Below are 223,384 nucleotides of genomic sequence, written 5' to 3'. Positions count from 1 at the left end.
ATTCAACATATTGATTGATTGATTGAGTGATGCTAGCCATGTCACATGAAAAGCGCGGACGTTCACCACCCAATCTTCGACGAAATAGCGGATCTCGCCCGCACCTTGGGGCATGCCCACCGGCTGGTTCTGTTGCGTCACATTGCCGATGGCGAACTGGCCGTCGAACAACTGACGCAACTTTCCGGGATCGCGTTAGCGAATACGTCGCAGCATCTTCAGCACCTCAAGCGAGCGGGCTTGGTGCAGACCCGGCGAGACGGAAAACGCGTTCTGTACCGGCTTGCAGATGGCCCAATCGAAAACGTGCTTGCGGCGCTGCGAAATCTTGCAAACCACAGACGCCAGCAGATCCGTGAGTTTATCAACGATAGGATCAGCCAGCCGGACAGGTTGGAAAACATCTCGCGCGAGGAACTCGTGCGCCGCATGCGAAACGACGAAGTCGTGCTGCTCGATGTCAGGCCGCAGAACGAATTCGTAGCGGGGCATTTGCCGGGTGCGATCAACATTCCCGCCGACGAGTTGGAGCAGCGGCTTGCGGCGCTCCCACGGGAGAAGGTCGTTGTCGCCTATTGTCGTGGAGTCCAGTGCGTTCTGTCGGCCGACGCCTTGGCAATCCTCAGGGCACGAGGCTGGGCCTCGCGCCGGTTCGAAGGCGGCTTGCCCGACTGGGCGGCTGCAGGCCTGGGGGTAGAGGGCGTGAATTACGAAAGCGGTTAACGGCCGCCAAATCGGCGTCGCCGGGCCGGGCCCGAATATAAATGGAAAGCTGGGACCCCGGCGGGGCAATGCCCACGGTGGCTGGACGGCGCTCGCCGGAAGCATGGAAGGGAGGCCAATGAACACCTATTCGTCGGTGGAAGCGGCGTTGCGGAAGGGAAGGCTTCCAGCGAGTGGCGAGAACGGTGCGATAAAGAGGTTCGCTCTACCTTCTATGGCTTCCGCTCGACCAGCATGTAGCCGATCCCACGAACCGTCTGAATGCTAGCCGATGCATCCGGCCCGAGCTTCGCACGTAGATAGCGAATGTATACCTCCACGATCTTCGTCCCGGGTTCGAAGCTGTATGACCAGACATTGTTGAGGATGCGCTCGCGGCTAACCACTTTCCCCGCATTGAGCATGAGGAAATACAGAAGGTCGAATTCGCGTCGGGTAAGGCTGATTTCCCGGTCGCCGTCCGTAAAACGACGAGCGCTCCTGTCGAGATTGAGGCGGCTCACTCGAAGCAACTGCCGATCCACTGCACCCTGACGGCGTCGGCGCAGCGCGTCAATCCTGGCCACCAGTTCATCAAACGCAAACGGTTTCGTCAGGTAATCGTCGGCACCGCCCTTGAGCCCATCTACGCGATCCTGAATTGTCTCCTTCGCGGTCAGCATCAGGATGAGAACCGGCCGCTGCTCCAATCGCACGATCCGGCACAGCTCAAGGCCGTCCAGGTAGGGAAGCAGACGGTCCAGGATCACGAGATCGAATGGATCCGTACGAATAATGGCTAGTCCCTCGCGACCATCCTCCGCGACACTCACGTGGAAGCCTTCGGCCTCCAACCCCCGGCGGAGAAAGTCGGAGACACGCCGGTCGTCTTCAACGATCAGGATTCGAATCATGGGTGCGATGTACCAGCGGCAGTCTGATTCTGAGGAGGGTTCCCGAAGGCTCAATTCCTTCAAGGCCGATTGTGCCATTGTGCCCGTCTATAATCTCCTTGGCGATCGCGAGGCCAACACCAAGGCCATCGGCTGCGGACCTCCCGCCGACACGCCCGCGATAATAACGGTCAAACACGAACGGGAGATCGTTGGCATCGATCCCTGAACCGTTGTCGCGGATGGCGATCTCAAGCATTCCATGACGCTCAGCCATCTCGACTGCTATCGTCTGATATGGCTTTGAGTACTTTATGGCGTTGTCGAAGCCGATCAGCAGCGCTTGCTTTAGGCGCAGGGCGTCACCCCGAATGAGGCAATGATCTGTGTTGAGCGACAGATTAACGGATATCTGCTTGGGACCTGCGAGTACGGAAGCCTCCTGAACGGCCGCCTTCACAACCTCACCGGTATCGATGTTGTGCAAGGAGAACCTGAAATTTTCAGCTTCGGAGCGGGCGAATGCCAGAAGGTCCCCCAGGTTGCGAGCCATATCTTCAGCGCAATTGCGGATTCGGCTCAGAGCTTCGCGGTAAGGTCGAACACGCGGTTGGCCGCGGAGGGCAACGTCGGCCTCTCCGCGGAGAATCGTCAACGGCGTGCGGAGTTCGTGGCTTGCCTCCGCAAAAAATTGTGTGCGTCGGCTATCGATCGCTCTCAGTTGCTCATTGGCTTTCCGCAGTTCACGGGTGCGCAACTGAACCTCCGCCTCCAAGCGGTCCTGTACCGAAATCAGAGCAGCACGTTCGATCTCGAGAGCCTCGGCCATGCTGTTGAAACTTCGCGAGAGGGAAGCGAACTCGTCGCGTCCGGTCGCGGAAACGCGATGGTCGAGCTTGCCTGCAGCGATGGCTTTGGCGCTTTCGTTCAGTTCACGCACAGGTGTGGCGATTGATCGTCGCAGGACGAGGCCGAACCCCAGACTGCCTAGCATGAGCAACGTAGCGAAGCCGCCGGTCAGCAGTAGCAGTCGCCATTGTGCGCCACGGACGCCGGCGAGTTCCTCTCCAACCTCCCTGCGCTCCTCGTGCAAAGCGGCTTCAATCATTTCTTCGAGATCGTTCTCCAGTCGATGCTCCACATCGTTGCGGAAGGCGTCTACGATGCCCTTTGGATCCCCCTTTGTTCGCTGGCTAAACAGTCGCTGGGCGGCCCGATCGATCGCCTCAAACAGCGCGTTGATGCGGCCGACGAATCTGAATTCGGCCTCCTCCTGGTGTCTATCGCTCCAATATCCGAGAGCGCCGAGTTCCTCGCGAGTGGCGCCCTCCAGCTTGTAGAATCCGGATTTCACTGCTTCTCGTGCCGCTTCGAAATCCGGCATTTGCTCGGGCCCAAGCAGCAAGACTTCAGCGAGTTGCTCGGTGTAATTGTTGGCATGCCCATTGAGTTCGGCGAGCGCCTCGAACCGCCCGTGGACGCTGTCGATTCGGCGGACGAATTCCTCTGTCAGCTGGAGTGTTGCGAATGCCAGTCCTGAAATCAGTCCGACAAGGGCGAGAATGACGATTTGAAATAGGAAGATGCGGCCTCGAACGGTCATGCGGTAATCCTGCCGGCGATCGGATAATGCCTCTCACCAAATTCTAACCGGAGCTCTCCCAAGCGTCTAATCGGAACCTCCTAAGTTCGAGCGGAGGGTGTGCGACGCCCTCATCGCCGTTGGCGACGAACTAGACGAGGTTTCGGTTGGCACAAGTAGATTTTCGGACCGACAGTGACGCCACCCTTCGGGAAAGGACATCGCCGGTGCTCTGGCCGATATGGCGAGCCGCACTGATCGGAACCTGTGTATCCCTGTGTGTGGCCATCATTGAATTCGGCCTCCCCGCGCTCCCGTCCGACGCCCGGCGAGCGCTCGAGATCCTGCTTGTCGCGATCATCGGGTGGACCTTAACGCGGTTCGACGATGCCTTCGTTGCAATCGCCGCCGGATTGGCAATGGCGCTGCTGGTCAACCGTGATCCAGGCGCGCTGTTTCATGCGCTTGGCGATGAGTTGATCTGGCTATTGCTTGCCTCCTTCATATTGGCGGCCACCATCAAGGCGAGTGGAGTCGCAGATCGCGTTCTCGGCCTCGTGACGGGGCGCATGCGATCGGTTCGCGCAATCGCCTATTCCTTGACGGCCGTCATGATCGCCACAGCCTTCGTCATTCCGTCGACCTCAGGTCGCGCAGCTTTGATGATCCCCGCCTATCAGGCGATCGCGGGACGCTGTGGAAGCGCCCGGTTGCGAAGGGCCTTCGCGCTGCTGTTCCCCACTGTTATCCTGCTCTCGGCCATTGCATCGCCCGTCGGCGCCGGTGCCCATCTGCTGGCGATCGAAATGGTCGGCCGCCTCTGGGGTGTGAAAGTAAGCTATCTGGAATGGATCGCTTTCGGCCTGCCGTTTGCGGCCGTGAGCACCTTCCTTTCGGTCGAATGCCTGCTCCGGCTTTTCCTGTCGCCGGTCGAACGGCGGATGACCCTTTTGCAGCCAACGACGGTGACTAGTGGCGGTGCCGGATTGGCACGGCAGCCGATACTCTGGATCGCCGGCGGGGTTGTCATCGCGTGGCTGACCGAACCTGTCCACGGACTTGATGCCACCGTTATCGCTCTTGGCGGCGCTCTCTTGGCCACGCTTCCTGGAGTCGGCTCCGTGGCGTTTGGCGATGCAATCAAGAGTGCGGAGTGGAAGCTGCTCTTGTTTCTGGCGGCGACGATCTGCTTGGCAGACGGCCTGACGGCATCAGGCCTCAATCGGTGGTTGATCGAGACGACGGTCGATCCACTGCGCGGCACCGGCTTGGGCCCGTTGGCGCTTATCTCCTTATTAGCCTTGCTTGGGCTTTTCAGTCATCTCGTGATCCACAGTCGCACGGCGCGTGTCTCGGTGCTGCTGCCCCCGGCGCTAATGCTCGCATCGACAGCGCGGCTCGACCCTCTCCTTGCAATGTTTGTCCTCGTCTCGGCGACTGGCTTTTGCCAAACCCTCGCGATCTGCGCGAAACCGGTGGCGCTTTTCGCGGGGGTCGACGAGGAAGGCTACGGCCCGAAAGACCTCGCCTTGCTCAGCTCAATCCTGCTGCCGATGCAGTTCATCCTCATCGTCGTGTTCGCGGTCGCCGTGTGGCCAGCCACCGGAGCCCTGCTCAACACGCTCCATCTGCAACTTCCTGGAGAGCCGTAGAATGTCGAAAAAGAAAGGATTGACGAAACGAAGACGGCTTCGAGTATTGGTCGCACCCTCCGGCTTTAAGGAGAGCCTCGGGGTTCGTGATGTCATCGCTGCATTGGCGCGGGGCGTTCGCAATGCCGTTCCGACAGCAAAGATCCTGGGCCTTCCAATGGTGGATGGCGGCGAGGATTTTACGCGGACCCTTGTTGAATTGTCTGATGGCGAGCTGCATTCCGTCACAGTGACGGGACCGGTGGGACAACCCGTGGCGGCCAATGTCGGTTTTCTCGGGCGAAGAAAGAAACGGACAGCAGTTCTGGAAATCGCGGCGGCTGCCGGGCTCCGGCTCGTCCCCACGGACATGCGTGACCCGACCCGCACTACAAGTTATGGGGTTGGTGAGTTGATTCGTTTTGCGCTCGATCTTGGCGCGGAAAGAATTCTGATCGGCTGCGGTGACTCGGGTGTCAACGATGCAGGAACCGGCATGGCCCAAGCATTAGGCGTGCGTCTGCTCGATGGCGGCGGCCGTCCCATTTCGGGGAGCGGCTCGGCCCTCTCATCGCTAGCTCGTGTCGATCTTTCCAGTCGTGATCATCGCCTTTCGAATGTTCGTATCGACGTCGCGGTAAATCCCTACAACATGCTGCTCGGCGAGAGAGGCGTCGCCCGGGTGTTCGGCCCGCAAAAGGGTGCAACACCTGACCAGGTGGTTTTGCTCGAGCAGGGCATGGAAAATGTCGCTCACGTCGTTCGCCGCGACCTCGGCGTCGACGTGACGCCGCTTGTCGGCGGAGGAGCTTCCGGGGGACTCGGCGCCGGACTTCACGCCTTTGCTGGGGCCCGGCTGCATCCGCGCTTCGACCTGATTCTGCGGTATATGGATCTCGATCATCGGCTGTCAAACGCCGACATCGTCATGACAGCCGAGGGTGGCCTGGATGGTCAGACGAGCTTTGGAAAGATACCAGCCGAGATTGCCCGGCGCGCGAAACGTCACAATCTGCCTGTCATCGCCTTGGCCGGAACGATCGGAGCAGGTGCAGAGGCGACCCACGACATCGGCATCGATGCCTTCTTCAGCATTCTGTGCCGACCGTGTTCCCTCGAAGACGCGATCCGTGACGCCGACACGCTGCTGGCGAACGCTGCCGAGCAGGCATTCCGGCTGATGCGGGCGACGCGTGCTTTCAAGTTCAGATGACGGAGCGTGTCAGCCAATGGCCGCGATGTCGCTACGCGGCGGCCCTGACCGGCTCGAAGTCTATGTCGAGAACCGAATTTCGCGCTGCCCGGTGGGCGGGGAAGCCGAAGTCCAACCCAAACTTCACCCGATCGTGGTCCCCGCCTCCATCTTCCTCGCTTCCTTCATGTTAGGCAGGAGGACCGTCAGCAGCCCGAGTAGCGGCAAATACGAGCAGACCTGGAAGACGAAATCGATGCCTTTCATGTCGGCGACGACGCCAAGCACGGCGGCCGCGATGCCGCCCATGCCGAAGGCGAAGCCGAAGAAGATGCCGGCGATCATGCCGACGCGGCCGGGCACCAGTTCCTGCGCGAAGACGACGATGTTCGAGAAGGCCGAGGACAGGATCAGGCCGATCAGCACGGTGAGAACCATCGTCCACTCGAAATTGGCATAGGGCAGGGCCAGCGTGAAGGGCAGCACGCCGACGATCGAGAACCAGATCATCGCCTTCTGCCCGTAGCGGTCGCCGAACGGGCCGCCGAGCAGGATGCCAAGGGCCGAGGCGCCGAGGAACAGAAACAGCATGACTTGCGACATCTGGACCGAAACGCCGAATTTATGGATGGAATAGAAGGTGTAATAGCTGGCAAGGCTGGAAATATAGGCGTTCTTGGTCAATACCAACAGCGTCAGCACCAGCAGCGCTCCCATCACCTTGCGGCGCGGGAAGGGCGAGACGAAACCTGCCGCCTTGCGGGTGCCCTGTGCGGCACGCAGGCGGCTGTACCAGCCGCCGACCTGCCACAGCACGATGATGCCGGTCAGCGAGCCGCCGGCGAACCAGGCAATGCTGGTCTGGCCGAAGGGCACGACGATGAAGGCTGCCAGCAGCGGCCCCATCGCCTGGCCGAAATTGCCGCCGACTTGGAACAGCGACTGCGCAAGACCGAACCGGCCACCGGAGGCGAAGCGGGCGATGCGCGAGGATTCCGGGTGGAAGATCGCCGAGCCGATGCCGATCAGCGAGGCGCCGATGAGGAGCAGCGAGTAATGTCCGGCATAGGCCAGCACGACCAGCCCGATCAGCGAAGAAGCCATGCCGTAGGGCAGCGAATAAGGCATCGGCCGCTTGTCGGTAATCATGCCGATCACCGGCTGCAGCAAGGATGCCGTCACCTGGAAGGTGAAAGTCAAAAGGCCGATCTGCCAGAAATCGAGACCGTAATTGTCCTTCAGCAGCGGATAGATCGCCGACAGCAGCGACTGCATGATGTCGTTGATGCAATGGCAGAAGCTCACCGCCAGGATGACGGTGAAGGCCGTCGCCTGAGCTGAAATGTGGCTGGCCGCTGCCGGCTTGGCGTCGGCGGTTGCTGTGGTATCGGTCAAGGCAGGCTCCGTGGTCTTTTTGGCGGGAGCTCCCGCAGGCTGTCTTATAGGCCGCAGCCTTATACGTTGCTTGTCACGCGACTTCTTTCGTGGTTTGGTCCAATAGTTTCGCAAGTGGGCCATAGCTGATGCCGCATGGCAGGGAAATGTTCAGAGCGGGCGACACCGATCTCGGGCTGTTGCATGAGCGTCGCTGGCAATGGCTGGAGCAGGCCGTAGGGCCGGCAGTGGCGCTGCCGACCGAATATCCGGACGGCTACCATGTGCCACGGCACCATCATAGCCGCAGCCAGTTGCTGCACGCGCTGGTCGGTGTCGTGCTGGTGACGACGCGGCATGGGCGCTGGATGGTGCCTCCGGACCACGCGATGTGGATCCCCGCCGGCACCGAACATTCCGTCGAGATGCTGGGCGACGTCAGCATGCGGTCCGTCTATGTGATGCCGGAGGCCATTCCCGGCCTGCCGGACGGGTTGCGTGTCGTCGGCATCACCGACCTGATGCACAGCCTGATCGTGGAATCGGAAAAGCTGCCGCAAGGCGCCGAGCTGGAGGGGCGGGGCGGACTGATCATGAAGCTCCTGCTGCACGAAATCCCGAACCTGCCGGAACGGCCGCTCGGCCTTCCGTTCCCGTCCGATGCAAGGCTGGCGACGCTGTGCCGGCGCTTCGTCTCGGCACCGTCACCGCATGCGACGATCGACGAGTGGGCCGCTATCGTCGGCATGAGCCGCCGCTCTTTCACCCGCGCGTTCCACCGCCAGACCGGATTGTCGCTGTCGACCTGGCGTCAGCAGGCCTGTCTGTTCGCGGCGCTGCCACGGCTGGCCGACGGCGAGCCGATCACGAGGGTGGCGCTCGATCTCGGCTATGACAGCGTGCCGGCGTTCATCACCATGTTCAAGCGCATGCTGGGAGCCTCGCCACGCGGTTACATGCGGGGCGCCCGTGATGCTGGCGAAGGTGTGCGACGAATAAGCGGTCCGGCTCGGCCTGAGTCGCAGCCCTGAAGGGCGTCGCGTTCGACCGGCCTCATGCGACGCGCTTTGGGTTCTTGCTTTTATGCATGTCGTTATCGCAAAACCGCTGCACTTTGCGCGACACGCATTAATCGAACAGGCTCGACACCGATTCCTCGGTCGCCGTGCGCGAGATCGCCTCGCCCATCAGTTCGGCGATGGAGATGACGCGGATATTGGCGGCGTCCAGCACTGCCTGGGTCGGCTGGATGGAATCGGTGATGACCAGTTCCTGCAGTTTCGAGGCGCCGATGCGGGCGATGGCGCCGCCGGACAAAACGCCATGGGTAGTATAGGCGGTGACACTGGTGGCGCCGTCGGCAAGCAGCGCATCGGCCGCATTGCACAGCGTGCCGCCCGAATCGATGATGTCGTCGATCAACAGGCAATCCTTGCCGCGCACGTCACCGATGACGTTCATGACTTCCGATTCGCCGGGGCGCTCGCGGCGCTTGTCGACGATGGCAAGCTGGGCGTCGATGCGCTTGGCGAGCGCGCGGGCGCGGACCACGCCGCCGACATCCGGCGACACCACCATGACATTGGCAAGCTGCTTGTATTTCGCCTTTACGTCGCGGGCCATGACCGGCACGGAAAACAGATTGTCGGTCGGGATGTCGAAGAAGCCTTGAATCTGGCCGGCATGGAGATCCAGGGTCAGCACCCGGTTGACGCCCGCCCTCGTGATCATGTTGGCGACCAGCTTGGCCGAGATCGGTGTGCGGCCCGAGGCGCGGCGATCCTGCCTGGCATAGCCGAAATAAGGAATAACCGCAGTGATGCGCTTGGCCGAGGAGCGCATGAAGGCGTCGATCATGATGAGCAGTTCCATCAAATGATCGTTAGTCGGGAACGAGGTGGACTGCAGGATGAAGACGTCCTCGCCGCGCACATTCTCCTGGATCTCGACGAAGATTTCCTGGTCGGCGAAGCGCCTGACGCTGGCCTTGCCCAGCGGAATGTTGAGGTAGCGGGCGACTGATTCGGCCAGCACCCTGTTGGAATTGCCCGCGAAGAGCTTCATGCACCGTTCCTGGCGAAGGATTGAGAGACTCCGATAGCACTCCAGCCTCTTAGTCGGGCTTTTAGCGGCCCGCGCCGGTATTGCAAGCGTCGTGAATGGGAATCCGCCGGCTAATCTCAATAAACGCTTACGGCTTGAGCATGCGGCGATAGAGCCAGTTCCATGCCGACGGAATCGGGATGGCTTCTAACTTTCAGTCTGAGCATGCTCTTTTCCGAAAACCGGATTCCACTTTTCGGAATCACGCTCCAGGTCAGCCGGCGCCGCCGCCAAGCCAGGTGGCGAACTGGTCGATTGTCTGGTCGGCAATTGCCTGCATGGTCGCCGGCGCGACCGCCGTCCAGCCTTCGCCGCCGCCAACAGAGGGCGCCTTCTGCTGGCCGTTGATGCGATGCAGCCGGTTGCCGGCCGGGTCATAGATGTCCCAGACGTAGATGACGGTGGTGTCCTTGCCTTCCGTCATGGTCGAGAAATAGCCCTTGAGCACATGCGTAGGGGTCTGGTCGGTGCTGCCGGCCAAGGTGATGCCGCGCTGCCTGGCGCGTGTCTGAAGCTCGGCGGTCAGCGGTGTCGCGGCTTCTACCGAGGCGCCGACGATCGGCGCCACCTGCAGCCGGGTCCGCGCAATGGCAGCCGCGCTTTTGGCGGGCGGCACGGCTGCTGCAGCGGAAGGCTGCGCTGTATCTGCGGTTTGCGCGGTGCCGGCAGGCTGAGCCGGAGTTGCGGGGGGCGTTGCGGCACCTCCGGCTCCGGAGAGCGATTGCGTCGATTGCGGGGCAATGGCCGAGGGTTCGAGAACGTCCTTCGCATTGGTGCAGGCCGCCAGTGCCAGCGCCACGAGCAATGACACGGTCGTCACATGCGATCGTCTCATTAGCCTGAAAACTCCTTGGCGACGAACGCCCCTCACACTCTTTCCATTATGGATTCACTGCACGATCAAGTCGAGATCATGGCGGGACAGCGGCTTCGGCTGGGATTCGGTGGTCAGATAGGTGCGGCCAAGCGTCATCGCGGTTTCGGTTTCGGAGTCCATGATGATCATATGGGCGAACAGCGTCATGTTCGGCGCAATCGGTTCGGGATTACCCTGATAGAACATCGGCATATCCATCCAGGACGGGGTGAAGCGGGCGCCGAGCGAATAGCCGCAGGCATTGAGCCGGTGCTTGGTCAAATTGTGGGCTTCGAGGGTGCGGGCATGGGCGTCGAACACGTCGCCGAACGTATTACCGGGCGTCATCGCCTTCTCGACTGCAAGTAGCGCGGCGCGGGCGGCATCGAACAATTCCTGGTGGCGTTTCGATACCTTGCCGGTCAACACCGTGCGCATCATTGCCGCATGGTAGTGGTGGAAGACACCGGCCCATTCGAGCGTCAGCTGGTCGTTCTTGGTGAGCTTGCGGCGACCGGCCTTGTAGCGGCAAAGCAGGGCGTCGACTCCGGAGCCGATGATGAACTCGTTGGCCGGATAATCGCCGCCGCCGGCAAAGATCGCACCTTGCATGGCGGCGAGGATCAGCGCCTCATCGCCGCCCTGCTTGATCAGCGGCAGTGCTGCGTCCAGCGCGTCGTCGGCCAGATTTGCGGCTTTTTCCGCCTTGGCGATTTCTGCCGGGCTCTTGAACAGCCGTAGCCGGCTGACAATGCCGGAGGCATCCGCGATCTGCCCGAAGGTCTGCAACTGCTCGTCGAGGCGCCGGCCATTATAGGCGGTCAGGCCGTGGGTGTCGTATTCGACGCCGATCCGGGCGCCGAGCAGGTCAAGCTCGTTGAGCAGATTGCGCAGATCTACCGCCGGATTGGCGCCGTTGCGGTCCGTCCACAAAACGATGTTGTCGATGATCGAGGTGTGGCGCGCCTGGCGCAAGTCGGCCGAACGCGTCAGCAGCACCATCGAGCCGTCGGCCTTGACCACCAGGCACTGGAAAAAGCAGAAGCCGAAGGTGTCGTAGCCGGTTAGCCAATACATGCTTTCCTGGGCAAACAGCAGGACGGCGTCGAGCTTCTTTTCGGCGATCTCGATCATCAGTCGATCGCGCCGCGCGTCGAATTCCGAGCGTTCGAAATGCAGCGCCATCAGTCAGCCTCCAAAACGATTGCCGAAACCTGCCGCCCGTAGTCGGGCTCGTTGCGATGCGTGCTGCGCCGATAGGAGTAGAAAAGCTCTTCCTCGGCATAGGTGCAGCGGCCAAGTCCTTCGGCGTTGACGCCAGCCTTGGTCAGCCGGTCGACCGTGTAGCGGTTGAGATCGAACATCGCGTGTCCGGCAGTTGCGGAGGGCGCGAAATAGCGAGCATTGCCGGCATCGGCGTCGACGAAACGGGCGACGAATTCCGGTCCGACTTCGTAATTCCGTGGGCCGATCGAAGGACCGAGCACTGCGACGATGCGGTCGCGCCGGGCGCCGAGGCTTTCCATTGCCGCGATGGTGTTTTCCAGCACTCCGGTGAAAGCGCCTTTCCAGCCGGCATGGGCGGCGCCGATAATGCGCGCCTCGGCGTCGGCGAAGAGGACCGGTCCGCAGTCGGCGGTCGAGGCACCGACGGCAATGCCCGGCCGGTCGGTGACAATGGCGTCGGCCTTGGGCCGCTCGCCGGCAAAAGGCTCCCTGGCAATGACGACGTCCGGCGAATGAACCTGGTGAGCGGTCAGCAGATGGTTTGCAGGCACGCCCATCCATTCGGCGACCCGGCGGCGATTCTCGCGCACCAGCGTCTGGTCGTCGTTCGAGCCGGTGCCGATGTTGAGGCCCCGGTAGATGCCGCTGGAAATGCCGCCGACTCGCGTGAAGTAGCCGTGGCGGATGCCTTGCGCCGTTTCCAGCAAGGGCGACCGAACGGGATCCGGTTTGGTCTGATTCAGCATGGCGGCTTTGTTGTCCGTATGGGCGATTTCGTCAAGCGAGTTGAAGGGGCGCAGTTGAAGGCTAGTCAGTTGAAGGCTGGCGCAGTTGATGTCGGGCGCTAGTCGGAGACGGGAGAGTGAGAGAGGCGGCAGCGAAAAGTCAATCCGTGCTTGGAAACGGCGGAACGGCAATGCCGGCGGGGAGGACGGCAAGCACCTTGAAGAGTTCGCCCATGGCCAGCGGGCCGGCGAGGCGCTCGACGTCGGCCGCGATCTTTTCGCGAGCTGCCTCATCGGCATTGGCGCCGAGCCGGCCAGCCCGTTCGAGAAGCCCCATCTTGAGCAGGAATTCACCTTGCGTTGAGAGGTGGGCATCGAGGCTGTGTGCCCGAACGGTTGCCGCGAGGGCAGCGAAATCGACATGGGCTGTGAGATCGGCCTGCCCCGGATTGGCCAGCACGTCCTCATGACCGTGCTTGCGCAACGCCTGCAAGGTGTCGCCGATCCCGGGCTGGAGGTGACCGTAGTCGAGAAACAGGCCGGCGCCGCCAAATCCGGCAAGTCGCCCGGCGATGGCCGCCATCAGGGCGGCGCGGGCTGGCGCCACCTCGACGACGGCACCTTGCGGCGCATTCTCGGCACCCTCCGGCAGCAGCATCGGGTCAAGCGAGCCGGCGCCGACGAAAAAGCGCAGCCGGTTCGCATCGTCGAGACCGATCATCCGCTCGCGCCAGCCGGCCCCAGCGCGGACGAACTGGCGGATGGGCACCGCGTCAAACAGCTCGTTACCAACAATCAGAAGCGGCCCCTGCGGTAGTGTGTCCACGGCCTCATGCCAGGCGATGGTGGCCGACGTCCCGGCAAGCGTTCGTTTCTGGACCTCGGTCAACCGCAGACTGGTCTCGATCAAGGCGAACGATGCGCTGGCGGTAAGCGTCCGATCGAGCCGCGAAAGCGTGCGCAGCATATCTCTCATCAGCGTGCCGCGGCCGGGGCCTATTTCGGCGATGGCGACCGGCGTCGGCCGGTCGATCGCCAGCCACGCCTGGTAGAGCCAGATGGCGACCAGTTCGCCAAACATCTGGCTGATCTCCGGCGCGGTGACGAAGTCGCCGGCGGCGCCGAACGGCTCGCGCGTCGTATAATAGCCGTCCTGCGGATCGAACAGGCAGAGCGCCATGTATTCGCTGATGGGGATCGGTCCCACCGCACCGATCAGCTCGGCGATGCGGGTCTTCAGCCGCGTCATGCCGGCTGCGGTTTTGTCACCGGCTTGGCTGTAGCCATCGCCCAGATGCCGGCCAGCACCATCGGCAGTGACAGCACCATTCCCATGGTCAGCCAGCTCGTGCCAAGGAGGTAACCAAGCTGCTGGTCGGGCTCGCGAAAGAATTCGACGAAGATGCGCGAGGCGCCATAGCCGGCGATGAAGGCGCCGCCGACGAAGCGCGGCGCCTTCAGCTTGAGCCGCGAATGGGTGAGGAAGCGCAGGACAAGGAACAACACCAGCCCTTCGAGGAGCGCCTCGTAGATCTGGCTCGGATGGCGTGCAAATGGGCCGCCATTGGGGAATTCGAATGCCCATGGAACGTCGGTCGGCCGGCCCCATAGTTCGGAATTGATGAAGTTTGCCAGGCGAACGAGGCCAAGCCCCACCGGCACGCCGGCGGCAACCACGTCGAACAGCGACCATGTGCGGATGCCGCGAGACCGGGAAAACAGCGTCATTGCGAGAATGACGCCGAGCAGGCCGCCATGAAACGACATCCCGCCCTGCCAGACGGCGACGATATCGAGCGGATTGGCAATGTAGCGCGGCAGGTCGTAGAACAGCACGTAGCCGGTGCGTCCGCCGAGCACCACACCGATGGCTGCCCAGACGATGAAGTCGTCGAGGTCGACGGGCTTCATCGGTAGGGTGCCGTCGGGCCACAGTTTTGGGTTGGTGACGAGGCGCTTGGCATACCACCAGGCAAACAGAATGCCGACGATGTAGCCGACGCCGTACCAATGCACCGCCAGCGGTCCGATCCGGACGATGACCGGGTCGATGTTGGGAAAGGGCAGGGCGGCCAGCGGCAGCAAATATTCGCTCAACAGGGTCTCCGGGTTCCCAATCAGGTTCGGGCGCGGACCATGCGGCAGGCTTTTGGCGCGGTCAAGGCAAGCATATGCTTGCATTCCGAATCGTGCGCCACTACGTCAATTCGACCAAGCGAGGATTTGCCATGGCGACCGGACCGAACCGCATTCTCGATGAATTCGCCAAGCTGATGACCGATGCAGCCGGTGCCGCGCAAGGCGTGCGGCGCGAGGTGGAGACCGCCTTCAGGGGCCAGGCCGAGCGCATACTCAACTCCATGGACGTGGTGCAGCGCGAGGAATTCGAGGCCGCTCGCGACATGGCGGCGAAGGCCAGGGAAGAAAACACCCGCCTCGCCGCTCGCATCGAGGCGCTCGAGGCCAGGCTTGCCGAATTGACCGGTCAAGCAGCGCCTGCGGCTGCGGCAAAGCCGCGTGCAAAAAAATAACAAGAAATAAATCGTTAAACTTTTCCACAAAGCCGGATCGCAAAAAGCGCTTTGTCGTGAATCGCTTACCGGTACTGCGTGAATCTTTGTGACAGCGCCTTTCCACATGCGAATGACGCAGTGCGAAAAATTTGGCTGGTCACGCGACTCCCGATCAATAGACTGAATTTGTTGCATGATTCGGAGCAGGGTCATGCGCCGGGCGGTGGGGTCCGGTCCGGGGTCTTTGCGTTGACGAAGTCCTGGCCGTCCGAGTTCTAGGCAGAATTGTTCGAGTGTGCCTCTCCCGCGGAGCGTGTGGTGGCGCTCCCAGAACGACAGGAAGCATTTCATGGAACTTCTCGAACTCGAATTCTCCCGCGAAATCCATCCGGTGGATGTTATCGAGCAGGTGGCGCACAACAACGATTGGTCCTTCGAGCGGGCCGGCGACGACGAGATCTCGATCTCGGTTGCCGGAAGCTGGACCGACTACCACGTTTCATTCTCCTGGATGGAGGACTACGAGGCGCTGCACCTGGCCTGCGCCTTCGACATCAAGGTCCCGGAGGCGCGCGCGCTCGAGGTGATGCGGCTGCTTTCGCTGATCAACGAGCAGATGCTATTTGGCCATTTCGACCTCTGGGAGCAGGAAGGCGCCATCATGTTCCGCCAGTCGCTGCTGCTGGCCGGTGGGGTCGAGCCGTCGAGCCAGCAGGTCGAGGTGCTGCTGTCGTCGGCGCTGGAAGCCTGCGAATGCTATTTTCAGGCGTTCCAGTTCGTCGTCTGGTCGGGAACTTCGGCCAAGGATGCGTTGGCCGGCGTGCTGTTCGAAACCTACGGAAACGCCTGACCGTCGATGGTTTCGAGCAACGCGCGAAAACCCGAGATCAGCTTTGCCGATTTCGACCGCATCGACATCCGCGCCGGCACGATCGTCGAGGCCGAGCCTTTTCCCGAGGCGCGCAAGCCGGCGATCAAATTGAAAATCGATTTCGGTCCCGTGATCGGGGTGAAGAAATCCTCGGCCCAGATCACGAAATACTATACGCCCGAAACCCTGATCGGCCGGCAGGTGTTCGCTGTGGTCAATTTCCCGCCGCGTCAGATCGGGCCATTCATGTCGGAAGTGCTGACGCTCGGCTTTCCTGACGAGGAGGGCGCCGTCGTCCTTGGCGCGATCGAGCGCAAGGTGCCGGACGGCGGCAGGTTGTTCTAGCTGCGCTGTTGTTCACGCAGCCAGTTTACGCCTGGTACCCAGCGCCTCTTCGACCGTTTCCATGAACATTTCCGCGCAGGCCTTCCAGCTGTAGCGCATCGCGCGTTGCCGCGCCTCGGCGCGGTCGACGTGAAGGGCGGCGAGCGCTGCTTGCCGCAGGTCGTCCGACACCGCGCCGCCGATGCCGTCACCCACAATATCGATCGGTCCGGTGACGGGATAGGCTGCGACCGGCGTGCCGCTGGCCAGCGCCTCGATGATGACGTTGCCGAACGTGTCGGTACGGCTGGGGAAGACGAAAACGTCGGCCGAGGCGTAGATCTCGGCCAGTTCGTCGTTCGGACGATGGCCAAGGAAATGGGCATCGGGATATCTGGCCTTCAGCCTCGCCAATTCCGGCCCTTCGCCTACGACCAACTTGCTGCCGGGCAGGTCGAGGTCTAGGAAGGCCGGCAGGTTCTTTTCGATCGCGACGCGGCCGACGCAGAGAAAGATCGGTCCGGGAAATCCCAGGTCCTTTCTTTTATCCGGCCGAAAATGATCGGTGTCGACGCCGCGCGTCCACGGCCGGAGCTTGGTGAAGCCGCGCGCCGCAAGATCGTCGGCAAGCGACTGGGTGGCAACCAGCGTGCCCTGTCCTGAATTGTGGAAATCACGCAGCCAGCGATAGGCCCATGCTTCAGGCACCGGCAGGCGCGCGCTCAGATATTCCGGAAAACGTGTGTGATAGCTGGTCGTGAACGGGCGGCCGGCATTGCGGCAGTAGCGCCGGGCCATAATGCCGAGCGGTCCTTCGGTGACGATATGGATGTGGTCCACCTTGCGTGCCTCGATCAGCTGCGCCACGCGGTGTGGGGTCGTCAGCGCCAGCCTGATATCGGGATAGGTCGGCAGAGGCAGGGTGCGAAAGATATTCGGCGTCAGGAAGTCCGTCTCGATATCGAAGGATTTCAGGGTCTCCGAGAGGCGCTCCAGCGTGTGGACGACGCCGTTGACTTGCGGGCGCCAGGCGTCGGTGACCATCAGGATGCGCATGGCGGTCCCTTGGCGGCAAGCTTGATTGCCTCGCCGCGACGCCTGAGCGGCGACCACGCCGCAGCTCTGGCGTCGCACCAGCGCACCCGGGCAGGCGCGGGGTCGAAATGAGGCCGCAGGGCCGAATCAATCAGGATCGCGCGCTTCATTGGCGCTCTTCACCATGGTTTCATGACGGGCCGATGAAGGCCGGGTGTCGCTGCCGTCAAGCGGGGACCTTGATCACCGCCCGAAGGCCGCCGAGCGGGCTGCGTTCGAGGACGATGTCGCCGCCATGGCTGCGGGCAATGTCACGTGCGATGGAGAGGCCGAGGCCGGTGCCGCTGGCGTCGAGGTTGCGGGCCTCGTCCAGCCGCACGAACGGCTTGAATACATCCTCCCGCTTTTCGGGCGGAATGCCCGGACCGTCATCGTCGATGGTGACGAGCAGCGAACCGCGCCCATGATTGGCATTGATCTCCACCGTCTTGGCATAGCGGAATGCATTGCCGACGACGTTGGACAGCAGCCGGGCAAAGGCATTGGGGCGCACGTGCACATGCGGATCGCCGACAAGCACGGTCGACAGCTTGCGCTTGCGCAGCGCGGCTTCCTCGCGAAGCTTGTCGAAGAAGGCTTCGAGATCGAACTGACCTGCGTCTTCCGAAGCTTCGCCGCGTGCAAAGGCAAGGTAGCCTTCCAGCATCGACTGCATGTCGTCGATGTCTTGGTCGAGTGCCTGGGTATCGGCCGCCTTGGTCCCGGCAAGCGCCAATTGCAGTTTGAAGCGGGTGAGGATGGTCCTCAGATCGTGGCTGACGCCGCTCAGCATGGCGGTACGCTGCTCGAGCTGGCGTTCGATGCGTTCGCGCATCTGTATGAAGGCAAAGCCGGCGCGGCGGACTTCCTCGGCTCCGCGCGGGCGAAAATCGCGCGGCATCGGCCGGCCCTTGCCGAAGCTCTCGGCCGCCTCGGCCAGCGTCAGAATCGGCCGGATCTGGTTGCGCAGGAAGGGAATGGCGATCATCAGCAGCACCAGCGAGGTGCCGACCATCCAGATCAGGAAAATATGGGTGTTCGATGCATAGGCCTGGCTGCGGCGCACGAAGACGCGCAGCACCTTGTTCTCGAGCTGGACGCGGACCTCGACGATATTGGAATTGCCGACCGTATCGATCCAGAACGGACGGTTGATCTGGCGGGTGATCTCGGACGAAAGGATCTCGTCGAGGATCGAGAAGAACGGCTTTGGCCCGGGAGGCGGCAGCGGGTCGGGCGGCAGGAGGTCGACCTTCAGCTGCATGCGATCCTGGGCGATGCGGATGACGTTGGCGTAGTCGGCGTCGTGAGGATAGGTCTCTATCAGGTCGATGATGGCGGCGATGTCGCGCACCGTGGCCTGCGACAGGCGCTGCGTCACGGTCTGCCAGTGGCGCTCCATGAAGACAAAGGCGACGACCGACTGCAGCATGATCATCGGCGCGATGACGATGATCAGCGAACGGGCATAGAGCCGCTTCGGCATGTAAAGCGACACCAGGCGCCAGAAACGGTTCCAGGCGCGCGGCACGGCCTTGAGCGCCCGCGTCGCGCGAGCGCTCAAGCCGCCATCTCCCGGCCGTTCGAGTTGCGTGGTCGCCATTCGTCTTTTCGCTCACCGGCGGCCCGGCAAAGGACCGCTGTCGGCGACATTCTATTCCACGCTGAGCCGATACCCAATACCGCGCACTGTCTGCAGCCAGACCGGATTGGACGGATCGCGTTCGATCTTGCGGCGGAGCCGATTGATCTGGACGTCGATCGTGCGCTCGCCGACCTCGGATTCATCGCCGACAAGCTCATGCCGCGGTATCGTTTCGCCGGCACGCGCAGCGAAGATCGCCAGGATTTCCTGCTCGCGGTCGGTCAGCTTGAGCGCCTCGCCGCCGCGCTTCAGCTCACGCCTGGCGATCTGGAACGTATAGGGGCCAAAGACCAGCTGTTCGACCTTAGGCGTTGTCGCGGGGCCGCCGCGGCGCAGGATATTGTTGATACGCAGGATCAGCTCGCGCGGGTCGAACGGTTTAGGCAGATAGTCGTCGGCGCCGGCCTCGAGCCCGGTAATCCGGCTGTCGGTTTCGGACAGTGCGGTGAGCATCAGGATCGGCACGTTTTTCTCCGCCCGCAGCGCCTTGGTGAGGTCGACGCCACTTTCACCCGGCATCATGACGTCGAGCACGATCAGATCGAAGTCGAGGCCGGCGAGCTTGCGCCGCGCCTCGCCGGAATTTCCGGCGACGGTGACGCGAAAGCCGTTTTCGGTCAGATACTGTTTCAGAAGATTGCGGATACGGGTGTCGTCGTCGACCACCAGCAGATGCGGCGCGTCGTCTTCCGGTGCTGTCGGATGATCAACCCTCTCAATGGTCTCCATGGTTTTTCCCTGACATCTTTGCGGGCACAATGTCGATCTGCGCCCTTAGTTCCGGATTGACCATCGCTTCAAGGAACCGTTCGATAACGGCGCGTTCGGTGGCTCCGGAATCTTCCAATGCAGCATGGATGCGGCGCGACTGTGGCCGCGCCAGCGCCAGCGCCAGGGCACGGCCCTTGGCCGTCGGGTAGAGTTCGCGCTGGCGGCGGTCGCGAGGGCCCTGCAATTGCACGATATGGTCGGTGTCGATCAGTTGCTTGAGCACGCGCGCCAGGCTCTGCTTGGTGATCTTGAGCACGTCGAGGAGCTCGGCGACCGTCAGCCCGGGCCGGCGATTGACGAAATGCAGAACCCGGTGATGGGCACGGCCAAAACCGTATTCGGCCAGGATCTGGTCCGGATCGGAGGTAAAGTCGCGATAGGCGAAGAAAAACAACTCGATGATGGCGAAATCGATGCCGTCCTCGTCGGTGATCGCCGTCCTGATCGGTTCTGCGGCTGCGTGGCTCGTCATCTTTTCTCCGTGTGAAGCAGGAAATTATGTCAGCACTATTGACGTATTTTCCGCGCGATGGTAATTTTTGGCAAGCTTTTCGGCGGATTGCGAACGAAAAGGCAAGCGAAGCCGTTTTTTCCGGAACTTCCTGAGTTTGCCAGACCTTAAATATCCGCCTACGCTTTGAGACAATGGCCGCCCACAGCGGCCGAAACGAAACACGCAACGACGCAATGATGTGCGGGCCGCCGCCCGCGGGAGGTTACCATGGCATCCGTTCCCTTCGACCAACTGGACGGCTTTATCTGGATGAACGGCGAATTCGTCAAATGGGCCGACGCCAAGATCCACGTCTTGACCCACGGGCTGCACTACGCCAGCGCGGTATTCGAGGGCGAGCGCGCTTATGGGGGCGAAATTTTCAAGCTGACCGACCACACCGAACGCCTGCATGAATCGGCGCGCCTGCTTGGCTTCAAGATACCCTACTCGGTCGCCGAGATCGACGACGCCTGCCGCACGCTGTTGAAGAAGCAAGGTTTCCAAGACGCCTATGTCCGGCCGATCGCGTGGCGCGGCAGTGAACAGATGGGCGTTTCCGCACAGAACAGCCGGATCAACTGCGCCATCGCCATCTGGCAGTGGCCAAGCTATTTCGACCCGGCGCAGAAGCTCAAGGGTATCCGGCTCGACATGGCCGAATGGCGCCGCCCCGACCCGCGCACCGCACCGTCGAAATCGAAGGCGGCCGGCCTCTACATGATCTGCACCATGTCCAAGCATGCCGCCGAGGCCAAGGGCTATGCCGACGCCATGATGCTCGACTGGCGTGGCCAGGTGGCGGAAGCGACAGGCGCCAACATCTTCTTCGTCAAGGACGGCAAGATCCATACGCCCAAGCCTGATTGCTTCCTTGACGGCATCACCCGCCGCACGGTCATCGACCTTGCCAAGGACCGCGGTGTGGAGGTGATCGAGCGCGCCATCATGCCGGAGGAGCTTGAAGGCTTCCACCAGTGCTTCCTCACCGGGACGGCGGCCGAGGTGACACCGGTTTCGGAGATCGGTCCGTACCGATTCGAGGTCGGCGATATCGCCAAGACATTGATGAACGACTATTCTGCGGCGGTTCAACCCAACCACGCGATTGCTGCAGAATAACGAAAGTCACAGGTTTTTTATCAAGTAGGGGCGGTTTTCGGGCCGCCCCTTTTATTTAAGCGTTTGCGCATTTGACTTTCATTCAATTCGGCGTCTCATGATGGCGTCGGCCTGGGAGGCTGGCAGCTATGGAGGGACTGGAAATATGGATATGAACACGCTTCTTCCGATCATTATTCAGGTGATTACGGGCATCATCGGTGGCCAGGCGGTGGGTGCGGCTATCAAGAGTGCGGCGATGGGGCAGCTTACCAAAATCCTGGGTGGCGCTGTCGGCGGCGTCGGCGGTGCGGCCATCCTCAACAGTCTGCTGGGTGGCGCGGTCGATCCGGCAGCAGCCGCCACGGCGGCAGGGGCCGGCAGCGCGTTGAACATTTCAAATATCGTTGGCGGTGCCGGCGGCGGCGCCATCCTGACCGGCATCATCGGTGCGGTCATGAACGCGATGAAGAAATAAGCTTCGACGTTTCAGGTTGTCAAATGGGCGGCTTCGGCCGCCCATTTCGTTTGCCGTTTGTGGGAGCGGTGGACGCCGTTCGCGTGTGTCTCTACATCAGGGCCTGGTTCAAGGTTGGAGATCTCCTGACGCGTTCGAGGGGACGCGCAGCACTCCGACAGCGTGAAAGGACGAATATGGGTCAGCTCAACGCCGGCATCGTGCCGGTCACGCCGTTCCAGCAGAACTGCACCATCCTCTTCGACATGGACGACAGACAAGGCGTTGTCGTCGATCCGGGCGGTGACATCGACAAGGTGCTGGCGGCGCTCGAGGACAATGCGATCACTGCCGGCGCGATCTGGATTACGCATGGCCATATCGACCATGCCGGCGGGGCCATGGAACTGAAGGAGGCGCTCGGTATCGAGATCATCGGTCCGCATGCCGCCGACCGGCCGCTGCTCGCCAATCTCGAGAACCAGGCAAAGCGCTACGGCATCACCGATCCCGTGCGCAACTGTGTCCCCGACCGGTTCCTTGCCGAAGGCGAGACCGTTTCGTTCGGCTCACACGAGTTCGAGGTGCTCCATTGTCCGGGCCATGCACCCGGCCACGTCGTCTACTATAGCCGGGCTGCGAAGTTCGCCCATGTCGGCGACGTGCTGTTCCGCGGTTCGGTCGGCCGCACCGATCTGCCGGGCGGCAACCACGCCGCGCTGATCGCCTCGATCAAGGAGAAGCTTTTGCCGTTGGGCGACGACATCGGCTTTATCTGCGGCCATGGTCCCGGCGGCCGTTTTGGTGAGGAGCGGCGGAGCAATCCTTTTCTGGTCTGAAACCGCTTGCCGGAAACAAAAAGCGCGGCCTGTGCGACCGCGCTTTTTTCCGACGGGAAACTGCCTCCGCTAATTGGCGGTGCAGAAATGCTGTTCGCCGTCATAGCCGGTGAACGTGCCGGTACGGGCGTTGAAGCTCCGGTAGCGGTCCGAGCAGTATTCGTACCAGCCGCGGGTCCACGGCTCCGCATAGCTTTCGGCATAGGCCACTCGCGGCTGCACGTAATAACGGCGCACCGGGGCAGGCCTGTAGTATTCATCATCATAGGCCGGGTCGTAATAGCGGGGCTGCGGGCTGGCGAGCGCACCGCCGATCAGGGCACCGGCCGCAAGGCCGAGCACGCCGGCCGCAACGGCGTCGCCGTGGCCGTGGTGGCGGCGGTGATGGCGCCATTCGTCGGCATTGGCCGCGGGCAAGGTCGCAAGCGTGGTCGCAACGACCGCGGCGGACAGGATGGCAGTCTTGAAAATTCGGTTCATGTCGGTCTCCTTCGTGCCGGCCCGGGTCGTTTTCGGGGGATGCGGTCCGGCTTTAACGAAGATTAATATGCGACCGTGGCTGAACGGGGGCTGAACGAAATTTGACCAGGCGGTTCATCTAACTGGGCGGTTCAAGCGTGCGGCAAACACCGCAGGCCAGACCGGCCCACGTCCATTCTGTCCGGGGGTGGTTCAGCCGATCGACAGGTTGACGGCTTTCGGACCCTTGCCGCGCTTGTCCGGCTCGGTGTCGAATGTCACTTTCTGCCCATCCTCAAGACCGGGAAGACCCGACGCCTGCACGGCCGAAATATGGACGAAGACATCCTTTGCCCCGTCGTCCGGCGTGATGAAGCCGAAGCCCTTGGCGTGATTGAAGAATTTGACGGTGCCGGTCTGCGGCATGGGAAGCTCCTTTGATCCCACAAGTCCAGTCTCGGGCCGGCAAATGCCCGGACGGAAATTTGTCCTTTATTTTAGTGCCATCGGCAAGAGAAAGTTTTGCGGGTGCGGGCAAGCATCCCGGAACACAAAAGGCGCGACGAAAACCGCCGCGCCTTTACAGAATTCAAGTTCACTCCAAAAGCCTTGCAGCATCCTCACACCCCGAAAGGACGCGCGGCACGCTGTGGTTTCAGGCAGCGCGGAGATTGACCGCTTTCGGACCCTTGCCCATACGGTCGGGCTCGACATCGAAGGTGACCTTCTGACCGTCGACAAGCGTGCGCAGCCCGGAAGCCTCGATCGCCGAGATGTGGACGAACACATCCTTGGCGCCGCCATCGGGCGTGATGAAGCCGAAGCCTTTGGTAGCGTTGAAGAATTTAACGGTGCCGGTCTGGGCCATTGGGGAAACTCCTTCACCCGTGTCAGTCTTGGTGGTTCCGCCCGCCGCCTGGCGCCGTGGGCAAGTCCCGGTGGTTGCTTCGGCAGTCATGCATTGGCGCATGGGTAAAACCCCCCGCCGAAAACGGGGCTGTCAGAGATTCACAGTATCGGGGAAAGGTCGTCCAAAACGTTCCGCTCTCCGGGTCGCAAATGCCCGAACACAAAATTTATCGCACGGAAACGTGATGCTTGCAAGACACAGCCGCGGGCGGCCCCAACAGGCGCATCCCGACGCATCGCACCGATAGTCCCGGTTCTCTGCGCGGTCATCGGCCAGACTTCACCCAGGCATGGTCCAGCCAGCGGGGCAGGTGCTGTCTTGGCTTGCGCCGGCATACCGCCCTGGCTCGCCAGTTGCAAACAGGGGTTGCATCTGGCAGCGGAATGACGAGGATCGGCCTGACCCAGGCACCATTTGTGCAGGCAGGAGTTTCGAGGGAGGGAACATTCATGCGGTTTCTTGCGGCAATCTTTCCGCGGCAGGTTTTTTCCATCCTGTTCCTGTCGGCAATTCTCGCAGCCTGCACCGTCGTGGTGGATGATGAGGGGCCGGGGCCGCGCCCGCCACGGCCGGGGCCGCAATTCTGCACTAGGCAATATGACCCGGTCTGTGCCCGGCGCGGCGGCGACCGCCAGACCTTCGCCAATGCCTGCCTTGCCGAACGGGCCGGATACCGCATCATTCGCGAGGGCGAGTGCCGCGGCGGTGGTGGTGGCGGTGAGGAGCAGACATTCTGCACCCGCGAATACCGCCCGGTCTGTGCCCGTCGCCATGGCGAACTGCGCACATTCCCCAACGAATGCGAAGCCCGCGCGGCGGATTATCGCGTCGTCGATGACGGGCCCTGCTAGCGCACCGACCTACAGCCTGGCCGGATAAGCACCATCTGGGGGCCGGCGTAGAGCTCAGCGCCGTTCCCGTTGGAGATGCGCAGGCGACGCAGATCTGCGGCACCATCAGCATGTGAAGCAGCGTTGCGGCGCGTCGGCTCAGTTGGCCGGGTTGTCGACCGGTTCGAGATTGTCTTCCGTGGTGACCCGCTCATAGGTCTCCTGATCGCTGCGGATGCGATATTGCGGCGAGCCGTCCTTGACCGGCAGCCGGCTCTTGATCTGGAACAGCTCCGCGGTCTTTTGGGCAAGGCCGGTGCGGCTCTTCATGCGGACGGTCTGGCCGACGGTGAAGATATGCGCCGGCGTGTCCGTGCGCCGCGCATTCTGCTGGAAGCGGATCATGTGACATTCTCCTGGTCGTGCCGAAGCGCTGCGTCGAGCTCGGCATGGTCAATGGCGACAAGCTGGCTGGTCGCGCTTTTCACTGTCCTTGCCGGCAGATGGATGAAAGTGGCGACGCGGCGCCAGGCAGGCCAGGACATGCCGTCGATCAGTTCTTCGTCGTGGTCGATGTCATAGTCGCCGGCCGGCTGCACGCCATCCAGCCCGCCAAGCACGAAAGGTGCCGCGAAATGCGCTATGGAATGGGTGGTGCGAGCAGACATTCTTGTGCCTCGAAGTTCTCGCTTGTGCCTTGAAGTTCTCGTGCCTTGAAGTTTCTTTCCGGCCTGCCCCGGAAGCGGAGCCTGCATTGCGGTACCAGGTGTCGGCGATTTGGATAAGTTTGGCGGGCCGAGAATCCCTGACACCGCGGGGCCAAGCATGGCCCAAAACGGTTTCATACCAATAGTCTGAAAATACGGCTTATTCAAGAAGTTTTCGGCCTCTTACCCCTACCAACGTCAAATTACTTTTCTATAGTTATCCGCAGAACGATGATACGGTCCCGGTGCACCTCAAAAATTGTTTGAAGAACTTCCGAAAAAATTCCTCCGGCATTTGTATTTATCTAGCAATGGAAGGAAGAGAGTCATGAACTCCGCAAGAACACCGGATGTCCCGACAGTTGCAGTCAGTCCTGTCGCAAAGCCGATAAAGGTCTTGTCGCCGCGTCTCACGATAAGAAGCGACGAGGCGGCAAGGCGAAGGATTGCCGACACCGACGGCACGGCGCGGCGGGCGCGCCAGCTTGCCGAAAGCAACCGCCTGATTTGACGCGCAAGCCATGACGCTCAATTTTCCCAATCCCAGCCGCTCCTATGACGCGGCGGCCAAGCGCATTCGTTTCGTCGGCCATGACGGCATGCTCGAAGTCCCGTTCTTTGTCGAGGTCGCGGCACTTTCGGCGGCAAACCCGGCAGCAAGCGGAGCCGAGGCCGAATTTCTCAGCGCCTTCGACGCCAAGCGTTCGTCGATCCACGAGATTGCGCGCCAAGCCTACTCGCACGGCCGCAGGAACATGTATGTGCTGACGCCGGCCGACTTTCGGTAGGCTCCCCCCGGGTTCGAAGGTTTGCTTCGCAGCGACCGCCGTCTGCTCTTGCACGCGCCGCAGCGATGGCCTAGATCGCGGCAGGCGGACAACACGGCAGGTTTCCCATCAACAGAGATCCGAGACAACCGGCAGGCGCACGTTACGGCTCAGGCGGACAGCCGCCGCTGGGGCTCGACCAGCACGTGCAGCAGGCGCTGCAGCTGCACCAGGCCGGGCGCCGGCAGGAAGCCGAGGCGCTTTACCGGCAGGTGCTGGCGCAAAAGGCCAACCACCCGGCTGCTGCGCATTTCCTCGGGCTTCTGCTGCACCAGACCGGGCGCAGCGCCGAGGGGCTGGCGCTGATCGAACAATCGGTGCGTCTGCAACCGAACAATCCGGATTTCCTCAACAATCTCGGCACCGTGCTGCGCGACCTCGGCCGGGTCGCGGCCGCCGCCGATCTCTTCCGCAAGGTGGTGGCGATTCGGCCGGACCAGCTGGCGGCGCGTGACAATCTCGGCTCGTCGCTGAAGCAGCTCGGCCAATTCGAAGGCGCCGAGGATATTTATCGCGGCACGATCGGCCGTAACCCGTTCCATGTCCGCGCCCGCGTCGGGCTTGCCGAAACGCTGCAGGAAGCGGGCCGGCTGGATGAGGCACTGGCTGTCTTTCGCGAGGCGCTGACGATCCGGCCGAAGGATGCCGATCTTTTGCACGGCCTGGGTGTCGGGCTGATGGAAAAGGGCAATCTCGACGAGGCTGCGGATCTTTTCAGGCAGGCGCTGGCTGTGGACCCCGGCATGGCGAGGACCTGGCTGATGCTTACCCAGGTCAAGCGCCAGAAGGAGCGCGACGCCGAGCTTGCCCGCATGGAGGCGGAGCACGCCAAGGCGCCGCAAGGCAGCCTGGCGCGCATGCAGCTTTCCTTCGGCCTCGGCAAGGCCAATGACGACCTCAGGGATTATGGCCGCGCCTTCGACTATTTCGCCGAAGGCAACGCGATCCGCCGCCAGGGCATCGACTACGACGCCGGCAAGACGCGCGGCGAGTTCGAGGCGATGAAGGCGGTGTTCGACAAGGCCTTTTTTGAAAGGCACAGGCCGAGCGGGATAGCCGACGACACGCCGATCTTCGTCGTCGGCATGCCGCGTTCCGGCACCACGCTGGTCGAGCAGATCATCGCCAGCCATCCGCAGGTCTATGGCGCCGGCGAGCTCAGCATATTGAAGACGGCGGTCGGCAAGCAGTTTCCGCTCAGCATGAAGGGCGGCTTTCCCTGGGGCATCGCCGACATGCCCGACAAGGCCTATGCCGAGGCCGGCCAGGCCTATCTCGACATGCTGCACGCCCGCTATCCGGGTTCTCGGCACGTCACCGACAAGATGCCCGGCAATTTCCTCTTGGTGGGCTTCATCCATTTGATGCTGCCGAAGGCCAAGATCATCCATTGCGCGCGCGATGCGGCGGCGACCTGCCTGTCGATCTACAAGGTGCACTTCCGCGGCGACAGCCATCGCTACGGCTACGATCTCGACGAGCTCGCCGATTTCCACAATCTGTACACCGACATCATGGCGCACTGGCACGCCGTGCTGCCTGATGTCGTGCACGACGTTCGCTACGAGGATTTCGTCGCCGACCAGGAAGGCCAGTCGCGGGCGCTGATCGCCCATCTCGGCCTGCCGTGGGACGACGCCGTGCTGTCGTTCCACCAGACCGACCGGCCGGTGCGAACGGCGTCGGCTGCGCAAGTGCGCCAGCCGATGTATCAGGGCTCGGTCGACCTGTGGAAGCGCTATGGCGACCGGTTGAAGCCGCTGCACGACAAACTTGATCGAGGGGCGCCTACAGCTCGATGAAGGGCTGAAAACCGCCAAAGATCATGCGCTTGCCGTCGAACGGCATGGTCTCCCAGTCCGACTTGAGGCGCGGGTCGGCCATCACCTTGGCCATCACCGCGTCGCGGCTCTGGCGCGATTCGTAGACCACCCATGAGAAGATGACGACCTCGTCGTCCTTGGCCTGCACGGCGCGCGGGAACGAGGTGAGCTCGCCATAAGGGACGTCGTCGCCGACGCATTCGACGTAGGCAAGAGCACCGTGCTCCTTCCAGACGGCGCCGCCGGTTTCCGCCAGCTTCTTGTAAGCATCGAGCTTTGCCTTCGGTACGGCAAGTACGAAACCGTCGACATAGGACATCTGATTTCCTCCATGCGATCGTTTTCCTCTCCCTCTGGAGCGGGAGAGGTGATTTCAGACACAGCCTGTGTGGAATGCTAAGCTGCTTTCACCGGTGCGTTCATTGCCCATTCGACGCCGAACGGATCACGCATATTGCCCCAGCGATCGCCCCAGAACATCACCTGCAACGGCACGACTTCCTTGCAGCCCGCCTCGACGGCTCGCTGCCACCAGGCGTCGATGTCGTCGCTGCCGAGATGGAGCTGCATGGTGTAGCCCTGCGGCTTCACAGCGGCCATTCCATGCTCGGGATAGAAGTCGGAAAGCATCAGGGTCGAACCGTTGATGTGGAGATGGATATGCATGGTGCGGCCCTGTTCGTCCGGCGGATAGGCAAAGACCTGCTCGGCACCGAAGGCCTTTTGGTAAAATTCTGCGGCTTTGAAAGCGCCGTCCAGCTGAAGGTAGGGCGTCAATCCGCCAAGCACTTTGGCGGCGGGCTGGGTCTGCGGCTGGTCATTCATGTCATGCTCCTCTTTGCGTCTGGTTTGCCTTTGCGAACCACAGGACGAACGAAATGGCGACGATCCTACACGGCCGATGGTTTTTTGGATTCGAAATGGCGCCTGCCGCGACGGCCAACTGCCACCTTTCAACCTTCGATGCGAATCCGCGGGCTGTTTTGCGCGTCGACGACGATTTCCGGCCAGCCAATATCTTTGCGCAGCTCGATCGGCAACGAAAGGATGGCGCGTTCGCTGCGATAACGGGCGCGAGCCGCCGAGTAACGCGTCACGGCGTAACCTATGGATGACAGAATAGACATGATGCTTTCTCCTCGATTGGCGCCGGCATCACCGTGTCGGCAACCCAAGGACGTGGCATGCGATCATCATCCGACAGAGCGCCGGAATTTTTTTCCGCAAGCCTTCAGCCGCCGGCTTCGGCAACCTCCCGGAAGAACTCCTCCGGGCTGTCGATCTCGGTCAATCGCCGTTTCTCGATCAGCCAGAAGCGGTTGCCAACCGCGCGGATGAAGGAGCGGTCGTGCGAGGCAAGCAGGCAGCTCGCCTGATGTTCCAGCAATTCCGCTTCCAGTGCTTCCTGACCATCGATATCGAGGTGATTGGTCGGCTCGTCGAGCAAATAGAAGTTGGGATTGGCGAGCCTGAGCGCCAGCATCATCAGCCGCGCCTTCTGCCCGCCCGACAGCACGCCGATCCTGCGCTCCTGCATGTCGATGCTGACGCCGGCGCCCGCCAGCAGCGAGCGGGCGCGCTGCTCGCCGACATCGAATCTGCGCGAGAGCATCGCCAGCGGCGTGTCGTCGCCGCCGATGCCCGACAATGCCTGGTCGCTATAGCCGAGCACCGTCGACGGCGTCACCTTCAGGCTTTGCGCCGCTGTTTCCGGCTCGACGATGGCGTTCCGGATCAGGCCGATCAGCCGTGACTTGCCGACGCCGTTACGGCCGAGCAGGACGATGCGGTCGCCTTGGCAGATGTGGCGCTTGCCGGTGCTGAACAGAACCGTGCCGTCAGGTGTTCCGACCACCAAATCGTCGAGCGTGATCAGCACCTTGGCATGGCTGCCGCGATTGGCGAGCTTGATCGCGCCCGCTGATCTTTCGCGGTGTGCCGGCGCTGCCGCTTCTTCCAGACGCTCTGCCCGCTGGTTGAGCTGCTTGGTCTTGACCGTCAAAAGGTCGCTGCCGGAATTGATGCCGATATTGTTGAGCTTGGCGGCCTGCCGGCGCAGCTGCTGCGCCACTTTCATGTCGCGCTGGAATTTGCGCTCGGTCGAGGCATCGACTTCGCTCAATGCGTCCCTGGCTCGTGAATAGGGCAGCGAGAATACCGGCGACTGTTCGGGGCGCAGGAACAGCGTCCGGTTGGTCGTAGCATCGAGAAAAGCGCGGTCGTGGCTGGCAATCACCAGCGGCACCTCACGTGGCAGCGCGTTCAGCCAGGTCTCGAGCTGGCTGATCTTGCCGAGATCGAGGTGATTGGTCGGCTCGTCGAGAAGCAGGACGTCGGGGTCGGTGACCCAGACGCGGGCGATCAGCGCCAGCCTTTGCCAGCCGCCGCTCAAGGCCCGCATCGGCCGCTCGCGCATCGGCTGCGGCACATCGAGCGAGTCGAGAACCACGTCAACGCGCCATTGCTCGCTTTCGGCCTGCTCGGCCGGCAAGGCGTCGGCCACGACCTCATGAAAGCTACGCCCGGCCAAGGCTGCGGAGACGACTTGCTCGACATAGCCGACGCGCAGGCCGCGCGTGCGGGTGATGTCGCCTGATGTCGGCTCCATCTCGCCGGTCAGGCACTTCAGCAAAGTGGATTTGCCCCGACCATTGGCGGCGACGATGCCGAGCCGGTCGCCGGTGCCGATGGTGAGGTCGAGGTTGGAGAAGAGCGGCGCACTCATGGTGACGCCGAGGGACTTGAGGCTGATCAGGGCCATATTGATTTCTCTGGTCTTGCCGGAGCCCGGCTCAATGCACTTTGACGGTGCGCAGGCTGGCCATCAGGCTCGGCGTTGCAGCACCACGAAGGGCGGACCAAAAAATCGAAGCGGGAGAACCCGGACCGTCTCTGGTCAGCCCTGCAAGCAAGCTCGCAGGGCAGAGACAGGGCCGCGCTGACGGTGGTGAGAAAATAACACGCAGCCCTCCTTTCAAGACGTTCGAGTTGTAGAAACTGGCTACACCAAGGGTAGGGCCGATGGCAAGTGGCTAGGCTCCCCCTTCTCCACTTGTGGGAGAAGGTGGCCGCGAAGCGGTCGGATGAGGGGTGCTCCAGCTTGGCACCGACGGCGATCCGTCCAGCACCCCTCAACCGTCTCGGCGCTGCGCGCCGATCCACCTTCTCCCACAAGGGGAGAAGGGAAGCTCGCTACCGTCCCGGCCGACCCGTCTTGCCGGGCCGGCGCTTTTCACGGCGGGCGTCGGCGGGGTCTTCGTAGGAGCCGATGCCGGCGCGCTGGCGGGCAACAGGTTTGGCGGAATCGTCGCGTTCCTTCGCGCCCCCCTCTGCCCTGCCGGGCATCTCCCCCACTTGGGGGGAGATCGGCTGCGGCTTGGCCGGCACTTTTCCCTCGACTGGCTTTTCCGTGCGCCGCACCGTCATCTCGTCGAGCGAATTCTTCTTGAACAGCGGTTTGATCGGCTCGCCGGGGATGCCGAAATCGGAGCCGTGCGCCTCTTCTGCCGACTGCTTCTTGAACAGCGAACGCGACACTGCGCCGGCAGGGGTCGGCATGTCGGTGCCGGGTCCCATGGCGTCGAGCGAGGGTTTTGCGAAGAGCGGTTTCTTGACCGGCACGGCACCGTCGGCCCCCATCTCGTTGAGCGCGGGCTTGCGGAAGAGACCCTTGCCGTCGTCGTCGACCGCGCGGTGTATGGCACGGCCCTTGTTGTGCTTGCCCTTTTCGCGGCCCGAGACCGGGCTTTCCATGTCGGCATATTTGGCCAGCGGATCGTCGGAGATGGACAGCTCCATCTCGCGCAGCCGCTTGATCTCGTCGCGGATGCGGGCCGCCTTCTCAAAGTCGAGGTTGGCGGCGGCGTCGCGCATCTGCTTGTCCATCGCGTCGAGATGCGCCTTCAGATTGTTGCCCATCATCGCGCCGGCGCTGTCGGTGAACTGCGAGATATCGGCGCGGACATGATCTTTTTCGTAGACCGAGTCCAGGATGTCCGAAATGCGCGACTTGACCGATTCCGGGGTGATGCCGTTGGCCGCGTTCCACTCCATCTGCTTTTCGCGACGGCGATTGGTCTCGGCCATCGCCCGCTCCATCGAGCCGGTGATCTGGTCGGCGTAGAGGATGACCTTGCCGTCGACGTTTCTGGCGGCACGGCCGATGGTCTGGATCAGCGATGTCTCGGAGCGCAGGAAGCCTTCCTTGTCGGCGTCGAGAATGGCGACGAAGCCGCATTCGGGAATGTCGAGGCCTTCGCGCAGCAGGTTGATGCCGACCAGCACGTCGAAGGCGCCGAGGCGCAGGTCGCGCAGGATCTCGATACGCTCCAGCGTGTCGATGTCTGAGTGCATGTAGCGCACGCGAATGCCCTGCTCGTGCAGATACTCGGTCAGGTCCTCGGCCATGCGTTTGGTCAGCACGGTGACCAGCGTGCGGTAGCCGGCCCTGGTGGTCTCGCGGATTTCGCCCACGACATCGTCGACCTGCGTCTTGGCCGGGCGCACCTCGACCGGCGGATCGATCAGGCCGGTCGGGCGGATGACCTGTTCGGCGAAGACACCGCCGGACTGCTCCATCTCCCAACCGCCGGGCGTTGCCGAAACCGCAACGGAAAGCGGGCGCATGGCGTCCCACTCCTCGAAGCGCAGCGGCCGGTTGTCCATGCAGGACGGCAGGCGGAACCCATACTCGGCCAGCGTCGCCTTGCGGCGAAAGTCGCCGCGATACATGCCGCCGATCTGCGGTATGGTGACGTGACTTTCGTCGACAAAGACCAACGCATTGTCGGGGATGTATTCGAACAAGGTCGGCGGCGGATCGCCCGGCTGGCGGCCGGTCAGATAGCGCGAGTAATTCTCGATGCCGGCGCAGGAGCCCGTCGCTTCCAGCATCTCCAGGTCGAAGCGGGTGCGCTGCTCAAGCCGCTGCGCCTCGAGCAACCGACCCGCCCGTTCCAGTTCGACCAGCCGGTGCTTGAGTTCTTCCTTGATCGACTTGATGGCCTGATTGAGGGTCGGACGCGGCGTCACATAGTGCGAATTGGCGTAGATCTTGACGCTCTTCAGCTCGCCGGTCTTCTGGCCGGTCAGCGGGTCGAATTCGGTGATCGCCTCGATCTCGTCGCCGAACAGCGAGATGCGCCAGGCGCGGTCCTCGAGGTGAGCCGGGAAGATCTCGATCGTGTCGCCTCGCACCCGGAACGAGCCGCGGACGAAATTGATGTCTTGGCGCTTGTATTGCTGGGCGACGAGGTCGGCGAGCAGCGCGCGCTGGTCGAGCCGGTCGCCGATCTGCATCTGGAAGGTCATCGCCGTATAGGTCTCGACCGAGCCGATACCGTAGATGCAGGACACCGAGGCGACGATGATGACGTCGTCGCGCTCGAGCAGCGAGCGCGTCGCCGAATGGCGCATGCGGTCGATCTGCTCGTTGATCGAGGATTCCTTCTCGATGTAGGTGTCGGTCCGGGGCACATAGGCCTCAGGCTGGTAATAGTCGTAGTAGCTGACGAAATACTCGACGGCGTTTTCCGGGAAGAATTTCTTGAACTCGGAATAGAGCTGCGCGGCAAGCGTCTTGTTGGGCGCCAGGATCAGAGCGGGGCGCTGCGTCTCTTCGATCACCTTGGCCATGGTAAAGGTCTTGCCCGAGCCGGTGACGCCGAGCAGAACCTGGGTGCGGTCGTTGCTGTTGACGCCCTCGACGAGATCCTTGATCGCGGTCGGCTGGTCGCCGGCGGGCTCGAAATCCGAGACCATCTTGATGGCGATGCCGCCTTCGGATTTTTCCGGCCGGGCGGGACGGTGCGGCGTCCACAGCACGCCGTCCTTATGCAACGGATTGCCGGATTCGATCAGCGCCGACAGCGCCGCGACGGTGGCGGTGACGCCGCCCGAGGCCATTGTCTCGGCCTCTTCCAGTGAGACATCGAGGCCGGCGACAGGGTTGAGACCGGCCGCAGTGCGCTCCCGCGCCGAAGCCGCGCCGCCCATCGAGGTGCCGCGTGCCGTACGGCCGGGGGAAGAGGAGCGCTCGGGGATTTTCTTCGCCGGCTTCGGCGATTTGCCGCCGTCTTTGCCGGAAACGCGCCCTTCCTTCTCGGCTTCCTGCTCTATCTGCTCGGCCCAGTCGGCGATCGAGCCGGTCAGCGGCGCGCCGGTGAACTCGGCCTGCGGCGCCTCGGCAAAGCCGCCCTTGTACAAGGGCTCCGACGCATCGAGGAAATCGGTCAGCGGACTGCGCCGCTTGGGCGGCGAAGCGCGCTCGTCATTCGCCGGCGGAGGCGTTTTCTTGTCGGACAGTCTGGCCATGGCCCGAATATGGGAGGTATCGGCCAAAATGGAAAGAGCGGAGTGGCGGGTGGCGCGAGGCGCAATCCAGCTGCTGACAGAAGGGTGTCAGGAGCACCCTCCACGTTTCCCGCTCAATTAAACCAAAGCGCGAACGTCAGAAACCCGGCGCCGCCGAACTGGCGCTGGATCTGGTTGAACTCCTCGCTGGTGAGAATCTTCCCGCGCTCGAGATAGGGCGCGATGGCCGGGCCGGTGATCGACAGCACCAGGTCGAAGGTTTTTGGCTCATCAAAGAAGCGCTTCATGTTGATGCCTTTGTCGGCGATGCGGAAATGCGGCAGCAAGGTGCGTCCCTCCAGCAGATCCTCGGCCATGGCCAGGGCGGCGAGCCAGGCCTGTATCTGCTGCTCACCAACTTCGAGACCGGTCAGCGGGCTGGCGCCTTTCTGCTGCGGCCCAGGCAGCCATTCGCGGTCATTGTCGGTTTCGGCGCGGATGGCTTTCCAGTCCTCGCGCGACAGCCGGATCATTTCCATGAGATGGCGGCGTGCCGCTTGCCGGCGCTCCGGCTCGACCACTTGCCAGTTGATGAGATGGACCAGCGAGATGAAATCGGCGATGCGCCATTCGGACGACAGAATGCCGCCGCTCATGCCGCCGTCCGGCGGAACGAGCGTGTCCTGCAGCGGTAGTTTTGCGCGCGGGAACAGCATGTGGAAGGAGCCGTCGAACGTGTCCCTGAAATCATGCGCCAGCCAGAAGTCGGCCTGCGCCATCAGGAACTCGGCATAGCCCTGCAGCCAATAGCCGTCGGCGCGGTCGAAGCGGAAGATGAGGGCGGGCCCGGCCGCGTCTGGCGCACCGCCGCCGCGTGACAGAGACGCCATGATCGCCGCGGCGCTTTCGTCCGGCGCGATCGTGCCGTCCTCGTTGAGGTCGATGCCGAGGCGGGTGAGGTCGATGACCATGCCGATGTCCGCGTCGGCGGGTACCGAATCCAGCGTGGCTGCGGATTTCTCCAGCCGGTCGCGGAAGGCGACGAGAATGGCGCGGAATTGTTCGTAGGTCATCGGCTCGGGATTGGCATTGTCCGGCACCGGCAGCCGCATCAGCGGCAGCACGAAGGATTGCGGGCTGTCGAAACCGTGGCGGTGCAGACCGCCGGCCAGGATCTCCAGCGCTGTGAAGAATTCGCCGGCGCCGGCGGCGTAGGCGGCTGCCGGATCGCCTGGCGCGGCGGCTTCCAGAGTGGCAAGAGCGCTGTCGCGTTCGGCTACGATTTTTGCCTCAAACAGGGCCGCCGCTTCGGGAGCCGCGGCGCTGGGTAAAGCCAGCGGCAGGAGAAGAATGATGGCGCACGCCACCAGCCTGGAAAAACGCTTCATCGTGATCGCCCCTTTTGTCGCTCCGCACGAACCATACACGCATTTGGCTCACGGCGCCTGTTACCTTCGGACGGGCCGGTCATCATTTCATTTATGCTAACAGTCGACGCTTCAATCAATCCGGCGGACGGTCTACACAAGGCAAACGATTGGGCGTCGCGTGTCGAACTATCCGCTTTCCTACAAACTGTCCTGGCTGCCACGCTTCCTCCGGCCTTCGCTCGAGGGCGACGCGCGCGGCTTTGCTCCGGCGACCGCAGCCCTGCTCGAACCACTGCCGGCGCGGACGGTGCGGCTGGCTTTCGTCGGCGATATCTCGGCGGTGGCCAATCGCCGCGCGCCGGACTGCGATCCGGCGATTGCGGCACTGCTTGCCTCGGCCGATCTGGTGGTCGGCAATTGCGAAAGCCCGGTGGTGGAGCGGCCGAGCGCTGTTTTGGGCACCAGGCTTGGCACGCACCACGCGATGAGCGAGCGGTTCCTTGCCGAGGCGCTGGCCGCCGCCGGCATTTCGCGTGAAAAACTGGTGCTGTCGCTGGCCAACAACCATGTGCTCGACCAGGGTATTGCCGGCTTCGACGAGACCGTCGCCGCGCTGGAGCAATTAGGCATCCGCACGATCGGCACTGCGGCTCCGGTCGAGCGGTTTGCGGTTGGTTCGCTGACGGTAGGCCTTGCCGCCTTTACCTTGTGGCGCAATACCGACGAGGCTCAGTTCGCGGGCCGAGTCTCGATGCAAGCCGATCCGAGGCAATGGCCGCACGCTGCCGCTTCGGGTGTCGACCTCCTCTGCGCGGTGCCGCATTGGGATTGGGAATTCCGGCATTTTCCACGTGCGAAGACGCGGGCAATGGCGCGACTTCTGGCCGAACATGGCGTCGGCCTGATCGCCGGACATCATGCTCATGTCGTGCAGCCGATCGAGCGGATCGGCAAGACGCTCGTTGCCTATGGGCTCGGCGATTTCATCGGCACCGCCTTCGCGCGGCAGCCATGGCCCGGCCGCATCGGCGCCATTCTCGTCGTCGACATCAGCGACGATCCCGGCACGCGCGGGGCCATCGCCGCCTACCGGCTGCATGCCTTCATGCGGCTGCGCGCCGGCGATCACGAGCGGCTGGTCCCGGTTGAAACGCTGGCGGGAAAATCCAGGCAAAGGGTTCTAGCCCGCCTCGATGCGGTCTTCGGTGCCGTGCGCTGACGCAGTCCACCAAACCGGCTATCATGCCCAGCGCGGGCAGGCTTGTGGCGGCGGGTGGGTGATGGAAACTGCGGATTTCATGCCGAGCGAAGCGGTGATCGCCGGCCTCAGGAAGAACATCGAGGCCTATGAGGCGCAACGAGCTTCGGCCCATCGCCGGACGCGCTGGCGGGTGCCACTTTTCATCGGGCTGGTGCTGGTGTTCGTGGCGCTTGTGGCCTGGCTCTTCAACGGGGTTGCCGACCCCAACGAGCAGTGGTTCTCGACCCCGCATGTGTTCCTCTATATCGGCGGATTCCTGGCGGCGATCCTGCTCTATTTCCAGGCGATCAAGCCGGCGAGCAAATTGCAGCAGTCGTTTCGCAGCACGCTGTTGCCGATCATCTTCGGCTTCATCGACGACATGCGGTACCGGCACAACGTCAAGCCGAATTCGTTCGACCGGTTGCCGCGCGAGACGGTTGGTCCGTTCAACCGGCAATCTTTCGATGATGTTTTTTCCGGCCGTTATGAGGGGTTTCCGTTCGAGCTTTACGAAGCAGATCTCCGGGAAGGGACGGGCAAGAGCACGACGGCGGTGTTCAAGGGCGTCATCGTCGCCTTCGAGACGATCGTGCCGTTCCCCGGCACATTGGTGGCCGCGCGCCGGACCAACAAGGTCGTCGGCTTCTTCCGCGGCATCTTCGGCAGCAAGATGCAGGAACTGTCCAGCGGCGTGCCGGAGCTCGATGCCGCCTACGAGTTCCGCACCGACAACATCGAAGCGGCGCGGACGCTGGTAACCGGCCGGCTGGCGCAGGCGCTCGAATGGCTTGGCGAAACCCGGCCGAACGATCCGGCGCGCGTCGCGCTCAGCGGCAGCGACGGTTTCCTGCTGCTGCCGCAGACGAAGAACTTCTTCGAGCTGCCGGACATCTCTGTGCCGCTCGACTATGTCGAGCATGTTGCGCCGATCATCGCCGACATGGCCACGATCCTGGCGACCGCGGCGCTGGTGCGCAAGATTGGGGCGCAGGACGAGGAGGCGGGGTAGCGGCTAAAGCGCCTCGCGCTCGGACATCAGCAGTCGAAGCCGTAATTGTCGCGGAGATAGTCCGCGTCTTCCTTCGACATCTTCTTGAGCATCACACAGACGGTAAAGCTGCCCACCTGATGGCCGTTCTTGGTGTATCCCCAGTCCGAAATTTCGTCCCGGGTGAATTCGATCTCCTGGCCGGCGACGACGTTGTGCACGGCCTGCGGCTCGTTTGCTAAAATTCCGGCAAATCCGCTCGCCGTTCGGTGAAAGGGAATGATCCAGAAATGTTCCGTCGCGGTTCCGTCTTCGATCCTTACCTTCAATTTGAACGTGGCTGTTCCGGACGGCGGCGCCTCGGACAGGATCAGGAAGTCATCCAGGCTGGCGCGGGCCTGCTCAATCGCCGCCGCCATCTCCGGATCGTCCCTTGCCACACCGAGGACTCCCTTCTCACCGCTTTGGGCGTCGGCTGAGACCGGAGCAAACGCGAGTAGCAGGGCAATCGTGGCACGGACGGCAAGCTTCATGGTGCGGCTGCTTTCGACGCTTTCGCCAGAACGACTGTGATCATCATTTGCCGAACGTCTGATGGCAACTGGTTTTTGTCTCCATCAGGCGCTATTCCTGGGATAGCGGGGGTGGGGCTATGATCGAGGAACGCAAGGGGTTTCGCCTGTCGCGGCGGCTGCTGCTGGGTGCGGCGGTGGTCGGCGGGGCGATGCTGTGGGGCGGGACAACCGTGGCGCGGCTGGCGCGCGGTCCGTCGGGGCAGAAGAATTCCGGGCGCATCGCCGACATTGACGGGATCGACCTGGCGCAGAAGCCGCTGGAGGGCCCGCCAGCCTACGATCCGTCGCTGCCATGGCTGACCAAGGGCGGCGACATCAACGATGCCAGCGGCCTGTCGATGACGCCGGTCTACGGCGTCGTCGAAGTCAGCGAGGAAGACCACATTGCAAGCGCGCTCGCCTTTGCCCGCACCAATGGCCTGAAGGTCTCGGTCGCGGCGGTGCGCCATTCGATGGGCGGCCACGCCTTCGACGATAACGCGCTGGTCCTCGACATGCGCAAATTCAACAAGGTCAGTGTCGACCCGACGGCGAAGACGATCACCTTGCAGCCGGGCGCGCGCTGGCACGACATCCAGAACCTTTTGCACCCGCGCTTCGCGGTGAAGGCGATGCAGTCGACCGACATCTTTTCGGTCGGCGGCTCGCTGTCGGTCAACGCGCATGGCATGGACCACCAGGCCGGCTCGGTCGCCGGCTCGATCCGTTCGATGCGGGTGATGCTGGCCGACGGCTCGGTGACGACCTGCTCACCGGCCGAAAATACCGAGCTGTTCCGCCACGTCGTCGGCGGCTACGGCCTGTTCGGCGTGGTGCTGGAGGCGACACTCGACATCGTCGACAACGCCGTCTACCGGACCTCGCGCGAGATCATCAAATCGGACGATTTCCCGACGTTCTTCGCCGAGGTTCTGGAGCCAAACAGGGCGATCGGTCTGTTTTATGGGCATCTGTCGACTGCGCCGGGCAATTTCCTCGAGGATATGATCGTCTACCGCTATGACAAGGTGGCCGACCAGCCGCCGGCCGACCAGCCGGCAATCGGTGAACCGGGTTCGGTCGGGCTCAAGCGGGTGATCATCAACCTGGCGAAATGGGGCAGCCTGTTCCAGGAGCTGAAATGGTTCACCGAAAAGACGCTGGAGCCGCAATTCGAGAGCTGCACGGTGGCGCGGACGACGGCAATGGCCGAGGGCGAGGCCTGCCTCGTCACGCGCAACAATCCGATGCACGATTCAGTGCCCTATCTGTTCAACGATCTGCTCGACGAGACCGACATCCTGCACGAGTATTTCATCCCGCGGGCGGCCTATAACCCGTTCATCGCGGAAGCGCGCGAGATCCTGCGCAACCAGAGCCTGCCGGTGCTCAACGCGTCGGTGCGCATCGTCCACAAGGAGGATGTGGCGCTGAATTATGCGCCGGAGCCGGCCTATTCGCTGGTGCTCTACATCAATCAGCCGACAGACGCCGACGGAAATGCCAGGATGCGGGCGCTGACAAGGGCGCTGATCGACGTGACGATCAAGCATGGCGGGCGTTTTTTCCTGCCCTACCAGCTCCACTACACAGGCAAGGAACTGCTTGCCTCCTATCCGGAACTGCCGTCCTTCCTGGCGAAGAAGCTGCAATACGATCCGGGCGAGCTGTTTTCGTCGATTTTTTATCGCGCCGTCAAGGCACTGATCGGCACGGCCTGAAGCGGCGGCTACAGACCGTCAGGCAGCTTCGCCGCCAGCCAGTTCGCCGAACGCCTGGCGATGCCGATCGTTGCCGATGCGGCGCGGCCGAGATCGGTCTTGACTACGGCGTAGCCGGCCTTCGTGCGGTAGAGCAGGGCGCTGCCGCCATCGACCGCCGCTTCATAGGCGACCGGCCGGACGGCTTCCGTTTCCGTCGCCGTGGCCTGCGTTCCGACCGCAGCACTGGGCCGATGGCTCAGTTCCGGTGGCAGCGGGTCTGTCGCTGCGGTGCTGGCCGTCGTCAATTCAGGCTCGGAAGCGGTCACAGCGAGCTGCGATGACGAAGACGAGTTCTGTGTCCGGCAGATGCCGGAGACCAGCGGATAGTCGAAATTGCGCTCGTGCAGCATCTGGCTTTTCATCGCCGCTTCGCATTCGGCGATGGTCGACCATTTGGCGGGCGTCTCGCCGATATATTCGCAAAGCCTGGCGTCGCAGTCGCAGCCGACGATGGTCATGGCGACAAGGGCGGTCTTGATCACGGTCTTGTCCCTCCGAGTTGCCTGGCACATGTGCGCAAGACAACGTGTCTACGGCATCATCAATCGTTGCGGAACAAGGCGGGATTTGGCCGCGATTGTGGAATGAGCGTGGCGGAGCATCACGCAACGTCTTGCCGAGGCCGGCTGTGACCGAAAGGCCTCAGTAATCGTAGACATGCTCGAGCCTGGCGCCCGCCGTCATCAGCGCCGGCAGCACGATGTGCAGCTTGCGCACGGCGACAGTCAGCCCGGTGCGGCGCGTCGAAGGTTCCGCCGGAAGCGGGTAGCTGAACAAGGTGCGTGCACCTTCGGGAACATTGATCTCGTCATTGGAAAGCATGGTGACCATGATCTCGTCATTGCCGCCGATCTCGACGAAGGAGACGCCCTTGTCGATCAGGCGCGGGATCATGTCGGTGAACACCTGATAGCGCCTGGTGACGAAGACCGTGCCGTCGGCGCCGAGATCGCGCTCCAGCAAGGTGTCGGGTTCGTTGCGCGTCACTTCCCCGACCGGACCCTTGGCCCAGACATGAATGTCGAGCAGGGCCGGGTCGGTGGTGGCGGCGAGCGCCGACTTGATCAGATCGGCGTAGCCCTGCTTGATCGTGTCGGCGAGGCCGAAGGCGAGCTTGCGTTCGCCGGTACGGAAGGCGCTGTCGTCCGGCGCCGGCTGGACGGCTAACAGGCCGGCACGTTTTTCGGCATAGGGAAACTGGTACCACGGCACCTGGTCGAGAAAACCGGCATAATCGGCCGCGACCTTGGCCTGGTAGATGTCGACGGCGGTGCGCTTGCCGGCTGTCGCTTCGGTGACGCGGCCGATCGTATTTTCATAGGCCCACTGGATGGCGTGCTCGATCGTGTGGCTGGTGCCGATGACCACCAGCATCTGGTGGTTGTCGAGGTTGAACTTGTAGGTGGAGCTGGCGCGGATGACCATCGCATAGTCCTGCCAGAAGCGGCCGATATAGGAGAGATAGGGAAAACCGCTCGGCTGGTTCTTGTCGACAAAGCCGGCATATTCGCGGGCGGCGTAGACGATGGCCCATTCCGGATAGGTGAGAAAGGTCGATTCCTCCGGCCGTTGGTAGCCGGGGATCTCGGCACGGACCTTGTCGGCCAGCGCCTTTGGCGGAGCACCCTCGGCGATGCCCGGCAATGGTGTTGTGTCCAGCGACGGCGTGGTGAGAAAGCCGTAGGCCAGCCCGGCGATCGGGATCAACACGACAATGACGACGAGCCAGAGGATCGCCTTGATGATGCGCTTCAGCCAGCGGAACAGGAACATGGCTGGTCAGGCCGTGGCGAAATGGTCGTACACACGTTTCGACAGCCAGAACCCGACGTAGACGGCGAAGCCGCCGATGACGATGTGCGGCAGGTTGGCGAAGAAGCGGGCCGGGAATTCGATGTCGTTCAGGGAGCGGAAGCCGTTGATGAAGATGCCGCCATCGAGGCAGCCGGAACCGGTGACCAGGCCGAGCACGCCGTCGAACAGATAGACCGAGCCGAACAGCTTGAAATAGAACACCGCCTGGCGGTGCGAGATGAAAGCGGCGGCCAGCGCCCAGACGCCGGAGAAGGCGTGCAGCAAATCATCATACCATTGCAGCGAGAACAGGCCGAACAGATTGCCGCCGGCATCGTTGAAGGCCGGCACATAGCCGATGGCAACAACGCCGAAGAACAGGAAAGCATAGGCAACGGCAAGCCTCTGGATGAGCGTCATGAAATGTCCCCCTGCCGTCAGCCCCTTTAAACGGCCCCCGACGACAAATGGATAGTAGCTGATTTTGGCGCAGCGTGAAGCGTCGCCGGCAAAATCGTCAGGCGGGGCCACAAAGACAGTCGGCGCCGGGATTTCTCCCAGCGCCTCCCTGTCAGATCAGGACACGGTCGCGGCAGCAACTCCCGAAAGATGTCGCGCCATGCCGGCCTTGATTTTGACGGTCCTGCCAGTCGCCGCCCGAAGGCAGCGTCCGTTCCGGACCACGCCGGTCTCCACTCTTGCGAGCTTTGCCCAGCGCGCCATCGAAGGTTTTTGCCGTCCTTCATGGCAGCATCGGTCCGCCGTCGGCGTTCGCACGCTTTCCGCGGCCCCGTAGGTCTCGGCGTCCATCCCTCCAACAAGCAAGCCTGTTCTCGTTCAGGGCCGTACGGGCCTCAGGAAATCCGCCGTTCCGCTTTGCCTTTCGGCGTGGCGATCGGTAGCCGCCTGAGATAGGTTTTAACGTACGTCGGATAAGCGTTTGGCGGAACTGCCGCATGCCTGTGGATAGCGGGATTATCGGGGACTAACCCTGCCAAAATAGCGACTTTCCGATCTCTGCCGCCGCCGGTCGGGATTTGCCGCCTCGATGCCGAAGCCGCATTGTCGGGTAATCGACCCTTGCCCTGCGGCCCGGCGCGGGCTTCAATGCCGGCAAATGATTGGAAGGCGTGTTCGATGGCCTTGGGGAGGCGGGCTTGAAGGTCGCGGTGGTTCTCAATCCGATCGCCGGCGGCGGCAGGCTCAAGCGGCATTGGCCCGAGGTTGCGGCTTCGCTGAAAAGACATTTCGGCGATTTCGAGCTGCGTGAAACGCAGGCCGAGGGGGATGCCGAACGGCTGGCGCTCGACCTTGCCGCCATCGGCTTCGAGCTGGTGATCGCGGCCGGCGGCGACGGCACCGCCAGCGAGGTTGCCGACGGGCTGCTGAAGGCTTTCCGGGAAAGCGGCCGGACGGCCGAACTTGGGCTGCTGCCTTGCGGCACCGGCATCGACTTCGCCCGCGGGCTCGGCCTGTCGAACAATGTCGATCTGACGCTGAAGCGGATTGCCGAGGCCAAGCCGCGCAAGGTCGATGCCGGCTGCATCAGCTATGTCGACGACCACGGCGCGCTGGCCAGCCGCCATTTCATCAACATCGCCAGCCTCGGGCTTTCCGGCGCTACCGACCGCGCGGTCAACGCCGACAAGCGCAAGGGCAAGGTTTCGGCCAAGGCGCTGTTCTACTGGCGCACGGTCTGGGAATTCCTTCGCTACCGCTTCCAGGACGTTGCGATCACCATCGACGACGGTGCCCCGGTCGAGGCGCGAATGGCGCTGGTGGCGGTGGCCAACGGGAAATTCTTCGGCGGCGGCATGATGATTGCGCCCGACGCCGAGCTTAACGACGGCGAGTTCGACATCGTCATCCTGCGCGCCGCCGGCAAGCTGAAGCTGATCTGGGACATCCGCCTGCTCTATGGCGGGCGGCACCGCAACCATCCGGCGATCACCATCCTGCGCGGCAAGAAAGTGGTTGTCGAGCCGCTCGGCGATGTGCAAAAGAACGCCGCGCTGATCGACATAGACGGCGAATCGCCGGGTCGCATACCGGCGACCTTCGAGATCCTGCCCGGCGCATTGACGCTGAGATATTGAATCAAGGCGTTGAGACTTTGATTCAGTTGACTGCAGCTCTGGTTCCGGCGATCTCTCCAATCGACTGAAATCGATTGATAATCCGGCCAATATCAACTTGCGAGTTTAGCCGGGAAACCGGGTGCGCGCAGGTCGGTGCCGACGGCATCCTCGAGCAGTTTCACGATCATCGTCGACCAGGCGCTGCCGCCATAGTCCTGCTTGCCTTGCCTGAAGATTGCGTCGACGCGCGAGGCAAGCTCGAGCGGCACGCCGAATTTTTCACCCATGCCGAGCGCGAAGCCGAGATCCTTCAACGCCAAGTCCATGGTGAAGCCGATGTCGTAGGAGCCGTTCAGCACCAGCTGGCTTTCGGTCTCATGGACGAAGCTGTTGCCGGAGGAGGCGACGATGGCGTGATAGGACTGGGCAAGGTCGAGCCCGCCCTTTTTGGCCAGCATCAGCGCTTCGCCGGCGGCGACCAGATGGATGAAGGCCAGCATGTTGGTGATGACCTTGATCACCGCCGCCGAGCCGATCGGACCCATCAGGAACGAGCGCGCGCACATCGCCTCGACGGCAGGGCGGTGGCGCGCATAAAGCGCTGCGTCGCCGCCGACCAGCGCGGTGATCTGTCCGACGGCTGCCAGATGCACGCCGCCGGTGACCGGGCATTCGAGCGTCTCGACGCCTCTTGCCGAGGCGAGGGATGCAAGGCGCACGATCTCGTCTTGGCCATTGGTCGACATCTCGATCCAACTGCCGCCTGCGGGCAGGCCTTCGAGCAATCCGCCGGGGCCGGCCAGCACCGCCTCGCTGACTTTTGGCGAGGGCAGGCAGGTGATGGCATTGCCGGCGCGGCCAGCGGCATCAGCCGGGCTGTTGGCGGCATCGGCACCAAGCATCACCAGCCGCTCGACGGCCGCCGGGTCGCGGTCGAATACGGTGACGGCAAAGCCGTTGTGGATCAGGTTGGCGGCGAGCTGGCCGCCGAGATGGCCAAGACCGACGAAGGCATAGCTCTGACGCGCGCTCACGGCATCAGCGGCGTCTGCAGCATCTGCAAATGCAGGTCCTTGCCGGTCCAGGGATGCGCCTCGCAGACGGCTTCGTCGAGTTCGACACCGAGGCCTGGCTCCTTCGACGGGATGACGTTGCCGTCCTGCCATTCGATCTTCTTCTTGAGCAGCTTCGCGTGAAAACCGTCCCACTGTTTCAGCGATTCCAGAATGAGGAAGTTGGGCAGCGTTACCGCGAGCTGGATGTTGGCGGCGCCGACGATCGGTCCGCAATAGCAGTGCGGCGCGACCTGGATGTGATAGGCCTCGGCCATGGCGGCGATCTTCTTGGTTTCGAGAATGCCGCCGGAGCGGCCAAGGTCGGGCTGAAGAATGGTCGCCGCACGGTTCTCGATGACGCGGGCGAATTCGAACTTGGTCGTCAGCCGCTCGCCGGTGGCAATCGGGATCGAGGTCGCGCGGGCGACCTGCGCCATCACCTCGGGCATGTCGGGCGGCACCGGCTCCTCGAACCACAGCGGATCATAGGGCTCGATGGCGCGAGCCAGGCGCAGCGCGCCCGATGCGGTGAACTGGCCGTGCGTACCGAACAGGATGTCGGCTCTTGTGCCGACCGCCTCGCGGATCGCCTTGACCATGCGGGCGGAGAGGTCGATGTCGACGAGGCGCGGCTGGTGGCCGTCGAAGGCGGTGTAGGGGCCGGCTGGGTCGAGCTTGACCGCGTTAAAACCCTGCTCGACATATTCGAGCGCGCAGGCGGCGGCCAGATCGGGGTCGTTGTAGACGTTCTTGCCGCGGGCGTCCTCCGAATGGACGCTGCCGCTGTGCGGGTAGAGGTAGGTATAGGAACGCAGCGTTTCGTGAACCTGGCCGCCGAGCAGCTTATAGACCGGCTTGCCGGCCTCCTTGCCGATAATGTCCCAGCAGGCGATTTCGAGCGCCGAAAAGCATCCCATCCCGGACACGTCGGGGCGCTGGGTGAAGCCGGACGAATAGGCGCGGCGGAAGAAATTCTCGACGTCGTGCGGATCGCGGCCGATCAGATAGCGTTCGGCCATGTCCTCAACCATTTTCGCCGTGACATGAGCCGAAAAGGTGGCGTTGTAGGCCTCGCCATAGCCGACGACGCCGCCATCGGTGGTGAGCTTGACGAAGATGAAATACTTGCCGCCGATGCCGGGCGGCGGATTGCCGACCACCCAGGTCTTGACGTCGGTGATTTTCATTTCTGATCCTCCAGAACCAGTTCGGCGCCCTTCCATCCGGTCATGATCGCGGCGGCGTTGGTGTTGCCGGTTATGTTGTCGGGAAAGATCGAGGCGTCGATAACGCGCAACGCCTCGAGGCCGTGTACCTTGAGGCGCGGATCGACGACGGCGTGCGCCGCGTCCGGCCCCATGCGGCAGGTCGAGACCGGGTGATAGACGGTGCCCGAGCGCTTCCTGAAATCCTGAATGAGATCCGCGTCGGAGGTGATCGAGGGACCGGGCAAAACCTCTTCCTCGATGATCTCGGCCATCGCCGGCATCGAGGCGATCTTCCTGACGAATTTCACCGCCGCCAGCATTTCAGCGACGTCCGCCTCGGTCGAAAAGGCATTGGCGACGATTTTGGGATAATCGCGCGGATTGGCGGAACGGATCATGATTTCGCCGCGGCTCGACGGACGGCAATTGGACAGCCCGATGGAAAAGCCCGGCCATGGATCGGGTGTCAGGATCGGGCGTTCGCCGCTCTTCGGAATGACGGTTGAAAACGCCTGGAAATAGAGCTGCATGTTGGGCCGTGCCGTGGCCGGATCGGTGCGAAAGAAGCCGCCGGCATTGTTCATCGACAGCGACAGCGGGCCTGAGCGCAAAAACACGTATTGCATGCCGACCAGCAGCTTGCCCCACCACGGGCGCAGGATCTGGTTGAGCGTCGGCAGCCTGCCCTTGAACGTGTAGTTGATGCCGACATGGTCCTGCAGGTTTGCCCCGACATTCTCGTTGGCGTGAACGACGGGAATGCCGAGCGCGCCAAGAAGCGCCGACGGGCCGACACCGGAAAGCTGGAGAAGTTGAGGCGAATTGACCGAACCGCCCGACAGGATGATCTCGCGGCCGGCGCGGGCGGTTTTCGTCGCGCCATTCTGGAGATATTCGATGCCGACGGCGCGTTTGCCCTCGAACAGGATTTTTGTCGCTAGGGCGTTGATCTCGACGCGGACGTTTTTGCGCTTCATCGCCGGGCGCAGGAAGGCGCGCGCCGCCGACATGCGGCGGCCGTTCCTGGTGGTGATCTGGTAGGCGCCGACGCCTTCCTGCGAGGCGCCGTTGAAATCCGGGTTGAGCGGCAGGCCGGCCTGGTTGGCGGCGGCGAGATAGCGCTTGGTGAGCGGATGGACGGAGGTCGAGCAGTCGGTGACATGCAGCGGCCCGCCGACGCCGCGCCATTGGTCGGCGCCGGCCTGGTTATCCTCCAGCGCCTTGAACGCAGGCAGCAGGTCGTCGAAGCCCCAGCCGGGATTGCCGGCCGCTGCCCAAGCGTCGAAATCCTCACGCGCGCCCCTGATCCAGACCATGGCGTTGATCGAGCTCGAGCCGCCGAGCAGCTTGCCGCGCGGCCAGTGGTCGGCATTGCCGGCCAGGCCCGAATCCGGCTCGGCCTTGTAGTTCCAGTTGACCGCCGGGTCGAAGAAGGTCTTGCCGTAGCCGAGCGGCATCTGCACGTAGAAGCGACGGTCGCTGCCGCCGGCCTCGAGCACCAGCGCCGAGAAGCGGCCGGAAGCCGACAGTCTCTCGGCCAGGACCGAGCCGGCCGAACCGGAGCCGACGATGATGAAATCATAGGTCTGCATGATGGATGCGGCTGGCTCCGAATTTCAGGCTGCAGCCTAGATGCCGCAAGCCGCCGTCATCACCGGAGCTTCCGGCATCGCTTGTGAAAAAAGCGACTGGCGATACCCGGTTTGGATTTCGGCGTGTTGCCGGAGCTGGTTTGGAAGCTCAGCTATCAGAATCGCATCTGCGCCCATCCGGGTCGAACAAGGCCGCAACCTCATTGGCTTCTTCCAGCAGGAAGGTGAACACGCTTGAGTAGGAGTTGATCGAACCCAACAGAGGATCATCACTCTCCCAGCGAAAGACCCTCCCGTCCGGATTCATGGCAATTAAATTCCTATTATCCCCGAGTGAACCAATAAAGAGAACATCGTCTGGTGCATTGCCTGGCCGTCTCTGTACATTCGGTTCCAGTATGGAGAAGGGTTGTTGACCCGCCTCCACTAAATTTGTGCGTGACCAGCTGCGTCGCAGCCCATAGACGTTTATATAATTCGCAAACAGACCTATCCCGTTGTGGAGCATGAGAAAGCAACGGAAATTATCTGGGAGTCGACGCGAAATTTCAGACTCCATCTGCCCAATTCCGATGGCGTCAAGCGGCGCATACAGTTGATGCAAATACGCTTCAGGCGCTCGATCAGGAGTATGCCCGATCCACTCTGTTCCATCCGGATATGTCTTCGTCCCGAGGCGTTTCCATTTATCGACTAGGGTTCGGAGCTCTCTGTATGCACGAGCGTCTTCATTGCTTGACCATTCTTCCTGCGAACGCATTGTCCCTAATAGCTCCATTTACCCACTTTTGACGGGTTCTAGGGTCTACCTTGTCAACCTGATTTCACATCGAAAACAACGGGCGAACATCACAGAGTTGGTAATCACGCCCGACGGTGACTTTCGCGCCTACAACCTAAGGTCGCCAGCCAGTTCGTTCGGCCGGAGACGTGAGACTTGCCAAGCTGCGATCCGCTGCGGAAGTCTAGTCTTGCTGTTGCAATGTCGGTGAGCCTCGCTACGGCTTTGATTAATCTGTTTGCGTTCAGTAATGTTCGCCGGTGACAGCGAAGCGGGCGCAATAGCGGCTGGATGGCAACTTTCCACCCATAGCCGAAACTTCAAGCTGCGATCACAGGCGATGATCGGCAATCTGCTTGAAATCATAGCGCATGATCGGGCGGGCCGGCGTTCTGCGAGCGACGACCCTGAACCCGGCGCGCGCGAAGGTGGAGGCATATCCGCTGCCGGAAGCACTCGGCGATACGTCGGCCTCGAAAGGATAGGCTTCGAGTGCCGGAGCATTTGCGCGCCTTGCGACTTCCAGTGCTTCCGCAATCAGCTGGAATGTTACGCCCCGCCTGCGGTATCGTTTTCGCACGTAGAGGCAGGACAGGGACCAGACCGGCCTGTCGTCCACGCGCTTGAGCTGCCATAGCCGATCGAGCCAGGGCAGGGCATCTCGCAGCGTCACCCGGCACCAGCCGACAGCCGTATCGCCGTCGAAAGCGAGCAAACCCGGAGGCGGACCATGCTGGACGGCCTGCCGGAACGCTGCCTTGTTTTCCTCGCCGGGTCGCTTTCGATAAGAACTGCCGATCCGTCCGTACATACACCAACAGCGACTGCAGACGGCGCTGTCACCGAACAGGTCCTCGAGCGCCGGCCACAGATCGGGCGTTAATGGGCGAAAGCCAAGTTCCATGTCAGCCGTCATCCGCTATTGATATTGCCCAGTCTAGCCTGCACTGCGCGCTAGCGCATCATAGGTTGCGGTCCATGCGGGGATGTTCAAACCGGGGTTTCACTCAGCGTCCCTGTCGTGCTCCATCTCAGCGCAGAAAACCAAGCACGGCCTCCATGAACTCGGTGGGGTACTCGACATTCGACAAGTGGACCGCGGGCAGGACAACCAGTTTCGCGCCGGGCACCATCGCCGCGATCAACTCGCTATGGCTGGCGGCTGTCACAGTGTCGTGCCGGCCGGCGATCACCAACGTTGGCCTGGAAATCAGCGCTACGGTTCGGCGAAGGTCCGCATCGCGAACCGCCGCGAACAGACCAGCCAAGCCTTGCCGGTCGATGGCCAGCAGCATGGCGCGAAATTCTTCGATGACGGGCTCGTTGGCCGCCAGCATACGCGCAGGAAACCAGTTGCCCAGGAACATCTCGGCGGTTTCGGACATATCCGGCGCCTGCAGCACGGCGGCAATCCGCTCGTCAAACTGCTTTGCCGGTCCGAGGTAGGACGAGGTGTTGCTCAGGATCAAGCGCTCGATCCGCTCGGGCGCGTGGATGCCGAGCCACTGCCCGACGAAGCCGCCCAACGACAGACCGAGGAAGTGTACGCGTTCAATGCCCAGGGTGTCGAGCAACTCGATCACGTCGCGGCCAAGCCGGTCGAGCGAATAAGCGCCGGCCGGAACGCTCGACCCTCCGTGGCCGCGAAAATCATAGCGCAGAACACGGAAATGGTTCGACAGCTCGCCGACCTGCATGTCCCACATCCGCAGCGTCGTGGCGATGGAATTCGACAGCATCAGCACGGGCTTCCCGGCGTCGCCGTCGATGCGGTAGGCGATGCGTGTGCCATCGCCGACGGTCACGAAATCCAGCTCATTCATGGTGAATACACCTTCCTTCTTGGAGCGTTGAATGTGGCAAAGCCTAGCTGCGGCGCGCTTTTGAGGATATTACAAAGATAGGACTATCTCTGTAATAGAAGCTGACATGGCCGAATTCACTTTGCACGACCTGCAATGCTTCGATGCGGTGGTCCGCTGCGGCGGCTTTCAGCCTGCGGCGGCCATGCTGCATCGCTCGCACCCGGCTGTGTTCGCAGCCGTTGCAAAGCTGGAGCGGCAACTCGACCTCGTTCTCCTGGATCGCAGCGGCTATCGCGTGCGCCCCACCGAGGCAGGGCTGTCGTTCCATCGCAGGGCACAATCGCTGCTGCGCGAGCTCGAGGGCTTGCGGCTTCATGCTGCTCAGCTGTCAATGGGCGAAGAAAGCGAGATCCATGTGGTGATCGGCGACCTTTGCCCGCGTCCGCAGGCATTGGGCATGCTCGGACGGTTCTTCGCCCAGTGTCCGGGCACACGCCTGCACCTGCATTTCGAGGCGGTGGGCGGCCCGTGGGAGCGCCTCTTCGATGACGAAGCCGATTTGATCCTGCACTGGATCGACAAGAGCGATCCGCGGGTGGAATGGATCGATCTGTGCAAGGTGCCATTCGTTCCCGTGGTGGCTTCGGGCTTTCTGCCGGAGCGCATCAAGCGCCCCATCACGCCGGATCAGATGCACGCGTTCACCCAATGTGTCATGCGCGACACGGCCCGCCATTCACCGCAACAAGACTACTTCATGATCGAGGGTGCGCCTCAATGCATGGTGGCCGATCAGGGCATGAAGAAGGAAATCATCCTGCAAGGCCTCGGATGGGGCCACATGCCCCGCTTCCTGATCGAGGAAGAACTGCGCGACGGACGCCTGCAATCCATTGCCGGTCGTCATCTGCCAGGCCGCACCGAGGAGTTGGTGGTGGCGCGCCGCCGCGACCGGCCGCACGGGCCGATCTCGAACCGTCTGTGGGATGATATCGAGCAAGAGGCGCCGACGTTGCGCCGAGCGCTCGAACCCCGGCAACCTGTCCAGTAGGCGAAGCCAGGGCTCGGCGAGGCCGTTTAGCGGACGGCGGACCCAGCAGCCTTACCCGCTTAAGTCGATTGCTGCATAAGCTGCAGCAGTGAACTGCATCCCATCGCTATTCCCGCTGTTTATGAGGCGGATTATTGATGTCGCAAGGAGTTGGCCATGACCCGCGCCGACCACCGCCGAAGGGTGGGTCCGAGCGGTCGGCATCCGCCCCGGCAGCGACGACGTCTGGGACTAGCTTCATCTGCAATTCGAAGGACAAGACCATGAATATCGACCGTCGAACGTTCGGCATCGGCACCTTTAGTGCCGGCGCCCTGCTGCTTTCCCCGATCAGCCTCTTTGGGAGCAACGCTGCGGCTATCGCCGCCCGGTCTCCGGCTTCGCTTGCGAGCGCCCACAGGTTCATGCTCGGCGACCTCGAGATCACAGCACTGAGCGACGGCTACCTCAATCTCGGCCTCGAACTCTTCCCTTCCGCAGATACGGCTGCCGCCGAAGCGCTGCTGGCAAAGGCATTCCTGCCAAAACCACTCCCGACCTCGGTCAATGCTTACCTTGTCACCAAAGGTGACAGACGGGTGCTGATCGATACCGGCACGGCATCGGCGATGGGGCCCATACTGGGACATATACCTGAGGCGCTCGCCGCCGCTGGCGTCAGGCCGGAAGAAATCGACACGGTAATCATCACCCATCTCCATCCCGACCATGCCAACGGCCTTGTCGGTATTGGAGGCAAGGCCGCCTTCCCGGCAGCGGAGGTCGTGGTTGCCGCGCCGGAATTCGCTTTCTGGCACGATGACGGGATCCGGTCCAAGGCGCCCGACCAGATGAAACCGTACTTCGAAATAGCGCGCAAATCGCTGGTGCCTTACCATGGCAAGGTCCGGAAGATCGAAGGCGAAGTCGAGATCGCGCCCGGGATCAGGGCGTTGCCTGCGCCTGGACACACGCCGGGGCATCTCGCGCTTCGAATTGGCTCTGGTGACGCCAACCTGCTGCTCTTCACTGACGTAATCCACGCCTCCGCGCTGCAATTGGCGCATCCGGAATGGGCAATCGCCTTCGACGTGGACCAGGAGGCCGCAATCGCCACACGCAAGAAGGTGCTCGACATGGTGTCGGCGGATGGCCTGCTCGTCGCAGGCATGCACCGGCCCTTTCCAGGCATCGGTCATGTTATTCGCGAGGGCAACGCCTATGGCTACGTCCCGACGCCCTGGCCCGCTTTGTGAAGCACGCCTATTGGTAAGCTTTCTTACCTCGACCATGGAATGCAATCCTGCTGGTGCGCTCGTCTAGCTCCGCACAGCATCTTTTCAACACTGTCGACCGATAGCCGAACCTCAGGCCGCGACCTGTTCAGTGGCGCGTTGACCTGTCCGTGCCATGACGATACGGGATCGGGACAATCGGCTTCGAGAGGATTGGCCAAATGGTGCATTACGCGGACGGGCGGCCGATCGGCGATCTGACGCTCAGGACGCTGGCCATGCCTTCCGACGCCAATGCGGCAGGCGACATTTTTGGCGGCTGGGTGATGGCGCAGATGGATCTCGCCTGCGGCATCCGTGCCGCCGAGCGCGCCAAGGGCCGCGTGGTGACGGCGGCGGTGAAGGAAATGTCCTTCGCCAAGCCGATGAAGATCGGCGACACGCTGTGCATCTATACGCATGTCGAACGCGTCGGCCGCACCTCGATGACGCTCAAGGTCGAGGCCTGGGCGCAGCGCTATCTCTCCGATCTGATGGAGAAGGTCACCCATGCCGACTTCGTCATGGTGGCGCTGGACGGCGAAGGCAAGCCGAAGGCGGTTCCGGCCGAAGGCTGACCCGGCCTGATTCCAGAAGACGGATTTAAACAGCCGTCTCTCCCGCGCGGGGGATGCGGACAGCGATCCCGCGTGGTCTTTGGCTAACGGGTTCCCGCATGCGCGCCTGCAGCGCGACCGACGGGATCTTGGGAGGAAAGACAATGCGTCAACACATGCTGAACGCTGCCCTGGCGGGTGCCTTTGCAGCCTTGTTCTGCCTGTCGTCCGCAAGCGCTTTGGCGGAGGTCAAAAAAGGCGATCCAGGCGCCACCTGCACGTCGGAAAACCGCACCATCAACGGGCAAGCGGCCAAGTGCGAGATCTGCTCGGCGACGAAATGCGACACCAGCGGCACGACGGTGAGCAATTGCCGCAAGGAGACGACCACGACCTGCACAATTGGCGGCAAGGTGGTCAGTCCCAACCCGAAATGGAATCGGATCGAGAAGCTGCCGAAGAGCAAGATGCAGTTACAGCAGTAGGGCTCGTCCGGAGGATCCCGACAGGTTCAAACCCTTGCAGCACAAGGGTTCAGCTGTGCATGGCGTCGAACTTCTCGCGCGCCGCCTTGACGCGCTCGGTGTTCTTGCGTGCCCATTCGCCGAGCGCATCGACCGGCACCAGCAGTTCGTAGCCAAGATCGGTCAATTCGTAGTCGACCCGCGGCGGGATGGTCGGGAACACGGTGCGCGTAACGAAGCCGTCGCGCTCGAGCCCGCGCAAGGTCGTGGTCAGCATCTTTTGCGAAATGCCGCCGACCGCGCTGCGCAACTCGTTGAAACGCAGCGGCCCGTTGCCAAGCTTGCCGACCACGAGCACCGTCCATTTGTCGCCGACGCGCTGCAGGATTTCCGAGATGGCGCGGCAGTCCTCGGTGCGGTGCGGGTGCCTTGGTAACAAAAAAGTGCCTCCTTGCACATTGAGCGGCCAGTTACTCATATAGCTCAGGTATCTAAACGATACCAGTATTCCCGTAAGGAGAGCCCCCTCTATGTCAAAACCCAAAATCGCCATCATCATTGGTTCAACCCGCGCGGCCCGCTTTGCCGACGTCCCGACCCAATGGATTGCCAAGATAGCCAAGTCGCACGCCGACATCGACGTTGAAGTCGTCGACCTGCGCGATTTCCCGCTGCCGTTCTTCGATGAGGTCGCATCCTCCGCCTGGGTGCCGTCGCAGAACGAAGTGGCGCAGCGCTGGCAAAAGAAGGTCGCCGGATTCGACGGCTTCATCTTCACCGCCGCGGAATACAATCATGGCCCGACGGCCGTGCTGAAGAACGCCATCGACTACGCCGCCAACGAGTGGAACAAGAAGCCGGCCGGCTTCGTCGGCTATGGCAGCGTCGGTGGCGCGCGCGCGGTCGAGCAGCTGAGGCTGCATGCGGTCGAGTTGCAGATGGCGCCGGTGAAGTCCGCCGTACACATCGCCTGGGCCGATTTCCTTGCCGTCAAGCAAGGCGACAAGAAGCTCGATGAGTTCGAGCACCTCAACCAGGCGGCAACCGCGCTGGTCAACGACATTGCATGGTGGGCCAGGGTGCTGAAGACGGCGCGTCAGGCCGATGCCGTCGCCGAGGAAGTCAAGGCGGCCTGAGCACAGGTTCGAGCAGTCCTCCCAAGGATTAATTCTCCCAAGCATTGGGGCGGCGCATGCGCCGCCCTTTTTGTTCACACGGCATGGGCGTCCTGCGCTTGCCGTGGTCTGATGATGCAATCGGCAAGGCGGTCCATCTCATTCAGCTCGTCGGCATGATGCTGGCCCCACTGGCAAAGTGCCAGCAGGATCGGCTCGAGGCTGAGGCCGAGCCGCGTCGCCGAATATTCGACGCGCGAAGGTATCTCGGCAAAGATCTCGCGACGGACGAGGCCGTGCTCTTCCATTTCGCGAAGCTGCTGGATCAGCACTTTCTGGGTGATATCGGGCATCAGTGCCTGCAGCGCCGACAGCCGCCGGGGCCCGTCGAAGAGATGGTACAGGATGACCGCCTTCCAGCGGCCCGAAATCACTTTCAGCGCGCGCTCCGCCGGCAGCGTCGGCAGTCTCTTGATCAGCTTGGCCATGGTCACCTCCCGGTCAGCAGCGGACAAATCGGTATGTAGTCGAAGCCAGGCAGATAGTGGCAAACAGCGGCCGATGCCAACAGCGATCGGTGCATGCGATGATAGCCATTCAACTGAGCCGCTTCGGCGGGCCCGACGTTCTCGACATAGTCGCGGTGCCGAAGCCTGAGCCGCAAGCCGGCGAGGTCTTGGTCCGCGTTCATGCGGCCGGGGTGAATTTCTTCGAAGTGCTGATGCGCGCGGATCGCTATGCGGTGACGCCGCAACTGCCGATGATCCCTGGCGTCGAGGCCGCCGGGATCGTGGAGGCGCTTGGGCAGGGGGTGGACGCTTCCTTGCTCGGCACGCGCGTCGCCGCGTCGTTGTTCGCCTCGAGCCGCCCGTTTGGCGGCTATGCCGAGTATGTGACGATCGACGCAAGCCTGGCCGTGCCCTTGCCGGATTCGCTCTCGTTCGAAAACGCGACGGCATTGATGGTGCAAGGACTGACGGCATTGTATCTATCGCGGCAAAGCCCGCCGGCCGGCAGATCGGTGCTGGTCGCCGCTGCCGCGGGCGGCGTCGGTTCGTTGCTCGTCCAGCTTGCCAAGCGCGCCGGCGCGAGCCGTGTCATCGCGGCAGCCGGCAGCAAGGCCAAGCTCGACCTTACTTTGTCGCTGGGAGCCGATGCTGCCGTCGACTACAGCAACACGGATTGGCCGGTGCACGTCCGGGCAGCCACAGACGGCGCCGGCGTCGACATCATCTACGACATTGTCGGCGGCCGGCTGACGGCGGTTGCGCTGGAGGCTCTGGCACCTCGCGGAGAGTTGGTGTTTGCAGCACTCGGCAGATACGCGCTCGGCGCCCCGGAGATGGAGGCGATGATCGGCCGCAACCAGTCGCTGAAGGGCTTTGCCCTGCTGCCGTTACTGTCTACGGACGGGCTCCGTGACGGCCTTTTGGAGCTTTTCGATCTGGCCGCTGGTGGTCAGCTTGTGGTGACCAAAGGTGGCCGCTTCCCGCTCGACCAGGCCAGCCACGCACATCGCCTGCTGGAGGAGCGCGGCGCGACCGGCAAAGTTGTCCTGATACCTTAGTAGGTGCTCGGCAAGGAGCCGAGGATCCGGGCTTGTGCCGTTCCGGCCGTCAGCGAACCCGGTAGAACGGATTAGGCAGCAGGAACAGCTTCTCGGCATGCCCACCGAACAGGTCAGATGGCTGGTCACCGACATTGGCAATTATTGTGTAGCCGGCCTTTTCGATTTCGGCCCTTATGGGTGCCTTGAAATCTGCGGCGGAGCCGTATTTGGCCCCAGGCTGGACCATGTAAAGGTGCTCGTAGCCGGCATAGCCGGCCGACTGCAGGTTCTGTTCGGTTGCCTGACGCTGGTCCTCCGGACGTCCGGTGATGAAGAACACCGCGACTTTCGCCGCTCGTGCCTGCCGGAAGACCTCCAGCACGGCGTCGATGGCCGGATCCTTCGCAAGCTGATCCCAGGCGGCCCAGCCACAGGGACCATCGATTGCGATGTCGCAGGCGCCGCCGATCGGGCGGCCGAAATTGTCACGTGTGATCACTTCCCAGTTGGCCAAAGCCGTCTCGTCGATATCGAGCACCAGTGCGGGGCGAGGCACCTCCATTGCGCGCTTGATGACCCAGTCGCCTGCCTGCTTCGCCACAGCGGCAAGGTCGCGATCATAGTCGCCGGAATCATGATAATTGGCAGCCGCCAGCATCGCATCGCCGACATTGGCTGGCTGGGACGGGCTTGTGAGAAGGAGCTAGTCGGAACGCGCCGGCCCAGGAACATTTGTGCCGATCATCAGCACGATTGCACCGGCACGCGCAATTCTATTCCAACCAATCGCCCGCATCACGGGACTTTGCGGTCACGAGAAGTCGGCTGTCAAGCGAGGTCTTCCACAGGTCCTCGAGACTGCGACGCTGAATTGGACATTCCAGATGCCGAATGTCTCTATGGGTGGTGCAACACGATTTCCGCCGTCGCGGTCTTTCCCTCCGACAGGTGACGCACCGCCGAAACCGCCAGCAGAAGTGCGTCACCCGAAATCATAGCCACCGCGGCCTTGGCCGTGTCCTACGCCGCCTGAACGATCTCGACCAGTTCAACGTCGAACACCAGATCCCGTCCGGCCAACGGATGATTGCCGTCGAGCCTGACGCTGGTGTCGTCCACGCCGACGACTGTTACCGGCATCGGGCGCCCTTCTGAGGTTCTGACCTGCAATCGAGTGCCGATATCGACGTTGATGTTGTCTGGCACGCGGGCGCGATCGACGGTCATGACCGCTTCGGGGCGGTGGGGGCCATAGGCGGCCTCGGCGGGAACAGTCACGGTGCTTTTCGCGCCCACCTCCATGCCCTCGACATGGGTTTCAAGACCAGGGATCACTTGTCCTTCACCCAGCGTGAATTGCAGCGGTTCGTTGCCGGAAGAATCGAATTGGGTGCCGTCTGCCAGGCGTCCATTGTAATTGATGCGCACGGTGTCGCCATTCTTGGCCTGTGTCATGATAGCCATCCTTTGAAAGTTTCGAGGGGCCGGCCAAAGCTCACGGTCCCGTCCTCGATCATCCACGCACTTAGGTGCGCGGCGCGAAACGCTAAAACTAGGGACCTGGCTGCCGATGTAAACCCCGATTGAGCGACGCCGGCATGACCCGCCGGCGTTCGTCGCCTTCGGCAGCAGTGCACCGCACTAGCGGTCATGCCGGCTCAACCCATTCAGGCGGCGTGCAAATGGCGGCTAGATCAGGTTATGGCCGCCATCGATGCGGATCGTCTCGCCGGTCGTGAAGTCGCTTTCCATGAGGTAGAGGTAGGCGGCGGCGACGTCCGCAGCGGTCGGAATTTTTCTCGATGGCAACCGGGCAGCCATGTCGGCAAAGAAGCTGGATTTGGCTTCTCCAACAATGTCCCACATCGGTGTGTCGACCCATCCGGGCGACACGACATTGACGCGCGTCGGGGCCAGTTCGAGCGCCAGGGCGCGGGCGAAGTAGCTGAATGAACCGGCAATCGCGGAGACGACCGAGCCTCCCGGCACCGGCGGCCGATCCTTATTTATTCCCGAGGTGAAGGTCATCGAGCCGCCGGCTTTCAGGGTGCGCACAGCGTGCTTGGAGAGCAAGACGGCGCCAATCAGCTTGTTATCGACGAAGCCTCGCACAGCCTCCATGTCGGTACTGCCGATGGGATCGCCGGGCGGCAGTGTTCCGGCGGTCGATACGAGGTGATCGAAGGGACCGACCTCGTCGAACAGGCGAGCGACGTCCGCTTCGTCGGTCATGTCGGCGACCACGCTTGTCACGCGGCCCACATTGAGCGTCCGTTCGGAAGCCAGCAGTTTCTCGGGCGAGCGTCCGACGATCACGACCTTCGCTCCGCCGTTGAGAGCAGCTTCCGCGACGCCGAGACCGATGCCGGAACTACCGCCGACGACGATGACTTTCCTGTCCACGAGCGATGTCATGAGGGTTCTCCGTTCGTTGCGATTGCGGTGGGAGAGTCAGGCCTTGCCGCGTAGGCGGCTTCGAGCTCGGCGATGATGATCTTGCGCATCCCATACATCGCCTGCCGGACGCGGTTGGCCTTTTCGCGATCCGGATCGGCACTGAGCCGCGGCAGGATTTCCGGGATGACCTGCCAGTAGACGCCGTATCTGTCGGTGAGCCAGCCACAGGGTTGTGCCCTGCCGCCGCCGGCGGTGAGCGCTTCATAGTAGTAGTCGGTCTCGGCCTGGTCCTTGGTCTCGATGTAGAGCGAGAGCCGCTCGTTGAAGGGCGGCTGCGGCCCGGCATTGAGCGCAGTAAGGTGCAGTCCTTCGAGCTCGAAATCGAAGGTGGCATGCGGGACCGTCTTGTTGGTTCCGGACACCCAGTCGGTGTATTCGATGGTCTGGAGCGCTTTGCTGTTCTTGAAGACCGAGAGGTAGAAATCGCGGGCTTGCTCCGCATCGGTATTGAACCAGAGGAATGGGTGGATGGTGGCCATGTCCGTTCTCCGTTAATTCCTTGCGACAGCGATCTTTGGCGAAGAGCCTGTCCGCTGTTGCTTTCGTTCAGGCTAGCGGTGGTCCGACGGCCGATAGACCGAACCGTCCCAGTCGCGGGCAAACCCGAGGTCTTCGAGCCGGCGGGTCGAGAAGCGTGCAATCTGCCGCCCGGTCCGGCGCCGGCTGCTCGAGGCGAGGATGCGGCCGGCCATGCCGCTCAGGACGTCGACGATGGGTTCAATTCGTTTGGCGTTCATGGTGCTCTCCCAGAGTGGCGGCAGTTTTGGTTTCAGCAGTTGCCCCGCGACTTTCGTCAGCGAGAGTATCAGTCACATCAAACTCGCCTTTTGCAGCGGCGGTGAATGACTGATTACGCGAGCAAACATGCCGGCTTCTGGCCTGGACGACAAACGACTTATCGGCGACAATGAGTGAGCATCACTCACACGTACAGGTATCGATCCATGCCCCGGAAGCTGCCTCCCCTCACCACCTTGCCAAGTTTCGAGGCCGCGGCGCGCCTGTTGAGTTTCTCCAAGGCGGCAGAGGAACTTCATGTCACCCACGGTGCGATCAGCCGGGCGATCAAGAATCTTGAGGATCAGCTCGGTGTGCAGCTGTTCGAGCGCGGTACGCGTTCGGTGAGTCTGACAGCCGTTGGCGAGCCCTATGCGCGGGCGGTGCGCGAGGCGCTCGCCCAGTTGGCCACCGCCACCGCTGCAGCAACAGCCCGCTATTCAAGCTCGACATTGAACGTCAGCACCTCCGATGGCTTCGCGGGGAGATGGCTGGTGCCGCGCCTCTATCGCTTTCACCGTGCGCATGGCGACATCGATGTGCGGGTTTCGACGAGTGGGAAGCTGACCAACTTCCTGGGCGACGGCATCGATGTCGCCGTCCGTTATGGCAACGGAAACTATCCGGGGCTCACGTCGGAGTTCCTCACCGGCGAGGAGGTGTTTCCAGTGTGCAGCCCAAAGCTTCTTGAGGGTGCGCATCCGCTCCGCACGCCTCAGGACCTCAAACACCACACGCTGATCCGTGACAGCTTTCCGATCGACTGGGCGACCTGGCTAGCAAGCGCCGGGGTCGAGGGCGTGGACCCGCAGAGCGGGATTACCTTTGACTCTGCCACCTTTGCCATGGAGTCGGCCGCACAAGGCGAGGGGGTGGTGCTCGGCCGGACCATGCTCGTTGCGGCCGACCTTGCCGCCGGGCGACTCGTCCGCCCCTTCGGCCACGCCCTGAAATCCCCCTCCAGCTTCTATTTCGTCTACCCGCCAGAGGCGATCCGTCAGCGCAAAGTCAAGGCTTTTCGGGATTGGCTGCTCTCAGAAGTCGCGCCGCAAATGGACTGACGGGAAGGCCGAGAGAACAGGATCGTCTACATCGCGCAGTCACCATCGGCTCGCCCGAAACGCGGTGACGATCCAGGCACGCGAGTCGAAAAGCACACCGTCCGCGGTCAAATGCGCGTCGAGCAGATCGCGCAACCGCCGCAGCGCCGCGTCGACATCCACATCTGCGCGGGCCAGCGGATCCTTCATCAGTTGCAGGTCAGGCAAAGCGTCATAGGCCGCATCGACGTCCTGGCCGTAGAAGACCGGCTCATGCACTTCGGCAAAGTCGACCGAAACAAAACCGGATGCACCCAAGATCTCCGCGGTGATGGCGGGGTCGCCAAGCGAAAACGGGGTGGCGGCGCCCCCCGATATGGCGGTCCCCGGCGCAATTGCCCGCTGAATGGCAGTTGCCCACTCGTTACGGTCCTGGCATTGCCATACCATCCACACAAGACGTGCCCCTGGTCGCATCGCCCGGGCGATATTGGCGAACGCCGCCGCCGGATCGGCAAAGAACATCACTCCAAATCGACTAATGCACAGATCGAAGCCGGCAGGCGGAAATACCAGCAATTGCGCATCGCCGCGCTCAAAGGCGACGTTTCGCAATCCCTCTTTCGCACTACACTTCCGGGCGATCTCGAGCATCTCGGCCGATACGTCCACGCCGAGCACGCTGCCTTCCACCGCGACACGGGCAGCATCACGAGAGGATTGTCCCGAACCGCATCCGATATCGAGCACGCGATCGCGCGTTCCCACCTTGACCGCAGCCCTGAAGACCTCGTTGTGCCGTCGCAGTTCGGCGTCGTAAAACGCAGCGCAATTCAGCACCATCGCACGCCTGCCTGGAGATGATCGGCCGGCAGCATTTCCGGCCGCTCTGCCCTGATCTTTTCGCGTCGGGCCACCCCCGAACTGTCAGCCGCGCCGCGCCGCCTCGATCGCTGCAACGTCGATTTTCTTCATCTCCATCATCGCCTCGAATGCGCGCTTTGCTTCATCGCCGCCGGCGGCGATCGCCTCGGTCAGCACGCGCGGCGTGATTTGCCAGGAGATGCCCCATTTGTCCTTGCACCAGCCGCAGGCACTTTCCTGGCCGCCATTGCCGACGATGGCGTTCCAATAGCGGTCGGTCTCCTGCTGATCGTCGGTGGCGATCTGGAAGGAGAAGGCTTCGTTGTGTTTAAACGCGGGCCCGCCATTGAGGCCGAGACAGGGGATGCCGGCGACCGTGAACTCGACCGTCAGCACGTCGCCTGCCTTGCCGGACGGGTAGTCGCTGGGAGCGCGGTGGACGGATTTCACCGAACTGTCGGGAAAAATCTCGGAATAGAAGCGGGCCGCAGCCTCGGCGTCCTTGTCGTACCAAAGGCAGATCGTGTTCTTGGCGATTGTCATTGCTGGTCCCTTTGCTTTCGAAATCAATCTGGGCTTTTGAAATCAACCCGGGTTTTTCACAGCTGGCCTCGGCGTTGCACCGGACATGGAAATGCGCTCGTGCCATCGACGTTCCGACAGCAGCAGCTGCCCGGAATCAAGGTATCACGGCTGGTGCTTTCAGGACCAGATGCGGGCAGTGACTCGAACCGGCGATGGTCCGCCTGGTTCGACCGGCGGCCTCACTCTTTGCGTAGGGCAGCGCCGCTTTGCTCAAGGTCGCGCTGGCTTTCCGTTGGCGCGCCGTTGCCTCAGAAGGCGCATAAGCAAGTTCCGTCTGTCCTTGCGCGGGACGAGTTCGATATCGCTGACAAGTTTTGCGCCGCCCTTGTGCCGCTCCAATGTGATCTTGCGGCTGTGGAAGGCCTCCAGCTCGGCGCGGTGCGCTACGCTTATGATGGTGACCGTCGGCAATTCGCGAATAATCATCTCCATCATCTTGTCCTGGCTCTTCTCATCGAGTGCCGACGTTGCCTCGTCCAGCACGATGATATCGGGGCGGTGCAGCAGAAGACGCGCGAAGGCGAGGCGCTGCTTTTCGCCACCCGACAACGTCTGGTCCCATGGCGCGTCCTCCTCGATCCGGTCGTTGAGGTAGTCGAGTCCCACCTTGTCGAGGGCAGCCTTGATCTTATCCAGCGTCCAGTTGTCGGCGGCGCCTGGATAGGCGACAGCGCGGCGAAGCGTCCCGGTCGGGATGTAGGGCCGTTGCGGCAACATGAACAACCGTCTGTCGGCGCGGATGTTGACGCTGCCGCTACCCCATGGCCACAGACCCGCGACGGCGCGCACCAGCGTACTCTTGCCCGAGCCGGATTCGCCGGCGACGAGCACCCGCTCGCCTGGTTCGATCACGACCTCGGTTTCCTTGACCACGGCGGTGCCGTCGTCGAGCGACACGGAGAGATTGTTCAGGCTGAGCATCGCATTGCCGCCGGTCTCGCCGCGCTTTATGCGTCCCAGCGTGTTGCTCTGTTCCGCCCGCTCGAGCCCGTCGAGCGACATCATCAGCGAGGCGATGCGCCGTGCACAGGCGTTCCAATCGGCGAGACGGGGATAGTTGTCGACCAGCCATCCGAACGCGCCCTGCACGATGGCAAAGGCCGAGGCAGCCTGCATGACCTGTCCAAGTGTCATGCTGCCTTCGAGGAACTTTGGAGCGCAAAGCAAGACCGGCACGACAGGCGCAAACAGGCTCGACCCCTGAGACACCAGCGCCGTGCGCATGTGCTGGCCTGCAAGGAGCGCCCATTGCCTGAGCACATGGGCAAATGTCTTGTCCATGCCGCTGCGCTCCTCCTCCTCGCCGCCGAGCAATGCGATGCTCTCGCCGTTTTCCCGCACGCGCGTCAGCGTGTAGCGGAACTCGGCTTCCGCCTGATTTTTTCCCTCGGAGAGGTGGACGAAATGGCGGCCAATGACCGCCATCGAAGTGGACGTGATCGCGGAATAGAGCACTGCGGTGATGACCAGGAAGCCGGGAACGGTGACGGTCGAACCTGCAATCGTCAGGGTCAGGGCGCCGCCGATCGTCCAGAGCACCACGATGAAGGTCGAGGCCGACAGAAATGCGACGATGACACCGGCGATGAAATCGACGGGCGATTCGGTGGCAATCCGCAAATCCTCGGCGATGCGGGCTTCGGGGTTGCTATGATCGCCGCCGACGAGGTTCAGCTGATAGTAGCGGCCGCTTGCGAGCCAGCGCGCGATGACCGCGGTGGTGAGCCAGGAACGCCAGCGGCGCTGTATCCTCATGCGAAAGAAGACTTGCGCCACCACAAGGCTGGCGCTTCCGAGCACGAGTGGCACGAAAACGGCGCTCAGCCAATATACGGTATGGGCATTGCGTTGCTCAATGGCGTCGAAAATTGCGCGATTCCAGACATTGATCCCATACTGGAAGCCGACATTGGTGACGATCAGAACCAACAGCCCGATCGTCAACGGCCAGGCGACCCTGTCGCCACTGCTGCCCCAATAACCGCGCGCGCTGATCCAGAAGCGCTTCAGCAGATATCTCTTGCGCGCCTGCTCGGCCTCTTCAGGTGTCAACTCCGGATCGGGTTCGATGAAATCCGGCGGCGGCGCGGGCTCGCCGACGACCTCGGACGCGACTTCGACGGTCGATTGCTTCTCGCGGCGCGACTTCTCGGCATCGCGCGTTCGGGCGCCGTCAACCGATTTCAGCTTGAATTTAGCCTCGGGCATCCGGCGATAACGGCTTAAAAATCAGAAGGTTTCATAGCGTCGGCCGCCGAGTCTCGCGAACCGTAGCCTCAAGAAGTGGCGCCAACGTCAATTGAGCGCTGCCCATCCAGTCAAAAGGATGAGGGCCAACGTGACCAACGCTCCAGAGACGTACAGAATCGTCCCGAGACTATCTCCCTTGGCGGCGTTTCCGCCATGCCGATAGATTCCCAGATGGAGGAGGCGTATCGCCAGGTGAGCCCAGACCAATGTCGCCAAAGTGGGCGCTCCAACACCAACCATCATCGCTAGCACTGCGGGCGCGATGGGGGCGCCAATGCCTCGACCGAGTTCATGTGAACGCGGTCGATCCTATAGAGCCGGTTGTCGTCGTCTGCCGGGATTACCGGTCTCGCCAGCGCTCCTACCAACCCATTGGACGAACCCGAGTAGACTGCCAATACTATCGAGAGCAAACAAGAGCGCGAGCACGCCGAGAACGCTTAACAATAGACGTCCGTCTTGTCTCCACTCACTGGGATCGCAGTGAACCAAACGGTTCTTGCCAGTCACGCCCTCAAAGTCGCCAACGGTGTCAGGCGGTCGCACCGGGGAAAAGGTCGTGGAACCGCCGCAAGTACAGCGGCCAGCCTTGATCGCTATCAACCCCCCCGCGCACGCCCTCCCAGCCTTCGCCATGGCGTTCGAGATTCCGGTGCTCGATCTCAACCCGGGTTCGGTTCTCCGTCTCAGCCGTGAACCGGACTTCCCATTCGCTGGTTTTGTTCAGGTCGCTCTCAATCTGCCACCGAGGGCTGATGTCCCAGCTCAGAATCAGCCGGCTGGGGGGATTGTAAGCCAACACACGAGCCCAGCGGCACTCGCTGCCGTCCACGCCGCGATCGTAAACGTGGCCCCCGACCCAGGGTTCGAAGATCGTCTCTGCGATCGGTACGGCAAGAAGATTGTGCTCGCGAGGTTTGAATTTCCCGAAATCCTCGGTGAAGACCTTGAAGGCACGCGCGATAGGTGCCTCGACAACGACGAAATGCCTTACGGGCGCGGTTGCAGGAAGCTTGCTCATGGCTGGTCCTTCTTTGGGTGCTCGACGGCCAGTTTGTAGCTCGCCAGGGTCTTGCTCCAGAACTGATCGATTTCCGCGCGCAGACTTGCTAGGCCGTCCGGATCGATACGGTATATTCGTTCCTTGCCTGAGCGCGTGTCGGCCACAAGCCCGGCATCCTTGAGTACTTTCAAGTGCTGAGAGACCGCCGGCCTGGTTACAGGCAGCACACGAGCAAGTCCGCTGACCGAACAAGGCTGTTCGACCAACAATTCGAATATCGTGCGCCTCGTCGAGTCTCCGAGCGCTGTCCAATGTTTCGCGTTAGTGGCCACTAACGCGAACTTAAATCGATGGGCCTGCGCTGTCAACCTGGAGGGGTCGACGGTGCGGAACCACAGCCCCGGTCGGACCCTGTCGGTTAACGGGAAAACTGTTGCTCGCGTTTTCGGAATTGCTCACGTGCCGTCGCTGGATTCCGGAACAAGGGTGCGATTTTGCCGTTGAGCCAGAAACTGGAAGCGACCCGCATGTCCGAATTGCCGAATGAAGAGATCGAAGGGCGGCTGAACGCCCAGCGCGAGACTCTGGCGCTGGTCGTTGCGCTGCTTGCCAGCGAGGATACGGCACCCGAGCGAATATGGGCCGAACTGGAGGCCCGTTTTCAGTTTCAGAACAGTCAGGAGGACCCTGGCGTCCTGCCAAGCCGCGCATTCGCCATCGAAGCTGCGAAGATGCGGGAGTTCAAGCTGATCGCCGAAGAGGCGCAGGCGCGCAATGCGGAATGGAACGGCAGGGACAAGCCACAGGGCGCCAGCTGAAACCCCGGAGAGTGGATGCAGGACCGGCTATTTTACGATGACTGAGCAAGCGTCAGCTTTGCTGCAAAAGTGTACGTGCCAACTCTTGCCATTCCTCGTCAAGCGTTAAGGTCGACGGCGCCGCGTTGCTGCGGCGATACCAATATTCCGCATTCGACTGGTCGCCTTCCTTGCGGTGGAGATAGGCATGCACGTGCATGCCCGCCGTATCGTCGCGCTGCTGCGCGCACTCGTGCGCCTTAGCCCAATCGCCCTTTGCATCCCACCACAGCGCCTGCAGGGCAGGGCTCAAGCCGGCTGGCGGCTGTGGTTTCGCATTCGATTCCCTGAAGGCTTGCAGATCCATTTTCCACCTTAGCGACGGTGCAGGCGCCGATAATAACCGCGCCGGCAGCCGACCGCTAGCGCGCATCGGGCGGTATGACCGGAATGGGTGTCGGGAGCGCTGAGCGCGGACGTCCGATAACCGCGTGGCCGGAGGCTTGATTCGATGACGTGCATGAAATAGTGCGCACCACGACACCATGACGCCTGAGACAGCGAGGATGGTAGCGAGCCGATGACAGCCACCGACGACCCGCGGCAATTCTACCACGGCACCCGGGCCGACCTTAAGCCGGGAGACCTGATCGAAGCCGGTTACAGCTCCAATTACGGGGCGCGAAAGCAGGCAGCCTGGGTCTATCTAACCGGCACTCTGGATGCGGCTATCTGGGGTGCAGAACTGGCCGCCGGTGACGGACGCGAAAGGATCTACATCGTGGAACCAACCGGCCCGGTCATGGACGACCCCAATCTTACGGACAAGAAATTTCCCGGCAATCCGACGCAGTCCTATCGCTGCCGCGAGCCGCTCAGGATCACGGGCGAGGTCACCGAGTGGCAGGGCCACTCCCCCGAGCGGCTGAAAGAGATGAAGGACCATCTCGAACGGCTGAAGGCACAAGGCATCGAGGCAATCGATTGATCGCTGAGCCCTGCGATTGCCAAGCTTGGCTCTGACCTACGGTCGGCGGCAGTCCCCGCGAAATACGGCTCCACGTCCGCAATGGGTCCGCGAGTTGTCGTTGCTTGCAGGGCTGGAGAGCGGATGCTCCTTTTCATCTCGTCGCGAACGTGATGATCTCTGGGCTCGAAGGGCCAAGTGGGCTGCCGTCAAAGCCGCCGAATTGCTGTTCGATTCGTAGCCCCGCGTTCCCCAGCAGGCTCGATAAGGCGTCCGTCTCGAGGAATCGCAAGGTGCTGCGACTAACTTGCGGAAGGCTCGGATGCTTTCCGCCGAACCTGTGGGTGAATGTCACCGTCTGTCCATCGAACGGCATGATCACCTCTGTTGTGATCTGCACCAGCGACCCGTCAGGCAGCTCAACGACGACCGCATTTTCGGGTGTCCAGTGCTCCCACGCCCGCACCGAAGGGTTCCGCGTTTCGAACGCGAAGCATCCGCCTGGCACAAGGGTATGTCGGACAGCCGCCATGAAATCCCTCAGGTCTTCTTCGCTGACAAGGGCCTGGAATGCGTGCCCCGTCATCACAATGAGATCAAACTCGGCTGTCCAGCCGGCCGATTGGAGATCGCCGAGAACCCATTCGATATCCGCGCGCGTTCGTGCGCGATTCAACACGCCGGGTGCTGGGTCGATGCCGCAGAGCCGCCCTGAATGTCCGGCCAGGCGTGCCTCGTGAAGGAGGGTGCCCGTTCCACATCCGACATCAAGCACCGCGTCTGCTGTTAGAATGCGGGGCAGGTAGAAATCATAATCGTCGCGCGCAGATCTCGGGTGCCAGGCATCGTAGACGGCAGCGAGATATGGGTCGGCGAAAAGGTGGTCGACCATAGGCGGTATTCCCAATCAACTTTGACTGTGCGAGCGGTGTCGCCGCGAGCATATAGCCCATAAGTCGCGTCGATCGTTACCGCACGACCTCGCGGTGGCGGCCGGGCAGGCGGGTGGCGATGAGCTTGTCGATGCGGCGGCCGTCGAGGTCGACGACCTCGAAACGCCAGCCTTGCGCGTCGACACATTCGCCGGTCGCCGGCAGATGGTGCAAATGCGACAGCACATAGCCGGCGACGGTTTCGTAGTCGCGGCTCTCAGGCAGGTCGATGCCGAGGACCTCTGCCATCTCGTCGGCCTGCATGTAGCCGGCGAGCAGCCATGAGCCGTCCTCGCGCTTGACGGCGTTTTCCTCTTCGCCGGCGTCGAGATCCGAACGGAAGACGCCGGTGATCGCCTCCAGAATGTCGGCCGGGGTGACGATGCCTTCGAAATGGCCGTATTCGTCATGCACCAGCGCCATCGGCACGTCGGATTCCTTCAGTGTCGCAAGCACGTCCAGCGCGTCGGCCTGGTCATGCACGATCGGCGCGGCCCGCACGTGCCGGCGCGGGTCGAGAGCGCGGCCGCCGAGCATTGCGGCCAGCACGTCGCGGGTCTGGACGACGCCGATCATGGCGTCGACGCCGCCGTCGCCGGCCGGCAGGCGCGAATGCTGGGTGTCCATCAGCAGCCTCCTGATGGCCGCCTCGTCGGATTGCAGATTGATCCAGTCGACCTCGGTGCGCGGCGTCATCACCGCGCGCACGGCACGGTCGCCGAGCCGCATGACGCCGGCGATCATCCGCCGTTCGTCGGATTCGATGGTGCCGTGGTGCTCGGCTTCGGCGACCAGCATCTTGATCTCCTCGTCGGTGACCTTATCCTCGCTCTGACCGCGCTGGCCAAGCAGCCACAGGAGGGCGCGGCCGGAAAAATCGAGCAGGAAGACCAGCGGCGCCGAGACGCTGGCGAGGATGGTCATTGCCGGGGCGACCCTGACGGCTACCCGTTCGGGGTCGCGCAATGCGATCTGCTTGGGCACCAGTTCGCCGATGATCAGCGAGCCATAGGTGATGAGGGCGACGACGATGCCGACGCCGAGCGGATCGGCGAGGCTTTCGCGGATGCCGGCCGACGCCAGGGAGGTGGCCAGCCGCTCGCCGAGCGTGGCGCCGGAAAAGGCACCGGACAAGACGCCGACCAAAGTGATGCCGATCTGCACCGAGGACAGGAATTTTCCCGGATTGGCGCCGAGCGCCAGGGCCCGGCCGGCGCCCTTGACGTTGCGGTCGATCATCGTCTTGAGGCGCGCCGGCCGCGACGAGACGATGGCGAGTTCGGACATCGACAGAAGGCCGTTCACGCAGATGAGGACGACCACGATGGCAATTTCAGCATAAAGCATGCCGGGGTCCATAGCATTGCCGCGCGGTTTTCGAAAATAGGACGGTCGCGCTTTTTAAATTTAGCGAGCCGGGCAATCAGGCGGCACCCATGCCGCATCCCAGGGCGGCGCGGCAAAATGCTCGATCAGGGCGTCGACGACGACGCGCACCTTTGGCGCGAGATTGCGTGTTACCGGCCAGATGGCATGCACCACGGTGTTTTCGACAAGACAGTCCGACAGAACCATTTCGAGCTCGCCGCGCCTGATGCAGTCGGCCGTCAGCCATGTCGGCAGATAGACGATGCCGCAGCCCGCCAGTACCGCATCGAGCATCGGTTCGCCGTGGCCGAGCACCAGCCGCGCCTTGGGCGCGAATTTTTCGAGACGGCCGTCGACATGCCTGACGGTCCAGGGATGGACCGTGCCGTCGCGGCCGTAGCCGATGAGGCTGTGCCTGGCCAGGTCCTCGATCGATAGCGGCCTGCCATGGGCGTCGAGATAGGCGGGGGCGGCGCAGATGGCCGAACGTTGGGCATAGATGCGGCGCGCGGCGATCGACAAGCTGTCGTCGAGGTCGCCCATACGCACCGCCAGGTCGATGCCTTCCTCGATCAGGTCGACGCGCCGGTCGTTGAACGAGATTTCCATCGTCAGGTCCGGGAATTTTTTGGAAATGTCGAACAGCAGCGGGGCGACGCATCGCCGGCCGAAGGCCAAAGGCAGGTCGACGCGCAGCCGCCCGGAAGGCACCTGCTTGCGGGAAGCGAGTAGTGACTGGGCGGCTTCGATTTCGGCCAGTGCCCTGACGCAGGCTTCGTAATAGCTCAGGCCCTCGCTGGTCGGGCTGAGGCTGCGGGTGGTGCGGTTGAGCAGGCGGACGCCCAATCGCTGTTCCAGCTGCGCGATCGACTTGCCGACCGCCGATTTGGTGACATGCAGCCGTGCGCCAGCGCCGGTGAAGCTGCCGGCCTCCACCGCGTGAACGAATGCGACGATGCCTTGCAAATTGGCCGATTCCAATGAAGCGCTCCTATTGTAGAGTTTTGCTCCTTAATCTGTTGCAGAACATGCCACATGGAAGCACTTTTCTCCATAGTGAAACGGCGTAAATGTCTCGCGCAATCATCAACCACGGAGCGCGAACCAAATGAGCACCGAAAACAGATCCTGGCAGATGAACGGTTTCGGCCTGGCCAGGTTGAAGCCGGCTGATGGAAAGCTGCCCCAACCCGGGCCGCATGATCTTCTGGTACGCGTCACAGCGGTATCGCTGAATTACAAGGACAGGATGATCGTCGATGGCGTGCTGATACCGGACCTCAGCTTTCCGTTCGTGCCGACATCGGACGCGGTAGGCGAAGTAGTCGCCACCGGCAGCGAAGTCGGCCGCTTCGGCATCGGGCAGCGCGTGCTCGGCCAGGTGATCGCCGACTGGCCGGACGGCGACGCCCCGCCGGTGCCGCACAAGCACACGTTGGGATCGTCGCTGCCCGGCACGCTGTCCGAGCATGTGCTTTTTCACGAGGATGCCGCCGTGGTGGCGCCGCCATCGCTCAGCGATGTCGAGGCATCGACGCTGCCGATCGCTGCGCTGACGGCATGGTCCGCGCTGGTCGAGGCGGCCAAGCCGATCCCGGGCGAGACCGTTCTCATCCAGGGCACCGGCGGTGTGTCGCTGTTTGCGCTGCAGTTCGCCGCCGCCTTCGGCCTGCGCGCCATCGTCACCTCGAGTAGCGACGAGAAGCTCGAACGGGCGAAGGCGCTCGGCGCCTGGCAAGGGATAAACTATCGCAGCCGGCCGGCGTGGGATGAAGCCGCGCGCGAGCTGACAAACGGCGCCGGCGTCAGGCACGTGCTGGAAATGGTCGGCGGCGACAATGCGCGGCGCTCGCTCAATGCGCTGGGCGCCGACGGCAGGCTGTCGCTCATCGGCCTTCTCGGCAGCATGGAGCTCAGTTTCCCGATCATTCCGTTCCTGCGCAACCGGATCGTCGTCCAAGGCATATCGATCGGCCACCGCCGCGCTTTCGAGCGGATGAACCAGGCGATCGAGACGCTTGCCATCAAGCCGGTAATCGACAAGGTGTTTGGCTTCGACGAGGTGCCGCAGGCATTTGAGCGTCTGGAGACGGGACCGTTCGGCAAGATCGTGATCGCCGTGCCCTGACCCCGTCGGGACGAAATGGCTGTCAGACGGGAAGGCTGATGGCGCCTACGGCAGTTGCAGCAGCACGCCGACGATGGCCTTGCCGTCGGTGAAATAGGGATCGCCTTCGCCGTTGCGCCCGGTCTTTGTGGCGCCGACGCCTGGTATCTCGCTGGTCGAGATCAGCATACCGGCGGCGGAGAGGTCGCGCATCAGCCCGTCGCGCTCGGCGTCGATGTCGGGGCCGATGTGATGGGTGATCGCGCCGGTGTCATGGCTGAGGCCGACGCCGCGGTCAAAGCTTGCCGAGCCAAGCCAAAGCGGCCGGCCGTCGTCTCCGGTCGCATCGGTCTGCCAGAAGCGGACGTGGTGACGCCGGTCGGCGCTGTCGCCGACCGGCTTTTCGAAGGCTAGGTCCTGGGCGTGGCCTTCGAACAAAAGCCGGCTGACCGGCGCGTCGGGATAGGGGCGGTTGAACAGCACGCTTTCGCCGATCTCGATGGCAGTCTTCAGCGTGATGGCGTCTGCCGTATCCCAGCCGGCGGCGGCAAAAGCATGGACAAGCTCCTTCTTGGTGCCGACAAGGCCGACATTGATCGGATCGCCCGGAATGCCTTGCGGCGTGTGCGTCACCATCTCGAATTGCTGATTGCGAAAATTGCGGTCCCGTAACGTCCAGAACTCAGGCGCGGCGAAATAGGCGAGCGAAAGATAAGCGGCACAGCATGCCACCAGCCAGGTCGTTGCACGTCGTCGAAGGCTTCGTTGGCTCAAGAGGCACCACCCAAGCGTCTGCGCACCATCTTAACCGGCACAGCAAGTCTTGGGCAGGGGCTGCAATCAGCGGCAGGCGCGATAGCCGTTCTTGCGGTTCTTGATGTCGAAATGGAAATGGTTGCGGTGGTCGTAGTTGTAGCCGGGGCCGAGCACGGTGGTGAAATACTGGCAGCCGTCGGCGCGCACATTGTTGAGGAAGCCGCGCGTGCGGAAGGCGAACAGGCCGGGCTTGCGGACGTCGATATCGTCGCCATTGTTGAGTTCGATGCTCATCACGTCGAGCGCATTGCCCTTGCCGTGTTCCGACAAAACACCTTCGCCGGCAATCCTGCGGCAGGAATAGCTCGAGCCCTGGTGGATGGTCTTGACGCCTGAGAAATAGCGCCAGCGGGCCGACGGCACGAGTTCGTTCCTGGTCCAGCCGGCAAAGGTGGCGGCCATGTCGCAGGTCAGCGTCGCGGCCGGCTTCATCTCGACACTGCCGATGGCCGAGACCTTGACCGGATAGTCGATCCCGCACTGGCCTTCATGGATCGGCGCAACGTCGGTGTAGACGACGCCGAGGCGTTTCAATTCCTTGCGGCAATCGATCTCTGTGGCCGGCATCTGTTCGGCCGGCGACATCGGGTTGTCCAGGCGCGGATAGGCGGCCGTCATAAAGGGATTGGACGGGACGAGGCGCTGCATACCCGAATATTGCGGCCCGGAATCTTGCGCGCCGGAATATTGCGGGTCGGAATTGGGCGGGACGGCAGCGGTCTGGCTGCCGACATCGACGGCCGGCTGCAGCGACAGCACGCTGCCGGTATTGCAGGCCGAGACCGCCGCAATGGCAAGCAGGGCGGCAAGCCTGCCGGCTATGCGCGCGCATTCTGTGTGCCGCACAGCGGCAAGCGCAGCGCGAAATAGCCCGGCCATCGGAAGGGTTCCTGTCCCCAGATGGCACAGACTCTAAACCTGAAGAGTAAAGGAAAAATCAGCGGCGCCGTTCACGCCTGCGGCCAAATTGCGGCGCCCCCATAGGCTAAGGTCACTGGCAAAACGTACCACCGTTGCGGCGCGGTTCGAGGTCGAAGTGGAGATGCTGCGAATGATCGGCGTCGCTGCCGGGGCCAAGCACGGTCTTGAACGGTCCGCAGGCTGCCTTGCGCACTGCGTTCAGGAATTTCGCGTCCTTTTCCGGCGGCGCCGGGCCGACATCGATCTCCTTCCCGTCCGAAAGCTTGAAGCTGGCGATGTCGAGCGCGTTGCCGAAGGCGTGCTCCGACAATTTGCCGCCGCCATTGCGCGACCGGCAGACAAAGGCGGAGGCCTGGCCGATCGATTTAATATCCGCGCCGAACTCGGCCTTTGCGGCAGGCTGGATGACGGACGCAGCAAAGCGGGCGGCCGCTTCCGCCATCTGGCAATTCAGCTCGGGCTCCGGGCCGATGGCGATGGATTTGCCGAGCGTCTTCAGCGCGATCGGGTAGGGGATCGAGCAACCGACTGACGTATCATGCTCTGGCTTGCGCTCCTCGAAATCGACGCCCATCGACTTCAGCCGCCTGCGGCAGGCCAATTCCTCGGCCGGCATTTCTCTCCCGGCAATGGCGGCCGATCGAGGATCAGGAAGGATTTTTTGCTCCGCCTTCTCGTCTGCCTCGGCCGGGTTTGGTGGCGCGCCTGGTGGGCCTGCCGGCGGCTCAGCCCGTGCCGGCTTTTCGGGCGGCTGCGGTGCAATCGCCGGCGGCTCCGGAGCATCCTCCGGGCGCGGTTCGGGGACCGGGATCTCGGTTGGTGGCGGCGGAGTGACTTGCTGGTTGAGCTGCGGAACTGGTGCAGTTTGCGGTAGGTCGGGTGCCTTGGCTAAAACGGGTCCCGCCAGCGGCGTAGCCGCAACGGCCAGCAGCAATCTGCCCAATCTGAAAAAGCCAAACGCCGCCATTACGTCGCAACGGCCAGAATGCAGGGAAGTTGCCTTGAGCGAGGGGGGCGGCCGATCACAATCGGTAACCGCGCCGTCACGCGCCGATCGCTTCCAAGCCTTCCTCGAGCCAGTCCGCCAGCAGCGGCATGCCGAGCAGATATTTTGCCGTGCGCTTGTTGGCGCGCTCGCGGGCGGCGGACAGCGCGTCCGTCCATTCCGTCGCGTCATAGTCGCCGCGGCCGACCCAGGCCAACGCAATCAGTTCGGCCGCTTCGTCGACATTGAGATCGTCGATCAGCTCGCGCAGTTCTTCTTCGGTGAGATCTTCGGAGCTTTCCTCGGCAAGGCCGTCATGATGGTGGTTGTCGTGCGCGTTGCCGTCGAGCTCTACCTCGTGCTCGGCGCCGTCGGCATAGTCTTCGTTGACGGCGGCGCTGAGCGCCTTCGCCTTCAGGATGAACAGGCGCACGGTGTCGGGACCGATCGAAAGCTCCCAGTCTCGTTCAACGCGTTGCTGCACCGGCCGTCTCCCTGCTTCGTGCTCGGTCGGCCCGATGATAGCGGATTTGCAGCGCTCGTCACATTATCTTGCGCGGCGGCGTTGATCGTGAAGCATGATTTCCGATGCCCTCTCTTCCCGGATAAGATGGCCTTGCTGGGAGAGATCGCGGTTTTGAGATAGGATGACATTTTCCGGGACGAAACGGCGTTGGGCCGGCGTTAGTGTTGCATTGTCAGGTTCAAAGGAGAATTCGATGCGCAGACGATTGCTGATTTACGCCATGGCCATCGCCGCCCTGCCGCTGATTGCGGCTCCGGCGTTTTCGGCTGGTGAAGGCGGGGGAGGTGGCGGTGGCGGTGGCGGCGGCAATGGCGGCGGCCAGTCCCAGTGCAAGAAGGGGGAGGCGTGGGACAAGAAACAGAAGAAATGCGTCTCCCCGAAGCAAGGCATGCTGGACGACGACAGCATCTACGATGCCGGTCGCGCGCTGGCGATGGATGGACGCTACGACGAGGCGATCGCCGTGCTCAGCCTCGCCGCCAACAAGCAGGATCCGCGCATCCTCAACTATCTCGGCTATTCGCACCGCCATTCCGGCCGCGTCACCGTCGGCCTCGGCTATTACGAGGAAGCGCTGCGCATCGACCCGAACTACACGCTGGTGCGCGAATATCTCGGCGAGGCGCACTTGCAGATCGGCGATCTTGCGGGCGCCCAGGAACAGCTTCGCGAGATCGAGAAGCGCACGGGCAAGGGGTCTCGCGAATACGGCATGCTGTCGGAGCAGATCGATCATTTCATGAGGAGCTGATCCTCCGGAACGCTCCTCATAACCGGCTGTGAGCGATCGCAGCCGGTTTTTTGCTGTGCTGCACATGTTGGCCACAACCGAGATTTGGCATCACGGTACACGATACGATCTTGGAAACCCCCGCTTGACGTGGGGTCAGCCGTGCAATCGGTGGATGATTTTTCAAAAACCGACTTTTTGGACGTGAAAAACCCGCGAAGATTGCTATATCTTGCGAAATTGTGGTGAGACGGTTCCGTTAGCCCGAGGCTGCCGGACCGTTTTCTTTTTGTACCATCGACAAGGTCGCTCCCGATTGCGGGGGCGGCGGCAGGAAAGGTCAGGCATTATGAACAAGGTCCCGATGACAGGCGAGGGGTTCGCGTCATTGAAGGAAGAACTGCGCTGGCGCCAGCAACAGGAGCGGCCGCGTATCATCGAGGCGATTTCCGAAGCGCGCTCGCATGGCGACCTATCCGAAAATGCCGAATATCACGCGGCAAAAGAGGCACAGAGCCTCAATGAGGGCCGGGTCAACGAACTCGAGGACCTGATCGCGCGGGCCGAGGTGATCGACGTCACCAAGCTCAGCGGCGACAAGGTCAAGTTCGGCGCCACCGTGGTGCTGGTCGACGAGGATACCGAGGAGAAAAAGACCTACCAGATCGTCGGNTCGTCGGTGACCAGGAAGCCGACGTGAAGTCCGGCCGCATCTCGATCTCCTCGCCGATCGCGCGCGCCCTGATCGGCAAGGAAGTCGGCGACGCCATTGAGGTCAATGCGCCAGGCGGCGCCAGGGGCTACGAGATCGTCCAGGTGCAGTTCATCTAGGGGATTGGCGCTGCTCTGCCTTCTCCCCTTGTGGGAGAAGGTGGCCTCGCGAAGCGAGGTCGGATGAGGGGTGTTCCAGCTTGGCTCCCTCCGCACTCCGTCCAACACCCCTCATCCGTCTTGGCGCTGCGCGCCAATCCACCTTCTCCCACAAGGGGAGAAGGGAAGGGGCAACGCTGACCTTTCCGATTGAATTGATTGAGCAAATCAGCGGCCACCGGCCTGACCAAGCGTCTGGCGCTCCACAAGCCTTTCGGCTTCCGCCATCACCTCCGGCGGCGTGACGCTGTGGCCGGGCCTGGCTAGCAGCGTCGATGAGAATGGCCCGCGCGGACCGGTCAGGCCAGGCTCGGTAGCGAGGAATATCGCCACCGTCGGCAGGCCGAAAGCGCTGGCGAGATGGGTCAGGCCGGTGTCGGCGCCGATGACCAGCGCCGAGCCGCCGATGACGGCGGCGATCTCGGCTAGCGGCGACCTGGGAACCACCACGGTTTGCGAAATGGCGCGGGCGATCGCCTCGGCAACCGCCTGTTCCCGGTCGTTCGACCAGGTGGTGACCGGCGTCATTCCCATGTTCACCAGCAGGCGGGCGGTTTCGATCCAGTCCGCGACCGGCCATTTCTTGTCCTCGCGGCTGGTGCCGTGCAGCAGGAANGGGCGGTTTCGATCCAGTCCGCGACCGGCCATTTCTTGTCCTCGCGGCTGGTGCCGTGCAGCAGGAAGGCGGTCTTTTCACCGGCAAAAGTCGATCTTCCGGCTGGCGGCGCGATACCCGATTCAAGCCCGGAAAAATCCGGCTCGTAGCCGAGCGCCAGCCCGAACAGGCGTTTCGTGCGCTCGATGGCATGCAGGCCGCGCGGCACGGCATAGCGATGGCCATGAAACAGGCTTGCCGAAGGCTCGCGGGCGCTCGACCGATCGAACCCGGCGACCGGGGCTGCCGCCAGCCGCGCCACCAGCGCCGATTTCAGCAAGCCTTGTGCATCGAGGACGAGGTCGTAGCGGCAATCGCGCAAGGCGCGGCGCAAGCCGACCACTTCCCGCCATGTGCCGGGCTCGAGCAGCTTCCTGCGCCAGCGCCGGATCGCCACGCTGTGGATGGTTTGGATGGCTGGATGCAGCGCCACGATGCCGGCAAATGCCTCTTCGACACACCAGTCGAAGGAGATATCCGGCCGAGCGCGGCGCGCGTCCTCGATCGCCGGGAAGGTGTGGATGACGTCGCCCATGGACGATGTCTTGACGATCAGCACTTTCATGCGGCGGCCGGCATTTCCAGCAGCCGCTCCGCCGCCGCCACGACGCGTTCGACCTCCAGCGTGTTCAGGCAGTTGAGATGACCGAGCGGGCAGATTTTTTTGTGGCAGGGCGAACAGGACAGGCCGAGCCAGAGCAGTTCGCGGCGCTCGGCGAGCGGCGGCGTGTTCTGCGGCGAGGTCGAGCCGTAAACGGCGACTACCGGCGTGCCGACGGCGGCGGCGACATGCATCAGCCCGCTGTCGTTGGAGACGGCGAGCCTCGCCGCCGCGATCAGGTCGATGGCATCCTCGAGCCGCGTCTGGCCGGCAAGATCGACGGCGCCCGGAGCCAGCGCGGCGATTTCAGCCGTCACCCCAGCGTCGTTCTTCGACCCGAACAGCGCGACGCCAAACCCTTTCGCCATCATCTCACGGGCAAGGCCGGCATAGTGTTCGCTCGGCCAGCGCTTGGCCGGGCCGAATTCTGCGCCGGGCATGACTGCCACGAATTTCCCCGCTGTCAGCCCGAAACGGCTGAGCAGTGCCGCCTGGCTGGCTTGATCGACGGCGAGCTTCGGCGCCTGGAAGGCGCCACCACGGGCAAGGCTGAAATAGGCCTGCGCGGTGCGCCGTTTCAGGCGATCGGGCAAGGGCACGATGTCGGTCAGTAGCCCGTAGCGCATTTCCTTGAGATGGCCGACACGGCGCGGAATGCCGGCAAAGAACGGGATCAGCGCCGACTTCCAGCTTCCCGGCAGGACAAAGGCCATGTCGTAGCGGCCGCGCAGCAGGCGGCCGAAGCGCCTTCGGGTGCGGAATTCGAACGTGCCGGATTGCAGCGGCAGGTCGATCTGCTGGCGGATTTCGGGCATGCGCTTGACCAGCGGTGCTGCCCACGCCGGCGCCAGCACGTCGATGGCGGCGTTCGGATGAAGCTCCCTCAGCGCCTGGAACAGGCACTGCGCCATCACCATGTCGCCCACCCAGCGTGGGCCGATCACGAGGATCGTTGGGCTTTCAGCCATTCGACATAGTCTCTGACGCCGGTTTCCACTGTGCGGAACTGGCCATTGTAACCGGCTGCGCGCAAGCGGGACATATCAGCTTGCGTAAAGCTCTGGTAGCTGCCCTTGAGGTGGTCGGGAAACTCGATGAACTCGATCTGGCCTTGGCCGAGCGTATCGATCACCGTTTCGGCAATGGCGCGGAACGGCTGAGCCTTGCCTGTGCCGCAGTTGAAGATGCCGCTCGAGCCGCGTTTCCACAGCCACAGATTGACGTCGGCGACATCGCCGACATGGATGAAGTCGCGGCTCTGCTCGCCGGGCCCGAAACCACCATAGGCGCCGAACAGCTTCGGGTTCTGCCCTTGCTCGACCTGGTTGAACAGATGGAAGGCGACAGAGGCCATGGCGCCCTTATGCGCCTCGCGCGGTCCGTAGACGTTGAAATAACGCAGGCCCGCCACCGGCGAATGGTCGGTATCGAACACGGTACGGCGGACATAGTCGTCGAACAGCTTTTTCGAATAGGCATAGACGTTGAGCGGGCGTTCGTATTGCGGCTCCTCGCGGAACTCGGCGCCGCCGCCATAGACGGAAGCGGAGGAGGCATAGAGAAACGGCACGCGCAGGGCCAGGCAGGCGTGCAGCAGGCGCTTCGAATAGGTGTAGTTGACCTCCATCATGAACTTGCCGTTCCATTCGGTGGTGGTCGAGCAGGCACCCTGGTGGAAAACCGCCTCGATGCGGCCGAGGTCGCCGGCCTCCATCCGCGCCAGAAAATCGTCCTTGTCGAGATAATCGGCGATCTCGAGATCGGCGAGGTTGGCGATCTTGTGGCCGTCGGTGAGGTCGTCGACGACGAGGATGTCGCTGAAACCGTCGGCGTTGAGCGCGGCGACGATGTTGGAACCGATCATGCCGGCGCCGCCCGTGACGATGATCATGAAAGCCTCTGGTACCTTGTGCCGGTTGTAGCCCTTGTGGGATTCTGGCCTTATAGGGGAGGCGGGCCGGGCTGTCGACAAAGCAGGTGGCGGGGCGGCCGGATGAGCGCCACAGTGCCGCCGCAAAGCTCTCGCTTCAGTCGGTGACCACCGGCGAAGCGTGACAGGAGCAAGGTAATGCCGTCAACCGAACTGCTTGTCGCCTTTTTCGCCACCACGGCGATCTTCGCCTATATCCCCGGTCCCGCCATGCTCTATGCCGCCGCGCAAACCATGGCGCGCGGCCGCTGGTCCGGGCTGATGGCGGCGCTCGGCATCCATCTCGGCGGCTACGTTCATGTCTTCGCCGCCGCTGTCGGCCTGTCGGTGCTTTTCCATGCCGTGCCGGTGCTTTACATGGCGGTCAAGCTGGTCGGTGCGCTGTATCTGGTCTGGCTCGGTGTTTCTTTGTTTCGCGCCAAGGCGCAAGGCGACGTTGTCTTGCCGGGAATTCAGCCGAAATCCGCCCGCCGCGCGTTTTTGGAGAGCGTTGCCGTCGAGGTGCTCAACCCGAAAACGGCGATTTTCTTCATGGCGTTCCTGCCGCAATTCATCGATGCCTCGGCAGCGTTTCCGGTCTGGCTGCAGTTCGTCGTGCTTGGAACGATCGTCAATTTGATGTTCTCGTCGGCCGACATTGTTTGCGTGATACTGGCCGGCGCGGTGATCGCCAGGCTGCGGCAGTCGAGCCGGGCGCAGCGCCTGATGCGGCGCGCCGGCGGTGCGGTGCTTGTCGGACTGGGCGTGCATGTCGCGTTGCAGAAAAGCTGACGCACTGTCTCGCCGCCGCGATCGGTCGAAGGCCCGCCGTTGCGTCGGCTGAAATTGCGGTATATCGGCATCGCCATGAACGACCGGCCCTGCCAATCGAATTTCCCGTCACCGAAAATCGGCCCTCCCACGCGTTGACATGATCAAGCTGCCCTCTCCCGAACCTCTTCACCGCGCCATTTCGCGCTTCGGCGGCGCCACCGTGCTGGTGGTCGGCGATTTCATCCTCGACCGTTTCGTCAATGGCGTGATCGAGCGCATTTCGCCGGAAGCGCCGATCCCCGTGCTGCACGGGCGCGGCGAAACGCTGGCGATGGGCGGCGCCGGCAATGTCGTCGCCAACATCGTTTCGCTCGGCGCTGCCGTGATACCGGTCTCGGTGATCGGCGCTGACGAGGCCGGCAAGAACCTCATGCGCATGCTCGGCGAATTTGGCGTCGACACCGGCGGGCTGGCGCAGGATGCCGATCGCATGACGTCGTCCAAGAGCCGCTTCAGCGCGCTCAACCAGCAGGTGCTGCGTTTCGACGAAGAGGAAATCAAGCCGCTGGGCGATGCCGAGCGCGCGACATTGGTCGGGCATTTTCGCGAAGCGCTGGCGCGCGCCGACATCGTCATCCTGTCCGACTATGGCAAGGGCGTGCTGCTCGACGGTGTCGCCGGCGAACTGATCTCGATCTGCCGGCAAGCGGGCAAGCCGGTGCTGGTCGATCCGAAGGGCCGCGACTATGCGCGTTATGCCGGCGCGACGGCAATCACGCCCAACCGCAAGGAACTCGGCGAGGCGGTCGGCCGTGCAGTGTTTGCCGACGACGAAATCGAGGCGGCGGCACGCCAGCTGATTTCGGCGCACGGTTTCGATTTCGTCGTCGCGACGCGCAGCGAAAAGGGCATGAGCGTCGTCGGTGCGGACGACGCCCGCCATATCGCCACGCAGGCGCGCGAAGTGTTCGACGTTTCGGGCGCCGGCGACACGGTGATCGCGACGTTTGCACTGGGACTTGCAGCAGGCGCCGACCGCGTCATGGCAGGATCAATCGCCAACGCCGCCGGCGGTGTTGTCGTCGGCAAGCGCGGCACGGCGCGGCTGACGATCGAGGAACTCACGGGTGCGCTGTTTCGCTCGCATGGTCCGGTCGCCCACTTGGATGCGATCCTCGATGCCGCCGCCGCCGCGCGGCTGGTGGCGGGCTGGAAAGACGAGGGCTTGAGCGTCGGCTTCACCAATGGCTGTTTCGATATCCTGCATGCCGGCCATGTCAGCCTGTTGCATGCGGCGCGCAGCCAGTGCGACCGGCTGGTGCTCGGCCTCAACAGCGATGCCTCGGTGCGCCGGCTGAAAGGGCCGGGGCGCCCGGTCAACGACCAGCATGACCGGGCCTGCGTGCTGGCAGCACTTGCCTCGGTCGACGCCGTCGTCATCTTCGAGGAGGATACGCCGCTTTCGCTGATCGAGGCGCTGAGCCCCGACATACTGGTCAAGGGCGCCGACTATACGGTCGATCAGGTGGTTGGCGCCGATGTCGTGCAGAAGGCCGGCGGGCGCGTCGTGCTGGTCGACCTCGTCGCCGGCAAGAGCACGACCGGCACTATCGGCAGATTGCGCGCCGGGAACTGAGGGTTTCATGTCCGAACTGAACGATTACCTGGCCCGCTCGGCGGCCGCGATTTCGGCGATGGTCGAGCGCGACCTGACCAGCGAGATGGAGCGGGCGGTCAGCGCCGTCGTCGCCGCGCTTTCGCAGGGCAAGGCGCTGCTGATAGCCGGCAATGGCGGCTCGGCCAGCGACGCCATCCACATCGCCGGCGAGCTGGTCGGCCGCTTCCTCAGGGAGCGCAAGGCCTACAACGTCATCGCGCTGCCGGCCAACGCGGCGGTGCTGACCGCCTGGGGCAATGATTACGGCTTCGACACGGTGTTTGCGCGCCAGGTCGAGGCGCATGGTTCGGCGGGCGCCGTGCTGCTCGCCATCTCGACCAGCGGCAATTCGCCAAGCATCCTCGCCGCCGCCCAACAGGCGCGCATGATGGGCATGACGGTGATCAGCCTGACCGGCGACACCGGCGGCAAGCTGAAGCCGCTATCCGACATCCTGCTCAACGTACCCTCGACCTCGACGCCGATCATCCAGCAGGGGCATTTGTGCCTCTACCACCATTTGTGCGAAATGGTCGAAACGCGCCTCTGCGACGCAGGGTGATTGCGCCAGGCCGGGTAGAGGCCATCAAATGTCAACGGGGAGAAGGGACTAGCCGCAACGCTGGCGACCCCTCTCCCCGTCCTTCACGGGAGAGGGTAAGGGTGAGGGGCAGCGCTAGCCTGTAGTGATTATTATTTGACGCATAGCCACATTTTGTTCTTGCTTTGTGCCGGCAGCTATGCTACTAATTTGGGGATGGTGATGATTTCCACCAACGATCCCGCCCGCCGAGGCGGGTTTTTTGTTTCCGGGTTTTTGTTTCGCAGCCGCTTTGCCTGCTCTCTTAAGCCGAAAACGCCACCAGCCCTTCGTCTTTGACCCGGCGGATGGTCAGCGCGGTTCGCACCGTATCGACATTGGGGGCCGAGGCCAGTTCCTCGATGACGAAGGTCTGGAAGGTGCCGAGATCGCTCGCCACGCAATGTAGCAGGAAATCGGACTCGCCCGACACCATCCAGGCGTCGCGCACGATCGGCCAGCCGCGGGTGCGCTCGGCGAAGGTCTTGAGTTCGGCGTCGGCCTGGTGATGCAGGCCGATCAGACAGAAGGCGACGACGTCGAGGCCGAGCGCCGGAGCGTTGAGCAAAGCGCGGTAGCCGCGGATGATGCCGGCCTCTTCCAGCCGCCTGACGCGGCGCAGGCACGGCGGCGCCGAAATGCCGACGCGGCTCGACAGTTCGACATTGGTCATGCGTCCGTCCTGCTGAAGCTCGCGCAGGATCTTCCAGTCGATGGCATCGAGATCGGCCTTGATCGGCATGGTGGCTTCCGTGGTGACGCGAAAGAATCTTTCGCGACTTTGTAATTAAACGACTTTGCTGTCTATTCCATCCGCTGGATCGAGGATTTTCGCATCATCTTGCTGCGGGTTGCTTGTCGCCGTCGCCGGCGCCGAAGCTTTCCGGGGACGAACGGCAACTTGCCTTGCTGGCGTCGCAGGCAACACTTACATTACGCGCAACAATCGACGAGAGTTCATGCCACAATCCATGGCTGCTCCCCGCAGAGGTTTTTTATGATCACCAAGCACGCGCCTGTTCTCATCATCGGCTCCGGCCCCGCCGGCTATACGGCGGCAATCTATGCCGCCCGCGCCATGCTCAAGCCGATGCTGGTCGCCGGTCTGCAGCAGGGCGGGCAACTGATGATCACCACCGACGTCGAAAACTATCCGGGCTTCGCCGAACCGATCCAGGGTCCATGGCTGATGAGCGAAATGCTCAGGCAGGCCGAGCATGTCGGCACCGATATCGTCAACGACATCATCACCGAAGTCGACCTCAACGTGCGGCCGTTCCGCGCCAAGGGCGATACCGGCACGATCTATACCGCCGACGCGCTGATCATCGCCACCGGCGCGCAGGCCAAATGGCTGGGCATCCCGAGCGAACACACCTTCATGGGATTTGGCGTTTCGGCCTGCGCCACCTGCGACGGCTTCTTCTATCGCGGCAAGGATGTCGCGGTGATCGGCGGCGGCAATTCGGCGGTGGAGGAAGCGCTCTATCTCTCCAACCTGGCCAAGAGCGTCACCGTCATCCACAGGCGCAGCGATTTCCGCGCCGAGCGCATCCTGCGCGAGCGGCTGCTGCGGAAAGATAATGTCCGCGTCATCTGGGACACGGTGGTCGACGAGATCAGCGGCAGGCCCGGCAAGGCGCCGCTGCCGCCTTCGGTCGAAGGGCTGAAGCTGCGCAACGTGGTGACCGGGCAGGAGATGCATCTGGTGGTCGACGGCGTGTTCGTGGCGATCGGCCACGCGCCGGCGGTCGAGCTGTTTGCCGGCAAGCTGAAGCAGAAGCCGAACGGCTATCTGTGGACGGCGCCGGATTCGACCCGCACCGACATGCCGGGCGTGTTCGCCGCCGGCGACGTGACCGACGATATCTACCGCCAGGCGGTGACGGCGGCCGGGCTCGGCTGCATGGCCGCGCTCGAGGCGGAAAAATATCTGGCGGGGATCGAGGTTCACCGCGAAGCGGCGGAGTGATTGTTCGATAAGCGGCTGAGAAAAGCCGCGCAAAAGCCTGATTTTTCATTCAGACGCCGAAAACAGGCGGACGCCAGAAAACAGGACGAGGGGAAATCATGGCGTTGGATTGGGACAAGCTACGCGTGTTTCACGCCGCGGCGGAAGCGGGGTCGTTCACCCATGCCGCGGAAACACTGCATTTGTCGCAATCCGCGATCTCGCGGCAGGTCAGCGCGCTCGAGCATGACGTCGGCGTGCCGCTGTTCAATCGCCATGCCCGCGGCCTGGTGCTGACCGAGCAGGGCGAGATGCTGTTCCGCACGGCACACGACGTGCTGATGAAGCTCGAAACCATCAAATCGCGACTGACCGAAACCAAGGACCGGCCCTCCGGCGTGCTCAGGGTGACGACGACGGTCGGCCTCGGCGCAGGCTGGCTGACCGAGCGCGTGCAAGAGTTCATCGAGCTCTATCCCGAGGTCAGCCTGCAGCTCATCCTGGCCAATGAGGAGCTCGACCTCACCATGCGCCAGGCCGACTGCGCCATCCGGCTGCGCCAGCCGCAGCAGCCCGACCTCATCCAGCGCCGCCTGTTCACCGTGCATTTCCATCTCTACGCGGCGCCCTCCTATGTGAACAAATACGGCAAGCCGAATTCGATCGCCGAGCTGAAAACCCATCGCATCGTCACCTTCGGCGTGCCGGTGCCGGCGCATCTGTCGGAACTGAACTGGCTGGAGACGGTCGGCGATTTCGAAGGCGGGCAAAGGGTGCCGACGCTGCAGATCAACGACATATTGTCGATCAAGCGGGCGGTGCAGGGCGGCGCCGGCATCGCCATGCTGCCCGATTACGTGGTCAGCAAGGATTCCGGGCTGGTGCAGTTGCTGCCCGAGACCGAAGTGCCGTCCTTCGATACCTATTTCGCCTATCCCGACGCGATGAAGAACCAGGCGAAGCTGCATGTCTTCCGCGATTTCATCATCGCCAAGGCGCGCAGCTGGTCGTTTTAGTTTCTAGATTCTGTCGACAAGGTATCCTTTTTGCCGTGATCGCCCAAGTAGACGGCACCATACGGGTTGAATTTGAAGTCGTCTTCTTCGTACGCTTCGATGGGTAGCAGTATCCCATTGTTACGGACTAAACTCAGCCCGACGCCTTCGGTAAACATCTCATCGGCAACACGGTCGATTATCGAGCTGAGCACCAGCTCATCGTCGGAAAGACTCCTTGGCGCGAAGACCTCTGGCAGACCGACGAGATGGAAACCGACGCTACAGAGGAACTTTCCGTCACTTAACGGCCGCTTGCTGAAGGCAAGGCGGCAAGTACGTGCTAAACTCGGGCCGTCCTCGGCGTTTTCCGCATCACGGCCAAGTTGTTTCCATCGAGCCGCACCGTGCGCAATGCCAGCACTCTCGCCTTTTGCGGCAATAGCATCACTGTTCAGCGCATGCACGATTAAGCGAAGGGCGATTGCCGACGTCCCAACGGTACTTTCGATATCCATATGGGGACCAAGTACATAAATCACGCAACCGTGCTCATGGACGGCCGCTTCGTCCTCTTTAGTCCGTCCCCCCTTATGTACCCGATCCCAAGACACATCGAACGACTCAACCATGCGATCATCCGGCGCGTCCTGCGAAAAGTGCGTATCAATTTCAAACCCCCGGGCGAAATTGTCGATTGCCGACTGAACTGAGCGACACAGCTCAGAATATCCACCCTGCCTTCCCAGCATGCAGAGCACATGGCGTGGCTGAAATTCTGAAAAGCTCATTTATGTCGACCCTACAACACTGCAAACAGCGATCGGCGAAAGCGTCCTTCTCCCCGTCACTATAACGGAGAAGATAGCGGCAGCCAGAAGGGGCAGCACCAGCCTTTTTGTCTGATGTCGTACTTGGTCTGCGATTGCTAATGCATGTCGCGCAAAAGCGTGCAGCGGTTTTGCGATAAGGACATGCATCAAATAAGAACCTAAAGCGCGTCGCATCAGGTCGGTCGAACGCAACGCGCTTTAGGAACGCGTATCCGCCAGCGTGCTGGCGCCGTAGCGCAAACCGTCGACCAGCAGGGCAACCATGCGCCGCGCCTGGGCAGGGCCGCCGCCATGTGCCGGCATGGCAAGGCTGGCGGCCGCCCCCAACAGATCGCCCGGCTCGATATCGGCGCGCACCTCGCCGGCCGCGGCCGCTGCCTCCAGCAATGTTTGGAGCGCGGGCCGGAGCCGTTGGTTGAAATAGGCAGGCAAAGTGTCGAAGGCCGGATTGCCTGAGTACAAGGCTGCCGCGAGGCCGCGTTTTGCCGTGATGAAATCCACATAGCGCTGCATCCACAGGGCCAGCGCTTCACCGGGCTCATGCTTTCCGGCCAGGATCGGCGCGGCGTCCGCACAGGCGTCAACCTCGTTGCGGAAGACGGCCACGATCAAGTCCGAGCGCTGTGGAAAGTGGCGGTAGACGGTGCCGACGCCGACGCCAGCCTTTTCCGCGATCTCTCGCACCGGAGCCTCCACGCCGGAGGTCGCGAACACCGCCATGGCCGCCCGGAGCAACGCGTCGATGTTGCGCCGTGCGTCGGCGCGCACGTGCCGATCCGCGCGGTCGCGGGGTTCCAGACTATCGCCTTGATCCGTTTTGCCGTTCGGCGTTTTTTCGCCCATCAAATTACCTCTTGCAAACGGAACCTTGTTCCGGATATATGTGGAACGTGGTTCCGTTTGACTTGTATCTAGCACGGCAAGGCGGTGTTGGCCACACATCGGTGCACAAAAGGAGATTACCATGCAGGACAAACCCGTCGCCCTGGTCACCGGGGCCAACAAGGGCATCGGTCTTCAGATCGCCAAGGACCTCGCGGCGAGCGGCCTTACCGTGCTCGTAGGATCGCGCAGGCTCGAGCATGCCGAGGCAGCCGCAAAGAGCATCGGAGAGGATGCCCACGCCCTGCAGCTCGACGTCACCGACCAGGCCTCGATCGCCGCCGCGGCAGAGCGCATCCGCATCGAAATCGGCCGCCTCGATGTGCTGGTGAACAATGCCGGCATCTCCCACGCGGGAAAGCCCGGCACGTTGTTCGAGGAGATCATCAACTCGGGCCGCCCGAGTGTTGCCTCTCTCGACGACGTACGCGCGGTGTTCGAGACGAACGTGTTTGGCATCGTCGCCGTCACGCAAGCGATGCTGCGGCTCCTTCGTGAGGCGCCGGCGGCGCGTATCGTCAACGTATCGAGCGGCGCCGGCTCGCTGACATTGAACGCGGATCCGGCCTTTCCGTACCGCACTTCGTTTGGCGCCGTTTACAACCCGTCGAAGACGGCCGTCAACGCGATGACGCTCGCCTTCGCCATCGAGCTCGAGGAGACCGGCATCAAGGTCAACGCTGCGTGCCCGGGCTACACCGCGACGGAGCTGAACAACTTCGAAGGTCCGCGCACCGTCGAACAGGCCGCGCGGGAGCCCGTGCGCCTCGCGCTTCTCGACGCGAGCGGTCCGACGGGCACGTTCTCGAACGAGGACGGCCCGCTGCCGTGGTGACGTAGCGTTGGAGCCTGCTTCAGCCGCGCCAAGGTGTCAGGCGGGGCAGCCAGCCTGGTACGGCACGGCGGTAGGCCTCGTATTCGTCGCCGTAGCGGCGGGCAAGCGTCGGTTCCTCATATAGTCTCACGAAGGAGATCATGGCGGCCGCGGCGATGACTAGATAGGCGGCGACCGTCCAGCTCGAAAACAGCAGTGCCTGGCCGAGGACGATCGACAGCACGGCGACGTACATCGGATTGCGCACATGGCGGTAGATGCCGCCGACGACCAGCCTTTCGGTCGGCGCGACCGGGGCGGGGGTACCCAGGCCCTCTAGGGCAAACCGGGCAAAGGCGTGCAGCAGTATGGCTGTGCCGGCGACAACCAGCAGCCAGCCCACAGGAACGAAACCGGGCAGTCTCGACCAGGGCAGGCGATAGCGATCGGTCAGCAGCCAAGGCAACAGCCCGGCGACCACGCCGGGCGCTACAGCAAGGAAGATGACGCTGCCGGCGATCGCCGAAGTGGCTCGCATATAGCTCTCCTTACGGGCGCGGCCTTGAACGGTCTCCTGCAACGCGCTTCAGGTCTTGTCCGGCATGTAACCCAAACCGCTGCACCCTCAGGTCAAGCTCGATGGCGGGCTTTTGGGCGGCATGCACCAGCAAGGTCTGGCTGCCGAAAAAACAAACGCGTGCTGCACGATTCCACGTCATCCTGCGTTTTTCGACTTTCCGAGCAGGAATCGCTGCTGATTCGCGGCCGCGGATCGATTTTTGCCTTGCCGTAGGCTGTATTTCAGCGATTCAACTGGTCCTATTGCGCTTCGGGACGGATTAGACCACAGCCGGCGCCTTTTTGCATGTGAGTGTTGCAAAATAGATGCTTGTTTCTTGGGCATGAAGAGCACATATATAGATCATCTCCTGAGCGCGTTCTCCTCCCATTAGCGCTCTCGAGTGTTCCCCTCTGGAGGTTAGCCTTAACAGGCACTTCCAATCAAACTCAGCCGGGTCTTCATTGATCCGGCTTTTTTGTTGCCCGAAACCAACACATCGCCAGAAAATCGGCCGGAGCGGTCGCGTAACAGTGACATGTAACCTCGGGTAACATGCCGCGGGCGCGCCAAATCGATTAAGCAGAGCACAGGACGCGGTGTGGCTCGTCCGGGGGATGGGGGCATCACTCGGACGACCCGGGCTCAGGCAGCTACCGCGTCCGAACCTTCCTCCGCCGCCAGGCACCGGCGGCAAGCATGCGGCGGACCTGCCGTTTCGCCTCCCACGAAGACGGTCCGCAAGAAACGGCGCCCGGATCATCCGGGCGCCGTTTCCTGTTGGGCCGCAAAGGCAGATCAGGCGGCCTTGCCGTTGGCGTTCAGCGCTTCGTCGGCCAACCGGCCGGTGAGTTCGGCCATGTGGTCGAAGACGGCCCGGTAGCTGGCGACACCCGCCGTGGCCGAGCGCAGCTCGATGATGAGGTCGCCGATCTCGGCTTGCGGCATGGTCGCCTCGACGACGTCCCATCCGGGCCAGTCGGGCCGCGCGTCGTAGCCGAGGATCTGGCCGCGCCGCTGCGGGATCAGAGCGATGATCTTCGACGTCGCATCCGACGGCGTGACGATCTCGACCTTCATCACCGGCTCGAGCAGCACCGGCGAGCACGCGGCCATGCCTTCCTTCATCGCCAGCTTCGCTGCCATCTGGAAGGCCATGTCGGAGGAATCGACCGCATGGTAGGAGCCGTCGGAAAGGTTGACGGCAACATCGACGACCGGGAAGCCGAGCGGGCCGGATTTCAGGTAATCGCGCACGCCGGTCTCGACCGACTGGATGTAGGTCTTCGGCACGACGCCGCCGGTGATCGTATCGGTGAACTGGAAGCCTGACCCGCGCGGCAGCGGTTTGATCTCAATCACGACGTCGCCGAACTGGCCGTGGCCGCCTGATTGTTTCTTGTGGCGGCCGCGCTGCTGCGTCGCTTTGCGGATCGTCTCGCGGTAGGGCACGGCCGGCACATGGCCTTCGACCGGGATCTGGTTCTTGCCTTCCAGCCGCTCGCGCACGACGCGCAGATGCATCTCGCCATGGCCGGACAGCACGGTTTCGGCCGAATCCTGGTTGTGATGCAGGTTGAGCGAGGGATCTTCCTCGGCCAGGCGCTGGATGGCCGCCGACATCTTGACCTCGTCCTTGCGCTCTTTCGGCCGCAGCGCGAAGGCGAAGACCGGTTGCGGCGGCGCCAGCGTGACCAGCGGCTGGATGCCGCCCTTGGTCGAGCTCAGCGTCTGGCCGGTCCTGACGGCGTCCAGCTTGCCGAGCGCGACCGTGTCGCCGGCCTTGGCCGAAGTCAGCTTGACCTGGTCCTTGCCGAGCATCTTGTAGATGCCGGAGACCTTTGCCGTTTCGCCATTGGAAAGGAACAGCTCGGCGGCGTCGGCGACCTGGCCGGACAGGATGCGCGACACAGACAGCTTGCCGCCATGCGCGGTGTGGATGGTCTTCATCACCTGGACCACGGTGGCATTGCCATCGAGAGCGCCGAGGCGCTGGCGCGTCGCCTCGATGTCGGGTGCGTCGTGACGGATCGCCTTCAACAGGCGCAGCACGCCATTGCCCTTCTCGGCGGTGCCGATCAGCACCGGCGTCACCATGCCGTCGCGCAGGTCGGCGGCAAGATCGTCGAAGATCGCATCCTTCGGCGGTTCGATCTCGTCCAGCAATTGCTCCATCAGCCGGTCGTCATGGTCGGCGAGCGTCTCCAGCATGGAAAAGCGCGCCTCGAGCTCGCGCGCCTTGTCGTCGCTCGGGATCTGGGCGACCTCGCTCTCGGCATATTCGCGGTAGATGTAGGCACGCTCCAGAGCGAGGTCGATCGAGCCGATGACGACGCCGTCCTTGCGCAGCGGGATCTGGCGCAGCAGCAATGGCACCGAGCTTGCCGGCTGCAGCATCTTCAGCGTGTCGCGCACACCTGCTATCGCCTTGTCGACCTTGTTCAGGAACAGCATGCGCGGCACGCCGAGATCGTCGAGCTTGCGCATGATCAGCTGCAGGGCAGGGATCTTCTTCTCGTCGGCCTCGGCAACGACCACGGCGACGTCGCAGGCGGCCAGCACCGGCTCGGCTTCGAAGGAGAATTCGATGGAGCCGGGACAATCGACGAAGGTGAACGGCTCGCCCATGAAATCGGTGGTGGCGAAGGTCGCCTCGACGCTCATGCCGTGAGCGCGCGCCTCGGGCGAATGATCGGAAACGGTATTTCCGGACGAAACGGGATTCTGGCGGGGAATGGCGCCTGTACGGGCGAGTATGGCTTCGAGAAGTGTCGTCTTACCGCTTGCGAAGGGACCGACTATGGCAATGCATTTCGGTCCCGTGCGTCGTCCTCCGGCGCGAGTACCCATGGCTGACCTCCACTCAGGCGTTTCCCTGTGAGCGGCGGCCGGCCTGTCGGCCGTCGCGGGCGAGGCTTTTTTCAATTTGCCACCTACCCAAAGGGCATCGTCCCACGGGCAGGCCGGGAGGGCAAGGGATTTGAGGTTGAAGGGATTTGAAGTTGGGGCCGGTTCAGCCGGTGCCGGTTAGGCGCGACGCCAGCGAGGGTGCGTCGACGCGCTGCACCGCCACCGTCTCGGCAAAGCGCGCGAGCAACGGATTGAACAGGTCCGCACGCTCCCAGAAAGGCGCATGCCCGGCGCTAGAGATGATGTGGCAATGCTCCCACAGCGAGCCGTATGCGAGTGTCTCAAAATAGCCGAGCCGGACGAACGGATCGTTCTCGCCATTGACGATAGCGACCGGAAACGCGGCTTGCTCGACCACCTGTCTCTGGTCGGCGCCCTTGCCGGTGAGCATGCCGCGCGTCACCGCGGCGCGCAGCCGGCCGTCGGTGCGCAGGATGGCTTGGCGAAAGGACGGATCGGCGGTGTCGCCGAAGCACAGCGTCTCGAAGCGCTCGGCATCGCGTTCGGAATACGTCTTTTTGGACGCCAGCAGCATGTCCCAATGCGCGTGGAAGCCGCGCAGCATGCCGAAAGGACCCTTCGATACCGGCGGCGCGCCGGTCAGCATCAGCCCGCCGACGGCGCGGTGAAAACTTGCGAGTTCGATTGCCACGTGCCCGCCAAGCGACCAGCCGAAGACGACGGCGCGGCCGATCCCCAAAACATCGAGGAGCTGAGCCGCCGATTGGGCAAGGCCGGCGATGGTGTAGTCCGTCGCCGGATCGCGGGCGTCCGACGATTCGCCATGGCCGGGCAGGTCGAAAGCAATCAACCGATGGGCAGCGGCCAACGGGCTGTCGAACTGACGGGCGAATACGGCGCGCGAACTGCCCGAGCCGTGGATCAGGACAAGCGGGATGCCGGGTCCCGACGACTGGCTGAGGCGCAAATCCGCTTGCGGCGTGCGGATCGTGCGGTGGGAAACGGCCATATCTGGTTTGGACCTTGGGATTGTCTCCAGGTCAACATCGCATGCCGAGGTCACCATGTTGTTTAGAACGGTGGTTAAGAAATGATTTCTCGGCTTGCGCCGGGTATGATGAACGAATCCACCACAGCTAACCCCGGGACCCTGATGATGGAATCCACGCTCGACCTTCTCCTCTCGATCAGCAGCATCGCGACGCTCGGGCAATATGCCTGGTCGATGCGCGCGCATTTCCAGTCGCAGACCATGTCTCAAGGCGCGATGATCATTTCGGCCGTCGTGGTCGGCACGGCGCTGTTCTTTCTTGCGCTGCTGTGGATCGAGCGGCAGCCGGTGGCGGCGAAGATCGGCGGGCTCGCCATCGAACTGGCAAGCTCGGCGCTGTTCTGGTGGGCGATCTCGGTCTCCCGCAAGGCGCGGCTGCGGTTCGCATTCGATCCTGACAATCCCGACAGCCTGGTGACCGAAGGCCCTTATCTCCATGTCCGGCATCCGTTCTACACGTCCTACATCATCTTCTGGATCGGATGGGGTATCGCGACCTGGTCGGTCTGGGCGGTGGTTCCGGTCGCCGGCATCGTTACGATCTACGTGATCGCAGCCTTGGACGAAGAGCGAAAATTTTCGCGGACAAGGTTGGCCGATGCCTACGACGCTTACCGCACGCGGACCGGTCTGTTCTGGCCGCGTTTTGCCCGCAGCCGGCAGGAGATGCAGCCGGCATCGGACGAAAGTGGTAGGGTCTAAGACACTGGATTGAATCGAGGACTTGCGACGATGAAGATTATTGCCTGCGGCAGCGTGCCGACGATTGTTGCGCCGGAAAAATACTTCACTGGCCGGGTTTTGCAGACGCCGATCATCGAGAAAGAGGCGCCGGCGCGGCTCAGAGCCACGCTGGTCAGCTTCGAGCCCGGCGCTCGCACCCACTGGCACACGCATCCGCTCGGCCAGACGCTCTATGTCACATCCGGTGCCGGTCTCGTGCAAAGCTGGGGCGGGCCGCTGCAGGAGATCAGGGCCGGCGACGTCATCTCCTTTGCGGCCGGCGAAAAGCACTGGCACGGCGCCGCGCCCAAATCGGCGATGACCCACATCGCCATGCAGGAGGCGCTCGAGGGTGTGCATGTCGATTGGCTGGAGAAGGTGAACGACGAGCAGTATGGCGGCTGAAACGTCTCAGACCAGCGCGGCGGTAAAGCGCTGGATGCGCGTGCAGGCCTCTTCGAGCAGAGCCTCCGACGTGGCGTAGGAGATGCGGAAGTTCGGGCCGAGGCCAAAGGCCGAGCCGAAAACAACCGCCACGCCCTCGGCCTCGAGCAGTTCCGAGCAGAAGGTTTCGTCGCTGTCGATCACCTTGCCGCTCTTGGTCTTCCTGCCGATCAGCTGGGCACAGGAGGGATAGACGTAGAACGCACCCTCCGGCGACGGACAGGTGATGCCGCGCGCCTGGTTGAGCATCGAGACGACGAGATCGCGCCGGCCCTGGAAGATCGCCTTGTTCTTCGGGATGAAATCCTGCGGGCCGTTCAGCGCTTCGACCGCCGCCCATTGGGCGATGGTGCAGGCGCCGGAGGTCTGCTGGCCCTGGATCATGTCCATCGCCTTGATCAGCGGCACCGGGCCTGCCGCGTAGCCGATGCGCCAGCCGGTCATGGCATAGGCCTTCGACACGCCGTTCATCGTCAACGTGCGCTCATAGAGCTTAGGCTCGACCTCGGCGATGGTCTTGAAGACGAAGTCGCCATAAGTCAGGTGCTCGTACATGTCGTCGGTCAGCACCCAGACATGCGGGTGCTTCAACAGCACGTCGGCCAGGCTCTTGAGTTCCGCTTCGGTGTAGGCTGCGCCCGAGGGGTTCGACGGCGAGTTCATCAACAGCCATTTGGTGCGCGGCGTGATCGCCTTTTCCAGCACGGCCGCCGTCAGCTTGAAGCCGTTGTCGATGGAGGTGTCGGCAAAGGCCGAGGTGCCGCCGCAGATCGCCACCATTTCGGGATAACTGACCCAATAGGGGCGCGGGATGATCACCTCGTCGCCGGGGTTCAGCGTCGCCATGAAGGCGTTGAACAGGATCTGCTTGCCGCCGGTGCCGACGATGGTCTGCTCCGGCCGGTAGTCGAGATTGTTCTCGCGCTTGAATTTTTTTGCGATCGCATCGCGCAGCGGCACAATGCCGGATACCGGCGGATATTTCGTCTCACCGCGGCGGATCGCCTCGATCGCGGCGTGCTTGATGTTGTCGGGGGTGTCGAAGTCCGGCTCGCCGGCGCCCAGCCCGATCACATCGCGGCCGGCGTTTTTCAGCTCGCGCGCCTTCTGCGTCACCGCGATGGTCGCGGAAGGCTTTACGCGGGAAAGGACGTCGGCAAGAAAGGCCATGACAGATATCTCCAGAAAAGACCGGCGGGCGAAGGCGCCGCGGCGCCTCTCATGTCGCATCGTCTTCTCAAGCGCAAGCCCAGCGCAGGCATTGTCGAATGAGCCAGCGCGCAATGCTGGCAACAATAAATTCATCAACGATCGGTAAAAGCTTGAACGGCAGGACCGTGGCCGGTCCGCCAGTCTCGCATAGCGAGGAACCGTGACGCGCAGCATCGGGCTTGCCCATATCATCCGCCATGATGACGGCACCGCCAGCGGTGTCTGGGGGGTCTATACGCTGCAAAGCGCGTTCCAGCCGATCTTCGCCTTCAACAAGGGCAAGCTTTCCGTCGTCGCGTTCGAGGGGCTGATCCGGCCGTTCCGCGAAGGCGAGCCGCAGCCGCCAATGAGTTTCTTCAACAGCTGTCCGGCGGTCGACCGCCTGCATATCGAGGCGCTGACACGGACGCTGCACCTTCTGAACGCCGGCGCCTGCCTGCCGCGAGACGCCTCCATCTTCATCAATTTCGATCCATCGGTGTTCACCGACCGCAGCATCGCCGACAAGGCGCTGCGCGACATGCGGCTGGTGCTGCACGAGGCCGACATCGATCCGCGCCGCGTCGTCTGCGAGGTCACCGAGCAGAAATCGGCGTCGCAGGAAACGCTCTACAGTTTCGTCGAGGCGCTCAGGGGCAATGGTTTGCGCATTGCCGTCGACGATTACGGCGCGGACGAATCCGACATCAATCGCATCAAGGAACTCAGGCCAGACATCGTCAAGTTCGACGCCGACTGGATCATGACGCTGATGGAGTCCGGTGCCGGCTTCGCCTTGCTGACCGCTATGGTGACAAGCTTCGAAGAGCAAGGCATCCGTACGGTATTCGAGGGCATCGAGACGGGCTGGCAGCTCGAGCTCGCCGAAAAGTCGGGCGCCTCGATGGTGCAAGGCTTCGTGCTGGCGCGCCCGGAGCTTGCACCGACCAGCTTTCACGTCTTCGACAAGGCCGGGCAAGCATCAGCGGTGTCGCCCGATAAGGACAAAGTTCCCGCGGCCGTTTCGCCATCGCGGCGGCCGATGCGGGCCTTTGGCCGCAGGGTGGCATCGTGACCGGGCGGGCCGACATGCGGCGCAAGGTCGGCGAAGCGATCTTTGCCGACGAGGTCGGCATCGAATATGGCGTCTACGGCGCATTCCGGCTGAGGAGCGCCTACCAGCCGGTCTTCGCGCCGCGCGGCAGGTTTCTCGCCGCCGTCGCGGTCGAGGGACTGATCGAGCCGCATCGTGCAGGCAGGCCGGTGGCGCCGCAAATCTTCTTCGAAGGTGTGCCGGCAGCGGATCGGCTGTTTGTCGAAACCATGTGCCGGGTGCTGCATTTGCGCAACTTCCGCAACATCGGCGTCGACGGGCTCGACCTCTTCTTCAACTACAATCCGCTGATCAACGATGACCCCGCACGGGCGCTGGCCGAAATCAGGCTGATGACCAGGCATCTGGCGGATTTCGGCCTGCATCCCGGCATGCTGGTCTGCGAGATTACCGAGCAGGCGGCCGGCGACAAGGTGCTTGTCAGCCTGGCGCGCGAGATGCGGCGCGACGGCGTCCGCATCGCCATCGACGATTTCGGCACCGGGCATTCGACCGAAGAAAGGGTAGCGCTGGTGCAGCCCGACATCGTCAAGATCGACGGCACCTGGTTCGCAGAATTCTGCCGCCATGCCGCCGCCGAGCGGTTTTTCCGGCCGCTAGTTTCGACGCTGCACGACCGTGGCGCCAAGGTGCTGGTCGAAGGCGTCGAGAACGCCACGCATCTGCGCGTCGCGCTGGATGGCGGCGTCGACCTGCTGCAGGGCTTTTACCTTGCCCGGCCGGCGCTGGCCGGTACGCTGTTCGACGAGGAGCCTCTGTCGATCGACAGGCTGCTTGGCAGGGATAACAACGTCATCCCCTTGTTCGGATGAATGCATCAGCGGCGCTGATGGTTACGCCAAAACAAATCACTGGATGAAGCCGCCGCTGCCGCGATAGAGGCTGGATCAAGCCCTGAGACGGGTGGTTGCGAGCAAGGGGGAGCACCGATGATACTCTATGGAATGATCGACAGCGGCAATTGCTACAAGCCGCGCCTGTTGATGGCCAAGCTCGGCATCGCTTTCACCAATGTCGAGGTCAGCTCGCACACCGGCGACACGCGCAAGCCCGACTATGTCGCGAAAAACCCGAACGCCATGGTGCCGCTGCTCGAACTCGACGACGGCCGCCGGCTGGCCGAATCCAATGCCATCCTGCTCCATCTCGCCGAAGGCACGCGGTTCCTGCCGGCGGACAGATACGAACGCGCGCTGGCCTACCAGTGGCTGTTCTTCGAGCAATACAGCCACGAGCCTTATATCGCCGTGCGCAGGGCGCTGCTGACCTTCCCTGAAAGAGCCAAGGACGCAACGCCCGAGCGGCTGGCGCTGACGCTGGAGCGCGGCAACAAGGCGCTCGGCGTCATGGACAAGCACCTGGCCGGGAGCAGCTTCTTCGCTGGCAATGCGCTCAGCGTCGCCGACATCGCGCTCTATGCCTATACGCACACGGCCGAGACGGGCGGGTTTCAGCTCGACGCCTATCCGGCGGTGGCCGCCTGGCTGCGACGGGTCGAGGCCGACCCGGGGCATGTGCCGCTGGAGTGGGTGGGGTAGTTCTGTCCTCACGCTTGTCGCCGCTTCGCGGCTCGCTCCGGACGGGGCGCGCCTACAGGCGCGACGCCCGGTCGGGCTTGCGGCCTTCGGCCGGTGGCGTGAATGCTCGCACGCCTTTGCTCTGATTAACGAGGGCAGTTTTGCGTAGGCCTCCCAAAACGAGGGAGTGGCAAAATGATTCACAGAGGCCGGGTCCGGCCGGCGCGATGATCAGCCAATGCCTGCTCGGCAAGCTTGTCCAGCCTGCCGCCCTCGGCGTCGGCTTCGAACTGACGGTCCCACATGTCGGCCTGCAGCGCCTCGAACCATGCGGCAAACGCCTTGAGCTCTTCGGGGCTTAGTTCGGCGACGGATTTCTCAATCTGTTCAAGCTTGCTCATGGGTCGATGGTACCATGACCGGGGCAAAAACACCACAAAGTGGTCCCATAGCACCAAGGCGGCGGTTCATCGGATCCAGACAGCAAAAAGGCGGGACAAAATCCCGCCTTCCCATGCTTGGTAGCCTGATCGGGAGCGTTTTGGCCGGGCCGGCAGCAATCTGCTGCTTCGGCTTGTCGGGGTCTTTCGCTCCGGCGCGCTTCTCGCGCGACCGCCAGTACATCCGTGACTTGCCGCGCGCCCCGGGCTATCGCCCGGCGCGCGCCATTCGCAAAATCAGGCTGCCTTGCTCAGAGATCCAGCGGACGACTTGCCAGTGCGGCGGTCCTGCTCGATCTCGAAGTTGATCTTCTGGCCTTCGACCAGGGTCGACAGTCCAGCACGCTCGACTGCGGAGATGTGGACGAAAACATCCGCGCCGCCGCTGTCAGGCTGAATGAAGCCGAAACCCTTGGTGGAATTAAACCACTTGACCGTACCTGTTGCCATTTCGATAGTCCTTTACGTTTGCTTTAGTTTGACTGGACCGAAACCCAGCCGGTTTGTATCGAGATTTTGGAGATAGAACGTCAGCAAACGCGAAGATCGCGAGGCCCGGATCGATCGGCCGAAATATCAATGGACGGCATATAATATGCTTTCGCGCAAAAAACAAGACGGGGCGGAAAATGGCGCCGCGGCAACGCTGCCCAACGGCCGCCCCAATCGCGTGAGAGCGTCGTCGCTGCGCGCCTGACCCGGGAGGATCGCGTCGGCTTCGGGCGCGACCGGGTTTTGGGGAGAGGGACATGAAAATCGTTCTGCTTGCCGCTTGCCTGACGCTGGTGGCCGCCGAGGCGCAGGCGGGCTCGCGCTACGACCCGACCCGCATGAGCTGCGGCAAGGTGCAGGCGACGATCGCGCGCGAGGGTGCGGTCATCCTGCGCTATCGATCGGCGCGCGTGCCGGGCCTGGCGCTCTACGACCGCTATGTGCGGAGCCAGCAATTCTGCGACATCGGCGAAGTCAGGGCGCGGGCCTCGGTGCCGAGCGCCGATACGAATTCCTGCACCGTCTACAAATGCAAGCGGGTGGAATTCGATCGGCGCTTCCGCCGGCGCCTGCTTCCGGATTAGAGTGGGACGAAATGGTGCGCCGGGTGCCGGCCTCGCCTGAATATCAGCACACCTAAAACCCGAACGACACCTGCGCCGGCGGCGGCGGGCCGACGCGCACGCCTTCCATTGCCAGCATCTTTTCCTTGGTAGCCGAGCCGCCGGGGGCGGAAAAGCCGCCGATCTTGCCGCCGGCGGCAAGGATGCGGTGACAGGGGATGACCAGCGGCACCGGGTTGGCGCCGAGTGCGGCGCCCGTCTCACGCGCCAGCCCGGCATGGCCGGCCCGTTTGGCCAGTTCGCCATAGGTGGTGGTTTCGCCGAAGGCGAGTTTTCGTGCCGCGTCATAGATCGCCAGGCGGAACTCGTCGACGCCGCTGAGATCGACCGGCACGTTGGAGAAATCGACGTCCTTGCCGGCGGCGTAGGCCTTGATCGACGCGATCAGCTCGGCAACCCATTGCGGTTCGGGCTTCGCAGGCTGCTCGGCGGCGGCATGGCGTAGCAGCCGGCGCTCGACCGCGTCGCGATTGCGCTGCGGCAGGCAGAGCCGGGTCAGTCCGGCATCGCTCCAGGCGATGCCCATGAAGCCGAGCACGGTTTCGAAGACCGCGTGGCCGGCGGTGGCATGAGAGGCGTCCATGGCGTGCTCCTTTCCGGAATCCTTCGAAGTACAAATCCAGAACAATATCGCATTTCCCGGCCCGGCTCGCCACCCGAAAACCGCCGGCTACCGCGGATTGCCCGAGGAAAGATGCTGGTGTAAGGACTTCTTAACACCCGACGAACCGGACCCGAGCGCCGCTTGCCAGCAAAATTCCTCTTTCCCGTCCTTGCGGCGGTGTTGGCCGTGGCCGCTCTCAGCGGTTGCACCTCGACTTCGCCGGTGACCCCGACGCCGGCCTTCACCGAAAATGCGGCCAATACCGATGCCGGCTTTACGTTGGCGCTGCCCGACACGGTTTCGGTGCTGCCGGAGCCGTCCGGCGTGGTCCAGACGGCGGCGCTGCCGATCGAGCCGGCCGCCGCCTTTGCCGGGCCGACGCCGCTGGCGGCAACCACCCCTGCCGTCATGACCGCCAATGCCCAGCCTGTTACCGCGACGCCAGCCGTCGCCATGCCGGTCACCCAACAGACCGCGGCCATGCCCGGCGTTCAGCCGGTTTCCTACACGGTGCCGCAGAACCCGGCCGTTCTGGCCGCGACCGACCCCACCGAGGGGCAGTCGAACGCCGGCGGCCGCAGCGAGATCGAGCGGCTGATCGAGAAATATTCCGCGCTTTACCAGGTGCCGGTCGATCTGGTGCGCCATGTCGTCAACCGCGAGAGCACCTTCAACCCGAAAGCCTACAATCACGGCCATTGGGGGCTGATGCAGATCAAGCACGCGACGGCGCGCGGCATGGGCTATGACGGGCCGGCAAGCGGCCTGTTCGATGCCGAGACCAATTTGAAATATGCGGTGAAATATCTGCGCGGCGCCTGGCTGGTCTCAGGCGGCAACCCCAAGCGCGCCGACCGGCTCTACCAGAGCGGCTATTATTACGACGCCAAGCGCAAGGGGATGCTGGGCGAAACCGGCCTCGGCAGCGATAGCCTGCGCCGCCGCATGCAGCCCGATGCCTGAGCCGCGCCCGCCGGCGCCAAACGACATCCGCCTGCGCAAGATCCTCGACGACACGCTTCTGGCGCCGCGCTGGCCCGAAGGTTTTTTCATGCGCGGCTTCGAAGCCGCCGATGCACTCGCTTTGCATACGCTGTTGACCGCGGTGTTCGACGACGGCGCCGACGGGCCGTTCGACGAATGGTGGCCGCGCATTTCGGCCGACGCGGAATTCGACCCAGCTTTGTGTTTCCTGGTCATCGACGGCAAGGGCCGGCTGGCGGGCGCGGCGCTCTGCTGGACGCGGGCTTTCGTCAAGGATCTTGCCGTCCACCCGGAGGCGCGCGGCAAGGGCATCGCCGAGGCGCTGATGCGGCACGCGTTTGCGGTGTTTCGCGCGCGGGGCGCCGAGCATGTCGATCTCAAGACCAACACGGTCGAGAACGCCGCCGCCGTCCGGCTCTACGAACGGCTGGGGATGTTCGAAGTCGACTGGGCGGGGTGAGGCGCGGTCGACAAGCCGACGAACGCCCGGAGCCATGGTGGAGGGCAGGGACCGAGCGCAGGATCCGGAAAGGAAATGGCCACCAAGGCGGCAGGTCGCGTCTTGCCGGTCCGGGCGTCAAGCTGCGACGTTGCGATTCGCGCGGGGGTTTTGACGAAACCGGAGAAACATGCGGCGTTTGCTTTCCAGAACCGGCCTCGCCACCTTGATCCTCGCCGTTCCGCTGTTCGCGGGCGTGGCGCGGGCCGACGATTGCGCCAATGCGCAGGACCAGGGCACCTTGAACGAATGCGCAGGGAATGCGTTCGACAAGGCCGACAAGAAGCTCAACGATGCCTACAAGCAGATCGAAGGGCGGCTGAAGGGCGATGCGGAGACCAAGAAGCTGCTGGTCGATGCTCAACGCAACTGGGTTGCTTTCCGCGACGCCGAATGCGCTTTCCAGGGCGGCCCGCGCGAGGGCGCCGGCAGCATGTATCCGATGGTCGTCTACGATTGCCAGACGGCTCTCACCAACGACCGGGTGAGGGATTTCGAGAACTATCTCAATTGCCCGGAAGGCGAGGTCAGCTGCCCGGTGCCGGCGCAGTAGCGTCGGGCGATTGGCAATCGCATATGGGGGTCCCCCTCATCCGGCCGCTTCGCGGCCACCTTCTCCCCGCCGGGGAGAAGAGGCTGGCATCAACGCCGACGACCTCCTCTCCCCTCGGGGAGAGGTCGGATTGCCCCGAATTGCCCTTCGCAATTCGGTTGGCAATCCGGGTGAGGGGNCTCCTCTCCCCTCGGGGAGAGGTCGGATTGCCCCGAATTGCCCTTCGCAATTCGGTTGGCAATCCGGGTGAGGGGGACTTCTGCCGCCCGCCGCAAAAAATGTCGGAACCGCCCTTCGCCATGCGTCCTTGAGAGGCAAGGCGCGTTGCCGGAACCTTGGCGCGCGTCGTCAAAATCCTAAGAGATGGAGATGACGATGATCAGCTTTCCCAACGAATCCCAGGAATACCGCACCGCCCGCGAAACCCTTTTGCAGAAGGAGATCGAGCTGCGCCGCGCGATGGAGGATGTGGCCGTCGCCCGCCGCGCGTTGCCCAAGGGCGGGCTGGTGCCGCAGGATTATGTGTTTGACGGACTGGGGCAGGACGGCAAGCCTGCGCGCATAAAATTGTCGGAGCTGTTCTCGCCTGGCAAGGACACGCTGATCGTCTACTCGATGATGTTCCCGCGCCATCCGCAGGAAACGCGTGACGTCGCGACCAGCGGCGGCACGGCGAAGCTCGCTCGGCCGGACCAGCCATGCCCGTCCTGCACGGCGCTGCTAGACCAATTCGACGGCGCCATCGGCCATCTCGAGGCGGCCGGTTTCAATTTCGCCGTGGTGGGCAAGACGGCGCTGGAAAACCTGCTGACGCTTGGCCGCGACCGCGGCTGGGTGAACATGCGGCTGGTGTCCTCGGCCGGCAACAGCTTCAAGCGCGACTACCACGCCGAGGACGAATCCGGCGCTCAACTCCCCGTCCTGTCGGTGTTCCACCGCGATGCCGACGGTATCAGGCATTTCTGGAGCTCCGAGCTGGGTTTCACGCTGCCGGAACCCGGCCAGGACCCGCGCGCCATCGGTACCTGCGAGATCTTGTGGAACCTGATGGATTTCGCGCCGGAGGGCCGGCCGGACTGGGACGAGCAGCTGCAGTATGATTGCTGCCATTGACCTTGGCATTCCCTGTCGGCGTATCGGGAAATCCTGCCGGTGCCGGGCTCTTGTCCCGATGTGATTTGACGCTGCGGCGCGCTGACCTACCCTCTAATGCCGAACCGAGGAGACGAGCGATGCTGTCGCCTTTCAACCGGAGCGTCACGCTGGCAGCGGCGGTAATCCTTGCCGCCGTCAGTGCGGCTTATGCCCATCACGGCTGGTCGTGGACGCAGGACGGGTTTTTCGAACTCCGGGGCAAGATAACGGCCATCTATATCGGCAATCCGCACGCCACCCTGGACGTCGATGCCGAGGGCGAGGTCTGGCGGGTGGAGATGGCGCCGCCGTCCCGCACGATCGCCGCCGGCCTCACCGAGGAGGTCGCCAAGGTCGGCAACGAGGTGGCCGCGATCGGCCATCGCTCGCGCGACGAGAGCGAAAAACGCATGAAGGCAGTCCGCGTCATCGTCGGCGGCAAAACCTACGATGTCTATCCCGACCGCGTGCCGCCGGCCTGAATGGACGGGTTTTTTGCCGGCATCGAACAACTCGCTTTGGTGCGGGGGCTGAAGGCCTCCTTCGTCGCCTACCCCATCGTCAATGCGCTCCACATCATGTCGATCGGCGCGCTGCTGACCAGCGTCTGGCTCATGGACCTCAGGATCCTGGGCGCCTTCCGCTCGCTGCCGCAGGCGCCGTTCGTGGCGCTGCTGCGCCGCACCGCATTGGCCGCGTTCGGCGGCGCGCTCGTCACCGGGGCGCTGCTGTTTTCAGTCAGGGCGAGCGAGTATGCGGCGATGCCGATTTTTCTCGCCAAGATGACGCTCATCCTGCTTGCCGGCGCCAACTTCCTCGCCTTCATGCGGCGCGCAAAAGGCGGTGAGGAGCCGGCCGATGGGGCCGCGACCATGCTGGCTGTGCTCTCGCTGATGCTGTGGACGGCCGTGCTTTTCGCGGGACGGTTTATTGGATTTCTCGGCTAGGCCGAGCGGTCGGCACTGGCGTTGGCAAGGCCGGCAGATAAGCTCACTGCAAGCCAGGGAGATCGTCATGAACAAGGAGATTGTCGAAGTGCCGGTGCTGTGGGCGGCCGTGCGTGCGCGGGGCGAGCCGCTGTCACTGGTGACAAAAGGGGCGGAGTTGGTCTTCGTCTCCGGCACGCCGCCGCTCGATATCTCGACCGGCAAGCTGGTCAAGGGAGACATCGAGGTGCGACCGAGGCGTCGCTGAAGGCGCTGAGACATTGTCTGGAAGCGCCTGATACCTCGCTCGATAACGTGGTGATGGTGCGCGTCTACGCCGCCAACTTCGGCTTCTACAACGCGATCTACCGCGTCTATGCGAAGTATTTCAGCGTCAACCCGCCGGCGCGCAGCTTCGTACCGGCGGCCTCATGGCCCATGGACATCGAGATCGAGTGTGTCGCGGTGCCGTGAGGGCTGGGTGTGGTCGAGACCACCTTCCTGGCAGAATGCTGGCACTCCATTGCCTACGGCGTTTGGGTTCGGCCAAGACTCGATCAACTGTTCAATCCCTGCCTGATTGCGCGAATCAGTGCTACCAATGTTGTCGATCTTACGCTAACGAGCTAATTCTTGGCTAAGACACGGGAAAGATGAGAGAAGCGATGGCTGAAACAGATCTTGAATTTGTCGACGAGGACGACGCGGTTCTAGATCCAAAAGATACTGCTGCTTTTTCAGAAGCTGTTCTATATTCGTCGGACTGGACAGTTCAAACTGTCATCTCCCAATTGATGAATAAGAACATCGATATGAACCCTCGTTTCCAAAGGCGCGACGCTTGGTCAATTGGGGGAAAAGGGAGGTTCATTGAAAGTGTTATCTTGGGTTTTCCTATACCACAAATAGTTCTTGCGGAAAAGAAAAACCAAAGGGGCCAGTTCATCGTATTAGATGGAAAACAGAGGTTGCTTTCTCTTCTGCAATTTACAGGAAACGCTGAGGGCACAAAGAATGCTTTTCGTCTTTCTGGGTTGGAGGTTCGGACGGATCTTATTCGAAAGAGCTTTTCTCAATTGGAAAAGGACCCCGCAAGAAGAGACGATTTGAACGCTTTTTTCAACAATACGATTCGGACGGTCGTAATTCGTAACTGGCCCAATACGAATTTTCTTCATACGGTATTCCTGCGATTGAATACCGGAAGCGTTAAGCTTTCTCCTCAAGAATTGCGCCAAGCTATGGTGCCCGGGCCATTTTCAGACTTTATTGATGATACTGCGATTGCGTCAGCTCACGTCCAGAGGCTAATGGGTCGAACGACGCCAGATCCTCGCATGCGTGACGTGGAGCTTATTGTTCGGTACTTGGCTTATCGGCGCTTCCTCGCTAGTTATTCGGGGAGGATGAAAGAATTTCTCGATAACACTTGTATGGCGCTTAACGAAACTTGGGAAGATGTGCAGGTTTCCGTCAGTCGCGATATTGAGCAGTTTAACGCGGCCGTTGATGTTCTTATAGATATATTTGGTGATGAAGCGTTAGCCCGAAAGCCTGGCTCGCGATCCTTCAACAGAGCAATTTTCGATGCCCTTGTTTTTTATGCTGCAGATTATGAAATCAGAACCGCTATGGCAGCTAATGCCGAGAAAGTGCGACTGCTATATGCCTCATGCCTCGCTGATGCGACGTTCTCGGAGGCCGTCGAAAGTGACACGGCCGGTATTCCGCATACGTTTGACCGGTTGTCAATTTGGGGGGTCGGACTTCGCGCCGCTCTTGAGCAAGACAATAAAGTTCCTGCTCTCGAACCTAGGAAAGACGGGAGCTCGCGTATAACGTTCGACGGCTTTCACTAAATGGCGTCGAGTCGCTTTCAAGATCTTCAGGCACGCGTCAAAGAATTGAAGCGCATGCTTTTACCATCTAAATTCGACCCGACTGGCTCTTACAAAGATCCGTTGCGTGTCACGACCCGTGCGCTTTCTTTTCGTGTCTTGACGCACGCGGAGGTGGAAACGTATCTTGAAGATCGCGTTCTTGAAGTAGCCACAACAGCTCTTGACGCTTGGGAGATGAATAAGTTCGTCTCCGTTGTTACATTTCATTTGATCGGTTTCGGCGGCAGAGCAACAGATCGTCCACCAGATTCGCTCCATGCAACTGAGCCAAACAAAATAAAGCAATGGCCAAGCAAGACGTTAATTGACGATCGATTTTCAAAGTGTGTATCGGAATTTAATAAGCGGATTCGACTAGAGAATCACGGGATAAAAGAAAAGAATATCATGGAAATGTTTATTCCGATTGGCTTTGATATGGGTAAATGCGATGCGATTTTTTTGCAGGCGATGAGTAATTTTGGGGAGGCTCGGGGAGCAGTAGCGCACACAAGTGGAAAGGGTCACGTGCAAAAAGCAGTCGACCCGAAAGACGAATACACCACACTCCAGAAGCTCATCGCATCTTTGGAAGTAATCGACGGCGAATTCGATCGCCTTTTGAATGCATCAAAAGCCCCCCAATAGTGGAATTTGTCATATGAGTGAGTGGTGAGGTTGGATCGGGTGTGAGCACCGAGACAGGTTGAGCGGCGCTCGAACACTCGCAACGTTGGCGGGACAGCGCCCCCCTCTGGCCTGCCGGCCATCTCCCCCACAAGGAGGGAGATTGGCTAATCGCCTACGCAAAATACTCCTGCAGCGGCCTCACTTCCAAGCTCCCCGCCCTCAACGCCGCAATCGCCTCCGCCACCGCAGCGGCGCCCGACAGCGTCGTGTAATACGGCACTTTCTGCATCAGCGTTGCCCTGCGCAGCGATTTTGAGTCCGACACCGCCTTCTGGCCGTCCGTGGTGTTGAAGACGATCTGCACCTGGCGGTTGCGGATGGCGTCTTCGATGTGCGGGCGGCCTTCCAGCACCTTGTTTATCTTTTCGGCGACGACGCCGTTCTCGGCGAGGAAGCGGGCGGTGCCGGAGGTGGCGAGCACTTTAAAACCCTGGCCGGCGAGGCGCTTGACCGCCGGCAGGATGCCTTTCTTGTCCTCGTCGCGCACCGAGACAAACAGCGTGCCCGCGCGGGGGAGATCAACACCCGCGCCGAGCTGGCTCTTGGCGAAGGCCAGCGCGAAGTCGCGGTCGAGGCCCATGACCTCGCCGGTCGAGCGCATTTCCGGGCCGAGCAGGATGTCGACGCCGGGGAAGCGGGCGAAGGGGAACACCGCTTCCTTGACGGCGATGTGGCCGGGATTGCGCGGGTCGGGCATGGCGCCGTAATGGGCGAAGGCGTCTTCCAGGCTTTCGCCGGCCATGATGCGGGCAGCAATCTTTGCAATCGGCCGCCCGATGGTCTTGGCGACGAAGGGCACGGTGCGCGACGCGCGCGGGTTGACTTCCAGCACATAGACGGTGCCGTCCTTGATCGCGTACTGCACGTTCATCAGGCCGCCGACATTGAGCGCCCGGGCAAGTGCTGCTGTCTGGCGCTCCAGCTCGTCGACGAGTTCCGAGGGGAGGGAATGCACCGGCAGCGAACAGGCCGAGTCGCCCGAATGGATGCCGGCCTCCTCGATATGCTCCAATATGCCGGAGACGTAGGTCGACCTGCCGTCGCACAGGCAATCGACATCGACTTCGATGGCGCCTGAGAGATAGGTGTCGAACAGAAGCGGGTTCTTGCCGAGCAGCGTGTTGATCTGGCCGGTCTTGTCGTTGGGATATTTCTGCTTGATGTCCTCCGGCACCAGGCCGGGCACGGTGTCGAGCAGATAGGATTGCAGCATGCTCTCATCGTGGATGATCTGCATGGCGCGGCCGCCGAGCACATAGGACGGGCGCACGACCAACGGGAAGCCGAGCTCGCCGGCGACGAGGCGGGCCTGCTCGACCGAATAGGCAATGCCGTTCTTCGGCTGGCTGAGGCCAAGCTTGTGCAACAGCTTCTGGAAACGGTCGCGGTCCTCGGCGAGATCGATCATGTCGGGCGAGGTGCCGAGGATCGGGATGCCGGCCTTCTCCAGCGCATCGGCGAGCTTCAGCGGCGTCTGGCCACCGAACTGGACGATCACGCCGACGAGCTCGCCCGAGGCCTGTTCGGCGCGCAGGATCTCCAGCACGTCCTCCGGCGTCAGCGGCTCGAAATAGAGCCGGTCGGAGGTGTCGTAGTCGGTCGAGACGGTCTCGGGGTTGCAGTTGACCATGATCGCCTCGAAGCCGGCGTCGCGCAGCGCAAAGGCGGCATGGCAGCAGCAGTAGTCGAACTCAATGCCCTGGCCGATGCGGTTGGGGCCGCCGCCGAGGATGACGACCTTTTTCCGCGATGAGACCTGCGCCTCGTTGGCGAGCGCGCCGGCGAACGGCACCTCATAGGTCGAATACATGTAGGCGGTGGGCGAAGCAAACTCGGCGGCGCAAGTGTCGATGCGCTTGTAGACCGGATGAACGTCGAGTGTACGCCTAATCTTCTCGATCTCTTCGACGTCCTTCCTGACCAGGGATGCGAGGCGGGCATCGGAGAAACCCATCGCCTTCAGCATGCGCAGATTGGCCGCGTCCTCGGGAATTCCGTGCTCGCGGATGCGGGCTTCCATGTCGAGAATGCCGGCGATCTGTTCGAGGAACCACGGGTCGATCTTGCACATCGCGTGCACGTCTTCCAGCGAGGTGCCCATGCGCATCGCTTGCGCCACCATGCGCAGCCGGTCCGGCGTCGGCGTGCCCAAGGCGGCGCGGATGGCGTTGCGGTCATCGACATGGCTGGCCGGCGCGTTCCCGTGGCCGATGCCGGGGATCTCGATTTCGTCCAGACCAGTCAGGCCGGTCTCCAGCCCGCGCAGCGCTTTCTGCAGCGATTCCTGGAAGGTGCGGCCGATGGCCATGACCTCGCCGACCGATTTCATCGATGTGGTCAGCACCGGCTCGGCGCCGGGGAATTTCTCGAAGGCAAAGCGCGGGATTTTGGTCACGACGTAATCGATGCTCGGCTCGAACGAGGCCGGCGTTGCTCCGCCTGTGATGTCGTTCTCCAACTCGTCCAGCGTGTAGCCGACGGCGAGTTTTGCCGCGATCTTGGCGATCGGGAAACCGGTCGCCTTGGAAGCCAGCGCCGACGAGCGCGAGACGCGCGGGTTCATCTCGATCACCACCAGGCGGCCGTCTGCCGGGTTGACGGCGAACTGCACGTTGGAGCCGCCGGTCTCGACGCCGATCTCGCGCAGCACCGCGATCGAGGCGTTGCGCATCATCTGGTACTCTTTGTCGGTCAGCGTCAGCGCCGGGGCGACGGTGATCGAGTCGCCGGTATGCACGCCCATCGGGTCGATGTTCTCGATCGAGCAGATGATGATGCAATTGTCGGCTTTGTCGCGGACAACCTCCATCTCATACTCCTTCCAGCCGAGCACACTCTCCTCGATCAGCACTTCGGTGGTCGGCGAGGCGTCGAGGCCGGACTGGACGATCTCGAAGAATTCGGCGCGGTTGTAGGCGATGCCGCCGCCTGTGCCGCCCATGGTGAAGGAGGGGCGGATAATTGCGGGCAGGCCGACATGGTCGAGCGCTTGTGCTGCAATCGCCATGGCATGGCTGATATAGCGCTGCTTGCGGTCGCCCTCACCGAGGTTCCAGCGCGTTTCCAGAGCATCGAGCGCGGCGTCGAGATTTTCGGGCTTTTCCGCCTTCAGCGCGGCGCGCTCGGCCTCGTGCGTCTTGCGGTCGGCATTCTTGACGTCGGTGGCGTTGGCCAGCATCGACTTCGGCGTTTCCAGGCCGATCTTGTTCATCGCCTCGCGAAACAGCGCGCGGTCCTCGGCCTTGTCTATTGCGGTGGCGTCGGCGCCGATCATCTCGACATTGTAGCGGTCGAGAACGCCCATGCGGCGCAGCGACAGAGCGGTGTTGAGCGCGGTCTGGCCGCCCATGGTCGGCAGCAGCGCGTCCGGCCGCTCCTTGGCGATGATCTTGGCCACCACTTCGGGCGTGATCGGCTCGATGTACGTGGCGTCGGCCAGTTCCGGATCGGTCATGATGGTGGCCGGATTGGAATTGACCAGGATAACGCGAAAACCCTCTTCCTTCAGCGCCTTGCAGGCCTGGGTGCCGGAATAGTCGAACTCGCAGGCCTGGCCGATGACGATGGGGCCGGCCCCGATGATCAGGATCGACTTGATGTCGGTGCGTCTTGGCATGTCGAGGGTCCGTTCGGCGGGCGGCTTGCACAAAAAGCCGGACGGGATGACCCGGCCGGTTGTGCGCGCGATTCTGGTATCAGGCTAGGAGGGCCTTATAGGGAAGAGTTTTGCCGGATGTAACCCCCTAAAATGCGGGTAGGGCAGTAGGGCAGTAGGGCGGTAGGGCAGTAGGGCAGTAGGGCAGTAGGGCAGTAGGGCAGTAGGGCAGTAGGGCAGTAGGGCAGTAGGGCAGTAGGGCAGTAGGGCAGAGGTTCGAGCGCCCTTTAAACATATTGCCCTACTGCCCTACTGCCTTATTCCCCTTATCACTATCCCCCAGCGCCAACTGGTCCGTGATCTCGAAGCGTTCGGAAGCACCGACGCGGATCATGTTCAGGCTGCCCTCGCGGGTGAAGCGGAATTCGCCGGGCCCATTCGAACCTGCCGGCTTGCCGGCCTGGAAGCTGATGATGCGCGTGCCGCCATCGGGCCAGGTCACCGTCACGTCGGTCTTGTCGCCGGTGCGCGCGACGCCTGCCTTGCAGCTGGTCATCGGCTGGCCGAGATAGCGCGCGCAGGGGATGGCGTTGCCGGCACCGGGTACCGGTGTCCCCGGCGGCTGCAGCCGCGCAACGGTCCGTGCGTCGGGCGGAGGCGCCGCGTTGGCCGCGCCGAAATTCTGGACGGGACCCACTGCCGCGGGCGGCGATCCATCAACCTGTCCAGTCGAGGGGTTTCCAGCGGCCAGGGCCAAGCGGTAAGCGTCCTCGATAGCCACCCTGCCGATTGCGTCAGCGGAGTTCAGCGTCGTTTCGGGACCGGTTGCGCCGAGGCGCGTTGTCAGATGGGCAGCGGTTGAGAGGCATGGTTCTCCGCACTGGCCGCCACCTGGGGCGTCACTTGCTGGGGATTGATGGGGTCGAGGTAGCGCGCCGGAGCCCATCCGCTCAGCGTCGGGTCGTCAATGTCTTGGACTTTGCACCACTTGTAGCCGCTGATGTCGCCGCAGCCGAGATTTTTCACGCTCGAACCGCTCGGCAGCCGCGCCTCGATCTTGCCCATGGCCGACGCCGTGGCGCGCACGTTCAGGAGATCATCCGGAGCAAGACCCGTCACAATCGAGATGATGGGCTCCGGCTCCTGGCCGTTGGCCGGCAACTCCGCCAGCATCAGCGGAGCAGCAACCATCGCAAGCAGCGTCGTCGGGAGTGTTACTGTGCGCCTAATCATCTGCCATGGGCGGTAGGTTCAATTGCCGAAGGCGCGGCCAGGCACGAAAGCGCCATCGCACGCCAGCCGGTTTTTATAGGCGACGAGGCGGCGCTGTGTAAGCCCGAAAAGGTGCCGCGTGTTGAATCGCGACCAGGCCACTTCCGTGAACTAACAGCCGGCAAAATATTGCACATTTCATGTAAATATGCACTCTCTCAAGTAAGGTTGAGGAGGGCAATATGGTCGACCTTGAAATATTTGCGCAGGTGGAAAACATAGTTCGCCAGCGTATCAAGAAAACGCGCGCCGAGATTGAGGCTTCACTTGATCACATCGCCAACGGCAATCCGCTGGCCGCCGAACAGACCCTCTCCAGGCGCCTCGACAGGTTGCAGGTAAAGGCGTCGCTCAGCCGCACCGAAGCGGAGATGATATCGGCAGCGATCGACATGAGGTCTGCCGGGGAAAGAAAGGCCGCCGCCAAGCAGCCAGGGCCGGAGGCAATTCTCGGCCCAACGCTCGATTTCATCGGGATCGCATTCCTCGAGCGTGGGCGCCGTGCTGCCGATGCGGTTGGCCGCGTTGCCTTTCTCAACGGCAATCCACAAGGATCGGGTTTTCTGGTCGGGCCAAGGCTGTTCCTCACAAACAACCATGTGATTTCGTCGCCGGCGGATTCCCGGCGCTTCCAGGTTCAGTTCGATTATGAGCAGGACGGTGCGAATGCCGTGCGTACGCCGACGACGTTCCTGTTCGATCCTGAATCCTGTTTCGTGACCGATAGCATAGAGGGTCTGGACTACACGCTGATCGGAGTCGGCGAGCGGCGTTCCGGTCCAAAGGAACTGGGGGAGTTCGGTTTTATCTCGCTGTCGGATGCGCGCGACAAGCATATGCTCGGCGAAATCGCCAACATCGTTCAGCATCCCGATGGCCGCTTCAAGGAACTGGTGTTGCGTGAAAACCGGCTGGTGGCCCGCGACGAAACGGTGCAAGTGCTGCACTATGTCGCCGACACCGAACAGGGTTCGTCCGGCTCCCCGGTCTTCAACAATGAATGGGAACCTATCGCCCTGCACCATTGGGCCGGCCCGTTCCACGAGGTGACGGGCATAGGTGGCTATGCGCTGGCGCGCGAGATCAACGAAGGCATACGGATCAGCGCCATCGTTGACGATCTGGGTGCTAGAAAGTCCAAGCTGCCGGGCTCCTCGGCATCGGCGGTTTCGCAAGCTCTGGCGATTTGGGCCGGCATGCCGCGCATGATGGACGAGACAGTTCGGCTGAACGCCGATATTCGCGAAGATGTGCCGGACAAGCCGGTGCAGCGGCCGGAACCGGATCGCAATCCGCCGGCGACGAGACACAATGCCGATGGCTCGGTCACCTGGACTTTTCCCGTCGAGATAAATGTCCGGGCGCCGCTGATCGACCGCGACGGAGGCGATGCGAGACGAAGCGACGGCAAAGGCCCGGCAAGCGAACCCGGGAAGGTGGCCATCGCCGAGGCCGCGGGTTGGAAAACAGAGGATTTCGACGATCGTGGAGGGTATGAGCCCGGCTTCATACCGGGCTTTGTCCTGGCAATGCCGACGGTTGCCAATTCACCCTACCGGTTGGCCAAAAACCTTCTTGCCAAACCGGGAGAGGACCCACACGAATTGCGCTACCATCATTTTTCGATCTTGATGAACGCCGATCGCAGGCTTGCCTTCGTCACCGCCTGCAATATCGATGGATCCCGCACCAAGGCGGTCAATCGTGAGGACAAGACGGTCATCGACAACCCGTCGCTTGTCGAATTGGGGGTGGAGTCGATTTCCGGTTCGGAAGCCAGCGATGCTTTCCGGCCGGATCGGCGCATCGACCTTGGCGAGCAGATGAACCAGGAATTCTATTCGAGCCAGAATGTGCCTGGATTTCCCGTCGCAAAATCCAAGGAACGAATCGCTCGAATGTTCCAGAAGGGCCATATTACACTTCGCGGCGACCCCGCATGGGGCGTCGATCAGGAGGCGGTCGCGGCAGAGCGCGACACGTTCTTTTATACCAATGCTGCGCCGCAAGTCGGCTTCTTCAATCAAGGAAGCTCGCTTGACCATCCCGGCTCCAAAGGGAAGTTGAGATGGCGCGCGGTAGAAACCTATGTGCTGCGCAACGCCTATACGACGCGAGGCCGTGTCACGGTGTTTGCCGGGCCAGTGTTCGGCGAGGACGATCCACCCTACCGCTTCGACAGCCATGTTCCGCTGAAATTCTGGAAGATCGCGCTGTGGTCCGATCAAGCTGGCCTGCGCGCCATCGCGCTGCTGGCGGACCAGAAGCCGGTTTTGGAAGTGATGCCCGAAGCGTTCGGCGAGCGTGCCGAGGCATTCGATGACCCGCTTGAAATTGCCAGGATATCGGAGTTCCTTTCGACGGTGGCCGAGATTGAAGAGCTGACCGGCCTGAACTTTGGCCAGCAGGTGCGCGACGCCGACATTCGGGCCGGTTCCGAATCCGCCCCAGCACAGACTTTCAACCCAACGCAACTAGCGCCCAAGACGTCACGGCCAAAGGCTTCGGCGACCAAGACCTCGACGTCCAAGACTTCGGCGGCCAGCACCCGACGTGCTGCCAAGGGATCGAAGCGATCCGCATCTGACGACTGAAGATTGGACCGGTCGCGACTTCTGCCGCTCGAAGGCGGTCATCCGTTCAGCTAGGCATGAGCAAGCTCAGCCTGGGATGAGCAAGCTCAGCCTGGGATGAGCAAGCTCAGCCTGGGATGAAGCCGGTGCGCAGCGCGTGAGCCCATTCGGGCCGTCCCGCCTGCTCGGCCTGATACGCCGCCGCCTCATGGTCATAGTCGACGGCGATGGATTCGAAACGATCGGGATGCAAGTCGACGATGCCGTAGCGGGCGTGCGGCGAACCCTGTTCGGAGACATGCGCCGGCGGGGTTGAATCGTCATAGGCGGGGCAGCCGATGCTGCCCGGGTTGAAGATGACCGGACCGCCGGGAATGCGGACCAGCTCGCTGCGATGGCTGTGGCCGCAAAGCATGATGCGGCAGGCGGGATCGATCGCGCCGAGGCGCCGCTGGATTGCGACCAGCGGCGCGCGCACCAGCCGGCCGTCGACGATCGCGTCAGTCAGGTATTTTTCGTCGTGGTCGGGCCGGGCGTGGAAGGCGAGTATGCCGGGCGCCACCTCCAGCCTGACGGGCAGCGCAAATAGCGCCTCGCGTTGGCCTGCGGTCAGCCGTTCCTGCGCGTAGCGGTCGGACGGCCACATGGCCTCGTCGGCGGTGTCGCGGGCAACGCGGCGGTCGTGGTTGCCGCGCACCGTCGGCAGTTCGAGCGTCTCGAGCCGCTCCATGGTCTCGCGCGGCCAGAGCGGGCCGGAAACGCAATCGCCGAGATTGACGATGAGGTCGGCGCCGCCGCGCTGCCGCAGATCATTGAGCACGGCGTCGAGCGCCAGGACATTGCCGTGGATGTCGGCGAGGACGGCAATGCGCATGGCAGGCTCCGTTAATTGGAATGGCTGGAGGGCGGGTGAAGCTACTTTGCTCGCCTCGCGAGGCGGGCGAGAGCGGAACCCAGCTTCGGGTCGTTCAGGCGCGGAGTTCGATCTCGTGGCCGCCGACCGCCGGCAACGATGCGTCGCCGGCCGCGGCAATAACACTGTCGAGCAGGCCCGGGAAGCGGCGGTCGAGATCGTCACGGCGCAGCGTGATCAGCCGGCTGGTTCCAACCGCCTCGGTGCGGGTGACGCCGGCCTCACGCAGCTTGGCCAAATGGTAGCTCAGATTGGTCTTCGAGCAGAGATCGAGGAACCGGCTGCAATTCAGCGGCACGCCCTCTTTGCTGGCGAGATAGCGCACGATGGCCAGTCGCGTCGGGTCGCCGAGCACGGCAAGCACGTTCGGCAGGCTGATCTGGTCGGCGGTGGGATGGGGCAAGGTCATGCCCAGGAATTAAGCACATTCGGAGCCGATTTCAACGCATCTCCTCTCGTGGCTAATGGACACATAGTTTCGTCCCGTCGCCCCGTCCTGACACCGGGCTGTCAGGATGGTTGGGTTTATTGACATCATGCCCTGTTATGTCCAATTGTTCAATAACCTTTGAACTAAGGAAATTGCCATGGATAAGCGCCTCATCTGGCTTGCGCTCGGATCGTTCACGATTTCGACCGAAGGTTTCGTCATCTCCAGCCTTTTGCCCGACATTGCAAAGGATGCCGCCATCTCCGTTCCGCTCGCCGGCACGCTGATCACCGCGTTTGCGCTCGCCTATGCGATCGGCACGCCGATCCTGGCAACGCTGACCGGCGAATGGGACCGGCGCCGCGTCATCCTGTGGACGCTGGTGTTCTTCGTGGTGGGCAACGTCGCCGCGGCGCTAAGCTCCTCCTTCGAATTGCTGTTGATCGCGCGCATCGTCATGGCGCTGTCGTCAGGCTTGTTCGCGGCGACCGCACAGGGAACGGCCGTTGCGCTTGTCGACGATCATCACCGCGCCCGCGCCATTGCCGTGGTCGTCGGCGGCACTACGGTTGCGGTCGCGGTCGGAGCACCGCTCGGCGCGCTCGTTGCGACGGTTGCCGGCTGGCGCGGCACCTTCTTTGCCATTGCCGGCCTTGGTGCGCTCGCCGGCGCGATCCTGTGGTACCGGCTGCCGCGCGGCATCGTCGGCACCAGGCTGCCGCTCCGGATGCGGCTGGCAGCGGCACTTCGCCCCGGCGTCATGCCTATCCTGGTGACGACCATCCTGGCCCTGATCGGCGCCTTCACCGTCTTTGCCTTTGTCGCGCCGTTCGCGATCGAAGGCGGCGGACTGAACCCGATCGCGCTTCCCGGAATGCTGCTCGCTTTCGGCGTTGGCGCGGTCATCGGCAATATCGGCGGCGGTCAGGCCGCCGACCGTTTCGGCGCGACGCGCACCGTCTGCTGGTCACTGGCGCTGAGTGCCGCGATGCTGGTCACGTTTTCGCTGATCCCGATGTTCCTGCCGCGCGAGATCGCCGGGCCGGCATTGATGGCCATGATGGTGCCGTGGGGCATCGTCGGCTGGGCATTCCCGCCGGCGCAGGCCAGCCGCATCATCAAGCTGGCGCCCGATGCCGCGCCAATCGTGCTGTCGCTGAACGCTTCGGCGCTCTACCTCGGCGTGGCACTGGGCGCCGTGGTCGGCGCCGCGGTGCTGCGCTATGGCGCACCGGCCGACCTCGGTGTGGTCGCGGCGGCATTCCCGATCGTCGGTCTGGGCGTCGTGCTGGCGGGCCACCTGGCGGCGCGACCGGTGGCGATGCCGGCCGAATAAGGCTGTCAGTGGAGCTTGGCTGCCGGCCGCCGATAGTTCAAGTCGCGGCCGGCGGTGCGTCAAAATTCAGCGCGGCGATTTCGTCCAGCGCCGCTCGCAGGCTTGCCGCCTGCTCTTTGCCAAACATCTCCTCGAAGCGCTGCTGAGCGACTTGCCACAGCTTCAGGGCTTCTTCGAGCTTGGTCCGGCCCTGCGGTGTCAGCCTGACGCGCCTGATGCGGCGGTCGGCAGGGTCGGCGAAGGTCTCGACATAACCGTCGCGGATCAGCGGCTTCAGCGTATGACCGAGGGCCGACAGGTCCATGACGAGGGCCGCGGCAATGGCACCCATCGTCGGTTCGTTGCCGACGTGGATTTGATAAAGCAGGCCCTGCTGCGTGGCCTTCAGACCCGATGGGGCCAGCACATCGTCATAGAACTGGCCGAGTTTCCGCGTCGCGCGGCGCAGCATGGCGTTATTGCAAAGCGCCAGGCCGGGCAGGGTGGTTTGGGACATTGGCGGATTTCCGATGAGGGACCGGAAGGGACCCCTCGATGCAAACCAGAAATAGTCCTTGCTCCCCGGATTGACAAGATGGTGGCATATGCCTACGTTAAAATAGTGGCATATGCCAATAATTCATGTGCCAGTCGAAGCAGGGTGTGTTGCCGTGCGGCACTGGCATTTGGAATCGAACCAGAAGGAGCAAGACAATGAGCAATCAGGACAAAGGTACAGCGGTCGTCACCGGCGCCTCGTCCGGCATCGGCGCGGTCTATGCCGACCGGCTCGCCGGCCTAGGTTATGATCTGGTGCTGGTGGCGCGGCGCGCCGATCGGTTGGAGGAATTGGCGGAGAGGCTCCGCTACGCGTATGGCATCAAGGTCGGCGTCATCAGCGCCGACCTGGCCGACGACGGCGATCTGCGACGGGTCGAGCAGGCGATATCAACCGACGACAGCGTGACGCTGCTGGTCAACAATGCCGGCCTTGGCGGCGCGCAGATGGTGGCAACGGCCGACGCTGATGTGGCCGAGCGCATGATCAAGGTCAATGTCGTGGCTTTGACTCGTTTGACCCGCGCGGTCCTGCCGGAGCTGCTGGCGCGCAACCGCGGTGCCATCGTTAACATCGCGTCGGTGCTGGCCTTCGACACCTCGTTCGGCGGCATCTACAGCGGCACAAAGGCTTATGTCGTCAACTTCACCGAGGCCTTGCAGCGGGAAGTCGCCGACAGCAAGGTCGCCATACAGGTCGTGCTGCCGGGGGCTACGCGGACCGAGTTCTGGGAAGTTGCCGGAAGCGATATTGCCGACCTGCCGGCAGAGATCGTTATGACTGCCGACGATCTGGTCGATGCAGCGCTTGTCGGCCTGGCCAAGGGCGAAACCGTCACCGCGCCCGGGCTCTCCGATCCGGCTGGGTTGGAATCCTATCTTGGTGCGCGGCAAGGTTTCTTCGGCAGCCTGCTGGCCGGCAAGCCGGCGGCACGCTACGCTGCCTGAAATAACTTATCTTACGCTGTCCGCCACATAGGAATGATCGAGGCGGCCAGCAGCAGGCCAAGCACGGCGTTGAGCATGCGCCACTGCCGCTCGGTTCGCAGCAACCGGGCGAGCAGCGTGCCCGCCACGCACCACGCCGCCAGCGATAGGGCCGCTGCAAGACCGAAGACCGTGCCGAGCAGCACGGCGAGCTGCAGCGGCCCGTTGGCGAGCGCGGCAAAGGATGCCGCCGCTCCCAGCCCCATGGCCCAGCCCTTTGGGTTCATCCATTGCAGGCCGGCGCCGCCCAAAAAGCTGTTCGGCTTTGCCATGGCCACGTCCAGGTTGGGCGGACCGCTGCGGCCGATCTTGAGGGCAAGCCACGTCAGATAGAGGGTACCGGCCATTTTCATTGCCAGTTGCAGCGAAGGAGCGGCAGCCAGCAGACCGGCGAGCCCGGCAGCACCTGCCGCAGCCACGGTAGCCAGGCCGGCCGCACTCCCGGCCATCAGCGGGATAGAGCGGCGAAAGCCGAACTGCGCGCCGGACGCCGTCGACAAGGTCGTGGCCATGCCGGGCGTTGAGGTTGAGACCAGCGCGAACAGGACGAGGGGAAGGCCGGTTTCAAATATGCTGCTTCCTTTGAAGCCTGCACCGTAGGCTGTTCGGCTCATCAGTAAATGCAATGTTTGCTATGACAGGCATTAGCAAATATAATAGCCGGATGCTCCGCAACCTCGATACTGCCCTGGTTCGAACCTTCGTCACCGTTGCCGACAAGGCTAGCATGACGGCGGCGGCCAACGTGCTGCATTTGACGCAAGGTGCCGTCAGCCAGCAGATCAAGCGTTTGGAAGAGGTTCTCGGCTGCAGCCTGTTCGATCGCGATCGGCGCGGATTGCGATTGACCCGCTCCGGCGAGCGATTGTTCGGCAAGGGCAAGCGCCTGCTTTCCCTCAATGACGAGATCCTGGCGGAGATGGCGGGCGATGCGGTTGCCGGTCAGGTGCGGCTCGGGGTGCCGTACGACCTTGTCGGCACCTTGCTTGCGCCGGTGCTGAAGGCCTATGCCGAGGCCTATCCGCAGGTCGAGATCTCGCTTGTCTGTGCTTCGTCGCCAGAGTTGGCCGCAGCCTTGGCGAGCGGCACGATAGAGCTCGCGGTGATCGAGGAGCCGATCGGTCGGTCGGCCGGTGAATGCCTTGTTGTTGATCGCCTGGTCTGGGTCGGCGCCAAAGGCGGCGCCGCCCGCGGCAAGCGGCCCTTGCCGGTTTCGATGGTCGCCGAGACCTGTGCGTTCCGCCCGGTGGTGCTGGAGGCGCTTAACGAGCATGGGCTGGAATGGCGCACCGTATTCGAAAACGGCAGCATCGACGCGACGACGGCGACAGTGCGTTCGGACTTGGCCGTCACCACCTGGTTGGCGTCGACCGTGCCTGTCGACCTCGACATTTTGGCCAACGATCCGGAGCTGCCGTCATTGCCGAATTTTTCGATCAATCTGCATTTGCCGAAGCACGACGTCGCGCCGGCTGCACTGGCATTCGCGGGCCACCTCCGCGATGGGTTGGCAGGGCGACGAGAGGCGGCTTAAAAACAGCAAAAAGGACGGCCAGTGTTCAGCCGTCCTTGATCGCCCCGCGGCGGCATCTACTTCCAGTTCTTTCGCCGCTCGATCTCGGCTTCGGACGGCTGCTCCGTGGCAAATGACCCGGTCTTGATCTCGCCGGAGCGTTCATAGCTCGCCATGAGGACGCCGGTGGTCGATGCCTGCGAACGGGTCAGCTTGAAGGCGGCAGGTATCGTGCCGCTGCCGAACAGTTTTTTGCCCTTGCCCAGCACCAGCGGGAAGATCAGCAAGCTGATCTCGTCGATCAGGTCATTGGCGAGCAAGGTCTGGATCAGCTCGCTCGATCCCTGAATGAGCAGGTCGGGGCCGTCCTCCTGCTTCATCCGGCGCAACGTCGCCACGACATCGCTGCCGAGCGGCTGGCTGTTTTGCCAGGACAGCGAATCCGGCCTGTGCGTCGCCACATATTTGGTGACGGCGTTGAAGCTGTCGGCGATCGGATCATTCTTCTGATAAGGCCAGTGGGCGGCGAAGATGTCGTAAGTCTTGCGGCCGAGAAGCAGCGCGAACGGTTTTGAAAACGTCTCGCCCATCGCGGCGCCCATCACATCGTCCCAGTAGTGAAACGTCCAGCCGCCGAATTTGAAGCCGCCGACAGGGTCCTCTTGCGGGCCGCCAGGCGCCTGCATGACGCCGTCGAGGCTGACGAATGTTGCGGCGATGATCTTCCTCATTGGAGCTCCCTTTCCCTGGTCCGTGCCGTCATGGCCGGAGTTCGAGCCAAGGACGGGCGAACGGACATTTGTCCGACAGCGGCCGGCAAATTTCTAGGACCGGGGGCAGGTGACTGCCGACCTTATCGTCTCAGCTTGGAGCCGAGAACGCTCAGCCCAAGCCAACGACCGTATCGTAGAGCAGCTTGAAGTTGAGCACCAGGATGAGCGCGGCAACCACCCAGGCCAGCACGGCAACAGCGCGGGAAATGGCGAAATTGCCCATCTTGCGCTTGTCCGAGACGAACTGCACCAGCGGTACGACAGCGAAGGGGAGCTGCATCGACAGGATTACCTGGCTGAAGACCAGCAACTGGCCGGTTCCCTTCTCGCCATAGAGCGCGGTGACCACCACCACCGGAATGATGGCGATGCCGCGCGTCAGCAGGCGGCGCGCCCATTGCGGGATGCGCAGCCGCAGGAACCCTTCCATCACGATCTGGCCGGCGAGCGTCGCCGTCACCGTCGAGTTCAGGCCGGAGGCGAGCAGCGCTACGGCAAACAGGATGGAAGCGATGCCGAGGCCAAGCAGCGGCGACAGAAGCTCGAAGGCCTGGCCGATCTCGGCAACGTCATGATGACCGGTGCCGTGGAACGCCACCGCCGACACGATCAGGATGGAAGCATTGACGAACAACGCCAGTATCAGCGCGATGGTCGAGTCGGTCGTCGCCCATTTGATGGCGTCGCGCTTACCGCGATCGGTGCGCTCATAGGCGCGGGTCTGCACGATCGAGGAATGCAGATAGAGATTGTGCGGCATCACCGTGGCGCCGATGATGCCGATGGCGATGTAGAGCATGGCCGGATTGGTGACGATCTCGGACGACGGCACGAACATCGAATGCAGGATGGAGCCGACCGGCGGGGCGGCGGCAAAGATCTGGATGGCGAAGCAGCCGAAGATGATAATCAAAAGCGCTATGATGAAGGCCTCGAGGAAACGGAAGCCCTTGTTCATCAGCAACAGCAGCAGGAAGGCATCGAGCGCGGTGATAATAGCGCCGCCGATCAGCGGAATCCCGAACAGCAGTTGCAAGGCGATCGCCGTGCCAATGACCTCGGCCAGGTCGCAGGCGATGATGGCCAATTCGCAAGCGACCCAAAGCATGAAATTGACCGGTCGCGGATAATAGGCGCGGCACGCCTGCGCAAGGTCGCGGCCGGTGGCGATGCCGAGCCGGGCGGCGAGTGCCTGCAGCAGGATCGCCATCAGGTTCGACAACATGATGATGAAAAGCAGCGTGTAGCCGAATTGGGCCCCGCCGGCGAGGTCGGTCGCCCAATTGCCCGGATCCATATAGCCGACCGAAACCATGTAGCCCGGCCCCATGAAGGCGAACAGCCGGCGAAGCCAGATCCCCGAGTGCGGCACCGAGATCGTTGCGTTGACTTCGCGAAGGCTGGGCTGCTCGTCGTCATCCGGGCGGGCAAATCGCCACATGGACCGGGGGGCTGAGGTGGCTTCGGCTTCCGACATGAAATGGCTTTCCACTGGAACGATCGATGTTGTCTCCTTATCTATGCCACGGCTGAACATTATGCAATATGCTATATTTCATTGTCTGAGCTTTTTCCTGTGGCCGCTTGGCCGTGCGGCCGGAACGGCAGTGAACGCCGGTTGCGCCGGCCACCGAATGGAAATAAACGGCCAGAACCAATAGGGTTCCGTGTTATGACCGCAATGTCGATTCAAACTGCCGGGAGGAGCGCGTATTGGCGCTGAAGAAAAGACCGGTTCCTCGCGAAAAGCCGCTGCCTGACGCAGAAATCCACTCGGAAGGCTTCAGGCAGACGCGTGAAGCGCGCCGCAGCGCGCTGGTCGAGGATTATGTCGAGCTCATCGCCGACCTGATCGAGGATGGCAACGAGGCGCGCCAGGTCGATATCGCGGCACGGCTCGGCGTCGCTCAGCCGACGGTGGCGAAAATGCTGACGCGGCTGTGCGCCGACGGGCTGGTCTCCCGGAAGCCTTATCGCGGCGTGTTCCTGACCGATGCCGGCCGCAAGGTTGCGGAAGAGAGCCGCATTCGCCACCAGACGGTCGAGGCCTTCCTGCGCTCGCTCGGGGTCAGCGCCGAGACGGCGCGCATCGACGCCGAGGGCATCGAGCATCATGTCAGCGCCGAGACGCTCGAAGCCTTTCGCAAGGCAATAATCGCCGCCCGCTGAAAAGCACGGCCAGCGTATCTCTTCGCGCGACTCGTTTCCCACGAGCAGGGTGAACGGCACAGACCTTGCGATGTCTCGGCCAGAGCAGGCAAGCGTCAGCAAGCATTGCTTGTTCGCACGAAAAATACTGTGACTTGGCGTAACCATTGAGATAATTGTTGTCGTGTCCGATCGAACCGGGACACGGCCCGATCGGCCGGAAAATTGCATCACGGGGGTTGCCATGCTCTGGAAGGGCCGTCGTCAGAGTGACAATGTCGAGGACGAGCGCGGCCAGAGCGGCGGGCTTGGCGGCGGGCCGGGGCAGTTTCGCATCCCGATCGGCGGTCGTGCCGGCGGCGGCGGCATGTCGGGCATTATCATCGTAGGGTTGATTTTTCTGGCAGGGTGGTATTTCGGCTTCGACCCGAGTCAGATCCTCGATAACAGCGGCTTGCAGCCCGGCGGCGGCCAGATCACCGACAATAGCGGCGAGCAAGGCGGCGGCACCGGTGCGCCGGCATCCGACGAGATGAAGCAGTTCGTGTCGACCGTGCTGGCCGAGACCGAGGATACCTGGACCGGTATTTTCCAGTCCGAGGGCCTGACCTATCAAGATCCAAAACTGGTCCTGTTCAGCGGCCAGATTCGCTCCGCCTGCGGTTCTGCCTCGTCAGCGGCCGGACCATTCTACTGTCCCAACGATCGCAAGGTCTATCTCGACACCACCTTCTTCCAGCAGCTCGATCAGCAGTTCGGTGCCTCGGGCGATTTCGCACAGGCCTATGTGATCGCGCATGAGGTCGGCCATCACGTGCAGAACCTCGTCGGCATCCTGCCCAAATTCAACCAGATGCGGCAGAGCATGGGCGAAGCGGACGCCAACCACTTGTCGGTGCAGGTCGAGCTCCAGGCCGACTGCTTTGCCGGCATTTGGGCACATTTCACCGGCCAGAAGGGCATTTTGGAGCAGGGCGACATGGCGGAGGCACTGAACGCCGCCAAGCAGATCGGCGACGACACGCTGCAGAAGAAGATGCAGGGCTACGTCGTGCCGGAAAGCTTCAACCACGGAACGTCGCAGCAGCGGCAGACCTGGCTGGCGCGCGGGTTCCAGAACGGCAAGCTTTCGGACTGCGACACGTTCAACAACCCGATCTGAGCCGACGGTTTTCTCGTAATCCGAGAGACTGGACCGCAGTCAGGGGATGTCAGGATGAAAGCACTCTGCCCGTTCCCTCATTGTTCCCAGCGATGTGCTCGCCTATAAGGTGTGTTCCCGTTCGCTCGGGCGGCCCGAGGAGATACCATCATGATAGACCCCAAAACCGCCAGGCGGGGCCTTGCGCTTGTTTTCACCACCCTGCTGCTCGACATCATCGGCTTCGGCATCATTATGCCGGTGCTGCCGGCCTATCTCAGGGAATTGACCGGCGTCGGCATCAGCGAGGCGGCTATCGAGGGCGGCTGGCTGTTCTTCGTCTATGCGGCGATGCAGTTCGTTTTCGCACCAGTGATGGGCGGGTTGAGCGACCGGTTCGGGCGGCGGCCAATTCTGCTCGCCTCGGTGCTGACGTTCGCTATCGACAATCTGATCTGCGCTATCGCCTGGTCCTATCCGATGCTGTTCATCGGCCGCGTGCTGGCCGGCATTTCCGGCGCCAGTTATTCCACGACATCGGCGTTCATTGCCGATATCTCGACCGACGAAAATCGTGCGAAGAATTTCGGGCTGCTCGGCATTGCTTTCGGCGTCGGCTTCGTCATAGGGCCGGTTCTGGGCGGGTTGCTCGGCACGTTCGGGCCGCGTGTGCCGTTCTATTTCGCTGCCGGGCTTGCTTTCGCAAACTTTCTGATCGCGCTGTTTCTGTTGCCGGAAACACTTGATAACAAGCACCGTCGCCGCTTCGAGTGGAAACGCGCGAACCCGGTCGGCACGCTCGTCCAGATGCGCAACTACGAAGGTATCGGCTGGATCGGACTTGTCTTCTTTCTGATGACTCTGGGGCACATGATGTATCCTGCGGTCTGGTCGTTCGTCTCCAGTTATCGCTATGGCTGGAGCGAACAACAGATCGGCTTCTCGCTCGGCGCTTTCGGCCTGTGCGGGGCGATCGTCATGGCGACAGTCCTGCCGCGCGTGATCCCTAAGCTTGGCGAGTGGAAGACGGCGGTAATCGGTCTGGCATTTACCGCACTCAGCGCCTTCGGCTACGCCTTCGCGTCACAAGGCTGGATGATCTATGCAGTGATCGTCGTCGGATGTCTCGAGGCGTTGGCCGACCCGCCGCTCAGAAGCCTGGCGGCCGCCAAGGTGCCACCTTCCGCCCAAGGCGAACTCCAGGGCGCGATGACCTCGATCTTCTCGATCACCTCGATCATCACACCGCTGCTTTATACGGCGATCTTTTCCTGGTTCACGGGGCCGAACGCGCCCGTAGCTTTCGGCGGTGCCCCCTATCTGCTCGGCGCGATTTTCCTCACGCTGGCGCTCGTCGTCTTCGTCACCAGGGTGGCCAAGCCGACGCCGAAGGAAGTCAAACGCATGCACGCGCAGGAAGCGGTGACAGACGGGGCTTGATCGGCGCCGGGAGCCCGGCCGGCGCCGTCAGTCAAATCCGTTTTTACGCAATGCGCTAAACACGCTCGGCCAGTGCCGGCTCGCCGCGCTTTTCGCGGATCAAGTTGACGAAGCGGCGAAACAGATAGTGCGAATCCTGCGGGCCCGGCGAGGCTTCGGGATGATGCTGGACCGAGAAGACCGGTCTGCCGGTGAGCGCAATGCCGCAATTCGAACCGTCGAACAGCGAGACATGGGTTTCCTCGACGCCGCTCGGCAATGAGTCGGCGTCGACGGCAAAGCCATGGTTCATCGAGACGATCTCGACCTTGCCGGTGGTGTGGTCCTTGACAGGATGATTGGCGCCGTGGTGGCCCTGATGCATTTTTGCGGTCTTGCCGCCCAGCGCCAGCGCGAGCATCTGGTGGCCGAGGCAGATGCCGAAAAGCGGGATTTCGGTCTTCAACAGATCCTGGATGACCGGAACGGCGTAGTCGCCGGTGGCTTCCGGATCGCCAGGGCCGTTGGATAGAAAAATGCCGTCGGGCCGCATCGCCAGGATCTCCTCGGCGCCGGTTTTTGCCGGCACCACAGTGACCTTGGCGCCGAGGCCGGCCAGCAGGCGCAATATGTTGCGCTTGACGCCGTAGTCGACGGCAACGACGTGCATCGACGGATCAGCCTGTTCGCCAAAGCCCTCGTTCCAGACCCAGGGCGTCTCGCGCCAGACCGAGGACTGGCCGGAGGTCACCTCCTTGGCGAGATCAAGCCCGATAAGCCCTGACCATGCGGCGGCGCGGCGCTTGAGGTCATCGACGTCGAAGATACCGTCGGGCGCGTGCGCGATGACGGCATTGGGCATGCCCTTTTCGCGGATCAGCGCGGTCAGCGCCCGCGTGTCGATGCCTGAAAGTGCGACGATGCCGCGCTTCTTCAGCCACTGGTCGAGACCGGTTCCGGCGCGGTAATTCGACGGGTTGGTGACATCGGCCTTGAACACGGCGCCGACGGCGCCGGCGCGGGCCAGCGGGTTGAGGTCCTCGATGTCTTCGTCATTGGTGCCGATATTGCCGATATGCGGAAAGGTGAAAGTGACGATCTGGCCGGCATAGGATGGGTCGGTGAGTATCTCCTGGTAGCCGGTCAGCGCGGTGTTGAAGCAGACCTCGGCGACGGCGGAGCCGGTGGCGCCCAGACCGCGGCCCTCTATGACAGTGCCGTCCGCCAGCACCAGCAGGGCTGTCGGTCTCTCGCTGGCCCAAGGGGGGGTCGACGCGGCTGTCATCGTTGCCATGGCGGCACTCCTAAAGGTTGCGCCCTCAGTCGGCGCAACAAAAGGCGCGAAGCGGCGATCTCACAGCCTCGGCGCGCTAAGTTTTCATTTGTGCCTGTCGTTGCCCAAAACCGCTACGCATTTTTGGGCGACGTGCACTAGAATTCAATTCATGCAAGGCCCAGTACATAGGGGAAGGCGCCAAGGCGGTCAATGATGCCGCGCCGTGCGAGCCTGGATTTATTTCGTCGAATAATATCAGCGGTTTGCCGGACGCTATCGAGTTTGCGTTGAGCTATCGGCACGACTATTGTCCGCGGCATTCGAAGGAGAAAGCACCATGCGAGGCAAAATCGCCGAATCCCTGAAGAGTGCGATGAAGGCGCAGGACAAGCGCCGGCTGCCGACATTGCGGCTGATCCAGGCGGCCATTCATGATCGCGACATCGCCAATCGCGGCGCCGGCAAGGAGCCGGCCAGCGACGACGAAATCCTGCAGATCCTGGCCAAGATGGTGAAGCAGCGCGAAGAATCGGCCAAGGCGTTCGATGACGGCAAGCGGCCGGAGCTTGCAGCGCAGGAGCGCGACGAGATGGCCATCATCCGCGACTTCCTGCCGACGCAACTGGGTCAGGCCGAGACGGAAAGCGCCGTCCGTTCCGCCATCGCCGAGACCGGCGCTAGCGGCGTCAAGGATATGGGCAAGGTGATGGCGGCGCTCAAGGAGAAATACGCCGGTCAGATGGATTTTTCCAAGGCGAGCGGCATCGTCAAGAGCCTGCTTCAGTAAGCTGCCGAAGGCCCTTGCCGTCGCGCCCGCAATCCGGCAGCCAAAAAGCTCGCGCCCGTGATCGAACTCGTCAAACCGGCGCTTGAACACCTGCCGTCCTACAAGGCGGCCCTCGAGCGCGGCTGGTCGCCGGACAATGTGCGGCTGCTCGACGCGACGCGCGAGCAGCTTGCGGCTATCGAAAAGGATCCAGCGACTTTCCTTGGCGATCTCGACGATTCCGATGGCAAGGGACCGCCGATCACCTTGCCCGACGGTTCGACGGTGCCGCGGCTGCCCGGATTCCGGCGCTGGATCTGGGACGGGGAAGTCGCAGGCTCAATCGGCCTGCGCTGGCAGTACGGCACCGCGGCGCTGCCGTCGCATGTGCTCGGCCACATCGGCTATGCGGTGGTGCCGTGGAAACGGGGACGCGGCTATGCGACCGAGGCGCTGCGGCTGATGCTGGTGGAGGCGAGGGCGGTTGGCCTGCCCTTCGTCGAAATCACCTGCAAGCCTCACAATGTGCCCTCGCAGAAGGTCGTTCTGGCCAATGGCGGCCGGCTCGTCGGGCGTTTCTTCGAGGACGCCGCCTATGGCGGCGCGGAAAGCCTGCGCTACCGGATCGATCTGTAGCCCTATTCGGCGGCAGCCGGCAGCGGCGGCGCAGCCCGGCTTCGCCATTCCCAGACATGCGAGGCAAGCGCAACCGCGACCGCGACCAGCATGGCGATCGCGCCAACCACCGGCAGGCTGCGATAGCCATAGCCGGCATTGAGCATCGCCGCGCCGAGCGATGCGGCGAGCGCGATGCCGACATTGAAGCCCGACGGGATGAGCGACGAGGCAAGGTTGGAGGCGTCCGCGGTCCAGGTCAGGATGCGGGTCTGGATCGGCGTGCCGATGGCAAAGTTGAGGCCGCCCCAGACGAAGATCGCTATCACCATCGGCAGCGGGTAAGGGCTGACAGCGTAGATCAAGGCGAGCATTGCCGCCTGTAGGAAAAGCATGGCGATGAGCGACGGCATCAGCTTCCAGTCGGCGAGCCGCCCGCCGACGAAGACGCCGATCGTTGCGCCGACCCCATTGAGCAAGAGCACCCAAGGTATCCATTTCTCGTCGAGGCCTGTGACCTCAAGCAGCGTCGGCGTGATGTAGGTGAACAGGCCGAACTGGCCGATCATCAGCATCAGCATAATAATGAGCGAGGTCCAGACCTGCTGGCGTGCGAGCACGCGGACCTCGCTTCCAAGGCTCGCCGACGGGCTCGACGATCCCGTCTTGCGCGGCAGCAGGGCGCCGATTGCCGTGAAGGCCACCACACCGAGCGCGCACATCACCCAGAATGTCGCATGCCATCCCCAGATGTTGCCGATTGCCGTGCCGGCCGGAACGCCGATTACGTTCGATACGGTGAGGCCGGACAGGATCAGCGCCACCGCCATGCCGCGCTGGTCTTCGCGCACGAGGCCGACGGCCACCACCATGGCAACGCCGAAATAGGCGCCATGCGCCACGGCCACCGCTATCCGCAACAGCAGCATCGAGGCGAAGTCGGGCGCCAGCGCGCAGGCGGCCTGGCCGATGGTGAAGGCTGCAGTCAGTCCAAGCAGCAGGGCCTTGCGGGAGAACCTTTTGGTGGCGAGCGCCAGCAGCGGGCCGCCGACTGCAATGCCGCCGGCATAGCCGGAAACGAGATAGCCGGCGGTCGGGATCGCGACGCCAAGGCCCTCCGCCACCTGCGGCAGCACGCCGGCGATGACGAATTCGGTGGTGCCGAAGGCGAAGGCGGCAATGAACAGGGCAATGAGGGGGAGCATGGCGGAATGGCGATCCTCGGATAAGGTCGCCTCAAACCACGGATGAGGGCAGCGGGCAATCCAGAAATTGTCGACGCCGCTTTAGCTTTTCTTGATCGCCGGTCAGGCGCCCGCCGCGGAGGCAAGAGCTAGGCGGCTGCCTTCCTTCCATAAGGAATTTTCAGCCACGCTCGCTCGTGAAGATAGTAGAGCAGCGACTTGGTGACGACCTCGGTCAGGCCGATGGCCGCGGCGAGCTTGATGCTTCCGGTCACGACGAGCGAAATGATCATCGTGTCGATGGTGCCGGTGACGCGCCAGGAAAGCGCTTTGGCGAAGCTGCGAGAATGGGTGTCCATCGACTTTCCTTGCGGTAGATGCGGCGATCTTTAGCCGACAGACAGGAGGTGGCGCAAAGATAATTTTTGCGCATTGGCCCACAGCAATTTTCATAGGCGATGTTCTGAAGCTACCCGGCCTGTGGACGCAATCTATCCAGCCTTCAGCCGCGAACCGGTGAGCAGGCCGCGCTCCTCAAGCACGGGATAGGCCATCGAGGCGAGCAGCGAGTTGATCTGCTTGAGGTCGCGAATGGTGTCTAGATGAATGGAGCTGGTCTCGACGCTCTTGGGGGTGCCGTCGCGCAGCCGCACGAAATGGCTCTGGCTGGTTTCCTTCTCGCGGTCGCGCAGCCGGTCCTTTTCCAGCACCAACTGGCGAGCGGTCTCCGGATCGCGGGATACCAGCACGTTGAAGGCAAGCCTGGCATTGGCAAGCACCAAGCCATGGAAGGCGCAAAGCTCACGCCAGCCTTCCGGCGTGAACTCCAGCCCGCGCTCGAATTTCTTCTTCACGTGGACCAGCATGTTGCGCACGATGATGTCGCCGACCTGCTCCAGCTTGACGCAGGCGCCGATCAGCTCCTGGCAACGCAGCGCCTCGTCCTCGCTCAACGGGTTCTTGGTGACCTTGGCCAGATAGAGCTTGATCGCAGCGTGCTTCCTGTCGACACGGTCGTCGAGTGCGGCCAACGCGCCGATCTTGTCGGCATCGGCGCTCTCATAGAGCTCGATGATCCGTTTCAGCATGATCTCGACCGTTTCGCAGACCCGCACCACCTCGCGGGTGGCGTTGGCCAATGCCTGGCTCGGCACGTCGAGCGCACTTTCGTTGAGCGCCGAAAGCTCGACGACGTCGAGCGCGTTAGCTTCCTGGGGCTTGGTGCCCAACGCCACGATCCTTTCCGAGGCGCGATAGACCAGGCTCGCCAGCGGTAGGCCGGCGATCAGGATCAGGATGTTGAAGACAATGTGGGCATTGACGATCTGCTCGGGCACCGTGCTGCCCAAGAAGGCGACCGGCGGCTTGAACGTCAGGAACAGGATCAGCATGATCAGCGAACCCATGCCGCGCATCAGGAGATTGCCGATCGGCACGATACGAACGCCGGGTTCTGCGTTGCGGGTTAGAAGCGGCGCGATGATCGAAGAGCCGAGATTGACACCGAGCACCAGCACGATGCCGAGTTCGGGCGGGATGAAGCCGCGGCCGGCCAGCGTCACCATCAGCAGCACCGCGGCGATCGAGGAATGGAACAGCCAGGTGACCAACGCCGCCAGAAGATAGGCGGTGACCGGATCGCCGGAGAAGTAATCGACGATGAGCGGCATCAGCGTGCTCTGGCGCAGTGGCTCCGACGCCTGGCCGATCATTTCCAGCGACAGAAGCAGCAGGCCGATGCCGACCAGGATGCGGCCGAACTGGCGCCAGTCGCGCCGCTCGGTGGCCATGAACATGACGGTGCCGGCGACCAGGCAGATCGGCACCAGCAGCGACAGATCGAAGGTGAGCAGCTTGACCACCAGTGCCGAGCCGATCTCGGCGCCGCGCACCGCAAGCTGGCCCGACATGCCGCTGACAATACCGGAGCCGGCGAATGAGCCGACCAGCAAGGTGACGGCGGTCGAGCTTTGCAGCGCGACAGCCAGGCCGCAGCCGGCCAGAACCGCCATGAACGGATTGCGCATTGTGGCGCGCAGTTTGTGGCGCAGCACATCGCCATAGGCGCGCTCGACGCCGGTCTTCACCAAACGGGTGGCAAACAGCATCAATGCGACCGCACCGGCAAGGTGCAGCAAAACGACAGAGCCACTCATGCCCGACCCCGCAACCCAACAGATGCCAGCGACGCGGGCGCCGTGACGTCAAGGGTGCAAAAGTGGGCGCGAATCGTGGACATTGCAGAGGTTGATATTACTCCGATTTATTTTAGCCGAATAATAAATTTTGCCCGGTTCCGACGCCTGTTGGCACGCGACGGAGCGTGTCGGAAATGGATGGCTGACAAAATGGTTGCATAGACTGCGGAGTTGCGGCGGGTCATGCGTCCATTCTCGGACGTCCGCTTTAAAGGTAACGCTGAATTAGTCGTTCTAAATGTAGGTAATCATTACGAAAACGTAATCTCGGTGTTCAGTTTCGGTTCATCCTCCCGGCTCTATTCCGTAGGCATCGACAACCAAGGAGTACCCGCCATGAAACGTATCGTTCTTTCCGCCATTGCCTTCTCGATGCTGGCTGCAACCACCTGGCAGGGCCAGACTGCACCTCTGAACACACCAAACGCGTCGCAGTCGAACTACAGCCAGGTCGACTGGCAAAGGCCCGGCAGGCATGTCGACGTGAACAAGCGCGTCGTAGTGAAGAAAAAGATCGTCGTGAAGCGCAGCCATTGGCGCAACGGCCAGAGATATTCCAGCTGGAAGCGTCACCAGCCGATCCGCGACTATCGCCACTATGGCCTGCGCCGTCCGGGTCCCGGGCAGGAATTGATCCGGGTCGGCAACGACTATCTGCTGGTCAGAGTTCTCTCCGGCCTGATCTTCGGCGCCATCGCCGCGCAGTGAGCCCGGAACGGCTGACCGCGCTGCGTCGGTTTAGATCGAGAAGGCGGCCCGCGGGCCGCCTTCTCTTTTTGGCCTGTGAAAACCGGGTATGATCGCCATTAGGAGTCGTCGGGCTTCGACCGTGTGATTATATGGAGGCCAAACGAGCTGTCCCCCATGCGCTTTCCGCCTGCTTTCCTCGACGAGATCCGCGACCGCGTGCCGATTTCTTCGGTGATCGGCCAGCGCGTCGCGTGGGACAGGAAGAAGACTAACGCGCCGCGCGGCGACTATTGGGCGTGCTGTCCCTTCCATGGCGAGAAGAGCCCGTCCTTCCACTGCGAGGACAAGAAGGGCCGCTACCATTGCTTCGGCTGCTCGGTTTCGGGCGACCATTTCAAGTTCCTGACCGAACTTGACGGGATGAGCTTTCCTGAAGCGGTCGAGAAGATCGCCGACATGGCCGGCGTGCCGATGCCGGTTCGCGATGCCCAAGAGGAGCGGCGCGAAAAGGAACGCGCCAGCCTGACTGACGTCATGGAGATGGCGACGGCGTTCTTCCAGGAACGGCTGCAGGGACCGGAAGGGGCAAAGGCCCGCGCCTATCTGCGCGACCGGGGGCTGACACCGGCGACGCAGCAGTCTTTCCGCCTCGGCTATGCCCCCGACAGCCGCAATGCGCTGAAGGAGCATCTTGCCGCCAAGGGTGTCCCCAAGGCCGACATCGAGGCGTGCGGGCTGGTGCGCCATGGCGACGACGTCCCGGTTTCCTACGATTGGTTCCGCGACCGCATCATGTTCCCGATCCCGGATTCCAGGGGCAAGATCATCGCCTTCGGAGGGCGGGCACTGGCGCCGGATGCGCTGGCCAAGTATATGAACTCGCCCGATACGGAGCTCTTCCACAAGGGCAACGTGCTCTACAATTTCGCCCGTGCGCGCCAAGTGCTGGGAAAGGGGGCGCTGGCCAAGGGCGGCACCGTCATTGCCGTCGAAGGCTACATGGATGTGATCGCGCTGGCGCAGGCCGGCTTCGAAAACGTGGTGGCGCCGCTCGGCACCGCGTTGACTGAAAACCAGCTCGAACTTCTATGGCGCATGGCTGGCGAGCCGGTGCTGTGCTTCGACGGCGACCAGGCCGGGTTGAAGGCAGCGTGGCGCGCCGCCGACATGGCGCTGCCGGCGGTCCAGGCAGGCCGCTCCGTGCGCTTCGCCCTGCTGCCGGAGGGCAAGGATCCCGACGATCTGGTCAAGGGTGACGGACCGGATGCGTTCCGCGCCGTGCTTTCCGAGGCGCGGCCGCTGGCCGACCTCTTGTGGATGCGCGAGACCGCCGGCGGCATCTTCGACACGCCGGAACGGCGGGCGGAGCTCGAAAAGACGCTACGCGAACTGACCAGCCGCATCCGCGACGAGAGCCTTCGCTATCACTACCAACAGGAAATGCGCGAGCGCGTGCAGAGCTTCTTCGGTGCCCAGCGCGGACGCCAGGGACGTCAGGACGGACGGCCAGGTGAGCGCTTCCCGGGCAGGGTCTCAGCACCCGGCGGACAGTTTGCACGTGGCGGCAATGCCGGTGGGCGCACCGCGATCACCGAAAGCCTCGGCCGCTCGGCGCTGGTCAAACGCGGCGGCGAGGGCATGTCGGTGCGCGAGGCGACGATCATTGCGGCCCTCGTCAACCATCCCGTGCTGATCGACGAGAATTTCGCCCATGTCGAGTTCCTCGATCTCGCCAATTCCGATCTGAAGCGGCTGCATGCGGCCATCCTCGACGCCATGGCGCACGATATGGCCAACAACCGCGAGGCTGTAATCGCGACGATCGAGCGGGCCGGCTGCGGTGAGATCTGGCAGCGCGCGGTGGCACTGATCAAACGTGCGCGGCAATGGCCGGCGCTGGAAACGGCAGCACTCGACGATGCTCGCGATGCGTTCAGCCAAGCTCTCCACTTGCAGCGCAGCGCGCGCACCTTACATAAGGAGCTGAAGCAGGCGGAAGCAGCGCTCGCCAGCGATCCCACGGACGAAAATTACCGGCACCTGGTCGAAATCCAGGCGCAATTTCGTGATGTGCAGGCAACGGAAGCGCTGATCGAAGGGTTTGGCGTTTCGTCGGGCAGAGCTGGGCGCGTTTAGATCGAAGCCTCCAGAAGACTGAAATGTAAGGACGTGCTTGCGCGTTGAATCAAGCGTGCGGTGCTCTAAGTCGGGTAATTGATTCGCTTTTTTCATGCGAATCATGCGAGAGGCGCTTGACCTTCCGCCAGAATGGCGGAATCAGGTCGATTCGAAACGTTAACCCGCCCCGGCATCGACGGGAATGCAGCGATGTAAGGTACTGATCACTGGACAGGCAGTCAGCTTGCCACAGATATCAGGGTTAATCTGGACTTAACGAGAGATGCAGTTACTGGCCCGGTAAAGCGCGTTCTGGAAGGAGCGCATCCAATTTGACCGGACCGGCAGCTTACGCGGCTTTGATACTCAGCCGCTTGGAGAAAATAAAGACTATGGCGACAAAAGAAAAGGAAGAAGTCGAGACCGAACGCGAGGCCGCGACCGATGGCCCTCTGCTCGACCTTTCCGACGATGCTGTCAAAAAGATGATCAAGGCCGCCAAGAAGCGCGGTTATGTCACCATGGACGAGCTGAATTCGGTGCTGCCCTCGGAGGAAGTGACCTCCGAGCAGATCGAGGACACGATGGCCATGCTTTCCGACATGGGCATCAACGTGGTCGAGGACGACGAGCAGGGCGAGGAGCCCGAAGCCGCCGACACCGCCGCTGATGCCGAGGAAGACGCCAACGAGCTCGCCGAGCAGACCGGCACCGCCGTCGCCGCCACCACGACCAAGAAAGAGCCGACCGACCGAACCGACGACCCGGTCCGCATGTATCTGCGCGAGATGGGCTCGGTGGAGCTTCTGTCGCGCGAGGGCGAAATCGCGATCGCCAAGCGCATCGAGGCCGGCCGCGAGACGATGATCGCGGGCCTTTGCGAAAGCCCGCTGACTTTTCAGGCCATCATCATCTGGCGTGACGAGCTCAACGAATCGAAGATCCTGCTGCGCGAGATCATCGACCTCGAGGCGACCTATGCCGGGCCGGAGGCCAAGCAGGCGCCGGTTGTCGAGCGTATCGAGGAAGCCAAGACCGAGGAAAAGTCGCGCCGTTCGCGCGAGGACGAGGACGACATCACCAATGTCGGCGGCGACACGCGTGGCCTGGTGGACGACGACGAGGAAGACGATGACGAGGCGAGCCTGTCGCTGGCGGCGATGGAAGCGGAACTGCGCCCGCAGGTGATGGAGACGCTCGACGTCATTGCCGACACCTACAAGAAACTGCGCAAGCTGCAGGACCAGCAGGTCGAGAACCGGCTGGCCGCCGCCGGCACGCTGTCGCCCAGCCAGGACCGCCGGCTGAAGGAATTGAAGGACCAGCTGATCAAGGCGGTGAAGTCGCTGTCCTTGAACACGGCGCGCATCGAGGCGCTGGTCGAGCAGCTCTACGACATCAACAAGCGCCTGGTGCAGAACGAAGGCAAGCTGCTCAGGCTGGCCGAAAGCTATGGCGTGCGCCGCGAGGAATTCCTCAAGGAATATCAGGGCTCGGAGCTCGATCCGAACTGGACCCGCTCGATCGGCAATTTGACTTCGCGCGGCTGGAAGGAATTCACCAAGAACGAGAAGGACGCCATCCGCGACCTGCGCGCGGAGATCCAGAACCTCGCCACCGAGACGGCGATTTCGATCCAGGAATTCCGCAAGATCGTCAACCAGGTGCAGAAGGGCGAGCGCGAAGCCGCGATCGCCAAGAAGGAAATGGTCGAGGCCAATCTGCGCCTCGTCATCTCCATCGCCAAGAAATACACCAATCGCGGCCTGCAGTTCCTCGACCTGATCCAGGAAGGCAATATCGGCCTGATGAAGGCGGTCGACAAATTCGAATACCGCCGCGGCTACAAGTTCTCGACCTACGCGACGTGGTGGATCCGGCAGGCGATCACCCGCTCGATCGCCGACCAGGCGCGCACCATCCGCATTCCGGTGCACATGATCGAAACGATCAACAAGATCGTGCGCACCTCGCGCCAGATGCTGCATGAGATCGGCCGCGAGCCGACGCCAGAAGAACTGGCGGAAAAGCTCGCCATGCCGCTGGAAAAAGTGCGCAAGGTGCTGAAGATCGCCAAGGAGCCGATCTCGCTCGAAACGCCGGTCGGCGACGAGGAGGATTCGCATCTTGGCGACTTCATCGAGGACAAGATGGCGATCCTGCCGATCGACGCAGCGATCCAGGCCAATTTGCGCGAGACGACGACGCGCGTATTGGCCTCGCTGACGCCGCGCGAAGAGCGCGTGCTCAGAATGCGCTTCGGCATCGGCATGAACACCGACCACACGCTTGAAGAGGTCGGCCAGCAATTCTCGGTCACCCGCGAGCGTATCCGCCAGATCGAAGCCAAGGCGCTGCGCAAGCTCAAGCACCCGAGCCGGTCGCGCAAGCTCAGAAGCTTCCTCGACAGCTGAGGCCAACAAGGGTTAGGGATTCAAAGGGCGCCGTCGGCGCCCTTTTTCGTTTGTGCATAGGCGATCGGCTATTCGACGCTATCGCTCTTGCGGCCTGCGGCTTGCGGGAGGATAATTTCGTATCGGATGCATTTCTGGGCGACAAACCCGGATGCCCGCCCCGGCGGTTGACGCCGTGCTCCGTGGCCCCGGAGGGAGGTGTGCCATGACAACTTACATCGTGCTGATCAACTGGACGGAACAAGGCGCCAAAAACGTGCGCGAGTCGCCGAAGCGGCTCGATGCCGCCAAGAAGATGCTGGGAGACATGGGCGGATCATTCAAGGCATTTTATCTCACCATGGGGGATTGCGACATGGTGGCGGTGCTCGAAGCGCCCGACGATGCCGTCCTGGCTCGTTTCTCGTTAATGCTGGCGACGGCTGGCAACGTCAGGACTCGGACGCTCAAGGCTTTCCCGGAGGATGCCTATCGCGAGATCATCACCTCGCTCGGGTGAGCCGCTGCTCCTGAAGCGCGTCGCGCTGAACGGCCTTTGCGACGCGCTTTAAGCTCATGCATGTCGTTATCGTAAAACCGCTGCATACCCTTTGGGCGACCTGGATCAGCGAAACCGGCCATTCCGCCGGTATCGTGTCACGTTGCGGCGCAACGGCATTTCTCGGATAATCCGTGCGTGTCCTCTGGTGCCGTTTCGAAATATGAGCAAGCCTCTGCTGACCGTCTGGTATAATACGCGCTGTCCGGTCTGTGATGCCGGTATCAACCGGCAGAAGCGGCGGCTGATCGAGGCGGTCAAGGCCGGCCGGATCGAATTTCGCGACATCAATGCCGAACCGGCGGCGCTGGCCGGATACGGCATAAGGCTGGAGGACATCCGGCGCCGGCTGTATGCGATCGACGCCGACGGCAAATTGCTGGCCGGCGCCGATGTTGCCATTGCTGTATGGCGGACGACGCCCGGCGAAGGCTGGCTCGCAACGCTGTTCGGCAATCCCGGCGCACGGCCGTTGACGCGCTATGGCTATGATCGCTTTGCCGATCTGCTCTATGCCTGGAACCGGCGCAAAGGCCGCTGGTAACGGGTATTATTCGCTCCGCACCGAAAGGTCCGGAGATTGTTTCCAGGCCTTTCGCGTGCCCTGCTATCGAGCCACGGGCTCGCAAAGCCAGCCAACGATGCGGCGCACCGCCGGCAGCACCAGCAGCAGCGTCGGAAAGGCCACCAGCCAGGACAGGCCCCAAGCCGTCAGCCAAGTGGCCAGCATGTCGGGCTGGAAGCCAAGGCTTTTCAGTGTCGAGATGAACGACACGATGAACGTCATCAGCAACGACAGCACCAGCGGGCCGAGCACGGCGGCATAGCGCGCAGGCAGCTTGCTGCGCGGGGTTTTCATGGTCATTTGGATTTCCCTGAAGCATCCGGTTCGTCGCCTTGCATCCTTTCGCCGGTATTGTCGGCGTAACTGCCCGGAACGACCGGGGTGGATGCGTTGCTTCACGTCAGACGCTTACGGAGCGGCCTTCGGCCCTCATGCACCCTCTAGCTGCCCTCGCTGGCGAAATCAATCCTGCTGGTGCCATTTTCAGATACATCGTAAGATATATCTTGACTCGACCGTGGCGGGCACTTAAGTGAGATATATCGTAAGACATAACTCAAGGAGCAGACAATGCACAAAGACAATCATTTCAGCCATCATCGTTTCGGCGAACGCGCCGAGCGCGTCTTCATGCATATGGCCGGCAAGTTCGGCGGACGTGGCGGCGGCTTTGGCCCGTTCGGGCATGGCATGAGAGGCGGCGGACGCGGCGGGCCGGGCGACATGTTCCGCGCCGGCCGCATGCTGGCCGACGGCGATCTCAAGCTGATCACGCTGTCGCTGCTGGCCGAGGCGCCGCGGCACGGCTACGACATCATCAAGGCGCTGGAGGAGCGCACCAGCGGCTTCTACAGCCCGAGCCCCGGCGTGGTCTACCCGACGCTGACCTTCCTGGAAGAGGCCGGATACGCCGTTTCTGCGGCGGAAGGCAACAAGAAGGTGTTTTCAATCACCGAGGCTGGGCAGGCGCACCTCAACGAAAATCGCGAGATGATCGACCACGTGCTCGAACATCTCGAGCGCTTCGGCCGCAAGATGGCGAAGGCGCGCGACTGGTTCGGCTGGAACGATGACGGCGACGGTGGCCGGCGCGGCCGCGGCCGCTCGGAAAAGCGCGACGAGTTTCGCGCCGTGCGCCACCGGCTGCGCGCCGCGCTCGGCGAGATCGTCGATGCGCCTGAAGCAAAGCAGGCCGAGGCAATCAGCATATTGGAAGCTGCCGCAGAGGCCTTGGAAGCGTTGGCGCGCGACTGATCTCTGGCTGCCAAGCAAGCTGCGGCCCTTGCCCGCTCGGCCAAGGACCGGTACTGAAAATCATCCTGCACCGCGCTATGTGGTGCAGGATGATTGCCGTTGGAGGATCCCCCATGTCTTTTCTGAAGCGTCTTTTCGGCGGAGGCAACGAAGCCGCCGAGCCAAAGACAGCGGCGCCGGCAAAGCAGATCGAGCACAAGGGATTTTTGATCAGCGCCACGCCCTACAAGGCGGAGGGCCAGTACCAGACCTGCGGCGTGGTTTCGAAGGAGATCGACGGCGTGATGAAGGAGCACAAATTCATCCGCGCCGACCGCTTTGCCGGGCTTGATGACGCTGTCGACATCTCGATCAAAAAGGGCATCCAGCTGGTCGACGAGCAAGGCGAGAAGATCTTCGGATAGATCGGCTACTACAGCCTTGGGTCGATTGGCTCGCTTTCCAACGCCAGCACGGCGAAGACACACTCGTGAACCCGGCGTAGCGGCTGCTTGGCGACAAATCGCGTTAGCGCTTCGTGGCCAAGCGCGAACTCTCTGAGCGCCAGGCTGCGCTTGCCGGCCAGGCCGCGTTCTCGGAGGCGGACGAGATTGTCGGGCGCGTCATATTCGGGACCATAGGTGATGCGCAAATATTCCGGGCCGCGGACCTTCAGCGCCGGCTGGATGAGCCCCTTCTTGCCACGGCTGACGAAGTCGCGTGGTTTGACCACCATGCCTTCGCCGCCTACGCCAGTCAGCGCTTCCCACCAGGCGACGGCCTCGGCACACGCGCTGCCGTCGGCCAGATCAACCATACGGCATCGAGTCGGCGTGACCACGCCGCCACGGGCGGCCAGACGGTCCGCGAGCGACATGTGCCAGACATGGTCCTGGTCAAACCAAACACGTCCCTCGCTGGCCAGCAGGTGGAAAGGCGCGGCCTTAAGGTCCTCGACGCCCGAAACCGGCCATACGTAGGGCGCCCAGGCGGTGGCGTATTTGGCTGCGCGGACGGCCCGGTCTTCAAGGCGTGCGTTCAGGCCGGCTGCATCGACGCCTCGCGCCATCGCACGGGCCAGCGCCTCGCTGCTGGCCTTGAGACCGGCGGCAGAGGATGTGGCCACAGGCGCATACTGGCTTTCGATCAGACTGCCGGCTTTGGCCGACCAAGGCATTATCTCGGCGTCCAGCAGCAGCCAGTCGCTGTTCAATTCTTTCCACAGATCCGCCGTGTCGACCTCGGCGCGGAGACGGGCGAGCAGGCCCTCCGTCATGGCACTGTCGTTGAAAAAGGAGCGTCCGGTGCGGGTCCAGATTGCGCCGGTTTCGTCGCCAGGGACCCCGAAGCGGCTGCGTGCCGCCTGCGCGTTCCGGCAGAGCGCGATCACTGCCCGCGAACCCATGTGCTTCTCCTCGCACACGATCTGCGCAACGCCGCGCTCGCGGAAGTAAGCGAAGGCATCCTCCGGACGTTCCAGCCAGCCGTCCTGGCTGCTGGTCTCGGACGGCGACATGGTCGGCGGCAGATAGATCAGCCATTGCGGCGAGAGCGCGAAGCGGCTCATCACCTCCAGTGCTGCCGACGCGTTCTCCTCGGCCACGACAATCCGGCCCCTCAGTCCGGTCTCGATCCAACGGCGACCGGAGACATCCTGATAATCGAGCACGCCGTCGGCGTCGGCCTGTGCCGATTTACCGGGACCGGACCCGCCCAGCGGACGTATCGGCTCCGACCAGGTCTGGATTGCCGGCACCTCGACCAGTTCGCGTTCCGGCCAGCGCAAGGCCGTCAGCTTGCCGCCGAATACGCATCCGGTGTCGATGCACAGGGTGTTGTTGACCCATTCGGCCGATAGCGTGGGCGTATGTCCATAGATAATGGCCGTCTTGCCACGATAGGCCGCAGCCCAGTCGGCACGGACGGGCAGCCCGAACTCGTCGGTCTCGCCTGTGGTCTCGCCGTACAGAGCGAACTGAGATAATCTCGGTCGTCAGGAAATGCTTGGCGGCGAAAGTCGACTTGCCCGATCCGGTCGAGCCGATCAGCACGACGAGGGCGAAGTCAGGAATGGTGAGGTTGGTCTTATCGGGTTCTCTCATCGGGTGAACACCGCCATCTGTGTGGGGGCGCCGAGGGTCGGGTCCTCGGCTCCGATACCGCTGAAGATGGCTGCATAGCCATAGATCTCGCCGATTTTGGCCGCCCAGGCTTGGAACTGAGCCCGGCTCCATTCGAAACGGTGATCGGGATGGCGAAATGCGCCAGAGACCAGTCTTGGAAACAGAGCGTTGTAGTCCGCATTCGGAGTGGTCACGATGACGGATTTGGGCGCCGTCTCACCGAAAACGATGCGTTCGACCAGGGGCAGCCTGTCCTCGTCGAGATGCTCGATGACCTCGACCAGAACGGCGATGTCGGCTGCGGCCCAACGGCTGTCCCGGTAGGTCAGCGATCCATGCAGCAGCGTGACCCGGCCCTCGGGCGGCCCGCCTAATTCGTTCAGCTTGAGACGCTTTGCGGCCCATTCCAGTTCGCGCGCCGCCGGATCCAGACCGAACAGCTTGTGGATCCATCGCTCGCGCACCAGCCTGTCGAGCAGCTTGCCTTCACCGCATCCCAGGTCCGCAACCGTGGTTCCTCCCGTCGCCCGAATGGCGTGGACAACTGCGTCCATGCGCAGATCGTTGAGCCGGATAGGCGTCTCAAGCGCTTCCTCGGGCGTGACGCGCAACTCGGCAGGTTGTGCCTCGCCAGCCGTCTCGGGAGCCAGTCGCTCCAGGGCGATGCGGGTCAAGGCCCTGCGATTGCCAAGATAGCGGCGCACGATCAGGTCTTTGGCCGGATGGTTTTCCAGCCAGCCTTCGCCTTTGGACAGCAGCTTGTCGATCTCTGCTTCGCCGACCCAATAATGCTTGGCATCGTCCATCACCGGGATCAGCACATAGAGGTGGTTCAACAAGGCGCTGAGTCGGCCCGTGCCAGTCAGCTTCAGATGGCCATATCGGGGCTCGCCTGCAGCACCCCCGTTTCCTTCGATTGGCGTCAGATCGACTGTCCAGCCCATGGGTTCGAACAAACTTCGAACCAGAACCTCACCGCCGCGCATTGGCAGTGGAGTAACCACGGCTTCCAGCGGCAGTTCGCTGTCGGCCAGTTCCTGGCGCTCCTTCGATATACCGGTCATCGCCGTCCGCAGCATTTTGTTCAGCGCCACCGACAGGAAGGATGATGCTGCGTAAGGCCGGTCGTTCACATATTGGTCGAGCAGGCCTTCTGCCTGGCCCTTGCCCCGCACCAGTCCCACAGGATCGACATCGAGCAGGAGTGCAGCCTCGCAACGGTCTTCGGTTGCCTCGGGATAGAACAGCCACGCCTTGCCGAAAGACAGGTCGGTCTCGTGCAGGCGATCCGGATGCTTGTGCAGCAAGAAACCGAGATCGGTGGCCGGACGGTGCGTTGTGGCAACGGAAAGGAACATCCGCGACCGATAGCGCAGACAAGCGGAATAACCAATGGCGGTTGTGTGGCCCACCACAATAGGTTGTCGCCAACGACAACAAGGACAGGCGCCGGCGCCTGCCCTTGTACAATTCAGACGATGCTGACGCTTTATGCCGCGGTGGCCACGCGCTCGGCATTTCCGGTCGCAGCCACAATGGCGTCGACCTTGGTCGAGGCCTTGGCCAGCGCTGCTGCCACCGCATCGGCGCCCATGCCGACCCCTTCGATGCGGATGACCTCGACATCGGTCATGCCGAGGAAGCCAAGCACGCTGCGCAGGTAGGGAATGGCGTGATCGAACTGCACGGCCGCACCTTCGGAATAGATGCCGCCCGAAGCCAGTACGATGTAGACCTTCTTGCCGGTGACGAGCCCCTTGGGGCCGTTCTCGCCATAGGCAAAGCTCTTGCCGGAACGGGCAATGTGATCGACCCAGGACTTCAGCGTCGAGGAGATGTTGAAGTTGATGAAGCCGGTGGCGAGAATCACCGTATCGGCCGCGAATAGTTCATCCAGCACGACATCGGAGACGCCAACGACTTCAGCCTGGCGTGAGGTGCGCGCTTCGGCCGGCGTGTAGATGCCGGTCGCATAATCGGCATCGATGTGCGGCAACGGATTGGCGACGAGGTCGCGCACGACAAGCGTGTTCGACGGATCGGCGGCAACAAGCTTTTCAGCGAATTCAGTAGCAATTCGGGTCGAGTGCGAGGCAGCGCCGCGCGGGCTCGATGTGACAAGAAGGATGGACATAATGGGGTCTCCAGGGTTGGATTAAAATCTCCTGGCAAATATGTGTGCGCAGACCCATTTGAAAAACTGGTGTATTTTGTATATTATCCATCTAAAATGTGGATTGAACGATGCAACCGAACCCGACGCTTGACCAACTGCAGATCCTGGTTGCGGTGGCCGAGACCGGCAGCTTCTCGGCCGCCGGGCGCAAATTGAATCGCGCGCAATCGGTGATCAGCTACGCCATCGCCAACCTCGAAGCGCAGCTCGGGCTGAAGCTGTTCGAGCGCGAGGGCACGCGTGAACCGCAACTGACCGATGTCGGCAAGGCGACGCTGGAAGATGCGCGGCGCATGGTCGGCGTGCTGCAACGCATCCGCTCGCGTGTCGACGGATACCGGCAGGGATTGGAGGCGGAAGTTACGCTGTCGGTCGACGTGACGCTACCGTCGCCGGTTCTGGTTCGGGTGCTAAAGGCATTCGAGGCGCAGTTCCCGGCCGTGACGCTGCGTCTCCATATCGGCTCGCTTGGCCTTATCCTCGATCATGTTGTCGGCGGACAGGCCGATCTCGGCATCGGGGGGCTTCTGGGTGAGACGGACGTGAATCTGCTTCGCATCGGCTTCTTCTCCCTGGTGCCAGCCGCAGCGCCTGATCACCCCCTGGCGCTGCTGCCGAGACCAGTGGCGCTAGAGGATGTCCGCGAACACATCCAACTGGTCGTCTCGGACCAGTCCGAGCGTACGCGCGGGCGTGACTATGGCGTCTTCGCCTACCGCACCTGGCGGCTGACGGATGTGCGCACCAAGCACGTGCTGATGCGCGAGGGGCTGGGCTGGGGCGGGCTGCCGCGATGGCTGATTGCCGATGATCTGGCGACCGGCCGGCTCGTCGAACTCGATCTCGAGCCTTACAGCGAAGTCCGCTCGCCGCTCTATGCCATGCACCGCGCCGATCGCAGCCCGAAACCGGCGGCCGCCTGGCTGATCGACCAGTTCAAGCGCCAGCTAGGCTGTTTCAACGAGTTCGAACCGGGTGAGATACCTGAGGAGCAGCCGGAGACAGGCCGTCGATCAGCGCCATGAGAACGGCGCGATAGTCCTCGATCGATGCTCCAGTTTCGATGGCGAGCGCTGCGCGGTCGAAGGCGGCTGCGAGCAAAGCGGTCAGTGCTTCCACAGGCAGTCTCGTCATGGAGTGCGAGCGCATCGCGGCAACAAGGCCTTCGCGCAGCGAACGGTTGCCATGGCGATTGTCGATCGCATCCATGGCGGCGCGGCCCAGCACGGCCGGGCCATCAAGCAGCAAGAGCCGCGTACGGCCGGGCGCACGCATGGCAGCCAGATAGGCATCCGAGCCGGCAATCAGCGCATCGCGGGCAAATAGCGAAGGCGGCGACGCGCGTTCGATCTCTTCCGAGACGGCTTGCGCCTCCTGTTCGACCACAGCGGCAAACAACGCCTGCTTGTCGGCAAAGTGATGATAGAGCGCGCCGCGCGTGACGCCGGCAGCGGCGGCGATCTCGGGTGTGCCGGTCTCGGCATAGGACTTTTCGGTGAACAGTTTGCGAGCCGCGGCGATGAGCTCGGCGCGAGTCGCGGCGGTGCGATCACGGTTGGAGCGACGAGCGGATCCTTGTTGCATACATGCAGCCTGTATGTTAATTCCATTTACCTGCAGACTGTATGTTATTTGCCGGGAGAAGGAAAGATGAGGACGACGAGCTATTATCCGGTGCTGATGACGAGCGACGTTGCCGGCACGGCAGCCTTTTATGTTGCGCATTTCGGCTTCAAGCCGCTGTTTGAGGCCGACTGGTACGTGCATCTGCGCTCGGCCGAAGACCGTCGCGTCAACCTCGGCATCGTCCAGGGCGATCATGAGACGATCCCGGAGGAAGGGCGGGGCCGCACATCTGGCCTGCTGATCAATTTCGAGGTCAGGGATCCGGATGCCATCTATAAGCGGATCACCGCCGCTGGCCTGCCGATCCTGCGGACGCTACGCGACGAACCCTTCGGCCAGCGCCATTTCATCACCAGGGATCCCAATGGCGTGCTGATCGACGTGATCAGGCCGATCCCGCCGAGCCCAGAATTTATGGCGCAATATGCGCAGGGTGCTGCGGCGCGCTAACTCGCCCGCGCCAACGGCATCACGGTGACCTGAGTAATGCCGGAGCGGCGCACCACCGTGCACAGTGTCTCGCGGCCGATTCGCTCGGCGTCGAGCATGCGCACCAGATCGTCGACGCCGGTGACCGGACGGCCGTCGATGGCGGCAATAATGTCGCCTTCCCTGAGGCCGGCTTTGGCCGCCGGGCTGTTCTTTTCGACGGTGCGCAGGCGCACCGCCGTGCTGCTCGATACTTGCGACAAAAGGGCTGCGCGGCGCGGCAGGTTGGTGGTGTCGGCGGAAACGCCGATGAAGGCACGGCGCACACGGCCGAAGCGGATGATTTCCGAGATGACGAAATTGGCGGTGTTGGAGGCAACCGCGAAGGCGATGCCTTGCGCACCGTGGATCATCGCGGTGTTAACGCCGATCACCTCGCCAGCCGAGGACACCAGCGGTCCGCCGGAATTGCCGGGGTTGAGCGCGGCGTCGGTCTGGATGACGTCGTCGATCAGCCGGCCGGTGGAGGCACGCATCGAGCGGCCGAGTGCCGAGACGACGCCAGTGGTGACGGTCCATTCGAAGCCGAGCGGATTGCCGATGGCAATAGCAATCTGGCCGCGCCTCAATCGCTTGGAATCGCCAAGCGGCGCGACGTCGGCAAAGTTGCCGTCGGCGCGCACCAGCGCAATGTCGGTGTCGGGATCGCGGCCGAGCACGCGGCCTTCCCTGGAGGCGCCATCCGGCATTGATACGCGCACGCTGCGCGCATCGCCGACGACGTGGAAGTTGGTGACGACCAGCCCGTCCTGCGCGATGACGAAGCCGGAGCCATGGCCGCCCGGGCCACCGATGCGCTCGATGCGGCAGACGGCGGGCCCGATGCGGTCGACGGCATCGGCGACCGTCGCCGAATAGGCATCGAGAAGGGCATCGTCATATTGCAATTGCTGGGCGGGCAGGGCCATCCGAGGGCTCCGTTTGGAACAAGATGAACAATGCCTATATGTGCGGAGCGGCCGGACCGGCCGCGACCTGACCAGATGGCCAGTCACATGCCCAAACTAGCCGTCAGGCGAGTATCCGCCAACGTCCTGCCGGGCGATATCTGGGTCACGAAGAACCCAGGAGACAGATCATGAGCGATTTCAATCTGAGCACGTTTTCCGACGCCATTGCCGACATCGCGGCAGCCGCGGCACCAGCGACGGCCAGCTTCGCGACCCACCACCGGACGTCAACTGCTTTCCACTGGCGGGACGGCTATTTCGTCACTGCCGAGGAGGCGGTCGAGGCCGGCGAGGAGATCGAGCTGACGTTTTCTTCGGGCGAAGCCGTCAAGGCGGAACTGGTCGGCCGCGACCCGTCCACCGGCACGGCCGTTTTGAAACCGGCCGGCGCGCCGGGCGCCCCGTCACTGGTAAAGGCGGATGCGGTGCGGCCGGGCAACCTGGCGGTCGTGGCGGGCAATAGCGACGGCACCTCGCTCGCTACCTTCGGCACGGTCGGCGAGGTCGGCCCGGCCTGGCGTTCAATGCGCGGCGGCACGATCGACCGGCGCATCAACCTTGCCGTCAATGCCGGCGGCCGTTTCGAGGGTGGCCCTGTGCTCGACGCCAAGGGTGGACTGATCGGCATGCTGCTGTTCGGGCCACGCCGGCGGGCGCTGGTCATGCCTTACGAAACGATCGAGCGGGCAGTCACGACGCTGCGCGAGAAGGGTCATGTGGCGCGCGGCTATCTTGGCGCCGGCCTGCATCCGGTCCGCAATGGTGATACCCAGGGCGCCATGGTGATGAGCCTCGACGATAACGGGCCGGCGAAATCAGCCGGTCTCAGTCTCGGCGACATCATCGTGTCGTGGAACGCAGAGACGGTGCATGGCCCGCGCGAGCTGATCCGCAAGCTCGGGCCGGACAGCGCCGGTGCCTTGGTGACACTCGGCGTGGTGCGCGGCGGCGAGAACCGTGAGGTTTCCCTGACCATCGGTGAAAAGCCACTGAGCTGAGGGATAGATGGTAAGCGGTGAGGTCGCTGGCAGACGGCTGACGGTGCTGATCGCGCTCGGTGACGTCGAGCGCGCGCGAAGTCTGTCCGCCGTTCTCGCCGCGACCGATGATCTGCGGCCGGTTCTGGCCGGCGAAGTCGACGGGCGTGAGGCGGCGGATGTCGCCATCGTCGATGATCATGGGCTACAAGGCGGGCTCGTCGACGCGGCTATGCCTCGCGTGCTGCTATCGTCGCGAGCGGCCCGCGAACGGCCGGCCGATACAGTGTTTGCCGTGCTGCCGGTGCAAGCGGACGAGTTGCTGATCGCCGCCGCCGCGCGGCTCGCGGCTGCGGGCTACCGGATTTCGCGCGACAGCCATGTTCTATCCGATCGGCATCACGATTTGATCTTCCATGACAGCGACCGGTTCGAAGAGGAACTGACCGACGAGCAGATCGTCCGGCCGACGCTTTCGCCGCGCGAGAGCGAAGTGCTGGCGCTGCTGGCCGAGGGCGCCCCCAACAAGGTCATCGCGCGGCGGCTGAACATCTCCGTGCATACGGCGAAGTTCCATGTCGCAGCGATCCTGACGAAGCTCGGTGCCGCCAACCGCACCGATGCGATCGCCATCGCCATGCGGCAGGGCCTGGTGCTGGTCTAGCTCAGATTGTCTCAAGGCCGACGCAGCGTAACCCGCATCCGGTGTGTTGGGCCTTGCGCGGCGGTTCTCAGCCGCGCAAGGATCGTGTCTTTCATGTTGAAGGAAGGCGCAAGGATGTCGCTCAAGGGAAAGACGCTTTTCATCTCCGGCGGGTCGCGCGGCATCGGGCTGGCGATTGCGCTGCGCGCCGCGCGCGATGGCGCCAATGTGACGATCGCGGCCAAGACCGCCGAGCCGCATCCGAAGCTGCCCGGGACGATCTACACGGCGGCGCACGAGATCGAGCAGGCCGGCGGCAAGGCGCTGCCGGTGCTGTGCGACATTCGGGATGAAGAACAGGTCGCCGAAGCGGTCGCCAAGACCGTGGAGAGGTTCGGCGGCATCGATATCTGCGTCAACAACGCCAGTGCCATCCAACTCACCGGCACGCTGGAGACTGATATGAAGCGCTACGATCTGATGCACCAGATCAACACGCGCGGCACTTTTCTCGTCTCCAAAATGTGCATTCCGCACTTGAGGTTGGCGGAAAATCCTCACATCTTGAATCTGGCGCCGCCGCTTGACATGAGGGCCCAGTGGTTCAAGAACCATGTCGCCTACACGATGGCAAAGTTCGGCATGTCGATGTGCACGCTGGGCATGAGCGCCGAGTTCGCCAGGGACGGCATTGCGGTCAATTCGCTATGGCCGATCTCGACCATCGACACGGCGGCGGTGCGTAACCTCCTGGGCGGGGCGACGGTGGCGGCGATGAGCCGTTCGCCCGACATCATGGCCGATGCGGCATACGCCATCCTGGTCAGGCCGTCGCGTGAGGCGACCGGCAATTTCTACATTGACGAAGAAGTGCTGCGCGCTGAGGGCGTCAGCGATTTCTCGGCCTATGCGCCGGGTGCGACAGGCCCGCTCGCCGGCGACTTTTTTGTGCCGGACGAGGTGTTCGGCCGGTCGGATACCAAAATCAAAGGTATCTACTGACGGAAAGTATCTCGCTACAGAAGTATCTCTCAAAAGACCGGCACAGACGCGTGCTCACTCCTCGGCTTTCTTGGCTTTGCCAAGACCCATCAGCCGGTCGATATAGGCAAGCATCAGTGCCGACAGAACGAAGGCCAGATGAATGATGGTCAGCCACATCAGCTGGTCGGTCGTGTAGGAGACCGAGTTCAGGAACACCTGCAAGAGGTGGATCGAGGAGATCGCTACGATTGTCGAGGCGACCTTGACCTTCAGCGAGCCGACATCGATCGTGCCCAGCCAATGCACCTTGCCGTCATTTTCATCGAAGCGGCTGACGAAGTTTTCGTAACCCGAGATGATCACCATCACCACCAGTGAGGCGACCAGCGCGGCATCGATGAGGCCGAGTATTTTCAGGATGGTGTCGGTGTCATCGAGCGTGAAGGCGACGGAGACGAACTCGAACAGCTTCTTGCCGAAGGACACGGCATAGATGGCAAGTGCCGCACCCAGTCCGAGATAGAAGGCGACCAGCAGCCAGCGCGAGGCGAGAATGATCGATTCGATGGCGAGTTCGAGGCGCTTCATGCGGCGATACGGGCTCCGTTGTCGGAGTGCCGTATTTCGGGCAGGCTGCGGCGGTTTGCAAGGTTGCAAAAAAACGAAACCCCGCCGGGGAGGGGAACCGGCGGGGCTCGTGTGTCCCGCTGGAGTCGGGACAGGGCAGGGAACGCCCTTTCCAGAATCTGGGATGGGTAACCGCGCGTTTCAAGATTGATGACCGCGCGATTCAATGGTTGATCAAATCGCGCGGTTCACATTGCGGTTTATTGGGCGCTGGCCACCGGCGCTACCAGGGGGGTAATCCGGCGGATGGCGACGCGGCGGTTCTCGCGGTTGGGTCCCGACGTGTTGACCTTGAGATACTCCTCGCCATAGCCCTGCGTCGTCAGGTTCTCCGGCGGGATGCCAAAGGCGTTGGTCAAGGCTTCGGCGACCGCCTCGGCGCGGCGGTCGGACAGAGCAAGGTTCGCTTCCGGTGTGCCGACAGCGTCGGTATGGCCCTCGATCAGGAAGCTCTCGGCCGGGTTTTTCTTCAGCAGCTTGTCCATGGCGTTGGCAACACCCTCCAGCTTCTGGACCTCGGTGTCGGAAATCGAGGCCGAACCGAATTCGAAGTTGAGCGTGTCGAGGTCGATGCGGCGGGCGATGTCGCGCACGCGGGCCGAGCGCTTGACCTCGTCGATCGAATAGAGGCGCTGGACCCTCTCGACCGGCGGCCGTTCGAGGAAGGTGTAGTAGTCGTCCGGATCCTCGACCTCTTCGGAATCCAGAATGTATTCCTCTCGCGGGATGGTAAGGCGCATCGGCGGCAGGTCGTCGCCCGGGTCGCGCCAGTCTGCATCATCGTCATAGTTCCGCTCGTCGACATAGCTCAGCACATATTCGCGGCCGTCGGGCGCGATGCGTGAACGCTGGATGACGTCGCCGTAGCGGTTGCGGATGGTGACGATCCGGACACCATTGTCACGCTCGACGATTTCCCGGGTGCGATCGCCCGACAAGTCCTCATAATAGACATTCCTGGCGCCGCGGTGCATGCGCGGTGCATCGCTGCTTTCGACGAACGTCTGGTTGTTGAACTGGAGGATGACGCGGTCGCCGAATTCCCTGAGGACGTTGGCACCCTGGGGGCGCGGACGACGACGAACATCCTCAATGTCCGGCGCACGCTCGACGCGCTTGCCTTTTTCCTCGGTCACCGGAACGATCTTTTCAGGCTTGATCTCCCGCTGGGCTGCCCGGTCGTCGGTGGGTGGCGGCCCCTGATCGACCGGAGCCGGCTTCGGGGCTTCCACCTGGTTCTCGCCCTGCTGGGCGGGCTGGTTGCCCTGCTGCTTACCGGCATTTTGGCCGCGCTCCTTGCCACCCTTGCGCTTGCGCAAGACATCTTTCTGGCTGTCCAGAACAGGTGCCTCGTTCGGATTGGCCTGGGCTTCACCCTGGACCGGATTTTCACCCTGGACAGGCGCGGCCTGGCCAGTCGAAGGCTGTTCGCCGGTCGAGGGCTGTTGCTCTCCTGTCACCGGCTGTTCGCCGACAGGCCTCTTACCACGTTTCTTGATCTTGTCCTGGGGCTGTTCGCCCTGGACGGGAGCGGCCTGCTGCTCGGTCGGAGCCGGTTGGGTCTGTGGGGTCGCTTCCTTATTGGTCGGCGCCGGCTGGCCTTCCGGCTCCGTGGCGGGTCCGGTCAATTCAGCAGGCTTCTTGCGCTTGCCCGGCTTTTGTCCGGGCTCGACAGTCGGAGCCTGTTCTACCGGGGCAGCCTCGATCTGCTGGTTCTGTTTTTGCTTCTTCTTGCGCGGATTGACGTTGGGCTGGTTGTCGTTTGCCGGCGCTGCCTGCTCGGCCGGTTGTTCCGATGGGGCCGCTTCGATCTGCTGCCGATTGCGCCGCTTCTTGCGGGGTTGCTCGGACTCGGCCGGAGCGATCTGCTCGGCCGGAGCGGATTCTGTTTGCTGCTGCTGATTGCGCCGCTTCTTGCGGGGTTGCTCGGACTCGGCTGGAGCCGCCTGCTCGGCCGGAGCGGATTCCGTTTGCTGCTGCTGGTCGCGCTTCTTCTTTCTGGGCTGCTCTGCCTGCTGGCTTTGCGCGCAGGCCTCCGCCGACTCGCCCTCGGCGCAACTCGATTGCACTGGGATGAGCGGCGCTGCGGTACGTTGCACGGGGCTGAATGCGGCATTGCCTTGCAGCGGGAACGCGCCTAGCGGCGCGGACGCCATCAACAGGCCAAGCGCCGTGCCTGCCAGAATCCGTGGTTGGCGTTTCATCATAAACACTCCTTGTGGCGTCCCATCCCTGCCCAAACTTTCAGCAACCATGTTTGGTTCCTGTTTGTAGGTTCTAGCCGTGGCACAGGGCGATTGACCGGCGTTTTGAAGGCGACTTCATGTCATTCGTATGGTCCTGGCGTATGTTCCGGCGTATTGTCCCGGCGTATCGTTCGGACGAGGGTGCACGGTTGCCGTGCTTGACCTTGAAGCGTCCGAGGGCCACATGCCGACGATGGAAAAGCCGTTCTGGAAGACCAAGACGCTCGAGGCGATGACCCCGGCCGAGTGGGAATCACTCTGCGACGGCTGCGGCAAATGCTGCCTGTCCAAACTCGAAGACGAGGACACCGGAGAGATCTACTGGACCAGCGTCGGCTGCCGGCTGTTCGACGCTGGAAGCTGCCGCTGCTCCGACTATGCCAACCGGCTGGCGCGTGTTCCGGATTGCGTCGGGCTGACGCCGCAGAATGTGCGCACCATCAGCTGGCTGCCCAAGACCTGCGCTTACCGGCTAGTGGCCGAGGGCCGCGATCTCTATTGGTGGCACAGGCTGGTGTCGGGAAGCGACGAGACCGTGCACGAGGCCGGCATCTCGATGCGCGGCCGGGTCAGCGCCAGCGAGACCGACCTTGCCGAGCCGGACGACTATTTCGACCATATGCTCGCGGACGAGCCTTAGGATTTTACCGCGAAATCGAGAATCCGGAACCGACGGCAAAACGGACGTTGTCCATCCACCATGCCCACCCTATGCAGCACCGCCGTCCATAACACCGGTTCCAGAAGCGAGAGACTATTCCGGTTCTGCCTCATGAACTGGAGATGAACGGCCGGTTCGCAAAAAATTCAGACAGACGGGTGCATTCTCCTCCCATCGGTTCGACGAAAACGTGTGGAAACCCTCAACAAGGAGAGAAGACAATGTTCAACACCATCAAGACGGCGGCTCTTTCGGCTCTTGTCGGCCTTGGCACGCTTGCTGCCATCCCCGCTCATGCTGACAGCATCTATCTCGGCTTCGGCAACAACCAGGATCCGCGCGTCGGCGTCTATACCGGCGACGAAGATGATGGTTACTATCGCGAACACCGGCGTCATGGCGGCTGGCGCCGGTCCTGTTCGCCGGAGCGTGCCATCGACAAGGCCGAACGCATGGGCCTGCACCGCGCCCGCATCATCGACATCAACCGCCGCACGGTCAAGGTCGCCGGCCGCCAGTATGGCGACCGCGTCGTGATCGTATTCGCCAACGAGCGCGGCTGTCCGATCATCTATCGCTAAGGTCTTCGGGCCTGCGGCCGGCTGACTTGCAGCCGGGCCTTTCCGCCAGGAAGCGCGGCTCAAAAAACCCTGGAGGATCGATCCTCCGGGGTTTTTCATGCTGCAAGCGATGATCATTTCAATTCGAAAGTCACCGTCACCTGTGCGGTATAGGAATTTTCGCCGGCTTGCACCGGGACCGACGCACCGGCGGCATCGAATGCCTTGGCGTTGATCGGCATCGGCGGTGGTGCGAAATTCTGGTCGGTGATTTCCAGGACCCGGCCGATGCCGACGCCGGCCGCTTCGGCCAGCGTCTTGGCCTTGGCCATGGCATTGGCGACGGCCTTCTTGCGCGCCTCGGTGACGGCTGCCGCCGGATCGTCGTTGGAGAAGGAGATGCCGCCGCCCTGGTTGACGCCGAGCGACACCGCCTTATCGAGAATGTCGCCGGTCTTGTCGATGTCGCGGATGCGCACCGAAAGGGTGTTGGTCACCTGGTAGGCGACAAGCTCGGCCTCCTGGCTGCCGTCGGGCTTGTTGGTGTAGTTATAGCGCGGATTGATCTGGATGCCCGCGGTCTGCAGGTCGCGCTCCTTGATGCCGGACGATTTCATGGCAGCGATCACTGCGGCCATCGCGTCGTTATTGGCATCGAGCGCTGCACGTGCCGTCTTGGCTTCACGCATGACGCTGAGCGTCAGCAGAGCCAGATCGGGTGCTATCGCCGCCTCGCCTTCACCGGTGACGACGATACGCGGCGGCGGTGGCGAATCGGCGGCGGCCGCGATCGCCGGAAATGCGATTGCGGCGGCAATCGCCAGGGGCAAAATACGTCTGGTCATGAAATCTCCTCGATCTGGGATCCCAAGACAGCCGAGTGTTGGCCGGCGTCCAATGGGCGACGTGCAATAGGTTATCAATATGGGCTGATTTGGGCGATCTCTGCCAGCCCCCTTGGAACGCCTGCTCGGAAAGCCCTCGGAAAGCCTTGTGCGGTTCAGGGAAAAACACTAATCCAGCGCCGTGGGGCCTGTAGCTCAATGGTTAGAGCCGGCGGCTCATAACCGCTTGGTTGGGGGTTCGAGTCCCTCCGGGCCCACCATTGGCTTTTGTGGCCGTTGATTTAATTGGATTTTTTGGCCATTTTTGTCCCACCTCTTTCAACCCCCTCAGAAAGTGGGACAATTTTGTTCTCTTTTCGATCGATAACCAGCAGGTATTTCGCCGCTCTCGCTACCTTCCGGCGACGCGCTTTCTTGATGTAGTGGTCGGGCTGCTGGTACGTAGTCCACCCATATATCGCCTTCAGCTGCTCGTGCGTCGCGCCGTTCTCAGCGGCGATCGTCGCGCCGGCCTTGCGAATTCCATGAGCACTGCAGTGCGGCAGCTCAGCTTGATCACACCACTGGCGCATCTTGTTGCCCAGACCGTTCTCCGAGAACGGGCGACCATACTCATTGACCAGGAAGGTCATCTGGTCGGAGGGCGTGTGCTCAAGTTCCGCCTCTAGTTCGGGCAGAAGCGGGAGCTCCACCAACACCGCATCCTTGTTACGACTGGTCTTCCCAGGCTTAATTCTGATCCACTTCTCCCACTGCTCGGTCTCCTCGTTGTAGACGAGCGTGATGTGCTGTCGACCGAAGATCGCGACGTCGGACAACCGCAGGCCAGTAAACATGAAGATCGAGAGCGCACGTCTGGCTGCGGTACCCAGCGGATGCCGCTTCTCATATTGAACGATCTCCGACACGTCCCATGGGTGCCAGCCGTCGCCGCTCTTTAGCCGTCTGATGCCGCGGGCGGGATTGGAGTCGACGCCCGGAATCTCTGTGTCCTTTGCCCACTCAAACATCGCGCTGATGGCTTTTACGATATTGTTTGCCGCGCCAAGGGCGTCGAGCCTGGTGTCCCTGATCTCCTTAACATGAGACCGTTTCATACCGGCGAATGGCAGAGATCCCTTGGTGGGATACTGAGGATCCGGGTCACCTTCGAGGGGATGAGGTAATTCGCATACGCGCTCCAGAATTGCTCGTCGGCGCGCCATAGTGTCTTGGGTGATTTCCGTGCCGCCCCGACGGTAATACTCCTGGCAAAGCCACAGCAACGTGCCTTTCTTCGCTGGCTCGGAAGGCTTGGGGAGGCGCCGGCAAATCTCGGGAAGAGTGCCGGGCCGAACATAAGTGACCTCGGCGCGCGCGCACCGCAGTTCCTCGAGGAACTCGTCGCTGCCGGTCGGTTCACGGAGCCGGACCTTCTTCCGACCCGGTGCGCGAAAATAGTACCGATCATTGCCGTGGCGATCAGTGTCCTTCACTACGCCCTTAAGAGCGACCTTCACGGGCTCATCCGTCATGTTCGTGGTTTTCGATCCCAAGGATTGTCTAGTGGCGGCGAATCTTCGTCAAGCTTTGGTGCTCCTCCGATTTGGCGGTGAGGGAGCTTTCGAAACGCCAATACAAGTTCCTCGACGTCCCAAACAATGCGCCCCTTGCTCGGCATTCGTGGCTGCGGCATCCGGCCGTCCTGGACCATTTCATCAAAGGTCGTTGAGCTTACGCCGATGAACGTCGCAGCCTGCTCGCGATTGATTCCTACCGGCGGGAGCGAGGGCGGCAAGACGCTCGGGGTGCGCAGCATCGGTTTAGTGCGTTGAAAGCGCGTCTTTGGCGCCTGCCTGTCTTTCTATGCACCTGTCCGAATATTGCAGACGCTCAATCATGTCCTGGCCCTGTGCTTGCAGGCTCACCCTAGGTCTCCAGACCTAGGATCGCTCAAGACACCGGACTCTTTTCCAGCCTTTGTGTACGATGATGGGTATCTTAATGCGCTCGAGGCCAAGAACTGAATGGGCGGCGACTTGCAAGGGCAAAATGACCGCGGAACCACGTATCTGAGTCAGAGGCGCAATCCAACTGAGGAACGCATGGTTGTGTTTTCAGACGGTTATGACTTTCATGCATGCGTAACAACCAACAAGAATACCAACAAAATATTTCTGTGGATCACTTTCATTCCTCATGGAATGCGCGACTGATTTGGTCCGACAGCGGCTTCACAAAATAAGAAAGCGCCGTACGCTCGCCCGTCTGGATCATCGCTTCGGCCGGCATGCCGGGCACGAGCGTCAGGTCCTTGAGCTTCGTCAGTTCCGCATGCGGAACCGACAGACGCACCAGGTAATACGAGACGCCGTTTTTTTCGTCCGTCGCCAGATCGGCTGCGATCCGGCTGACATATCCGTTCAATACCGGCGTGGTCCTCAGATTGAAGGCTGACATCCGCAGCACGGCCTTGTGACCAAGCTGGATTTGGTCGATGTCCTTCGGGGTGATTCGTGCTTCAAGCGCAAGATCGTCGCCTTCCGGCACGATTAGCATAATCGGATCGGCGGGCGTGATCACTCCTCCGACCGTATGAACTGCGAGTTGTTGAATGGCGCCTGACTGCGGCGCGACAATATCGATCCGTCGCAGTTCCTGTTCAGCCGCCACCTTGCGCTCAACATACTCCCCAACCTGCGCCTGAACCTCTCTGAGCTCCTGGCCGACTTCCGTCTTGAAATCCGGATCGATCTGCAGGATCTGCAGGCGCGTTTCGGCTATGCGGGCTGCCGTCTGTGCCTGATGTGCAATCTTCTCACCGCGTTCGCCGCCGAAAGTGGCAACCTGCGTCTTCAGGCTGTTCAAGCGTTGGTCCGAGACAATGCCTTGGTCGCGCAGCCCACTCAGGGCAGCAATTTCCTTTTGGAGAATCTCGGTGCTTTTCTCACAAGCGATTTCCTGCGCCTTGAGCCCCTCGATCTCGTGCTCATATTGAGTGATGCGTTCCGCTAGCTGCGCCTGCCTTCCGTCGCGGGATTGTCTGCGGAATTCGAACAGCCGCGTCTCGCCATGTACTGCCGAAGCTACGTCCGGAACATCTCTGCGGGCGAGCAGCCAGTCCGGGAAGGCGATCTCCGCCAGATCGTCACGCTCAGCTTCGAGTCGTGCCAGGTTGGCGGCCAGCTCATCGAGCCGCTTGGTGACTACAGCGAGAGTGGCGCGCGTCTGGGTGGCGTCGAGCCGCATGAGGATGTCGCCGGCTTTTACTTTATCACCTTCGCTCACCAGGATTTCTCCCACCACCCCGCCGGTCGGGTGCTGCACCTTCTTCACATAGGAATCGACGACAAAGTGTCCGGACGCGACAACCGCACCGGAGAGATTCGTGAAGGCCGCCCAGGCTCCGGCTCCTCCAACAAAGATCACGCTCGCCAGAAGGCCCGCCACCAGGTGCCGGCGAATGGAGCTGGAAACGTCATTATTCTGATGAATGCCGGCCACCGGGATCCTCCATGTCAGCGCGCTCTCCCACGTTATCCTGTGTAGACTCGATGGCCTTGACGCCAGCGCCTGGTGCCATCGCTGCCCTCTTCAAGACTTTGGAAAGCGCTTCATCACGCGCACCGAATGCTCGCTGCCGTCCACCTTCCATGACCAACACAAAATCCACGGCGCGGATGGCGCTCGGCCGATGGGCGACGACAACCGCAATGCCCTTGCGCCCGCGCACGGAGGCGATCGCCTTGACGACCGCAGCCTCGCCTTCCGCATCGAGATTGGCATTGGGTTCATCCAGCACAACAAGGAAAGGGTCTCGATAAAGAGCACGGGCAAGACCGATACGCTGGCGCTGCCCGGCGGAAAGTGCCGATCCGGCCTCACCAATCGGAGTTTCGTAGCCGTGCTCAAATCGGAGGATCAGTTCGTGCGTGCCCGCTGCTTTCGCCGCGGTGACAATAGCCTCAGGGTCAGGATTATCTTCAAAACGAGCGATGTTTTCGGCAATGGTGCCGTCGAACAGTTCAACACCTTGCGGCAAATAGCCGATATGACGGCCTAGCGCTTCCCGGTCCCATTGATCGAGGCTTGCGCTGTCGATGCGAACCTTTCCGGCGACCGGCGTCCATGCGCCGACGATGGCGCGCGAGAGTGTCGACTTGCCCGAACCCGATGCACCGATGATCCCGAGTGCGCTTCCCGCCTGAACGGCAAACGCAAGGCCGGTCACGGTCGGCTTCCTTTCGCCGGGCGGAACGATTGTCACGCCTTCGAGGCGGAGTTCGCGTTCAGGTGCAGGCATTGGCATAACAGAAGCGGTTTCAGGAACCGTTCCCAGGAGGTCCTCCAGCCGCGCCCAACCCTGGCGCGCCATGAGGAAGGGTTTCCAGCTTGAAATGGCCAGATCGACCGGAGCCAGCGCACGCCCCATCATGATCGAACTGGCAATCATGACCCCGGCCGTAGCCTCCTGCCTGATGACAAGGTACGCGCCGACGGCAAGAATGGCCGATTGCAGCAGCACGCGCAACGACTTTGCAATGCCACCCAGCCCACCTGCCACGTCCCCAGCTTTCCGGTTGGCGGCCAGATACTCGGCATTGGCCTTGTGCCATCGGGCAGCGATCCGCTTTCCGAGACCGAGAGCTTGCACGACCTCGGCATTGCAACGCGCTGCTTGCAGTAGGCCATTGCGTACCATGTCGTGGGCAATGGTCTCGCGTATCGGCCGTTGCGAGAGAGTGTTGGTAAGAAGTGTCAGAGATGTGAGACCGATCGCCCCGATAAGTGCCGTCATGCCGATCCAGAAATGAAAGAGGAAGCAAATGGCAAGATAAAGCAGCATCCATGGCAGATCGAAGAACGCTGTCGGACCGTTTCCACCTAAGAATCCGCGAATATTGTCGAGATCGCGAAGCGGCTGCAAGCCGTCGCCCGGCATGCGCGTTAAAAGCGGAAGGCGAACGATCGCATCGTGAACGCGTCCGGAAAACTGTTCATCGAAACGCTCGCCAATCCGCAGCAGCACGCGGGCGCGCAAAACGTCGAGCAGGCATTGGAACGCATAAAGCCCTGCAGCAAGCACGACGAGCCCCACTAGCGTCGATACGCTGCCACTTGCCAGAACGCGGTCGTAGACCTGAAGCATGAACAGCGGCGAGATCAGCGCAAGCACGTTGACCACGCCGCTGATCAACAGAATTCCCCAAATAGCGGAAGTCAGAGGGAAAGGTCTCAAAGCTGAATCCTTCAAGGAATGGTTACTCACGTAGGTCTCCGTGAGGATCTGGCGACCCAGCTCCCTATATTGCTCCCCGAGCGGCGACCGACTGCATCCGCTCGCTGATTCAGGATCAGTGCTCCCGCCGAATATGTTTGGTTTGGCATCTAATGGAGCGGGTCAACAACAACACCGTCCGGCTGAAGGTTTGGAAGGGCAACGTCATCGTGGCCGGCCGCAAGGGCCCGAACAGGCTTCCGCCTCCACGCCTTCAGGGAGATTTCGGTGTACGACCAGCGCGACGTGCAGGGCTTCGTCAAGCTGTACACGCTGCGACTGCTCCCGGGCGCCCCGGCCCATCGCAAGTAGCGGAAACGGAAAGCGCCCGCCCAGGGGGGCGGGGCGCTGTTCCGTATGGGTTTTCTGGATCAAACGAAGGTGAAGTCCGACGCGGTCAGGCCTAGGTCGGCCACGGTGACCACACCGCCCAGGTGGACGAACTCATGCGCGCTGTTGTCGGCGGTGACATAGGCCAGAGTTGCGACTCTGTCGGTGTAGCTGCTTTGGTAGACAATGATGTCGCCGGCGTGCTCGCCGGAGATCGCACTCGCGGCTTCAGAAGCAGAGTTGAAAGATTCGCCAGTGATCACCACGACGTGTTCGCCGTTCGCACCCGAGGCCGCACCACTGTAGAAGCTGCTCACCGGGTAGCCGGACTGTATGCTGGCGTTGTTGACGAAGTTCGCGCCGAAACCGTCGTTGTAGAGGCCCACCGCATCGAAGGCGAACTTGTCCTCCGCCGGGTTGAAATCGGTGATAGTGGAAATGTCCGGCTTCGACCCGACACTCGGGACGACCCCAGGCACCGGATTGTGGAACTGGAACACGAACGTGTCACTGTCGGTGCCCCCGGTCAACGTGTCCTGGCCGTCACCCACGTAGACGACATCCTGGCCGGGACCGCCGCTGAGCCTGTCATTGTCCTCACCGGAGATGCGCGCGTTGAAGCGGCCGTTGTCGCCGGAGAGATCGTCCCAGCCATCTCCGCCGAAGATGCGGTCGTTACCCTCGCCGCCGAGGGCTCGGTCACTGCCCGCGCCAGCCGAGATCTCGTCGTTGCCGCCACGACCGTCAATCCAGTCATTGCCCCCGAAACCCTCCATCCAATCTTCAAGCTTGGTGCCGAGGAGTGTTTCGGAACCCGGGCCACCCTCGATAATGTTTGCCATCGAAAATACTCCTAATGATGCACCCTGCCTGACGCGTTTCATATTCCTCATCGGATAATTAGAGAAATCGATTGCTTGGATAGACACACATTTACGAAATGGATGCACTCACGTTCACTTCCTTCTGCTGAGCAGTTGCGGGCTCGCAGGCGGCGGGGACGCTGGTCGCCGATGCAATCGATGAAGATTCGACACTCAAACCGGGACTAGACTAGGACGAACTTCGTAACGGGGCCGTCCTGGTTGGGCCCCAAACTTCTCTCTGTTTGCTCGACGCCGGCATACCCGCACCGTGAGCGCTGGACGAGGACAAGTTCCGCTGGCGGAGAACGGCGTGATCGGCTTGCCGCGCCGAAACTGATGGCGCTCGTCGAAGGCATGGACTGGACGCGCGTTCGAGCCGAACGGCGACGGCGTCCGGCCGGAAGGCGGTGGCGAAGTGACTCAGGCGCAAAAGGCGGGCTTCAGGCCGTGTAAAACAAGCTCCTGTCGGCGTCATGACGAGAAGCGCTTCGGCCCGTCCCCACGAAATCGATCCGCTCAAGGCGATGTTCGTCGCCATGGCGGCGGAGAAGGCCGAACTGCAACAACTCCGGAGCGAAACACTCAAGGCCGAGATCGTCCGGATGGCGACACTCAACGAGCGTGCCCAGGAGAGGATCGCCGACCTTCATGGGATCGTCAAGCAGCTGGAGCGCGCCGCTTCGGTCGCAGCTCCGAGAAGCTCGAACGTGCCCAGCAGGCCTTCGCCTTCGAAATCCAGACCGGGCTCGGCGCGATTGAGTCCGAGCTCGAGGCCGCAAGACCGACAGGCGAGCCGCGACGTGCTGCGCGACCGCGCAAGGCGTTCCCGGCGCATCTGGAGCGGGTCGAGATCGTCATCCAGCCCGAGCCATGGGGGAAGAAGCGCTCCCGCAGCCAATCGTCCAGTCCGTCAAACGCGGTCGGCCGCACAGGCTTGCGAAACGGAACAGTCCCGCCCTCGCTTAGATACCGAGGCACCGTGTTGCGAGCGCACCCGAATTCGTTCGCCCGTCGGTTCCCCAGCCAAGCTCATGCAGCGGCAGCATCGCTGCCACCTCTTCAGGCTGAAGGATCTGCTCTCCCTGCATCGTTCTCGACAATGCAGGAATCGCCCAATCCCAATCGCCATCCATGCCTCCTCTCATAACCGAGGGGTCGTCGGCCGACAACTGAGACGTCCGGTGCTCTTAGGCGGGGTAATCATACGAGATGCCTCCTGCAACATCATTTCCCGCATCCATAGGCTTGCCGGATCATTATTGTGAAGCGCAGGCCATTGGACGGCCTCCGTGAATGCGGCAGGAAGTGGCGGCGGAAGTTCGACAATCCGCAGGGGTGTTAATTTTGCGAAATGCTGCGCCAGCCGTAAGGGCATTGTCCCGATGCGGTTGGTGCCTGATAGAAGGGGCGGGATCATGCTAAAGCCCTGTACGACGACCTCGATACGTCTCTCGAAACCGTTCTCGAGCAAATACCATTCCTCGATGGAGGGCTGCCGGGTGTCCCCGAATTTAAGCACAACCTGCCCCATCGACAAGTATCGGTCGAATGTAAGTGGCTCTGACAGCTGCTTGTTCGTGCCGCAGCCTACGCATACGAGTATATCTTCGAACAGGGCTGCGCGAGGATGTTTCGACATGAACACTTCCGGCATAATCAGAAAATCAACGTCGCCGCGCCGGAGAAGCTCCTCGGGGTCGTCGGAAATAAGCAGACATTCGAAGCGGACGGCGGGAGCTTCCCGCGCAGCACGCTTTACGATCTTCTTAAAAAATACGAGCGTGAGGTAATCGGAAAGGATGATGCGGAAGCGACGATCCGATCGGGCCGGGTTAAAGGCGTCCCAGGAAATAATCGACAGCTGGATGTGCAGCAATGCCTCCCGGACTGCTGTGGCGAGCCCCTCCGCGCGCGGTGTCAAAATGAGTTCGCGGCCGTTCATCGTAAATAGCTCATCGCTGAAATAGGCGCGTAACCGACCGACGGCGGCGCTCATGGCCGGCTGACTCAGGTTAATACTGCGGGCCGCGGCGGTGACTTTACGCTCCCTGATCAAAGCATCCAGCACAACCAGGAGATTTAGATCGAGTCCCTTAAAACGCATGTATTGACCTATCCGACGCGTGGATGGGTATCGCCCAAAGAAACAATTTTACGAATGGTGAGTAGCGTCAACGCATCAGCCGACGACGAAATAGAGCAACCGATAGGAAGAACGGCAAAACCGTGTATATGCAAAGCGCGCCGATATGCAGGCCCATGCTGCCGGCCGGACGGCCAAGCATCGCCGGACGAATGAGGTCAATTGCATGTGCGAGCGGCAACAAGGAGGCGACGTCCTGAAAAGCGCCGGGCAATTGGTTGACCGGAAACATCGCGCCGCAAAGGAACAGCATGGGTGTTATAACAAGCGTATTATAAAATATGAAATATTCATAACTGGGCGCAAGCGCCGTGACGACCATCGCTAGACTCGCGAAGGCGAGGCCACTGAGAGCGATGACTGGCAGCAAGCAGAGGATGGATGGCCACGATGTGTAGCCGAGCGTGGTGGCAACAATGGTGATTGCTGTGCCCGCCATCAGGGCCTTGGTGGCTGCCCACGCCAATTCGCCGAGTACGATATCGCCGAGCGTCAGCTGAGTGCATAGCATTCCTTCCCAGGTGCGCTGGTTGTCCATGCGTCCGAAACTCCCGTAAACCGTTTCAGCGGTCGCCGATGCCATCGCGCTTGTGGCAACCATGCCAGCCGCGAGAAACGCAATGTACGAAGTGCCCTCAACAGGACCTATCATTGTTCCGATGCCAAAGCCGAGACCGAACAGATAGATCATCGGATCGGCGAGGTTGCCGAGAACCGATGCAAGCCCGATTTTCTTCCATCCAAGATAGTTGCGGCGCCAAACCGCGACCCAATTCCACGCATTGGCGGGCATGCCCGCCGCATAACGTTCGCCCATTGTTCAGTCCTCCATCTCGCGCCCGGTTAGCCGCAAGAACACATCCTCGAGATTGGGGGGACGCTGCAGAAGGCGCAGACCCGCGCGCCCGCGTAGCTGCCCCAGCACCTGCTCCGGATCGGGTGCATAGCAAAAAAGCGTCTCACCGCTCACCTCGATGCGCTGTGCGTACGGCCGGATCAGCGCACCCAGTTCATGCGGATTGCCGCCGTAGACCTCGACCACGTCACAGCCGATCTGCTCGTCAATGAGTGCGGACGGGCGGCCTTCGGCGATCTTGCGCCCCTCCTCCATAACGCACAGCCGATCGCACAGCCGCTCGGCCTCTTCCATGAAATGGGTAGTCAAAAGAATAGTCTTGCCCCGCGCCAGCAGCGATCGCAGCCGTTCCCAGATCAGGTGGCGGGCCTGCGGATCGAGGCCGGTGGTCGGCTCGTCCATCACCAGCAAGTGCGGGTCATTGATCAGCGCACGCGCGAGCGTCAGGCGCCGCTTCATGCCGCCGGACAGTTCGGCGACGCGCGCATCCGCTTTGTTCTCGAGGCGGGCGAACTCAAGCAGCGACGGTATGACCGCTTCGATCTGGCGTCTGCTCATCCGGAAGTAGCGCCCGAACACCAACAGGTTCTCGCGTACAGTGAACGCGGTATCAAGATTGTCGAACTGCGGGACCACGCCGATGCGCATACGTGCCAAACGCGCGCGCGCCGGCACTGGAGCGCCGAGCACAGTAATCTTCCCCGCATCAGGCGATGTCATGCCGAGGACCATACGCGCAATCGTGCTTTTGCCCGCACCGTTCGGTCCCAAGAGCCCGAAGCATTCCCCCGCCGTAACGCGGAACGACAGTCTGTCGACAACGAGCTTGTCATAAGTTTTGCTTACGTCAGTAAGATCGATCGTTACCGTGGACATGGGTTCATTTTACCGAGAGCGTCGCCACGACTGGCGGTTGCTGTTGCCTGCCGGACCTGAAACTGTGACTCGTCTTCGCCATCCCAGCCGTCGATAACGAACTGATCGACATCACAAGGATTTAGCCCCTGTTCCGCCAAAGCGGCGACAATTGCGTCGAGATTATCGATGGTTTGGTAACGCGGATTGTTGTGCCGCTTTTCCTGCTCTACGCAGAAGACGAGCCGTCCATCCTCGACAAGGGCGATCGCCCCATCATGGGTCAGCTTGGTACCACAGATGCGCATAGTGTCTCCACGTTAACGGCGATAGATTCGATTCATCAGGAAGCGGAAAGCGGGTTCCGGAAACGGACGAGCAAGCAGTCTTCGTTGACCGACTCGCCCCGACACTCAAGACGCTCTACCTCGATCAACGTTTCGTTCAGCATGGCGATGACCGGCTCAGCACCAGCGGCGTGACCCCAGCGACGGCAATTAGCATCCCTTGCCGATCCGAAGATCAGATGCCCGCCTGGCGCAAGCACCCGCACCAGGTTTTTGACGGCCGCGCGCATCTCGGCTATGTCTTCGAGGTAGTATAGGACCTCCGCCACAACGATCAGGTCAAACAACTCGTCGGTCGAAAACTGTTGAACATCGGAGACTATCCAGTTGATGCGCGACGGCTCCTTTATCCGTTGACGTGCTCGAGCAATCGCTTGCGCCACGACATCGATGACGGTGAGCCCTTGGCAGTAGGGGGCTAGTTTTTCCGTGAATGCGCCGGCAGCGCACCCGACTTCGAGGGCATTTGTAATGGAGCCTTGGGCAAGCGCCAGCTGGAGCATTTGCGTGTGGCGCTCCCGCTCGAACGGATTGCGGTCGAGGCGCCACGGATCGTCTGCGGCCAATTCCCGATCGAGCAACTGATGATTCATGTTCTGGGTCAAACTCGTCCACCTCTCGTCCACCTAGGTAATTAGCGATCACTCGTCGCCGCAAATGTTGCCCGAAAGCGCTAATCCCGAAGAATCCCGCCCAAGATTGAGCCTGCGAAGCGGAGCTGCATGCGGTGAGAATTCTGCCCTGCTTGATCCAGTGATCGGAGTTTGGGTGGGGGCCTGTTTTCCCCCAGTGTTCGATGTAGCGACAGCAGAGCTTCGCGACAGCCAATCGCTATTGCTCAATGTACACAGCGCGTAGGCCTTCAAGGGAAGTAAGAGAAAGATGTTGATGAACGTGTGCAGGGAAAAGCCCAGAAATCGAAACTGTCGAGCACGAACTGCTACCACGCTGCATCGGACCATGGTCATGGACACAATCATCAGTCCTGTCCACCAAGGCACAGTGCCTGTCAGTGCGAAATGTGCGAGGCCCGTTAGTACCGATAGGGCGAGGAGTAGCGCCCCGAGATTCTGTCCGACCACGTCCAACGTGAGATAGCTATTGAGGCCGGGCAGCAAGCGCAGCCCAAGCAGCGTGTCCCGGAATGTGCTTCGTGCCCAACGGAGTTGTTGGCGCAGATACGGTCCGAGTCTGTTCGGAACGACTGTGGCCGCGATGGCGCTCGGAACGTACTCGGTTCGAAAGCCTGCTTTCAGCATGAGGATAGTGAGATGGCGATCCTCACCGAAGTCGCTTGGCTTGCCCCGAAAAAATTGCGACTCGTACTGGTCCAGTAACAAAAGGAGCGCAGACCGGCGGTACATGGCACATGGGCCGCAACAGCACATAACGGCACCGAAGCGAGCCTGTGCCGCGCGCTCCTCGTTGCAAGCCAGCCAGTACTCCATGTCTATCAGCCTGGTCAGCCAGCTCTCGCTCCGGTTACTGGCCGTCAACTGACCCATGACTGCGCCGACCGCTGGATCTCGCATCTTCGGTACAAGCTTGGTAATGACGTCGGACGCGAGTATCGTGTCTGAATCAACGTTAAGCACCAAATCCCCGGATGAGCGGCGTATCGCGGCGATCTGTGCCTTGCGCTTTCCAACATTCTCGGGAAGCAAAATGATGTCGAACCTAGGGTCGCGCGCGTAGGTTTCGTGGACAGTTCCTACGGCTTCGCGATTTCCAGAACCGTCATCAACCACATAGACCCGAAGTCTTCCGGCGTATTCTTGGTCTGCAATGGAAGCCAGGCACTCTGAAAGCGTGCGCGGATCCTCGTTGAAGCAGGGGACGATGACATCCACGCTGGGCAGTTGATCGGAGCCGACGAGATCCTCCAACGCCGATGAGTCGTTTGTCGGCAGAGCATAAATCCCCTGCATGCTCTTATAAGTAGTCGAGAGCAGTGCATAAAGCGAAATGGCCACAGTGCTGGTTGTACCAAGAAGAGTCATGGGATCTCGTTTGTTCAGTGATGTTGAGGAAGTGAGCGGATTACAAATCCGCGCTCATGAAGTGCTGGAATCAGACGGGACAGCGCCGTGACCGTCTGGTCGCGCAGACCGGCGTGAGCGCCCTGGCTCAACTCGCCGGGAGGGCATCCGTCGTGCAAGAGTACGATTGCGCCCGGCCGGACAGAGGCGAGCACGGTATCGATAATCGCGTCGACCCCAGGGCGAGACCAATCTCGAGGGTCGACGGACCAATGGAGGGCCGTCAGCCCGGCGATCTGTGACGCTGTGAAGACTTCTTCGCTCCAGGCGCCGTAGGGCGCGCGAATATAGCGCACCGAGGCCTGAGGGCACGCCCTCATGATGGCGCCGTTCGCTTCAAAGATCTCACGTTGCACTTCGCCGAAGCCGCATTTGTACGGATCCGGATGAGTCATCGTGTGGTTGCCTAGCTCGTGCCCTTCTGCAAACATTCGTTGGATTAGATCCGGGTGCTCTAAGGCGTAGGCGCCGATGACGAAGAAAGTCGCCGGCACCCGCTGCTCTGCCAACACATCCAGAATCTCCGGTGTGAAAAGTGGATTGGGACCGTCGTCGAACGTCAGATAAACGCTGCGACGGCCGGTGCCGTCAGAGCACTCACGGCGCACTTCGTATAAGCAATCGGGACGGCTCATAGCTCTGGTCCGTTCCGATCGATCATCGCGCCGGTGGGCCATTCGCTGATCGGTCGTCCAACTGGCAGAACAATGACGAGTGCGTCATCGATGCGTGTGGGCGGCAGGTCGAGGCGCGCCTCTGGTCGGGTGGAGCGCACGCGAATTCCCGACAAAACAGCCAAAGGGCTGTATCGCCGCCCGAACCTCTCAACATGATTCCGCAGCGCGTCCCGGACGGTTCCGAAAGCGAATGGAACGCCAAGCTCCTGCAGTGTTGGAAGCATGACATGGATTGAATGGGCGATTCCGAGGCCCTCAAGATCCGGACGTACCCCGTACAGGCCCAGCTCAGCCACCAATAGATCGACCGCGTCAACCTTGACGAAACGGCGCAGTATGCCCATATGGGCCGCTACACCGCTCGAATCATAGGCGATTACGCGGAGTTCAGGCCTGGCTCCGGCCCAGCTTCGACTACCTTCGAACGGTTCTGCGTTGCACGCCCCAGTCGGCCCATAGGTATTTCGAAAGAACTTGGCGAGCTCGACATGGTCGGAGAGCTGCAACTCATTTTCCCAGCACAACTTCCACTGCACCTGCGAGCGCATTCAGGATCTCTCTTTCTTATTGGTTTCTTGCGGGCCGCATTACCCGGCCAAAGCGGCGGCGTTGTTTGACTGCACTCAACCGTTGTCGTTAGCGAAGGTGAGCCAGCCGGTCGGGCTCGCAAATGAGCTCTCTCGATGTTCCCGCCCGTGTTGCGGCGCCGTCGATTTGAGCTTGACGTCGGTCATTTACGTTCCTCTAATGCATGGTTCGTAAATTCGTAAAATTGATTGTTTAGATGATACCCATCCACACGCTGGATAGATCAGGACATGCGTTTTAAGGGGCTGGATCTAAATCTCCTCGTTGTGCTGGACGCTCTGATCAGGGAACGTAAAGTCACCGCGGCGGCCCGGAGTATTAACCTGAGCCAGCCGGCCATGAGCGCCGCCGTCGCTCGGTTACGCGCCTATTTCAGCGATGAGCTATTTGCGATGAACGGCCGCGAGCTCATTTTGACACCGCGCGCGGAGGGGCTCGCCCCAGCAGTCCGGGACGCATTGCTGCACATCCAGCTATCGATTATTTCCTGGGACGCCTTTAACCCAGCCCAATCGGATCGTCTCTTCCGAATCATGCTTTCCGATTACCTCACGCTCGTATTTTTTAAGAAGATCGTAGAGCGTGCTGCGCGGGAAGCTCCCGCCGTCCGCTTCGAATGTCTGCCTATTTCCGACGACCCCGAGGAGCTTCTCCGGCGCGGCGACGTTCATTTTCTGATTATGCCGGAAGTGTTCATGTCGAAACATCCTCGCGCAGCCCTGTTCGAAGATATGCTCGTATGCGTAGGCTGCGGCACGAACAAGCAGCTGTCAGAGCCACTTACATTCGAGCGATACTTGTCCATGGGGCATGTTGTGCTCAGATTCAGGCACACCCGGCAGCCCACCATGGAGGAATGGTATTTGCTCGAGCACGGTTTCGAGAGACGTATCGAGGTCGTCGTACAGGGCTTTAGCATGATCCCGCCCGTTGTATCAGGCACCAACCGCATCGGGACCATGCCCTTACGGCTGGCGCAGCATTTCGCAAAAACAACACCCCTGCGGATTGTCGGACTTCCGCCGCCACTTCCTCATCCCGCATTCACGGAGGCCGTCCAATGGCCTGCGCTTCACAATACTGATCCGGCAAGCCTGTGGATGCGGGAAATGATGTTGCAGGAGGCATCTCGCCTGGCGCCTTTGCTTGAAACTATTGAGCGTCTCGGGCACGCCGGATCCGACCTTGCCGTTGTTGGTACCGAATTGAATGCCGCCTCCGATTTCGCGTGCGAAGTCCCAGAAGAGATTTAGCCCCACTTAAACACCGGCTGTAAGAATAATGTCATTAATCAGCATGTTAGGCGCGCGCCGGCGCGTGTTACCACTACCTTTTTGGGGGTGATCTCAGGCGAGTTGTTTGTCGAGCTGTGTCGCAGAGCGATGCCAGCTGCCTTCAAGACGTTGCCCACTTTTGCCGTGACGTGGTGGTGACGACGCGACCATCCTTTTCGATGGTGGCTCCTGGAGGCGGTCGCGGAGGAGCGGTTGCCATTCGGGGCAGAGCGGCGCAGTTCCTTGCTGAGTACGAGGGCCAGGAACGAGCAGAACACATGCCCGGTTGGTGCTGAGTTGACTGCCGCCTCCGATTTCGCGTGCGAAGTCCCAGAAGATGTTTAGCCCCACTCAAATGCCAACTTTGCCGGCCTTGCCGCGGCTTTTCACGCGCGGCCAGGCGAGGAGATGGCGGTCGACGAGGTCGATCCCAATGGACTGTGCCGGCCTCGCTCGGCTACTGGCGTGAGGCATCCTTGACGACACCGCCCTGCACCGACAACGTCGAGATGTTGGCAATGAAGCCGGTCGAGGTCGACGCTGCGGATGCAGGGAATTTACCTCGCGCTTCCGCCTGAACGCGCGGCCGATCCGTTCACTCAATCGGCGCTTTCATCCTGGGCCGCGGCTGAGGCCTGTGGGGTGCGGCTACCCCGCGTGGATCGGATCATCAATCAACTTTCTCTCATTTATGAAAGGAAACTCCCCGCTTACGATAGAATCCATCAGCTTCATATATTTTCCGGCAGATGGATGTCGAACGGCAGAAATGTCTGTCCTGGTGTTTCAGCAGTGCCGGTCTCGATAGCCCGCGTCATCAGCGTTATCAGCTCCTGGGAAAGCCGGCGCATTGGCGTGGCGACCGCCATCGTGATGATGTTATCTGCGAGTGCCGCCCGAGATTCCGGCGTGATTTCATTCACGATCGCGACGAGATCGCGACTTTTACCCTCTTCCCGGACCGCGGAGATGGCGCCCTCCATGCCGCCGCCGGCGACATAGAAGCCGACGAGCTCGGGTTCCCGCTGCATGAGATCAAGCGTTGCCTCGTAGGTGACCTGCCGTTTCTCCAGGTTCACAAGCGGATCGAGCACCTCGAACGTCGGCGCGTTCTCACGGCAATAGGAGCGAAAGCCGACGTCACGGAGCTCGTGCCCCTGGAAACGATGGCTGCCGACAAACACCGCCACCTTGCCGGGCCGTTTTGCGACCTTGGACACCATCCAAGCGGCCGTGCGCCCCACCTTGCGGTTGTTGAGGCCGATATAGCCCTGTCGCACGCCGGCGGCGAAGTCGGAAAGCAGCGAGAAAACCGGAATGCCTTTGGCCTTGAGGTCCTCAACCGCTGCTGTAATTTTCGGGTGGTCCGGTGCCACCATCGCGATCGCATGGCAGCGTGCGCCCAAATCCTTGAGCGGTGCGATTAGGTCGCTCGGCATATGTGACGGGGCGAATTGGATGAGCGGAATGCCGTGGAAGGACTGGGCCAAATTGACCGACGCTTCGACCTCGCGCGCAAAGTCTTGGTAGAAATGCTGGGCCGGTTTTCTCAAGATGAAGCCCAGACGGTAGCACGGTAGGTCTCGCCGCAAGCGCTGCTTGATGAGCCCGGCAGCATGATAGCCGATCGCGTGGGCGGCGTCGTGGACCCGCCGCGCGGTCTCCTCGCGCACCGGATGGCGGGCGTTCAGAACCCGATCGACCGTTGCTACGCTGACTCGGGCTTCGCGGGCGAGATCGGCAATTGTGGGGCGCTTGGTCATGGATCCTATTCTGATTGGTTTTTGACGCAGGCTGGCTCTCTGTCACCTAGCGCGATTCGACAATGGTTTCGGGTGGGCAAAGTGGAGACGCCCGCATACTGAATGATCGACAGCGTATTGGACTACTCCAGATGTAGACCGGCCGGGTATAACGGAAGGTTCATTCGCTTAGGGCGGCGATGATTTGCACTCACACATATTGCGCTTCTGATACATGGTCCGTGAGGCGCCGTTTAGAGCCTGCGAGTCGATCGTTCAGGTCATGTGACCAGCTTGGCGAAACCGGTCGCGGTGCGTCGACCTTACTCGGCGGAGGATAGCCGGTTTGATGCCTCGGCAAGCTGATGACCGCAGAAGGCGGCTTTCATCTGCGCTCGGTCCAATTCTCCTTCCCAGCGGGCAACGACGAGGGATGCCACTGCGTTGCCGACGCAATTCGTCAGCGCCCGGCATTCGGACATGAAGCGGTCGATGCCGAGTATCAGTGCCATCCCAGCAACGGGAACACTCGGAACTACGGCGAGCGTAGCAGCCAGGGTGATGAAGCCCGCACCTGTCACACCTGCAGCGCCCTTGGAGGAAAGCATCGCAACGAGCAGCAGCAGCACCTGATCGCCGATTGACAGATCCGTGTTCGTCGCCTGCGCGATGAAGAGGGCCGCCAGGGTCATGTAGATATTCGTGCCGTCCAGATTGAACGAATATCCGGCCGGGATGACGAGACCCACAACCGAACGCCTGGCGCCCGCCTTCTCCATCTTCTGCATGAGCGAGGGGAGCGCGGCCTCCGAGGAGGACGTTGCGAGGACAAGCAGCAGCTCTTCCTTGATGTAGCGAATAAGAGAACAGATCGAAAAGCCGTTGTAGCGGCAGACCGCGCCGAGAACCCCGAACACGAAGAGGAAGGCGGTGAAATAAAACGTCGCGACCAGCATCGCGAGGTTGACGACCGAACCGATGCCATATCTACCGATGGTGAAGGCCATTGCGCCGAAAGCGCCGATCGGCGCGGCTTTCATCAGAATGCCGACGAGCTTGAAGACAGGCGCGATGAGCGCCTGAAGGAAGGAAACGACAGGCTTGCCCGTCTCTCCGGCCATCGCGAGCGCCATGCCGAACAGAACCGAGAAGAACAGCACCTGCAGGATGTCGCCTTCCGCGAAGGCACCGACAATCGTTGGCGGGATGATGTTCATCAGGAAGCCGGTGACCGACTGCTCGTGGGCCTTTGCGGCATAGGTATTCACGGCCTGGACATCGAGCGAGGCCGGATCGATGTTGAGGCCGGCGCCAGGCTGGACGACATTGGCGACGATGAGGCCGACGATCAGCGCCAGCGTCGAGAAGGTGAGGAAATAGACCATTGCCTTGCCGGCGACCCGGCCGACCTTGTGAAGATCGTTCATGCCGGCAATGCCGGTCGCAATTGTCAGGAAGATGACAGGCGCGATGATCATCTTGACCAGCTTGATGAACGCATCGCCCAGCGGCTTCAGGCTCTCGCCGGTCCCTGGATAGAAATAGCCAATTGCGACGCCGAGGGCGATGGCGGCAAGCACCTGCGCGTAAAGCTTGGCATAGAAGGGTTTGCGGGGCGCGGGACTCGCGCCGCGGACTTGTGCAGCTGACACTGTTTCTCTCTCCCTGACCGGATCGAGGTGGCGTGACTTCTCCCGGGCTTCTCCCTATCGCGGCGCTCCGGTCGAACGCTGCACCAACGCCGCCGCAATACCCATGCCAAATGGATCCGCATGACCTGAACTGACGTTGGGCTCGCCAATGATGGGATGAATGCGGTGGCACAAGACGGGAATGACAAGGCCGCCGTCCAGCACGCGCTTGATGTTCTCCGGCAGATTGCCGGTCGATCTCTCTGGCTTGCGGTTTTGCTGCACATCGTGGCGGGCTCCTCGGTTTGCCGACTTTGGGAAGGGCCGCATCGCTGGCACCAGGGTGCAGAATTGCCGTGTTCTTTGCCGCGCTCCCGCTGCAGCGACAGCTTGAAAGCGACGTCGAGACGTAGGGATTGACGCCGCTGGTGCTGACCGCGACGATGCGGTTCAGAAGTTCCAAGCACCGCCGAGAAAGCCGCGCTCGACCGCCACCTTCGCGCCTTCACACGCGACGCCGCCGCCTTATCTGCGTCATCAATATCGAGGAAATGGCGGTTGCCGCGACCGACCAGTGTCGTCGGCAGTGATTATCGCTCCCGCCCCTGGTTCGCAGGCGCTGGTGACTGGCACGGCCCGGCAACTCGGCGCGGTCAGCCGCTCGGGCACCGCATCGCCGGCGCCGTATTTCTGTCGTTCAACATCGCCGACAAAAATTAGAACTGATGAATTGTATCATAGGCCGCGAGGTTTCCTTTCACGAATGAAAGAAAGCTCGATTGACTATCCCGCCTCGCTCCAGTCTTTTGAAAATCAACGTGTGGTTGCCCCCGTGCAAGCCGAGAACGTGGCCAAGCTTCGTGGAGGGAGAGCCAAGCGATGCGTCAGGGGTCGACCCGCTTTGTACTCGACCACACGGCGGTGGCACGAGTTCACGTCAGAGCATTTTCGCGCTTGCCCGCGACGTCGCGGGCGCACATGCCGCCGGCATGCATTTCATGGCGCGAGATCGAGGATCACATGCACCACAACATTCCCAAATCAGAACAAAATGCCAGCGAGTGCCGCATTTCGCTTCCGGATGAGAAAAGGGCTTACCCAAAGTCCGAGACGAACACCGCGGTCCCTTTTGTGCCATCGCACGAGCACGCGCTTACCGGCATCTTCGAAATATCGAAAGTACTCACCGACCCCGCCCGGCTCGAAGTCACGTTGGCCAAGGTCGTCGATCTCCTGCCCTCGTTTGTGCAGATGCGGCACGGCATCATCGCTCTCTTCGACGCTGAGGGCATACTGGACATCACCGTAGTCACCGGCTGCGACGAGAACAGCGATGAGCGCTCCCGGATGCGTCTGCCGCGCGAGGCAATCGATCGGATTGTGACGACGGACACGCCGCTCGTCGCCGAGAACATAGCGGTGCATTCGGCCTTCACTGCCGCTGACATAGAGGTGCTTGGGGCCTCCGACCCCGTGTCGTTCATCGGCGTTCCCATTCGTGTTGATGGGAACGCCGTAGGCACGCTGACTATCGACCGCGCCTTGGACAGCAGGTCAACGTATCGGCTCGATTATGATGTCCGGCTGCTCACCATGATCGCCAACATGGTGGGACAGACAGTCAAGTTGCACCGCTTCTCCGCGGGCGACCGCGAACGACCGACAGAGGTGGAAGATCGGCTGCAAACGCAATTCTCTGATGTCAAGCACCCTGCACCGCAGCGCAAGAAGGTTCACGTCAAGGGGATGATTGGCGATAGTCCGGCGCTAAGCGCGCTGCTCGAGAAGATCGCAGTGGTAGCTAAGGCAAAGACCACGGTTCTGTTGCGAGGCGAATCCGGTACCGGGAAGGAGCTGGTCGCCAAGGCAATTCACGAGTTGTCGCCGCGCGCCAAGCGGCCCTTCATCAAACTCAATTGTGCAGCGCTGCCAGAGACAGTCCTGGAATCCGAACTGTTCGGTCATGAGAAGGGTGCCTTCACAAGTGCGTTCAATTCCCGCAAGGGTCGCTTTGAGCTCGCCGACAAGGGGACGTTGTTTCTGGATGAGATCGGCGAGATCTCGGCCTCCTTCCAGGCAAAGCTACTGCGCGTGCTGCAGGAGCAGGAGTTTGAGCGCGTCGGCAGCAACCAGACCATCAAGGTCGACGTTCGCGTGATTGCCGCCACGAACAGGAACCTTGAAGAGGCGGTTGCAAGGAATGAGTTCCGCGCCGACCTATATTATCGCATCAACGTGGTTCCCTTGCTGGTGCCGGCGCTACGCCAAAGGCGCAGCGATATTCCGCTCCTCGCAGCTGAGTTTCTCAAGAATTTCAACGATGAGAACGGCCGTACCCTGACCTTCGATCCGCGTGCGATTGAAGTACTGATGAAATGTGAATTTCCCGGCAACATTCGCGAGCTTGAAAATTGCGTGCACCGGACAGCGATCCTGGCGGAGGGACTATCAATCGGGAGAAACGACTTTGCGTGCTCCCACGACCAATGCTTTGCCGAGGCGCTGCGGAAGAGCAGATCGGGCAAGGCCGCGCTGCAACCAGCGCCAATCCTGCCAGAGGCAGTGAATCCGGCCACGCCGCCGGATGCGGCCGCTCGTTCGGCCGCCACCACAGTCCCGCCTGCCGGAGCAACGCACTCATTGGGCGCGAGGACCACCGACGCCGAGCGCGTCATTGCTGCCATGGAAAGATGTGGCTGGGTACAGGCAAAGGCGGCGCGCCTGCTTGGACTGACCCCGCGCCAGATTGGCTACGTGCTGAGGAAATACGGCATCGAGATCAAGCGTCTGTGAAAGCATGACTCAGGCGGATTAGCTGAGACCGCTTAGCGGCTTGGCCCGTGCAGGGATGCAGATCCGCGTCCGCGTCAAGTCGATCCGACCGAGGACAGCCTGGCCGAATTCCCGTGGCAGCCGGCGTTGCGACCATCTTGTGAAAGGCGACGCTGCCATCGTCAATCCGTCCGCCATGTTGCTCTCGTTGCGAGCTCATACGGATGCCCCTGTGCGACTGAAACGGAGATAAAATATGTCCGATGCAAAACTGCAAGCTGTGCTTTCGTCTCTTCCGCAAGGGACGCGACAGTTAGATGCTCTGCCGTCCAACGGACCAGCGCCGGACAAAAGTTTTGTCAAGCTGAATACGAATGAGAACCCGTTTCCGTTGCCGCCAATCATAATGCAAAGTGCAGTGGCGGCCCTCAATCGCCAGTATCTGTATCCGGACGACGATAACATCAGCTTGAGGGAAGCAGCGTCCAATACCTATGGGGTATCCACGGATCAGGTCATCGCAGGCAACGGGTCGTCTGAACTGCTCGGACTCATCTACAGAGCTTTCCTCGCCCCTGGCGACAAGGTGGCGATGATATCGCCAGGGTTTTCGTTCAACCGCAAACTTGCCATGTTGCATGGTGCTGAGTTTCTCGAGATCGGATGTCAAACTCATTCGCTGCCAATGGAGCAATTGCTTTCCGGTCCGGCAAAAGACGCCAAGTTCATTCTGGTGGCCAATCCAAACAATCCGACCGGAACATTCCTCTCGATAAGCAATATCGAACGCCTCGTGGCACAATCGGATCGCCTGGTCGTCCTTGATGAGGCCTACGTCGACTTTGCACCCGATCACGGGCTGCGCCTCATCAACCGTTATTCGAACCTTCTGATCTTGAGAACATTTTCGAAGAGCTATGCCGCCGCCGGCATTCGCGTCGGTTTCGGTTTCGGTCACCCTGAGATTATTGGCAGGCTGCGCAACATCCAGAACGTCTTCAACATGAACGTGATCGGGCATGCGGTTGGTATCAGCGTGCTTGCGCATCGCGGCGCCTACGCAGAGAACCACAAGCACATCAGACATGAACGACAGCGAGTGACAGCCGCACTGTCGCAACTTGGATTTTCCGTAACGCCCTCCCACGCAAATTTCTTGCTAGCCCGTGTGCCAGCGGGACAGGACGGCTCATGGTGGCAAGCAGCCTTGGAAAGGCAAAAGATACTCGTTGCCTACTTTCCGGACAATGGTTTGGAACATTGCATCCGCGTCAGCATCGGCACAAAAGAGCAATTGGATGCATTTCTTGCTGCCGCTCGCGATATAGTTGGAAGCTTAAACATACCAAGCACCACGGGCAGGGGAGCGTCAGGCTCTGCTCGTTCGGTACGCTGACGCTAATCCGATATCACACATTGCTATCTTTAGACTTGCTTGGTCACCCAAGCACGACAACATTTTTCTTTAAAATCGGGGACAATATCGAGTGACAAACGTCTTTCCTTCAAACCTAGCCTTCGGCATCTTCGATCATCTGGACGAGGACGGCCTCGATATCGCCCGGCAGTACGAAGATCGCCTGATATTAGCAGAGGCGTGCGATCAGCTAGGGTTCTATGCCTATCATCTCGCAGAGCACCACTGTACCCCCCATGGGAGAGGTCCATCGCCGAATCTGTTCTTATCGAGCGTCGCCCAGCGCACCCGGCGCCTGCGTCTCGGACCCTTGGTGATGCTGCTTGCGCTTTATCATCCGCTGCGTGCGTTCGAAGAGATCTGTATGCTGGACCAGTTGAGCGGTGGCAGGCTCGAACTGGGCATAGGGCGCGGTGCTCTCCCGATCGAATTGGGTTACTTCGGGATTGGTGCGGACGCGGTGCCGGGCCGCTATGCGGAAGCCAGCGAAATTCTTGTTGAAATACTTGTTAATGCCATGAAGGTTGGCACGCTGTGCTATCAAGGCCGCCATTTTGAGCTCAATGACGTTCCTTTGACGCTAAGACCTCATCAGCGTCCACATCCGCCGACATGGGTCGCCGCCAATCGACCCGAGTCCGCAGCCTGGGCCGCTGCGAATGGAGCAAATATCGCGTGTGTAGGACCTTCCTCTTCTGTTCGCAAAACTACTGATGCGTTCCGCGCCTATCAAGAGGACAACACTGGCGCGGGCGATCGAGCGCCATTTATTGGATTGCTCCGCATGGTCGTGGTTGGGCGTTGTGACACACATGCCTATTCGCTCGCGGCACCTGCTTACGAACGATGGCTCAAGAGCTTCCAATTCCTTTACGAGCTTAACGCTATCCCCACTCCACCCAACCTGCCGCTGACCTTCGATGCGGCAGTCGAGAGTGAATTGTGCGTGGTAGGATCAGCAGCGTCTGTGCGAGAAGCTCTGCTCAGTCAGTTGGAAGAGGCAGGTGCTAACTACCTTCTTTGTCAACTGGCATTTGGGAATCTGCCGCTAGATGCTTCCCTATACACCGCGACGACCATTCAATCCGAAATCATGGCTCGACTTGGCTGACCATGAAATTCGCGGTCTGATCCGAAGGTAAATCGTTGTAACAGCGCTCCCTCACATTGCTCGAGCGTGCACGTGGTGGGGATTGGGAAATCGTGAGGGAGGCCAAACTGACGACGAGCCGGCGGCACAGATTACCAGGTTTGTGCGTTGGCCGGCATCTGGGCACGGTGTGAGACTGCACGATCCTAAGGAGATGATGGCCGAGCGCGTCACGATGCCGGCACGCATCTGCTCGTCGCGCTCGCGCTAGTCCCATAGCCCGCCGCAAGAGGTTCTTCTCGACCGGGGCGGCGCCGGTGGCGGCTCCCGCATCCAGCTTCATCAGCGGCTCGGCGGTAGCAAAGCCGTCACTCGCTACGGCGCTGTTGAGGGCGCGCTCGCGAGCGGCTTTGCTACGCCGAACGACACCACCTGGAGCGAGTTCGCCCGATGTCGCGGCGTGCACCGCGGTCGGATAACGACGCTGGAGGAAATCGTTCGCAGCCGGTCTTCACGATCCGCGCGAGTGCTTTGCATGAATGCTGCCTGCTTCCCCGTCTGCGGCGGCCTGAGTGTCCGCCGGCACGCCCGAAGTCAATGTCAGTACCACAAGGCCGCCAAGACGTCAGGTCTGGGAGCCGGCTTGTACGGTCGTATCGTGTTCTGGAATATCGTCAAAGGAGGCGTAGTTGAGATTGTAGAGTTTGGAATACAGACCCCCCATGGCTATTAGCTGATCGTGGTTGCCAGTCGCAATAACTTGGCCATTCTGAAGCACGATGATGCGGTCGGCACCCCGGATCGTGGCAAGACGGTGGGCGATGACGAGGCCAGTGCGCCCTTGAAGCAGCTTTATCAGAGCCTTCTGAATCTGCATTTCCGTGTAGCTGTCGATGTTGGCGGTAGCTTCGTCGAGCACGAGGATCTTGGCGTCGGCGACGAGGGCGCGAGCGAAACTGATGAGCTGGCGCTGGCCGAGAGATAAGTTGTCGCCGCGTTCGCCAAGTTGGGTCTCATACCCATCGGCGAGGCTCATGATGAAGTCGTGGGCGCCGACCGCCTTGGCCGCCTCGATCACCCTGTCTCGCGTGGCCTCTGTCTTGTGGTATCGAATGTTCTCGAAGACCGTCCCGGTGAACAGGAATGGCTCCTGCAGCACCATGGCGACCTGGCGGCCGAGCGATTCCTGGGTGAGATCGCGCACATCATATCCGCCGACCAGCACTTGGCCCTGCTGAACATCATAGAAGCGGTGGACCAGGGCCATCGCACTCGATTTGCCAGAACCGCTCGGCCCGACCAGTGCGACCGTCTCGCCGGGATTGACCCGGAAGGAAACATTTTTCAGCACCGAACGGTTCGGATTGTAGCCGAAGGTGACGTCCCTGAACTCGACCGAGCCGTCCATTTCGGGCGAAAGCACCTCGGCATTAGGTTTGTCCTGAACATCGATCTTGACGTCGAGCACATCGGTCAGGCGCTTGCCTGAGGCCATGGCGCGCTGCATGACCGAATATTGCAGGGTGAGTGAGCGGATCGGGTCAAAGAAGCGCTGGATGTAAAATAGGTAGGCAACCAATACGCCCACATCTATGCGGCCATTCATGACCATCGAGCCGCCGACCACAATAACGGCGGCCATGGCGAGGCCGGTGAGGCCATCGACGATAGGCACCATGACCAGTGCATATTTGGCAGCGATCAGGTGGGTCCTGAGGTTGGCATGGGCCTTGTCGTCAAAAAGAATGGAATTCACCTGCTGGCGGTCCATGGACTGGACGGTGCGCACGCCGTGAATGGCTTCGGCCAGCGCGCCGTTGACGACGGAATTAGTCTCGTGTGCAGCCATGAAGGCGGCGCGGGCACGCGGCAGCCAGACAATGCGGACGATCACCAGGACCGGCAGAACCGAGAGCGTCAGGAGGCCGAGGCGGAAGTCGAGCCACAGCATTACGAAAACGATGCCGAAGAGAAGCGCAACATCGCCTACGGAATATACCGAGGTTTCGAGGAATTCCTGTATGGAGTTGACGTCGCCTTGCAGGCGCGACATGAGGCGTCCGACCTCGGTCTTGTCCATGAAGGAGAGCGAAACCTTCTGCAGATGGCCAAACATGGCGCGGCGGATGTCGAACAGGACAGTTTCGGCCACTTTCCCAACCACGGTTTCCTGCATGTAGCCGGCAGCGAAATTGACCAAAATCGCCAAAACGAACGCGCCGACGGCCGCAAGCTGGGCTGAGCGATCGGTCCTTGCCGGGTTCATGCCTTGGTCGATCGCGTAGCGGATGATCAACGGGATGAGAAGCTGCGTCCCGGTGAAGATCAGCATTGCTGCAATCGTGATGACTACCCTGGCCCGATAGGGACGGACGAAGGCCCAGATGCGCCGGAGGATGCTCTTGTCGAAAGCCCGGCCGAACATCTCCTCCTCGATGCGGTGCGAGCCGACAACCGCGCGCGGAGGGCGTCTGCCGTCGTCACGTTCGGCTTCGACTTCGCCGGCGCGGCCCTGCGCCATCAGCGGGCGCCCCCATACTGGGTCATATTGTCATCACCCGGGCGCGTCTGGAGATCGTAAAGGGCCTTGTAGCGTCCCCGCTTCGCCAAAAGCTCTTGATGCGTGCCGCGTTCTACGATTTCGCCGTTATCGACAAAAAGGATCTGATCGGCGTGCATAAGCGCACTCAGCCGGTGCGCGATGATGATCGTCACCCGATCCTTGGCGAAGCGCCGCATCGCCGCGCGGATGCGCTGCTCGGTGCCGGCATCGATCGCGGCCGTTGAGTCGTCGAAAACGACGACGGAGGGGCGCAGCATCATGGTGCGAGCAATCGTGAGACGCTGGCGCTGGCCGCCAGAGAGAGAGACGCCGCGTTCGCCCACGACCGTCTCGTAGCCCGCTGGGAGCCCGAGGATGTAGTTGTGGAGCTGGGCGAATTCGCCAGCGCGTTCGATTCGCTGTCTCTTCGCCCAGGGATCGCCATAAGCGATGTTGTTCTCGATCGTAGTGGTGAATAGGAATGCATCCTGCTGTACGACGGCGACCGCCTTGCGAAGCGTCGCGAGGGTGACATTGCGTATGTCCTGGCCGTCCAGCGTGATGGCGCCACCGGTCACGTCATAAAAGCGGGGGACCAGATGAGCTATCGTCGATTTGCCCGAACCCGGCGGACCGACGATCGCGATCGTCTCGCCTCTACGGGCCTCAAAGCTGACGTTCTTCAAAATGGCGCGGTTTTCGGCGCTGGGGTACGCAAACGAGACATTGTGGAAGCGCAGAGTGCCGTCGCTTATCTCGAGCGGTCTGGCCTCGAGAGCATCCCTGATTGTGATCTCCTGGTCGAGGAGACCGAAAAGCCGCGAACCGCAGCTAGAAGCGCGGGCAAAGGCATTGACCATGAGGCCGATCTGGCGGACTGGCATTTGCAGGATTGTCATGAAGGTCAGGAAGGTCGCCACCGTTCCGACGCTTATCTCGCCAGCGACGAGCTTGCTGCCACCGATCCAGAGCACCAATCCCATTGCGAAAAAGAAGGACAAGGTCATCGCCGACGTGCTGGGCACGTAGATGTCAACGCGGTCGTGGGCGAGGTCGAGCGCGTTCTTGGAAGCGCCGTCGAACTTCAGCATCTCGTAGGCTTGAGCCGCAAAAGCGCGGACCACGCGGATGCCTGCGAGATTTTCCTCCATCACGCGGCTTAGTACCGAAAGCCGCTCATGCAGGTCGAGCCAGGTGGCGCGCAGCCTAAGCTGTGTGGCCGATGAGCGCCAGGCGACAAAAGGCACGAAGCTCAGCGCGACCAGGCCGAGCATGGGATCGGTCGAGATCATCATGTAGGCGCCGATCCCGATCAGCATGGTGAGCAGGAGCACGCGAACGAGCGCGGTGGAAAAATACATCCGCACGCCTTGGAGATCGAGCATTCCGATGGTGATCAGATCGCCTGAATGGACCCGGTCGTGAAAGGAAAAGCTGAGACGCTGGATCTTGTCGTAGTAGGCGAGCCGCAGTTCGTACGCGACATGATGCCCGACGGCTTCGGCAAAATAGTTCTGCGCCATCGTGAAAAGGCCGCGTAGCGCGCTGACGGCGAGCAGCAGGAGAGCCGGGATCCAGAGCGCTTGTCCTGCCGCGGTCCCCGCGACACCGCCCCCGATGGCTGTCTGGGTCTGGTCGACAGCCCGGCCGAGAAGCTGGGGAATGAGCAACTGGAGGATTGCCGCCATGATCGTCGAGCCCATAGCGAAGGCGACCTGCCAGGGATGCCGCAAATTCATACGCGTGATGCGCAACAGCGTACTCAAATCCCGGCCCCAGCGCGCCGCTTCCACATCGGTCAACGAATTCAGAGCGTTCGTTGCGCTGCCGATAGCATCACTGCTCACGGGTGTATTCCCGACTGCATTTTGCGCCTTCGAGGCAAGCCGAAGGACCAATCATCAAAGGGGCCCGCCATTGTTAATCCTGTCCACCACCTGCAGCAGGGCGCGTTCCTATAAGCCGAGCCGCGGCTTCACTTACTGGCATGTCGATCACCGTGATTCCGCTTGCCGCAAGGAAACGCGCTTCGTTTCTGGTCAGCGTTTCCGCGTCCATTACCGCGCAATGTGGACCTCGGGAGCGCTTCATGATCTGCCTGGCGTAGGTGCGCAGCATCTGATCGTTGAAGCGGCAGCCAACGAAGAAAAATCCACGGGTGATGCGCCGTTCCTTCACCACGTCTGGGATCGGTGTCTGGATATCGATTTCGGTCAGGACTTCGACATAGTCGGAATCTGCGACGAGAAAGTTTTGCGCCGGCCTAATACTCCCGTGAGGTGTATAGAGAACCGTCTTCGCCCCCGATCGGGGGTTGAGTTCCCTCCCGGACAAATCGTAGGTTTTCGTCCAAATGTTACCGATTTCGTTCGCCCGCGTGACGCCTTGTATCTCAACGACGTCCGTTCGGCCGGTCTCTACGAGAGCCGTGCGCATCGCGCCGTCGTACCAGCTGTCGACGATGAGGGAGAGCGGCAGCCTTGCGAGCCAGGCGTGGAGGAGGGTCGGCGCCACCGGCGCTGCGAATATGTCGGTCATCCAAGCTTGAAGCGTCCGGCGATGCCGGCGCTGTTCGATGAACTGCGCAACCGACCACATATTGGTGCGGATCCTGGAAGGGGCTGGCGCCCGCGCATTGAGTGCCGCGGCAACGAGCTCCGGCGTATGCGGCACAGGCGGTTCCGCACAGTTGAACCCAAGAAGACCCGGACCGAGATAGGGGATCACCTGATCGGCGGCGAGCGCTTCGTTCGCCAGGTCAAGCAGCTTTTCGGCAAAACTGTCCCGCACGATGACCAGGTGGCCCGATGTCAGGATCGTGTTCATGCTCGTTTCCTCGCGACGCACCTTATGAACGGGCAGCATCAGTCCTCTTCGGAAACCTTCCTTGCCTCGACGGTGATCGGCAGACGCGTATCCCGTGGAAGATCGGGTAGGAGGAGCCGCCACCCGTTCCTGAGCGTCACAGTTCCGCCCCACAACTCTTCCTTCTCGAGCTTGATGATCGGCTCTTCGAGGTCCTTCTTCGGGACATACGCCGACAAGCCAGCATCGGTCCTGCGGATCATGACTTTCATCTGGCCGTCCCTTCATTGGTATTGCTATCGGCACTGCAGGGCGCCTCGGCTTTGTCGAGGCTCATCAGTTCACGCGCTCGCATGCCGACGACGGTGCCACGGTCGATCCATTCGACCGCATAGATGAAGAACTGCTGGAGAAAGGTGCCAATGTCGCGCACATATCCCTCGTCGCCCTTCCGCACGAGATTTTCGCCGATCTCCCTGCCAGGATAGGTGCCGTCATTTTTTATATGGCGAGTGGCACGTACCCGCTCTCCCTGCATGAATCGTGGAGGCCTGCGGATTTCGACCTCCTCTTCGCGTCCGAGCGACATGTCCGTTCCCTGATTTCTCTTGAGGCTGCAGATTGTGAACAAAGGCGTTCCAGGCGTCCTGCGAAGGCATCCCCGACCATGTCGGCAGCCCAATGTTCGTCACGCAGGAACGCAGGTCTTCGGCACCGGGCATACCGAGGCACATTGCTGCGCATCGAAGACCCCCTCGCACTCGGTGCACTTTTGCGGCTCGATCACATAGCTCTCGCCTTTGAACTTGATCGCGCCGGAGGGACACTCGAATTCGCAGGCGCCGCATTGGGTGCATTGGGATGCGATGATCTTGAAAGCCATTTTAACTCCTGGTCCGAATGGATGAGACGCGCTCAGGCCGTCGCCGCGAGTGCGGGGGTCCCAGACGCGGCCGCGTAAATCGCGCTGATTGCGGTTTCGATATAGTCGTGGGCATATGCGTCGGTGGCTTGGATTCCAGCGTCGGCGAGCTGATCCTGCGGGCAGTTTCCGATCTTGGCGCACAGCACGACATCTATGCCCTCAAGCGCAGCGATGACGCCATCCAGGGTGGCCTCTGCGCCCCAGCCGCCGAGACAATACTGCTCGACCTTGCGATGCCCGACAAAGCTGATCCCTCTCGGCGAGGCTTCGTAAACCTGGAATTCCTTCGCATGGCCGAAATGTTCATTGACGCGGCCGCCGCCCTTGGTCGCCACCGCGAAGAGAAGGGACTTGCCGGGGCTCGCTGCCTTGACCAATCCGATCGCTTCTCTCCTAGCCGCCACGTGATCACGGCGCTCCTCCGCGACCAGCTCCCGATAGGCCTTGCGATTGCTGGCATCGTAGGTGACCTCGCCGGGAATTCGGTCGACTGTGAATTCCTGGCCACGATCCTCACCGAGCAGGCCGACGGCATCTGCCCGGCACTGCCGGCAGTGGCGCATCAACTGGGCGCCGCCTTCGACACGATCCTGAAGAGCCTTCATCTCCATTGCGTTTGGGCCGCGTTGCCCGCTCAGTCCGTAGTGCGTGCCGTGCGCCGGGTCCGAAATCAGCGGCATGAGGTTGTGCAGGAACGCGCCTCGCTCCTTCACCCATCTATTCACCTTGATCAGATGCTCATCGTTCACGCCGGGGATCATCACTGAATTGATTTTGGTGAGGATGCCGCGCGCGGTCAGCATCTCCAGACCCAACATCTGCCGCTCGTGCAGGATCCGGGCGGCTTCGATGCCGACGTAGCGGCGATGGTCGTAAAAGATCCAAGGATAGATCTTTGCACCGACCTCAGGGTCGACCATGTTGATGGTGATCGTCACGTGATCGACATTCATGTCGGCAAGCTCATCGACATGGTCCGGCAGCGCGAGCCCATTCGTGGAGATGCAAAACTTGATGTCTGGGATTTCCCTGGCAACTCGTTCGAACGTTGCCTTCGTCTTCTTCCAGTCGTAACAGGCATCGCCCGGTCCGGCGATGCCGAGCACGGAGAGTTGCGGCACCTCGTTGGCGACCGCGACCGCCTTGCGTAGCGCCTGGTCGGGTGTCAGCGTTTCGGAGACCACCCCAGGCCGGCTTTCGTTCGCGCAGTCATATTTGCGATTGCAGTAGTTGCACTGGATATTGCAGCCGGGCGCGACCGCGACGTGCATGCGCGCGAAATAGTGATGCGCCTCTTCTGAAAAGCAGGGGTGATCCTTGATCTTCTCCCAGATAGCCGGATCCGTGTCGTCCGGCTTTATCGACGAGCCGCAGGACGAAGACGCGCAGCCACCGGCTTTCACGGTGGCAAGCAACTGGTCACCGAATGTCGTGCTGAGGCTCTCAAGCGAAATTGCCGGTGCGGACATCGAACGGCTCCGTTGCTAGGTGAATGTCGCAGTTCAAACCGCAAGAGCTATGCCAGCTCAAAGAGCGGTTTTGGTTCACGAATTGGCTTTCGTGTCGGATTCCGTCGGATTGCTCCGACACACCTTTGTCGGGCTTCCGACAGTGGACAAGCAAATCGGGTCGCGAAGGCTACCAGCCTTGGGCGCGAAGGGTGTGAGGGAGACTACTCCGGGCTTACGTTTGACGTCATCACGACGTCTAGAATTTCTTCACCTCGATGCCATATCGGCGCAGCGCGTAGCCGATTTGCCGCGGCGTGAGGCCGAGGATACGAGCCGCCCTGGCCTGAACCCAACCGGCCTTGTCCATCGCGTCGATCAGCCGGTCGCGTTCCGTCAGACGCGGGGGACAAGCGGGATCGTTTGGATCGCCGGCCGCAAGGGGAGATACGTTGCCTGCGGAGGCACCGATGCGACTGGCCGGCAGCCGCAATCCGACCGGCACTGCGTTGACCCGTGCGAGATCGTCGATGGTATTGCCGCCATTCGAGCGGTCGGCTCGCTTCCAGAGGAGCCAGGAAAGGCACTGGCTCTTCTTACAGGCGAAATCGGATGGCGTGATCGTCCTTGAACGCGCAAGTGTGGCCGTCCTTTGGACGCAGTTCTCCAGCTCGCGGACGTTACCAGGGAAATAGCATTGCGAGATCAGGTCAAGCGCCGACGGCGCGAAGGCGAGTGCGCGATCGTTCTCCTTGTTGAATCGATTGAGGAAGGCGTTCGCAAGGCGTGGAATATCGCCGGGTCGCTCTCTGAGCGGAGGCAGGATAATTGGCACCACATTGATGCGGTAATAAAGGTCGGCCCTGAACTCCCCTTTTATGACGGCCGTCTCGAGATCCTTGTTGGTGGCGCATATGAGGCGCACGTCGACCTGTAGCGTTTTGGTGCCGCCGACTCGCTCCAACTCGCCTTCCTGCAAGACACGCAACAGCTTGGCTTGAAAGGCCGGCGAAATCTCGCCGATTTCATCAAGTAGCAGCGTTCCCTCATTTGCCAATTCAAAACGACCGGCGCGCTGGGAGATAGCACCCGTGAAAGCGCCCTTTTCATGCCCAAACAGTTCTGACTCCAGAACGCTTTCAGACAGTGCGGCGCAGTTCAATTTGACGAAAGACTTCTTCCTCCGACGTGAGAGCTTATGGATGGCTTGTGCAAAGAACTCCTTGCCGGTGCCGCTTTCACCCCGCAGAAGCACGGTGGAATTGGTCCCTGCTACGACCGAGACGGTTTCGAGCACCTGCTTGAGTGCGGGGCTTTCCCCGATGATCCCGTCGATTTTGACATCCGCATGCCGGGCAGGGTCGTAGGTCCTCCCCTCGTTGGGCGATTTCTCCGGTCTCCATTGCTCATGGACAGACCGCTGACGATCTGTACTCAGGATGCGATGGAGACGGATCGTCCGGCCGACAAGGTTGGCGACCATCGTCAGGAAGTATGTGTCCTCGTCGTCGCGAAAGTCGGTGGCGCCGTCTCCGGCGCGGTCGATCGACAATGTCCCAAGGATTTTATGATCAGCCTTTAGCGGGATACCGATAAAGGCAATTGGGATGGTGCCGCTGCTCGAAGATGTTTGAAGGTCAGCCTGAAATAGTTGGGACTTGCGGACGTCCGGTATGAAGAGCGGCGTCCCCGTAGCGACGATTTGATCTGTTATGGCCTGTGGTATGACGCGGCGAGTGCCTGATTGAGGTGCGTGGGTATTGCCGGCAGTTGCGGCAATCTCCGGCTCTCCTTCAGCGTCCAGGACGACGATTGCTCCGTGACGCATCTGCAGAAACGAAGGCAGGATGTTCACGACATTGGCGAGCGTAATCTCCAGCTCGCTGGGGGCGGTCAGCACCTTCGATATCTCGTAGAGTCCCCTGAGCGCGATATCTGCTTGGGGCATGCTTTTGATGGGCGGTTCAGGGCGGGTATCCCGAGGTGCTACCTCGTCGACCCGATCTTGCGGTACGTGAGCCATGGAAACACCTCAGGGGTTGTCGTCCAGAGTGCTCCTCCTTTTGAATCTGAGTCTGAATTCTGAAAGCACAGTATTCACGAGCTTCTCTTCGTGGCGCGGCAATTCAAGCAAAGATAGACTTGGCGTTGGTCGCGACCTCAGGTGTACCAAGATTGACCCTCTTGATGCGGTGCGTGCGTCCTCATCCGAATTTGAAGAGGACTCCGAAGCCGCCGCGTGGATAGTTCCACTCGATCTCGCCACTGGTCTCGCACAAAATCCGGCAGGTGCCGCACTCCATGCAGCCGTCGGCAGTGATCTCCACTTGACCTTTGTCGTTCAACTCATAACATTTCGCGGGGCAGACGTGGGTCAGCGCGAGCAAGTTCGCGCTTGGCCTCTCGTGCGGTCGCACTTTGATATGCGGACGGCCAGAATCCACCAAGTAGCGGTTCTGGTAAAGCTTGTCCTCGACACGTGACTTCGTCACTGCGATCGTCATTTCGTCTCCCCTCAGCGCCACGCCAATGCAAGGCGGACCGCGTCGCTGACCAGCCCCCAGCGCGAGCGCGCCTTGATGAAGGCCGCCGTGGTCGCCTTTTCCTTCTCGATCTTCGGCGTGCCGTCGACACGCATGAAGTTCTGCGCGGCTTGCGACATCAACCGCGGATAAGCCGTGAAGTAATTGCAGGAATTGGTGTGGAGCAAGGCCGGCATGTCTTTGTATTTCCTTAGGTCCTTGACCACGAAGGACTTGTCCAGCATGGCTTTGTAAAGGGCGAGATTCCGTTTGGTCATAGGACCGTTGCGGCTCTTGACCTCGATGATTGCCTCAGCCGCGATGCGGCCGGAGGTCATGGCGAGGTTCGAACCCTCGCGGTGAATGGCGTTGTTCAGTTGCGCGGCATCGCCGACCACGACCCAACCGTCGCCAAAGAGCTGCGGAATAGCCTTGTAGCCGCCTTCGGGAATGAGATGCGCGGAATATTCTTTCACTTCCGAGCCGGCGATCAGCGGCCGGATCGAAGGATGGGTTTTTAAGGCGTCGAGGAGGACGTAAGGGCTCTCGACCATCGCGGCGAAATCGGAGACGAGGCAGCCAATGCCCAGTGAGATCGACTCCTTGTTGGTATAGAGGAAGCCGAGCCCGGCCATGCTGCGGGAGGTCGTGCCCACCGCCTCGATCACGCAGCCTTCATCGCCTTTGAGGCCGAACCGCTGCTCAATGACCTCTTCGGGCAGGAAATGCATTTCCTTGACGGCGAGCGCCACGGTTTGCGGCTTCGGCATCTCGCGCAGGCCGGCCCGCGTGCCAAGCAGTCCGCATACGCCTTCTGCGAGGACGACCACGTCCGCGTAGATGGCTCCGCCGGCCCGGTCTGTGCGGACGCCGATCACCCTGTCCTTGGCGTCACGGATGAGTTCCGTCACGGTCGTCTCGCACAGAACCGTCGCGCCGGCCTCGCGCACCTTACGCGAAAACCATTTATCGAACTGGGCACGGATGATCGTGTAGCGGTTGGGCTTCGCCTCATTGAAGTCGTCCGACCGATAGTGAATCCCGGTATGGGATGTGTCGTCCATCACCCAAAGCCGCTGTTCAACCAAATGCCGCTCGAGAGGCGCATCGTCCCGGAAATCCGGGATGATCTTCTCCAGCATGTTCGCGTACATGATGGCACCCTGGACATTCTTGGAGCCCGGATATTCACCCCGCTCCAACTGCAGCACCTTCAGGCCGTGGCTGGCCATGGTGTAAGCAGCTGCGTTTCCGGACATGCCGGCCCCAATAACAATGGCGTCGAATTGTTCCTCAATCATGTCCATCCCTTAGCTCGCAAGCTTGTCGCGACTGTGGGGCGACAGCCGCCGGGTGAAGGCTTCCGTCAGTGCGGGCAGGAAGCGGATCGCGTCGGTGACGATCCCGAGGTGAGCGAAATCGAAAATCGGCGCGTTCGGGTCGGTGTTGATGGCCACGATGAGATCCGCCCCCTCGACGCCAACCCGATGCTGGACGGCGCCGGAAATCCCGGCCGCTATGTAAAGCTTCGGCCGGATGGTCTTGCCAGTTTGGCCGATCTGCCGATCAGCTGGCATCCAGCCCTTCTGGACCAACGGGCGCGAACAGCCGTGCTCGGCGCCGATTGCTCGCGCGAGATTCTTCACAAGCTGCAGGTTCTCCGCCGCGCCTAGACCGAGGCCTCCCGCAACCACGACGTCGGCATAGGCAAGATTTGCCTTTGCCGACTGACTATCCGGCAGGAAGCCGAGGATTTTGGTAACGATCTCGTCCTCGGCTACCGAGAGCTTGTGCCGGATGACACGCCCGACCGGTTTATCCGCCCGCTGCGGCATGGGCATGACCCTCGGTCGCACTGTCGCCATCTGGGGGCGGAAATTGAGCGTATAGATCGTGCACAACAAGGAACCGCCGAAAGTCGGACGGGTGGCGGCGAGCGATCCGTCGGTATCCACATCAAGTTCGGTGCAGTCGGCCGTGAGCCCTGTCTGCAAGGTCGTCGCCACGGACCCGGCAAGATCCCTGCCGAGTGTGGTGGCGCCGAGAAGAAGGATCTCGGGTTTGTGGGCATCGACCAGATCCGTCATCGCCTTGGTGAATGGCTCGTTCCGATAGTCGGCGAGCAGCGGCGCCTCGACGATGTAGACAAGGTCGGCGCCATAAGCGAACGCTTCGGCAACGGCGTTCCCGATGGCCTCTCCCGGCGGTCCAAGCACGACGCCCGCAAGCTGGACCTGAAGCTTGTCTGCTAACTTGCGGCCTTCGCCGAGCAGTTCGAATGATACGGGATGGACCTGGCCGCGTTCGAGCTCGATGAAAACCCAAACGTGCCGGTAGTCCTTGAAATGCGCGGGCAGCTCCTTCTTTATGCCGGCACGGCCGGCGGCAGGGCGAGGGGTTTCTCGGTTCGCGGTCGACATCGTCTGCTCCTTGCCCTCTCACGCGCCGCCGTTGAAGGCGAGCTCATGTTCCAATGCCGGCTGGCGGGTGAAAATTGCCGTGATGAGTTCGTCAGCGACATCGCGCAAGGCCATCTCGGCGGTGTCGATTTTTGCCGCCTTTTCCGCCCGCGCAGGAGGCGCGAAAACGCGCTTGACGACCGTCGGTGAACCGCGCAGGCCGCATTTGGTGAGATCCTCAATGCCGGCGTCGGCGGCACTCCATTTCAAGACCTGGCTGCGCGCGGCGCACAGGGCGTCCTGGATCGAGCCCCGGCGGATCTCGTTTGTGCCTTCCAGCATGGTGATCAGGCAAGGGAGCCTGCTCTTCAGCATCTGTGTGCCGCCTTCCGAGCGGCGCTCAACCTTGATCTCGCGCGCAGCAAGGTCAATAGAGGCGATCTTCGCGACATAGGTCAGCTGCAGGAGTCCGAGGCGCTTGGCGATGCCGGGCCCGACCTGGGCGGTGTCGCCATCGATCGTCTGCTTGCCGGTGAAGACGAGGTCTGGCGTGCCGAACGTCTCGCCAACCTTCGCGATTGCCTGGGAAAGGGCGAACGAGGTCGCCAGCGTGTCGGAGCCGGCAAAATAGCGGTCGGTCAAGAGCACCGCTCGGTCGGCGCCGTAACCGAGCGCCTTGCGCAGCGCGTCCTCTGCCATGGGCGGACCCATAGTGAGCACGGTAACTTCGCCATCATGTGTGTCGCGCAGTCTGAGGGCTTCTTCGAGGGCGAACAGGTCGTAAGGGTTGATGATGGTCGGAACACCCTGGCGCATGATAGTGTTCGTCACCGGATGGACCCGTATCTGTGCCGAGTCCGGCACCTGCTTGATGCAGATTACGATGTGCATTGGCGGTTTCTCCAGGCTCCTGTCCGGATGCGGGCTCGGCGGTTCATCTCCTTGGTTTGCATCATTCGTGCCAACTGTTTTGCGCTGCCCCCTATTCCTAGAACTTCGCTTGGTTGCTTCTGAGGGCGCCTGGTGATGACTGGATTTGTCGGCTTCTCGACATTGTCGCGTCGCAACCCGTGTCGCGGTCATTCCTGTCCGAACCGCTTCAGTACGGAGTCGAACGGGACAAAGGTGCGGCCCGGCGTGGCAGGTTTGTTCGGATCGTGGTCTTTGAGCACCTTGAAGATCCGATGGGTGAGCGGCGAGGAAACCGCGAAGTCCTCGTAAGCGCGTTCGAGCGTCGCGCGCACCCGCGCGGCAATCACCTGGTCGGGCAGATCGGCGAAATCTTCTTCGGCAAGGTATTGGCCCACGCGCTTCATGATATGGAGCCGCGAGACATTCAGCACCTTCGGGTCATAGGAGACGCCAAGGACTGCGAAGAACTCCTCCGCAGCCGACAGGCGCTTCAGTCGTGCGAGGATGTCGGTGACATCGATGGGGCGGCTGTCAGCGGAACAATTCATTGCATTCTCCCTGGTCGGAAAACTGTGGTGGTGCGCTCGCGCACGGCTGACCTGGACCCGCACAGCTCCGCGAGGGATGCCTCGCTGCACATTCCATCGTAGAGCTCGACCAGTTGAGTTGCAGTGACGGTCGATTTGGTCTCGGCCGCCTCGCGCCGGACGCGGGCCACCATCGCGGCTGCCAGATCCGGGTCGAGATCGCGACCGCTTTCGCTCAGCACATGGGCAATCGCAGTGGCGCCGGAATGCTTGCCGATGACGATACGCCGGCAGCGGCCCACGAGAGCCGGATCGAGCCCTTGATAAGTACGCGAGTCCTTCAGCAGCCCTGCGACGTGATTGCCGGATTCGTGGGTGAAAACATCGGCGCAGGCGACCGGCTTAATGGCCGCGGTCTGCCGGCGGGCGGCCCAAGCCACCTGGGCGGCGAGGTCGGGCAATGCGGTCAGCTCGATGCCGGTATCCGCGCCGTCGAGGACCGCCATCGCGGCGGCCACCTCTTCCAGCGCGGCATTGCCCGCACGCTCGCCGAGCCCCAGGACGGTGACGGACGCATGGCGCGTGCCTGCGCGGATCGCGGCCAGCGTGTTGGCGGCAGCAAGTCCGAGATCGTTGTGCGCATGAAATTCAAGATCGATTGGAGACTGCGCCACGAGCTGGGCGACAAGTTCGAAGGTCGAAAACGGGTCGAGAACGCCGACTGTGTCGGCTAGCCTGACGCGGCTTGCGCCGGCGCGTGCAGCCGTCTCGATGACGCGGGCGAGATGATCCCGATTGGCCCGCGAGGCATCCTCGCAGCCCACCGCGACAAAGAAGCCGGCGGCGGCTGCGCGCCTGACCATATGCTCGATGACCTGGAGCGCTCCCGCCTTATCGAGGCCGAGCTTGGCGGCAAGTTGGATGTCCGACGCAGGCAGCGATAGATTGACGGCGTGGACGCCGCTCTCGATCGCTGCATCGAGATCCAGCGACGTCATCCGGCACCACGCCATGAGCCGAACCGGGAGACGCCGCGCGACCACGGCGCGAATTGTTTCGATCTCGTCGGCGCCCATGACCGGCGTGCCGATCTCGATCTCTGTGACGCCGGCCGCCGCAAGAGACTCGGCGATCTCCAGCTTTTCCGTCGTCGTAAAGGCGACGCCGGGCGCCTGCTCGCGATCGCGCAAGGTCGTATCGTTGAGAAAGACATGACGGGTCATGAACGGCAGCCTGTTCTGCTGCCGCTCAGGCATAGACCGGATTGAACGTCTTCGGCGCCTCGCCTACCGGGCCCAGGACTGGGAAAGCCACGCAGCTTCTCCACGATTGCCGGCATGACCTCGAGTACCCGGTCGACGTCCGCTTCGCCGTTGTCCCGCGCCAAGGAGAAGCGGACTGCCGCGTGTGGCGTTTTCATCGCGCTCAGGACATGGCTCGGTTCCAGCGAGCCGGAGGTGCAGGCGGAGCCGGAGGAACACGCGATGCCCACGCGGCTGAGGAGAAGTGGAATTCCATCACTTTCGACATGTTCGAAGGAGATGTTTGCGGTGTTGGGCAACCGTTCCAGGGGATCACCAGTGACACAGGTGCTTGGGATGCGCTGGAGAATCCCGTCCTCTAAACGGTCGCGGAGCGACTTTACCCGTGTGGTCTCGTCGTCCATGAATTTCAAGGCGAGTTCGGCCGCCATGCCGAGCCCGACTATGCCGGGCGTATTCTCGGTGCCAGCACGCCGGTTGTGTTCTTGGTGGCCCCCCTTGATGAGCGAGTGGAAATTGACGCCACGTTTTACGAAAAGCGCGCCGATCCCTTTCGGCCCGTGCAGCTTGTGGCCGGAGAGCGACAGCATGTCGATTGCGGTCGACTTCAGGTTCATCGGAAGCTTGCCGACCGCCTGCACAGCGTCGGTATGGAAAAGGGCGCCCACTTCCTTGGCCAACTCGGCAAGCCTGGCCACGGGGAAGATCACACCAGTCTCATTGTTCGCCCACATTATCGAGACGATTGCCACCTGTGGGGTGAGGGCGGCCATATAGGCGTCGAGGTCGAGCCGGCCACGGCAATCCACCGGGATCCTGTGCACCTTGACGCGGCGGGTCTTCTCAAGATGCGCGCAGAGCGTCAGCACGGCGGGATGCTCGACCGCGGACGTCACGATCTCGGTTCGGTTGGGCGCCGCCTCGAGCGCCGAAAGTAGCGCTGCATTGTCGCTTTCTGTCCCACCCGAGGTGAAGGTGATCTCATCGTCGAACTCCGCGCCGATCAGAGCTTGCAACTGCCTCCGCGCCTTTCTCACCGCCGCACTGACTGAGGCGCCAAGAGCGTGCGCCGACGAAGGGTTGCCGAATTGATCCCTAAAGAACGGCAACATCGCTTGCACGACCTCAGGATCGACCCGTGTGGTTGCGTTGTTGTCGAGGTAGACAGGTTTCATGTGCGATCCTCAGTTGACCGGAATGACGCGAGCGCGCGACCGCCTCATTGAGCCTCTGGCGTATGCCGTTGATGATGATGGGCCCGAACTGGCAGCCGGCGCGGACGCCCGAGAGTTTGACGTAGACCGGATCGGCGTCGACATGGCCAAGTCCGCAGTCGCCGCCGTCAGCCCGCAGGTAAGGACGCCCGAACACGACAACGTTATCGATAAGCCGAATTTGGCGCAGCGGCGCGATTTGGCCGCCAGCAGCTTGGGTGCCACCAGGAACCGAACTGTTTCGGGAGGCGACGTTCTTTGCATCCTACCTGAAGCGATTGCCGGTCCCAAGATCGGCTTCGACCTTGCCTTGTTCTTGAGGACAGGGACATCTGTTGTGCCGGCCATATAAGCCTCCTCTGCCGCAAATGAGTGCGTCGGCGGCAATCGCTTCATGGACCCGCACAGGCGCTTCGGGCGATCAACTGAAGGACTTGCCGCAGCCGCACTTCTCGCGCGCGTTGGGGTTATCGAAGACAAAGCCGGAAGATTCGAGCCCGGTGAGAAAGTCGACGGTCATGCCGGCGACATGCGGTTGGGAGCCCGCGTCCACGAACAGCTTGATCCCATCTGTCTCGGTGATCGCGTCGCCCTCGCGCGACACGCTCTCCAGGCCCATTAAGTATTTGAAGCCGGCGCAGCCGCCGGCCTGGACCATGATGCGAAAGCCTTCCGCCGGCTCGCTGGCGCGGGAAAGAGCAGTCTTGATGGCGGCAACAGCGTTGTCGGTGAGCGTAATCATGGCTCCATTCTCCTCAGTCCGGGACCTGCTTGCGCATCACGTTGCATGCACCGTGCCAAAGCGAAAAAATGTTTCAACACAGCGCGGCATCTCTGACCCTGCCGTGGTTCTTGTGAGTCCATGCTGCGAAGGTGTCGGCCAACCGACACGTACTGTCGGGTTTGTCGGGTCCGCCACGCGGGATGTTGGGCCTGAGTTGTTGGCTGAACTCACATTAAACCAACGACCATTACAGAAGACTCCTTCTGAGCTTGCTTGGGCGCAATTGGCACGGTTTTTGAAGCTCCACTGGCGAGGCGGCAAGAGACTGCCGATCCACAATCGTGTCGTGGGTGCCCTCGCGATCGATGCGGCGAAGCAAGGGAGCAACATGTCAGGACTGGGTCAGACACGCTTTGTTTGGCGAAGCAGCGCCGCCCGTGGCATCCGAATGACCGATTGGCCGATTGCGACAACACCCACAATCGCTCACCACCGCCCGGTGGCCACCGACCGGCTCGATGAGATTCCATCGGCATGTGCCTGCTCGTGTCACTCGGGTCTCGCCGCTCCGATAGCACCCCCGGTTTTCGCGCGGGTGCGACGACGTGCGCACGCTGTCCAGCGACACTTTGTTCACGGGCCAGCAGCAGATCAGGGTCGAGCATTACGGCGCGCCCTATCGGCTGAAGATTCACCGGCAGGGCAGCTGATCCTCACACGTAGGTGGAAGCAGGGGTAAGACATGGACCAGCGCGAGAAACCGTCGCCGGACGAAATCCAGCGGGCGTGCGAAGACAATCCGAAAATCCGGGAGCATGATCTCGCCGCTCGATTGGGCATTTCGGAAGCCGAATTGGTCGCGGCGCATTGTGGTCACGGCGCGGTGCGCATCGAGCCGCGCGTCGATGACCTGCTGACCGGCCTCGAAGCGGTCGGCGAGGTGATGGCGCTCACCCGCAATGAAAGTGCCGTGCACGAAAAGATCGGCGTCTACGACAAAGTGGTCACCGGCAACCAGCATGCCATGGTGCTCGGCGACGAAATCGACCTGCGCATCTTCCCGAAAGCGTGGGCGTATGGCTTCGCCGTCGAGAAGCGCGAGGGAGCCGAGATCCGCCGCAGCCTGCAATTCTTTGATGCCACCGGCGAGGCGATGCACAAAGTACATCTCAGGCCCGCCTCGAACCTGCACGCCTATCAGAATCTGGCGGCAAAGCTCGCATCCTCCGACCAGGAGCCGATCATATCGGTCAAGGCGAGCGGGGCGGGCGATAACGCAGTGAGTCCGGACCAAGCCGCCACGGTCGACGACCTACGCGAGCACTGGAGCCGGCTGAGCGACGTGCATCAGTTCTACGATATGTTGAAGACACTGAAGCTCAGCCGCTGCCAGGCGATGCGTATGGCCGGCGAGGATTACGCCTGGCAGCTCGACAATGATGCCGTTGGCGCCCTGTTCCAACAGGCGGCCGAAGACGAGATGCCGATCATGTGCTTTGTCGGCAATCGTGGTTGCATCCAGATCCATTCCGGCCCGATCAAGTCGGTCAAGCAGATAGGGCCGCGGATCAATGTGCTCGACGAGACCTTCCATCTGCATCTTAGGACCCATCAAATCCGCGAGGTGTGGGCCGTGCGCAAGCCCACGAGGGACGGTCACGTCACGTCCATTGAAGCCTATGGCGCCGACGGCAAGATGATCATCCAGTTCTTCGGCGCGCGCAAGGAAGGCGAACGCGAGCGCAGCGACTGGCGGTTTCTGGCCGAGAGTCTGCCACGCGTTCCCGGTCCGACCGACAGGGATGTGTAGAGTGCCGACAGGCCCTCGGATTGAACCGGCCGCCATAGGACTCGGCACCACGTTCCGACAGCGGCTCGCGAGGAAATATAGGTCCATGTGCGATAGAGCTTGCCGTCGCAGCGCATACGGACGGTCAGGTGTGCACGCCGGAATTGACCTCATCGATAAAGTCAGGCTCGTCGCCGGCCGGATCGCTGCGCACGAGTGCATCGCTCGTCTGACCGGAAATCCTTGCAGCGGCTACAACAACGCATATGCCATCAGCGCCGAACCGAAGCGGAAGCGCGGCCGGGTCTTGTCGGACCGCACCCGAACCTTGCGCTGGATCGCGTCGTTGCTCAATCCGGGCCGTGCGAGCGATCTCCTCGCTCGTCGACCGGAAGGCTGTGCAGCAGCAGCCAAGCCGAACAGCCCGATGTCGCGGACTCGACAAAACCGACCACGGATGTCGGTTGTCGGACGTTGTCCTAAGAATGATGGACAGGTGATCATCAGCGGCGGGCCTAGTGCAGGCTGGCATTGCTTGGTGCAGCGCCATGGGTACGCCTATCCGGCACGCGACTTGCTTCGACAATTTGATCAGCAGGGCATCAGCAGTGCGTCACGGAGCTCAGAGGTGATTGACCAGCCTCTCAACCCTAACTGGGATAAGCGGCGGCTTTGCTTCATGACCGCAGCGCGGCGGAGATGCCCCTTCTGATCGACTTCGCAACCGATCTCATCCGCGCTGGTGCAGGTGGGCTGTATCAGGCGACAGAATCTAGAAGGCGCCCGACAAGAGACGTGCCCATGCTGGAAATCGACTTTATGAACAGCGGTGCAATCTCAATCGAGCCATGAACGCCAATGTAGAGAAAACAAAATGGCGACCAACCCCGTTCCAGATCATGTCCCGCCCGAAATGGTGAGGGACTTCAGCCTGTTTACATCGCCAGGGATGCCACCAACACCCAACGGGGATCCACACGCAGCTGTCGCTTGCGTACATGACGGGCCTCCGATCTTTTACTCCCGCTACAACACGCAAGATGGCCGGGGTACCTGGGTCATCACCCGTGCCGCGGACCAGCGGAAGGTGCTGCAGGACGCAGAGACTTTTTCCAGCCATCGCAGCATCTTCTCCTCCATACTGGGTGAAAACTGGCCGACGATCCCGCTTGAGCTCGATCCACCGGCCCATGGCGTCTTTCGCTCACTGCTCAATCCGCTGCTTTCGCCAAAGCGGGTGTTGGCTTTGGAACCGGCTGTCCGCGAACGGGCGGTCGAGCTGATCGAAAGGATCGCCGCGTCGGGCACAAGCTGCGACGCGATGAAGGATTTTGCCTTTCCTTTCGCGGTGAGCACCTTTCTTCGCTTTCTCGGGTTGCCCGATGACCGACTCGATACATTCGTCGGCTGGGGGAAAGATCTGCTCCACGGCGACGATAAGGAACGACCTGTGGCTGCCCGGACGATCGTGGCATTCATCGACGAACTTGCAGCCATGCGCCGCCAGGAGGCGGTTGACGATTTCATGACCTTTATCGTGCAGGCACAGGTTGAGGGCCGCCGGCTGACGGACACCCAAGTCCGCGGCATCGGCGTGCTTGTCTTCGTCGCTGGGCTCGACACGGTCGCAGCAGCTATAGGCTTTGACTTGGCGTACCTCGCGCGCAACCTCAAAGATCAGCAATTGCTGCGGAGCGAACCGGACCGCATCCCGCTCGCAACCGAAGAATTGCTGCGGGCCTATCCGCCCATTCAGTTGATCCGCGTGGCTACGAAAGATATCGACTTCGAAGGCGCGCCGATCCGGAGGGGGGACTATGTTTCCTGCGCCACGATGATTGCCAATCGTGACCCGGCGGAATTCGAATGCCCCAACACGATCGATTTGGAGCGGGAGGACAACCGCCACGCCGCGTTTGGCTATGGTCCCCACCGTTGCCTTGGCTCACACCTTGCCCGGCGGGAGATTGTCGTTGGCCTGGAGGAGTGGCTGGCGCGCATCCCGGCTTTCAGGATCAAGCCGGGTACGGCACCCATAACCTCTGGCGGCCATGTATTCGGGATCGAAAATTTGATCCTGGACTGGTCTTAGGCCCGCCCCGAGTCGGGGCACAGACAATGGAGGCAGCGCCATGCGCATCATCGTCCAAAAGGCCAAATGCCAGGGTCACGCGCGATGTGCGGCGCAAGCGCCGGACATCTTCAAGCTTGATGACGAGGGTTACATCCTGCCTGGTGACATTGAAGTTGCGGAAGGGGAGGAGCTGCCTGCATCGCGAGGCGCGCGATCCTGTCCTGAACGTGCGCTGGAACTCGACCGTACACCGGCTGCGCGGGTTGAATAGGACGTCATTCAAGTCGGGAGTCAGGCGGGCTTGAATGGGGTCGACCACGTGGCCGCACTGGAAAGAACAGCACGCGACCTCTGTCCCAGCACGGTCCACGTCCAACTCCGCGGGGGCATTTCCAGCGCCAGTGTTCCCCTGAGGCGCAAACGGCAGGGCGGGGGTTCGCGAAACACCTCTTCCAATCACAGAATTTGCGACAGAGCCGATCGACGAAAACTACCGAACTACTCGACCGCGAGGCGATCCGCGACTGCCTCTACCCGAAGAACTGCCCGACCCATGTTGCGGCCGGCCGGGTCACTGCATGACTTGATAGGACAAACCAGGAGAACGGCACCATATTTGCCCAACACTATGCCCGGCTCAGCACCGGCCGATGGCCGCAGATCGAGCTGGAGAGGAGGTTCGACCAGCATGTGCTTGCCTGTGTGCTTTCACGTGCGCTCGAGGAGATCGAGGCCGGCGAGGCGACGGCGACGGAGGCCACCGGCCTTGCGCGCGCCGAGCTGCGCGATGTCCTGGCCCGCTGTTTCCCTGCTTTTCCTATCAACGCGTTTGCCTTGGAAGAGGTGCGCGAGCCCGAGCCGGATCTGGAGGAAGAACTTCTGCGCGGACTGCTGCTGGCGCATGCCCGGCCGCGCGATCCGGCAAGCGCCCGCTTCGCCAAGATCATCGCCCGGCGTGCCATGCGCAATGACCATCTCTGGCAGGACCTTGGCCTTTTTAGTCGAAGCGACCTCGGCCGCCTGCTCGCCTCGCATTTTCCGACGCTGGCGGCCGGCAACACCCAAAATATGAAATGGAAGAGATACTTTTACCGCAAGCTCTGCGAGGCCGAAGGTTTTTCGCTGTGCAGCGCGCCCAGTTGCCGGGAATGCAATGATTTCGAAAGCTGCTTCGGCCTGGAGGAAGGCGAAAGCCACCTCACACGGATCAAGAACGGCATCGCCTCGGATTGAGAGCCGCTTCCGTCAGTCGTAAGCCCCAGCGCTCGCGCCGCGCCATAGGTCTCTTGTCGAATGTCGACTGACGCCTTCGGGGATTGAATGCTGTGCCTGCTGCCCGATTGCTCGCGGTGCTCGCTTCGGCGGGCCGTCGTCATGGCGCGCCGCCGGTGGAGCTCTTACGGCAGGCGCAAGCGATTTGACCTGCTTGCGAGCGTCTTTCTCGTTGCCGCAAAAAGAGAGCCTCAACGTGAGCTAAAGCGGAAAACGGGAGAGTGACAGTGATCGCACTGACAATTCGTGAGGATATTTGTTGCATTTTTAAGCTGGCATGATTGCAGTTTCTCGATTTTTGGGCACATTGTGCCGCCAAGTCGGGTGGTCACTATGAAATCGCGATCCAGAATGCTTCCAATGCTCGCCGCGTCGTTGGTAGTCGGGGTTGTATCGGCCGAAGCGAAAACCTGCGATGAGGGCGATACCCGTCAGGAACATCCCGTCGGCAACTTCAACTTCGTAACCAGCTCCTGGGTCGAGAAGAAAGGCAAGCTGCGACGTTACATTTCTTGTGTTAAAAACCTCGATCCCAACAGCGATCTCCTAGTCACCTGGTTTATCGCTGGGCCATTTCAGACCTATGTTCCCGCGACAGTCGAACTACCCACGCCTCGATTGCGTGACGACATCAGCCCCAGGCCAGTGCGTGGCTGCATCCAATATGCCTACAGGAACACGACTTCGGCGCGGATCCGGTTTCTGTCGCCGGAAGAGCAGCGAGCATTGGTGGCCGCCAGCAACGGAGCTATCCGCGATCTCGTATCGGCCGCCCTTGTGACTGGCGCCCGGTTCGGCGAGCTGGCCCGGCTGCGCGTCGCTGACTACGACGTCGTGAACAAGTCGGTGTTCATCGCCGAAAGCAAAGGCGGCAAGCCGCGGCATGTGCGATTGCCAGACGGCGGGCGGACCTGTTCGCCAGGCTTGCCGCCGATCGCGGCGCTGGCAAGTTCCTCCTTCGACAGGAGAGTGGCGTGGCGTGGGCGCCGTCGACCTACAATCGTTCATGGAAAGCTGTTCTGCAGACGGCAAGGGTGCAGTCCGTCACCCTGCACGAGCTGCGGCACACCTACGCCAGCACGGTGGTCCGGAACGGGGCGCCGCTAATCATCGTGGCCCAAGCGCTGGGGCACAGCGACACCCGAATGGCCGAGAAGCACTATGCGCACTTGGCGCCCTCATATGTGGCGGACACGATCCGCCGTATGGCCCCTTACATCTAGACTAGTCTAGTAACGCGTCGGGCGAATACGCGCTTTACGCACCACCGTCTCCTGCCGGCACGAAGCCAATGCGAAATGCCTTAGCTTTGATCTTCGGCAATTCGGTGAGAAGCAGGCTGGTTTGCGTATGGTGTTGGATGAGCGTAACAGACTGACCGCGTTCGTTGACGCCATGGAACTCTAAAATGTCCGGTGGCGAGCACGCAAATGACCGGAGATGAATTGGGCTATCTTGGCCACCAACAACGGTCACCCCGAGTTCGCTTTCCAGTCCCAAATTCTTCTCAAATTGCTCGATCGTGTCCGCAATTCGCTTGTGCATGAAGACTGCGGGATTGGCTTCTCGCCATCTCCTTTCCTCCAACTTTTTTAGGGCGGCGCCGGCATCTGGAATCTCCGCCGGAAGAAGCATTGTGCTGACTAACGGCAAAACTGGCCTCGGCATCGAATTCTCCGCGATAAGAAAAACCCCGGCGCAGAGGCCGGGGCAAAGACTACGCTGCGGCACAGCCTTGCGGCTGCCATCCGTGATCGGTTTCACAAAAGCGCCCTGTCGGTGCTTCGATCTGGTCGAGTTCTGCAAGCCGATCAATCATGCGACGAATGCGGCTGCTCTTGTTAGTATACTCGGAATAGAGGGCGCGCAGGAGCAAGTCGGCGGAGCCATTCATCGGCTTCGTCCGGGCCTTTTCCCACCGCCGCACAGCTTGCTCGTCGGCCCCGAGGATCCCGGCGAGGTTCTTTTGCGTAGTATCCATTTCTAGGCGCAGGAAACGAAGCTCTGCGCCATTTAGAGGCTTGGGGAGCGATATGACCCATTGACCGATCGCCCTGTGGAGGCCTTCGGTATCTTGAATCGAAACACCGACTCCGTAAGCCGTATCGTGCCTTGTGTATCCGTTCTCGAGCCAAACATTGTCGAGACCGCTTTCGGTATAGTGGTAAGCCATCTCTTCACCCGTTCCTAAAACACCGTGATCACGATCAGAGATTTTCCCCAATCAATTGCCACGACGCATTCCATTTCTTCTCCTGCAGCGTGCCGGTACATATTGACTTGCCAATGCCCCTTCGCATTCATCACTGGACCTTCGCAGATCGTACCCCGCTGCCGAATCATCTTCAACGCAAGCGGCGCCGTAAGCGTCAGCGGTATAATCTCGGCCATGCGCCTATCAATATGATAGGTAGTGGCCTCTAGTCAATGCTCTCCTTTCGTTAAAGTTCCGTAACCTTAAAGGGCGAGTCGCTTTTTGCAGCTGGCATCAACTGGGTTAGAAAAGCGTCGATGCGCAAATGTCTGCTCGACTCTGACGTCGCCGATGAGGCTCCCACTTCTTCGGTTCTGACCGGATACGACGAAGAGCGTCTGCTTACCTACATTCGCCTGCTCGACGCCGCGGCCGAGGAGGCGGACTGGCGAGAGGTCGCCAGGATCGTCCTGCATATCGATCCTGAGAAGGAACCGGAGCGCCGCATTCAGGGCTTGGGAGACGCATCTCGCCCGCGCCCGGTGGATGACGACGAACGGCTACCGATATCTGCTGGCGGGCGGTGCGCCGCACTGAAAACTTGGCCCGATCGTTTGGCAAAGGACACCTCAGAGAAAGCTGGCCCAGTGACTTTCGGCGACGATCGAGATTGGCAATCCTTGGTCGCGCCAGCCGGTAGCCTTGACGATTTTATCCCCAAATGAAGAATGCTTCCACGATTCGGTGGCATAGGCGCCTATAACCAAAACTTCTGTTTTCTGGCTCAGACCTCCCGCGAAGGCTCCGCGATCTGCGATGGCCTGTTCGCAATGCTTCCGCTGGCCAAAATTGAATGTGCCTGTGAAGCAGTACAACCGGCCGACGAAAGTCAAAGTCGGGGCCGGATCGCAGAGTGGCAGCGACGTCGGCTTTAGCACTTCTCCGAGTTCGAAATTACGATTCGAGAAGCTGTTTAGCGTATCCACAAGTTGCGCGTGTTCATCGGAATCGAGCACGCCGTCTTCAAGGATCTCATTGATGCGCCGGTACAAGGTTCGGATGATTGGTTGATTACTGATCTCCACATTCGCCGCCAACCATTTTTGAAGGAACTCGACCTCGGCCTTGTTGATGGTTCCATCTGCGGCCAGGCCACGGGCGAGCCCTATGAGTTCGTCGACCTGACGCGACGAGATACGGTCGCCGCCAACGCGATTGTAGAATTTCTCGTCCATTAATACGTCCCCCCGAGGGCCGCGGCCCATTGTCGTTCCTAACAGAGCGTCTCGCACGCCCTTCCGTCGCCATCGCGGTCCAGCTTGCCGCCCCACGGGCAATTGCCGAGATACCATTGCGCCTCGTCGCACGGGCTGATTTTCGAGCAAGTTCGCCGCGGCTGGCATGAGTAGCTTTGCGCCACTTGCCGGCCGCCGACGATGCCGAGCGGCTGGCTGATCGCCGGCTGCGCCTTTTCTGCGTGCTCTACCCGCCAAACCCACGGCGCCTCGAAATCGCGCCCAAAGACCGATTTTCGCCGCCTCCGCTCTCGCCTGCTGCGGTGCATATGCGCCCTGGCTGTAGCTAGGCCAATCAAGAGCCTGGCCGTTCTCCACCAGCCACGAGGCAACGCTTCTGCCGTCGGCCCGCGAGCAGTCGGCAACAAAGCGGCCGTAGCGGTCCCAAGCGACGAAAGTGCACCGGAGCGGCCTCGAGGCTGCCAGGAAGGCGTCAAGGGCGCCGGCGGACTTCGCACCGCACTGGTAGCGGAAGCCCTTGGCGTCATCGCACCGTTGCGCGGCCTCCGGGGCGTCGATTCCACTGAAACGGATACGCTGGCCGTGAATTTCGATCGTATCGCCGCCGATAACGTCGGCCGAGCGCTGGTTCGACCATAGCATCGGTAATGCCGATGGTATCTTTCCGGTCGAGCAGCGGAAGCAATCCCCGCTATTGGAGCGGGAGCCGGGCCGATCCATTTCGACACGGCTTTTTGGAAACCATCGGTGTGCTGCAGGAAGTACTGTGTCGCCAATGCGGCCACTGCCGCGATGGTAACATACACCAGCCGCATCGGCACGCCCGAGAGCGGTCGGGCACGATATCGCCTTACGCCAGGGCGCTTCCGCCACTGGCCAGACCGATTGTCATACCGAGATTTTTCCAAGTCCCCGCTCCCCTCGGGAACAATGCGTTCTTTGCTCCGGAGAGTCCAGTGGGCCTTCACGGTTGCGCGGGCAGGTGCGTGACAAGGGCGTTCGGCTTGGTGGTCATGAAGCCATAGACCTCGTAGTCCCTGGGACCTCCTGGACCTTGCGCATCCCCGCCGTCATGCCATCCACCTCGATACGCAAAACGGAATACGATCTGGATCGCAGAATCCTTTCGGTGTGGTTCGTCGCCAGCGGCAAACGATACGAATTTGAAGATGTGCCGCCGGAGACCTTTGCCGAGTTCCGAGGCCCGGTCGTTGCTGCCGGCCTCGCTGGGGGCGTCCTGCGCGCTCTGTCGCGCCACCGCTACAAGATACGCGCATGGTGGCGTCGCCGATCTGCGGCGCCCTGGCGGCTGCCCTATCTGACGCTGCCGGTAGTGAATTACTTCCGCGCCACAGGGTTGCCGATTCCGGCGACCGACGACGACACAACGACGCTCGCCGCGGCGTTCCTGATCGGGGTGTCGGCAATGTGGATCTCGGACATCCTGTTCGAATTCATCGTGCGGAAGTTCAGACCGGCGGCGGAGGAGTGAATCGGCAGCTGGGTCACTGGGCCGCAATATTTTCTGTATCTGCTGTCGTCTTGTCGATTTCATCCGACCCGGACTGCTCTGATTTGACCACTATACCTAGCTCCTCAGCCACTGCTATTAGGGAGGAGTATATAGCGGACTCTTCATCGTAAATGTACGACGGGCCTTTATCTTCGAGCAAAGGCATAGGCTCTCCTTTGTACCATTCAGCAACTTTCCCATCAGCAGAGCGTCTCGAACCTTTTTCAAATATGTCTCGATACCTGCGGGGCGAAATACCCACGGAATGCTCAAATAAAATGCGTCGTTCATTCTTTTCATCAAGGACAGCAGAGTCCTCGTGAAACTCCAGTGCCTTACTTTTTGGGTACGGTTCGATGAACACAACCCGCTTTAAACCTGATGCAATTATGTGCTTCGCGCAGTTGTGGCATGGAAAGGTTGTGACAAAGATGGTCGCGCCGCCTTTTGGCCGACCCAAGCGCGCCGCATCGCAGAGTGCCGTCATCTCGGCATGGGTCATTCTCCCGAATTCCGTGATATCGGAAATCGAGGCTGCCTTAATTCGCTTCCGGACGGCCGAGTCGGCATAAAGCGCTTCGGCTGTTGCGCCATCCTTCAAAACGGATGCCTCCTCCAAAGTTCGAAGGAAGTTGAAAATAATTCGGTTCTTTTCGGTTCGATTTACGTCGACCCCATCATCATAGTCCCTATGGGGATCATCGTCTTCGGTCCAATAGGTGCCGCCACCAAATTTCGGCACCTCGTTGCAGCCCCGTGCCTGGTGAACGACTGATCGCCCGCCGTGCCGAAAGGTGCGGCGGGCGGTTCCCGATCGCCGGGTTTTGTCGGCGCTCAGACCAGAGGCACGTCGCAGCGCGAGCGCAGTTTCTACCTAGTGGAAGTCAATCTTTTTTGACGACTGCGAGGTGTGTCTTTGGAGACTGATGAGCGCAGGCGTGTCGATCTTCGACGCTATGCGCCTAGCGAGTTCCCGCAATTCGAAAAAGCCGTCAATACTCATTAGGCTCAACGGTTGGCCTGACGAAGTGTCCCACCGCAAAGGTGCTTTGTCTTGCCTGTACGAAGATCCGTTCATCTCGCAAATGGCATCGTAAATCGCCTGTGCGATCGACATTTCGGCAAGGATACGCTCTGCATCTTTTTGGCTATTCACGAAAAGTTCCCCCAAATTCGCGCTCCCCTTAGCCGGTTTCATTAGAAGCCGCTAGATTACCCGGATGTGACACCTCGGATAAAATCGATTGATATGGCGGAGGGAGCACGCCGGGCTTTTTGTCTGGCCGTATGTACGCGATGAAAAATCGACGTTTTTGTTGCTGCAGCCCGGCGCCCGCCGGCTCGAGTTCATTCCGCCGATGGAGCCAAAGCTGGTCGCCAAGCCGCCCGGTGGCGAGTGACCTTGCCCCCAGTTTCTATCCAGTTTTGAGTTCGTTTCCGGCGTGGGTTGTGCCCTGCTGGGCGGGTGAAGCGGCGGGCGCTGGCGCGGAGCCTTTGGCATAGCGCAGCGCGAGCGACCGTCGCAGATTGAAGGTGGTGGCGAACTCGGCCGGTGTCTGCCAGGCGATTTGGGAATGCGGCCGCGCGGTGTTGTACAACACGACGACAGTACACCCACGGGACGGAGGTTCGCGAGCTTTTATATCCGTGGCATCCTTGGTGCGGTCAGCTCGTGCATGTCCATCAGGCGCTGGCCAAAGGTACGGATAGTTTCCGCTGCAGCCTTTCTGGTGCTTCTTCTGATCGGCTTCTTGAAGTCCCAGCATGGATGTTCGACCGCGGATATTGGCGCAGCCTGCCGGTTCCGCACGTCGATCTCGCGAGCCTGCATGCTTTGGCAAAGTTACTGGAAGACGCCGACGCCTCATCGCAATCTGCGGTAATGGGCGCAGCATTGGTCTCTCACGAAACGAGTCGGAGAGATGTCCATGCCTCGCCAGTCCATGACATACCAGTTCGATCTGTTTTCGGCTCGGCCGCGACAGAGGACGAGTTGGCGGCAGAGAAAGCGGCGGCGCAGACGCAGTCGGTCAAATCGTTCGAGCGCAAGCGGCCTTCGCGCAAGCCGTTCCCAGAGCACCTGCCGCGCGAGCGCGTCGTCATCGCCGCGCCCGAAAGCTGTCCCTGCTGCGGATCGGCGAAACTGTCGAAGCTGGGCGAGGACGTCACGGAGACGCTGGAAGTGATCCCGCGCCAGTGGAAGGTGATCCAGACGGTGCGCGAAAAGTTCTCGTGCCGGGAATGCGAGAAGATCACGCAGCCGCCGGCCCCCTTCCACGTAACCCCGCGGGGCTTCGCCGGCCCGAACCTTTTGGCGATGATCCTGTTCGAGAAGTTCGGTCAGCATCAGCCGCTGAACCGGCAGAGCGAACGATACGCCCGCGAAGGCATCGATCTGAGCGTGTCGACGCTGGCCGACCAGGTCGGCGCCTGCGCGTTGGTGCTGCAGCCGCTGCATGCGCTGATCGAGACCCATGTGCTTGCCGCCGAGCGGCTGCATGGCGACGACACCACGGTGCCCATCCTGGCCAAGGGCAAGACGGCCACCGGCCACATCTGGACTTATGTCCGTGACGACCGGCCGTTCGGCGGAACCTCGCCGCCGGCCGCGCTCTACTACGCTTCGCGCGATCGACGACAGGATCACCCCGAGCGCCATCTGCAAGACTTCACCGGTATCCTGCAGGCCGACGCCTATAGCGGGTACAACACGCTTTACGATCCGTCGCGGGCTCAGGGACCAGCACCGGCGCTGTGCTGGGCCCATACGCGACGACAGTTCTTCGAGCTGGCCGACATTGCCGCCAATGCGCGGCGCGGAAAGAAGGCGCCGGCGATCTCACCCATTGCATTCGAGGCCGTCAAGCGCATCGACGCGCTGTTCGACATCGAGCGCGACATCAACGGCCTCACTGAGGAGCAACGGTTGGCGGTTCGCCAGGAAAGAAGTGCCCCACTGTTATTGAAGCTCGAAGAATGGCTGCGTGAGGAGCGCTCCCGCCTGTCGCGCTCGGCCTCTGTCGCCAAGCCGATCGACTATATGCTCCGGCGGTGGGACCGCTTTGCCCGCTTCATCGAGGACGGCCGGATTTGTCTTACGAACAACGCCGCCGAACGGGCGCTGCGCGGTTTTGCCCTGGGCCGCAAATCCTGGCTGTTTGCCGGCTCCGAACGCGGCGCTGCCCGGGCGGCGGCCATGGCGACGCTGATCATGACGGCGAAGCTCAACGACGTCGATCCGCAGGCCTGGCTGGCCGACGTCCTCACCCGCGTCGCCGATACGCCGCAGAACCGGCTTCATGAACTGCTTCCGTGGAATTGGCAGCCCCGCCAGATCCTTATGGCCTCGGCCGCGTGAACAGCGCGCGGAACAGTTCCTCCGACCGCTGAAGACCTTCGTCCGTCAGGACCAAGGACTTCGCCTTGTTCACAGGGTCTGCAATCAGCCCCTTCCGATGCAGCCGATCCGTCACTCCCAATCAAAGCTCTTCCAGGCGCATCGTTCATTGTGCAGCGTCAGCCAAAGCAGCGCCAAGACCGCATCATCGATCTTGTCCGTGTCGATCTCCATCCGCCCAGTCTAGCACAGATCACGCGTCTGCCGCGGCCCAGACCGGATGGTTACCGAAGGGGTGCGCGGCGTGCCGGTGCTCCGGCTGGTCTATCCCGAGCTGATCTACCGGCCATTCACTGCTGGTCTATGTCGCGTCCTGATGATTCCATCTCCCTGATTGGTGCTGTTTAGCACCCGCGTCGGCCTAGGGCTTCGCGCGGTCGACGATAATCCGGCCGCCGTTGACACCACTGGCATTTCGTGACCTGGCTGCGCTATCGTGCGGCATCTTCACCGGCGTTCTGACGGGCATGGCCGGCGCGTAGCTGTCGCTCGCCCAGAATGCCGGCTTGTCGTCAAGGATATGACCGCCAGCAACGCGCTGGCAGCGCTCATCGTCGCCAAGTGGAAACCGGTGCCAGCGAGGTTCGCGTGTCTGGCGGCGAAGGTCGCCATGGCCCGGAGGTGAAGCCGGCGAGGCGCTTGCGTTGACCATGCGTAATCATGCGGAGGATCGCGCCGCGCCGTGCATGCGATTGCATCTCTCGTCCCGCTGCGCTGCTCTAGGTTTCGCGCTTCGGGCCGAGCAGGAACACTGTCAGGGCAGCGAGGAACGTGGCAAGAGCACTGTAGGCAATGGCACTGGTAATCCCGGCATTGTCCACCAATAGTCCGCCGAAAATCGCGCCGCCTGCGATTGCCACTTGGAACGCTACGACCATCAGCACACCCGCGCTTTCGGCCTGCTCGGGAGCGGCGCGCCACACCATCCACGTCTGCAATCCCACCGGCACTGCGCCGAAGGCAAAGCCCCACGCGGCAACCGCAACCGCCGAGGCGGAGGCCGATGCTCCCGCCGTCAGCAGCGAAACAGCGGCTATCGCTATGAGCAGCGGTGCAAGGGCCGCGACTGCCTTGAGACTGTACTCGGCCAGCAGCCCGCCGGCCAAATTGCCGAAGAATCCGCCGATGCCAAAAGCAAGCAACACAAGCGAGATCGTCTCGACATCCAGCGCGGGAACCTTCTCGAGGAAGGCGCGGATATAGGTGAAGCCGGCGAAGTGGCCGGAAGCGACCAGCAGGACGACCAAAAGCGCGACCTTGATCATCGGAATCTTGGCCACATCCAGCAGGCTGCGGAAGCTAGCCACTCCAACCGGAGGCAGCTTCGGAATGGTTATGAGTTGCACCAGCAGTGTCGCGGCGCCGACGACTGCGGCGAGCATGAAGGCGCTTCGCCATCCCCAGATATCGCCGACATAAGCGCCGATTGGAGCTGCGCAAACGGTAGCGACGGAAACGCCGGTGAGGATGATCGATATGGCGCGCGGCAGGAGGTGGCTTGGAACGAGCCGCATGGCCACTGCTGCCGACATCGACCAGAAGCCTCCGAGCGCTATGCCGAGCACGACGCGTGCCGTCAGGAGTACCGCCAGCGACCACGCGCCGGCCGCCAGAACGTCCGACAGGATCAGCAGCAGCGTCATCGTCCACATGACGATCCTGCGGTCCAGGCGCTTTGTGATGATGGCCACAGTCGGCGCCGAGATCGCCCCGACGATAGCGGTCGCCGTCATCGCCTGTCCAGCCGCACCCTCGGTGACACCGAGATCATTCGCGAGGGGCGTGAGGAGGCTGACAGGCAGAAACTCTGCCGTTACCAGCCCGAAGGTGCCCAAGGAAAGCGAAATGACCGCACCCCATGCGGGACCAGACGGTTGGTCGGGCTTTTCTGGGTCGTGCAGAACAGCGTCCATGACGCCTGCCGCGGATCGGGTCATGAACGAAGTCTCCACTTTGGATGCACTGCAACATGAGGTTGGCTGCCTTGACCCACATTAAAGACACAAGCGCATTTCGCGGCGGCGTTGCACGGAGGAGGGGATGTTCATTGCTTCGCGATATTTTGTGACGGTGCGGCGCGCAACATCGATGCCGGTTTCCTTCAGCCGGACAGCGATGTCATCGTCGGAAAGCACGTCGCCGGGAGATTCTGCGGCAATTATCGCTTTGATCCGATGGCGGACAGCTTCGGCGGAGTGCGCATCGCCGCCTTGGCAGGACGCGATCGCGACGGTGAAAAAATACTTCAGTTCGAACACTCCGCGCGGGGTAAGCATGTACTTGTTCGAGGTCACCCGGCTTACCGTCGACTCGTGCACGCCGATCGCGTCAGCGACGGTTCTGAGATTGAGAGGCCGCAGGTGGGTGACGCCATGTTCCAAAAAGGCATCCTGCTGGCGCACGATTTCAGCCGCAACCTTAATAATCGTGTTGGCGCGCTGATCGAGGCTGCGGATTAGCCAGTTCGCGTTTTGCAAGCATTCGTTGAGAAATGCTTGATCTTTCGAATTTCGGACAGTTTGACGCGACACTTCGGCATAGTAAGTTTGGTTGATCAGCAGCTTGGGCAGTGTGGCCGGATCAAGTTCGATCTGCCACCCGCCTTCCGGCGAGGGCGTGACCCAGACGTCGGGTATGATTGATTCAGACGCACCGGATTGGAATCGGTTTCCAGGCTTGGGATCGAGCGCCCGAATCTCATGCATCATGTCGAGAAGGTCGTCTTCATCGACGCCGCAATGCTGCTTCAGTCCCTGAAAATCGCGTCGCGCAAGCATTTCAAGATTGGCAACCAAAGCTGCCATTGCCGGGTCGAACCGGTCTCGCTGGCGCAACTGGATTTCGAGGCATTCTCCGAGAGTTCGCGCAAAAATTCCCGGTGGATCAAAGTGCTGCAAGGTTCCGAGAACCCGTTCCACATCAGCCTCCCGGACATTCAGGCTCTCGGCCAGCTCCAAAAGGTTTGCCCGAAGATAGCCAGTGTCTTCCAGATCGGCGGCAAGCTGGCCAGCGATCAGCCGCTCCTGTGGTGTGAACGCAGTGAGGGCGATCTGACGAGCGACATGGTCGTGCAATGTCTCGGCGAGGCTGGCAAACTCGTCGAGGGAAGGGCCATTACCCGGCGGGTTGTTGGTCGTGTTGCGAAGTGATTTCCATTGCCCGAGCCGTTCAGGCGACCCGGCCCCGGTCGGTCCGTCAACGGCGTTTGCGCGTGGGCCGACAGGCTGATCCGCTCCCGAAATCGAAATATCGCCAAAAGGCCCGCCATCGTTTGACGCAGATTCCAAGAGCGGGTTCTTCTCGATTTCCCGCTCCACGAACTGATGCAGTTCAGTTTGCGCCAGTTGCAGCAAGCGAATCGACTCAATGAGTTGAGGCGATGCGACCATCGATTGCTTCTGGCGCTGAAGCAGGCTTGCTGAGGATTGCATGGTGAGCGTGATAATCCTGTCGAGGAGCCTCTTGGGGCGGGCAATGGCACCAGTGAGACGTTTTCTAGGTCATGCGGCGGCTTTCAGCGTTTCGAGAACGTTTTGCGGTGATGAGACGCCATAGGGGTCGGCCTCGCAGTTGTCGGAGAAACCTTCCTCCTCAAACCACTGCTCCACCACGCCATTGTTGATCAGGGCGGCGTAGCGCCAGGAGCGCATCCCGAAGCCGAGATTGTCCTTGGCGACCAGCATGCCCATCTTGCGTGTGAACTCGCCTGAGCCATCGGGGATGAGCTCGACCTTATGCAGGCCCAAGGACTTCCCCCACGCATTCATGACGAAGGCATCGTTGACGGAGACGCAGTAAATCGCGTCAATTCCCTCCTTCTCAAACTCATCATAGAGCTCTTCGAAATTGGGCAGTTGGTAGGTCGAGCAGGTCGGAGTGAAGGCGCCAGGCAGCGAGAACAGGATGACGCGTTTGCCGGCAAAGTAGTCGTCAGATGTCTTTTCTTCCCAGCGATATGGATTTGGGCCCTGGACTGACTCATCGCGAACACGCGTGAGAAAGGTGACGAAGGGAACCTTCTTTTGAACGGTCATCAACTTGCTCCTCAGAAAAAAACTGGCGCGCCGGATTCTGGCAGAGGCTGGCGCAATACCGAGCAAAGGCTCGTATGCCGGGCATGAAATGAGGCACTCGCGGCTCGCACCCTCCTTTTTCCATCCCGATGAAGGGGAACGTCTTGGCTGCTGGTCTTCGTCACCCGAACGCCATCGATCTGAGCAAGTGGAGGCTGTCGAGCCGCTGGGGCAATCTTTCCACGGCTATGGCGCCGGAAGCGGCATCCATCGCTCGCGCTCGTGCCCGGGACAAAGTGATAGCGGGCCCGAAGCCAATATCGGACGCGTGTGGAGGCCTCAAATGTGACTTTCCGCAAGAGACCCGCGTTACTGAGCTGGTTCGGCGTATTGTCGAAGTTTGCCAGTGACCCGCCGACCTTGGCTTCGGTGGCTCTTTGATGGGGCTGTTGGGCACTCACATGCTGATCAGAACCGGTAGACGACAATTGCGCGAGCGCCATGTGTTGGCGTGCCGCCATCGGACCAGCCGTGCGCAAAGCGGCTGCCGAGGAGGGACCTCCGGAGGAGATGATGTACCGATGTTCAGCGGGAACAGGCACCGTCTCCTCAGGCCACGGTCTAGAGCTTCGCGTGTCGGGCATGGCGCAAGTCGCTTTCATCGTGTTTTGATGGGCTCTGACCAGGAGCAGCAAGCGGCGTGCCATTTCAAATAGAGATGCTTTTGGAGCGATCCTTTTTCTTGGGAGGACCGTGTCTTCAAGACCAGGCGCGCCCTATAACCGCCTCGTCAGCACGCTCGACAAGGGTGCTGTATGGTGCGGATATGCGGCGCTTCCGCACCGGCTGGACAAAGACGAACCGAAAGCCGAGCCGATGCCCTACCTCACACCGGCGGGCACTGCAGCGATTTCGTAGCGTCTGCCGCAAACGTGTTCTTGCGTGCGCAGGCTCGGCTTTCGCGAACATGCGCCTGTCGCAGCAACCATGAGCGCGCGCTTCGGCAAGCGCCTGACTCCGTGAGGATCGAATTCCCCAATCGTGTCTATTTGCCACCCTCTTATGTTCGAAACTGGACCAGAATGTCGCAAGCCCGACCGAAAGGTCGCCGAGGCGTACTATCCGACACTGTTCTGTCGCCTTTGTTGGCCCGCGACACCGGCCTATTTCGCCGAGCTCTTGTCTGGCCTCAGGCTAACCCGATGAAAAGCAATCACAATTTTTTTCTTCTGCTGGGCCGGCCAAATTGGCACGAGTTTTGAAGCTCCTTCGTTGCGGGCCGGGAGCCGCCGACCGACCTCATTTCGTGGATGGCACCGCGATCGATGGAACGAAGAAAGAAAAGCAAAATGTCAAATCCGCATCAGATAGCATTCTATGGGAAGGGGCCCTCGGCGAAACCGCCCTTACCAAACAGCGCGCTGGCCTTGTCGACCCTTGCGCAGGAAATCTTGGCCGGCGGCGAGTCAAAGGCCCACCACACCGACTTTATCCTGACCTCGCATCTCGCCGCGCGATGTGCCTAGACAGTTACGCGTTAGCCGATCTTGATAATCGGTCTGCCTTCGGACGACGTCGTCTACATGCCGTCTTAGGTCTTCGCTGCCGCAGCACCCGCCGGTCACCTTCCGCCCTTCCATCGCTATAGAGTGAAGTGCCAGCATGTCCGAACAACCTTTGCCGACGCTGCCGATCTGGCGCGTCGATCACATTGAGCCCTCGCCCGAGATGTTGGCGCTACGGGCCAACGGTCCGATCCACCGCGTGCGCTTCCCGTCCGGGCACGAAGGCTGGTGGGTGACAGGCTATGACGAGGCCAAGGCGGTGTTGTCCGACGCGGCGTTCCGGCCCGCGGGAATGCCGCCGGCGGCATTCACCCCGGATTCGGTGATTCTCGGTTCGCCAGGATGGCTGGTCTCGCACGAGGGGGGCGAGCATACGCGGTTACGCACGATCGTGGCGCCGGCCTTCAGCAACGGCAGGGTGAAGCTGCTCGCGCAGCAGGTCGAGGCGATCGCCGCGCAGTTGTTCGACACGCTGGCGGCCCAGCCCCAGCCCGCCGATCTGCGGCGCCACCTCTCCTTTCCGCTTCCGGCCATGGTCATCAGCGCGCTGATGGGCGTGCTCTACGAGGATCACGCCTTTTTCGCCGGGCTGTCCGACGAGGTGATGACGCACCAGCATGAAAGCGGCCCGCGAAGCGCGTCGCGCTTGGCCTGGGAAGAACTCCGCGCCTACATTCGCGGCAAGATGCGGGACAAGCGCCAGGATCCGGGCGACAACCTGCTGACGGATCTGCTGGCGGCGGTCGACCAGGGCAAGGCGACCGAGGAAGAGGCGATCGGCCTGGCCGCGGGCATGCTCGTGGCGGGTCACGAGAGCACCGTCGCGCAGATCGAATTCGGCCTGCTGGCCATGTTCCGCCATCCGCAACAGCGCGAACGCCTGGTGGGCGATCCATCCCTGGTGGACAAGGCGGTGGAGGAAATCCTGCGCATGTACCCGCCGGGCGCGGGCTGGGACGGCATCATGCGCTATCCGAGGACCGACGTGACCATCGCGGGCGTGCATGTTCCCGCGGAGAGCAAGGTGCTGGTCGGCCTGCCGGCGACGTCCTTCGATCCGCGCCATTTCGACGACCCGGAAATCTTCGACATCGGACGTGACGAAAACCCGCACCTGGCGTTCTCCTACGGGCCGCACAACTGCATCGGCTTGGCGCTGGTCAGGCTGGAACTCAAGGCGGTGTTCGGTTCGATCTTCCAGCGCTTTCCCGCGCTGCGCCTGGCCGTGGCGCCCGAAGAACTGAAGTTGCGCAAGGAGATCATCACTGGCGGGTTCGAGGAGTTCCCGGTGCTCTGGTGATGCGGGGACGCCACCAGGAATCGCGACGTTCTCGAGTTGCCGCCGCGCCTGCCGCGCGCCGATCAGATCAGCCAGCCAACAGGTGACCAAGATGGACGTGCAAGAAACCACGGTAGCATGCCGGGACGCCTTCGCCGAACTGGCGTCGCCAGCGTGCATTCAGGACCCGTACCCATTCATGCGGTGGTTGCGCGAGCACGATCCGGTACATCGCGCGGCGTCGGGCCTCTTTCTGTTGAGCCGCCACGCCGACATCTACTGGGCGCTCAAGGCCACGGGAGATGCTTTTCGGGGACCGGCGCCGGGCGAACTGGCGCGCTATTTCCCGCGTGCGGCGACCAGCCTGTCGCTAAGTTTGCTGGCGTCCACTTTAGCGATGAAGGAACCTCCAACCCATACGCGTCTGCGCCGGCTGATCTCGCGCGATTTCACCATCGGCCAGATCGACAAGCTGAGGCCGACCATCGCTCGCATTGTCGCAGCGCGCCTGGAGGGCATGGCGCCCGCACTGGAGCGCGGGGAGGCAGTGGACCTGCATCAGGAATTCGCGCTGGCCTTGCCCATGCTGGTTTTCGGCGAACTGTTCGGCATGCCCCGGGACGACATTCTCGGGCTCGTCACCGGCATCAGCGCCATTCTGGAAGGCCTGAGCCCGCACGCCAGCGATCCCCAACTCGCTGCGGGGGACGCGGCCAGCGCCAGGGTGCAGGCCTACTTCGGCGACCTCATACAGCGCAAGCGCACCGATTCCCGCCACGACATCGTGTCAATGCTGGTCGGCGCACACGACGACGATGCCGAGATGCTGTCGGATGCGGAATTGATCAGCATGCTCTGGGGCATGCTGCTGGGCGGCTTCGCCACCACTGCCGCGGCCATCGGCCATGCGGTTCTGGCGATGCTGGCGCATCCCGAACAGCGGCACTGGCTGAAGGGAGATGCCGTGGGGGTGAAGGCATTCGTCGAAGAAGCCCTGCGCTACGACGCGCCCGCCATGTTCAGCTCCATTCCGCGTATCGCCCAGCGCGACATCGAACTGGGCGGCGTGGTGATCCCGAAGAACGCGGACGTGCGCGTGCTGATCGCGGCCGGCAATCGCGACCCGCACGCCTTCGCCGATCCCGACCGCTTCGATCCCGTGCGGTTCTACGGCACCAGTCCTGGCATGTCGATCGACGGGAAGATCATGCTGACCTTCGGCCACGGCATCCACTTCTGCCTTGGTGCGCAACTGGCCCGGGTGCAGTTAGCCGAGAGCCTGCCGCGGATCCAGGCGCGCTTCCCCACGCTGGCATTGGCCGAGCAGCCGACCCGGGAGCCCTCCGCGTTCCTTAGGACGTTCCGCGCGCTGACGGTGCGGCTGCATGGGCAGGAGGGCTGAGATGCGCGTCCTGGTCGATCAGGATCTGTGCGGAACTACCGGGCAGTGCGTGCTGACGCTGCCGGGCACCTTTCGCCAGCGCGAACCGGACGGCGTGGCAGAAGTGTGCGTGGCGACGGTCCCGCAGGCGCTGCACGCCGCCGTGCGGCTTGCGGCCAGCCAGTGCCCGGTCGCCGCCATTCGGGTCATCGAAAGCGACGCTGGCGATGGCGAGCGCGCCAGCGCCGACCCTGCGCCTTCTCCGGCGGAGGCCGAGCGGCATGCCGCGAAAGACCAACGCAATCCAGGAGGACACGATGGACGGTTTGAAGGCAAGGTGGCCGTGGTGACCGGCGCTGGCGCCGGCATCGGCAAGGCATGCGCTCTCGCCATCGCGCGCGGGGGCGGCAGAGTGGTGGTGGCCGACATTGATGGCTCGGCGGCCATCGCCTGCACCGCGCAGATCGCGGCCGAAGCAGGCCACGCGCTGCCCCTGGCCATGGATATCGCCGATGCGCAGGCGGTGGCGGCGCTGTTCGAGACGGCGGAGCGGCACTTCGGTGGGGTCGACCTGCTGGTGAACAATGCGAGCGCCATGCATCTGACCTCACGCGACCGCGCGATCCTCGACCTGGACCTGGCGGTCTGGGATCAGACCATGGCGACCAATCTGCGCGGCACGCTGCTTTGCTGCCGGCAGGCCATCCCACGGATGATCGCCCGCGGCGGTGGCGCGATCGTCAACATGTCGTCGTGCCAGGGGCTCAGCGGTGACACCGCGCAGACGTCCTACGCCGCGTCGAAGGCGGCGATGAACATGCTGTCGGCCTCGCTCGCCACCCAGTACGGTCATGCGCAGATCCGCTGCAACGCGGTTGCGCCGGGTCTCGTCATGACCGAGCGTCTCCTCGCCAAGCTGGACGAGTGCATGCAACGGCATCTGCGTCGGCACCAGCTCCTGCCGCGCGTCGGCCGCCCCGAGGACGTGGCGGCGCTGGTGGCGTTCCTGCTCTCCGACGATGCTGCGTTCATCACCGGCCAGGTCGTGTGCATCGACGGCGGCATGCTGGCGCATGTGCCGACGTACGCCGACGGTGGCAACAGCTGCGCCGCGCGGCCTGCCGGCGACACCGCCGAAGCGGCGGCGGCGGCGCGCTGCTGATGGACATGCTGCTCAACCCGCTCAACCGTCAGCACCGGCTGCGATACGACATCCCGGTCATGCCCGGCGCTTTCCCCCTGGTCGGGCATCTTCCCGCCATCGTCTGCGACCTGCCGCGCCTGCTGCGGCGCGCGGAACGGACGCTGGGCAGCCACTTCTGGCTGGATTTCGGCCCTGCCGGACACCTGATGACCTGCGTGCATCCGGATGCGTTCGCACTGCTCCGGCACAAGGAAGTGTCCTCGGCGCTGATCGAAGAGATCGCGCCCGAATTGCTTGGCGGAACGTTGGTTGCCCAGGACGGCGCCGCGCACCGGCAGGCGCGCGATGCGATCAAGGCGGCGTTCCTGCCCAAGGGGCTGACCCAGGCCGGCATCGGCGACCTGTTCGCGCCCGTCATCTGGGCGCGGGTGCAGGCGTGGCGCGGCCGCGGCGAGGTAACCATCCTGCGCGAAACCGGCGACCTGATGCTCAAGCTCATCTTCAACCTCATGGGAATCCCCGCGCAGGACCTGCCGGGATGGCATCGCAAATACCGGCAACTGCTGCAGTTGATCGTCGCCCCCCCGGTCGACCTGCCCGGACTGCCCTTGCGGCGAGGCCGCGCCGCCCGCGACTGGATCGACGCGCAGTTGCGCCAGTTCGTCCGCGACGCGCGCGCGCATGCCGCGCGCACCGGGTTGATCAACGACATGGTGAGCGCCTTCGACCGCAGCGACGATGCGCTTTCCGATGACGTCCTGGTCGCCAATATCCGCTTGCTGCTGCTTGCCGGTCACGACACCACTGCCTCGACGATGGCCTGGATGGTGATCGAGCTGGCGCGGCAGCCTGTGCTGTGGGACGCCCTGGTCGAGGAGGCGCAACGCGTGGGCGCGGTGCCGACCCGGCACGCGGACCTGGCGCAGTGTCCGGTCGCCGAGGCGCTGTTCCGCGAGACACTGCGCCTGCATCCGGCGACCACGCTCCTGCCGCGTCGCGCGCTGCAGGAATTGCAACTCGGCCAACGGCGCATTCCCGCGGGCATCCATCTGTGCATCCCGCTGCTGCATTTCTCGACCTCGGCGCTGCTGCACGAGGCGCCTGATCAGTTCCGCCTGGCGCGGTGGCTGCAACGCACGGAGCCGATCCGGCCGGTGGACATGCTGCAGTTCGGTACCGGCCCACACGTCTGCATCGGCTACCACCTGGTATGGCTGGAAATGGTGCAGTTCTGCATCGCCTTGGCGCTGATCATGCACAAGGCCGGGGTGCGGCCGCGGTTGCTGAGCGGCGTCGAAAAAGGCCGGCGGTATTACCCGACCGCACATCCGTCCATGGCAATCCGCATAGGCTTCTCATGAGCTGGCATCGCATGCCCCGTGTGGCGAGGCAGCGGCGCCGGCGAGGCGCGGCATTGCTGCACTCAGCGCACGCGCTCGGTGCGACGCCGGCAACACCGCTGCGGCTTGGCGCTCGCTGTGGTCATCTCGTGTCAGGTACAAGGACATGAAAAACATGCAGACCGGTTCCACGCTATACGACGACCGAACTGGCGTTTCCGCGCTCCGCGGATTGGGCGCGCAGGCGCGCGGCGCATCCGGCAGGCTGCTGCCGGAGATCTGGATGCAGGACGGCGCAAAGCGGGTCGAACAGGCGCTGGCGCGTCTTCTCTGCGCCGAAGACGACGGTGAGACCGAGCTGATGGCGGCGATGCGCTACGCCACCTTGCATGGCGGGAAGCGCACCCGCGCCTTGCTCTGTCTGGCGGCCGGCGCACTGGCCGACACGCCGGCGCACATGCTCGACGACGTCGGCGCCGCCATCGAGATGATGCACGCCTGTACCCTGGTCCACGACGACCTGCCCGCGATGGACGACGACGTGCTTCGCCGCGGCCTTCCGACCGTGCACGTAAAGTTCGGCGAAGCCACTGCGATCCTGGTCGGCGATGCGCTGCAGGCGCACGCCTTCCTGACCCTGGCGAGCCTGGATGCGCCGGGCGACAACCGAATCGCGCTCGTGCGCGAACTGGCGCAGGCCGTGTCCGCCGAGGGTGCCGCAGGCGGGCAGGCCATGGATCTGTCGCTGGTCGGAAAGCACGCCGAGCTGGACAGGATCGTGGCGATGCACCGGATGAAGAGCGGAGCGCTAGTGCGCGCGTCCGTTCGCATGGGCGCGCTATGCTCCATCGCGGAGGATGCCGCGCACGCTGCGCTGTACTGTGCGCTCGATCGGTACACCGCCTGTTTCGGCCTGGCGTTGCAGGTGGTCGACGACATTCTCGACGCGACAGCGGATACCGCGACGCTGGGCAAGACCCCCGGCAAGGACGCGGCGGCGCAGAAGCCGACCTGCGCGTCGATCATGGGGCTGCAGGCAGCGCGCCAGTTCGCGCTGGATTTGTTGCGCGACGCCGGGGAAGCCATCGTCCCGCTGGGGCAGCGTGCGGAACGGTTGGCGCAGATACTGCAGCGGGCCAACGTGTATCTGTCCGCGCCATACGCATGAGCGCGTCCGTCCGCATGGACTCGCCCCTGTGCTGCTACGATCGGCCGGCGGGCGGTGCATGCTGCACTGTCCGAACCGGCGGCGACGTGCGCGGCGTCTGCCCGATCCTGGTTGTCGTCGACCCTCTGCAGAAGGAACATCCCGCGTGAACGCGCTGCCCGAACAGATCCTTTCCGAATTGCGCCACCTGCTGAGCGAGATGAGCGACGGCGGCAGCGTCGGTCCGTCCGTCTACGACACGGCGCGAGCTCTGCAGTTCCACGGCAACGTCTCCGGTCGGCAGGACGCATACGCGTGGCTCATCGCGCAGCAACAGGCCGATGGCGGATGGGGAAGCGCGGACTTCCCGCTGTTCCGCCATGCGCCTACGTGGGCGGCGTTGCTGGCATTGCAGCGTGCCGATCCTGTTCCGGGCGCTGCCGACGCAGTCCAGGCTGCAACCCGGTTCCTCGAGCGCCAGCCCGATCCTTACGTGCATGCGGTGCCGGAAGACGCGCCGATCGGCGCGGAGCTGATCCTGCCGCAGTTATGCGGCGAGGCCGCATCCTTGCTGGGCGGCGTGGCGTTTCCGCGCCACCCGGCGCTGTTGCCGTTGCGGCAAGCGTGCCTGGTCAAGCTGGGGGCGGTGGGGACGTTGCCGAGCGGCCATCCGTTGCTGCACTCCTGGGAAGCCTGGGGGACGTCGCCGACCACCGCATGCCCGGATGAAGACGGCAGCATCGGCATCAGTCCGGCGGCCACCGCCGCGTGGCGTGCGCGCGCCGTGGCACAGGGGAGCACGCCGCAGGTCGGGCGCGCCGACGCGTACCTGCAGGCGGCATCGCGGGCGACGCGCAGCGGCATCGAAGGTGTCGTTCCCAACGTCTGGCCGATCAATGTGTTCGAGCCATGCTGGTCGCTGTACACCCTGCATCTGGCCGGGCTGTTCGCCCATCCCGCGCTCGCCGAGGCGGTGCAAGTGATCGTCGCGCAGCTCGACGCCCGGCTGGGCGTGCGGGGTCTGGGCCCGGCCTTGCACTTCGCGGCCGATGCGGACGACACCGCCGTTGCGTTGTGCGTCCTGCGCCTTGCAGGCCGCGACCCGGCGGTCGATGCGTTGCGCCATTTCGAAATCGGCGAGCTGTTCGTCACCTTTCCCGGCGAGCGCAATGCCTCGGTGTCGACCAACACCCATGCCCTGCATGCGTTGCGAATGTTGGGAAAGCCGGCCGTCGGCACCAGCGCCTACGTCGAGGCCAATCGCAACCCGCACGGTCTATGGGACAACGAAAAATGGCACGTCTCGTGGCTGTATCCCACCGCGCATGCGGTCGCTGCGCTGGCGCAAGGCAAGCCCCAGTGGCGCGACGAGCGCGCGCTGGCGGCGCTGCTGCAGGCGCAGCGTGACGACGGCGGCTGGGGCGCCGGTCGCGCGTCCACATTCGAGGAAACCGCCTATGCGCTGTTCGCGTTGCACGTGATGGACGGGAGCGAAGAGCCGACAGGGCGCCGGCGCATCGCGCAGGCGGTGGCGCGTGCGCTGGAGTGGATGCTCGCCCGCCATGCGGCGCATGCATGGCCGCAGACGCCGCTGTGGATCGGCAAGGAACTGTATTGCCCCACCCGGGTGGTGCGCGTGGCCGAACTCGCCGGGTTGTGGCTGGCGCTTCGTTGGGGGCGGCGCGTCCTGGCCGAGGGAGCAGGAGCGGCGCCATGATCCAGACCGAACGCGCGCTGCAGCAGGTGCTGGAGTGGGGGCGTTCCCTGACCGGGTTCGCCCACGAGCATGCCGTGGAAGCGGTCAGGGGCGGCCAGTACATCCTGCAGCGCATCCACCCGAGCCTGCGCGACACCAGCGCCCGCACCGGCCGCGATCCGCAGGACGAAACGCTGATCGTGGCGTTCTATCGCGAACTGGCGCTGCTGTTCTGGCTCGACGATTGCAACGACCTTGGCCTGATCGCGCCGGAGCAGCTCGCCGCGGTGGAGCAGGCGCTGGGGCAGGGCGTGCCGTGCGCGTTCCCCGGATTCGAGGGCTGCGCTGTGCTGCGCGCTTCGCTGGCCGCGCTCGCCTACGATCGTCGCGACTATGCTCAGCTTCTCGACGATACACGGTGCTACTGCGCGGCGCTGCGCGCCGGACACGCGCAGGCGGCAGGGGCGGAACGCTGGTCCTACGCCGAGTACCTGCACAACGGCATCGATGCGATCGCCTACACGAACGTGTTCTGTTGCCTGTCGTTGCTGTGGGGGCTGGACATGGCGACCTTGCGCGCGCGTCCGGCGTTTCGCCAGGTCCTGCGGCTCATCTCCGCGATAGGGCGCCTGCAGAACGATCTGCATGGATGCGACAAGGACAGGTCGGCCGGCGAGGCCGACAACGCGGCAATCCTGCTGCTGCAGCGCTATCCGGCTATGCCCGTGGTGGAGTTCCTCAACGACGAGTTGGCCGGCCATATGCGCATGCTGCACCGGATGATGGCGGAAGAACGCTTTCCCGCGCCGTGGGGACCGTTGATCGAGGCCATGGCGGCCATCCGCGCGCAGTATTACCAGACCTCGACCANCCAGCCGCTACCGCAGCGACGTTGCGGCGGGAGGCCAGCGTGCGCCGGCCTGAACGCGCGGGAGGCGGCGGCGTGCGCGCGCTGCCGTCGGTCCGATCCGACGCAACGCCGCCGCCGGATGCGACGGATGGAGCGAGCATGAGCGACACCGCCCTGAGCCGGCGCAAGGACGACCATCTGGACATCGTGCTGGATCGGCGAACGGCGCTGGCCACGGTCGCCGCCGGCTGGGAGTACATCCGTTTCGAACACTGCGCATTGCCCGAGTTGGACCTGACGCAGATCGACCTGCGCGCCTCGCTGCTGGGCAAGACCATGCGCGCGCCGCTGCTGATCAGTTCCATGACCGGCGGCATGCCACGCGCCGAGGCCATCAACCGGCATCTGAGCGAGGCAGCGCAAGCCTTGGGGATCGCCATGTGCGTCGGTTCGCAGCGCGTGAGCCTGCAATCCCGCAACTCCCAGGGGCTGACGCGCGCGCTGCGCCGCCTGGCCCCAGACATTCCCTTGCTGGCCAATATCGGCGCCGCGCAACTGCGCGAGGCCGACGGCCTGGACCTGGCGCGCCGGGCGGTGAATGCGCTGGAGGCCGATGGACTCATCGTCCATCTCAATCCGCTGCAGGAAGCGGTACAGCCGGAGGGCGACCGCGACTGGCGCGGCGTCCTGGCGCAGATCGCTCGCGCCGCGCGCAGCGTGGGCGTGCCGATCGTGGCCAAGGAGGTGGGGTCGGGCCTGTCCGCCTCGGTGGCCTGTGCGCTCGTCGA

221 protein-coding genes, 1 tRNA gene and 14 pseudogenes are annotated in these 223,384 nt (G+C 62.2%); 102 read left to right on the top strand and 134 right to left on the bottom strand.

The genetic code is table 11. The annotated features are described in order from the left end of the window. The first annotated feature begins 45 nt into the window (after window positions 1-45). Window positions 46-723 carry a metalloregulator ArsR/SmtB family transcription factor gene (locus tag X773_RS0138435; protein WP_031212133.1) on the top strand — a complete coding sequence of 226 codons (678 nt, stop codon included), beginning with the start codon at window positions 46-48 and terminating at the stop codon, window positions 721-723. 212 nt (window positions 724-935) lie between these two features. Here the strand turns inward: X773_RS0138435 and X773_RS62470 are convergent, their stop codons facing one another. Beyond that, on the bottom strand, window positions 936-1,616 hold the full coding sequence (locus X773_RS62470; protein ID WP_023678433.1) for a response regulator transcription factor: 681 nt from the start codon (window positions 1,614-1,616) through the stop codon (window positions 936-938). Beyond that, a complete protein-coding gene (locus X773_RS62465; RefSeq protein ID WP_023678432.1) occupies window positions 1,594-3,198 on the bottom strand; it encodes a HAMP domain-containing sensor histidine kinase in 1,605 nt (534 codons plus the stop codon). Before X773_RS62465 ends, X773_RS62470 begins: the two co-directional genes overlap by 23 nt. 206 nt (window positions 3,199-3,404) lie before the next feature. On the opposite strand from X773_RS62465, the gene X773_RS62460 reads away from it, so the two are divergent. After that, on the top strand, window positions 3,405-4,829 hold the full coding sequence (locus tag X773_RS62460) for an SLC13 family permease (protein ID WP_245274752.1): 1,425 nt from the start codon (window positions 3,405-3,407) through the stop codon (window positions 4,827-4,829). Between the two features lies 1 nt (window position 4,830). Then, a complete protein-coding gene (locus tag X773_RS62455; RefSeq protein WP_051406170.1) occupies window positions 4,831-6,021 on the top strand; it encodes a glycerate kinase in 1,191 nt (396 codons plus the stop codon). Between the two features lie 123 nt (window positions 6,022-6,144). Here X773_RS62455 and X773_RS62450 read toward each other — a convergent pair whose 3' ends face one another. Next, window positions 6,145-7,395, bottom strand: a complete 1,251-nt coding sequence (locus X773_RS62450; protein ID WP_023678429.1) for an MFS transporter — start codon at window positions 7,393-7,395, stop codon at window positions 6,145-6,147. A gap of 128 nt (window positions 7,396-7,523) precedes the next feature. On the opposite strand from X773_RS62450, the gene X773_RS62445 reads away from it, so the two are divergent. Continuing rightward, on the top strand, window positions 7,524-8,405 hold the full coding sequence (locus tag X773_RS62445) for a helix-turn-helix transcriptional regulator (protein ID WP_023678428.1): 882 nt from the start codon (window positions 7,524-7,526) through the stop codon (window positions 8,403-8,405). A 97-nt stretch (window positions 8,406-8,502) separates the two neighbouring features. Here the strand turns inward: X773_RS62445 and X773_RS62440 are convergent, their stop codons facing one another. The 6 genes from X773_RS62440 to lgt form a co-directional block, all read right to left on the bottom strand. Further along, window positions 8,503-9,438 carry a ribose-phosphate pyrophosphokinase gene (locus X773_RS62440; protein ID WP_023678427.1) on the bottom strand — a complete coding sequence of 312 codons (936 nt, stop codon included), beginning with the start codon at window positions 9,436-9,438 and terminating at the stop codon, window positions 8,503-8,505. Window positions 9,439-9,691: 253 nt separating this feature from the next. Then, on the bottom strand, window positions 9,692-10,312 hold the full coding sequence (locus X773_RS62435) for a hypothetical protein (RefSeq protein ID WP_023678426.1): 621 nt from the start codon (window positions 10,310-10,312) through the stop codon (window positions 9,692-9,694). A 54-nt stretch (window positions 10,313-10,366) separates the two neighbouring features. After that, on the bottom strand, window positions 10,367-11,518 hold the full coding sequence (locus X773_RS62430; protein WP_023678425.1) for a Xaa-Pro peptidase family protein: 1,152 nt from the start codon (window positions 11,516-11,518) through the stop codon (window positions 10,367-10,369). Continuing rightward, entirely contained in the window at window positions 11,518-12,306 is a 789-nt protein-coding gene (gene pgeF / locus X773_RS62425; protein WP_023678424.1) for a peptidoglycan editing factor PgeF, read from the bottom strand. The genes X773_RS62430 and pgeF overlap by 1 nt, the downstream gene beginning before the upstream one ends. 139 nt (window positions 12,307-12,445) lie before the next feature. Continuing rightward, entirely contained in the window at window positions 12,446-13,534 is a 1,089-nt protein-coding gene (locus X773_RS62420; protein WP_023678423.1) for a class I SAM-dependent methyltransferase, read from the bottom strand. Further along, window positions 13,531-14,382, bottom strand: coding sequence for a prolipoprotein diacylglyceryl transferase (lgt, locus tag X773_RS62415; protein WP_023678422.1), 852 nt, complete (start codon window positions 14,380-14,382; stop codon window positions 13,531-13,533). Before lgt ends, X773_RS62420 begins: the two co-directional genes overlap by 4 nt. Before the next feature lie 131 nt (window positions 14,383-14,513). Here lgt and X773_RS62410 point away from each other — a divergent pair, with 131 nt between their 5' ends. The 3 genes from X773_RS62410 (at window position 14,514) to X773_RS62400 (ending at window position 16,014) form a co-directional block, all read left to right on the top strand. After that, entirely contained in the window at window positions 14,514-14,816 is a 303-nt protein-coding gene (locus X773_RS62410; RefSeq protein WP_023678421.1) for an accessory factor UbiK family protein, read from the top strand. A gap of 331 nt (window positions 14,817-15,147) precedes the next feature. Then, window positions 15,148-15,648 carry a YbjN domain-containing protein gene (locus tag X773_RS62405; protein ID WP_023678420.1) on the top strand — a complete coding sequence of 167 codons (501 nt, stop codon included), beginning with the start codon at window positions 15,148-15,150 and terminating at the stop codon, window positions 15,646-15,648. A 6-nt stretch (window positions 15,649-15,654) separates the two neighbouring features. Beyond that, entirely contained in the window at window positions 15,655-16,014 is a 360-nt protein-coding gene (locus X773_RS62400) for a tRNA-binding protein (RefSeq protein ID WP_023678419.1), read from the top strand. Window positions 16,015-16,026: 12 nt separating this feature from the next. On the opposite strand, the gene X773_RS62395 is transcribed toward X773_RS62400, so the two are convergent. The 4 genes from X773_RS62395 to X773_RS62380 form a co-directional block, all read right to left on the bottom strand. Then, entirely contained in the window at window positions 16,027-17,049 is a 1,023-nt protein-coding gene (locus tag X773_RS62395) for a glycosyltransferase family 1 protein (RefSeq protein ID WP_023678418.1), read from the bottom strand. A 205-nt stretch (window positions 17,050-17,254) separates the two neighbouring features. Beyond that, the gene (locus X773_RS62390; protein ID WP_023678416.1) at window positions 17,255-18,670 is read right to left on the bottom strand and encodes an ATP-binding protein; all 1,416 of its coding nucleotides are present in this window, start codon (window positions 18,668-18,670) and stop codon (window positions 17,255-17,257) included. 51 nt (window positions 18,671-18,721) lie between these two features. After that, window positions 18,722-19,441: a response regulator transcription factor gene (locus X773_RS62385; RefSeq protein WP_023678415.1), complete on the bottom strand. Its 720-nt coding sequence runs from the start codon at window positions 19,439-19,441 to the stop codon at window positions 18,722-18,724. Beyond that, window positions 19,428-19,955 carry a MarR family transcriptional regulator gene (locus X773_RS62380; protein ID WP_023678414.1) on the bottom strand — a complete coding sequence of 176 codons (528 nt, stop codon included), beginning with the start codon at window positions 19,953-19,955 and terminating at the stop codon, window positions 19,428-19,430. The genes X773_RS62385 and X773_RS62380 overlap by 14 nt, the downstream gene beginning before the upstream one ends. A gap of 249 nt (window positions 19,956-20,204) precedes the next feature. Between X773_RS62380 and X773_RS62375 the strand changes: the two genes are divergently transcribed. From X773_RS62375 to X773_RS62365, 3 genes are all read left to right on the top strand, one after another. Beyond that, complete coding sequence (locus tag X773_RS62375) at window positions 20,205-21,098, top strand: branched-chain amino acid aminotransferase (RefSeq protein ID WP_023678413.1); 894 nt, start codon at window positions 20,205-20,207, stop codon at window positions 21,096-21,098. A 145-nt stretch (window positions 21,099-21,243) separates the two neighbouring features. Beyond that, entirely contained in the window at window positions 21,244-21,555 is a 312-nt protein-coding gene (locus X773_RS62370; protein WP_023678412.1) for a hypothetical protein, read from the top strand. A gap of 176 nt (window positions 21,556-21,731) precedes the next feature. Beyond that, the gene (locus tag X773_RS62365) at window positions 21,732-22,373 is read left to right on the top strand and encodes an MBL fold metallo-hydrolase (RefSeq protein WP_023678411.1); all 642 of its coding nucleotides are present in this window, start codon (window positions 21,732-21,734) and stop codon (window positions 22,371-22,373) included. A 69-nt stretch (window positions 22,374-22,442) separates the two neighbouring features. On the opposite strand, the gene X773_RS62360 is transcribed toward X773_RS62365, so the two are convergent. The 3 genes from X773_RS62360 to X773_RS62350 form a co-directional block, all read right to left on the bottom strand. Continuing rightward, window positions 22,443-22,853, bottom strand: coding sequence for a BA14K family protein (locus tag X773_RS62360; RefSeq protein WP_023678410.1), 411 nt, complete (start codon window positions 22,851-22,853; stop codon window positions 22,443-22,445). 192 nt (window positions 22,854-23,045) lie between these two features. Further along, window positions 23,046-23,258, bottom strand: coding sequence for a cold-shock protein (locus X773_RS62355; protein ID WP_006202521.1), 213 nt, complete (start codon window positions 23,256-23,258; stop codon window positions 23,046-23,048). A 229-nt stretch (window positions 23,259-23,487) separates the two neighbouring features. Continuing rightward, on the bottom strand, window positions 23,488-23,700 hold the full coding sequence (locus X773_RS62350; RefSeq protein ID WP_006202520.1) for a cold-shock protein: 213 nt from the start codon (window positions 23,698-23,700) through the stop codon (window positions 23,488-23,490). A 491-nt stretch (window positions 23,701-24,191) separates the two neighbouring features. Between X773_RS62350 and X773_RS62345 the strand changes: the two genes are divergently transcribed. Next, complete coding sequence (locus X773_RS62345) at window positions 24,192-24,593, top strand: Kazal-type serine protease inhibitor (protein WP_023678409.1); 402 nt, start codon at window positions 24,192-24,194, stop codon at window positions 24,591-24,593. Window positions 24,594-24,731: 138 nt separating this feature from the next. Here X773_RS62345 and X773_RS62340 read toward each other — a convergent pair whose 3' ends face one another. After that, window positions 24,732-24,977 carry a hypothetical protein gene (locus X773_RS62340; RefSeq protein WP_023678408.1) on the bottom strand — a complete coding sequence of 82 codons (246 nt, stop codon included), beginning with the start codon at window positions 24,975-24,977 and terminating at the stop codon, window positions 24,732-24,734. Then, the gene (locus tag X773_RS62335; RefSeq protein WP_023678407.1) at window positions 24,974-25,240 is read right to left on the bottom strand and encodes a hypothetical protein; all 267 of its coding nucleotides are present in this window, start codon (window positions 25,238-25,240) and stop codon (window positions 24,974-24,976) included. The genes X773_RS62340 and X773_RS62335 overlap by 4 nt, the downstream gene beginning before the upstream one ends. 367 nt (window positions 25,241-25,607) lie before the next feature. Here X773_RS62335 and X773_RS62330 point away from each other — a divergent pair, with 367 nt between their 5' ends. The 3 genes from X773_RS62330 to X773_RS62320 all read left to right on the top strand — a co-directional run bounded on the left by X773_RS62330 (window position 25,608) and on the right by X773_RS62320 (window position 27,908). After that, window positions 25,608-25,790 carry a hypothetical protein gene (locus tag X773_RS62330; protein ID WP_023678406.1) on the top strand — a complete coding sequence of 61 codons (183 nt, stop codon included), beginning with the start codon at window positions 25,608-25,610 and terminating at the stop codon, window positions 25,788-25,790. A gap of 10 nt (window positions 25,791-25,800) precedes the next feature. Next, complete coding sequence (locus X773_RS62325) at window positions 25,801-26,067, top strand: DUF1488 domain-containing protein (protein WP_023678405.1); 267 nt, start codon at window positions 25,801-25,803, stop codon at window positions 26,065-26,067. A gap of 185 nt (window positions 26,068-26,252) precedes the next feature. Next, entirely contained in the window at window positions 26,253-27,908 is a 1,656-nt protein-coding gene (locus X773_RS62320; protein ID WP_023678404.1) for a tetratricopeptide repeat-containing sulfotransferase family protein, read from the top strand. On the opposite strand, the gene X773_RS62315 is transcribed toward X773_RS62320, so the two are convergent. From X773_RS62315 to X773_RS62295, 6 genes are all read right to left on the bottom strand, one after another. Next, entirely contained in the window at window positions 27,895-28,248 is a 354-nt protein-coding gene (locus tag X773_RS62315; RefSeq protein WP_023678403.1) for a DUF1428 domain-containing protein, read from the bottom strand. The two genes, X773_RS62320 and X773_RS62315, sit on opposite strands and share 14 nt — an antisense overlap. Before the next feature lie 77 nt (window positions 28,249-28,325). Then, complete coding sequence (locus X773_RS62310) at window positions 28,326-28,754, bottom strand: glyoxalase/bleomycin resistance/extradiol dioxygenase family protein (protein WP_023678402.1); 429 nt, start codon at window positions 28,752-28,754, stop codon at window positions 28,326-28,328. 128 nt (window positions 28,755-28,882) lie between these two features. After that, on the bottom strand, window positions 28,883-29,056 hold the full coding sequence (locus X773_RS77430; protein ID WP_023678401.1) for a hypothetical protein: 174 nt from the start codon (window positions 29,054-29,056) through the stop codon (window positions 28,883-28,885). A 104-nt stretch (window positions 29,057-29,160) separates the two neighbouring features. Then, window positions 29,161-30,690 (bottom strand): ABC-F family ATP-binding cassette domain-containing protein, encoded by a 1,530-nt coding sequence (locus X773_RS62305; RefSeq protein ID WP_023678400.1) that lies wholly within the window; start codon window positions 30,688-30,690, stop codon window positions 29,161-29,163. A 431-nt stretch (window positions 30,691-31,121) separates the two neighbouring features. After that, window positions 31,122-34,241, bottom strand: a complete 3,120-nt coding sequence (uvrB, locus tag X773_RS62300) for an excinuclease ABC subunit UvrB (RefSeq protein ID WP_023678399.1) — start codon at window positions 34,239-34,241, stop codon at window positions 31,122-31,124. A gap of 113 nt (window positions 34,242-34,354) precedes the next feature. Beyond that, window positions 34,355-35,608 carry a hypothetical protein gene (locus X773_RS62295; protein ID WP_023678398.1) on the bottom strand — a complete coding sequence of 418 codons (1,254 nt, stop codon included), beginning with the start codon at window positions 35,606-35,608 and terminating at the stop codon, window positions 34,355-34,357. A gap of 160 nt (window positions 35,609-35,768) precedes the next feature. Between X773_RS62295 and X773_RS62290 the strand changes: the two genes are divergently transcribed. Both X773_RS62290 and X773_RS62285 read left to right on the top strand, forming a co-directional pair. Then, window positions 35,769-36,809, top strand: a complete 1,041-nt coding sequence (locus X773_RS62290; protein WP_023678397.1) for a CapA family protein — start codon at window positions 35,769-35,771, stop codon at window positions 36,807-36,809. Between the two features lie 61 nt (window positions 36,810-36,870). Next, a complete protein-coding gene (locus tag X773_RS62285; protein ID WP_023678396.1) occupies window positions 36,871-37,842 on the top strand; it encodes a DUF3137 domain-containing protein in 972 nt (323 codons plus the stop codon). Window positions 37,843-37,868: 26 nt separating this feature from the next. Here the strand turns inward: X773_RS62285 and X773_RS62280 are convergent, their stop codons facing one another. Then, window positions 37,869-38,354, bottom strand: a complete 486-nt coding sequence (locus X773_RS62280) for a DUF2314 domain-containing protein (RefSeq protein WP_023678395.1) — start codon at window positions 38,352-38,354, stop codon at window positions 37,869-37,871. Window positions 38,355-38,473: 119 nt separating this feature from the next. Here X773_RS62280 and X773_RS62275 point away from each other — a divergent pair, with 119 nt between their 5' ends. Continuing rightward, window positions 38,474-40,096 (top strand): FAD-binding oxidoreductase, encoded by a 1,623-nt coding sequence (locus X773_RS62275; protein ID WP_023678394.1) that lies wholly within the window; start codon window positions 38,474-38,476, stop codon window positions 40,094-40,096. An 8-nt stretch (window positions 40,097-40,104) separates the two neighbouring features. Here the strand turns inward: X773_RS62275 and X773_RS62270 are convergent, their stop codons facing one another. The 3 genes from X773_RS62270 to X773_RS62260 all read right to left on the bottom strand — a co-directional run bounded on the left by X773_RS62270 (window position 40,105) and on the right by X773_RS62260 (window position 42,352). Next, a complete protein-coding gene (locus X773_RS62270) occupies window positions 40,105-40,620 on the bottom strand; it encodes a hypothetical protein (protein ID WP_023678393.1) in 516 nt (171 codons plus the stop codon). 160 nt (window positions 40,621-40,780) lie between these two features. After that, complete coding sequence (locus tag X773_RS62265; RefSeq protein WP_023678392.1) at window positions 40,781-41,911, bottom strand: hypothetical protein; 1,131 nt, start codon at window positions 41,909-41,911, stop codon at window positions 40,781-40,783. A gap of 6 nt (window positions 41,912-41,917) precedes the next feature. Then, entirely contained in the window at window positions 41,918-42,352 is a 435-nt protein-coding gene (locus tag X773_RS62260) for a DUF4383 domain-containing protein (RefSeq protein WP_023678391.1), read from the bottom strand. 737 nt (window positions 42,353-43,089) lie between these two features. Between X773_RS62260 and X773_RS62250 the strand changes: the two genes are divergently transcribed. Next, window positions 43,090-44,028, top strand: a complete 939-nt coding sequence (locus tag X773_RS62250) for a diacylglycerol kinase family protein (protein ID WP_023678389.1) — start codon at window positions 43,090-43,092, stop codon at window positions 44,026-44,028. A 92-nt stretch (window positions 44,029-44,120) separates the two neighbouring features. Here X773_RS62250 and X773_RS62245 read toward each other — a convergent pair whose 3' ends face one another. From X773_RS62245 to X773_RS62225, 6 genes are all read right to left on the bottom strand, one after another. After that, window positions 44,121-45,044, bottom strand: a complete 924-nt coding sequence (locus X773_RS62245; protein ID WP_023678388.1) for an NAD(P)-dependent oxidoreductase — start codon at window positions 45,042-45,044, stop codon at window positions 44,121-44,123. After that, window positions 45,041-46,252: a mandelate racemase/muconate lactonizing enzyme family protein gene (locus X773_RS62240; protein ID WP_023678387.1), complete on the bottom strand. Its 1,212-nt coding sequence runs from the start codon at window positions 46,250-46,252 to the stop codon at window positions 45,041-45,043. Before X773_RS62240 ends, X773_RS62245 begins: the two co-directional genes overlap by 4 nt. Beyond that, window positions 46,249-47,865 carry a GMC family oxidoreductase N-terminal domain-containing protein gene (locus tag X773_RS62235; RefSeq protein WP_023678386.1) on the bottom strand — a complete coding sequence of 539 codons (1,617 nt, stop codon included), beginning with the start codon at window positions 47,863-47,865 and terminating at the stop codon, window positions 46,249-46,251. The genes X773_RS62240 and X773_RS62235 overlap by 4 nt, the downstream gene beginning before the upstream one ends. A 148-nt stretch (window positions 47,866-48,013) precedes the next feature. Next, window positions 48,014-48,625: an SMI1/KNR4 family protein gene (locus X773_RS76515; RefSeq protein ID WP_198023585.1), complete on the bottom strand. Its 612-nt coding sequence runs from the start codon at window positions 48,623-48,625 to the stop codon at window positions 48,014-48,016. A 352-nt stretch (window positions 48,626-48,977) separates the two neighbouring features. After that, a complete protein-coding gene (locus X773_RS62230; protein ID WP_198023584.1) occupies window positions 48,978-49,550 on the bottom strand; it encodes a GNAT family N-acetyltransferase in 573 nt (190 codons plus the stop codon). Between the two features lie 127 nt (window positions 49,551-49,677). Beyond that, the gene (locus X773_RS62225; RefSeq protein ID WP_023678383.1) at window positions 49,678-50,469 is read right to left on the bottom strand and encodes an alpha/beta fold hydrolase; all 792 of its coding nucleotides are present in this window, start codon (window positions 50,467-50,469) and stop codon (window positions 49,678-49,680) included. 106 nt (window positions 50,470-50,575) lie between these two features. Here X773_RS62225 and X773_RS62220 point away from each other — a divergent pair, with 106 nt between their 5' ends. From X773_RS62220 to X773_RS62205, 4 genes are all read left to right on the top strand, one after another. Further along, window positions 50,576-51,502, top strand: a complete 927-nt coding sequence (locus tag X773_RS62220; protein WP_023678382.1) for a LysR family transcriptional regulator — start codon at window positions 50,576-50,578, stop codon at window positions 51,500-51,502. A gap of 263 nt (window positions 51,503-51,765) precedes the next feature. Next, entirely contained in the window at window positions 51,766-52,737 is a 972-nt protein-coding gene (locus X773_RS62215; RefSeq protein WP_023678381.1) for an MBL fold metallo-hydrolase, read from the top strand. Window positions 52,738-52,937: 200 nt separating this feature from the next. Continuing rightward, a complete protein-coding gene (locus X773_RS62210; RefSeq protein ID WP_023678380.1) occupies window positions 52,938-53,333 on the top strand; it encodes an acyl-CoA thioesterase in 396 nt (131 codons plus the stop codon). 143 nt (window positions 53,334-53,476) lie between these two features. Then, window positions 53,477-53,797 carry a hypothetical protein gene (locus X773_RS62205; RefSeq protein ID WP_023678379.1) on the top strand — a complete coding sequence of 107 codons (321 nt, stop codon included), beginning with the start codon at window positions 53,477-53,479 and terminating at the stop codon, window positions 53,795-53,797. 49 nt (window positions 53,798-53,846) lie between these two features. Here X773_RS62205 and X773_RS62200 read toward each other — a convergent pair whose 3' ends face one another. Continuing rightward, the gene (locus X773_RS62200) at window positions 53,847-54,215 is read right to left on the bottom strand and encodes a helix-turn-helix domain-containing protein (protein WP_023678378.1); all 369 of its coding nucleotides are present in this window, start codon (window positions 54,213-54,215) and stop codon (window positions 53,847-53,849) included. Between the two features lie 91 nt (window positions 54,216-54,306). Between X773_RS62200 and X773_RS62195 the strand changes: the two genes are divergently transcribed. Next, complete coding sequence (locus X773_RS62195) at window positions 54,307-54,912, top strand: NADPH-dependent FMN reductase (RefSeq protein ID WP_023678377.1); 606 nt, start codon at window positions 54,307-54,309, stop codon at window positions 54,910-54,912. 74 nt (window positions 54,913-54,986) lie between these two features. Here the strand turns inward: X773_RS62195 and X773_RS62190 are convergent, their stop codons facing one another. Then, entirely contained in the window at window positions 54,987-55,379 is a 393-nt protein-coding gene (locus X773_RS62190) for a helix-turn-helix domain-containing protein (protein ID WP_023678376.1), read from the bottom strand. 98 nt (window positions 55,380-55,477) lie between these two features. Between X773_RS62190 and X773_RS62185 the strand changes: the two genes are divergently transcribed. After that, entirely contained in the window at window positions 55,478-56,458 is a 981-nt protein-coding gene (locus X773_RS62185) for a zinc-binding dehydrogenase (RefSeq protein ID WP_023678375.1), read from the top strand. A gap of 49 nt (window positions 56,459-56,507) precedes the next feature. On the opposite strand, the gene X773_RS0138430 is transcribed toward X773_RS62185, so the two are convergent. From X773_RS0138430 to X773_RS62165, 5 genes are all read right to left on the bottom strand, one after another. After that, window positions 56,508-57,098: an HAD family acid phosphatase gene (locus tag X773_RS0138430; protein ID WP_051406168.1), complete on the bottom strand. Its 591-nt coding sequence runs from the start codon at window positions 57,096-57,098 to the stop codon at window positions 56,508-56,510. A 362-nt stretch (window positions 57,099-57,460) separates the two neighbouring features. Beyond that, a complete protein-coding gene (locus X773_RS62180) occupies window positions 57,461-57,895 on the bottom strand; it encodes a peptidylprolyl isomerase (protein WP_023678374.1) in 435 nt (144 codons plus the stop codon). A 234-nt stretch (window positions 57,896-58,129) separates the two neighbouring features. After that, a complete protein-coding gene (locus X773_RS62175; RefSeq protein WP_023678373.1) occupies window positions 58,130-58,855 on the bottom strand; it encodes an SDR family oxidoreductase in 726 nt (241 codons plus the stop codon). Then, window positions 58,852-59,376, bottom strand: coding sequence for a VOC family protein (locus X773_RS62170; RefSeq protein WP_023678372.1), 525 nt, complete (start codon window positions 59,374-59,376; stop codon window positions 58,852-58,854). The genes X773_RS62175 and X773_RS62170 overlap by 4 nt, the downstream gene beginning before the upstream one ends. A 72-nt stretch (window positions 59,377-59,448) precedes the next feature. Then, a complete protein-coding gene (locus X773_RS62165) occupies window positions 59,449-59,634 on the bottom strand; it encodes a hypothetical protein (RefSeq protein ID WP_036238862.1) in 186 nt (61 codons plus the stop codon). 207 nt (window positions 59,635-59,841) lie between these two features. On the opposite strand from X773_RS62165, the gene gcvA reads away from it, so the two are divergent. Further along, entirely contained in the window at window positions 59,842-60,735 is an 894-nt protein-coding gene (gene gcvA / locus X773_RS62160; RefSeq protein WP_023678370.1) for a transcriptional regulator GcvA, read from the top strand. 39 nt (window positions 60,736-60,774) lie between these two features. Here the strand turns inward: gcvA and X773_RS62155 are convergent, their stop codons facing one another. The 5 genes from X773_RS62155 to X773_RS62130 form a co-directional block, all read right to left on the bottom strand. Then, window positions 60,775-61,557, bottom strand: a complete 783-nt coding sequence (locus X773_RS62155) for a class I SAM-dependent methyltransferase (RefSeq protein ID WP_023678369.1) — start codon at window positions 61,555-61,557, stop codon at window positions 60,775-60,777. 84 nt (window positions 61,558-61,641) lie between these two features. After that, complete coding sequence (locus X773_RS62150) at window positions 61,642-62,115, bottom strand: VOC family protein (protein ID WP_198023587.1); 474 nt, start codon at window positions 62,113-62,115, stop codon at window positions 61,642-61,644. Between the two features lie 258 nt (window positions 62,116-62,373). Beyond that, entirely contained in the window at window positions 62,374-64,371 is a 1,998-nt protein-coding gene (locus tag X773_RS62145; RefSeq protein WP_023678367.1) for an ABC transporter ATP-binding protein/permease, read from the bottom strand. A gap of 574 nt (window positions 64,372-64,945) precedes the next feature. Continuing rightward, window positions 64,946-65,434: an SRPBCC family protein gene (locus tag X773_RS62135; RefSeq protein ID WP_023678366.1), complete on the bottom strand. Its 489-nt coding sequence runs from the start codon at window positions 65,432-65,434 to the stop codon at window positions 64,946-64,948. Beyond that, window positions 65,431-65,748 carry a metalloregulator ArsR/SmtB family transcription factor gene (locus tag X773_RS62130; RefSeq protein ID WP_023678365.1) on the bottom strand — a complete coding sequence of 106 codons (318 nt, stop codon included), beginning with the start codon at window positions 65,746-65,748 and terminating at the stop codon, window positions 65,431-65,433. Before X773_RS62130 ends, X773_RS62135 begins: the two co-directional genes overlap by 4 nt. A gap of 195 nt (window positions 65,749-65,943) precedes the next feature. Between X773_RS62130 and X773_RS62125 the strand changes: the two genes are divergently transcribed. Continuing rightward, a complete protein-coding gene (locus tag X773_RS62125; RefSeq protein ID WP_023678364.1) occupies window positions 65,944-66,234 on the top strand; it encodes a hypothetical protein in 291 nt (96 codons plus the stop codon). 52 nt (window positions 66,235-66,286) lie between these two features. Here the strand turns inward: X773_RS62125 and X773_RS62120 are convergent, their stop codons facing one another. Continuing rightward, a complete protein-coding gene (locus X773_RS62120) occupies window positions 66,287-66,580 on the bottom strand; it encodes a hypothetical protein (RefSeq protein ID WP_023678363.1) in 294 nt (97 codons plus the stop codon). 213 nt (window positions 66,581-66,793) lie between these two features. Between X773_RS62120 and arr the strand changes: the two genes are divergently transcribed. After that, window positions 66,794-67,201 carry an NAD(+)--rifampin ADP-ribosyltransferase gene (gene arr / locus X773_RS62115; RefSeq protein WP_023678362.1) on the top strand — a complete coding sequence of 136 codons (408 nt, stop codon included), beginning with the start codon at window positions 66,794-66,796 and terminating at the stop codon, window positions 67,199-67,201. Window positions 67,202-67,334: 133 nt separating this feature from the next. Here the strand turns inward: arr and X773_RS62110 are convergent, their stop codons facing one another. The 3 genes from X773_RS62110 to X773_RS62100 all read right to left on the bottom strand — a co-directional run bounded on the left by X773_RS62110 (window position 67,335) and on the right by X773_RS62100 (window position 70,461). Beyond that, window positions 67,335-68,072: a class I SAM-dependent methyltransferase gene (locus X773_RS62110; protein WP_023678361.1), complete on the bottom strand. Its 738-nt coding sequence runs from the start codon at window positions 68,070-68,072 to the stop codon at window positions 67,335-67,337. 76 nt (window positions 68,073-68,148) lie between these two features. Then, on the bottom strand, window positions 68,149-69,459 hold the full coding sequence (locus X773_RS62105) for a hemolysin family protein (RefSeq protein ID WP_023678360.1): 1,311 nt from the start codon (window positions 69,457-69,459) through the stop codon (window positions 68,149-68,151). A 60-nt stretch (window positions 69,460-69,519) separates the two neighbouring features. Beyond that, window positions 69,520-70,461, bottom strand: a complete 942-nt coding sequence (locus tag X773_RS62100; protein WP_023678359.1) for a LysR family transcriptional regulator — start codon at window positions 70,459-70,461, stop codon at window positions 69,520-69,522. A gap of 127 nt (window positions 70,462-70,588) precedes the next feature. On the opposite strand from X773_RS62100, the gene X773_RS62095 reads away from it, so the two are divergent. Continuing rightward, window positions 70,589-71,608, top strand: coding sequence for an NAD(P)-dependent alcohol dehydrogenase (locus X773_RS62095; protein WP_023678358.1), 1,020 nt, complete (start codon window positions 70,589-70,591; stop codon window positions 71,606-71,608). A 45-nt stretch (window positions 71,609-71,653) separates the two neighbouring features. Here X773_RS62095 and X773_RS62090 read toward each other — a convergent pair whose 3' ends face one another. The 4 genes from X773_RS62090 to X773_RS62080 form a co-directional block, all read right to left on the bottom strand. Then, window positions 71,654-72,361, bottom strand: a complete 708-nt coding sequence (locus X773_RS62090) for an LssY C-terminal domain-containing protein (protein ID WP_023678357.1) — start codon at window positions 72,359-72,361, stop codon at window positions 71,654-71,656. 66 nt (window positions 72,362-72,427) lie between these two features. Further along, entirely contained in the window at window positions 72,428-73,282 is an 855-nt protein-coding gene (locus tag X773_RS62085; RefSeq protein ID WP_023678356.1) for an extensin family protein, read from the bottom strand. A 112-nt stretch (window positions 73,283-73,394) separates the two neighbouring features. Next, a complete protein-coding gene (locus X773_RS0138420; RefSeq protein WP_031212116.1) occupies window positions 73,395-74,291 on the bottom strand; it encodes an extensin family protein in 897 nt (298 codons plus the stop codon). Between the two features lie 76 nt (window positions 74,292-74,367). Next, window positions 74,368-74,793: a DUF3775 domain-containing protein gene (locus X773_RS62080; protein ID WP_023678354.1), complete on the bottom strand. Its 426-nt coding sequence runs from the start codon at window positions 74,791-74,793 to the stop codon at window positions 74,368-74,370. Window positions 74,794-75,028: 235 nt separating this feature from the next. Between X773_RS62080 and X773_RS62075 the strand changes: the two genes are divergently transcribed. Both X773_RS62075 and greA read left to right on the top strand, forming a co-directional pair. Beyond that, window positions 75,029-75,586: a tetratricopeptide repeat protein gene (locus tag X773_RS62075; protein ID WP_023678353.1), complete on the top strand. Its 558-nt coding sequence runs from the start codon at window positions 75,029-75,031 to the stop codon at window positions 75,584-75,586. A gap of 328 nt (window positions 75,587-75,914) precedes the next feature. After that, window positions 75,915-76,396, top strand: a pseudogene (greA, locus tag X773_RS62070) (transcription elongation factor GreA). A 207-nt stretch (window positions 76,397-76,603) separates the two neighbouring features. On the opposite strand, the gene X773_RS79080 reads toward greA, so the two are convergent. From X773_RS79080 to rfaD, 4 genes are read right to left on the bottom strand one after another with little or no spacing between them, the layout of a single operon-like run. Next, window positions 76,604-77,083, bottom strand: a complete 480-nt coding sequence (locus tag X773_RS79080; RefSeq protein WP_280952112.1) for a glycosyltransferase family 9 protein — start codon at window positions 77,081-77,083, stop codon at window positions 76,604-76,606. Further along, window positions 76,972-77,655, bottom strand: coding sequence for a lipopolysaccharide heptosyltransferase I (waaC, locus tag X773_RS79075; protein ID WP_280952111.1), 684 nt, complete (start codon window positions 77,653-77,655; stop codon window positions 76,972-76,974). Before waaC ends, X773_RS79080 begins: the two co-directional genes overlap by 112 nt. Beyond that, a complete protein-coding gene (waaF, locus tag X773_RS62055) occupies window positions 77,652-78,659 on the bottom strand; it encodes a lipopolysaccharide heptosyltransferase II (RefSeq protein ID WP_023678352.1) in 1,008 nt (335 codons plus the stop codon). The genes waaC and waaF overlap by 4 nt, the downstream gene beginning before the upstream one ends. Then, on the bottom strand, window positions 78,632-79,582 hold the full coding sequence (rfaD, locus tag X773_RS62050) for an ADP-glyceromanno-heptose 6-epimerase (protein WP_023678351.1): 951 nt from the start codon (window positions 79,580-79,582) through the stop codon (window positions 78,632-78,634). Before rfaD ends, waaF begins: the two co-directional genes overlap by 28 nt. A gap of 177 nt (window positions 79,583-79,759) precedes the next feature. Between rfaD and X773_RS62045 the strand changes: the two genes are divergently transcribed. The 3 genes from X773_RS62045 (at window position 79,760) to X773_RS62035 (ending at window position 82,593) form a co-directional block, all read left to right on the top strand. Next, window positions 79,760-80,392, top strand: a complete 633-nt coding sequence (locus X773_RS62045; RefSeq protein ID WP_023678350.1) for a LysE family translocator — start codon at window positions 79,760-79,762, stop codon at window positions 80,390-80,392. A gap of 139 nt (window positions 80,393-80,531) precedes the next feature. Next, window positions 80,532-82,010 carry a D-glycero-beta-D-manno-heptose-7-phosphate kinase gene (gene rfaE1, locus X773_RS62040; RefSeq protein WP_023678349.1) on the top strand — a complete coding sequence of 493 codons (1,479 nt, stop codon included), beginning with the start codon at window positions 80,532-80,534 and terminating at the stop codon, window positions 82,008-82,010. A gap of 7 nt (window positions 82,011-82,017) precedes the next feature. After that, window positions 82,018-82,593 (top strand): SIS domain-containing protein, encoded by a 576-nt coding sequence (locus X773_RS62035; RefSeq protein ID WP_023678348.1) that lies wholly within the window; start codon window positions 82,018-82,020, stop codon window positions 82,591-82,593. Between the two features lie 283 nt (window positions 82,594-82,876). Here X773_RS62035 and X773_RS62030 read toward each other — a convergent pair whose 3' ends face one another. Continuing rightward, window positions 82,877-83,353 (bottom strand): Lrp/AsnC family transcriptional regulator, encoded by a 477-nt coding sequence (locus X773_RS62030; RefSeq protein ID WP_023678347.1) that lies wholly within the window; start codon window positions 83,351-83,353, stop codon window positions 82,877-82,879. A 255-nt stretch (window positions 83,354-83,608) separates the two neighbouring features. On the opposite strand from X773_RS62030, the gene trxB reads away from it, so the two are divergent. Next, window positions 83,609-84,583 carry a thioredoxin-disulfide reductase gene (gene trxB / locus X773_RS62025; protein WP_023678346.1) on the top strand — a complete coding sequence of 325 codons (975 nt, stop codon included), beginning with the start codon at window positions 83,609-83,611 and terminating at the stop codon, window positions 84,581-84,583. Window positions 84,584-84,681: 98 nt separating this feature from the next. After that, window positions 84,682-85,578, top strand: a complete 897-nt coding sequence (locus X773_RS62020; protein WP_023678345.1) for a LysR family transcriptional regulator — start codon at window positions 84,682-84,684, stop codon at window positions 85,576-85,578. Here X773_RS62020 and X773_RS62015 read toward each other — a convergent pair. Both X773_RS62015 and X773_RS62010 read right to left on the bottom strand, forming a co-directional pair. Continuing rightward, window positions 85,575-86,348 carry a hypothetical protein gene (locus tag X773_RS62015; protein ID WP_156937381.1) on the bottom strand — a complete coding sequence of 258 codons (774 nt, stop codon included), beginning with the start codon at window positions 86,346-86,348 and terminating at the stop codon, window positions 85,575-85,577. The genes X773_RS62020 and X773_RS62015 overlap by 4 nt on opposite strands. A 240-nt stretch (window positions 86,349-86,588) precedes the next feature. Beyond that, a complete protein-coding gene (locus X773_RS62010; protein WP_023678344.1) occupies window positions 86,589-87,233 on the bottom strand; it encodes a TetR/AcrR family transcriptional regulator in 645 nt (214 codons plus the stop codon). Window positions 87,234-87,354: 121 nt separating this feature from the next. Here X773_RS62010 and X773_RS62005 point away from each other — a divergent pair, with 121 nt between their 5' ends. Beyond that, a complete protein-coding gene (locus X773_RS62005; protein ID WP_023678343.1) occupies window positions 87,355-88,107 on the top strand; it encodes an SDR family oxidoreductase in 753 nt (250 codons plus the stop codon). 19 nt (window positions 88,108-88,126) lie between these two features. Here X773_RS62005 and X773_RS62000 read toward each other — a convergent pair whose 3' ends face one another. The 3 genes from X773_RS62000 to X773_RS61990 form a co-directional block, all read right to left on the bottom strand. Beyond that, window positions 88,127-88,624 (bottom strand): isoprenylcysteine carboxylmethyltransferase family protein, encoded by a 498-nt coding sequence (locus tag X773_RS62000; protein WP_023678342.1) that lies wholly within the window; start codon window positions 88,622-88,624, stop codon window positions 88,127-88,129. An 819-nt stretch (window positions 88,625-89,443) separates the two neighbouring features. Continuing rightward, on the bottom strand, window positions 89,444-91,495 hold the full coding sequence (locus X773_RS61995; protein WP_023678341.1) for an elongation factor G: 2,052 nt from the start codon (window positions 91,493-91,495) through the stop codon (window positions 89,444-89,446). Window positions 91,496-91,658: 163 nt separating this feature from the next. Further along, the gene (locus X773_RS61990; RefSeq protein WP_023678340.1) at window positions 91,659-92,525 is read right to left on the bottom strand and encodes an alpha/beta fold hydrolase; all 867 of its coding nucleotides are present in this window, start codon (window positions 92,523-92,525) and stop codon (window positions 91,659-91,661) included. A 147-nt stretch (window positions 92,526-92,672) separates the two neighbouring features. Between X773_RS61990 and X773_RS61985 the strand changes: the two genes are divergently transcribed. Both X773_RS61985 and X773_RS61980 read left to right on the top strand, forming a co-directional pair. Then, window positions 92,673-93,269, top strand: a complete 597-nt coding sequence (locus tag X773_RS61985) for an isoprenylcysteine carboxylmethyltransferase family protein (RefSeq protein WP_023678339.1) — start codon at window positions 92,673-92,675, stop codon at window positions 93,267-93,269. Window positions 93,270-93,299: 30 nt separating this feature from the next. Next, a complete protein-coding gene (locus X773_RS61980) occupies window positions 93,300-93,695 on the top strand; it encodes a cupin domain-containing protein (RefSeq protein WP_023678338.1) in 396 nt (131 codons plus the stop codon). A 6-nt stretch (window positions 93,696-93,701) separates the two neighbouring features. Here the strand turns inward: X773_RS61980 and X773_RS61975 are convergent, their stop codons facing one another. Beyond that, window positions 93,702-94,904: a pyridoxal phosphate-dependent aminotransferase gene (locus X773_RS61975; protein WP_023678337.1), complete on the bottom strand. Its 1,203-nt coding sequence runs from the start codon at window positions 94,902-94,904 to the stop codon at window positions 93,702-93,704. 202 nt (window positions 94,905-95,106) lie between these two features. Between X773_RS61975 and X773_RS61970 the strand changes: the two genes are divergently transcribed. The 3 genes from X773_RS61970 to X773_RS61960 all read left to right on the top strand — a co-directional run bounded on the left by X773_RS61970 (window position 95,107) and on the right by X773_RS61960 (window position 97,577). Next, window positions 95,107-96,000: an EAL domain-containing protein gene (locus tag X773_RS61970; protein WP_023678336.1), complete on the top strand. Its 894-nt coding sequence runs from the start codon at window positions 95,107-95,109 to the stop codon at window positions 95,998-96,000. Continuing rightward, window positions 95,997-96,851, top strand: coding sequence for an EAL domain-containing protein (locus X773_RS61965; protein WP_023678335.1), 855 nt, complete (start codon window positions 95,997-95,999; stop codon window positions 96,849-96,851). Before X773_RS61970 ends, X773_RS61965 begins: the two co-directional genes overlap by 4 nt. A 117-nt stretch (window positions 96,852-96,968) precedes the next feature. After that, complete coding sequence (locus X773_RS61960) at window positions 96,969-97,577, top strand: glutathione S-transferase family protein (protein ID WP_023678334.1); 609 nt, start codon at window positions 96,969-96,971, stop codon at window positions 97,575-97,577. Window positions 97,578-97,756: 179 nt separating this feature from the next. Here the strand turns inward: X773_RS61960 and X773_RS61955 are convergent, their stop codons facing one another. Both X773_RS61955 and X773_RS61950 read right to left on the bottom strand, forming a co-directional pair. Beyond that, window positions 97,757-97,957, bottom strand: a complete 201-nt coding sequence (locus tag X773_RS61955; protein WP_023678333.1) for a hypothetical protein — start codon at window positions 97,955-97,957, stop codon at window positions 97,757-97,759. Window positions 97,958-98,233: 276 nt separating this feature from the next. After that, entirely contained in the window at window positions 98,234-98,446 is a 213-nt protein-coding gene (locus X773_RS61950; RefSeq protein ID WP_023678332.1) for a cold-shock protein, read from the bottom strand. A 299-nt stretch (window positions 98,447-98,745) separates the two neighbouring features. On the opposite strand from X773_RS61950, the gene X773_RS61945 reads away from it, so the two are divergent. Next, window positions 98,746-99,072 (top strand): hypothetical protein, encoded by a 327-nt coding sequence (locus tag X773_RS61945; RefSeq protein WP_023678330.1) that lies wholly within the window; start codon window positions 98,746-98,748, stop codon window positions 99,070-99,072. A gap of 52 nt (window positions 99,073-99,124) precedes the next feature. Here the strand turns inward: X773_RS61945 and X773_RS61940 are convergent, their stop codons facing one another. Next, on the bottom strand, window positions 99,125-99,694 hold the full coding sequence (locus tag X773_RS61940) for a methylated-DNA--[protein]-cysteine S-methyltransferase (RefSeq protein WP_023678329.1): 570 nt from the start codon (window positions 99,692-99,694) through the stop codon (window positions 99,125-99,127). Between the two features lie 162 nt (window positions 99,695-99,856). Here X773_RS61940 and X773_RS61935 point away from each other — a divergent pair, with 162 nt between their 5' ends. The 10 genes from X773_RS61935 to X773_RS61895 all read left to right on the top strand — a co-directional run bounded on the left by X773_RS61935 (window position 99,857) and on the right by X773_RS61895 (window position 106,339). Beyond that, window positions 99,857-100,678, top strand: a complete 822-nt coding sequence (locus tag X773_RS61935; RefSeq protein ID WP_023678328.1) for a lytic transglycosylase domain-containing protein — start codon at window positions 99,857-99,859, stop codon at window positions 100,676-100,678. Then, window positions 100,671-101,159, top strand: a complete 489-nt coding sequence (locus X773_RS61930) for a GNAT family N-acetyltransferase (protein ID WP_023678327.1) — start codon at window positions 100,671-100,673, stop codon at window positions 101,157-101,159. The genes X773_RS61935 and X773_RS61930 overlap by 8 nt, the downstream gene beginning before the upstream one ends. Window positions 101,160-101,328: 169 nt before the next feature. Next, entirely contained in the window at window positions 101,329-101,751 is a 423-nt protein-coding gene (locus X773_RS61925; protein WP_031212113.1) for a lysozyme inhibitor LprI family protein, read from the top strand. A 375-nt stretch (window positions 101,752-102,126) separates the two neighbouring features. Beyond that, window positions 102,127-102,864 (top strand): DUF899 family protein, encoded by a 738-nt coding sequence (locus X773_RS61920; protein WP_023678325.1) that lies wholly within the window; start codon window positions 102,127-102,129, stop codon window positions 102,862-102,864. 119 nt (window positions 102,865-102,983) lie between these two features. Further along, window positions 102,984-103,367: a DUF6152 family protein gene (locus X773_RS61915; protein WP_023678324.1), complete on the top strand. Its 384-nt coding sequence runs from the start codon at window positions 102,984-102,986 to the stop codon at window positions 103,365-103,367. After that, complete coding sequence (locus tag X773_RS61910; RefSeq protein WP_023678323.1) at window positions 103,368-103,832, top strand: DUF6644 family protein; 465 nt, start codon at window positions 103,368-103,370, stop codon at window positions 103,830-103,832. Between the two features lie 67 nt (window positions 103,833-103,899). Further along, window positions 103,900-104,079, top strand: a complete 180-nt coding sequence (locus tag X773_RS78240; RefSeq protein WP_245274757.1) for a RidA family protein — start codon at window positions 103,900-103,902, stop codon at window positions 104,077-104,079. Then, window positions 104,076-104,285, top strand: a complete 210-nt coding sequence (locus X773_RS78235; protein ID WP_245274756.1) for a RidA family protein — start codon at window positions 104,076-104,078, stop codon at window positions 104,283-104,285. The genes X773_RS78240 and X773_RS78235 overlap by 4 nt, the downstream gene beginning before the upstream one ends. A 191-nt stretch (window positions 104,286-104,476) precedes the next feature. After that, on the top strand, window positions 104,477-105,670 hold the full coding sequence (locus X773_RS61900) for a DUF262 domain-containing protein (protein ID WP_198023583.1): 1,194 nt from the start codon (window positions 104,477-104,479) through the stop codon (window positions 105,668-105,670). Next, a complete protein-coding gene (locus tag X773_RS61895) occupies window positions 105,671-106,339 on the top strand; it encodes a hypothetical protein (RefSeq protein ID WP_023678321.1) in 669 nt (222 codons plus the stop codon). A gap of 154 nt (window positions 106,340-106,493) precedes the next feature. Here the strand turns inward: X773_RS61895 and carB are convergent, their stop codons facing one another. The 3 genes from carB to X773_RS78225 all read right to left on the bottom strand — a co-directional run bounded on the left by carB (window position 106,494) and on the right by X773_RS78225 (window position 111,167). Continuing rightward, complete coding sequence (gene carB / locus X773_RS61890; protein ID WP_023678320.1) at window positions 106,494-109,997, bottom strand: carbamoyl-phosphate synthase large subunit; 3,504 nt, start codon at window positions 109,995-109,997, stop codon at window positions 106,494-106,496. Between the two features lie 280 nt (window positions 109,998-110,277). Next, entirely contained in the window at window positions 110,278-110,733 is a 456-nt protein-coding gene (locus tag X773_RS78230; protein WP_245274751.1) for a hypothetical protein, read from the bottom strand. 86 nt (window positions 110,734-110,819) lie between these two features. Continuing rightward, window positions 110,820-111,167, bottom strand: coding sequence for an SH3 domain-containing protein (locus X773_RS78225; protein WP_036238856.1), 348 nt, complete (start codon window positions 111,165-111,167; stop codon window positions 110,820-110,822). A 263-nt stretch (window positions 111,168-111,430) separates the two neighbouring features. Between X773_RS78225 and X773_RS73740 the strand changes: the two genes are divergently transcribed. Next, window positions 111,431-113,842, top strand: coding sequence for a DNA/RNA non-specific endonuclease (locus tag X773_RS73740; RefSeq protein ID WP_023678318.1), 2,412 nt, complete (start codon window positions 111,431-111,433; stop codon window positions 113,840-113,842). A gap of 106 nt (window positions 113,843-113,948) precedes the next feature. Here the strand turns inward: X773_RS73740 and X773_RS61875 are convergent, their stop codons facing one another. Both X773_RS61875 and X773_RS61870 read right to left on the bottom strand, forming a co-directional pair. Further along, on the bottom strand, window positions 113,949-114,695 hold the full coding sequence (locus X773_RS61875; protein WP_023678317.1) for a metallophosphoesterase family protein: 747 nt from the start codon (window positions 114,693-114,695) through the stop codon (window positions 113,949-113,951). A gap of 94 nt (window positions 114,696-114,789) precedes the next feature. Continuing rightward, entirely contained in the window at window positions 114,790-115,143 is a 354-nt protein-coding gene (locus X773_RS61870) for a helix-turn-helix transcriptional regulator (protein ID WP_023678316.1), read from the bottom strand. Between the two features lie 178 nt (window positions 115,144-115,321). Here X773_RS61870 and X773_RS61865 point away from each other — a divergent pair, with 178 nt between their 5' ends. Beyond that, entirely contained in the window at window positions 115,322-116,500 is a 1,179-nt protein-coding gene (locus X773_RS61865; protein ID WP_023678315.1) for an MFS transporter, read from the top strand. Window positions 116,501-116,537: 37 nt separating this feature from the next. Here X773_RS61865 and X773_RS61860 read toward each other — a convergent pair whose 3' ends face one another. Next, window positions 116,538-116,996 (bottom strand): MarR family winged helix-turn-helix transcriptional regulator, encoded by a 459-nt coding sequence (locus tag X773_RS61860; protein ID WP_023678314.1) that lies wholly within the window; start codon window positions 116,994-116,996, stop codon window positions 116,538-116,540. Window positions 116,997-117,193: 197 nt separating this feature from the next. Between X773_RS61860 and X773_RS61855 the strand changes: the two genes are divergently transcribed. Then, the gene (locus tag X773_RS61855) at window positions 117,194-117,985 is read left to right on the top strand and encodes an SDR family oxidoreductase (protein WP_023678313.1); all 792 of its coding nucleotides are present in this window, start codon (window positions 117,194-117,196) and stop codon (window positions 117,983-117,985) included. 11 nt (window positions 117,986-117,996) lie between these two features. Here the strand turns inward: X773_RS61855 and X773_RS61850 are convergent, their stop codons facing one another. Beyond that, window positions 117,997-118,596, bottom strand: coding sequence for a LysE family translocator (locus tag X773_RS61850; protein ID WP_023678312.1), 600 nt, complete (start codon window positions 118,594-118,596; stop codon window positions 117,997-117,999). A 92-nt stretch (window positions 118,597-118,688) separates the two neighbouring features. On the opposite strand from X773_RS61850, the gene X773_RS61845 reads away from it, so the two are divergent. Further along, window positions 118,689-119,558: a LysR substrate-binding domain-containing protein gene (locus tag X773_RS61845; protein ID WP_023678311.1), complete on the top strand. Its 870-nt coding sequence runs from the start codon at window positions 118,689-118,691 to the stop codon at window positions 119,556-119,558. A gap of 56 nt (window positions 119,559-119,614) precedes the next feature. Here X773_RS61845 and X773_RS61840 read toward each other — a convergent pair whose 3' ends face one another. Together X773_RS61840 and X773_RS61835 are read right to left on the bottom strand one after the other, a co-directional pair. Beyond that, complete coding sequence (locus tag X773_RS61840; protein ID WP_023678310.1) at window positions 119,615-120,268, bottom strand: dihydrofolate reductase family protein; 654 nt, start codon at window positions 120,266-120,268, stop codon at window positions 119,615-119,617. A 151-nt stretch (window positions 120,269-120,419) separates the two neighbouring features. Further along, window positions 120,420-121,787, bottom strand: a complete 1,368-nt coding sequence (locus X773_RS61835; protein ID WP_023678309.1) for an Nramp family divalent metal transporter — start codon at window positions 121,785-121,787, stop codon at window positions 120,420-120,422. 236 nt (window positions 121,788-122,023) lie between these two features. Between X773_RS61835 and mntR the strand changes: the two genes are divergently transcribed. The 3 genes from mntR to X773_RS61820 all read left to right on the top strand — a co-directional run bounded on the left by mntR (window position 122,024) and on the right by X773_RS61820 (window position 125,039). Continuing rightward, a complete protein-coding gene (gene mntR, locus X773_RS61830; protein ID WP_023678308.1) occupies window positions 122,024-122,479 on the top strand; it encodes a manganese-binding transcriptional regulator MntR in 456 nt (151 codons plus the stop codon). A gap of 223 nt (window positions 122,480-122,702) precedes the next feature. After that, window positions 122,703-123,620 (top strand): neutral zinc metallopeptidase, encoded by a 918-nt coding sequence (locus X773_RS61825; protein ID WP_023678307.1) that lies wholly within the window; start codon window positions 122,703-122,705, stop codon window positions 123,618-123,620. Window positions 123,621-123,770: 150 nt separating this feature from the next. Then, window positions 123,771-125,039, top strand: coding sequence for a tetracycline resistance MFS efflux pump (locus tag X773_RS61820; protein WP_023678306.1), 1,269 nt, complete (start codon window positions 123,771-123,773; stop codon window positions 125,037-125,039). 55 nt (window positions 125,040-125,094) lie between these two features. Here the strand turns inward: X773_RS61820 and carA are convergent, their stop codons facing one another. Then, window positions 125,095-126,312, bottom strand: a complete 1,218-nt coding sequence (carA, locus tag X773_RS61815) for a glutamine-hydrolyzing carbamoyl-phosphate synthase small subunit (RefSeq protein ID WP_084641355.1) — start codon at window positions 126,310-126,312, stop codon at window positions 125,095-125,097. A gap of 319 nt (window positions 126,313-126,631) precedes the next feature. Between carA and X773_RS61810 the strand changes: the two genes are divergently transcribed. Further along, window positions 126,632-127,081 carry a GatB/YqeY domain-containing protein gene (locus X773_RS61810; protein WP_023678304.1) on the top strand — a complete coding sequence of 150 codons (450 nt, stop codon included), beginning with the start codon at window positions 126,632-126,634 and terminating at the stop codon, window positions 127,079-127,081. Window positions 127,082-127,138: 57 nt separating this feature from the next. Then, entirely contained in the window at window positions 127,139-127,696 is a 558-nt protein-coding gene (locus X773_RS61805; RefSeq protein WP_023678303.1) for a GNAT family N-acetyltransferase, read from the top strand. A gap of 2 nt (window positions 127,697-127,698) precedes the next feature. Here X773_RS61805 and X773_RS61800 read toward each other — a convergent pair whose 3' ends face one another. The 3 genes from X773_RS61800 to X773_RS61790 all read right to left on the bottom strand — a co-directional run bounded on the left by X773_RS61800 (window position 127,699) and on the right by X773_RS61790 (window position 131,015). Next, the gene (locus tag X773_RS61800; RefSeq protein WP_023678302.1) at window positions 127,699-128,880 is read right to left on the bottom strand and encodes an MFS transporter; all 1,182 of its coding nucleotides are present in this window, start codon (window positions 128,878-128,880) and stop codon (window positions 127,699-127,701) included. 128 nt (window positions 128,881-129,008) lie between these two features. After that, the gene (locus X773_RS61795) at window positions 129,009-129,218 is read right to left on the bottom strand and encodes a DUF2061 domain-containing protein (RefSeq protein WP_023678301.1); all 210 of its coding nucleotides are present in this window, start codon (window positions 129,216-129,218) and stop codon (window positions 129,009-129,011) included. Window positions 129,219-129,350: 132 nt separating this feature from the next. Continuing rightward, entirely contained in the window at window positions 129,351-131,015 is a 1,665-nt protein-coding gene (locus tag X773_RS61790; RefSeq protein WP_023678300.1) for a Na/Pi cotransporter family protein, read from the bottom strand. Window positions 131,016-131,393: 378 nt separating this feature from the next. Here X773_RS61790 and X773_RS61785 point away from each other — a divergent pair, with 378 nt between their 5' ends. The 5 genes from X773_RS61785 to X773_RS61765 all read left to right on the top strand — a co-directional run bounded on the left by X773_RS61785 (window position 131,394) and on the right by X773_RS61765 (window position 137,361). Beyond that, window positions 131,394-131,765 (top strand): RcnB family protein, encoded by a 372-nt coding sequence (locus tag X773_RS61785; protein ID WP_023678299.1) that lies wholly within the window; start codon window positions 131,394-131,396, stop codon window positions 131,763-131,765. A gap of 156 nt (window positions 131,766-131,921) precedes the next feature. After that, complete coding sequence (gene dnaG / locus X773_RS61780) at window positions 131,922-133,883, top strand: DNA primase (protein WP_023678298.1); 1,962 nt, start codon at window positions 131,922-131,924, stop codon at window positions 133,881-133,883. Between the two features lie 374 nt (window positions 133,884-134,257). Further along, window positions 134,258-136,279, top strand: coding sequence for an RNA polymerase sigma factor RpoD (rpoD, locus tag X773_RS61775; RefSeq protein WP_023678297.1), 2,022 nt, complete (start codon window positions 134,258-134,260; stop codon window positions 136,277-136,279). Between the two features lie 205 nt (window positions 136,280-136,484). After that, window positions 136,485-136,778, top strand: coding sequence for a GYD domain-containing protein (locus X773_RS61770; protein WP_023678296.1), 294 nt, complete (start codon window positions 136,485-136,487; stop codon window positions 136,776-136,778). A 202-nt stretch (window positions 136,779-136,980) separates the two neighbouring features. Further along, on the top strand, window positions 136,981-137,361 hold the full coding sequence (locus X773_RS61765) for a DCC1-like thiol-disulfide oxidoreductase family protein (protein ID WP_031212109.1): 381 nt from the start codon (window positions 136,981-136,983) through the stop codon (window positions 137,359-137,361). Window positions 137,362-137,424: 63 nt separating this feature from the next. Here X773_RS61765 and X773_RS61760 read toward each other — a convergent pair whose 3' ends face one another. Beyond that, window positions 137,425-137,682, bottom strand: coding sequence for a DUF2798 domain-containing protein (locus X773_RS61760; protein WP_031212108.1), 258 nt, complete (start codon window positions 137,680-137,682; stop codon window positions 137,425-137,427). Window positions 137,683-137,952: 270 nt separating this feature from the next. Between X773_RS61760 and X773_RS61755 the strand changes: the two genes are divergently transcribed. Together X773_RS61755 and X773_RS61750 are read left to right on the top strand one after the other, a co-directional pair. Beyond that, the gene (locus X773_RS61755) at window positions 137,953-138,636 is read left to right on the top strand and encodes a PadR family transcriptional regulator (protein ID WP_023678292.1); all 684 of its coding nucleotides are present in this window, start codon (window positions 137,953-137,955) and stop codon (window positions 138,634-138,636) included. Between the two features lie 113 nt (window positions 138,637-138,749). Continuing rightward, on the top strand, window positions 138,750-139,040 hold the full coding sequence (locus X773_RS61750) for an HlyU family transcriptional regulator (RefSeq protein WP_023678291.1): 291 nt from the start codon (window positions 138,750-138,752) through the stop codon (window positions 139,038-139,040). 8 nt (window positions 139,041-139,048) lie between these two features. Here X773_RS61750 and X773_RS61745 read toward each other — a convergent pair. The 3 genes and pseudogenes from X773_RS61745 to X773_RS61735 form a co-directional block, all read right to left on the bottom strand. Continuing rightward, window positions 139,049-140,587: pseudogene (locus X773_RS61745) on the bottom strand (polynucleotide kinase-phosphatase); the annotation flags it as partial. 126 nt (window positions 140,588-140,713) lie between these two features. Continuing rightward, window positions 140,714-142,096: a 3' terminal RNA ribose 2'-O-methyltransferase Hen1 gene (locus X773_RS61740; RefSeq protein WP_023678289.1), complete on the bottom strand. Its 1,383-nt coding sequence runs from the start codon at window positions 142,094-142,096 to the stop codon at window positions 140,714-140,716. A 131-nt stretch (window positions 142,097-142,227) separates the two neighbouring features. Further along, complete coding sequence (locus tag X773_RS61735; protein ID WP_023678288.1) at window positions 142,228-142,872, bottom strand: FMN-dependent NADH-azoreductase; 645 nt, start codon at window positions 142,870-142,872, stop codon at window positions 142,228-142,230. Window positions 142,873-142,982: 110 nt separating this feature from the next. Between X773_RS61735 and X773_RS61730 the strand changes: the two genes are divergently transcribed. Further along, the gene (locus X773_RS61730) at window positions 142,983-143,939 is read left to right on the top strand and encodes a LysR family transcriptional regulator (protein WP_023678287.1); all 957 of its coding nucleotides are present in this window, start codon (window positions 142,983-142,985) and stop codon (window positions 143,937-143,939) included. Here X773_RS61730 and X773_RS61725 read toward each other — a convergent pair. Then, complete coding sequence (locus X773_RS61725) at window positions 143,872-144,498, bottom strand: TetR/AcrR family transcriptional regulator (protein WP_023678286.1); 627 nt, start codon at window positions 144,496-144,498, stop codon at window positions 143,872-143,874. The two genes, X773_RS61730 and X773_RS61725, sit on opposite strands and share 68 nt — an antisense overlap. 66 nt (window positions 144,499-144,564) lie before the next feature. Between X773_RS61725 and X773_RS61720 the strand changes: the two genes are divergently transcribed. Next, window positions 144,565-144,990: a VOC family protein gene (locus tag X773_RS61720; protein WP_023678285.1), complete on the top strand. Its 426-nt coding sequence runs from the start codon at window positions 144,565-144,567 to the stop codon at window positions 144,988-144,990. Here X773_RS61720 and X773_RS61715 read toward each other — a convergent pair. Beyond that, on the bottom strand, window positions 144,987-145,937 hold the full coding sequence (locus tag X773_RS61715; protein WP_023678284.1) for a trypsin-like peptidase domain-containing protein: 951 nt from the start codon (window positions 145,935-145,937) through the stop codon (window positions 144,987-144,989). The genes X773_RS61720 and X773_RS61715 overlap by 4 nt on opposite strands. A 170-nt stretch (window positions 145,938-146,107) precedes the next feature. Between X773_RS61715 and X773_RS61710 the strand changes: the two genes are divergently transcribed. The 3 genes from X773_RS61710 (at window position 146,108) to X773_RS61700 (ending at window position 148,601) form a co-directional block, all read left to right on the top strand. Beyond that, entirely contained in the window at window positions 146,108-146,977 is an 870-nt protein-coding gene (locus X773_RS61710) for a S1C family serine protease (protein ID WP_023678283.1), read from the top strand. Between the two features lie 7 nt (window positions 146,978-146,984). Further along, the gene (locus X773_RS61705) at window positions 146,985-147,620 is read left to right on the top strand and encodes a helix-turn-helix transcriptional regulator (protein ID WP_023678282.1); all 636 of its coding nucleotides are present in this window, start codon (window positions 146,985-146,987) and stop codon (window positions 147,618-147,620) included. 114 nt (window positions 147,621-147,734) lie between these two features. Next, window positions 147,735-148,601, top strand: a complete 867-nt coding sequence (locus X773_RS61700) for an NAD(P)-dependent oxidoreductase (protein WP_023678281.1) — start codon at window positions 147,735-147,737, stop codon at window positions 148,599-148,601. Between the two features lie 54 nt (window positions 148,602-148,655). Here the strand turns inward: X773_RS61700 and X773_RS61695 are convergent, their stop codons facing one another. Beyond that, window positions 148,656-149,171 carry a TIGR00645 family protein gene (locus X773_RS61695; protein WP_023678280.1) on the bottom strand — a complete coding sequence of 172 codons (516 nt, stop codon included), beginning with the start codon at window positions 149,169-149,171 and terminating at the stop codon, window positions 148,656-148,658. A gap of 239 nt (window positions 149,172-149,410) precedes the next feature. Next, entirely contained in the window at window positions 149,411-151,414 is a 2,004-nt protein-coding gene (locus tag X773_RS61690) for an OmpA family protein (protein WP_023678279.1), read from the bottom strand. A 235-nt stretch (window positions 151,415-151,649) separates the two neighbouring features. Between X773_RS61690 and X773_RS61685 the strand changes: the two genes are divergently transcribed. Both X773_RS61685 and X773_RS61680 read left to right on the top strand, forming a co-directional pair. Further along, the gene (locus tag X773_RS61685) at window positions 151,650-152,096 is read left to right on the top strand and encodes a YcgN family cysteine cluster protein (RefSeq protein ID WP_023678278.1); all 447 of its coding nucleotides are present in this window, start codon (window positions 151,650-151,652) and stop codon (window positions 152,094-152,096) included. Window positions 152,097-152,338: 242 nt separating this feature from the next. Then, window positions 152,339-152,698 (top strand): hypothetical protein, encoded by a 360-nt coding sequence (locus X773_RS61680; protein WP_023678277.1) that lies wholly within the window; start codon window positions 152,339-152,341, stop codon window positions 152,696-152,698. A 113-nt stretch (window positions 152,699-152,811) separates the two neighbouring features. Here X773_RS61680 and X773_RS61675 read toward each other — a convergent pair whose 3' ends face one another. Then, window positions 152,812-153,522, bottom strand: a complete 711-nt coding sequence (locus tag X773_RS61675; protein ID WP_023678276.1) for an SIMPL domain-containing protein — start codon at window positions 153,520-153,522, stop codon at window positions 152,812-152,814. A gap of 184 nt (window positions 153,523-153,706) precedes the next feature. Between X773_RS61675 and X773_RS61670 the strand changes: the two genes are divergently transcribed. After that, window positions 153,707-153,782: transfer RNA gene (locus X773_RS61670), tRNA-Ile, on the top strand. 21 nt (window positions 153,783-153,803) lie between these two features. On the opposite strand, the gene X773_RS0138385 is transcribed toward X773_RS61670, so the two are convergent. From X773_RS0138385 to X773_RS61610, 14 genes and pseudogenes are all read right to left on the bottom strand, one after another. Beyond that, the gene (locus tag X773_RS0138385; protein ID WP_245274750.1) at window positions 153,804-155,021 is read right to left on the bottom strand and encodes a tyrosine-type recombinase/integrase; all 1,218 of its coding nucleotides are present in this window, start codon (window positions 155,019-155,021) and stop codon (window positions 153,804-153,806) included. 670 nt (window positions 155,022-155,691) lie between these two features. Further along, window positions 155,692-157,005, bottom strand: a complete 1,314-nt coding sequence (locus X773_RS61665; RefSeq protein WP_023678274.1) for an HlyD family type I secretion periplasmic adaptor subunit — start codon at window positions 157,003-157,005, stop codon at window positions 155,692-155,694. Beyond that, entirely contained in the window at window positions 156,983-158,755 is a 1,773-nt protein-coding gene (locus X773_RS61660) for a type I secretion system permease/ATPase (RefSeq protein ID WP_245274754.1), read from the bottom strand. The genes X773_RS61665 and X773_RS61660 overlap by 23 nt, the downstream gene beginning before the upstream one ends. 395 nt (window positions 158,756-159,150) lie before the next feature. After that, window positions 159,151-159,951: a nodulation protein NodO gene (locus X773_RS61655; protein ID WP_023678272.1), complete on the bottom strand. Its 801-nt coding sequence runs from the start codon at window positions 159,949-159,951 to the stop codon at window positions 159,151-159,153. Window positions 159,952-160,415: 464 nt separating this feature from the next. After that, window positions 160,416-160,625, bottom strand: coding sequence for a hypothetical protein (locus X773_RS78220; RefSeq protein WP_023678271.1), 210 nt, complete (start codon window positions 160,623-160,625; stop codon window positions 160,416-160,418). A gap of 220 nt (window positions 160,626-160,845) precedes the next feature. Further along, window positions 160,846-161,108: pseudogene (locus tag X773_RS74735) on the bottom strand (hypothetical protein); the annotation flags it as partial. An 8-nt stretch (window positions 161,109-161,116) separates the two neighbouring features. Then, window positions 161,117-162,079 (bottom strand): LysR family transcriptional regulator, encoded by a 963-nt coding sequence (locus X773_RS61645; protein WP_023678269.1) that lies wholly within the window; start codon window positions 162,077-162,079, stop codon window positions 161,117-161,119. A 67-nt stretch (window positions 162,080-162,146) separates the two neighbouring features. After that, window positions 162,147-162,935 carry an ABC transporter permease gene (locus tag X773_RS61640; RefSeq protein ID WP_023678268.1) on the bottom strand — a complete coding sequence of 263 codons (789 nt, stop codon included), beginning with the start codon at window positions 162,933-162,935 and terminating at the stop codon, window positions 162,147-162,149. 3 nt (window positions 162,936-162,938) lie between these two features. Next, a complete protein-coding gene (nodI, locus tag X773_RS61635; RefSeq protein WP_023678267.1) occupies window positions 162,939-163,850 on the bottom strand; it encodes a nodulation factor ABC transporter ATP-binding protein NodI in 912 nt (303 codons plus the stop codon). A gap of 53 nt (window positions 163,851-163,903) precedes the next feature. Next, window positions 163,904-164,137, bottom strand: a pseudogene (locus tag X773_RS61630) (carbamoyltransferase N-terminal domain-containing protein); the annotation flags it as partial. Window positions 164,138-164,172: 35 nt separating this feature from the next. Continuing rightward, on the bottom strand, window positions 164,173-164,769 hold the full coding sequence (nodS, locus tag X773_RS61625) for a nodulation methyltransferase NodS (protein ID WP_031212099.1): 597 nt from the start codon (window positions 164,767-164,769) through the stop codon (window positions 164,173-164,175). 48 nt (window positions 164,770-164,817) lie between these two features. Beyond that, complete coding sequence (nodC, locus tag X773_RS61620) at window positions 164,818-166,176, bottom strand: chitooligosaccharide synthase NodC (protein WP_023678264.1); 1,359 nt, start codon at window positions 166,174-166,176, stop codon at window positions 164,818-164,820. Window positions 166,177-166,190: 14 nt separating this feature from the next. Next, complete coding sequence (nodB, locus tag X773_RS61615; RefSeq protein WP_023678263.1) at window positions 166,191-166,850, bottom strand: chitooligosaccharide deacetylase NodB; 660 nt, start codon at window positions 166,848-166,850, stop codon at window positions 166,191-166,193. Next, the gene (locus X773_RS61610; protein WP_023678262.1) at window positions 166,847-167,440 is read right to left on the bottom strand and encodes a NodA family N-acyltransferase; all 594 of its coding nucleotides are present in this window, start codon (window positions 167,438-167,440) and stop codon (window positions 166,847-166,849) included. The genes nodB and X773_RS61610 overlap by 4 nt, the downstream gene beginning before the upstream one ends. 270 nt (window positions 167,441-167,710) lie before the next feature. Here X773_RS61610 and X773_RS61605 point away from each other — a divergent pair, with 270 nt between their 5' ends. Then, complete coding sequence (locus X773_RS61605; RefSeq protein WP_023678261.1) at window positions 167,711-168,733, top strand: LysR family transcriptional regulator; 1,023 nt, start codon at window positions 167,711-167,713, stop codon at window positions 168,731-168,733. 752 nt (window positions 168,734-169,485) lie between these two features. On the opposite strand, the gene X773_RS61600 is transcribed toward X773_RS61605, so the two are convergent. From X773_RS61600 to X773_RS61590, 3 genes are all read right to left on the bottom strand, one after another. Then, window positions 169,486-170,517: a LacI family DNA-binding transcriptional regulator gene (locus X773_RS61600; protein WP_023678260.1), complete on the bottom strand. Its 1,032-nt coding sequence runs from the start codon at window positions 170,515-170,517 to the stop codon at window positions 169,486-169,488. A gap of 302 nt (window positions 170,518-170,819) precedes the next feature. Continuing rightward, window positions 170,820-172,148 (bottom strand): dicarboxylate/amino acid:cation symporter, encoded by a 1,329-nt coding sequence (locus X773_RS61595; RefSeq protein ID WP_023678259.1) that lies wholly within the window; start codon window positions 172,146-172,148, stop codon window positions 170,820-170,822. Window positions 172,149-172,202: 54 nt separating this feature from the next. Further along, window positions 172,203-172,412 carry a hypothetical protein gene (locus tag X773_RS61590; protein ID WP_156937379.1) on the bottom strand — a complete coding sequence of 70 codons (210 nt, stop codon included), beginning with the start codon at window positions 172,410-172,412 and terminating at the stop codon, window positions 172,203-172,205. Between the two features lie 735 nt (window positions 172,413-173,147). Here X773_RS61590 and nifA (X773_RS61585) point away from each other — a divergent pair. The 3 genes from nifA (X773_RS61585) (at window position 173,148) to X773_RS61575 (ending at window position 177,427) form a co-directional block, all read left to right on the top strand. Further along, complete coding sequence (gene nifA / locus X773_RS61585) at window positions 173,148-174,920, top strand: nif-specific transcriptional activator NifA (RefSeq protein ID WP_084641380.1); 1,773 nt, start codon at window positions 173,148-173,150, stop codon at window positions 174,918-174,920. A gap of 235 nt (window positions 174,921-175,155) precedes the next feature. Then, window positions 175,156-176,295, top strand: coding sequence for a histidinol-phosphate transaminase (gene hisC, locus X773_RS61580; RefSeq protein ID WP_023678255.1), 1,140 nt, complete (start codon window positions 175,156-175,158; stop codon window positions 176,293-176,295). Window positions 176,296-176,386: 91 nt separating this feature from the next. Further along, complete coding sequence (locus X773_RS61575; protein ID WP_023678254.1) at window positions 176,387-177,427, top strand: LLM class flavin-dependent oxidoreductase; 1,041 nt, start codon at window positions 176,387-176,389, stop codon at window positions 177,425-177,427. Between the two features lie 604 nt (window positions 177,428-178,031). On the opposite strand, the gene X773_RS61570 is transcribed toward X773_RS61575, so the two are convergent. The 15 genes from X773_RS61570 to nifS all read right to left on the bottom strand — a co-directional run bounded on the left by X773_RS61570 (window position 178,032) and on the right by nifS (window position 193,923). Next, window positions 178,032-179,927, bottom strand: coding sequence for an ABC transporter ATP-binding protein (locus X773_RS61570; RefSeq protein WP_023678253.1), 1,896 nt, complete (start codon window positions 179,925-179,927; stop codon window positions 178,032-178,034). Continuing rightward, entirely contained in the window at window positions 179,927-181,795 is a 1,869-nt protein-coding gene (locus tag X773_RS61565) for an ABC transporter ATP-binding protein (protein ID WP_023678252.1), read from the bottom strand. The genes X773_RS61570 and X773_RS61565 overlap by 1 nt, the downstream gene beginning before the upstream one ends. A gap of 73 nt (window positions 181,796-181,868) precedes the next feature. Beyond that, window positions 181,869-182,774, bottom strand: a complete 906-nt coding sequence (locus tag X773_RS61560) for an SIR2 family protein (RefSeq protein WP_023678251.1) — start codon at window positions 182,772-182,774, stop codon at window positions 181,869-181,871. Between the two features lie 38 nt (window positions 182,775-182,812). Continuing rightward, window positions 182,813-183,025 carry a putative nitrogen fixation protein NifT gene (gene nifT / locus X773_RS61555; RefSeq protein ID WP_023678250.1) on the bottom strand — a complete coding sequence of 71 codons (213 nt, stop codon included), beginning with the start codon at window positions 183,023-183,025 and terminating at the stop codon, window positions 182,813-182,815. Continuing rightward, a complete protein-coding gene (locus X773_RS61550) occupies window positions 183,022-183,342 on the bottom strand; it encodes a nitrogen fixation protein NifZ (RefSeq protein WP_023678249.1) in 321 nt (106 codons plus the stop codon). Before X773_RS61550 ends, nifT begins: the two co-directional genes overlap by 4 nt. Window positions 183,343-183,441: 99 nt before the next feature. After that, window positions 183,442-183,753: a 4Fe-4S dicluster domain-containing protein gene (locus tag X773_RS78215; protein WP_245274753.1), complete on the bottom strand. Its 312-nt coding sequence runs from the start codon at window positions 183,751-183,753 to the stop codon at window positions 183,442-183,444. Continuing rightward, on the bottom strand, window positions 183,669-185,147 hold the full coding sequence (nifB, locus tag X773_RS61540) for a nitrogenase cofactor biosynthesis protein NifB (protein ID WP_023678247.1): 1,479 nt from the start codon (window positions 185,145-185,147) through the stop codon (window positions 183,669-183,671). Before nifB ends, X773_RS78215 begins: the two co-directional genes overlap by 85 nt. A 238-nt stretch (window positions 185,148-185,385) precedes the next feature. Beyond that, window positions 185,386-187,149, bottom strand: a complete 1,764-nt coding sequence (gene nifA / locus X773_RS61535; RefSeq protein WP_036238852.1) for a nif-specific transcriptional activator NifA — start codon at window positions 187,147-187,149, stop codon at window positions 185,386-185,388. A gap of 181 nt (window positions 187,150-187,330) precedes the next feature. Further along, window positions 187,331-187,630: a ferredoxin family protein gene (locus tag X773_RS61530; RefSeq protein ID WP_023678245.1), complete on the bottom strand. Its 300-nt coding sequence runs from the start codon at window positions 187,628-187,630 to the stop codon at window positions 187,331-187,333. 11 nt (window positions 187,631-187,641) lie between these two features. Further along, entirely contained in the window at window positions 187,642-188,949 is a 1,308-nt protein-coding gene (locus X773_RS61525) for an FAD-binding protein (RefSeq protein WP_023678244.1), read from the bottom strand. Between the two features lie 9 nt (window positions 188,950-188,958). Next, window positions 188,959-190,068 carry an electron transfer flavoprotein subunit alpha/FixB family protein gene (locus X773_RS61520; protein ID WP_023678243.1) on the bottom strand — a complete coding sequence of 370 codons (1,110 nt, stop codon included), beginning with the start codon at window positions 190,066-190,068 and terminating at the stop codon, window positions 188,959-188,961. Between the two features lie 18 nt (window positions 190,069-190,086). Further along, window positions 190,087-190,938: an electron transfer flavoprotein subunit beta/FixA family protein gene (locus X773_RS61515; RefSeq protein WP_023678242.1), complete on the bottom strand. Its 852-nt coding sequence runs from the start codon at window positions 190,936-190,938 to the stop codon at window positions 190,087-190,089. A gap of 188 nt (window positions 190,939-191,126) precedes the next feature. Next, window positions 191,127-191,507 (bottom strand): nitrogenase stabilizing/protective protein NifW, encoded by a 381-nt coding sequence (gene nifW, locus X773_RS61510; protein WP_023678241.1) that lies wholly within the window; start codon window positions 191,505-191,507, stop codon window positions 191,127-191,129. Continuing rightward, on the bottom strand, window positions 191,504-192,709 hold the full coding sequence (gene nifV, locus X773_RS61505; protein ID WP_023678240.1) for a homocitrate synthase: 1,206 nt from the start codon (window positions 192,707-192,709) through the stop codon (window positions 191,504-191,506). The genes nifW and nifV overlap by 4 nt, the downstream gene beginning before the upstream one ends. Then, window positions 192,706-193,923, bottom strand: a complete 1,218-nt coding sequence (nifS, locus tag X773_RS61500) for a cysteine desulfurase NifS (RefSeq protein ID WP_023678239.1) — start codon at window positions 193,921-193,923, stop codon at window positions 192,706-192,708. The genes nifV and nifS overlap by 4 nt, the downstream gene beginning before the upstream one ends. Here nifS and X773_RS78210 point away from each other — a divergent pair. Next, window positions 193,922-194,314 (top strand): hypothetical protein, encoded by a 393-nt coding sequence (locus X773_RS78210; protein ID WP_023678238.1) that lies wholly within the window; start codon window positions 193,922-193,924, stop codon window positions 194,312-194,314. The genes nifS and X773_RS78210 overlap by 2 nt on opposite strands. Before the next feature lie 69 nt (window positions 194,315-194,383). Here the strand turns inward: X773_RS78210 and X773_RS61490 are convergent, their stop codons facing one another. Next, entirely contained in the window at window positions 194,384-194,704 is a 321-nt protein-coding gene (locus X773_RS61490) for an iron-sulfur cluster assembly accessory protein (protein WP_023678237.1), read from the bottom strand. Window positions 194,705-195,291: 587 nt separating this feature from the next. Between X773_RS61490 and hemP the strand changes: the two genes are divergently transcribed. After that, window positions 195,292-195,396, top strand: coding sequence for a hemin uptake protein HemP (gene hemP, locus X773_RS76495; protein WP_023678236.1), 105 nt, complete (start codon window positions 195,292-195,294; stop codon window positions 195,394-195,396). Window positions 195,397-195,428: 32 nt separating this feature from the next. Further along, complete coding sequence (locus X773_RS61485; RefSeq protein ID WP_023678235.1) at window positions 195,429-196,496, top strand: hemin-degrading factor; 1,068 nt, start codon at window positions 195,429-195,431, stop codon at window positions 196,494-196,496. Here the strand turns inward: X773_RS61485 and X773_RS78205 are convergent. Then, a pseudogene (locus X773_RS78205) lies at window positions 196,478-196,612 on the bottom strand (RES family NAD+ phosphorylase); the annotation flags it as partial. The gene X773_RS61485 and the pseudogene X773_RS78205 overlap by 19 nt on opposite strands. Window positions 196,613-197,349: 737 nt before the next feature. Here X773_RS78205 and X773_RS61480 point away from each other — a divergent pair. From X773_RS61480 to X773_RS74715, 4 genes are all read left to right on the top strand, one after another. After that, a complete protein-coding gene (locus X773_RS61480; protein WP_023678232.1) occupies window positions 197,350-198,567 on the top strand; it encodes a cytochrome P450 in 1,218 nt (405 codons plus the stop codon). 40 nt (window positions 198,568-198,607) lie between these two features. Beyond that, window positions 198,608-198,820 (top strand): ferredoxin, encoded by a 213-nt coding sequence (locus tag X773_RS74720; RefSeq protein WP_023678231.1) that lies wholly within the window; start codon window positions 198,608-198,610, stop codon window positions 198,818-198,820. Window positions 198,821-199,161: 341 nt separating this feature from the next. Further along, window positions 199,162-199,782 carry a nitrogen fixation protein NifQ gene (locus tag X773_RS61475; RefSeq protein WP_023678230.1) on the top strand — a complete coding sequence of 207 codons (621 nt, stop codon included), beginning with the start codon at window positions 199,162-199,164 and terminating at the stop codon, window positions 199,780-199,782. Window positions 199,783-200,181: 399 nt separating this feature from the next. Next, entirely contained in the window at window positions 200,182-200,928 is a 747-nt protein-coding gene (locus tag X773_RS74715; RefSeq protein ID WP_210164205.1) for a tyrosine-type recombinase/integrase, read from the top strand. 150 nt (window positions 200,929-201,078) lie between these two features. Here the strand turns inward: X773_RS74715 and X773_RS61465 are convergent, their stop codons facing one another. The 3 genes from X773_RS61465 to X773_RS61455 are packed head-to-tail and all read right to left on the bottom strand — an operon-like array spanning window position 201,079 to window position 202,212. Then, window positions 201,079-201,585, bottom strand: coding sequence for a hypothetical protein (locus X773_RS61465; RefSeq protein ID WP_156937377.1), 507 nt, complete (start codon window positions 201,583-201,585; stop codon window positions 201,079-201,081). After that, window positions 201,539-201,994, bottom strand: a complete 456-nt coding sequence (locus X773_RS61460) for a transcriptional regulator (RefSeq protein ID WP_023678227.1) — start codon at window positions 201,992-201,994, stop codon at window positions 201,539-201,541. Before X773_RS61460 ends, X773_RS61465 begins: the two co-directional genes overlap by 47 nt. 14 nt (window positions 201,995-202,008) lie before the next feature. Beyond that, window positions 202,009-202,212, bottom strand: coding sequence for a hypothetical protein (locus X773_RS61455; RefSeq protein WP_023678226.1), 204 nt, complete (start codon window positions 202,210-202,212; stop codon window positions 202,009-202,011). Window positions 202,213-202,332: 120 nt separating this feature from the next. On the opposite strand from X773_RS61455, the pseudogene X773_RS78195 reads away from it, so the two are divergent. Next, window positions 202,333-202,612: pseudogene (locus tag X773_RS78195) on the top strand (DUF2285 domain-containing protein). A gap of 32 nt (window positions 202,613-202,644) precedes the next feature. Here the strand turns inward: X773_RS78195 and X773_RS61445 are convergent. Together X773_RS61445 and X773_RS78190 are read right to left on the bottom strand one after the other, a co-directional pair. Further along, window positions 202,645-203,250 carry a BRCT domain-containing protein gene (locus X773_RS61445; RefSeq protein ID WP_023678224.1) on the bottom strand — a complete coding sequence of 202 codons (606 nt, stop codon included), beginning with the start codon at window positions 203,248-203,250 and terminating at the stop codon, window positions 202,645-202,647. Between the two features lie 339 nt (window positions 203,251-203,589). Continuing rightward, window positions 203,590-203,913: pseudogene (locus X773_RS78190) on the bottom strand (thermonuclease family protein); the annotation flags it as partial. Window positions 203,914-204,343: 430 nt separating this feature from the next. Here X773_RS78190 and X773_RS79070 point away from each other — a divergent pair. Both X773_RS79070 and X773_RS61435 read left to right on the top strand, forming a co-directional pair. Further along, window positions 204,344-204,460, top strand: a pseudogene (locus X773_RS79070) (KTSC domain-containing protein); the annotation flags it as partial. After that, window positions 204,443-204,763: pseudogene (locus X773_RS61435) on the top strand (hypothetical protein). The pseudogenes X773_RS79070 and X773_RS61435, both read left to right, overlap by 18 nt. Before the next feature lie 13 nt (window positions 204,764-204,776). On the opposite strand, the gene X773_RS73730 reads toward X773_RS61435, so the two are convergent. Then, window positions 204,777-205,526 carry a deaminase gene (locus tag X773_RS73730; protein WP_023678222.1) on the bottom strand — a complete coding sequence of 250 codons (750 nt, stop codon included), beginning with the start codon at window positions 205,524-205,526 and terminating at the stop codon, window positions 204,777-204,779. A gap of 1,026 nt (window positions 205,527-206,552) precedes the next feature. On the opposite strand from X773_RS73730, the gene X773_RS61420 reads away from it, so the two are divergent. Beyond that, window positions 206,553-208,142, top strand: coding sequence for an IS66 family transposase (locus X773_RS61420; protein WP_023678218.1), 1,590 nt, complete (start codon window positions 206,553-206,555; stop codon window positions 208,140-208,142). On the opposite strand, the pseudogene X773_RS61415 reads toward X773_RS61420, so the two are convergent. Further along, a pseudogene (locus tag X773_RS61415) lies at window positions 208,123-208,355 on the bottom strand (DUF6429 family protein). The gene X773_RS61420 and the pseudogene X773_RS61415 overlap by 20 nt on opposite strands. Window positions 208,356-208,410: 55 nt before the next feature. Between X773_RS61415 and X773_RS79320 the strand changes: the two are divergent. Beyond that, window positions 208,411-208,776: pseudogene (locus tag X773_RS79320) on the top strand (ABC transporter permease); the annotation flags it as partial. A 124-nt stretch (window positions 208,777-208,900) separates the two neighbouring features. Here X773_RS79320 and X773_RS61405 read toward each other — a convergent pair. From X773_RS61405 to X773_RS61395, 3 genes are all read right to left on the bottom strand, one after another. Beyond that, window positions 208,901-210,118: an MFS transporter gene (locus tag X773_RS61405; RefSeq protein WP_023678216.1), complete on the bottom strand. Its 1,218-nt coding sequence runs from the start codon at window positions 210,116-210,118 to the stop codon at window positions 208,901-208,903. Between the two features lie 57 nt (window positions 210,119-210,175). After that, complete coding sequence (gene rpoN / locus X773_RS61400) at window positions 210,176-211,612, bottom strand: RNA polymerase factor sigma-54 (protein WP_023678215.1); 1,437 nt, start codon at window positions 211,610-211,612, stop codon at window positions 210,176-210,178. A 69-nt stretch (window positions 211,613-211,681) separates the two neighbouring features. Continuing rightward, on the bottom strand, window positions 211,682-212,215 hold the full coding sequence (locus tag X773_RS61395) for a peroxiredoxin (protein WP_023678214.1): 534 nt from the start codon (window positions 212,213-212,215) through the stop codon (window positions 211,682-211,684). Window positions 212,216-212,947: 732 nt separating this feature from the next. Between X773_RS61395 and X773_RS76490 the strand changes: the two genes are divergently transcribed. The 10 genes and pseudogenes from X773_RS76490 to X773_RS61355 form a co-directional block, all read left to right on the top strand. After that, window positions 212,948-213,112, top strand: coding sequence for a hypothetical protein (locus X773_RS76490; protein WP_156937376.1), 165 nt, complete (start codon window positions 212,948-212,950; stop codon window positions 213,110-213,112). A gap of 744 nt (window positions 213,113-213,856) precedes the next feature. Beyond that, the gene (locus tag X773_RS61385; protein WP_023678211.1) at window positions 213,857-215,059 is read left to right on the top strand and encodes a cytochrome P450; all 1,203 of its coding nucleotides are present in this window, start codon (window positions 213,857-213,859) and stop codon (window positions 215,057-215,059) included. A 91-nt stretch (window positions 215,060-215,150) separates the two neighbouring features. Beyond that, window positions 215,151-216,440, top strand: a complete 1,290-nt coding sequence (locus tag X773_RS61380; protein WP_023678210.1) for a cytochrome P450 — start codon at window positions 215,151-215,153, stop codon at window positions 216,438-216,440. A gap of 1 nt (window position 216,441) precedes the next feature. Further along, window positions 216,442-216,729 (top strand): annotated as a pseudogene (locus tag X773_RS78180) (ferredoxin); the annotation flags it as partial. Window positions 216,730-216,756: 27 nt separating this feature from the next. Beyond that, entirely contained in the window at window positions 216,757-217,581 is an 825-nt protein-coding gene (locus tag X773_RS0138325) for an SDR family oxidoreductase (protein ID WP_031212088.1), read from the top strand. Beyond that, window positions 217,581-218,924 carry a cytochrome P450 gene (locus X773_RS61375; RefSeq protein WP_023678209.1) on the top strand — a complete coding sequence of 448 codons (1,344 nt, stop codon included), beginning with the start codon at window positions 217,581-217,583 and terminating at the stop codon, window positions 218,922-218,924. The genes X773_RS0138325 and X773_RS61375 overlap by 1 nt, the downstream gene beginning before the upstream one ends. Before the next feature lie 154 nt (window positions 218,925-219,078). Next, window positions 219,079-220,071, top strand: coding sequence for a polyprenyl synthetase family protein (locus X773_RS61370; protein ID WP_023678208.1), 993 nt, complete (start codon window positions 219,079-219,081; stop codon window positions 220,069-220,071). A gap of 145 nt (window positions 220,072-220,216) precedes the next feature. Further along, window positions 220,217-221,767, top strand: coding sequence for a hypothetical protein (locus X773_RS61365; RefSeq protein WP_023678206.1), 1,551 nt, complete (start codon window positions 220,217-220,219; stop codon window positions 221,765-221,767). After that, a pseudogene (locus X773_RS61360) lies at window positions 221,764-222,670 on the top strand (hypothetical protein). Before X773_RS61365 ends, X773_RS61360 begins: the two are co-directional and overlap by 4 nt. A gap of 85 nt (window positions 222,671-222,755) precedes the next feature. Next, a pseudogene (locus tag X773_RS61355) lies at window positions 222,756-223,384 on the top strand (alpha-hydroxy-acid oxidizing protein); the annotation flags it as partial.

The sequence above is a fragment of the Mesorhizobium sp. LSJC280B00 genome, assembly GCF_000502835.1.
GTDB lineage: Bacteria > Pseudomonadota > Alphaproteobacteria > Rhizobiales > Rhizobiaceae > Mesorhizobium.
The sequence above is the reverse complement of the archived record's forward strand: the minus strand, read 5'-3'. Positions and strand labels throughout refer to the sequence as shown.

What these genes read in the sequence shown, in the direction of transcription:
- X773_RS0138435 (WP_031212133.1), top strand. Translation starts at nt 46, where the DNA reads ATGAAAAGCGCGGACGTTCACCACCCAATCTTCGACGAAATAGCGGAT.
- X773_RS62470 (WP_023678433.1), bottom strand. Translation starts at nt 1,616, where the DNA reads ATGATTCGAATCCTGATCGTTGAAGACGACCGGCGTGTCTCCGACTTT.
- X773_RS62465 (WP_023678432.1), bottom strand. Translation starts at nt 3,198, where the DNA reads ATGACCGTTCGAGGCCGCATCTTCCTATTTCAAATCGTCATTCTCGCC.
- X773_RS62455 (WP_051406170.1), top strand. Translation starts at nt 4,831, where the DNA reads ATGTCGAAAAAGAAAGGATTGACGAAACGAAGACGGCTTCGAGTATTG.
- X773_RS62445 (WP_023678428.1), top strand. Translation starts at nt 7,524, where the DNA reads ATGCCGCATGGCAGGGAAATGTTCAGAGCGGGCGACACCGATCTCGGG.
- X773_RS62440 (WP_023678427.1), bottom strand. Translation starts at nt 9,438, where the DNA reads ATGAAGCTCTTCGCGGGCAATTCCAACAGGGTGCTGGCCGAATCAGTC.
- X773_RS62435 (WP_023678426.1), bottom strand. Translation starts at nt 10,312, where the DNA reads ATGAGACGATCGCATGTGACGACCGTGTCATTGCTCGTGGCGCTGGCA.
- X773_RS62430 (WP_023678425.1), bottom strand. Translation starts at nt 11,518, where the DNA reads ATGGCGCTGCATTTCGAACGCTCGGAATTCGACGCGCGGCGCGATCGA.
- pgeF (WP_023678424.1), bottom strand. Translation starts at nt 12,306, where the DNA reads ATGCTGAATCAGACCAAACCGGATCCCGTTCGGTCGCCCTTGCTGGAA.
- X773_RS62420 (WP_023678423.1), bottom strand. Translation starts at nt 13,534, where the DNA reads ATGACGCGGCTGAAGACCCGCATCGCCGAGCTGATCGGTGCGGTGGGA.
- X773_RS62410 (WP_023678421.1), top strand. Translation starts at nt 14,514, where the DNA reads ATGGCGACCGGACCGAACCGCATTCTCGATGAATTCGCCAAGCTGATG.
- X773_RS62405 (WP_023678420.1), top strand. Translation starts at nt 15,148, where the DNA reads ATGGAACTTCTCGAACTCGAATTCTCCCGCGAAATCCATCCGGTGGAT.
- X773_RS62400 (WP_023678419.1), top strand. Translation starts at nt 15,655, where the DNA reads ATGGTTTCGAGCAACGCGCGAAAACCCGAGATCAGCTTTGCCGATTTC.
- X773_RS62395 (WP_023678418.1), bottom strand. Translation starts at nt 17,049, where the DNA reads ATGCGCATCCTGATGGTCACCGACGCCTGGCGCCCGCAAGTCAACGGC.
- X773_RS62390 (WP_023678416.1), bottom strand. Translation starts at nt 18,670, where the DNA reads ATGGCGACCACGCAACTCGAACGGCCGGGAGATGGCGGCTTGAGCGCT.
- X773_RS62385 (WP_023678415.1), bottom strand. Translation starts at nt 19,441, where the DNA reads ATGGAGACCATTGAGAGGGTTGATCATCCGACAGCACCGGAAGACGAC.
- X773_RS62380 (WP_023678414.1), bottom strand. Translation starts at nt 19,955, where the DNA reads ATGACGAGCCACGCAGCCGCAGAACCGATCAGGACGGCGATCACCGAC.
- X773_RS62375 (WP_023678413.1), top strand. Translation starts at nt 20,205, where the DNA reads ATGGCATCCGTTCCCTTCGACCAACTGGACGGCTTTATCTGGATGAAC.
- X773_RS62370 (WP_023678412.1), top strand. Translation starts at nt 21,244, where the DNA reads ATGGATATGAACACGCTTCTTCCGATCATTATTCAGGTGATTACGGGC.
- X773_RS62365 (WP_023678411.1), top strand. Translation starts at nt 21,732, where the DNA reads ATGGGTCAGCTCAACGCCGGCATCGTGCCGGTCACGCCGTTCCAGCAG.
- X773_RS62360 (WP_023678410.1), bottom strand. Translation starts at nt 22,853, where the DNA reads ATGAACCGAATTTTCAAGACTGCCATCCTGTCCGCCGCGGTCGTTGCG.
- X773_RS62355 (WP_006202521.1), bottom strand. Translation starts at nt 23,258, where the DNA reads ATGCCGCAGACCGGCACCGTCAAATTCTTCAATCACGCCAAGGGCTTC.
- X773_RS62350 (WP_006202520.1), bottom strand. Translation starts at nt 23,700, where the DNA reads ATGGCCCAGACCGGCACCGTTAAATTCTTCAACGCTACCAAAGGCTTC.
- X773_RS62345 (WP_023678409.1), top strand. Translation starts at nt 24,192, where the DNA reads ATGCGGTTTCTTGCGGCAATCTTTCCGCGGCAGGTTTTTTCCATCCTG.
- X773_RS62340 (WP_023678408.1), bottom strand. Translation starts at nt 24,977, where the DNA reads ATGATCCGCTTCCAGCAGAATGCGCGGCGCACGGACACGCCGGCGCAT.
- X773_RS62335 (WP_023678407.1), bottom strand. Translation starts at nt 25,240, where the DNA reads ATGTCTGCTCGCACCACCCATTCCATAGCGCATTTCGCGGCACCTTTC.
- X773_RS62330 (WP_023678406.1), top strand. Translation starts at nt 25,608, where the DNA reads ATGAACTCCGCAAGAACACCGGATGTCCCGACAGTTGCAGTCAGTCCT.
- X773_RS62325 (WP_023678405.1), top strand. Translation starts at nt 25,801, where the DNA reads ATGACGCTCAATTTTCCCAATCCCAGCCGCTCCTATGACGCGGCGGCC.
- X773_RS62315 (WP_023678403.1), bottom strand. Translation starts at nt 28,248, where the DNA reads ATGTCCTATGTCGACGGTTTCGTACTTGCCGTACCGAAGGCAAAGCTC.
- X773_RS62310 (WP_023678402.1), bottom strand. Translation starts at nt 28,754, where the DNA reads ATGAATGACCAGCCGCAGACCCAGCCCGCCGCCAAAGTGCTTGGCGGA.
- X773_RS77430 (WP_023678401.1), bottom strand. Translation starts at nt 29,056, where the DNA reads ATGTCTATTCTGTCATCCATAGGTTACGCCGTGACGCGTTACTCGGCG.
- X773_RS62305 (WP_023678400.1), bottom strand. Translation starts at nt 30,690, where the DNA reads ATGGCCCTGATCAGCCTCAAGTCCCTCGGCGTCACCATGAGTGCGCCG.
- uvrB (WP_023678399.1), bottom strand. Translation starts at nt 34,241, where the DNA reads ATGGCCAGACTGTCCGACAAGAAAACGCCTCCGCCGGCGAATGACGAG.
- X773_RS62295 (WP_023678398.1), bottom strand. Translation starts at nt 35,608, where the DNA reads ATGAAGCGTTTTTCCAGGCTGGTGGCGTGCGCCATCATTCTTCTCCTG.
- X773_RS62285 (WP_023678396.1), top strand. Translation starts at nt 36,871, where the DNA reads ATGGAAACTGCGGATTTCATGCCGAGCGAAGCGGTGATCGCCGGCCTC.
- X773_RS62280 (WP_023678395.1), bottom strand. Translation starts at nt 38,354, where the DNA reads ATGAAGCTTGCCGTCCGTGCCACGATTGCCCTGCTACTCGCGTTTGCT.
- X773_RS62275 (WP_023678394.1), top strand. Translation starts at nt 38,474, where the DNA reads ATGATCGAGGAACGCAAGGGGTTTCGCCTGTCGCGGCGGCTGCTGCTG.
- X773_RS62265 (WP_023678392.1), bottom strand. Translation starts at nt 41,911, where the DNA reads ATGTTCCTGTTCCGCTGGCTGAAGCGCATCATCAAGGCGATCCTCTGG.
- X773_RS62260 (WP_023678391.1), bottom strand. Translation starts at nt 42,352, where the DNA reads ATGACGCTCATCCAGAGGCTTGCCGTTGCCTATGCTTTCCTGTTCTTC.
- X773_RS62240 (WP_023678387.1), bottom strand. Translation starts at nt 46,252, where the DNA reads ATGAAAATCACCGACGTCAAGACCTGGGTGGTCGGCAATCCGCCGCCC.
- X773_RS62235 (WP_023678386.1), bottom strand. Translation starts at nt 47,865, where the DNA reads ATGCAGACCTATGATTTCATCATCGTCGGCTCCGGTTCGGCCGGCTCG.
- X773_RS76515 (WP_198023585.1), bottom strand. Translation starts at nt 48,625, where the DNA reads ATGCGTTCGCAGGAAGAATGGTCAAGCAATGAAGACGCTCGTGCATAC.
- X773_RS62230 (WP_198023584.1), bottom strand. Translation starts at nt 49,550, where the DNA reads ATGGAACTTGGCTTTCGCCCATTAACGCCCGATCTGTGGCCGGCGCTC.
- X773_RS62225 (WP_023678383.1), bottom strand. Translation starts at nt 50,469, where the DNA reads ATGAATGAGCTGGATTTCGTGACCGTCGGCGATGGCACACGCATCGCC.
- X773_RS62220 (WP_023678382.1), top strand. Translation starts at nt 50,576, where the DNA reads ATGGCCGAATTCACTTTGCACGACCTGCAATGCTTCGATGCGGTGGTC.
- X773_RS62215 (WP_023678381.1), top strand. Translation starts at nt 51,766, where the DNA reads ATGAATATCGACCGTCGAACGTTCGGCATCGGCACCTTTAGTGCCGGC.
- X773_RS62210 (WP_023678380.1), top strand. Translation starts at nt 52,938, where the DNA reads ATGGTGCATTACGCGGACGGGCGGCCGATCGGCGATCTGACGCTCAGG.
- X773_RS62205 (WP_023678379.1), top strand. Translation starts at nt 53,477, where the DNA reads ATGCGTCAACACATGCTGAACGCTGCCCTGGCGGGTGCCTTTGCAGCC.
- X773_RS62195 (WP_023678377.1), top strand. Translation starts at nt 54,307, where the DNA reads ATGTCAAAACCCAAAATCGCCATCATCATTGGTTCAACCCGCGCGGCC.
- X773_RS62190 (WP_023678376.1), bottom strand. Translation starts at nt 55,379, where the DNA reads ATGGCCAAGCTGATCAAGAGACTGCCGACGCTGCCGGCGGAGCGCGCG.
- X773_RS62185 (WP_023678375.1), top strand. Translation starts at nt 55,478, where the DNA reads ATGATAGCCATTCAACTGAGCCGCTTCGGCGGGCCCGACGTTCTCGAC.
- X773_RS0138430 (WP_051406168.1), bottom strand. Translation starts at nt 57,098, where the DNA reads ATGCTGGCGGCTGCCAATTATCATGATTCCGGCGACTATGATCGCGAC.
- X773_RS62180 (WP_023678374.1), bottom strand. Translation starts at nt 57,895, where the DNA reads ATGACACAGGCCAAGAATGGCGACACCGTGCGCATCAATTACAATGGA.
- X773_RS62175 (WP_023678373.1), bottom strand. Translation starts at nt 58,855, where the DNA reads ATGACATCGCTCGTGGACAGGAAAGTCATCGTCGTCGGCGGTAGTTCC.
- X773_RS62170 (WP_023678372.1), bottom strand. Translation starts at nt 59,376, where the DNA reads ATGGCCACCATCCACCCATTCCTCTGGTTCAATACCGATGCGGAGCAA.
- X773_RS62165 (WP_036238862.1), bottom strand. Translation starts at nt 59,634, where the DNA reads ATGAACGCCAAACGAATTGAACCCATCGTCGACGTCCTGAGCGGCATG.
- gcvA (WP_023678370.1), top strand. Translation starts at nt 59,842, where the DNA reads ATGCCCCGGAAGCTGCCTCCCCTCACCACCTTGCCAAGTTTCGAGGCC.
- X773_RS62155 (WP_023678369.1), bottom strand. Translation starts at nt 61,557, where the DNA reads ATGGTGCTGAATTGCGCTGCGTTTTACGACGCCGAACTGCGACGGCAC.
- X773_RS62145 (WP_023678367.1), bottom strand. Translation starts at nt 64,371, where the DNA reads ATGCCCGAGGCTAAATTCAAGCTGAAATCGGTTGACGGCGCCCGAACG.
- X773_RS62135 (WP_023678366.1), bottom strand. Translation starts at nt 65,434, where the DNA reads ATGAGCAAGCTTCCTGCAACCGCGCCCGTAAGGCATTTCGTCGTTGTC.
- X773_RS62125 (WP_023678364.1), top strand. Translation starts at nt 65,944, where the DNA reads ATGTCCGAATTGCCGAATGAAGAGATCGAAGGGCGGCTGAACGCCCAG.
- X773_RS62120 (WP_023678363.1), bottom strand. Translation starts at nt 66,580, where the DNA reads ATGGATCTGCAAGCCTTCAGGGAATCGAATGCGAAACCACAGCCGCCA.
- arr (WP_023678362.1), top strand. Translation starts at nt 66,794, where the DNA reads ATGACAGCCACCGACGACCCGCGGCAATTCTACCACGGCACCCGGGCC.
- X773_RS62110 (WP_023678361.1), bottom strand. Translation starts at nt 68,072, where the DNA reads ATGGTCGACCACCTTTTCGCCGACCCATATCTCGCTGCCGTCTACGAT.
- X773_RS62105 (WP_023678360.1), bottom strand. Translation starts at nt 69,459, where the DNA reads ATGCTTTATGCTGAAATTGCCATCGTGGTCGTCCTCATCTGCGTGAAC.
- X773_RS62095 (WP_023678358.1), top strand. Translation starts at nt 70,589, where the DNA reads ATGAGCACCGAAAACAGATCCTGGCAGATGAACGGTTTCGGCCTGGCC.
- X773_RS62085 (WP_023678356.1), bottom strand. Translation starts at nt 73,282, where the DNA reads ATGGCCGGGCTATTTCGCGCTGCGCTTGCCGCTGTGCGGCACACAGAA.
- X773_RS0138420 (WP_031212116.1), bottom strand. Translation starts at nt 74,291, where the DNA reads ATGGCGGCGTTTGGCTTTTTCAGATTGGGCAGATTGCTGCTGGCCGTT.
- X773_RS62075 (WP_023678353.1), top strand. Translation starts at nt 75,029, where the DNA reads ATGCGCAGACGATTGCTGATTTACGCCATGGCCATCGCCGCCCTGCCG.
- waaF (WP_023678352.1), bottom strand. Translation starts at nt 78,659, where the DNA reads ATGGCTGAAAGCCCAACGATCCTCGTGATCGGCCCACGCTGGGTGGGC.
- rfaD (WP_023678351.1), bottom strand. Translation starts at nt 79,582, where the DNA reads ATGATCATCGTCACGGGCGGCGCCGGCATGATCGGTTCCAACATCGTC.
- X773_RS62045 (WP_023678350.1), top strand. Translation starts at nt 79,760, where the DNA reads ATGCCGTCAACCGAACTGCTTGTCGCCTTTTTCGCCACCACGGCGATC.
- rfaE1 (WP_023678349.1), top strand. Translation starts at nt 80,532, where the DNA reads ATGATCAAGCTGCCCTCTCCCGAACCTCTTCACCGCGCCATTTCGCGC.
- X773_RS62035 (WP_023678348.1), top strand. Translation starts at nt 82,018, where the DNA reads ATGTCCGAACTGAACGATTACCTGGCCCGCTCGGCGGCCGCGATTTCG.
- X773_RS62030 (WP_023678347.1), bottom strand. Translation starts at nt 83,353, where the DNA reads ATGCCGATCAAGGCCGATCTCGATGCCATCGACTGGAAGATCCTGCGC.
- trxB (WP_023678346.1), top strand. Translation starts at nt 83,609, where the DNA reads ATGATCACCAAGCACGCGCCTGTTCTCATCATCGGCTCCGGCCCCGCC.
- X773_RS62020 (WP_023678345.1), top strand. Translation starts at nt 84,682, where the DNA reads ATGGCGTTGGATTGGGACAAGCTACGCGTGTTTCACGCCGCGGCGGAA.
- X773_RS62015 (WP_156937381.1), bottom strand. Translation starts at nt 86,348, where the DNA reads ATGAGCTTTTCAGAATTTCAGCCACGCCATGTGCTCTGCATGCTGGGA.
- X773_RS62010 (WP_023678344.1), bottom strand. Translation starts at nt 87,233, where the DNA reads ATGGGCGAAAAAACGCCGAACGGCAAAACGGATCAAGGCGATAGTCTG.
- X773_RS62005 (WP_023678343.1), top strand. Translation starts at nt 87,355, where the DNA reads ATGCAGGACAAACCCGTCGCCCTGGTCACCGGGGCCAACAAGGGCATC.
- X773_RS62000 (WP_023678342.1), bottom strand. Translation starts at nt 88,624, where the DNA reads ATGCGAGCCACTTCGGCGATCGCCGGCAGCGTCATCTTCCTTGCTGTA.
- X773_RS61995 (WP_023678341.1), bottom strand. Translation starts at nt 91,495, where the DNA reads ATGGGTACTCGCGCCGGAGGACGACGCACGGGACCGAAATGCATTGCC.
- X773_RS61990 (WP_023678340.1), bottom strand. Translation starts at nt 92,525, where the DNA reads ATGGCCGTTTCCCACCGCACGATCCGCACGCCGCAAGCGGATTTGCGC.
- X773_RS61985 (WP_023678339.1), top strand. Translation starts at nt 92,673, where the DNA reads ATGGAATCCACGCTCGACCTTCTCCTCTCGATCAGCAGCATCGCGACG.
- X773_RS61980 (WP_023678338.1), top strand. Translation starts at nt 93,300, where the DNA reads ATGAAGATTATTGCCTGCGGCAGCGTGCCGACGATTGTTGCGCCGGAA.
- X773_RS61975 (WP_023678337.1), bottom strand. Translation starts at nt 94,904, where the DNA reads ATGGCCTTTCTTGCCGACGTCCTTTCCCGCGTAAAGCCTTCCGCGACC.
- X773_RS61960 (WP_023678334.1), top strand. Translation starts at nt 96,969, where the DNA reads ATGATACTCTATGGAATGATCGACAGCGGCAATTGCTACAAGCCGCGC.
- X773_RS61955 (WP_023678333.1), bottom strand. Translation starts at nt 97,957, where the DNA reads ATGAGCAAGCTTGAACAGATTGAGAAATCCGTCGCCGAACTAAGCCCC.
- X773_RS61950 (WP_023678332.1), bottom strand. Translation starts at nt 98,446, where the DNA reads ATGGCAACAGGTACGGTCAAGTGGTTTAATTCCACCAAGGGTTTCGGC.
- X773_RS61945 (WP_023678330.1), top strand. Translation starts at nt 98,746, where the DNA reads ATGAAAATCGTTCTGCTTGCCGCTTGCCTGACGCTGGTGGCCGCCGAG.
- X773_RS61940 (WP_023678329.1), bottom strand. Translation starts at nt 99,694, where the DNA reads ATGGACGCCTCTCATGCCACCGCCGGCCACGCGGTCTTCGAAACCGTG.
- X773_RS61930 (WP_023678327.1), top strand. Translation starts at nt 100,671, where the DNA reads ATGCCTGAGCCGCGCCCGCCGGCGCCAAACGACATCCGCCTGCGCAAG.
- X773_RS61925 (WP_031212113.1), top strand. Translation starts at nt 101,329, where the DNA reads ATGCGGCGTTTGCTTTCCAGAACCGGCCTCGCCACCTTGATCCTCGCC.
- X773_RS61920 (WP_023678325.1), top strand. Translation starts at nt 102,127, where the DNA reads ATGATCAGCTTTCCCAACGAATCCCAGGAATACCGCACCGCCCGCGAA.
- X773_RS61915 (WP_023678324.1), top strand. Translation starts at nt 102,984, where the DNA reads ATGCTGTCGCCTTTCAACCGGAGCGTCACGCTGGCAGCGGCGGTAATC.
- X773_RS61910 (WP_023678323.1), top strand. Translation starts at nt 103,368, where the DNA reads ATGGACGGGTTTTTTGCCGGCATCGAACAACTCGCTTTGGTGCGGGGG.
- X773_RS78240 (WP_245274757.1), top strand. Translation starts at nt 103,900, where the DNA reads ATGAACAAGGAGATTGTCGAAGTGCCGGTGCTGTGGGCGGCCGTGCGT.
- X773_RS61900 (WP_198023583.1), top strand. Translation starts at nt 104,477, where the DNA reads ATGGCTGAAACAGATCTTGAATTTGTCGACGAGGACGACGCGGTTCTA.
- X773_RS61895 (WP_023678321.1), top strand. Translation starts at nt 105,671, where the DNA reads ATGGCGTCGAGTCGCTTTCAAGATCTTCAGGCACGCGTCAAAGAATTG.
- carB (WP_023678320.1), bottom strand. Translation starts at nt 109,997, where the DNA reads ATGCCAAGACGCACCGACATCAAGTCGATCCTGATCATCGGGGCCGGC.
- X773_RS78225 (WP_036238856.1), bottom strand. Translation starts at nt 111,167, where the DNA reads ATGGTTGCTGCTCCGCTGATGCTGGCGGAGTTGCCGGCCAACGGCCAG.
- X773_RS73740 (WP_023678318.1), top strand. Translation starts at nt 111,431, where the DNA reads ATGGTCGACCTTGAAATATTTGCGCAGGTGGAAAACATAGTTCGCCAG.
- X773_RS61875 (WP_023678317.1), bottom strand. Translation starts at nt 114,695, where the DNA reads ATGCGCATTGCCGTCCTCGCCGACATCCACGGCAATGTCCTGGCGCTC.
- X773_RS61870 (WP_023678316.1), bottom strand. Translation starts at nt 115,143, where the DNA reads ATGACCTTGCCCCATCCCACCGCCGACCAGATCAGCCTGCCGAACGTG.
- X773_RS61865 (WP_023678315.1), top strand. Translation starts at nt 115,322, where the DNA reads ATGGATAAGCGCCTCATCTGGCTTGCGCTCGGATCGTTCACGATTTCG.
- X773_RS61860 (WP_023678314.1), bottom strand. Translation starts at nt 116,996, where the DNA reads ATGTCCCAAACCACCCTGCCCGGCCTGGCGCTTTGCAATAACGCCATG.
- X773_RS61855 (WP_023678313.1), top strand. Translation starts at nt 117,194, where the DNA reads ATGAGCAATCAGGACAAAGGTACAGCGGTCGTCACCGGCGCCTCGTCC.
- X773_RS61845 (WP_023678311.1), top strand. Translation starts at nt 118,689, where the DNA reads ATGCTCCGCAACCTCGATACTGCCCTGGTTCGAACCTTCGTCACCGTT.
- X773_RS61840 (WP_023678310.1), bottom strand. Translation starts at nt 120,268, where the DNA reads ATGAGGAAGATCATCGCCGCAACATTCGTCAGCCTCGACGGCGTCATG.
- X773_RS61835 (WP_023678309.1), bottom strand. Translation starts at nt 121,787, where the DNA reads ATGTCGGAAGCCGAAGCCACCTCAGCCCCCCGGTCCATGTGGCGATTT.
- X773_RS61825 (WP_023678307.1), top strand. Translation starts at nt 122,703, where the DNA reads ATGCTCTGGAAGGGCCGTCGTCAGAGTGACAATGTCGAGGACGAGCGC.
- X773_RS61820 (WP_023678306.1), top strand. Translation starts at nt 123,771, where the DNA reads ATGATAGACCCCAAAACCGCCAGGCGGGGCCTTGCGCTTGTTTTCACC.
- carA (WP_084641355.1), bottom strand. Translation starts at nt 126,312, where the DNA reads ATGGCAACGATGACAGCCGCGTCGACCCCCCCTTGGGCCAGCGAGAGA.
- X773_RS61810 (WP_023678304.1), top strand. Translation starts at nt 126,632, where the DNA reads ATGCGAGGCAAAATCGCCGAATCCCTGAAGAGTGCGATGAAGGCGCAG.
- X773_RS61800 (WP_023678302.1), bottom strand. Translation starts at nt 128,880, where the DNA reads ATGCTCCCCCTCATTGCCCTGTTCATTGCCGCCTTCGCCTTCGGCACC.
- X773_RS61795 (WP_023678301.1), bottom strand. Translation starts at nt 129,218, where the DNA reads ATGGACACCCATTCTCGCAGCTTCGCCAAAGCGCTTTCCTGGCGCGTC.
- X773_RS61790 (WP_023678300.1), bottom strand. Translation starts at nt 131,015, where the DNA reads ATGAGTGGCTCTGTCGTTTTGCTGCACCTTGCCGGTGCGGTCGCATTG.
- X773_RS61785 (WP_023678299.1), top strand. Translation starts at nt 131,394, where the DNA reads ATGAAACGTATCGTTCTTTCCGCCATTGCCTTCTCGATGCTGGCTGCA.
- dnaG (WP_023678298.1), top strand. Translation starts at nt 131,922, where the DNA reads ATGCGCTTTCCGCCTGCTTTCCTCGACGAGATCCGCGACCGCGTGCCG.
- rpoD (WP_023678297.1), top strand. Translation starts at nt 134,258, where the DNA reads ATGGCGACAAAAGAAAAGGAAGAAGTCGAGACCGAACGCGAGGCCGCG.
- X773_RS61770 (WP_023678296.1), top strand. Translation starts at nt 136,485, where the DNA reads ATGACAACTTACATCGTGCTGATCAACTGGACGGAACAAGGCGCCAAA.
- X773_RS61765 (WP_031212109.1), top strand. Translation starts at nt 136,981, where the DNA reads ATGAGCAAGCCTCTGCTGACCGTCTGGTATAATACGCGCTGTCCGGTC.
- X773_RS61760 (WP_031212108.1), bottom strand. Translation starts at nt 137,682, where the DNA reads ATGACCATGAAAACCCCGCGCAGCAAGCTGCCTGCGCGCTATGCCGCC.
- X773_RS61755 (WP_023678292.1), top strand. Translation starts at nt 137,953, where the DNA reads ATGCACAAAGACAATCATTTCAGCCATCATCGTTTCGGCGAACGCGCC.
- X773_RS61750 (WP_023678291.1), top strand. Translation starts at nt 138,750, where the DNA reads ATGTCTTTTCTGAAGCGTCTTTTCGGCGGAGGCAACGAAGCCGCCGAG.
- X773_RS61740 (WP_023678289.1), bottom strand. Translation starts at nt 142,096, where the DNA reads ATGTTCCTTTCCGTTGCCACAACGCACCGTCCGGCCACCGATCTCGGT.
- X773_RS61735 (WP_023678288.1), bottom strand. Translation starts at nt 142,872, where the DNA reads ATGTCCATCCTTCTTGTCACATCGAGCCCGCGCGGCGCTGCCTCGCAC.
- X773_RS61730 (WP_023678287.1), top strand. Translation starts at nt 142,983, where the DNA reads ATGCAACCGAACCCGACGCTTGACCAACTGCAGATCCTGGTTGCGGTG.
- X773_RS61725 (WP_023678286.1), bottom strand. Translation starts at nt 144,498, where the DNA reads ATGCAACAAGGATCCGCTCGTCGCTCCAACCGTGATCGCACCGCCGCG.
- X773_RS61720 (WP_023678285.1), top strand. Translation starts at nt 144,565, where the DNA reads ATGAGGACGACGAGCTATTATCCGGTGCTGATGACGAGCGACGTTGCC.
- X773_RS61715 (WP_023678284.1), bottom strand. Translation starts at nt 145,937, where the DNA reads ATGGCCCTGCCCGCCCAGCAATTGCAATATGACGATGCCCTTCTCGAT.
- X773_RS61710 (WP_023678283.1), top strand. Translation starts at nt 146,108, where the DNA reads ATGAGCGATTTCAATCTGAGCACGTTTTCCGACGCCATTGCCGACATC.
- X773_RS61705 (WP_023678282.1), top strand. Translation starts at nt 146,985, where the DNA reads ATGGTAAGCGGTGAGGTCGCTGGCAGACGGCTGACGGTGCTGATCGCG.
- X773_RS61700 (WP_023678281.1), top strand. Translation starts at nt 147,735, where the DNA reads ATGTCGCTCAAGGGAAAGACGCTTTTCATCTCCGGCGGGTCGCGCGGC.
- X773_RS61695 (WP_023678280.1), bottom strand. Translation starts at nt 149,171, where the DNA reads ATGAAGCGCCTCGAACTCGCCATCGAATCGATCATTCTCGCCTCGCGC.
- X773_RS61690 (WP_023678279.1), bottom strand. Translation starts at nt 151,414, where the DNA reads ATGAAACGCCAACCACGGATTCTGGCAGGCACGGCGCTTGGCCTGTTG.
- X773_RS61685 (WP_023678278.1), top strand. Translation starts at nt 151,650, where the DNA reads ATGGAAAAGCCGTTCTGGAAGACCAAGACGCTCGAGGCGATGACCCCG.
- X773_RS61680 (WP_023678277.1), top strand. Translation starts at nt 152,339, where the DNA reads ATGTTCAACACCATCAAGACGGCGGCTCTTTCGGCTCTTGTCGGCCTT.
- X773_RS61675 (WP_023678276.1), bottom strand. Translation starts at nt 153,522, where the DNA reads ATGACCAGACGTATTTTGCCCCTGGCGATTGCCGCCGCAATCGCATTT.
- X773_RS61655 (WP_023678272.1), bottom strand. Translation starts at nt 159,951, where the DNA reads ATGGCAAACATTATCGAGGGTGGCCCGGGTTCCGAAACACTCCTCGGC.
- X773_RS78220 (WP_023678271.1), bottom strand. Translation starts at nt 160,625, where the DNA reads ATGAAGGTCGGCGATCCTCTCCTGGGCACGCTCGTTGAGTGTCGCCAT.
- X773_RS61645 (WP_023678269.1), bottom strand. Translation starts at nt 162,079, where the DNA reads ATGCGTTTTAAGGGACTCGATCTAAATCTCCTGGTTGTGCTGGATGCT.
- X773_RS61640 (WP_023678268.1), bottom strand. Translation starts at nt 162,935, where the DNA reads ATGGGCGAACGTTATGCGGCGGGCATGCCCGCCAATGCGTGGAATTGG.
- nodI (WP_023678267.1), bottom strand. Translation starts at nt 163,850, where the DNA reads ATGTCCACGGTAACGATCGATCTTACTGACGTAAGCAAAACTTATGAC.
- nodS (WP_031212099.1), bottom strand. Translation starts at nt 164,769, where the DNA reads ATGAATCATCAGTTGCTCGATCGGGAATTGGCCGCAGACGATCCGTGG.
- nodC (WP_023678264.1), bottom strand. Translation starts at nt 166,176, where the DNA reads ATGACTCTTCTTGGTACAACCAGCACTGTGGCCATTTCGCTTTATGCA.
- nodB (WP_023678263.1), bottom strand. Translation starts at nt 166,850, where the DNA reads ATGAGCCGTCCCGATTGCTTATACGAAGTGCGCCGTGAGTGCTCTGAC.
- X773_RS61610 (WP_023678262.1), bottom strand. Translation starts at nt 167,440, where the DNA reads ATGCGCTCGCAGGTGCAGTGGAAGTTGTGCTGGGAAAATGAGTTGCAG.
- X773_RS61605 (WP_023678261.1), top strand. Translation starts at nt 167,711, where the DNA reads ATGCGTTTTAAGGGGCTGGATCTAAATCTCCTCGTTGTGCTGGACGCT.
- X773_RS61600 (WP_023678260.1), bottom strand. Translation starts at nt 170,517, where the DNA reads ATGACCAAGCGCCCCACAATTGCCGATCTCGCCCGCGAAGCCCGAGTC.
- nifA (WP_084641380.1), top strand. Translation starts at nt 173,148, where the DNA reads ATGCACCACAACATTCCCAAATCAGAACAAAATGCCAGCGAGTGCCGC.
- hisC (WP_023678255.1), top strand. Translation starts at nt 175,156, where the DNA reads ATGTCCGATGCAAAACTGCAAGCTGTGCTTTCGTCTCTTCCGCAAGGG.
- X773_RS61570 (WP_023678253.1), bottom strand. Translation starts at nt 179,927, where the DNA reads ATGGCGCAGGGCCGCGCCGGCGAAGTCGAAGCCGAACGTGACGACGGC.
- X773_RS61560 (WP_023678251.1), bottom strand. Translation starts at nt 182,774, where the DNA reads ATGAACACGATCCTGACATCGGGCCACCTGGTCATCGTGCGGGACAGT.
- nifT (WP_023678250.1), bottom strand. Translation starts at nt 183,025, where the DNA reads ATGAAAGTCATGATCCGCAGGACCGATGCTGGCTTGTCGGCGTATGTC.
- X773_RS61550 (WP_023678249.1), bottom strand. Translation starts at nt 183,342, where the DNA reads ATGTCGCTCGGACGCGAAGAGGAGGTCGAAATCCGCAGGCCTCCACGA.
- nifB (WP_023678247.1), bottom strand. Translation starts at nt 185,147, where the DNA reads ATGTCCGCACCGGCAATTTCGCTTGAGAGCCTCAGCACGACATTCGGT.
- nifA (WP_036238852.1), bottom strand. Translation starts at nt 187,149, where the DNA reads ATGGCTCACGTACCGCAAGATCGGGTCGACGAGGTAGCACCTCGGGAT.
- X773_RS61530 (WP_023678245.1), bottom strand. Translation starts at nt 187,630, where the DNA reads ATGACGATCGCAGTGACGAAGTCACGTGTCGAGGACAAGCTTTACCAG.
- X773_RS61525 (WP_023678244.1), bottom strand. Translation starts at nt 188,949, where the DNA reads ATGATTGAGGAACAATTCGACGCCATTGTTATTGGGGCCGGCATGTCC.
- X773_RS61520 (WP_023678243.1), bottom strand. Translation starts at nt 190,068, where the DNA reads ATGTCGACCGCGAACCGAGAAACCCCTCGCCCTGCCGCCGGCCGTGCC.
- X773_RS61515 (WP_023678242.1), bottom strand. Translation starts at nt 190,938, where the DNA reads ATGCACATCGTAATCTGCATCAAGCAGGTGCCGGACTCGGCACAGATA.
- nifW (WP_023678241.1), bottom strand. Translation starts at nt 191,507, where the DNA reads ATGAATTGTTCCGCTGACAGCCGCCCCATCGATGTCACCGACATCCTC.
- nifV (WP_023678240.1), bottom strand. Translation starts at nt 192,709, where the DNA reads ATGACCCGTCATGTCTTTCTCAACGATACGACCTTGCGCGATCGCGAG.
- X773_RS78210 (WP_023678238.1), top strand. Translation starts at nt 193,922, where the DNA reads ATGTGCGATCCTCAGTTGACCGGAATGACGCGAGCGCGCGACCGCCTC.
- nifS (WP_023678239.1), bottom strand. Translation starts at nt 193,923, where the DNA reads ATGAAACCTGTCTACCTCGACAACAACGCAACCACACGGGTCGATCCT.
- X773_RS61490 (WP_023678237.1), bottom strand. Translation starts at nt 194,704, where the DNA reads ATGATTACGCTCACCGACAACGCTGTTGCCGCCATCAAGACTGCTCTT.
- X773_RS61485 (WP_023678235.1), top strand. Translation starts at nt 195,429, where the DNA reads ATGGACCAGCGCGAGAAACCGTCGCCGGACGAAATCCAGCGGGCGTGC.
- X773_RS61480 (WP_023678232.1), top strand. Translation starts at nt 197,350, where the DNA reads ATGGCGACCAACCCCGTTCCAGATCATGTCCCGCCCGAAATGGTGAGG.
- X773_RS74720 (WP_023678231.1), top strand. Translation starts at nt 198,608, where the DNA reads ATGCGCATCATCGTCCAAAAGGCCAAATGCCAGGGTCACGCGCGATGT.
- X773_RS74715 (WP_210164205.1), top strand. Translation starts at nt 200,182, where the DNA reads ATGCTCGCCGCGTCGTTGGTAGTCGGGGTTGTATCGGCCGAAGCGAAA.
- X773_RS61460 (WP_023678227.1), bottom strand. Translation starts at nt 201,994, where the DNA reads ATGGCTTACCACTATACCGAAAGCGGTCTCGACAATGTTTGGCTCGAG.
- X773_RS61455 (WP_023678226.1), bottom strand. Translation starts at nt 202,212, where the DNA reads ATGGCCGAGATTATACCGCTGACGCTTACGGCGCCGCTTGCGTTGAAG.
- X773_RS61445 (WP_023678224.1), bottom strand. Translation starts at nt 203,250, where the DNA reads ATGGACGAGAAATTCTACAATCGCGTTGGCGGCGACCGTATCTCGTCG.
- X773_RS61420 (WP_023678218.1), top strand. Translation starts at nt 206,553, where the DNA reads ATGTTCGACCGCGGATATTGGCGCAGCCTGCCGGTTCCGCACGTCGAT.
- X773_RS61405 (WP_023678216.1), bottom strand. Translation starts at nt 210,118, where the DNA reads ATGACCCGATCCGCGGCAGGCGTCATGGACGCTGTTCTGCACGACCCA.
- rpoN (WP_023678215.1), bottom strand. Translation starts at nt 211,612, where the DNA reads ATGCAATCCTCAGCAAGCCTGCTTCAGCGCCAGAAGCAATCGATGGTC.
- X773_RS61395 (WP_023678214.1), bottom strand. Translation starts at nt 212,215, where the DNA reads ATGACCGTTCAAAAGAAGGTTCCCTTCGTCACCTTTCTCACGCGTGTT.
- X773_RS61385 (WP_023678211.1), top strand. Translation starts at nt 213,857, where the DNA reads ATGTCCGAACAACCTTTGCCGACGCTGCCGATCTGGCGCGTCGATCAC.
- X773_RS61380 (WP_023678210.1), top strand. Translation starts at nt 215,151, where the DNA reads ATGGACGTGCAAGAAACCACGGTAGCATGCCGGGACGCCTTCGCCGAA.
- X773_RS61375 (WP_023678209.1), top strand. Translation starts at nt 217,581, where the DNA reads ATGGACATGCTGCTCAACCCGCTCAACCGTCAGCACCGGCTGCGATAC.
- X773_RS61370 (WP_023678208.1), top strand. Translation starts at nt 219,079, where the DNA reads ATGCAGACCGGTTCCACGCTATACGACGACCGAACTGGCGTTTCCGCG.